At 46.4% G+C, this 186,385-nt stretch carries 188 protein-coding genes, 10 tRNA genes, 3 riboswitches and 1 other annotated feature (1 of these 202 running past the window's edge); of the genes, 104 read left to right on the forward strand and 94 right to left on the reverse strand.

What is annotated here, in order from left to right:
• A protein-coding gene (locus Q7C19_RS12825) for a cryptochrome/photolyase family protein (RefSeq protein WP_375092290.1) crosses the window boundary here: on the reverse strand, positions 1 to 104 show its 5' end (the start). The gene continues 1,426 nt to the left of window position 1, outside the view; only the first 104 of its 1,530 coding nucleotides appear in the window; its start codon is at positions 102 to 104; its stop codon lies beyond the left edge, outside the window.
• A 245-nt stretch (positions 105 to 349) separates the two neighbouring features.
• Between Q7C19_RS12825 and Q7C19_RS12830 the strand changes: the two genes are divergently transcribed.
• Entirely contained in the window at positions 350 to 1,843 is a 1,494-nt protein-coding gene (locus tag Q7C19_RS12830) for a malate:quinone oxidoreductase (protein WP_375092291.1), read from the forward strand.
• Between the two features lie 45 nt (positions 1,844 to 1,888).
• On the opposite strand, the gene Q7C19_RS12835 is transcribed toward Q7C19_RS12830, so the two are convergent.
• The gene (locus Q7C19_RS12835) at positions 1,889 to 2,431 is read right to left on the reverse strand and encodes an ECF transporter S component (RefSeq protein WP_050678560.1); all 543 of its coding nucleotides are present in this window, start codon (positions 2,429 to 2,431) and stop codon (positions 1,889 to 1,891) included.
• 250 nt (positions 2,432 to 2,681) lie between these two features.
• Between Q7C19_RS12835 and Q7C19_RS12840 the strand changes: the two genes are divergently transcribed.
• Entirely contained in the window at positions 2,682 to 3,251 is a 570-nt protein-coding gene (locus Q7C19_RS12840; protein ID WP_375092292.1) for a hypothetical protein, read from the forward strand.
• A gap of 42 nt (positions 3,252 to 3,293) precedes the next feature.
• Here the strand turns inward: Q7C19_RS12840 and ahpF are convergent, their stop codons facing one another.
• The 6 genes from ahpF to Q7C19_RS12870 form a co-directional block, all read right to left on the reverse strand.
• Complete coding sequence (gene ahpF / locus Q7C19_RS12845) at positions 3,294 to 4,823, reverse strand: alkyl hydroperoxide reductase subunit F (RefSeq protein ID WP_375092293.1); 1,530 nt, start codon at positions 4,821 to 4,823, stop codon at positions 3,294 to 3,296.
• Positions 4,824 to 4,837: 14 nt separating this feature from the next.
• Positions 4,838 to 5,401, reverse strand: a complete 564-nt coding sequence (gene ahpC / locus Q7C19_RS12850) for an alkyl hydroperoxide reductase subunit C (RefSeq protein WP_012371860.1) — start codon at positions 5,399 to 5,401, stop codon at positions 4,838 to 4,840.
• A 221-nt stretch (positions 5,402 to 5,622) separates the two neighbouring features.
• Entirely contained in the window at positions 5,623 to 7,023 is a 1,401-nt protein-coding gene (gene gnd, locus Q7C19_RS12855; protein WP_375092294.1) for a decarboxylating NADP(+)-dependent phosphogluconate dehydrogenase, read from the reverse strand.
• Between the two features lie 20 nt (positions 7,024 to 7,043).
• On the reverse strand, positions 7,044 to 8,390 hold the full coding sequence (locus Q7C19_RS12860) for a GntP family permease (RefSeq protein WP_035411791.1): 1,347 nt from the start codon (positions 8,388 to 8,390) through the stop codon (positions 7,044 to 7,046).
• Positions 8,391 to 8,414: 24 nt separating this feature from the next.
• On the reverse strand, positions 8,415 to 9,956 hold the full coding sequence (gene gntK / locus Q7C19_RS12865; RefSeq protein ID WP_290756001.1) for a gluconokinase: 1,542 nt from the start codon (positions 9,954 to 9,956) through the stop codon (positions 8,415 to 8,417).
• Entirely contained in the window at positions 9,949 to 10,665 is a 717-nt protein-coding gene (locus tag Q7C19_RS12870; RefSeq protein ID WP_035411797.1) for a GntR family transcriptional regulator, read from the reverse strand. Before Q7C19_RS12870 ends, gntK begins: the two co-directional genes overlap by 8 nt.
• A 182-nt stretch (positions 10,666 to 10,847) precedes the next feature.
• Between Q7C19_RS12870 and Q7C19_RS12875 the strand changes: the two genes are divergently transcribed.
• The 4 genes from Q7C19_RS12875 (at position 10,848) to mmuM (ending at position 16,086) form a co-directional block, all read left to right on the forward strand.
• Complete coding sequence (locus tag Q7C19_RS12875; protein WP_375092295.1) at positions 10,848 to 11,762, forward strand: ketopantoate reductase family protein; 915 nt, start codon at positions 10,848 to 10,850, stop codon at positions 11,760 to 11,762.
• A gap of 205 nt (positions 11,763 to 11,967) precedes the next feature.
• The gene (locus tag Q7C19_RS12880) at positions 11,968 to 13,488 is read left to right on the forward strand and encodes a polysaccharide pyruvyl transferase family protein (protein WP_375092296.1); all 1,521 of its coding nucleotides are present in this window, start codon (positions 11,968 to 11,970) and stop codon (positions 13,486 to 13,488) included.
• Positions 13,489 to 13,596: 108 nt separating this feature from the next.
• Positions 13,597 to 13,698, forward strand: a riboswitch (SAM riboswitch).
• Between the two features lie 77 nt (positions 13,699 to 13,775).
• Positions 13,776 to 15,179: an amino acid permease gene (locus Q7C19_RS12885; protein ID WP_375092297.1), complete on the forward strand. Its 1,404-nt coding sequence runs from the start codon at positions 13,776 to 13,778 to the stop codon at positions 15,177 to 15,179.
• Entirely contained in the window at positions 15,154 to 16,086 is a 933-nt protein-coding gene (gene mmuM / locus Q7C19_RS12890; protein ID WP_290775477.1) for a homocysteine S-methyltransferase, read from the forward strand. Before Q7C19_RS12885 ends, mmuM begins: the two co-directional genes overlap by 26 nt.
• A 70-nt stretch (positions 16,087 to 16,156) precedes the next feature.
• Here the strand turns inward: mmuM and Q7C19_RS12895 are convergent, their stop codons facing one another.
• Positions 16,157 to 16,579: a MarR family winged helix-turn-helix transcriptional regulator gene (locus Q7C19_RS12895; RefSeq protein WP_035411811.1), complete on the reverse strand. Its 423-nt coding sequence runs from the start codon at positions 16,577 to 16,579 to the stop codon at positions 16,157 to 16,159.
• 183 nt (positions 16,580 to 16,762) lie between these two features.
• Between Q7C19_RS12895 and Q7C19_RS12900 the strand changes: the two genes are divergently transcribed.
• Entirely contained in the window at positions 16,763 to 17,218 is a 456-nt protein-coding gene (locus tag Q7C19_RS12900) for a CBS domain-containing protein (RefSeq protein WP_035411814.1), read from the forward strand.
• Between the two features lie 26 nt (positions 17,219 to 17,244).
• A complete protein-coding gene (locus tag Q7C19_RS12905) occupies positions 17,245 to 18,483 on the forward strand; it encodes an MFS transporter (protein ID WP_035411817.1) in 1,239 nt (412 codons plus the stop codon).
• A 52-nt stretch (positions 18,484 to 18,535) separates the two neighbouring features.
• On the opposite strand, the gene Q7C19_RS12910 is transcribed toward Q7C19_RS12905, so the two are convergent.
• Positions 18,536 to 18,961 (reverse strand): DUF1801 domain-containing protein, encoded by a 426-nt coding sequence (locus Q7C19_RS12910; RefSeq protein WP_290753691.1) that lies wholly within the window; start codon positions 18,959 to 18,961, stop codon positions 18,536 to 18,538.
• An 85-nt stretch (positions 18,962 to 19,046) separates the two neighbouring features.
• On the opposite strand from Q7C19_RS12910, the gene Q7C19_RS12915 reads away from it, so the two are divergent.
• On the forward strand, positions 19,047 to 19,394 hold the full coding sequence (locus Q7C19_RS12915; protein WP_375092298.1) for a hypothetical protein: 348 nt from the start codon (positions 19,047 to 19,049) through the stop codon (positions 19,392 to 19,394).
• 77 nt (positions 19,395 to 19,471) lie between these two features.
• Here Q7C19_RS12915 and Q7C19_RS12920 read toward each other — a convergent pair whose 3' ends face one another.
• A complete protein-coding gene (locus Q7C19_RS12920; protein WP_052019146.1) occupies positions 19,472 to 20,644 on the reverse strand; it encodes a M20 family metallopeptidase in 1,173 nt (390 codons plus the stop codon).
• A 140-nt stretch (positions 20,645 to 20,784) separates the two neighbouring features.
• Positions 20,785 to 21,615: an SDR family oxidoreductase gene (locus Q7C19_RS12925; RefSeq protein ID WP_056064722.1), complete on the reverse strand. Its 831-nt coding sequence runs from the start codon at positions 21,613 to 21,615 to the stop codon at positions 20,785 to 20,787.
• Positions 21,616 to 21,750: 135 nt separating this feature from the next.
• Between Q7C19_RS12925 and Q7C19_RS12930 the strand changes: the two genes are divergently transcribed.
• A complete protein-coding gene (locus Q7C19_RS12930; RefSeq protein WP_290753680.1) occupies positions 21,751 to 22,620 on the forward strand; it encodes a hypothetical protein in 870 nt (289 codons plus the stop codon).
• A gap of 82 nt (positions 22,621 to 22,702) precedes the next feature.
• A complete protein-coding gene (gene htpG / locus Q7C19_RS12935; protein ID WP_375092299.1) occupies positions 22,703 to 24,565 on the forward strand; it encodes a molecular chaperone HtpG in 1,863 nt (620 codons plus the stop codon).
• Positions 24,566 to 24,620: 55 nt separating this feature from the next.
• On the opposite strand, the gene Q7C19_RS12940 is transcribed toward htpG, so the two are convergent.
• A complete protein-coding gene (locus Q7C19_RS12940) occupies positions 24,621 to 25,358 on the reverse strand; it encodes a uracil-DNA glycosylase family protein (protein WP_375092300.1) in 738 nt (245 codons plus the stop codon).
• A 122-nt stretch (positions 25,359 to 25,480) separates the two neighbouring features.
• Complete coding sequence (locus Q7C19_RS12945) at positions 25,481 to 25,804, reverse strand: heme oxygenase (RefSeq protein ID WP_035411837.1); 324 nt, start codon at positions 25,802 to 25,804, stop codon at positions 25,481 to 25,483.
• Positions 25,805 to 25,890: 86 nt separating this feature from the next.
• On the opposite strand from Q7C19_RS12945, the gene Q7C19_RS12950 reads away from it, so the two are divergent.
• From Q7C19_RS12950 to Q7C19_RS12970, 5 genes are all read left to right on the forward strand, one after another.
• Complete coding sequence (locus Q7C19_RS12950) at positions 25,891 to 26,550, forward strand: methyltransferase (protein WP_081780430.1); 660 nt, start codon at positions 25,891 to 25,893, stop codon at positions 26,548 to 26,550.
• A 12-nt stretch (positions 26,551 to 26,562) separates the two neighbouring features.
• A complete protein-coding gene (locus tag Q7C19_RS12955) occupies positions 26,563 to 27,444 on the forward strand; it encodes an ABC transporter ATP-binding protein (RefSeq protein WP_035411840.1) in 882 nt (293 codons plus the stop codon).
• Positions 27,444 to 28,247, forward strand: a complete 804-nt coding sequence (locus Q7C19_RS12960; RefSeq protein ID WP_375092335.1) for an ABC transporter permease subunit — start codon at positions 27,444 to 27,446, stop codon at positions 28,245 to 28,247. Before Q7C19_RS12955 ends, Q7C19_RS12960 begins: the two co-directional genes overlap by 1 nt.
• A gap of 124 nt (positions 28,248 to 28,371) precedes the next feature.
• On the forward strand, positions 28,372 to 29,445 hold the full coding sequence (gene rlmN, locus Q7C19_RS12965) for a dual-specificity RNA methyltransferase RlmN (RefSeq protein ID WP_023469793.1): 1,074 nt from the start codon (positions 28,372 to 28,374) through the stop codon (positions 29,443 to 29,445).
• Positions 29,446 to 29,508: 63 nt separating this feature from the next.
• Positions 29,509 to 30,945, forward strand: a complete 1,437-nt coding sequence (locus Q7C19_RS12970; RefSeq protein WP_035411845.1) for a DEAD/DEAH box helicase — start codon at positions 29,509 to 29,511, stop codon at positions 30,943 to 30,945.
• A gap of 21 nt (positions 30,946 to 30,966) precedes the next feature.
• On the opposite strand, the gene Q7C19_RS12975 is transcribed toward Q7C19_RS12970, so the two are convergent.
• From Q7C19_RS12975 to Q7C19_RS12995, 5 genes are all read right to left on the reverse strand, one after another.
• Complete coding sequence (locus Q7C19_RS12975) at positions 30,967 to 32,283, reverse strand: NAD(FAD)-utilizing dehydrogenase (RefSeq protein ID WP_375092301.1); 1,317 nt, start codon at positions 32,281 to 32,283, stop codon at positions 30,967 to 30,969.
• A 76-nt stretch (positions 32,284 to 32,359) separates the two neighbouring features.
• On the reverse strand, positions 32,360 to 32,995 hold the full coding sequence (locus Q7C19_RS12980; protein WP_023469790.1) for a nitroreductase family protein: 636 nt from the start codon (positions 32,993 to 32,995) through the stop codon (positions 32,360 to 32,362).
• A gap of 52 nt (positions 32,996 to 33,047) precedes the next feature.
• Positions 33,048 to 33,683: a nitroreductase family protein gene (locus Q7C19_RS12985; RefSeq protein ID WP_035411851.1), complete on the reverse strand. Its 636-nt coding sequence runs from the start codon at positions 33,681 to 33,683 to the stop codon at positions 33,048 to 33,050.
• Between the two features lies 1 nt (position 33,684).
• Positions 33,685 to 34,140, reverse strand: a complete 456-nt coding sequence (locus Q7C19_RS12990) for a MarR family winged helix-turn-helix transcriptional regulator (protein WP_035411854.1) — start codon at positions 34,138 to 34,140, stop codon at positions 33,685 to 33,687.
• A 154-nt stretch (positions 34,141 to 34,294) separates the two neighbouring features.
• On the reverse strand, positions 34,295 to 34,960 hold the full coding sequence (locus tag Q7C19_RS12995; protein ID WP_035411857.1) for a YczE/YyaS/YitT family protein: 666 nt from the start codon (positions 34,958 to 34,960) through the stop codon (positions 34,295 to 34,297).
• Between the two features lie 153 nt (positions 34,961 to 35,113).
• Here Q7C19_RS12995 and Q7C19_RS13000 point away from each other — a divergent pair, with 153 nt between their 5' ends.
• The 5 genes from Q7C19_RS13000 to Q7C19_RS13020 all read left to right on the forward strand — a co-directional run bounded on the left by Q7C19_RS13000 (position 35,114) and on the right by Q7C19_RS13020 (position 39,564).
• Complete coding sequence (locus Q7C19_RS13000; protein WP_081780432.1) at positions 35,114 to 35,899, forward strand: DUF817 domain-containing protein; 786 nt, start codon at positions 35,114 to 35,116, stop codon at positions 35,897 to 35,899.
• A gap of 193 nt (positions 35,900 to 36,092) precedes the next feature.
• Complete coding sequence (locus Q7C19_RS13005; RefSeq protein WP_035411859.1) at positions 36,093 to 36,731, forward strand: DUF975 family protein; 639 nt, start codon at positions 36,093 to 36,095, stop codon at positions 36,729 to 36,731.
• A 110-nt stretch (positions 36,732 to 36,841) separates the two neighbouring features.
• A riboswitch (SAM riboswitch) is annotated at positions 36,842 to 36,944 on the forward strand.
• A 74-nt stretch (positions 36,945 to 37,018) separates the two neighbouring features.
• Positions 37,019 to 38,077: an LLM class flavin-dependent oxidoreductase gene (locus tag Q7C19_RS13010; RefSeq protein ID WP_035411862.1), complete on the forward strand. Its 1,059-nt coding sequence runs from the start codon at positions 37,019 to 37,021 to the stop codon at positions 38,075 to 38,077.
• Positions 38,074 to 39,021 carry an ATP-grasp domain-containing protein gene (locus Q7C19_RS13015; protein WP_375092302.1) on the forward strand — a complete coding sequence of 316 codons (948 nt, stop codon included), beginning with the start codon at positions 38,074 to 38,076 and terminating at the stop codon, positions 39,019 to 39,021. The genes Q7C19_RS13010 and Q7C19_RS13015 overlap by 4 nt, the downstream gene beginning before the upstream one ends.
• A 75-nt stretch (positions 39,022 to 39,096) precedes the next feature.
• Positions 39,097 to 39,564: an SRPBCC family protein gene (locus Q7C19_RS13020; protein WP_035411867.1), complete on the forward strand. Its 468-nt coding sequence runs from the start codon at positions 39,097 to 39,099 to the stop codon at positions 39,562 to 39,564.
• Positions 39,565 to 39,847: 283 nt separating this feature from the next.
• Here Q7C19_RS13020 and Q7C19_RS13025 read toward each other — a convergent pair whose 3' ends face one another.
• Together Q7C19_RS13025 and Q7C19_RS13030 are read right to left on the reverse strand one after the other, a co-directional pair.
• The gene (locus tag Q7C19_RS13025; RefSeq protein ID WP_312067175.1) at positions 39,848 to 40,171 is read right to left on the reverse strand and encodes an NUDIX domain-containing protein; all 324 of its coding nucleotides are present in this window, start codon (positions 40,169 to 40,171) and stop codon (positions 39,848 to 39,850) included.
• A gap of 65 nt (positions 40,172 to 40,236) precedes the next feature.
• Entirely contained in the window at positions 40,237 to 41,859 is a 1,623-nt protein-coding gene (locus Q7C19_RS13030) for an ABC-F family ATP-binding cassette domain-containing protein (protein ID WP_035411871.1), read from the reverse strand.
• Positions 41,860 to 42,158: 299 nt separating this feature from the next.
• Between Q7C19_RS13030 and Q7C19_RS13035 the strand changes: the two genes are divergently transcribed.
• A complete protein-coding gene (locus tag Q7C19_RS13035) occupies positions 42,159 to 43,028 on the forward strand; it encodes a prohibitin family protein (protein ID WP_058713675.1) in 870 nt (289 codons plus the stop codon).
• 88 nt (positions 43,029 to 43,116) lie between these two features.
• Here the strand turns inward: Q7C19_RS13035 and pepT are convergent, their stop codons facing one another.
• Entirely contained in the window at positions 43,117 to 44,352 is a 1,236-nt protein-coding gene (gene pepT, locus Q7C19_RS13040; RefSeq protein ID WP_375092303.1) for a peptidase T, read from the reverse strand.
• A 109-nt stretch (positions 44,353 to 44,461) separates the two neighbouring features.
• Here pepT and Q7C19_RS13045 point away from each other — a divergent pair, with 109 nt between their 5' ends.
• Positions 44,462 to 45,454, forward strand: coding sequence for a zinc-binding dehydrogenase (locus Q7C19_RS13045; protein ID WP_375092304.1), 993 nt, complete (start codon positions 44,462 to 44,464; stop codon positions 45,452 to 45,454).
• Positions 45,455 to 45,544: 90 nt separating this feature from the next.
• Here Q7C19_RS13045 and Q7C19_RS13050 read toward each other — a convergent pair whose 3' ends face one another.
• On the reverse strand, positions 45,545 to 46,729 hold the full coding sequence (locus Q7C19_RS13050; protein WP_375092305.1) for a class I SAM-dependent rRNA methyltransferase: 1,185 nt from the start codon (positions 46,727 to 46,729) through the stop codon (positions 45,545 to 45,547).
• 186 nt (positions 46,730 to 46,915) lie between these two features.
• On the opposite strand from Q7C19_RS13050, the gene Q7C19_RS13055 reads away from it, so the two are divergent.
• Entirely contained in the window at positions 46,916 to 47,320 is a 405-nt protein-coding gene (locus Q7C19_RS13055; RefSeq protein ID WP_035411892.1) for a (deoxy)nucleoside triphosphate pyrophosphohydrolase, read from the forward strand.
• On the opposite strand, the gene Q7C19_RS13060 is transcribed toward Q7C19_RS13055, so the two are convergent.
• The 5 genes from Q7C19_RS13060 to Q7C19_RS13080 all read right to left on the reverse strand — a co-directional run bounded on the left by Q7C19_RS13060 (position 47,295) and on the right by Q7C19_RS13080 (position 53,527).
• Positions 47,295 to 50,459: a DEAD/DEAH box helicase gene (locus Q7C19_RS13060; RefSeq protein WP_052019149.1), complete on the reverse strand. Its 3,165-nt coding sequence runs from the start codon at positions 50,457 to 50,459 to the stop codon at positions 47,295 to 47,297. The genes Q7C19_RS13055 and Q7C19_RS13060 overlap by 26 nt on opposite strands.
• 126 nt (positions 50,460 to 50,585) lie before the next feature.
• On the reverse strand, positions 50,586 to 51,038 hold the full coding sequence (locus tag Q7C19_RS13065) for an OsmC family protein (RefSeq protein ID WP_155960205.1): 453 nt from the start codon (positions 51,036 to 51,038) through the stop codon (positions 50,586 to 50,588).
• Between the two features lie 80 nt (positions 51,039 to 51,118).
• Positions 51,119 to 52,051, reverse strand: a complete 933-nt coding sequence (locus Q7C19_RS13070) for an aldo/keto reductase (RefSeq protein WP_375092306.1) — start codon at positions 52,049 to 52,051, stop codon at positions 51,119 to 51,121.
• 13 nt (positions 52,052 to 52,064) lie between these two features.
• Entirely contained in the window at positions 52,065 to 52,955 is an 891-nt protein-coding gene (locus Q7C19_RS13075; RefSeq protein ID WP_214856595.1) for an aldo/keto reductase, read from the reverse strand.
• 86 nt (positions 52,956 to 53,041) lie between these two features.
• Entirely contained in the window at positions 53,042 to 53,527 is a 486-nt protein-coding gene (locus Q7C19_RS13080; RefSeq protein ID WP_290755279.1) for a cupin domain-containing protein, read from the reverse strand.
• Positions 53,528 to 53,683: 156 nt separating this feature from the next.
• On the opposite strand from Q7C19_RS13080, the gene Q7C19_RS13085 reads away from it, so the two are divergent.
• The 3 genes from Q7C19_RS13085 to Q7C19_RS13095 all read left to right on the forward strand — a co-directional run bounded on the left by Q7C19_RS13085 (position 53,684) and on the right by Q7C19_RS13095 (position 56,507).
• Entirely contained in the window at positions 53,684 to 53,965 is a 282-nt protein-coding gene (locus Q7C19_RS13085) for a putative quinol monooxygenase (protein ID WP_035411908.1), read from the forward strand.
• 217 nt (positions 53,966 to 54,182) lie between these two features.
• A complete protein-coding gene (locus tag Q7C19_RS13090) occupies positions 54,183 to 55,586 on the forward strand; it encodes a YfcC family protein (protein ID WP_308102307.1) in 1,404 nt (467 codons plus the stop codon).
• A gap of 99 nt (positions 55,587 to 55,685) precedes the next feature.
• Complete coding sequence (locus Q7C19_RS13095; RefSeq protein ID WP_375092307.1) at positions 55,686 to 56,507, forward strand: DUF1028 domain-containing protein; 822 nt, start codon at positions 55,686 to 55,688, stop codon at positions 56,505 to 56,507.
• A gap of 39 nt (positions 56,508 to 56,546) precedes the next feature.
• On the opposite strand, the gene Q7C19_RS13100 is transcribed toward Q7C19_RS13095, so the two are convergent.
• Positions 56,547 to 58,184 (reverse strand): glycosyl hydrolase family 28-related protein, encoded by a 1,638-nt coding sequence (locus Q7C19_RS13100; RefSeq protein ID WP_313492187.1) that lies wholly within the window; start codon positions 58,182 to 58,184, stop codon positions 56,547 to 56,549.
• Between the two features lie 141 nt (positions 58,185 to 58,325).
• On the opposite strand from Q7C19_RS13100, the gene Q7C19_RS13105 reads away from it, so the two are divergent.
• The 4 genes from Q7C19_RS13105 to Q7C19_RS13120 all read left to right on the forward strand — a co-directional run bounded on the left by Q7C19_RS13105 (position 58,326) and on the right by Q7C19_RS13120 (position 61,815).
• Positions 58,326 to 59,093 (forward strand): hypothetical protein, encoded by a 768-nt coding sequence (locus tag Q7C19_RS13105; protein ID WP_035411920.1) that lies wholly within the window; start codon positions 58,326 to 58,328, stop codon positions 59,091 to 59,093.
• Positions 59,094 to 59,142: 49 nt separating this feature from the next.
• Positions 59,143 to 59,649, forward strand: a complete 507-nt coding sequence (locus Q7C19_RS13110; RefSeq protein WP_375092308.1) for a hypothetical protein — start codon at positions 59,143 to 59,145, stop codon at positions 59,647 to 59,649.
• 254 nt (positions 59,650 to 59,903) lie between these two features.
• Positions 59,904 to 60,887 (forward strand): YhdH/YhfP family quinone oxidoreductase, encoded by a 984-nt coding sequence (locus Q7C19_RS13115; RefSeq protein ID WP_035411925.1) that lies wholly within the window; start codon positions 59,904 to 59,906, stop codon positions 60,885 to 60,887.
• A 67-nt stretch (positions 60,888 to 60,954) separates the two neighbouring features.
• Complete coding sequence (locus tag Q7C19_RS13120) at positions 60,955 to 61,815, forward strand: hypothetical protein (RefSeq protein ID WP_290753601.1); 861 nt, start codon at positions 60,955 to 60,957, stop codon at positions 61,813 to 61,815.
• Between the two features lie 107 nt (positions 61,816 to 61,922).
• Here Q7C19_RS13120 and Q7C19_RS13125 read toward each other — a convergent pair whose 3' ends face one another.
• The 3 genes from Q7C19_RS13125 to Q7C19_RS13135 form a co-directional block, all read right to left on the reverse strand.
• Entirely contained in the window at positions 61,923 to 63,458 is a 1,536-nt protein-coding gene (locus Q7C19_RS13125) for a M4 family metallopeptidase (RefSeq protein ID WP_290753598.1), read from the reverse strand.
• Positions 63,459 to 63,631: 173 nt separating this feature from the next.
• Positions 63,632 to 64,063 (reverse strand): GyrI-like domain-containing protein, encoded by a 432-nt coding sequence (locus Q7C19_RS13130; protein WP_290774412.1) that lies wholly within the window; start codon positions 64,061 to 64,063, stop codon positions 63,632 to 63,634.
• A 19-nt stretch (positions 64,064 to 64,082) separates the two neighbouring features.
• Positions 64,083 to 65,570, reverse strand: coding sequence for an HD domain-containing phosphohydrolase (locus Q7C19_RS13135; RefSeq protein ID WP_290753592.1), 1,488 nt, complete (start codon positions 65,568 to 65,570; stop codon positions 64,083 to 64,085).
• 255 nt (positions 65,571 to 65,825) lie between these two features.
• On the opposite strand from Q7C19_RS13135, the gene Q7C19_RS13140 reads away from it, so the two are divergent.
• From Q7C19_RS13140 to Q7C19_RS13160, 5 genes are all read left to right on the forward strand, one after another.
• Complete coding sequence (locus Q7C19_RS13140) at positions 65,826 to 68,213, forward strand: immune inhibitor A domain-containing protein (protein WP_375092309.1); 2,388 nt, start codon at positions 65,826 to 65,828, stop codon at positions 68,211 to 68,213.
• A 274-nt stretch (positions 68,214 to 68,487) separates the two neighbouring features.
• Positions 68,488 to 68,688: a cold-shock protein gene (locus Q7C19_RS13145; protein WP_023469752.1), complete on the forward strand. Its 201-nt coding sequence runs from the start codon at positions 68,488 to 68,490 to the stop codon at positions 68,686 to 68,688.
• A 119-nt stretch (positions 68,689 to 68,807) separates the two neighbouring features.
• Positions 68,808 to 69,773, forward strand: coding sequence for a ring-cleaving dioxygenase (locus Q7C19_RS13150; protein WP_035411942.1), 966 nt, complete (start codon positions 68,808 to 68,810; stop codon positions 69,771 to 69,773).
• 78 nt (positions 69,774 to 69,851) lie between these two features.
• Positions 69,852 to 70,151 carry a DUF3817 domain-containing protein gene (locus Q7C19_RS13155; RefSeq protein ID WP_035411945.1) on the forward strand — a complete coding sequence of 100 codons (300 nt, stop codon included), beginning with the start codon at positions 69,852 to 69,854 and terminating at the stop codon, positions 70,149 to 70,151.
• A 104-nt stretch (positions 70,152 to 70,255) separates the two neighbouring features.
• On the forward strand, positions 70,256 to 71,488 hold the full coding sequence (locus Q7C19_RS13160; RefSeq protein ID WP_375092310.1) for a DEAD/DEAH box helicase: 1,233 nt from the start codon (positions 70,256 to 70,258) through the stop codon (positions 71,486 to 71,488).
• A 64-nt stretch (positions 71,489 to 71,552) separates the two neighbouring features.
• Here the strand turns inward: Q7C19_RS13160 and Q7C19_RS13165 are convergent, their stop codons facing one another.
• From Q7C19_RS13165 to Q7C19_RS13175, 3 genes are all read right to left on the reverse strand, one after another.
• Positions 71,553 to 71,966 (reverse strand): DUF2231 domain-containing protein, encoded by a 414-nt coding sequence (locus tag Q7C19_RS13165; protein ID WP_290753583.1) that lies wholly within the window; start codon positions 71,964 to 71,966, stop codon positions 71,553 to 71,555.
• A gap of 79 nt (positions 71,967 to 72,045) precedes the next feature.
• On the reverse strand, positions 72,046 to 73,215 hold the full coding sequence (locus Q7C19_RS13170; protein ID WP_290753580.1) for a sensor histidine kinase: 1,170 nt from the start codon (positions 73,213 to 73,215) through the stop codon (positions 72,046 to 72,048).
• Positions 73,208 to 73,885, reverse strand: coding sequence for a response regulator transcription factor (locus Q7C19_RS13175; RefSeq protein ID WP_035411955.1), 678 nt, complete (start codon positions 73,883 to 73,885; stop codon positions 73,208 to 73,210). Before Q7C19_RS13175 ends, Q7C19_RS13170 begins: the two co-directional genes overlap by 8 nt.
• A 101-nt stretch (positions 73,886 to 73,986) precedes the next feature.
• Here Q7C19_RS13175 and Q7C19_RS13180 point away from each other — a divergent pair, with 101 nt between their 5' ends.
• From Q7C19_RS13180 to Q7C19_RS13190, 3 genes are read left to right on the forward strand one after another with little or no spacing between them, the layout of a single operon-like run.
• Positions 73,987 to 74,292, forward strand: coding sequence for a hypothetical protein (locus tag Q7C19_RS13180; RefSeq protein ID WP_035411958.1), 306 nt, complete (start codon positions 73,987 to 73,989; stop codon positions 74,290 to 74,292).
• Between the two features lie 10 nt (positions 74,293 to 74,302).
• Positions 74,303 to 75,193 carry an FAD:protein FMN transferase gene (locus tag Q7C19_RS13185; RefSeq protein WP_375092311.1) on the forward strand — a complete coding sequence of 297 codons (891 nt, stop codon included), beginning with the start codon at positions 74,303 to 74,305 and terminating at the stop codon, positions 75,191 to 75,193.
• Entirely contained in the window at positions 75,181 to 75,759 is a 579-nt protein-coding gene (locus Q7C19_RS13190; protein WP_035411965.1) for a ferric reductase-like transmembrane domain-containing protein, read from the forward strand. The genes Q7C19_RS13185 and Q7C19_RS13190 overlap by 13 nt, the downstream gene beginning before the upstream one ends.
• Positions 75,760 to 75,768: 9 nt before the next feature.
• Here Q7C19_RS13190 and Q7C19_RS13195 read toward each other — a convergent pair whose 3' ends face one another.
• The 4 genes from Q7C19_RS13195 to Q7C19_RS13210 form a co-directional block, all read right to left on the reverse strand.
• Complete coding sequence (locus tag Q7C19_RS13195; RefSeq protein ID WP_375092312.1) at positions 75,769 to 76,554, reverse strand: alpha/beta hydrolase family protein; 786 nt, start codon at positions 76,552 to 76,554, stop codon at positions 75,769 to 75,771.
• A 132-nt stretch (positions 76,555 to 76,686) separates the two neighbouring features.
• The gene (locus Q7C19_RS13200) at positions 76,687 to 78,243 is read right to left on the reverse strand and encodes an ABC-F family ATP-binding cassette domain-containing protein (RefSeq protein WP_023469741.1); all 1,557 of its coding nucleotides are present in this window, start codon (positions 78,241 to 78,243) and stop codon (positions 76,687 to 76,689) included.
• A 31-nt stretch (positions 78,244 to 78,274) separates the two neighbouring features.
• Positions 78,275 to 78,448 (reverse strand): hypothetical protein, encoded by a 174-nt coding sequence (locus tag Q7C19_RS13205; RefSeq protein ID WP_023469740.1) that lies wholly within the window; start codon positions 78,446 to 78,448, stop codon positions 78,275 to 78,277.
• Positions 78,449 to 78,534: 86 nt separating this feature from the next.
• A complete protein-coding gene (locus Q7C19_RS13210; RefSeq protein WP_056064819.1) occupies positions 78,535 to 78,978 on the reverse strand; it encodes a hypothetical protein in 444 nt (147 codons plus the stop codon).
• A 147-nt stretch (positions 78,979 to 79,125) separates the two neighbouring features.
• On the opposite strand from Q7C19_RS13210, the gene Q7C19_RS13215 reads away from it, so the two are divergent.
• The 4 genes from Q7C19_RS13215 (at position 79,126) to Q7C19_RS13230 (ending at position 83,039) form a co-directional block, all read left to right on the forward strand.
• Positions 79,126 to 79,455 carry a hypothetical protein gene (locus Q7C19_RS13215; protein WP_035411974.1) on the forward strand — a complete coding sequence of 110 codons (330 nt, stop codon included), beginning with the start codon at positions 79,126 to 79,128 and terminating at the stop codon, positions 79,453 to 79,455.
• Complete coding sequence (locus Q7C19_RS13220) at positions 79,452 to 80,675, forward strand: glutathionylspermidine synthase family protein (RefSeq protein WP_290774403.1); 1,224 nt, start codon at positions 79,452 to 79,454, stop codon at positions 80,673 to 80,675. Before Q7C19_RS13215 ends, Q7C19_RS13220 begins: the two co-directional genes overlap by 4 nt.
• The gene (locus Q7C19_RS13225; RefSeq protein WP_035411980.1) at positions 80,672 to 81,307 is read left to right on the forward strand and encodes a Rossmann-fold NAD(P)-binding domain-containing protein; all 636 of its coding nucleotides are present in this window, start codon (positions 80,672 to 80,674) and stop codon (positions 81,305 to 81,307) included. Before Q7C19_RS13220 ends, Q7C19_RS13225 begins: the two co-directional genes overlap by 4 nt.
• Positions 81,308 to 81,545: 238 nt before the next feature.
• Complete coding sequence (locus Q7C19_RS13230) at positions 81,546 to 83,039, forward strand: peptide MFS transporter (RefSeq protein WP_035411982.1); 1,494 nt, start codon at positions 81,546 to 81,548, stop codon at positions 83,037 to 83,039.
• Positions 83,040 to 83,084: 45 nt separating this feature from the next.
• Here Q7C19_RS13230 and Q7C19_RS13235 read toward each other — a convergent pair whose 3' ends face one another.
• Positions 83,085 to 84,341 carry a purine/pyrimidine permease gene (locus Q7C19_RS13235; protein WP_375092313.1) on the reverse strand — a complete coding sequence of 419 codons (1,257 nt, stop codon included), beginning with the start codon at positions 84,339 to 84,341 and terminating at the stop codon, positions 83,085 to 83,087.
• Between the two features lie 173 nt (positions 84,342 to 84,514).
• On the opposite strand from Q7C19_RS13235, the gene Q7C19_RS13240 reads away from it, so the two are divergent.
• A complete protein-coding gene (locus tag Q7C19_RS13240; RefSeq protein ID WP_035411987.1) occupies positions 84,515 to 85,210 on the forward strand; it encodes an alpha/beta hydrolase in 696 nt (231 codons plus the stop codon).
• Between the two features lie 95 nt (positions 85,211 to 85,305).
• Here Q7C19_RS13240 and Q7C19_RS13245 read toward each other — a convergent pair whose 3' ends face one another.
• The 5 genes from Q7C19_RS13245 to Q7C19_RS13265 form a co-directional block, all read right to left on the reverse strand.
• Positions 85,306 to 86,241 carry a carbohydrate kinase family protein gene (locus Q7C19_RS13245; protein WP_056064831.1) on the reverse strand — a complete coding sequence of 312 codons (936 nt, stop codon included), beginning with the start codon at positions 86,239 to 86,241 and terminating at the stop codon, positions 85,306 to 85,308.
• Complete coding sequence (locus Q7C19_RS13250) at positions 86,228 to 87,085, reverse strand: PRD domain-containing protein (protein ID WP_375092336.1); 858 nt, start codon at positions 87,083 to 87,085, stop codon at positions 86,228 to 86,230. Before Q7C19_RS13250 ends, Q7C19_RS13245 begins: the two co-directional genes overlap by 14 nt.
• A 110-nt stretch (positions 87,086 to 87,195) precedes the next feature.
• Positions 87,196 to 88,608 carry a sucrose-specific PTS transporter subunit IIBC gene (locus tag Q7C19_RS13255; protein WP_035411994.1) on the reverse strand — a complete coding sequence of 471 codons (1,413 nt, stop codon included), beginning with the start codon at positions 88,606 to 88,608 and terminating at the stop codon, positions 87,196 to 87,198.
• Positions 88,609 to 88,778: 170 nt separating this feature from the next.
• Complete coding sequence (locus tag Q7C19_RS13260; protein ID WP_035411996.1) at positions 88,779 to 89,582, reverse strand: endonuclease/exonuclease/phosphatase family protein; 804 nt, start codon at positions 89,580 to 89,582, stop codon at positions 88,779 to 88,781.
• A gap of 86 nt (positions 89,583 to 89,668) precedes the next feature.
• Entirely contained in the window at positions 89,669 to 91,279 is a 1,611-nt protein-coding gene (locus Q7C19_RS13265) for a PTS transporter subunit IIBC (protein WP_375092337.1), read from the reverse strand.
• Positions 91,280 to 91,590: 311 nt separating this feature from the next.
• Here Q7C19_RS13265 and Q7C19_RS13270 point away from each other — a divergent pair, with 311 nt between their 5' ends.
• Positions 91,591 to 91,878: a helix-turn-helix domain-containing protein gene (locus Q7C19_RS13270; RefSeq protein ID WP_375092314.1), complete on the forward strand. Its 288-nt coding sequence runs from the start codon at positions 91,591 to 91,593 to the stop codon at positions 91,876 to 91,878.
• 53 nt (positions 91,879 to 91,931) lie between these two features.
• Here Q7C19_RS13270 and queF read toward each other — a convergent pair whose 3' ends face one another.
• From queF to Q7C19_RS13315, 9 genes are all read right to left on the reverse strand, one after another.
• A complete protein-coding gene (queF, locus tag Q7C19_RS13275) occupies positions 91,932 to 92,420 on the reverse strand; it encodes a preQ(1) synthase (protein WP_035412002.1) in 489 nt (162 codons plus the stop codon).
• A gap of 13 nt (positions 92,421 to 92,433) precedes the next feature.
• Positions 92,434 to 93,150 (reverse strand): 7-carboxy-7-deazaguanine synthase QueE, encoded by a 717-nt coding sequence (queE, locus tag Q7C19_RS13280; RefSeq protein WP_035412005.1) that lies wholly within the window; start codon positions 93,148 to 93,150, stop codon positions 92,434 to 92,436.
• On the reverse strand, positions 93,147 to 93,602 hold the full coding sequence (queD, locus tag Q7C19_RS13285) for a 6-carboxytetrahydropterin synthase QueD (protein WP_023469724.1): 456 nt from the start codon (positions 93,600 to 93,602) through the stop codon (positions 93,147 to 93,149). The genes queE and queD overlap by 4 nt, the downstream gene beginning before the upstream one ends.
• The gene (gene queC / locus Q7C19_RS13290; RefSeq protein WP_023469723.1) at positions 93,599 to 94,255 is read right to left on the reverse strand and encodes a 7-cyano-7-deazaguanine synthase QueC; all 657 of its coding nucleotides are present in this window, start codon (positions 94,253 to 94,255) and stop codon (positions 93,599 to 93,601) included. Before queC ends, queD begins: the two co-directional genes overlap by 4 nt.
• Positions 94,256 to 94,426: 171 nt before the next feature.
• Positions 94,427 to 95,077 carry a bacillithiol biosynthesis deacetylase BshB2 gene (gene bshB2, locus Q7C19_RS13295; RefSeq protein WP_214856686.1) on the reverse strand — a complete coding sequence of 217 codons (651 nt, stop codon included), beginning with the start codon at positions 95,075 to 95,077 and terminating at the stop codon, positions 94,427 to 94,429.
• Complete coding sequence (locus tag Q7C19_RS13300) at positions 95,074 to 95,442, reverse strand: YojF family protein (RefSeq protein WP_035412012.1); 369 nt, start codon at positions 95,440 to 95,442, stop codon at positions 95,074 to 95,076. The genes bshB2 and Q7C19_RS13300 overlap by 4 nt, the downstream gene beginning before the upstream one ends.
• A gap of 61 nt (positions 95,443 to 95,503) precedes the next feature.
• Entirely contained in the window at positions 95,504 to 96,319 is an 816-nt protein-coding gene (gene pdxK / locus Q7C19_RS13305) for a pyridoxine/pyridoxal/pyridoxamine kinase (RefSeq protein ID WP_023469720.1), read from the reverse strand.
• Between the two features lie 131 nt (positions 96,320 to 96,450).
• On the reverse strand, positions 96,451 to 97,455 hold the full coding sequence (locus Q7C19_RS13310; RefSeq protein ID WP_035412015.1) for an inorganic phosphate transporter: 1,005 nt from the start codon (positions 97,453 to 97,455) through the stop codon (positions 96,451 to 96,453).
• Positions 97,456 to 97,471: 16 nt separating this feature from the next.
• On the reverse strand, positions 97,472 to 98,089 hold the full coding sequence (locus Q7C19_RS13315; protein ID WP_035412018.1) for a DUF47 domain-containing protein: 618 nt from the start codon (positions 98,087 to 98,089) through the stop codon (positions 97,472 to 97,474).
• A 343-nt stretch (positions 98,090 to 98,432) separates the two neighbouring features.
• Between Q7C19_RS13315 and cbpA the strand changes: the two genes are divergently transcribed.
• The 5 genes from cbpA (at position 98,433) to Q7C19_RS13340 (ending at position 104,715) form a co-directional block, all read left to right on the forward strand.
• Positions 98,433 to 99,071, forward strand: coding sequence for a cyclic di-AMP binding protein CbpA (gene cbpA / locus Q7C19_RS13320; protein ID WP_035412021.1), 639 nt, complete (start codon positions 98,433 to 98,435; stop codon positions 99,069 to 99,071).
• Positions 99,072 to 99,130: 59 nt separating this feature from the next.
• Positions 99,131 to 99,901 (forward strand): pyrroline-5-carboxylate reductase family protein, encoded by a 771-nt coding sequence (locus Q7C19_RS13325; RefSeq protein WP_035412024.1) that lies wholly within the window; start codon positions 99,131 to 99,133, stop codon positions 99,899 to 99,901.
• Between the two features lie 170 nt (positions 99,902 to 100,071).
• Positions 100,072 to 100,629: a TetR/AcrR family transcriptional regulator gene (locus Q7C19_RS13330; RefSeq protein ID WP_375092315.1), complete on the forward strand. Its 558-nt coding sequence runs from the start codon at positions 100,072 to 100,074 to the stop codon at positions 100,627 to 100,629.
• 14 nt (positions 100,630 to 100,643) lie between these two features.
• Positions 100,644 to 103,841, forward strand: coding sequence for an efflux RND transporter permease subunit (locus Q7C19_RS13335; protein WP_375092316.1), 3,198 nt, complete (start codon positions 100,644 to 100,646; stop codon positions 103,839 to 103,841).
• 220 nt (positions 103,842 to 104,061) lie between these two features.
• A complete protein-coding gene (locus Q7C19_RS13340; RefSeq protein ID WP_035412031.1) occupies positions 104,062 to 104,715 on the forward strand; it encodes a C40 family peptidase in 654 nt (217 codons plus the stop codon).
• A 54-nt stretch (positions 104,716 to 104,769) separates the two neighbouring features.
• On the opposite strand, the gene Q7C19_RS13345 is transcribed toward Q7C19_RS13340, so the two are convergent.
• Both Q7C19_RS13345 and Q7C19_RS13350 read right to left on the reverse strand, forming a co-directional pair.
• Positions 104,770 to 105,723, reverse strand: a complete 954-nt coding sequence (locus Q7C19_RS13345; RefSeq protein ID WP_035412034.1) for a LacI family DNA-binding transcriptional regulator — start codon at positions 105,721 to 105,723, stop codon at positions 104,770 to 104,772.
• Positions 105,724 to 105,737: 14 nt separating this feature from the next.
• On the reverse strand, positions 105,738 to 105,998 hold the full coding sequence (locus tag Q7C19_RS13350; RefSeq protein WP_035412036.1) for a hypothetical protein: 261 nt from the start codon (positions 105,996 to 105,998) through the stop codon (positions 105,738 to 105,740).
• A 171-nt stretch (positions 105,999 to 106,169) separates the two neighbouring features.
• On the opposite strand from Q7C19_RS13350, the gene Q7C19_RS13355 reads away from it, so the two are divergent.
• Both Q7C19_RS13355 and Q7C19_RS13360 read left to right on the forward strand, forming a co-directional pair.
• Positions 106,170 to 106,628, forward strand: a complete 459-nt coding sequence (locus Q7C19_RS13355) for a MarR family winged helix-turn-helix transcriptional regulator (protein ID WP_035412039.1) — start codon at positions 106,170 to 106,172, stop codon at positions 106,626 to 106,628.
• A gap of 144 nt (positions 106,629 to 106,772) precedes the next feature.
• A complete protein-coding gene (locus Q7C19_RS13360; protein WP_023469709.1) occupies positions 106,773 to 107,405 on the forward strand; it encodes an NAD(P)H-dependent oxidoreductase in 633 nt (210 codons plus the stop codon).
• 56 nt (positions 107,406 to 107,461) lie between these two features.
• Here the strand turns inward: Q7C19_RS13360 and Q7C19_RS13365 are convergent, their stop codons facing one another.
• On the reverse strand, positions 107,462 to 108,187 hold the full coding sequence (locus tag Q7C19_RS13365; RefSeq protein ID WP_035412042.1) for a WecB/TagA/CpsF family glycosyltransferase: 726 nt from the start codon (positions 108,185 to 108,187) through the stop codon (positions 107,462 to 107,464).
• A gap of 80 nt (positions 108,188 to 108,267) precedes the next feature.
• Between Q7C19_RS13365 and ung the strand changes: the two genes are divergently transcribed.
• Complete coding sequence (gene ung / locus Q7C19_RS13370) at positions 108,268 to 108,927, forward strand: uracil-DNA glycosylase (RefSeq protein WP_290774380.1); 660 nt, start codon at positions 108,268 to 108,270, stop codon at positions 108,925 to 108,927.
• Positions 108,928 to 108,978: 51 nt separating this feature from the next.
• On the opposite strand, the gene Q7C19_RS13375 is transcribed toward ung, so the two are convergent.
• Positions 108,979 to 109,809 (reverse strand): Cof-type HAD-IIB family hydrolase, encoded by an 831-nt coding sequence (locus Q7C19_RS13375; RefSeq protein ID WP_290755363.1) that lies wholly within the window; start codon positions 109,807 to 109,809, stop codon positions 108,979 to 108,981.
• 139 nt (positions 109,810 to 109,948) lie between these two features.
• Here Q7C19_RS13375 and Q7C19_RS13380 point away from each other — a divergent pair, with 139 nt between their 5' ends.
• The 6 genes from Q7C19_RS13380 (at position 109,949) to Q7C19_RS13405 (ending at position 115,720) form a co-directional block, all read left to right on the forward strand.
• Positions 109,949 to 111,193, forward strand: a complete 1,245-nt coding sequence (locus tag Q7C19_RS13380) for a hypothetical protein (RefSeq protein ID WP_308102287.1) — start codon at positions 109,949 to 109,951, stop codon at positions 111,191 to 111,193.
• 20 nt (positions 111,194 to 111,213) lie between these two features.
• Positions 111,214 to 111,906, forward strand: a complete 693-nt coding sequence (locus Q7C19_RS13385; RefSeq protein WP_035412051.1) for a response regulator transcription factor — start codon at positions 111,214 to 111,216, stop codon at positions 111,904 to 111,906.
• 23 nt (positions 111,907 to 111,929) lie between these two features.
• The gene (locus tag Q7C19_RS13390; RefSeq protein ID WP_368916083.1) at positions 111,930 to 113,288 is read left to right on the forward strand and encodes a sensor histidine kinase; all 1,359 of its coding nucleotides are present in this window, start codon (positions 111,930 to 111,932) and stop codon (positions 113,286 to 113,288) included.
• A gap of 93 nt (positions 113,289 to 113,381) precedes the next feature.
• On the forward strand, positions 113,382 to 113,759 hold the full coding sequence (locus tag Q7C19_RS13395; protein ID WP_056064860.1) for a DUF1499 domain-containing protein: 378 nt from the start codon (positions 113,382 to 113,384) through the stop codon (positions 113,757 to 113,759).
• Positions 113,756 to 115,183, forward strand: a complete 1,428-nt coding sequence (locus Q7C19_RS13400; protein WP_035412058.1) for a dihydrolipoyl dehydrogenase family protein — start codon at positions 113,756 to 113,758, stop codon at positions 115,181 to 115,183. Before Q7C19_RS13395 ends, Q7C19_RS13400 begins: the two co-directional genes overlap by 4 nt.
• Positions 115,184 to 115,186: 3 nt before the next feature.
• Entirely contained in the window at positions 115,187 to 115,720 is a 534-nt protein-coding gene (locus Q7C19_RS13405; RefSeq protein ID WP_056064864.1) for a DUF420 domain-containing protein, read from the forward strand.
• 36 nt (positions 115,721 to 115,756) lie between these two features.
• Here Q7C19_RS13405 and Q7C19_RS13410 read toward each other — a convergent pair whose 3' ends face one another.
• From Q7C19_RS13410 to Q7C19_RS13420, 3 genes are all read right to left on the reverse strand, one after another.
• Positions 115,757 to 116,530 carry a flagellar motor protein MotB gene (locus Q7C19_RS13410; RefSeq protein WP_035412064.1) on the reverse strand — a complete coding sequence of 258 codons (774 nt, stop codon included), beginning with the start codon at positions 116,528 to 116,530 and terminating at the stop codon, positions 115,757 to 115,759.
• Positions 116,505 to 117,290, reverse strand: coding sequence for a flagellar motor stator protein MotA (motA, locus tag Q7C19_RS13415; RefSeq protein WP_375092317.1), 786 nt, complete (start codon positions 117,288 to 117,290; stop codon positions 116,505 to 116,507). Before motA ends, Q7C19_RS13410 begins: the two co-directional genes overlap by 26 nt.
• 98 nt (positions 117,291 to 117,388) lie before the next feature.
• Positions 117,389 to 117,628, reverse strand: coding sequence for a hypothetical protein (locus Q7C19_RS13420; RefSeq protein WP_023469697.1), 240 nt, complete (start codon positions 117,626 to 117,628; stop codon positions 117,389 to 117,391).
• A gap of 160 nt (positions 117,629 to 117,788) precedes the next feature.
• On the opposite strand from Q7C19_RS13420, the gene Q7C19_RS13425 reads away from it, so the two are divergent.
• Positions 117,789 to 119,180 (forward strand): TrkH family potassium uptake protein, encoded by a 1,392-nt coding sequence (locus tag Q7C19_RS13425; RefSeq protein ID WP_035412070.1) that lies wholly within the window; start codon positions 117,789 to 117,791, stop codon positions 119,178 to 119,180.
• A gap of 52 nt (positions 119,181 to 119,232) precedes the next feature.
• On the opposite strand, the gene Q7C19_RS13430 is transcribed toward Q7C19_RS13425, so the two are convergent.
• Complete coding sequence (locus tag Q7C19_RS13430; protein ID WP_375092318.1) at positions 119,233 to 120,282, reverse strand: SDR family oxidoreductase; 1,050 nt, start codon at positions 120,280 to 120,282, stop codon at positions 119,233 to 119,235.
• A 14-nt stretch (positions 120,283 to 120,296) separates the two neighbouring features.
• On the reverse strand, positions 120,297 to 122,429 hold the full coding sequence (locus Q7C19_RS13435; RefSeq protein WP_375092319.1) for a PAS domain-containing sensor histidine kinase: 2,133 nt from the start codon (positions 122,427 to 122,429) through the stop codon (positions 120,297 to 120,299).
• A 303-nt stretch (positions 122,430 to 122,732) separates the two neighbouring features.
• On the opposite strand from Q7C19_RS13435, the gene Q7C19_RS13440 reads away from it, so the two are divergent.
• Complete coding sequence (locus tag Q7C19_RS13440) at positions 122,733 to 123,119, forward strand: restriction endonuclease (RefSeq protein ID WP_230088865.1); 387 nt, start codon at positions 122,733 to 122,735, stop codon at positions 123,117 to 123,119.
• A 171-nt stretch (positions 123,120 to 123,290) separates the two neighbouring features.
• Positions 123,291 to 123,767: an LURP-one-related family protein gene (locus tag Q7C19_RS13445; protein ID WP_023469691.1), complete on the forward strand. Its 477-nt coding sequence runs from the start codon at positions 123,291 to 123,293 to the stop codon at positions 123,765 to 123,767.
• A gap of 45 nt (positions 123,768 to 123,812) precedes the next feature.
• On the opposite strand, the gene Q7C19_RS13450 is transcribed toward Q7C19_RS13445, so the two are convergent.
• Complete coding sequence (locus tag Q7C19_RS13450; protein WP_035412080.1) at positions 123,813 to 124,436, reverse strand: DUF1836 domain-containing protein; 624 nt, start codon at positions 124,434 to 124,436, stop codon at positions 123,813 to 123,815.
• Positions 124,437 to 124,547: 111 nt separating this feature from the next.
• On the opposite strand from Q7C19_RS13450, the gene Q7C19_RS13455 reads away from it, so the two are divergent.
• The gene (locus tag Q7C19_RS13455; RefSeq protein ID WP_035412085.1) at positions 124,548 to 125,195 is read left to right on the forward strand and encodes a diacylglycerol/polyprenol kinase family protein; all 648 of its coding nucleotides are present in this window, start codon (positions 124,548 to 124,550) and stop codon (positions 125,193 to 125,195) included.
• A gap of 3 nt (positions 125,196 to 125,198) precedes the next feature.
• Here Q7C19_RS13455 and Q7C19_RS13460 read toward each other — a convergent pair whose 3' ends face one another.
• The 3 genes from Q7C19_RS13460 to Q7C19_RS13470 form a co-directional block, all read right to left on the reverse strand.
• Positions 125,199 to 126,059 carry a tetratricopeptide repeat protein gene (locus tag Q7C19_RS13460; protein ID WP_375092320.1) on the reverse strand — a complete coding sequence of 287 codons (861 nt, stop codon included), beginning with the start codon at positions 126,057 to 126,059 and terminating at the stop codon, positions 125,199 to 125,201.
• A 172-nt stretch (positions 126,060 to 126,231) separates the two neighbouring features.
• Positions 126,232 to 127,356 (reverse strand): alanine dehydrogenase, encoded by a 1,125-nt coding sequence (gene ald / locus Q7C19_RS13465; RefSeq protein WP_375092321.1) that lies wholly within the window; start codon positions 127,354 to 127,356, stop codon positions 126,232 to 126,234.
• A gap of 121 nt (positions 127,357 to 127,477) precedes the next feature.
• Positions 127,478 to 128,695, reverse strand: a complete 1,218-nt coding sequence (locus Q7C19_RS13470) for a PucR family transcriptional regulator (RefSeq protein WP_313489486.1) — start codon at positions 128,693 to 128,695, stop codon at positions 127,478 to 127,480.
• 145 nt (positions 128,696 to 128,840) lie between these two features.
• Here Q7C19_RS13470 and Q7C19_RS13475 point away from each other — a divergent pair, with 145 nt between their 5' ends.
• A complete protein-coding gene (locus tag Q7C19_RS13475) occupies positions 128,841 to 130,217 on the forward strand; it encodes an alanine/glycine:cation symporter family protein (RefSeq protein WP_056059856.1) in 1,377 nt (458 codons plus the stop codon).
• A 57-nt stretch (positions 130,218 to 130,274) separates the two neighbouring features.
• On the opposite strand, the gene Q7C19_RS13480 is transcribed toward Q7C19_RS13475, so the two are convergent.
• From Q7C19_RS13480 to Q7C19_RS13495, 4 genes are all read right to left on the reverse strand, one after another.
• A complete protein-coding gene (locus tag Q7C19_RS13480; protein WP_035412101.1) occupies positions 130,275 to 131,132 on the reverse strand; it encodes a sulfite exporter TauE/SafE family protein in 858 nt (285 codons plus the stop codon).
• Positions 131,133 to 131,246: 114 nt separating this feature from the next.
• Positions 131,247 to 132,803: a solute symporter family protein gene (locus Q7C19_RS13485; protein ID WP_035412105.1), complete on the reverse strand. Its 1,557-nt coding sequence runs from the start codon at positions 132,801 to 132,803 to the stop codon at positions 131,247 to 131,249.
• The gene (locus tag Q7C19_RS13490; protein WP_035412108.1) at positions 132,800 to 133,126 is read right to left on the reverse strand and encodes a DUF485 domain-containing protein; all 327 of its coding nucleotides are present in this window, start codon (positions 133,124 to 133,126) and stop codon (positions 132,800 to 132,802) included. Before Q7C19_RS13490 ends, Q7C19_RS13485 begins: the two co-directional genes overlap by 4 nt.
• Before the next feature lie 264 nt (positions 133,127 to 133,390).
• Positions 133,391 to 134,038 (reverse strand): TVP38/TMEM64 family protein, encoded by a 648-nt coding sequence (locus Q7C19_RS13495; RefSeq protein WP_023469681.1) that lies wholly within the window; start codon positions 134,036 to 134,038, stop codon positions 133,391 to 133,393.
• A 238-nt stretch (positions 134,039 to 134,276) separates the two neighbouring features.
• Here Q7C19_RS13495 and trhO point away from each other — a divergent pair, with 238 nt between their 5' ends.
• Positions 134,277 to 135,191 (forward strand): oxygen-dependent tRNA uridine(34) hydroxylase TrhO, encoded by a 915-nt coding sequence (gene trhO, locus Q7C19_RS13500; protein WP_081780436.1) that lies wholly within the window; start codon positions 134,277 to 134,279, stop codon positions 135,189 to 135,191.
• Positions 135,192 to 135,251: 60 nt separating this feature from the next.
• On the opposite strand, the gene Q7C19_RS13505 is transcribed toward trhO, so the two are convergent.
• Positions 135,252 to 136,013 (reverse strand): alpha/beta hydrolase, encoded by a 762-nt coding sequence (locus Q7C19_RS13505; protein ID WP_375092322.1) that lies wholly within the window; start codon positions 136,011 to 136,013, stop codon positions 135,252 to 135,254.
• 36 nt (positions 136,014 to 136,049) lie between these two features.
• On the reverse strand, positions 136,050 to 137,726 hold the full coding sequence (locus Q7C19_RS13510) for a GGDEF domain-containing protein (protein ID WP_375092323.1): 1,677 nt from the start codon (positions 137,724 to 137,726) through the stop codon (positions 136,050 to 136,052).
• 129 nt (positions 137,727 to 137,855) lie between these two features.
• Positions 137,856 to 138,075: a binding site (T-box leader), on the forward strand.
• A 59-nt stretch (positions 138,076 to 138,134) separates the two neighbouring features.
• Between Q7C19_RS13510 and argS the strand changes: the two genes are divergently transcribed.
• Complete coding sequence (gene argS, locus Q7C19_RS13515) at positions 138,135 to 139,817, forward strand: arginine--tRNA ligase (protein ID WP_056059865.1); 1,683 nt, start codon at positions 138,135 to 138,137, stop codon at positions 139,815 to 139,817.
• A 30-nt stretch (positions 139,818 to 139,847) separates the two neighbouring features.
• Entirely contained in the window at positions 139,848 to 140,453 is a 606-nt protein-coding gene (locus tag Q7C19_RS13520; RefSeq protein ID WP_035412119.1) for a hypothetical protein, read from the forward strand.
• A gap of 62 nt (positions 140,454 to 140,515) precedes the next feature.
• On the opposite strand, the gene Q7C19_RS13525 is transcribed toward Q7C19_RS13520, so the two are convergent.
• The gene (locus tag Q7C19_RS13525) at positions 140,516 to 141,109 is read right to left on the reverse strand and encodes a metallophosphoesterase family protein (RefSeq protein ID WP_290753467.1); all 594 of its coding nucleotides are present in this window, start codon (positions 141,107 to 141,109) and stop codon (positions 140,516 to 140,518) included.
• 80 nt (positions 141,110 to 141,189) lie between these two features.
• Positions 141,190 to 141,684, reverse strand: coding sequence for a YajQ family cyclic di-GMP-binding protein (locus tag Q7C19_RS13530; protein ID WP_023469671.1), 495 nt, complete (start codon positions 141,682 to 141,684; stop codon positions 141,190 to 141,192).
• Positions 141,685 to 141,795: 111 nt separating this feature from the next.
• Here Q7C19_RS13530 and pulA point away from each other — a divergent pair, with 111 nt between their 5' ends.
• Both pulA and Q7C19_RS13540 read left to right on the forward strand, forming a co-directional pair.
• Entirely contained in the window at positions 141,796 to 143,802 is a 2,007-nt protein-coding gene (gene pulA, locus Q7C19_RS13535) for a type I pullulanase (protein WP_235513987.1), read from the forward strand.
• 184 nt (positions 143,803 to 143,986) lie between these two features.
• Positions 143,987 to 144,469, forward strand: a complete 483-nt coding sequence (locus Q7C19_RS13540) for a site-2 protease family protein (RefSeq protein ID WP_056059874.1) — start codon at positions 143,987 to 143,989, stop codon at positions 144,467 to 144,469.
• 47 nt (positions 144,470 to 144,516) lie between these two features.
• On the opposite strand, the gene Q7C19_RS13545 is transcribed toward Q7C19_RS13540, so the two are convergent.
• Positions 144,517 to 144,690: a YycC family protein gene (locus Q7C19_RS13545; protein WP_069201452.1), complete on the reverse strand. Its 174-nt coding sequence runs from the start codon at positions 144,688 to 144,690 to the stop codon at positions 144,517 to 144,519.
• Between the two features lie 115 nt (positions 144,691 to 144,805).
• Between Q7C19_RS13545 and Q7C19_RS13550 the strand changes: the two genes are divergently transcribed.
• The 3 genes from Q7C19_RS13550 (at position 144,806) to Q7C19_RS13560 (ending at position 148,968) form a co-directional block, all read left to right on the forward strand.
• A complete protein-coding gene (locus tag Q7C19_RS13550) occupies positions 144,806 to 145,600 on the forward strand; it encodes a hypothetical protein (protein ID WP_081780437.1) in 795 nt (264 codons plus the stop codon).
• A gap of 69 nt (positions 145,601 to 145,669) precedes the next feature.
• The gene (locus tag Q7C19_RS13555; protein WP_375092324.1) at positions 145,670 to 147,760 is read left to right on the forward strand and encodes an MMPL family transporter; all 2,091 of its coding nucleotides are present in this window, start codon (positions 145,670 to 145,672) and stop codon (positions 147,758 to 147,760) included.
• Positions 147,761 to 147,852: 92 nt separating this feature from the next.
• On the forward strand, positions 147,853 to 148,968 hold the full coding sequence (locus Q7C19_RS13560; protein WP_375092325.1) for an NADH-dependent flavin oxidoreductase: 1,116 nt from the start codon (positions 147,853 to 147,855) through the stop codon (positions 148,966 to 148,968).
• A 411-nt stretch (positions 148,969 to 149,379) separates the two neighbouring features.
• Here Q7C19_RS13560 and Q7C19_RS13565 read toward each other — a convergent pair whose 3' ends face one another.
• From Q7C19_RS13565 to Q7C19_RS13600, 8 genes are all read right to left on the reverse strand, one after another.
• Positions 149,380 to 149,946 carry a 3'-5' exonuclease gene (locus Q7C19_RS13565; RefSeq protein ID WP_290753447.1) on the reverse strand — a complete coding sequence of 189 codons (567 nt, stop codon included), beginning with the start codon at positions 149,944 to 149,946 and terminating at the stop codon, positions 149,380 to 149,382.
• 108 nt (positions 149,947 to 150,054) lie between these two features.
• Positions 150,055 to 151,443: an MATE family efflux transporter gene (locus tag Q7C19_RS13570; RefSeq protein ID WP_375092326.1), complete on the reverse strand. Its 1,389-nt coding sequence runs from the start codon at positions 151,441 to 151,443 to the stop codon at positions 150,055 to 150,057.
• A gap of 150 nt (positions 151,444 to 151,593) precedes the next feature.
• Entirely contained in the window at positions 151,594 to 152,673 is a 1,080-nt protein-coding gene (locus Q7C19_RS13575) for a site-2 protease family protein (RefSeq protein ID WP_035412136.1), read from the reverse strand.
• Positions 152,674 to 152,740: 67 nt separating this feature from the next.
• Positions 152,741 to 154,012, reverse strand: coding sequence for a HAMP domain-containing sensor histidine kinase (locus Q7C19_RS13580; protein WP_375092327.1), 1,272 nt, complete (start codon positions 154,010 to 154,012; stop codon positions 152,741 to 152,743).
• Complete coding sequence (locus tag Q7C19_RS13585) at positions 154,009 to 154,692, reverse strand: response regulator transcription factor (RefSeq protein ID WP_290753437.1); 684 nt, start codon at positions 154,690 to 154,692, stop codon at positions 154,009 to 154,011. Before Q7C19_RS13585 ends, Q7C19_RS13580 begins: the two co-directional genes overlap by 4 nt.
• Before the next feature lie 19 nt (positions 154,693 to 154,711).
• Positions 154,712 to 155,596 (reverse strand): hypothetical protein, encoded by an 885-nt coding sequence (locus Q7C19_RS13590; RefSeq protein ID WP_375092328.1) that lies wholly within the window; start codon positions 155,594 to 155,596, stop codon positions 154,712 to 154,714.
• A 98-nt stretch (positions 155,597 to 155,694) separates the two neighbouring features.
• The gene (locus Q7C19_RS13595) at positions 155,695 to 156,246 is read right to left on the reverse strand and encodes a maltose acetyltransferase domain-containing protein (protein ID WP_035412148.1); all 552 of its coding nucleotides are present in this window, start codon (positions 156,244 to 156,246) and stop codon (positions 155,695 to 155,697) included.
• Between the two features lie 122 nt (positions 156,247 to 156,368).
• Complete coding sequence (locus Q7C19_RS13600; RefSeq protein WP_214856640.1) at positions 156,369 to 157,253, reverse strand: SDR family oxidoreductase; 885 nt, start codon at positions 157,251 to 157,253, stop codon at positions 156,369 to 156,371.
• 131 nt (positions 157,254 to 157,384) lie between these two features.
• On the opposite strand from Q7C19_RS13600, the gene Q7C19_RS13605 reads away from it, so the two are divergent.
• Positions 157,385 to 157,858 carry a VOC family protein gene (locus tag Q7C19_RS13605; protein WP_035412154.1) on the forward strand — a complete coding sequence of 158 codons (474 nt, stop codon included), beginning with the start codon at positions 157,385 to 157,387 and terminating at the stop codon, positions 157,856 to 157,858.
• A 153-nt stretch (positions 157,859 to 158,011) separates the two neighbouring features.
• Here the strand turns inward: Q7C19_RS13605 and Q7C19_RS13610 are convergent, their stop codons facing one another.
• Positions 158,012 to 159,361: an FAD-dependent oxidoreductase gene (locus tag Q7C19_RS13610; RefSeq protein ID WP_214856639.1), complete on the reverse strand. Its 1,350-nt coding sequence runs from the start codon at positions 159,359 to 159,361 to the stop codon at positions 158,012 to 158,014.
• Between the two features lie 411 nt (positions 159,362 to 159,772).
• Here Q7C19_RS13610 and Q7C19_RS13615 point away from each other — a divergent pair, with 411 nt between their 5' ends.
• Together Q7C19_RS13615 and Q7C19_RS13620 are read left to right on the forward strand one after the other, a co-directional pair.
• Positions 159,773 to 160,390 (forward strand): YitT family protein, encoded by a 618-nt coding sequence (locus tag Q7C19_RS13615; protein WP_290788366.1) that lies wholly within the window; start codon positions 159,773 to 159,775, stop codon positions 160,388 to 160,390.
• A 102-nt stretch (positions 160,391 to 160,492) separates the two neighbouring features.
• Entirely contained in the window at positions 160,493 to 161,059 is a 567-nt protein-coding gene (locus tag Q7C19_RS13620; protein WP_375092329.1) for a GNAT family N-acetyltransferase, read from the forward strand.
• A 193-nt stretch (positions 161,060 to 161,252) separates the two neighbouring features.
• On the opposite strand, the gene Q7C19_RS13625 is transcribed toward Q7C19_RS13620, so the two are convergent.
• Positions 161,253 to 162,428, reverse strand: a complete 1,176-nt coding sequence (locus Q7C19_RS13625; RefSeq protein ID WP_375092330.1) for a hypothetical protein — start codon at positions 162,426 to 162,428, stop codon at positions 161,253 to 161,255.
• Between the two features lie 151 nt (positions 162,429 to 162,579).
• Complete coding sequence (locus Q7C19_RS13630) at positions 162,580 to 163,107, reverse strand: type III secretion system chaperone family protein (protein ID WP_023469644.1); 528 nt, start codon at positions 163,105 to 163,107, stop codon at positions 162,580 to 162,582.
• 201 nt (positions 163,108 to 163,308) lie between these two features.
• Here Q7C19_RS13630 and Q7C19_RS13635 point away from each other — a divergent pair, with 201 nt between their 5' ends.
• From Q7C19_RS13635 to Q7C19_RS13645, 3 genes are all read left to right on the forward strand, one after another.
• The gene (locus Q7C19_RS13635; RefSeq protein WP_375092331.1) at positions 163,309 to 165,762 is read left to right on the forward strand and encodes a CoA-disulfide reductase; all 2,454 of its coding nucleotides are present in this window, start codon (positions 163,309 to 163,311) and stop codon (positions 165,760 to 165,762) included.
• Positions 165,763 to 165,943: 181 nt separating this feature from the next.
• The gene (locus Q7C19_RS13640) at positions 165,944 to 167,389 is read left to right on the forward strand and encodes an alanine/glycine:cation symporter family protein (RefSeq protein ID WP_290772499.1); all 1,446 of its coding nucleotides are present in this window, start codon (positions 165,944 to 165,946) and stop codon (positions 167,387 to 167,389) included.
• Positions 167,390 to 167,474: 85 nt separating this feature from the next.
• Positions 167,475 to 167,936 (forward strand): hypothetical protein, encoded by a 462-nt coding sequence (locus Q7C19_RS13645; protein WP_290772496.1) that lies wholly within the window; start codon positions 167,475 to 167,477, stop codon positions 167,934 to 167,936.
• Between the two features lie 122 nt (positions 167,937 to 168,058).
• On the opposite strand, the gene Q7C19_RS13650 is transcribed toward Q7C19_RS13645, so the two are convergent.
• Positions 168,059 to 168,871 carry an aldo/keto reductase gene (locus Q7C19_RS13650; RefSeq protein ID WP_050678472.1) on the reverse strand — a complete coding sequence of 271 codons (813 nt, stop codon included), beginning with the start codon at positions 168,869 to 168,871 and terminating at the stop codon, positions 168,059 to 168,061.
• A gap of 159 nt (positions 168,872 to 169,030) precedes the next feature.
• Here Q7C19_RS13650 and Q7C19_RS13655 point away from each other — a divergent pair, with 159 nt between their 5' ends.
• Positions 169,031 to 169,234, forward strand: coding sequence for a hypothetical protein (locus Q7C19_RS13655; RefSeq protein WP_375092332.1), 204 nt, complete (start codon positions 169,031 to 169,033; stop codon positions 169,232 to 169,234).
• Between the two features lie 39 nt (positions 169,235 to 169,273).
• Here Q7C19_RS13655 and Q7C19_RS13660 read toward each other — a convergent pair whose 3' ends face one another.
• Together Q7C19_RS13660 and Q7C19_RS13665 are read right to left on the reverse strand one after the other, a co-directional pair.
• Positions 169,274 to 170,584 carry a Na+/H+ antiporter NhaC family protein gene (locus Q7C19_RS13660; RefSeq protein ID WP_290753404.1) on the reverse strand — a complete coding sequence of 437 codons (1,311 nt, stop codon included), beginning with the start codon at positions 170,582 to 170,584 and terminating at the stop codon, positions 169,274 to 169,276.
• Positions 170,585 to 170,665: 81 nt separating this feature from the next.
• Positions 170,666 to 170,770, reverse strand: a riboswitch (SAM riboswitch).
• 69 nt (positions 170,771 to 170,839) lie between these two features.
• Entirely contained in the window at positions 170,840 to 171,853 is a 1,014-nt protein-coding gene (locus tag Q7C19_RS13665; protein ID WP_375092333.1) for a metal ABC transporter solute-binding protein, Zn/Mn family, read from the reverse strand.
• Positions 171,854 to 172,022: 169 nt separating this feature from the next.
• Here Q7C19_RS13665 and Q7C19_RS13670 point away from each other — a divergent pair, with 169 nt between their 5' ends.
• Positions 172,023 to 173,012 carry an alpha/beta hydrolase gene (locus tag Q7C19_RS13670; RefSeq protein ID WP_290753398.1) on the forward strand — a complete coding sequence of 330 codons (990 nt, stop codon included), beginning with the start codon at positions 172,023 to 172,025 and terminating at the stop codon, positions 173,010 to 173,012.
• A 17-nt stretch (positions 173,013 to 173,029) separates the two neighbouring features.
• Complete coding sequence (locus Q7C19_RS13675; RefSeq protein WP_035412184.1) at positions 173,030 to 173,620, forward strand: histidine phosphatase family protein; 591 nt, start codon at positions 173,030 to 173,032, stop codon at positions 173,618 to 173,620.
• On the opposite strand, the gene Q7C19_RS13680 is transcribed toward Q7C19_RS13675, so the two are convergent.
• Positions 173,617 to 174,108 (reverse strand): YwpF family protein, encoded by a 492-nt coding sequence (locus Q7C19_RS13680; RefSeq protein WP_035412187.1) that lies wholly within the window; start codon positions 174,106 to 174,108, stop codon positions 173,617 to 173,619. The two genes, Q7C19_RS13675 and Q7C19_RS13680, sit on opposite strands and share 4 nt — an antisense overlap.
• A gap of 141 nt (positions 174,109 to 174,249) precedes the next feature.
• On the opposite strand from Q7C19_RS13680, the gene Q7C19_RS13685 reads away from it, so the two are divergent.
• Complete coding sequence (locus Q7C19_RS13685) at positions 174,250 to 174,576, forward strand: hypothetical protein (protein WP_029342848.1); 327 nt, start codon at positions 174,250 to 174,252, stop codon at positions 174,574 to 174,576.
• A gap of 51 nt (positions 174,577 to 174,627) precedes the next feature.
• Here Q7C19_RS13685 and Q7C19_RS13690 read toward each other — a convergent pair whose 3' ends face one another.
• Both Q7C19_RS13690 and Q7C19_RS13695 read right to left on the reverse strand, forming a co-directional pair.
• Positions 174,628 to 176,079 carry a nicotinate phosphoribosyltransferase gene (locus tag Q7C19_RS13690; RefSeq protein WP_035412190.1) on the reverse strand — a complete coding sequence of 484 codons (1,452 nt, stop codon included), beginning with the start codon at positions 176,077 to 176,079 and terminating at the stop codon, positions 174,628 to 174,630.
• A gap of 17 nt (positions 176,080 to 176,096) precedes the next feature.
• The gene (locus Q7C19_RS13695; protein ID WP_035412192.1) at positions 176,097 to 176,630 is read right to left on the reverse strand and encodes a cysteine hydrolase family protein; all 534 of its coding nucleotides are present in this window, start codon (positions 176,628 to 176,630) and stop codon (positions 176,097 to 176,099) included.
• Between the two features lie 162 nt (positions 176,631 to 176,792).
• Between Q7C19_RS13695 and Q7C19_RS13700 the strand changes: the two genes are divergently transcribed.
• Genes Q7C19_RS13700 through Q7C19_RS13710 form a run of 3 tightly spaced genes read left to right on the forward strand, consistent with a single transcriptional unit; the run spans position 176,793 to position 177,841 of the window.
• Positions 176,793 to 177,068, forward strand: coding sequence for a 4a-hydroxytetrahydrobiopterin dehydratase (locus Q7C19_RS13700; protein ID WP_035412195.1), 276 nt, complete (start codon positions 176,793 to 176,795; stop codon positions 177,066 to 177,068).
• On the forward strand, positions 177,058 to 177,558 hold the full coding sequence (locus Q7C19_RS13705) for a hypothetical protein (protein ID WP_375092334.1): 501 nt from the start codon (positions 177,058 to 177,060) through the stop codon (positions 177,556 to 177,558). Before Q7C19_RS13700 ends, Q7C19_RS13705 begins: the two co-directional genes overlap by 11 nt.
• 19 nt (positions 177,559 to 177,577) lie before the next feature.
• The gene (locus Q7C19_RS13710; protein ID WP_035412200.1) at positions 177,578 to 177,841 is read left to right on the forward strand and encodes a hypothetical protein; all 264 of its coding nucleotides are present in this window, start codon (positions 177,578 to 177,580) and stop codon (positions 177,839 to 177,841) included.
• Between the two features lie 50 nt (positions 177,842 to 177,891).
• Here Q7C19_RS13710 and Q7C19_RS13715 read toward each other — a convergent pair whose 3' ends face one another.
• The gene (locus tag Q7C19_RS13715) at positions 177,892 to 178,632 is read right to left on the reverse strand and encodes a rhomboid family intramembrane serine protease (RefSeq protein ID WP_313636020.1); all 741 of its coding nucleotides are present in this window, start codon (positions 178,630 to 178,632) and stop codon (positions 177,892 to 177,894) included.
• A 68-nt stretch (positions 178,633 to 178,700) separates the two neighbouring features.
• Here Q7C19_RS13715 and acpS point away from each other — a divergent pair, with 68 nt between their 5' ends.
• From acpS to Q7C19_RS13810, 19 genes are all read left to right on the forward strand, one after another.
• Entirely contained in the window at positions 178,701 to 179,057 is a 357-nt protein-coding gene (acpS, locus tag Q7C19_RS13720; RefSeq protein ID WP_056059916.1) for a holo-ACP synthase, read from the forward strand.
• A gap of 1 nt (position 179,058) precedes the next feature.
• Positions 179,059 to 180,132, forward strand: a complete 1,074-nt coding sequence (gene alr, locus Q7C19_RS13725; protein WP_214856621.1) for an alanine racemase — start codon at positions 179,059 to 179,061, stop codon at positions 180,130 to 180,132.
• Positions 180,133 to 180,271: 139 nt separating this feature from the next.
• Entirely contained in the window at positions 180,272 to 180,496 is a 225-nt protein-coding gene (locus Q7C19_RS13730; RefSeq protein WP_023469624.1) for a hypothetical protein, read from the forward strand.
• Positions 180,497 to 180,499: 3 nt separating this feature from the next.
• Complete coding sequence (locus tag Q7C19_RS13735; RefSeq protein ID WP_023469623.1) at positions 180,500 to 180,850, forward strand: type II toxin-antitoxin system PemK/MazF family toxin; 351 nt, start codon at positions 180,500 to 180,502, stop codon at positions 180,848 to 180,850.
• 193 nt (positions 180,851 to 181,043) lie between these two features.
• On the forward strand, positions 181,044 to 181,370 hold the full coding sequence (locus Q7C19_RS13740; protein WP_029342841.1) for an STAS domain-containing protein: 327 nt from the start codon (positions 181,044 to 181,046) through the stop codon (positions 181,368 to 181,370).
• Positions 181,367 to 181,849: an anti-sigma B factor RsbW gene (rsbW, locus tag Q7C19_RS13745; protein ID WP_035412210.1), complete on the forward strand. Its 483-nt coding sequence runs from the start codon at positions 181,367 to 181,369 to the stop codon at positions 181,847 to 181,849. The genes Q7C19_RS13740 and rsbW overlap by 4 nt, the downstream gene beginning before the upstream one ends.
• Positions 181,815 to 182,612 carry an RNA polymerase sigma factor SigB gene (sigB, locus tag Q7C19_RS13750; protein WP_023469620.1) on the forward strand — a complete coding sequence of 266 codons (798 nt, stop codon included), beginning with the start codon at positions 181,815 to 181,817 and terminating at the stop codon, positions 182,610 to 182,612. The genes rsbW and sigB overlap by 35 nt, the downstream gene beginning before the upstream one ends.
• Positions 182,613 to 182,675: 63 nt before the next feature.
• Positions 182,676 to 184,796 carry a Tex family protein gene (locus tag Q7C19_RS13755; protein ID WP_290753374.1) on the forward strand — a complete coding sequence of 707 codons (2,121 nt, stop codon included), beginning with the start codon at positions 182,676 to 182,678 and terminating at the stop codon, positions 184,794 to 184,796.
• A complete protein-coding gene (locus Q7C19_RS13760) occupies positions 184,793 to 185,233 on the forward strand; it encodes a SprT family protein (RefSeq protein WP_290753372.1) in 441 nt (146 codons plus the stop codon). Before Q7C19_RS13755 ends, Q7C19_RS13760 begins: the two co-directional genes overlap by 4 nt.
• A 149-nt stretch (positions 185,234 to 185,382) precedes the next feature.
• Positions 185,383 to 185,457 (forward strand) — tRNA-Asn (locus Q7C19_RS13765).
• 7 nt (positions 185,458 to 185,464) lie between these two features.
• Positions 185,465 to 185,556 (forward strand) — tRNA-Ser (locus Q7C19_RS13770).
• 49 nt (positions 185,557 to 185,605) lie between these two features.
• A tRNA-Glu gene (locus tag Q7C19_RS13775) sits at positions 185,606 to 185,680 on the forward strand.
• 3 nt (positions 185,681 to 185,683) lie between these two features.
• Positions 185,684 to 185,759, forward strand: a tRNA-Val gene (locus Q7C19_RS13780).
• Between the two features lie 36 nt (positions 185,760 to 185,795).
• Positions 185,796 to 185,871, forward strand: a tRNA-Asp gene (locus Q7C19_RS13785).
• Positions 185,872 to 185,875: 4 nt separating this feature from the next.
• A tRNA-Gln gene (locus Q7C19_RS13790) sits at positions 185,876 to 185,947 on the forward strand.
• Between the two features lie 7 nt (positions 185,948 to 185,954).
• Positions 185,955 to 186,030: transfer RNA gene (locus Q7C19_RS13795), tRNA-Lys, on the forward strand.
• A gap of 17 nt (positions 186,031 to 186,047) precedes the next feature.
• Positions 186,048 to 186,134 (forward strand) — tRNA-Leu (locus Q7C19_RS13800).
• A 4-nt stretch (positions 186,135 to 186,138) separates the two neighbouring features.
• A tRNA-Arg gene (locus Q7C19_RS13805) sits at positions 186,139 to 186,215 on the forward strand.
• Between the two features lie 18 nt (positions 186,216 to 186,233).
• Positions 186,234 to 186,310, forward strand: a tRNA-Ile gene (locus Q7C19_RS13810).
• Positions 186,311 to 186,385: the final 75 nt, after the last annotated feature.

Here is a 186,385-nt window from a genome sequence, read left to right on the forward strand (position 1 = left end):
GAGGTCGCTTCGACCATCAGGATGACGTCGTCTTGTTTGTTTGCTTCCTGTAATAAAGGGAGATCGTGATTCAATTGATTGCCGAATATCCAGCGTGTCGCCATAAGTGTTCCTCCTTTTACTTTCGTTATATGATTACCGTTTTTCGTCAAAGTCATGCCTGATTGTGTGCCGGCTGACGAACATCTTCTTATTCTGAATCATCGCTTTTACACATTTCTGAATGTAAAAGAAGTTCCTTTCTGTGCAAGCTATGATAGGGTTATAATGGAAAGGTAAGTTGTCGTCATGAGGGGGAAGTTTTTCATGACAGGTAGTCCATAATATCAACGGGGATAGGAAGGATATCATGAGCAGTATGCCTAAAAAAACAGACGTTATTTTAATTGGTGCCGGAGTCATGAGCGCGACGTTAGGGGTCTTATTAAAAGAACTCGCGCCTGAGATCAACATCAAGGTATTCGAGAAACTCGCGAGTGCCGGGGAAGAAAGCTCGAACGAGTGGAACAATGCAGGAACAGGTCACGCCGCATTATGCGAACTGAACTATACGACGGAAAATGCCGATGGTTCAATCGATATCAGTAAAGCGGTCAAAGTAAACGAACAGTTCCAACTGTCACGTCAATTCTGGTCGCATCTCGTCAAGGAAGGTGTCTTGCCGAATCCGAAAGAATTCATCATGCCGATTCCACATATGAGCATGGTCGAAGGAACAGAAAACGTCGAATTCCTGAAAAAACGATTGGAAGCGCTATCAGCGAATCCGTTGTTTGCAGGAATGGAATATTCAGAGGATCCAGCGAAATTAGCCGAGTGGATTCCACTCATCATGAACGGTCGGACGTCACCAGAGCCGATCGCTGCGACAAAAATCGATTCAGGAACGGACGTCAACTTTGGTGCGTTGACACGAATCCTGTTTGAATATCTCGCACAACACGATGTAGCGATCAACTATCAGCACGGTGTCGAGGATTTGAAGCGTGTTGACGGTGGTTGGGAAGTCAAAGTGAAGAATGAGCGCGATCACCGGATCGAGCATCATACAGCGCAGTTCGTCTTCATCGGGGGTGGCGGTGGTAGTCTACCGTTGCTCCAAAAAACAGGCATCGAGGAATCGAAGCAAATCGGTGGTTTCCCGGTCAGTGGTTTATTCCTCGTCTGTAAAAATCCTGAAATCATCGAACAGCACCATGCGAAAGTTTACGGAAAAGCGAAAGTCGGAGCACCACCGATGTCAGTACCGCACTTGGATACACGATACATCGATGGGAAGAAATCACTTCTCTTCGGACCGTTTGCTGGCTTCTCACCGAAGTTCCTTAAGACAGGATCGAATCTTGATTTGATCGCGTCTGTCAAACCGAACAACGTCTTGACGATGCTTGCTGCGGGAGCAAAAGAGATGGGATTGACGAAGTATCTGATCGAACAAGTCCTCTTGTCGACGGAACAACGGATGAACGAATTACGTGAGTTCATCCCGAATGCGAAGACAGAAGACTGGGATGTCGTCGTCGCTGGTCAACGTGTCCAAGTCATCAAGGACACACCACAAGGAAAAGGGACACTCCAGTTCGGAACAGAGGTCGTTAGTGCAGCAGATGGGTCTGTCGCTGCCTTACTCGGTGCGTCTCCAGGTGCTTCAACAGCGGTACCGGTCATGCTCGAAGTACTCGCGAAATGTTTCCCGTCCGAACTACCGACGTGGGAAGCAAAAATCAAGGAGATGATTCCGTCTTACGGAATCTCACTCGTTGAAAATCCGGAGCTGTTCGAACAGATCCATGCCGAAACAGCTAAAACGCTTGAGCTTGAACAAGGTCAACCGATTCGCTAAACGAAAAACCGTCCGACTCCACGAGGAGCCGGACGGTTTTTTGATTTAGCGGAAGTTACGGAAGAAACGTGTTTTCTTCAGTGCAATCCCGACTGGAATCGCAACGAGGATGCCGATGACGTTTTGTGTGATGTTTCCTGGAATTGAAGTGGCTGGTGCGACCCAGTTGCTGAACATAATCCCTTCATGCACGAAGTAGACGAGTAGCATGACAGGAACGGAAGCAATCATCCCGATCAAGTTGAACGTGACATTCGTTCCGTTACGACCACCTGACCACGCGATGTAACCAACGATCAATCCTTGAAGTCCACGTGCGATGATCGTACCAGGTGCCCAAATCGCATAACCCGTTAGAAGATCGAATAACCCCATTCCAACAGCACCGGCAATCAATGCTGTCCGTGGACCGAATAAAATCGCGATGAGAAAGAGCATTGCTGTTCCCATATGAATGAGACCACCGTTTAGTGCGATTGGTAATTGAATCTTGATTAACATCGTCGCAACGAGAACAAGTGCGATTGACATCGCAGTGATGACGAGCTGGCGGGTACGAGTGCTAGAATACGGTGCTGCTTTTTGCATGTGACTAACCTTCTTTATGATAGATTTTAAGATATCTTCAATCTATCAGATGCCTGGACTAGTCAAAAGTGTCAACTTTGAATTATTTATAGGGGTCAGATTTGAATACAAATCCTCATCTGTTTTTAATTCCAGAAGAATACGATCTATTGATACAGTTCAGAATGAAAAAATCTATAAAACAGTCGCTCTTTTCGAATGTACCCGTCATTTTTTTCATACAATGAATAGAGAAGGGAAGGGGAAGTCAATGAAATATCAGATCGCAACAGCCATTGTCATACTTGCTTCATTTTTACCAGTCAAAACGGAGGCAAAGGATCAGACGACACAACATCAACGTTATTACGCAGCATATGAAAAAATCGTGCAAGAATTGAATCGGACACATGAAAATGCGGACGTCACATTGCTTGCAGCAAATCAATTCGCAGACGAGGACTGGATTTCGCCAAAACGTTTTCAAGAACGGGCAATCAAACGGTTAAAACCGTTGCATGTTCAATTGAGTATTTATGGAGATGGTCAACGAGCACTTGAACGAACACAAGGTGAAAAAGAAGTTCGGATCACAGGGAATTTCGAAACGGAACTTTTGGAGCAAAGTGAGCGACAGTGGTTCTCTGATGTCTTTTCGATGACGTCTCAAGCCATCAATGATGGCATTTGGACACAGAAAGGATTTGATGGTACCCGAATCGATGCAGGACAAACGATGGTCGTAACGGTCAGTGGTACATACGCGAAGCAAGGTATCTTAACTAGACATCACATCACGAAAGAATTTCATTGTTCATCTGTTGGTGAAATCTACTATTGAAATACAAAAGAGCGAAACTCGTCTGAGTTCCGCTCTTTTGCATTAATTCCGGATCAAGTGATCGAAAGCACCCAGTGCAGCTGTTGCACCAGAGCCCATCGAGATGATGATCTGTTTATACGCGCTATCCGTGCAGTCTCCTGCTGCGAAAACGCCTGGTACGTTCGTTGCGCCGTGGCGATCGACTTGGACTTCACCGAACTTGTTACGGCTCACCGTTTCACCGAGCCAGTCCGTGTTCGGTACGAGACCGATCTGGACGAAGACACCTTCGAGCTCGACGTGACGTTCGACGTTCGTTTCGCGCTCCATGTACGTGATACCGTTCACTTTGTCCGTTCCTGTGATTTCCTTCGTCTGTGCGTTGACGACGACCGTGACGTTCGGAAGAGAAGCGAGGCGTTCTTGAAGAACAGCATCGGCTTTTAGTTCCGGTGCGAATTCAAGGACCGTGACATGCTTGACGATTCCTGCGAGGTCGATTGCTGCTTCGATCCCTGAGTTTCCGCCACCGATGACTGCGACACGTTTTCCTTCGAACAATGGACCATCACAGTGTGGGCAGTAGGCGACGCCTTTGTTCTTGAATTCGAGTTCACCTGGGACACCAACGTTACGCCAGCGTGCACCTGTTGAAAGGATCAAACTCTTTGTCTTCAAGACAGCACCATTCTCAAGCTCGAGCTCAAGGAGGTCTTTCTTCTCAAGACGAGTTGCTCGTTGCAGGTTCATGACATCAATGCCATACTCCTTGACGTGCTCCTCAAGACTTGCGACGAGTTTTGGTCCTTCCGTGTACTTCATGCTGATGAAGTTTTCGATGCTCATCGTATCCATGACTTGTCCACCGAAGCGCTCTGCGACGATACCTGTCCGGATGCCTTTACGAGCTGCATAGATGGCAGCACTCGATCCAGCTGGACCACCACCGACGACGAGGACATCGTATGGATCTTTATCAGCGAAATCAGAAGCATCGGCACCTGTGCCAAGCTTCGCCAAGATTTCTTCAAGTGACATCCGTCCGTTACCAAACGCTTCGCCGTTGACGAAGACCGTCGGAACAGCCATGATCTCTTTTTGTTCGACTTCTGCTTTAAATGCCGCGCCATCAATCATCGTGTGACTGATGTTCGGGTTGAGGACGCTCATGACGTTCAATGCTTGTACGACATCTGGACAGTTGTGGCAGCTCAAGCTGATGTACGACTCGAAGTGGTACGTTTCTTGAATGCCTTGAATCTGCTTGATGACTTCCGCATCGACCTTCGGTGCTCGACCGCTGACTTGTAGCAGAGCGAGGACGAGGGACGTGAACTCATGACCGAGTGGGATTCCCGCGAACGTGATGCCGCTTGTCTCACCGACACGGTTGACTGTGAAACTTGGTGTCCGGGGAAGGCTTGCCTGCTCGACGGAGATGCGTGGTGTCATGCTTGCGATCTCTTCGACGAGTGCGCTCATCTCAAGCGAGACGGCGTCTGTCCCAGCACTAACGGCTAGGACGAGATCGCCTTCGAGAAGCTCGAGGTATTGCGCGAGTTGTGCTTTAATGTCTGGTGCTAAAGCCATCGCGAATCCGCTCCTTAAATTTTTCCGACGAGGTCAAGGCTTGGTGTGAGTGTTGCAGAGCCTTCTTCCCATTTCGCTGGGCAGACTTCGCCTGGATTGTTACGTACGTATTGTGCTGCTTTGATTTTGTTGACGAGCGTGCTTGCATCGCGACCGATACCGCCTGCGTTGATTTCAACCGTTTGGATGACGCCGTCTGGATCAATGATGAACGTACCGCGGTCAGCAAGACCATCTTGTTCGTTCAAGACTTCGAAGTTACGTGAGATGACGTGTGATGGGTCACCGATCATAACGTACTCGATTTTACCGATTGTTTCTGACGTTTCGTGCCATGCTTTATGTGTGAAATGCGTATCTGTTGAAACAGAGTAAACTTCAACGTCAAGCGCTTTGAGAGTTGCGTATTGGTTTTGGAGATCTTCGAGTTCTGTCGGGCAAACGAATGTAAAGTCTGCAGGGTAGAAACATACGACACTCCATTTACCGCGAAGGTTGGCATCCGTTAGGTCAACGAATTCTCCGTTGTGGAATGCTGATGCACTGAATGGTTTTACTTCACTTCCGATTAAAGACATGATAAAAATCCTCCTCAAGGGTTCTATATTTAGAATCTGTTCTAGTGCATACAGATAATCTGTATTTATCACACTAGAATAATTCTAATCTAATACTAATTTCATATAGACCAACACTTTTGTCAAGGTATAATCGACAATTTCTTATTTCAGAAAAAATTGTGTGAACAAAAAAAAAAATCCCGACTCCTAAATGAAACAGGAGTCGGGAGCTGTATTCCTTATTGCCAGTCCGTGTGGAAGATCCCTTCGCGGTCTGTTCGAGCATACGTATGCGCACCGAAATAATCGCGTTGGGCTTGCAACATGTTGGCATTCGAGTTTGCTGTCCGGTAGCTATCATAATACGTCAACGACGTCGATAGACATGGGAGCGCAAAACCAGATAGCGCACCCTCGGCAACGACGTGGCGTAACGATTCTTGATACGCCTGTACTTTCTCAGCGAAGAATGGGGCGAGCATTAAGTTCGAGAGGTTCGCGTCGTTTTTGAACGCTTCACTGATGACATTCAAGAAGTCTGCCCGGATGATACATCCACCACGGAAAATCAAGGCGATCTCCTCAAGGCGTAAGTTCCAGTCGTATAGTTCAGACGATGTCCGGTACTGGGTAAAGCCTTGCGCGTAAGCTGCGACTTTCCCCATATAAAGCGCTTGACGAATCCGTTCGATCCACGCGTCCCGCTCAAGCGATGACAAGTCTTCTGGTCCCTTCAGAACAGCAGACGCTGCGACGCGTTCTTCTTTAACAGCTGAAAGGTAACGAGCGAACAAGGCTTCCGTGATGATCGAAGAGGCGATTCCATTATCAATTGCTTGTAAGCTTGTCCATTTTCCGGTTCCTTTTTGACCAGCTTGATCGAGAATGACATCGATCAACGGTTGCCCTGTCTCGTCATCCGTTTTCCGGAGAATGTCCGCTGTGATCTCAATCAGGTAACTTTTCAGTTCGCCTGCGTTCCACTCGGCGAAGATGTCTGCAACTTCCGTCACGTCGAGTCCAAGGCGGAAACGAAGGAAGCTGTAAGCTTCAGCGATCAGTTGCATGTCAGCGTACTCGATCCCGTTATGAACCATCTTGACGAAGTGACCAGCGCCTTTCGGACCAATATAGACACAACATGGATCGCCTTCAACGTGAGCGGCGATCTTCGTCAAGATCGGTGCGACATGTTCGTAAGCTTCTTTCGATCCACCCGGCATGATCGCAGGACCGGTCCGTGCACCGACTTCACCACCCGATACGCCGACGCCGATGTATTCGATGCCGTGGCGTTGGAGTTCGTCGAAGCGACGTTCCGTATCAAGGAAGTGGGAATTCCCACCATCCATGATGATGTCGCCTGTTTCGAGATGCGGAAGTAACGATTCGATGACTGAATCAATCGCGCTGCCGGCCGTGACCATCATGAAGATTTTACGCGGACGGGCGAGTGACTGCACGAATGCTTCGACATCGTAGTATGGATGAAGTGGTAATCCCTCATCGTGTGCGGCGAGATCGTCTGTTAAATCACGTGTGTAGTTATAGATGGCGACTTCTTCTTGATGACTCGCCATATTCAGTGCTAGGTTGCGTCCCATGACGCCAAGTCCGATGACTCCGATAGAATGTTGCATAAGTAGAACGACTCCTTTTCTTAGACGACGAGGCTGAGGAGAAGAACGAACCCAAGTCCACAAACGGAAATGATCGTCTCAAGCACAGTCCATGTCGCAAACGTTTCTTTTAATGATAATCCGAAATACTCTTTAAACATCCAGAAGCCTGCATCATTGACGTGTGAAGCGATCAGACTACCCGCACCAGTCGCGAGAACGACAAGCGCTAAGTTGACGTCGGATTGCTCCAGTAACGGAATGACGAGACCAGCTGTCGAAAGGGCAGCGACTGTCGCAGAACCAAGTGAGATTCGCAGAATCGCAGCGATCAACCAAGCGAGCAGAATCGGAGATAACGCCGATCCTTCAAATAATTGTGCGACGAATGTACCGACGCCGCCGTCAATCAAGACTTGTTTGAAGGCACCGCCACCACCGATGATCAATAGCATCATCCCGATTTGGGCGATGGCCGTCGTACAAGATTCCATGACCGTTTGCATCGGAATCTTACGGGCGATCCCCATCGTGTAGACCGCGACGAGTAACGAAATCAACATCGCCGTCGAGGCGTTCCCGATGAACTCGATCGCCGAGATGACGCTACTCTCACCCAAGCCGAGTGTTTCTTGTAAAAGCGTGAAGATCGTTGCGACCGACATCAAGAGGACCGGTAGCATCGCAGTGAAGACACTAATACCGAAACCTGGCGTCTCGTCTAAATCAAATTCTTTTTGTTCCCCGAGTGACGCGATGTTTCCTGTGCGTGTAAACGATTCAGGTACGAGTCGTTTCGCGATCTTCGTAAAAACAGGACCAGCAATGATGACTGTCGGAACAGCAACGATGAAACCATACAATAAGACTTCCCCGATATTGGCTTTATACTCCCCTGCGATGACGGTCGGACCTGGGTGAGGTGGTAAGAAGCCGTGCGTGACAGACAGTGCTGCGACCATTGGGATCCCAAGATATAAGATCGAGACGCGGAGCTGGCGTGAAATCGCAAAGACGATTGGAATCAACAGAACGAGTCCGACTTCGAAGAAGAGTGCGATTCCGATGATGAACGAAGCAACGACGACCGCCCATTGGATGTTCTTTTCCCCGAATCGTGCGACAAGCGTCATCGCGATTCGCTGCGCCCCCCCGGCGTCAGCGATTAGCTTTCCAAGCATCGCACCAAGACCAAAGATCAGAGCTAGGTGACCGAGTGTTCCTCCGATACCGGCTTCGATCGTCTTGACGATCTGATCGAGCGGCATACCGAGTAATAGTGCAACGCCAAAGGAAACGATGATGAGTGAAACGAACGTATTTAATTTTAACCCCATGATGAGAACGAGCAATGCGACGATTCCAATTCCTACGATGACTAAAGGCATGATGACTTCCCCCAAAAGATTAAGTTAGTTTTCCTCTTGAATCAAGCTCCGTTGATACATAGCAATTCGTTTGTGGTCTTCGGATAATGTCCGCGCTAGACTAATGAAAATCGGTAAAAGCTGACGATATTCATGCATCGCTTCTTCATTTGGTACATGGCGATGTGTTTCCCCAATCATCTCGGATACGACTTCGAACGAATCGATTTCCCCTGTCGCATACAGTCCGAGAATACAAGCGCCAAGACATGAACTTTCGAAACTTTCCGGAATGACGACTTCCGACTCAAAGATGTCCGCCATCATTTGGCGCCAGACTTCAGACCGGGCAAATCCACCGGTTGCCTGAATCCGCGTCACAGGACCATCCATGCATTCGACGAGTGCGAGGAAGACGGTATACAGATTGTAGATGACGCCTTCTAGTGCTGCCCGAATCATGTGCTCTTTTTTGTGTGAGAGCGTCAAACCGAAGAATGAACCGCTGACGTCCGGATTCCATAGCGGTGCTCGTTCACCGGACAAGTAAGGATGGAACAACAGACCGTCGGACCCCGGGCGGACGCGTTCGGCAATCTTCGTCAGGACAGCATACGGATCGATACCGAGACGTTTTGCTGTCTCGACTTCTGCTGAAGCGAGTTCGTCTCGAATCCAGCGTAAGACCATTCCACCGTTATTGACGGGGCCGCCGATGACCCAGTGGTCCTCGGTCAGTGCGTAACAGAACGTTCGTCCTTTTTCATCCGTCTGTGGACGATCAATGATCGTTCGGATGGCACCGCTCGTTCCGATCGTGATCGCGATTTCCCCTTTGCGAATCGCGTTGACACCTAAATTGGAGAGGACACCGTCACTAGCACCGACTAAGAACGGCGTATCGACGGATAATCCCATTTGTCGTGCGTAATCAGTATTGAGTCCGGTACATGACGTCGTTGTCGGTACGGGTTCCGATAAATAGCTTGCATCGATACCTGCGACATGCAATGCGCCCGTATCCCAACCTAATTCATGAATATTAAAGAGACCAGTTGCTGAAGCGAGAGAGTGGTCGATGACATATGTTCCGAACAGTCTTTGGAACACGAACTCCTTGATCCCGACATACTTTTTCGTTTGAGCGTGGAGCTCCGGACGATCTTCGACGAGCCAACTGATTTTGCTAAGCGGTGACATCGGATGAATCGGTGTCCCGGTCCGGTGATAGATCGAGAGACCATATTGTTCCTTAATCTTGTTCGACCATGCTTCACTCCGACTGTCTGCCCATGTGATGCAGGCAGTCAACGGTTGATGTTGTGCGTCCATCGCAATCAAACTGTGCATGGCACTACTGAACGCGACGAACTTCGGTGGCATGCTCGGATGACGTTTTGTGATCAAGCGGATGGATTCGAGTACGGCATCAAAAATTTCTTCCGGATCCTGTTCCGCCGTCGAACGGTTCGGTGTGTGGAGTGGGTAACCGACGTTCGTTTGTCCGATGACCTCTCCTTTTGTCGTAAATAAGACTGCTTTCGTACTCGTCGTTCCGATATCGACGCCTAACATGTATTCAGTCATGTGAATCGACTCCTTTCGACATCATTTGTTGCGTTTTCCAGAGATCTTCGACTTCCTGAACATCATCAAAGTTCTGATGTAAGGAAGCAACCATCCGTTCACGATCCCCTGTCTCAATCGCTTCGATATACAAGGCATGGTTCGCGAGGATGCGTTCGAAGTCTTCGATGTCTTCCTCGAATCGTACCCGCATCGATAGGAGGATGAAACTTTCCATGACTGGTTTGAGATTTTGCCAAATCATGCTGACATACCCATGATCAATCGAGCGGATGATTGTTTCATGAAACAGTACGTCTTGGAAAGAGAATTCATCAGCATCCTTATATTTGATAGCAACCTTCATCATTTCGAGAATTTTGCTGAGTTCACGGACGAGTTCTGCCCGTTCGACCTTAACAAGTCGCTCGAAGACGAACGTTTCGATGAGTAACCGGACATCATAGATTTCTTGAATGTCGCGCTCGGATAAACCGACGACGACCGCCCCCATTCGTTCGAGACGAATCAACTGTTCGGCTGCAAGCACCTTTAACGCGTCACGGACAGGTGAGCGACTGACTGAAAAATCAGAGGCTATTTTGTTTTCGGATAATATGGTACCGCTTTCAATTTTTCCTGAAATGATCCGCATTCGTAGTTCGTGCGCGACACGATCTCCGGCAGAAGCTTTTGACAACCATTTCAAGGGGTATAACAGTTCTGACATAAAATCACCTGATTTCTAGAGTGAGTATACTTGTATACAAGTTAGTATATACGTTTTTCTCTAAAATGCAAACGCTTCACTTAAATCTTAGAGATTCAACTGGCAATCAGGAAATCGGTTCCAAATATGTTAGGGTGAAGGAGTAATCAATAACCAGAACGGGTAAGGAGGAGATAGTACATATGAACATTTTAGTTGTAGGTGCAGGAGCAGTCGGAGGTTATTTCGGGGGCCGTCTTGCTGAGCAAGGTGAACAGGTGACCTTTCTCGTCCGTCCGAAGCGATATGAACAATTACAAAAAACAGGTCTACAGATCACTAGTCCTCATGGCGATATCACGATCACTCCTCAGTTAGTGACACGAGACATGCGACCGGATCACGTATTTGATGTCGTTTTGCTTTCGACGAAAGCCTATCACTTAGATAATGTCTTAAAGGATCTTACGCCATTCGTTTCGAACGAGACGTATATCATTCCTTTATTGAATGGCATGCAACATATTCGTCGGTTAACAGAAGTCTTCGGAGAAGAGCGTGTACTGGGCGGTCTTTGCTTCATTGAATCGACGCTTGATGCAGAAGGACGCATTTTACAGACGAGTCCGTCACATCGACTGTTGTTTGGCTCACGAACCGGCAAACCAACAGCTCGTTTGCAGGAGATCGCAACACGTTTTGCGAAAGCGAAGGCACCGATGGCGTACTCGATGCATATCATGGATGACATGTGGCAAAAGTATCTTTTCATTTCGACATTTGCGGGTGTGACGACGCTATTTCGTTCAGCGATCGGTTCGATTCGGGAAGAAGCTGTCGGGCGTCAGATGATTGTAGACGTCATGAACGAAGCGAAACAGGCGATGGAAGAACAGGGCGCGGTCTTCAATGACGATACAGAAACGGTGCTATTGAAGCAGATGCATGCGATGGAAGATACGATGAAATCGTCGATGTTGCGCGATATGGAAAAAGGTCAGCCAGTCGAAGTGGAACATTTTTTCAGCGCCTTGTTAAAACCTACTTCGACAGAACGGTTCAGAGCTTTAAAATTAGTCGAATCAAACTTACGCATGTATCTTGGAACGATTAAATAGTTACATTTTTCTATTTTAGAAAAATAATGGAGTAGTACAAATGTTTCGTTTTGATGACGAAAGACCTGTTTCCCCTAGGAATCGTTGACTTCCGAAATAAAATTCATCTATTGTTAATGAGATTGAAAAAAAGTGATAATATATTTTTCCGCATTTTTTTCTTGCAAGGACGAATGAAGCAGACGAGAGGGGAAGTTTATCCATTATGAAACGTATTATTATTCGTGCAGGTATGACACCATTCGAACAGTTCGATGCTCCTTATTTGATGAAACATAATTCCATTGGAGGAAACGTTGGAAATCTCATTTATCAATACAGTATCTTTCGGACGTTAATGACAGAAGGTACGACGATTACACCGGACTATTACTATTACGATGAAGAACGGGCGGATGAGATCAATGCTAACTTCGATCTCTACGTCATTCCGTTAGCGGACGCATTCCGAAAAGAATTCGTACCGACTTTACGGAAGTACACCCGCCTTATCAAGAAATTAAAAATTCCAGTCGTCGTCATCGGTGTAGGCTTACGTGCACCGTTTGAACCAGACTTAGATGGTGGATTCCCGTTCGATGAAGATGTCAAAGCATTCGTCAGTGCCGTTCTCGAGCGCTCAAGCATGCTTGGTCTTCGTGGGGAAATCACGTCGAAATACTTGACGCGTCTTGGTTTTCGCGAAGGCATTGATCATCGTGTCATCGGATGTCCTTCGATGTACGCGTTTGGTCGCGACTTACATATTCGTGAAACGAACATTACGCCCGAGTCGATGATTACGGTCAACTCGTCACGTTTAGCACCACAAAATGTTCTTGATTTCATTACGCGCGGAATGGAAGAGTATCCGAATCATTACTTCATTCCCCAATGGATGAAGGAACTGAAATTGACGTATACAGGAACGCATCCGATCGCAGATTTGTCCGTGACGAACTATCCGGTGAAGATGTCGGATCCTGCTTACATGAACGATCGTGTTCGTTTCTTCTTGAACGCACAAACATGGTTCGATTTCATCGGGCAGGCAGACCTCAGTTTTGGTGCGCGCTTGCATGGAAATATCACAGCAACGCTTGCGGGTACGCCGAGTATCCTCATTCCAAAGGATGCACGAATGCGCGAACTAACGGATTATCATCAGTTGACGCATATTTGGGCGAACGACATCAAAGCGGATACACAATTATCCGACGTCGTAGCCAATGCTGATTTCCAAAGTCCGGCACGTGTTCAAGCAGGTAACTTCGACAACTTCGTTGATTTCTTGAACGTGAATGATCTTGAACACATTTATCAAGAGACGAACTATCCTGAGAATGTACCGTTTGACCGTCAAATGGCGCAAGCGGAACTACTTCCACCGGTTCAACCGATTTCTGGCGTGAGTCTCGAAGAAGCAGTAGCTCGTTTCGAACGCTTCTTCCCAGAACAAGAGAAAAAAATCGCAGATACACAAATAAAGGCAAAAAAGAAATTAGCCGAAAAAGATAAAAAAATCGCAGATGCGCAAAAACAGGCAAAAGCTCAATTAGCTGAAAAAGATAAGAAAATCAAAGCATTGCAGAAACAAACAACGACGACTCAAAAAGATCAGGAAATTGCGGCGCTCAAAGCGCAACTGGCTGCCCAAACGAAGAAAATGAAGCACCAGCAAGGGACATTGAACCGAAAAGCGGTTCGTGCAGCCTTAAAGACAGCGGATCTATTCGCAAAAAAATAAAGTGTTCTAACATTCCGGGTCATTATAATGCGGAATGTTTTTTGGTAGGAGTATTCTGAATTGTGTTGACAATTCGGAAAAGACTTGATAGGGTTAGGAACAATTACATACTTATCCAGAGAGGTGGAGGGACTGGCCCTATGAAACCTCAGCAACAGGTCGAAAGATACTGTGCTAATTCCTGCGGGTGCTGCACCCGATCGATAAGATTTCCGAATTGTCGACCGACGCATCCGTGAGGATGCGTTTTTTGTTTGAAATAGGTGGAACGAGGAGGAAATGGATTCATGAAAACGAGCGGAGCTTTTCGACGCAAGATGGAATCACGTCATCTGATCATGCTGTCGTTAGGAGGCGTCATTGGAACAGGATTATTTTTAAGTACAGGTTATACGTTGGAACAAGCGGGACGTGTCGGAACGATTTTGTCGTATTTGATCGGAGCCGTCGTCGTCTACTTAGTCATGTTAAGTCTCGGTGAACTCGCTGTGCACATGCCGGAAACCGGATCATTCCATAAGTACGCAACGAAGTATATCGGACCCGGTACCGGTTATACGGTGGCCTGGCTCTACTGGCTGACGTGGACGGTCGCCCTTGGTTCAGAATTCACGGCAGCAGGCATTTTGATGCAACGTTGGTTCCCGTCGATTCCAGTCTGGGTGTTCAGTGCATTATTCGCTGCGATGATCCTTGGTATCAACGTCTTGAAGGTCCGTGTGTTCGCTGAAGTTGAATTTTGGTTCTCCGCCATTAAGGTCGTAACGATCATTGCGTTCATTTTACTTGGTGCGGGAGCCATCGTTGGCTTCATCCCATTACAAGATAGTAGCCCAGCACCATTCTTTTCTTCCTTAACGGAAGGAGGATTGTTTCCAAATGGAGCATTTGCGATCTTCATGACGATGCTTGCTGTGAACTTTGCTTACTCAGGAACGGAATTGATCGGCGTCGCAGCGGGTGAAGCGGTCGATCCGAAGCGGACGATTCCGCTTGCGATCCGAACAACGATTTTGCGACTCGTCCTCTTTTTCGTCGGTACGATCATCGTATTAGCCGTCTTATTGCCAACGGAAGGGAAGGGCGTGCTCGAAAGTCCGTTCGTTGCGGTGTTCGAACGAATCGGAATTCCGTATGCGGCAGACGTGATGAACTTCGTCATTCTGACAGCGATCTTGTCGGCAGCGAACTCTGGGCTTTACGCTGCCTCCCGGATGCTTTGGTCGCTTGCGAACGAACGCATGATTCCGCGCTTCTTTGCCCAGGTGACGCCAAGTGGGGTTCCACTTCGAGCTGTATTGTTCAGCATGCTTGGCGGAGGACTTGCTTTGCTGTCTAGCATCTATGCAGCAGGAAGTGTCTATATTGCGCTCGTCTCGATTTCCGGCCTTGCTGTCGTCGTCGTCTGGATGAGTATCAGCGTTGCGCAGTATCGCTTCCGGAAACAATTCCTCCGCGAAGGGCATACGGTCGACGAATTGGTCTATCGTACACCACTCTTTCCATTGGTACCGATCGCCGCTTTTGTCGTCTGTTTGATTTCCCTGATTGGTATCGGATTTGATCCGACGCAACGAGTCGCCTTGTATTGCGGTATCCCATTCATCGTGATCTGTTATGTCGTTCATGCGTTCACGAATTCTTCTCAGAAACGGAGTGTTGAAGATGTCCCGAATCAAAAATCCAGTTGATCAACGATTACAGGAAGTTCCTTTCCTAATTTTAGATGGTGCGCTTGCGACTGAACTCGAACAAAAGGGATTCGACCTGAACGATCCACTCTGGTCAGCACGCCTCTTAATCGAAGCACCGGAACAGATTGAGCGTGTCCATCACGATTACTTTGAAGTGGGCGCCGATGTTGCGATCACCTCAAGCTATCAAGCAAGTATCGAAGGATTCAAGCAACGTCACATCACGACCGAGGAAGCACAAGCGTTAATTCGACAAACGGTTACCTTAGCGCAAGATGCACGGACGCGTAGCGGAAAGAGTGCCGCATTGATTGCGGGATCAGTTGGTCCTTATGGTGCCTACTTAGCAGATGGTTCTGAGTATCGCGGTCATTATGGTGTGTCAGCAGATGTGCTAGAAGCCTTCCACAGACCGCGCATCGAAGCATTGATTGAAGCAGGGGCTGATCTGCTGGCATTCGAGACGATTCCGTCGCTTGAGGAAGCTGTCGTGTTGTTCGGGATTCTCGAAGCGTTCCCGGAAGTATCTGCTTGGCTGACGTTCTCGCTTCAAGATGCGACGCACATCAGTGAGGGAACACCGCTTGCGATATGCATCGAGACAATCGGACAGCATCCGCAACTTGCAGCAATCGGTGCAAATTGTTTTCCGGCATCCTACGCGACCGACTTCATCCGTCACGTTAAGACGTTGACGAGTGTTCCAATCATTGTCTATCCGAACTCCGGTGAAGTCTATGATCCGGTCGCAAAGACGTGGTCGGGTACGAATCAGTGCACGTCGTTCCAAGCCATCGCAAAGACATGGTATGAAGCTGGAGCACGATTGATTGGCGGTTGTTGTAGAACTTCACCGGAACATATCGCGCAAATTCGTTCGGTTTGCCAGGTTTCTCATACGTGATGAATGATGACGAAAAAACGGACACGAAATCAATCGATTTCGCGTCCGTTTTTTTAATGGTGTGATTCCATTACCGTTCGCGCAAGGCGCGATTGAATTGTTGCAATAGGCGTCCGAAATCTTCTGCATCATCCGCTGGCCAGTCTGTCAGTAGACGTTCGATGCTCGCGAGACGTGCGGTTCGGTAGATGGTGAGTTCTTGTTGTCCTTTATCTGTAATATGATAGAAGAAGGCTCGCCCATCTGTCGGATCTTTTACTTTTTCAACGAGTTGCTTCTGATCGAGTGCCGCTGCTTGACGACTGACGGTCGAGACATCGAGCTGAAGTTCACGGGCAAGTGTTTTAACACCGACGTTGCCGGAATCCGCTAATTGTCGCAGTAAGAGATAAGAAGCACGGTCCAAATTACGATTGTCTGCCGTCGCCGTCGTTAAGCGCCGGATCAGGATCGCTAACTCGAGTTCAATGGTTTCGAGTGATTGTTGAGACATCGGGTATCTCCCCTTTCAAAAAAAGTCTCTCTGTTCCTCATGATTACCCAATGTGGATAAGCTGTCAATGCGAAAAGCAGGAGGCTTGACAGAGTTGTAGTTGTATTATACAATCATTTTTGTTCTTTTAATTGTATCATACAACTTTCGTAGATGAGAAACGAACGACAAAGGAGAATTCAGATGAAAGCTTATGAATCGATGAAACAAGAGGTCATTACGGTAAACGATACAGATCTGATTCGTACGGTCATCGAACGATTCATTCAATCTGGTATTAGCGGCGTACCCGTCATCAATGCCGAGCAAGAGGTCGTCGGTTATATCAGTGACGGAGATATCATGCGCGCGATCGGAAAACACAAGGACATCATCGTCGATACATTCTTATATGTAGATGTCATCAAAGGAGACGAAGAAGATTATGAAGATCGAATTCGTCATATCTTGAATCGACCTGTCATGGAACTTGCACGCCGGAAGGTTGTAACAGCAGACGCTGATACAGAAATGGAAGAGATTGCAGCAACGCTCGGTTCAAAACGGATCAAAAAGCTTCCAATCCTTAAGGCAGGACGTCTTGTTGGGATCATTAGTCGAGGCGACGTCATCCGCCATTCGTTTAAACAGTTCATATAATACATTCAATAGAAAGAAGGGACACTATGGCACTTGCTGAAAAAACGACGACGCTTGAGCCGGAAACGGTATTAGCGGAAAGCAAACATGGATTATTCCATCAACCGGTTGCTGTTTGGGCAGTCTTTTTCGCCAGTATTACAGCATTCATGGGAATGGGACTCGTCAATCCCGTGTTACCGACGATTGCCGAGAATTTAGAAGCGTCCAAAAGTGAAGTAACGCTCTTATTTACAAGTTATAACGCCGTCATGGCATTCGCGATGTTAATTACAGGCGCGATCTCATCACGGATTGGTCAAAAAGGAACATTAATGCTCGGGATCGCCGTCATCGCAACTGTTGCTGGTTTTGCTTCACAAGCAGACAGCATTTGGACGCTCGTCGCGTTACGCGGTGGATGGGGACTTGGGAACGCTTTGTTCGTCGCAACCGCACTGGCTGCGATCGTTTCGCTGTCGTCAGGCGGAACAGCAAAAGCCATCATTTTGTATGAAGCAGCCGTTGGTCTTGGGATTTCGATTGGACCGCTATTAGGCGGAACACTCGGTTCGATCACATGGCGCGCCCCATTCATGGGTGTTGCGACAATCATGGTCATCGCGTTTCTCGTCTTGCTCTTCTTGATGCCAAAACCAGCAGCATCTGCTGCACCAAAACAAAAGTTATCATTAAAAGCACCGTTCCAAGCGATGAAGCATCGTTCGCTCTTGACACTCGGAATCGTTGCGGCGCTTTATAACGTTGGTTTCTTTACGATCATGGCCTATGCACCATTCGTCATGAAACTACCAGCGAAAGGACTCGGATTCGTCTTCCTCGGTTGGGGGATGTTGCTTGCGATCACATCAGTCTTAACGGCTCCGAAACTGAAACAATGGTTCGGAACGATCAAAGCGATGATCATGATGTTGATCACATTCGCGATCTTGCTTCTTTTAATGGGAATCTTCACGGAAACTCCAGCCGTCGTCATCGTCTGTGTCATCTTGGCGGGAGCTGTGCTTGGGAATAACAACACGCTCATCACGACAGCTGTCATGGATGCAGCACCTGTCGAACGTTCGACAGCATCTGCGGCATACAGTTTCCTACGTTTTCTCGGGGCAGCCATCGCGCCATTCATGGCCGGTAAATTGGCTGAAATCTTCAACGCAAATCTACCGTTTTATGTCGGAAGTGGCTTCGTCCTCTTATCCGTCATCATCATCGGGGTCAATCTCAAACACATTCGCCATATCGACCGGACGGAAGGCGGACATTAATTCGATAACAAGACAGCCGAAGCGCATTCGCTTCGGCTGTTTTTGATTGAAATCAAGAGGGGTACATGGTTCTTAACGTGCGGATCGAGTGCTCGATCATTTCCCGAAGTACGCCTAAGTCGATGTCAGTCAGTCGTTTGACGTAAATGCAGGACTTACCGCGTCGATACGTACCGAGACTGGCAAGCAGTCGTTCTGAGACTGCGTCTTCACCAAGTGCGAGATAAAGGACGAGGTTCGTCTTCCGCGGAGAAAAGCCGACATAAAAGCTATCGCCCTCGCGGCCGGAGGCATAGCGATAATGGTAGGAACCAAAACCAATCAAGGATGAACCCCAAAGGACGGCTTCATATCCCGTGACATCTTCGAAGAACTGACGTAGTGTGATACCATCTGCTTGACGTTGCGGCGGTTCGACTTGTGTCAGAAAGGCATCAACGGACTGTTCGGTAGGACCTGTCTTTGGCGTATCAGGCATAAGCAGACTCCTTTCGGATGAAGAAGATATGGGTTACTTTCGAGAAGTGCTAGTAAATATCCTGTGGCTCAGAGGTGGAAATCGAATGAAGCATCGTATCGTGTTTCGAGGAGAAGAAAGCAGTGTACTATGGGAAATCTTACACGTATATCCAACGCAAGAAGAACTAACGATTCAGATGGTAGGGCGGAATAGTGAACACCAGTTTTCAGTTACATTCAATCAATATGATGTGTTCATCCGTAACTTTGCTCACGTCCATGAGTCGTTACACGGTGAAGTCGTATTCGAGCAGGGAGTAATTCGTCTCCGCTTACGCTATGACCGACTTGGTCGTGTCTTCATCAGTTGGTCTGACGGACAAACGAGTCACCAGTTTCGCAGTGATCAAAGTTATTTAAGTGAGGCGTTAGCACAACTTGGCGTCTACTGAATCAGCTGATGAAAGGCGCTAACACAAAAAGAAGGGACGACATTCGGTTACAATATCGAATGTCGTTCCTTCTTTTTTTAATGTGATGGGAGCGATTGATGTAATGGTGTGTTGATCAAGTTGAAGCAAAACGCAATCGTTTGTTCATATTCGGATAACGGAATCGATTCATCCACTTGGTGTGCGAGACGGAAATCATGGAATGAAGCGATTGCGATTGGAAATGACTTTTTCGCTTGGCTGAACATCGCACCATCCGTTCCACCTGGAATAGCGATTTTTCGTGGTGTCACGCCGCTAACCTGCTCCATCGTATCCGCGACCTGTTGCAAGAAAGGCGCCTGTTCATCGGTTTCACAAGAAGGAATATCCTTGATGACGGTCACGTTCATATCAAACTCGGAATCTTCTGCTACAAGACGACGCTCGATAGCTGTAAAGGCAGCAAGAACGTCCGCTCGACCGAACCCGGGAATCGTCCGGATATCCATATAAAAGGAAGCCTGACTCGGAACGACATTCGGTCCTTCGCCTCCTGAAATCGAGGTGATCGACGCAACGACCGGACCAAGCGCCGGATGATGATTCGCCGTAATCGAGAAGCGTTCCGACTTCACTTCCTGGATGACGCGATAGACGTCATCGATCGCATTACGTCCGAGTTGAGGGGCAGAGCTGTGTGCACTTTTCCCACGACATGTCACTTCGATCCCAACGACACCTTTTTGTGCATAACCGATCATTCCGCTTGTTGGTTCTGTGATCAGTAAAGCGTCTAAATCATCCGCGTGTCCTTGTTCGGTCAAATGACGAGCACCCGTCATTCCATTCTCCTCATCGGATGTAATCAGAAGTTTGATAGTGTTTGGTCGTTCTTGACGTTCTCTATATTGAATCAGTGCTTGCACCATTGCCATGACACCTGATTTCATATCAGAAGCCCCACGACCATAGATGCGGCCGTCTTCGATTTCGCCACCATATGGATCTTTCGTCCAGCCGTCTTCTTGAACTGGAACCGTATCGAGATGACCAGATAGACCGAGGACGGCAGGACGTGAAACATCCTCGCTCGCAGGGACGGTCGCGACGAGACAAATTCGTTTTGGTGAAACTTCAATCCATTCTGTCGAGATCTGATGATCGACCAATACATCGTATACGTAACGTGCGACGGCTTCTTCTCCATCCATCGGATTGACACTTGGAATTTGAAGACACCGTTGTAAGTAAGTAATCGCTGTTTGCATGAATTTTTCCCCCTTTACCTGTAGTGTACCCTGATAAAAATACTTCAGGGAGGTAAACTAATTCAGAAAATAATTTACGGTACTGAACGTCTTGAGGTAAAAGAAAAGCGGTGCAACTAAAGGGTTACACCGCGCATTGCTCATTCACTTTTTTCTGCTTCGTCTTTCCACTTCGAATCGATTAACATCTCTCCCGGCCATGTATAAGCCATGATGCCGCCATCCGCCGTGATGTCCTCACCTGTGACATATGAGCTGTCGTCAGAAGCAAGGAAGAGGGCGACCGTTGCCATCTCGCGTGGTTTACCGAGTCGACCGAGTGGTGTGATCCAGGCGTTCGCATCGCGGAACTGTTTGCCTTGTTCTTTTTCTTTTTCACCGACGAGTGTATCGATGAGTGGTGTTTCAATCGTTCCTGGCGATAACGAATTGACACGAATACCATGACGCGCGTAATCGATTGCCATCGCGCGAGTGAAGTTCGCGATTCCGCCTTTCGCTGCGTTATAACCAGACCGGTTCAAGTCAGCTGCGCGACCCGACATCGATGACGTGTTGATGATCGAACCACCGTTATCCAGCATGAGTGGAATCAAGAATTTACTGACGAGGAATGTACCGCGTAAATCGACAGCGATGATCCGGTCGAAGAGATCGATTGGATACTCGTGGACTTTCCCGCCTTGTTCATCGATTCCGGCATTGTTGAAGAGGACGTCGACCGTACCGTATGTCTCTTTGACATGCTTCGCAAGTTGCTCAACACTCTCGACGTCTGAGACGTCAACATGGACGGCTTCCGCTTTCCCGCCTTGTTGTGTAATCTGTTCTACTGTTTGTTGTGCTTTTTCAAGTGAGACATCGGCACAAACGACCGTTGCTCCTTGTTCTGCGAATACAAGCGCAGTCGCTTGTCCAATCCCTGTTGCCGAGCCGGTAATGACAGCTATTTTTTGATCCAGTCTACCCATTGCTAAATCCCTCCTAAGTCGTATCGTTCACCTTATGAAACATTCCCGGAGAAATGGAGATTAAACCCATCGATGCGTCTAGTAATAGAAGATAAGGGGTACATCTACAACAGCATAATCGCTGTAAAAAGGGAGATGAGAACGCTGACATCCGATCAATGGCAACTTGCTAAAAAATTATTACAGGAAGCTGTCGAGTATCAAATGACGCTCGAGAAAAGTACGTTCGCAGATCAACTGATTGATCAAACGACACCTGTCCTTTGGTTTGGTGATGCGACGCGTAGCAGTTGGGTGACGATTGCGACGAACCCATCCCGAACGCAGTTTTTAGACCGGACGGGCGCATTACGATTCGACGAGACCGGTCCGCTCTTTATTCGTCCGAAGTCGATGTCATGGGAGGATTATCTCCAGGAGGAGACGCTGACAGATTCAATCCGGCGCTTCAATCGTTACTTTAAACAACCAAATGTGTACCGGACCTGGTTCGGTCGACCTGGTGGCGGTAAGCTCGAAGGATTCTTGAACGGACTCGGTGCGTCGTTTTACGAAAAGACGTTTGATCCAGTCATTCACTTGGATTTTTTCCCGTTTCCGACACACCATTACATGGGAGCGATCAAAGAACGCAGCGTGTTGGAAGATAGTCCGTTCGGTCAAACATTTCTAATGCGCCTGCTTGAACTGTTTTCGATAAAAGGAATCATCCTGCTCGGGAAGGAACACACGGAACGATTTGCGAAGCTCGAACCAGATATCGATTGGACAACCTATCGACCAACGGATTATCCAGACGCGATTTTTCAAATCGGCTTCTCGTCACGATTTCAGGTCCCCGTCGTCGGACTCCACTTCAAACCGAGTGAGCAGTTCATCGGTCTCGGTAATCGAAAGGATGAAAAAGGCGTCAGCCATGGCACCTATGGGTCAGCGGAACACTTACGTCAAATCGGAAAAATCGTCCGTGAAAAAGTCGCGACATACAGTGAAAAAGGTGATTGACAGATATTTCGAACTCCCTAATAATAGGAGATGAATTAGCACTCTGTATGATTGAGTGCTAAAAAAGGGAGGCAGAATGAGCATGGAAACGAAACAATTTAAGGCGGAATCAAAACGATTGCTGGAGATGATGATTCATTCCATCTATACGCATAAGGAGATTTTCCTGCGCGAATTGATCTCGAATGCTAGTGACGCCATGGATAAGATGTACTACAAAGCATTGACGGACGAGACGATTTCGTTCGAAAAGGAACACTACAAAATTACGATCGAACCAAATAAAGAAGCGCGTCAACTCATCATTCGTGATACGGGAATCGGAATGACGAAGGAAGAACTAGAAGAGAATCTCGGTACGATCGCAAAGAGTGGGTCGCTTGCCTTCAAGGCAGAGAATGAAGCACAAGATGGTCATGATATCATCGGTCAATTCGGTGTCGGATTCTATTCTGCCTTCATGGTCGCAGACGTCGTCACTGTCGTTACGAAACCGTACGGCAGTGCAGTCGCTTATAAATGGGAATCGCGTGGTGTCGAAGGTTATACGATCGAGGAAGTCGACAAAGAAACCGTCGGAACGGAGATTACGCTCCACATCAAGGCGAACGAGGAAGAAGAATCGTATAACGAATACCTCGAGACGTATCGTCTGCGCAGCATCATCAAGAAATACTCGGATTTCATCCGTTATCCGATCGAGATGAAGGAACTCGAACGTCAGCCGATCGAAGGCAGTGATGAGACGGAAGAGGTCGAGGTCGTCAAGACGATCAACAGTATGGTGCCGATCTGGCGGAAGAACAAACGAGAATTGACAGACGAAGACTATGCGAATTTCTACCAAGAGAAGCGGTATGGTTTTGACAAACCGGCAAAACACATTCATATCAGCGTCGATGGCGCCGTTCGTTATCAATCGATCTTATTCATTCCGGAACAGGCACCGTACGATTATTATTCGAAAGAATTTGAAAAAGGACTCGAGCTTTACGCGAATGGTGTGTTGATCATGGAAAAATGCAGTGATTTGTTGCCGGATCACTTCAGTTTCGTCAAAGGAATGGTCGACTCGGAGGACTTATCGCTTAACATCTCGCGTGAGTTGTTGCAACACGATCGTCAATTGAAACTGATCGCGAAAAATATCCAAAGTAAAATTAAAACACAACTCGAAGCACTTTTGCGCGAAGATCGCGCGAAGTACGAAACGTTCTATCAAGCGTTCGGACGTCAGCTGAAGTTTGGTATGTACAATGATTATGGCATGCATAAAGAACAGGTACAGGACCTGATCCTCTTCTACTCAGCGAAGGAGAAGAAGTTGATCACGCTCGCAGAATACGTCGCAGCGATGCCGGAAGACCAAGCGCATATCTACTACGCCGCTGGTGAGAGCACAAATCGTTTGGATAAATTACCGCAATCCGAGCTCGTCCGTGATAAAGGATATGACATCTTGTACTTCACGGAAGAGATCGATGAGTTCGCGATTCAGATGCTGATGACGTATGACGAGAAAACATTCAAATCAGTTACGAGCAGTGACTTAGGAATCGAAGCAGAAGAAGCAGAGACGACAGAGGCACAAGTAGAAATGTTCCAAGCGATGCAGGAGATCTTAAGTGGACAGGTCAAGGAAGTCAAAGCATCGACGCGTCTAAAATCGCATCCTGTCTGCTTTGCGACAGACGGCGCCGTCTCAATTGAGATGGAGAAAATCTTGAAAGCGATGCCGAATAATGAAGGGGTAGAAGCGGTCAAGATTCTCGAGTTGAACCCGTCACACCTGGTGTTTAAATCTCTTGAATCAGCTTATCAAAACGACCGTTCGAAATTTGAGCGCTATACAAAACTGATGTATCAACAAGCATTGCTTGTCGAAGGACTCCCACTCGAGGATCCAGTAGCATTCGCGAATGATGTGTGTTTATTAATGGTTTAAATTGAAATGACGCTATCCGTATGAGGATGGCGTCATTTTTCAAAAAAAGAATGAGCTACTCCGCAAAATGCTGAATGAGCTGTTTCATTAAGTACGGTTGATTCTCTTCAAACTGTTTTTTCCGATGACCATTCGCACCAGATGGATGAGGGAAGCCTGAAAGAAGCTGATGCTGTTCGATTCGTCCATCATGAATCAAACTACGGACTTGTGCTTCGACGACACGACCAAGTGGAATCAACAGTGTCGGTTTTCGTAGCTGATTGATTTCAGCGACGAAGTGTTCCTCCGCATAATGTCTCAATAAAGGACTGCGACTGATCTTCGGTTGATGCCCCGAATAATTTTTTTCCCGATAGAAGACGGGTTGCTTTAACAGTGACGTCGGATGTAATAATTCCTGATGTTGATGAAATAAGCTAGCCGTCGTCTCGATTCCAAGCAATGCTGGAAGCTCAAGTGCATCTAACATCTGGACGAGATTACGTCGCATCGTTCCAGCAAAACTGGCTGTATATTTGACGAGCCGTGCCGTCTCTTCTAGCGAAGCACCATGATGGAGCGCATCCGTCGCTTCCTCAAAGGCGATTCGCATCTGTTCAAAGCCAGGTGTGATCCCGACGATGACGACTTTAGCCTCAGTATTGATATATTCACCGATCGGAGAATAATAGACGGTTAGATTATTCTCCTGTTGCAATAAAAAATCATTTGTCCATAATTCATCACGTCGTAACGTACGATCGTCAGGTAAGCTACGAATGACTTGTTCAAATATAGTTAACGAATTCATGAAAGGTCCTCTTCTCTCTGTATTGGCACTATAATAACAAATAATACCATTTGAGACAAATACACCCTTTCACTATTTTGATATGGGCACACAAAAAGGACTCAAGACGAGTCCTTTTTAGTTTATTGCGCGCGTTCTTTGACCGAAGCGACTTCGTACGTCAGAATCTCGCTACCGAGCATTGGCGATTCTCCCGCTTCACTATTCGCCGGTCGACTATGGGACGCTTTGAAATCGTCACTTTCCCGCCATGCTTGGAAACTCTTCATATCTTCCCAGTACATGTTGACGTTCATCTCATCATGTTCTTCGATGTTTTGTGTCAACAAGACCTCGACGCGGATGAATCCATCCATCGTATCAAGTCCACTTGGACGTGTAAAACGAGGAGCGAGGGCAGCAGCCATTCCTTTTTTGACTTTAATACGGTTCGTAACGACGATCATTATGAAATCCCCTTTCAAAAAACGAATAATGTACTTCTTCAGTATAGTACGATGAAGGCAAGAATGCCGGAAAGAAGGAACAAACGATGAATGAACAGGAATACGATCAACGACTACGAATTGAGACCATTGAGATGCAACATCTTTATAGTGTGTTCAGTCACTACAATCGATATGAACCAACGCCCTATGCAGCACTAGACGAACTGTGCGAAACGTATTTGTTTCAAAAACAGGATACTGTCATTGACTTCGGATGTGGGAAAGGGCGCTTGAACTTTTACTTACACGACCGTTTTGACTGCTCCGTCATCGGAATCGAGATGAACGGACAATTTTACGAAGACGCGATCCGGAATATGGGGAACTACCAAAGTCGACGGAAGCGGCGTTCCGGAGGTTTACGATTTGAACAGGCGTATGCCGAGCAGTACGTCATTCCGGATGAGGCAAACAAGTTTTATTTTTTCAATCCATTCTCTTCGCAAATTTTCATGAAAATAGTCGATCACATCCTAGATTCAGTCGAGCGCTCCTCGCGTTCAGTTGATCTCATTTTGTATTACCCAACTGATGAATACCGGGAATATCTAGAGCGCCATACCGTATTTGATCAAGTTGATGAGATTCGATTGCAGGATCTTTATGACAAAAATCACGACGAGCGATTCGTCATCTATCGTTTTGATCCGAACAAACTGCTTCAAAACGGGTATGAATACAGTGATGAGCGAAATAAAGGATGAGGAGGTCGGATGATGATCCGTTTGGAGCATGTGACGAAGGAATTTGCGCCGGGACGCGGGATATTCGATGTCAGTTTTACGGTTGAGCCGGGTATGATATTCGGTTTTATCGGACCAAATGGATCCGGAAAATCAACGACGCTCCGGCATTTAATGGGACTACTGGCTGCGGACGATGGAAAAGCAACCGTCGGCGGTTTTGATTGCTGGAATCAAAGTAAAGAAGTAAAGCAGTTGGTCGGTTATTTACCGGGTGAAATTAGTCTGCCTGGAGAGATGACAGGAGCAGACATGCTGGATTTGATGCAGCGACTACACGGCAGCGATCCGGCACGGCGGCAATTGTTGTTGAAACGGTTTCCCTTTGAGACGAAGACAAAAATCCGAAAGATGTCAAAAGGAATGAAACAAAAACTGGCACTTGTCGGTTGTTTCATGAAGGATGCGCCGGTCTACCTACTCGATGAGCCGACAAGTGGACTTGATCCCTTGATGCAAGAGCGTTTTTTAGAGTGGATTGAACAGGAGAAACAAGCGGGAAAAGCGATCTTGATGAGTTCGCATCACTTTCCAGAGATGGAAAAGTCGTGTGATCGAGCCGCTTTAATCAAAGCGGGCCGCATCATCGTCGAATCCGATATTCATGCGTTGATTCGATCGAGTCGAAAGGTGTACACGATCGTTTTTCAAAGTGAGACGGAGGCGGCGCAATTCGCGAGGCAAGTCGGCGTTGAACCGAAGCGGACAGAAGTCAGTTTTCAAACGGATGAGACGTTAACCTTAAACCAGGTGATTGCTTATTTAACGCAGTATGATGTGCGATTGATCCGACAATCGGCGGATGATCTAGAACAGGTCTTTTTGCATTATTACGGCGAGGAGGAACCATCGTGATGTTGCTAATCCGCTCTTTATTCAAGCAAGTCAGAAAGCCTGTTCTTGCTTATTCGATTGGAACGAGTCTTTATTTGTTGATGCTTGCGTTGCTTTATCCATCGATGATGAAGACAGGTTTACTAGAAGCAAAGCTAGAAGCGTTACCTCCGGAAGTCTTGAAAGCCTTTCAATACGATAAGGTGACAGGATTCAATAATGTGCTTGATCTGCTCGGTGGGAATTATTACGGATTGATCTTCCAAGTCATCGCGAGTCTATTTTTACTCTCGCTAGCAGCACGACTCGTCGCGCGACCAATCGACAATGGAGAATTGATCGTCTACCTAGCGGCACCGATCACACGAAATGACTATACGTTAGCAGTTGCAAGCGTCATCGGACTCGCTAGTCTTCTTCTCGTCACGCTGAACGGTCTCGTATTGATGGTAGCGGATTGGTGGATGAGCGGAATTACGATCGATACTATGGTATTATGGCGAATTCAACTCAATGCGCTAATGTTACTCTTTGCAATTGGTACATTTACGTTATTCATTGCGACGTTATTCGATGAAGAACGACGTGCTTTTTCGCTTGCTGGTAGTGTACTCGTCCTATCGATCGTCTTGACGATTCTGTCTGAACTGAGTGACAAGACAGAGTGGCTCCGTTATCTATCCGTCTTCTCCTTATTCAATACGACGCAATTACTAGAAGGAACGAATCATTTTCTGCTCCATTCGGTCATCCTATTCGTCCTATTTCTCATTTTCTTGACTGGAGCATTCGTTCAATTCGGGCGTCGAAGTCTGTCGATTTGATCGAAAGTGACGAAAAAAATTTACAGAAACTGAACATTTAGGATTTGAACGTTGCGTCACGCGCTGATTTTTACTAAGATAAAGGAATGTTGTAGTTCTGGAAAAAGAAATGAGGTCTTTTGAAATGAATAAACCATCCATTTATGGATTAACGCTTGAACAGATGACAGAATGGTTATCGAATCAAGGGCACAAACCATTCCGTGCCAAACAAGTATGGGATTGGCTCTACCGTAAACGTGTCACGACTTTCGCGGAAATGACGAATGTCAACAAGGATTGCCTTGAGTTGTTAGATCAGAGTTTTACGATTGACTCGATGACAGAAGCGGTCAAGCAAGAATCAGCAGACGGAACAATCAAGTTCCTCTTCAAATTATATGATGGCAACTTGATCGAAACGGTTTTGATGCGTCATAAATACGGTCTTTCTGTCTGTGTTACGACACAGGTTGGCTGTAACATCGGCTGTAGCTTCTGTGCAAGTGGTCTCATCAAGAAGAGCCGCGACTTGTCAGCAGGCGAAATCGTTGAGCAGATCATGAACGTTCAACATCACCTCGATGCAGTCGGAAACGAAGAACGTGTCAGCCACGTCGTCGTCATGGGTATCGGTGAACCGTTCGATAACTTCGACAACATGGTCGACTTCTTGAACGTCATCAAGGACCACAATGGTCTTGCAATCGGTGCGCGTCACATCACGGTTTCAACAAGTGGTTTGGCAGACAAGATCTACAAGTTCGCTGACTTAAAACTCCAAGTCAACTTAGCTATCTCGCTTCACGCACCAAACAATGAATTGCGTACGCAAATCATGAAAATCAACCGGGCGATTCCGCTTGAGAAATTGATGCCAGCAATCGATTATTACGTTCAAACAACGAACCGTAAAATCACGATCGAGTATATCTTGCTTCGTGGCGTCAACGACCAAAAAGAACACGCGGTCGAACTCGCGAAATTGTTTGAAGACAAACGTCACCTGACGTATGTCAACTTGATTCCGTACAACCCAGTCGATGAGCACGGTCAATATCAACGCAGTACGTCTGAAGATATCACGACGTTCTACGATACGTTGAAGAAGAACGGCTTGAACTGTGGTGTTCGTCTTGAGCACGGAACAGATATCGATGCTGCGTGTGGTCAATTACGTAGTAAGCAAATCAAAAAAGATAAAGTAGCATCCAAATAATTCGTTGGGCTTCTCATCGTTTCGGTGGGAAGCTTTTTTTACGATAAGAAATGAGGACATCCTATGACACGTATACGATTCAATGATTTTAACTTAAGCACACCGATTCTCGACTCGATCGAGCAACTCGGCTACACGGCACCAACCGAAGTCCAGCAATCGGTCATTCCCGTCGTATTATCTGGAAAAGACGTCATCGTCAAATCACGCACAGGAAGTGGGAAGACGGCTTCCTTCGCAATCCCCCTTTGTGAACTCGTCGAGTGGGAAGAAAACAAACCACAAGTCTTAGTCTTGACGCCAACACGTGAGCTTGCTTTGCAGGTCAAAGAAGACATCATGAACATCGGACGCTATAAGCGGATCAAAGCGACGGCCGTCTTCGGCAAGCAACCGTTCCGTGGACAAGTCACGGAACTCAAACAAAAGACACACGTCGTCGTCGGTACACCGGGACGTGTACGCGATCATATCGAGCGGGGCACGCTATCGCTTGAGAAAATCCGTTACGTCGTCTTGGATGAAGCCGATGAAATGCTGAATATGGGCTTCCTCGATCAAGTCGACGCCATCTTGTCCGAGTTACCAAAAGATCGGATGACACTCTTATTCTCTGCGACCTTCCCGGAAGATATCGCACAGTTGAGCAATCGTTACATGGATGCACCGAAACGAATCGAAGCGGGTGAAACCGTCGTCTCAACGATTACGCATAGTTATATTCCGGTGACGGATAAGACGAAATTCGCGATTCTAAAAGATGTCCTCGTCGCTGAAAACCCGGATCGCTGTATGATTTTCTGTCGGACGAAAGAACATGTCGATTTCGTTGCGAATGGTCTCCGTGCACATGACTATCCGGTTGAAGCGATTCACGGAGGAATGGAACAAGACGATCGACTCGATGCGATGAAGGCGTTCCGTGCCGGTAAATTCCGGATTCTCGTTGCAACAGACGTCGCAGCACGCGGTATCGATATTGAGAACATCACGCATGTCATCCAGTATGATCTCCCTGTCGAACGAGAAAGCTACGTTCACCGGACCGGTCGGACGGGTCGTGCAGGAGCAACTGGACAAGCAATTAGTCTCGTCACACCAGCAGACGAACGTCGCCTGAAGGAAATCGAGCAATATCACGGGAAGCTGACACGCCGCCAAGCACCGACGGAAAAGGACTTGATGCGGACAGCGGATGCGTTCGAAGAGAAAATGGCGACGGCAGATACGCGTTCGTCGAAAACGGAACAGCTCGATGCCGACATCATGAAGTTGTTCTTTAACGGCGGAAAGAAAAAGAAACTTCGTGCCGTCGACTTCGTTGGAACGATCGCGAAGATTGAAGGCGTCACAGCAGACGATATCGGGATCATCTCGATTCAGGATACGTTGACGTATGTCGATATCCTGAACGGCAAAGGTCCGCTTGTCTTACGAGCGATGAAGACGACGAAAGTCAAAGGGAAACAATTGAAGGTATATGAAGCATTCAAGAAGTAAAACAAGCCGGTCCATCTCCGCTTAGGCGAAGAGGGACCGGCTTGTTTGCGTCAAAGCATGTCCGAGATGAAGTCCGCTAGCGGCTGCTTGGGCAAGAGAGTGCGTTGCACCAGAGCAATCACCGATCGCATAGACACCGGAGCATGTCGTCTCAAATGTTTCTGACGTCTCAAGCATCGGTGCGTAAAACTTACCATCTAGTCCATAAAGTAACGTATCTGCTGGAAGTTCCGTCTCAAGGAGTCGCTCGAGGCGTTTTAAAAAACCTTCCAAGACGAGGAGGTCTTCCACAGGTACTTCCGCGTGTAAATCTCCAGGGGAAGCAGCTAGCGAAGGGATGATTCCGTTATGAAGCAATTGATCCGTTGTTGTCGCTCGCGATTTTCGAAAGTCACTGAGGCGCTGGACAACGATGCGATCCTGTCCTTGATTGATTCCTCCGATAACGCGTGTGGCGTATGCATTGGCTTGTGCTAACGTCGAAAAATAACGCGGGAGAAATAGTGTAAAGTTCAAATTCGTTGATCCATCTGCCGTCTCATGGACGTTTTGACCGTCCGGCATGACGAGTCCTTCTTGATATTTGCGGATGATCCGTCCGCATGGATTCATGCAATAGGTGACGGCTTTACCATAAGGTGAGTCGTAACCGAGCTTTGTCTCGAACGTCTCCTGTAGTAATGTTCGAAATAGTGCCTCATCCGTCTCGACCCGCACTCCGAGATCAAGTCGGATCCGCTGTGGGATGACACCAAGCGTCGCTAACTGTTGCAACGTAAAGTCTGCACCGGAACGACCCGTCGCGAACACGATCCGTCGACTTACGAAGGTTTCGTCCGCTGTTTTAATCGTAAACGCCTCCGACTTCGTGATCTGTTCGATCGTCGTTTCGAAACGAGCATCGAGTCGTGGCAATAAAGCATCCTCAAACGCCGTGAAGACGCCAACTGTCCGTGCTGTGCCTAAATGACGGACGGTCGTCTCGACCGTATGGAGACCAGCACGACGGGCGCGAATTGCGACAGCAGGTGAATGCGTCGAGTAGGTCTCGATCATATCGGCACCGTATGTACATAAAAGATTATCGACTTCTTGGAACAGTCGTCGTGTCGTCTCTTCACCGATTTTTGAGACGAGCTCTCCGCCGAATCCCATCGCATAATTGAATTTTCCTTCTGATTTTCCAAGCCCTGCAAATCCAAGATACGCATCTTCTACTGTTCGCTTGCGGATTGGTTTTCCGGCATCGAGCAGTAAGACGCATTGCCCATCTTCAACGAGCTGATGAGCAAGGAAGATTCCCGCTACACCGGCTCCGATAATCGTCACATCATACATTACAGACGCCTCCTTTTCTCTGAGTATACAAAAAAGCCGGATTCCTATAAAAGGAATCCGGACTGAGTGAGATCGCTTATTTCCATTCTGCGATGTCAGCGATTGGTAGACGAACCGATGGGTATCCTGCATCTACTGCTTTACCGATTGAAAGCAACATGACTGGGAGGTAACGCTCTTTTTCAAGACCGAATGCTTCCGCGATTTGATCTTTTTCGTAACCGCCGATTGGGTTTGTGTCGTAACCGTGCGCACGAGCGACGAGCATCAATTGCATCGAAACGAGACCTGAGTCGATCAAGATGCTGTCACGTAATGTTTCAACGTCTTCTGGACGGTAGAAACCTTTGATGGCTGGTACTTGGCGATCGCGTACTTCTTGTGGCATGAGACCTTTTTCAACAGCCATATCGTAGATTGTCTCGATGCTATCGACCGCGTTCATGTCACCGAAGACAGCGATGACAGCAGAAGATGTCTCGACTTGGACTTGGTTGAATTTCGCGAGTGGTGCAAGTGTTGCTTTTCCTTCTTCGCTATCGATGACGAGGAAACGCCATGGTTGCATGTTGACGGAAGAAGGTGCAAGTGTTGCTTCTTCAAGGATTTGTGTCATTTCTTCTTTTGAAATTTTCACGTTCGTGTCGTAGTTACGAATCGAGCGACGTCCTTTAACGATTTCCATGAAGTCCGTTGTTGTTTGAGTAGTCATAATTATTCAATCTCCCTTGTGTATGTTTTTTCTTTTTTGTGGTGTGAAAAACTTATTTCCAGTCTGCGATGTCGTTGATCGGTAGGCGAACCGATGGATATCCTGCATCTACTGCTTTACCGATTGAAAGCAACATGACTGGGAGGTAACGCTCTTTTTCAAGACCGAATGCTTCTGCGATTTGATCTTTCTCGTAACCACCGATTGGGTTCGTATCATATCCGTGCGCACGAGCGACGAGCATCAATTGCATCGAAACGAGACCTGAGTCGATCAAGATGCTATCTTTCAAATCGTTTGCTGAGATACTGCTGTACATGCCTTGGATCGCAGGTACTTGGCGATCGCGTACTTCTTGTGGCATGAGCCCTTTCGCAACAGCTGTGTCGTAGATGTTTTCGAGTTGATCGACTGCGTTCATGTCACCGAAGACAGCGATGACAGCAGAAGATGTCTCGACTTGGACTTGGTTGAATTTCGCGAGTGGTGCAAGTGTTGCTTTTCCTTCTTCGCTATCGATGACGAGGAAACGCCATGGTTGCATGTTGACGGAAGAAGGTGCAAGTGTTGCTTCTTCAAGGATTTGTGTCATTTCTTCTTTTGAAATTTTCACGTTCGTGTCGTAGTTACGAATCGAGCGACGTCCTTTAACGATTTCCATGAAGTCTGTTTGAGTTTGCGTTGCCATATTAAATCGACTCCTCTTTTAGTTTAGGTAATGCGTCAGCGTTTGCTTCGATGCGCTGAATCATCTCAGCTAACGTCCGTTGTTCTTCAGCAGAGAATCCTTCGAGTAGATCCTCGAGAAACTCATCTTTTTGTTCGCGTAATTGAGCGATGCGCGTCGCCCCTTGTTCCGTTAAAGAAACAAGAATCACCCGATTGTCAGCAGCTGAACGCTCGCGAGCAATCATCCCGGTCGATTCCAGGTGCTTGAGATGACGGGTCACTGCCGCATGATCCACATTGACGCGTTTTTGTAACTCTTTTTGGCTAATCGTTTGATCGACTTGTAGTTGAGCGAGTAGATCCATTCGAGTCTGACTAAAACCATCCGTACAGAGATCGAATTTTTGAGCAATCGTCTTATTGACAGAAACGAGTGCATAGATCAATCGTCCTTTTTCAGTGCAGGAGATACTCAATCCATCACATCCTTCCCTTCGTTCGAAGAAACCTTTGACGTATCAAAGATTGATATGTAAACGAATATAACGTGTTTAATTTGATGACGCAACTTATTTGCTTTTAACATAAAAAGAGATATCATTCACGCGGAATGATATCGAGTCAGGCGACTTAGCTAATTTGGCGTTTAGACGCTGGAATTCCTTTTGCATCGATCGCTGCAATGATCCGACGGAAATAGAACAACCAAAATTGTAGGAATGGTCCGATTAAGAAAATCGAGAGGATTGTACCGAAGAAAACAGGACCACCGAGCAACCAGCCAATGCCGCATGCCGTGACCTCCATGATCGTCCGCATCAGACGAATCGACGTTCCAAATCGCTCTGCAAGTGTCAGCGTCAACCCATCGCGTGGACCGGCTCCATATCCGACAGCAACATAAAGACCTGCCCCCATGCCGATGATGAAGATGCCGAAAATCAACCAGATCGTATTCAACCAGATCGACTCAAAAGAGGGTAAGAGATGAGAATTAAGGACAAGATTCATGAAGACACCGACGAAAATCGCGTTGACGAGTGTTCCAATTTGTGGTGTGACGCGGTCTAATGTGTACTTAACGAACACGAGTAATAGACCAACGAGCAAAATAATCGTTCCGACGGACAGTGGTGTTTTCTTTTGGAGACCAAGATGCAATACATCCCACGTCGAGACACCGAGTTCAGCAGTGATCATCATCGATGAGCCGAGAGCGAGTAAAAATAAACCGAGTAGGAAGAGTCCCCACTTTAACGTAGCGCGTAATAACCAGGAAGCACGATGACGCGTCATGTCTAACACCTCATTTCTTAAAAATAATTGATTCGTTAACTGTATCATGAGGAAAGTAGAAGAAGAAAGACGAAATTTTCCGTTTTTTCCATCTTAAGAAGGAGGGGAAGGTCGAAAGAGAAACGTATACTGAAGAAAAAAGGAGATGACAGGATGAAAGCGATCCGACACCTGATTCGTTTTACATACATAGAAGCCGTCTGTTGCGTCTTTCCCGTCATGATTTTCGCAGCGCTTGCTCTTTCACGTTATCTTCCTGCTGAACCGATCGCTCGATACGATCTCCTGTTGCTATGGTGTCTTCTCGTCCAAATCGTCTTACTTGTCACGCGTTATGAAACGCTGGAAGAGTTCAAACTGATCTTACTCTTTCACGTGATTGGTCTAGCACTTGAACTGTTCAAAGTGAACGTTGGGTCTTGGAGTTATCCGGAACAGGCTCTAACGAAAGTGGCTGGTGTTCCCTTGTATGCAGGATTCATGTATGCAAGTGTCGCAAGTTATGTCTGTCAAGCGTTCCGAAGATTTCATTTACGCTTCACAGCATTCCCACCACCTTGGCTTGCGATCAGCGTAGGCAGTCTCGTCTATCTCAACTTCTTCACCCACCACTGGATCTTCGATGCACGCTGGCTATTGATGGTCCTCGTCGTCCTTGTCTTCTATAAGTCATGGGTTCATTTTACGATCGAGCAGACGATCTACCGGATGCCGCTCGTCCTGTCTTTTTTACTGATCGCGTTCTTTATTTGGATCGCTGAGAATATCGTGACGTTCTTTAAAGGGTGGGTCTATCCGCATCAGGAAAGAGGATGGGAAGTCGTTGATCTCGGAAAATTGTCTTCTTGGTTCCTGCTTGTGATCATCACGGTCCTGATCGTCATCGTCGCGAAATACAAGCAACGGGATCCGGCTGTGGAGATATATCAGCATACATAGACGAAAAACATGACATTTCGTTTGCGATGAAGCGCTTCGATGTTCAACGCTCGTTCTAACATGTGGACGACAACTTGAGCGTGCTTGGCTCAACCAGCAACGAGACGGGAAATTATTGAAAAAAGAGTGAAACATTAGAAGTTTTAAGCCGTAGAGTAAGGTGAGAACTTATTTTTCAAGGAGGACCTTACTCATGTCATCTCAATTAAAGAAAGCAGCGAAGGAGTCGCTCAGCGGTCGTTGGGGATTTGCAGTCCTAGCTTTTCTGCTGTTTAGTATTATTCAGGGTGTTCCTAATTTATTTGGATCGGATATCGATGAGCCGTCTAGTAGTATAGATCTCGTTGTATCATTGGTGTCGATTTTATTGATTCCAGTAGGAGTCGGTTGGACATGGATTGCCATGTCGATTGCTCGTGGCGAAGAAACGAAAGTGACGGATTTGTTTGAGCCATATGGTATGTTCCTGAAAGTGGTGGGGCTGGCCATTGTTCAATTCATCTTTATCGCGCTCTGGACGTTACTCTTAATCATCCCTGGTATCATCAAGTCATTCTCTTACTTGTTGACGTACTACATCCTTCGGGATGAGCCGTCAATCGGTATTCTCGAGGCAATCACGCGTTCACGTCAACTCATGGATGGTCATAAAATGGAAGCATTTTTACTCTTCCTATCATTCATTGGTTGGGCGTTGCTTGTCATCGTTACGCTTGGTCTTGCTGTCCTATGGGTCGGACCATACTTCAGTGTCACGCTTGCCAAATTCTACGATCGTATTCGTGGGGAGCAGGCGCCAGAGCAGACATCAGATTTCGTCGCACCATACTAATTCCGAATCCCGACACTACGTCGGGATTTTTCTTTAGGGGTAAATCCGATAGGAAAAGACGGTTTAATGGTTGCTTTAGTTCAATGAATTCTGTACGATGAATGCAACACATCTTATCTAGAGAAGTCGAGGGACTGGCCCGAAGACACTTCAGCAACCCCGCTATGGCGGAAGGTGCTACTTCCAGGAAGGAATACCTTCTGAAGATAAGAGCGGACAGGACAAGATACCGTCGCTCTTTTCGAACTTCGAAAAGAGCGTTTTTTTATGATAAGGGGGACGATGGAGTGGAGTATGGTTTTTGGTTACCGATTTTTGGGGGATGGTTACGTAACGTCGAGGATGAACAGATGCCAGCGACATTCGATTATGCGAAACAAGTCGCACAAACAGCTGAACGCATCGGCTTCTCGACGACGTTAATTGCGGAATTGAACTTGAACGATATCAAAGGCATCAAGGAACCGAGTCTTGAGGCATGGACAACGGCAGCGGCGATTGCTGCAACAACAGAACGTCTTGAAATCATGACAGCGGTTCGTCCCGGGTTCCATAATCCGGCGACGACGGCGAAGATGGCGGCAAACATCGATCAGTTGAGTGGAGGACGATTTACGCTCAATGTCGTCTCGGCCTGGTGGGCAGAAGAAGCAAAACAATACAACGGTATTTTTACTGCACACGATGAACGCTATGCCCGAACGGAAGAGTTCGTCACGGTCATGAAAGGACTATGGGCAGATGCGTCACCGTACAGCTTCTCCGGCAATCACTATACGATCGAACAGGCAGAACTCCATCCGAAACCCGTCCAGCGTCCGGGAATTAAGCTCTACGCTGGTGGAGAGAGTGAAGCCGGAAAACGGACGATCGTCGAACATTGTGATGCCTACGTCATGCATGGAGGCACTGTTGAAGAAGTAGCTCATAAAATCAATGACATGAAAATACGCCGGGAAGCGACGGGACACGCACCGCTTGAGAGCTTCGGTCTTGCTGCCTACATCATTTGCCGGGATACGGAAGAAGAAGCGCTTCTTGAGTGGCAACGCATCACGGACGTCAAGGAAGACAGCGCCGGTTATGCCGGTTATCAAGATTTCATCAGTAAATCGCAACTCGAACAACAGGTCGAGCGAAATGATTATTCCGTCTCGAACCGTGGTCTGCGACCGAACTTGATCGGAACACCAGAACAGATTGCCGAACGGATTCTAGCGTTCGAAGCCGTTGGTGTCACGTTGCTCTTGTTACAATTCTCACCACAACTCGAAGAAATGGAACGCTTTGCCCGTGACGTAATGCCACTGGTCGAAGCGAAACGAAAGGTAGGTCAACAATCATGACAAAAATTCATATTCTCCACGAAAACCAAGAATGGACGGATCATCTCATCAAACGTCTCGACGAACTCAAGTTGCCGTACGAGCAGTGGCACTTGAATGAAGGAATCGTACCGTTAGATGAACTGCCGCCAGAAGGTGTCTTTTACAGTCGTATGAGTGCGTCTTCGCATACGCGGGGGCATCGTTATGCGCCAGAGTTGACGGAAGGGGTCCTCGCTTGGTTAGAAGAGCATGACCGGACTGTCTTTAACGGAACGCGTGCGCTCCGTCTTGAAGTCAGCAAAGTCAATCAATACACGGCATTGCGTAAGGCTGGGATTCGTGTACCAAAGACAACAGCTGCTGTCGGACGTGATCAAATCGTACAAGCAGCAAAAGAAATCGGTGTTTCGTCATTCATCACGAAACATAACCGTGCCGGGAAAGGTCTCGGCGTCCAGTTATTCCATTCGATTGAAGCACTTGAAGCTTATCTCGATGGTTCGACATTCGACGAACCAGTCGATGGCATCACGTTGATTCAAGAGTACATCCAAGCACCAGAACCGTACATCACGCGGTGTGAGTTCGTGGGTGGAAAATTCGTCTATGCGGTCCGAGTCGATACGTCGGAAGGATTCGAACTTTGCCCAGCTGATGCGTGTGTGATTGATGACTTGTTTTGCCCAGTTGGTGAAGAAGCGCCGCAAACACCGATGAAGTTCCAAATCGTTGAAGGCTTCGATGATCCAATCATTGAAAAGTACGAAGCGTTCCTCCAAGCGAACCAGATCGCGGTCGCAGGTATCGAGTTCATTAAGGATGCGTCAGGTACGATCTATACGTATGATGTCAATACGAATACGAACTATAATTCCGATGCCGAAGCTGCTGCAGGACGCTACGGCATGCTTGAACTGGCGAAGTTCCTCGGAGCTGCTCTTGAAACAAGCACAGTAAAATAAGAATCTGCTCCCGCCCTGTCACCGGACGTTACAAGACCGGATGACAGGGTATTTGTATAGAAAGGGGGCGGATCTATGATTACGTGGAGAGAAGAACGACAGCTCGATATCCCGATTGAGGAAGCATGGCACTTGTTTGATCACACGCGGCTGCAACGTCTGATTCCGAACGTCGTCCAGCATGAGGTGATTGAACGAAAACCGGGTGTCGTCGGTTCGACGTATCGTCAAACGTACATGCAGGGCAACCGACTCGAAACCTACATCGTGACCGATTTAGCCTATACGAATGAGCCGGACTTTAAACAAAATACGATTGGATTCACGTTAGCTAAAATATTTAAGATTGAGATGACGTTTACGCTCAAACCACTTGGACACGCTCGTTGTCTGTTGATTTATACAGGAAAAAATGAAGGGGCAAACTTCGTTGGGAAAAGTCTCTTGTCACTCGGTGGCGAACGAGAAAACGAGAAAATTGTTCAGGCCTTGTTGCAACGTGTCGAAGAAGAGGCAGCGAAACAAAAGAAGAACAATGCATGAAAAAACGGATTCCCGCGCCTGAGAATCCGTTTTTTCATATCTTATCGATTCGTATACGATTTGTGACCACTCGGTAAAACGGATAGGCAGTCGACACCTTGATAACGTTCTCGTTTTCTATCGCTGGATCGAGCGATTTTGGATTATCAAAAAGCTTAGTTACCGACTACTATTTTTAAGTATAAATACGGTTATTAAATTTTCATTTAATCCAAAGATTATATCGTTACGATAGTCGACGCAAACGAGAAATCTGTGAATCATCTTGAAGCTCCTTTAATGGTCAAAACCGAACAGCTCGTAATTCTTGTTGATCAAGCGATAGTTCAGGATCGATCCCGAGTCGAGGTTCAGGACTATCTAAGACACGGCGAACGAGAAAACATGTCTCTGTTCCTTGATCCATTGAAATCTCGTAAAGTTTCCGTTCGACCGTGACGTGAAGATGCGTTTCTTCTAACACTTCTCGCACGACGGCATGCTCTTTAGTTTCACCGTTCTCGACACCTCCGCCGGGTAACGTCCAAAATGTCCGGGAAGGGGTATGTAACTCGACCATTAGAATCTGTTGCTCTTCAATCAACGCAGCGCATACGCGATGTCGCATATCGCATTCCTCCTTCAACGTGTTCAAAAAAGAGACCGAAACGACAGTTCCGGTCTCTTTTAAAATCATTGTGCGTATAACGCTGTTAATTGCTGTTGGATCGTATCGTTGTTCAAATACTCATCGTATGTCGTTTCTTTATCGACGATACCGTTTGGTGTCAACTCGATGATGCGGTTCGCGATCGTTTCGACGAACTGGTGGTCATGCGAGCTGAAGAGCATTGCGCCTTTATAAGCGATCAAACCATCGTTGAGTGCCGTGATCGATTCGAGATCCAAGTGGTTCGTTGGATCGTCGAGTACAAGGACGTTAGCACCACTGAGCATCGCTTTTGAAAGCATACAACGGACTTTTTCGCCCCCGGATAAGACAGATGCTTTTTTCATGACTTCTTCTCCTGAGAAGAGCATCCGACCGAGGAATCCACGGAGGAACGTATCGCTCTCATCTGCCGGTGAATACTGACGGAGCCAATCGAGGATCGTCTTATCCGAGCCTTCGAAGAATTCCGAGTTATCTTTCGGCAAGTATGATTGGGAAGTCGTGACGCCCCATTTGAATGTACCGCTGTCCGGTTCCATCTCACCCATAAGGATTTTGAATAGTGTCGTGATCGCGATATCGCTCTGGCTGATGAACGCGACTTTATCCGTCTTGTTCAACGAGAAGCGGACATTATCAAGGACTTTGACGCCATCGATCGTCTTCGAGAGACCATCGACCATCAAGAGATCATTTCCGATTTCGCGTTCTGGCGTAAAGCCAACGAACGGATAACGACGTGATGATGGACGAATGTCGTCGAGTGTGATTTTATCAAGCAATTTCTTCCGTGACGTCGCTTGTTTCGCTTTCGAAGCGTTTGAGCTGAAACGTGCGATGAAGGCTTGAAGTTCTTTAATCTTCTCTTCTTTTTTCTTGTTTTGGTCACTTGCCATACGCGAAGCAAGCTGACTTGATTCATACCAGAAATCATAGTTTCCGATATACAGTTGGATCTTACCGTAATCAAGATCCGCCATGTGCGTACAGACGTTGTTCAAGAAGTGACGGTCGTGGGAAATGACGATGACCGTGTTTTCGAATCCGATCAAGAATTCTTCAAGCCATTTGACAGCTTTCAGGTCGAGTCCGTTTGTCGGCTCATCGAGTAAAAGAATGTCAGGTTTACCGAACAATGCTTGGGCAAGCAAGACTTTAACTTTTTCAGATCCTGTCAGCTCAGCCATCGTTTTCGAGTGAAGGTCTTCCTTGATGCCAAGTCCTTGTAGAAGCATCGCTGCTTCCGACTCCGCTTCCCAACCGTTCATTTCAGCGAATTCACCTTCGAGTTCAGCAGCACGCATGCCGTCCTCATCTGAAAAATCTTCTTTCATATAAATCGCATCTTTTTCTTTCATGACTTCATAGAGACGTTTGTGTCCCATCATGACTGTTTCGATGACTTGGAATTCTTCGTATTCGTAATGGTTCTGGCGAAGGACGCCTAAGCGTTCGCCTGGTGTGATGATGACATCGCCTTGTTGTGCTTCAATGTCACCAGCGAGAATTTTCAAGAACGTTGATTTACCGGCACCGTTCGCACCGATCAGACCGTAACAGTTACCTGGCGTGAACTTGATGTTAACGTCTTCGAATAATTTTCGGTCCGCAAAGCGAAGACCGACGTTTTGTACTGTAATCATATAGAGATGAACCCTCGTTTCTAGTAAGTGATGTGCTCATTCGAGTGTACCACAAATCGTGATCTGTCGTAGAGCAGGCAAAGTTCTTTCCATATTAGGACAGAAATTAAAAATAAGCAACCGGACATTTAAAATAATGAAACATTTTCCAGATGGATGCGTAAAAGAAAATAAGGAATTCGCTAGAGGAGGGGTTAGATGGCCATCTTTTTCACGTTATTGTTTTTCGCCCTCATCGTTTTGCTTGGCATGGAACTCTATCGCTATATCCAAGAAAAGATTGATAAAGGAGATTCAGAATGAGAGAAATCAAACCAAAGAAAAAAATTCGTCCATCGATGATCATCGCCGGTGTACTTGTATTAGCCCTGCTTGCTACAACGCCGTTCGTCGTCGAACAAATCGAACCCGGGCAAGTTGGTGTCGTTTACACCCCGTCAAGCGGTGTCAAAGATGAGACGTTATCGCAAGGCTGGCATGTCGTTTCACCGATCACACGGGTGACGGAGTATCCGATCCGTACACAGACGAAATCGCTTGATAACATGACGCTTGCGACTAAAGACGGAAAGAACATCGTCGTCGACTTTACATACAGCTTCTCCGTTTCGCCGGATAAGGTGACAAAAGTCTTCAACAAGTTCGGACCGATCGAAATCGATGAGATTGCCAAAGGTTACTTGAAACAACGACTCTATGATGCGTCGCGTGAGCAAATCTCGAAAGTTACTGTCCTTGAACTGTTCGGTGAAAAATCAGGAAACGTCTCGACGAGCATTCAGACGCAGTTTGCAGAAGACGTCAAGGACATCGGTTTCATCATCGAGGATGTCGCACTCGGTGCACCAAAACCAGATGAAAAGACACAGGAAGCAATCGATGCGCGTGTCAAAGCGTCGCAGGAACTCGATAAAAAGAAAACGGATCTTGAAATCGCTAAAGCAGAGGCAGAGCGCCTTCGCGTAGAAGCAAAAGGAGCAGCCGATGCGCGTTTGATCGAAGCTCAAGGATTGGCAAAAGCACAAAAAGAATTACAGAAGACGTTGACGAAAGAAATGATTCAATACGAAGCCGTCAAGAAGTGGGACGGGAAATCACCACTCGTCAGTGGATCAGGGAGTATGGTTCAACTACCGATTCCTGACGGTACGACACAAGAAAAAAACTAATTGAAATATGTCTAAGATAAACCGCTTAAAGACCACAACGGTAGACGTGAAAAAAGCAGATTCTCAGCGCTGAGAATCTGCTTTTTGATTAGTGCGAAGCTTGTTCAAAACCTTGAGCGATGGCAATGATGACTTGTGTTGCTTTCACCATGTTATCGATAGAGATAAACTCGAACTTGCCATGATAGTTCTCACCGCCGGTAAAAATGTTCGGTGTCGGAAGTCCCATGTATGAGAGTTGTGATCCATCTGTTCCACCACGAATCGGTTTAACGATTGGCGTAATATCAAGCGACTCCATCGCTGCATGAGCAATATCAACGATGTGCATGTGGGGCTCAATTTTTTCACGCATGTTGTAGTACTGATCGTGTAAGTCGATTTCCACACTACCAGCACCATACTTTTTGTTCCACTCATCGACAAGGGCAGACAAGAAGTGTTTCCGTCCCTCGAAGGCTTCACGATCAAAATCACGAATGATGTAGTCGAGCGTCGTTTTTTCAACAGAGCCGTCAAATGAAATCAGATGGAAGAATCCTTCAAAACCATCCGTGAATTCAGGAGACTCTTCTCCGGGAAGACGATCGTGGAACGCCATCGCATGTTTCTGCGAATTGACCATCTTATCTTTTGCTGTTCCCGGATGGACATTTGTTCCGTGGAAGACGATTTTAGCCGCCGCTGCATTAAAGCTCTCGTATTCAAGCTCACCAAGCGGACCGCCATCGACCGTATAAGCATAGGTGGCATCGAACGCTTCGACATTAAAGTGATGTGGTCCACGACCAATCTCTTCGTCAGGTGTGAAGGCAACACGAATGCGACCATGCTTAATTTCCGGATGTGAAATCAAATGGTGCATGGCTGTCATGATTTCTGCGATTCCGGCTTTATTATCGGCTCCGAGTAATGTCGTCCCATCCGTCGTCATCAAGGTGTGACCGACATAGTTGTGCAGTGCAGGAAAATCAGTTGGTGATAGAGTGACGGACGGCACTTCACTTAACGTGATGGGATGTCCGTCATACGCTTCCACGAGTTGTGGACGGACATTCGTACCTGTGAAGTCTGTCGCTGTATCGAGATGAGCGAGAAAACCGATTGTTGGAATGTCTGCGTCTGTATTGGCAGGTAATGTCGCCATGACATAACCATTATCATCAACGGTGACTTCTTCCATGCCAATTGTCTTTAATTCTTCTACGAGCAAACGAGCTAGTGTCCATTGCCCTTCTGTCGTTGGAACAGTCATACTCTCATAGTTCGACTGTGTATCGACTTTCACGTATGTAGTTAGACGATCAATCAATTCTTGTTTCAAATCAAAAACGTCCCTTCTCGTCATAAGATATCTTCATCATAGCATGAACGACTAATGTGAGAGAATTCTGAATCATGATAGACTAATATTGAAAAAGGGGGAATTCTTCATGAGAGCATTCGTAGTCGATCAGTACGGAAAAAATGCATCACTTACAGAAAAAGACGTCACACCCGAAAAAGCGGGGAAGTACGAATTACGGGTTCAAATCGAGGGGTCAAGCATCAATCCACTTGATACGAAGATGTTTTTCGGACATGTGGCGGCGGCTTCAACGACTGGAATTCTCCAGGGTGATGTAACGGGGAAGGTGATTGAAATCGGGGAGGGTGTGACGTCTTTTTCTGTCGGCGATCGCATCGTCGCATTCGGCGGTGGACTTGGAAAACGCGCCGGTGCGTTAGCGGAAGAAATGCTTGTGCCTGAACAAATGGCAGTCTTACGACCGGAAGGGGTATCGGCTGAGGTTGCTGGTTGTTTACCGGTGATTGGATTGACAGCAATGGAAATTTTAAAAGAGCGAATCGCGATTACCCCAGGAATCCGCGTATATGTAGCAGGCGGAACGGGTGGAGTAGGACATCTTACCGTTCAACTTGCTCGTCATTATGGATGTGACGTTACAGCGAGCGCCTCTTCTGACGAGAAGGCAGCTTGGCTAGAAGCAAAAGGGATTCACGTTCACCGGTACAAGGAAGAATCAGCTGAAACATTGCTCAAACGACTCGATCTGGATGGATTCGACGTCATCATTGATACAGTTGGTGGTGACCATTTACAAGAATCGTTCATACTCGCAAAAGAGCGGGGACGCATCATTTCGATCTCGACACGGACGACACAAGATTTAACGATGATGCATAGTAAAGCCTTGTCACTTGAAGCTGTGTTCGTCGCGCTTCCGTTGCTGAAAGGAAAAGTAGAGGAGATGAAACAACAGCAACGTCACTTATCAGAACTCATTCATTTAGTGAAAGAGAGAACGATTGAGATTCGAATTGAAGAGCAGATTCCCTATGAACGCGATGCGTTGAACGATCTCTATCAACGATTTGATCAAACATCGCACTTTGGTAAAGTGAGTGTATATCCAACCCATTAAAAATGATTCTCCATTCATTTTACATTTCCTGTTAAAAATATAAAAAATCCGTTACTGAAAAATTCAGTAACGGATTTTTTAGATAACACGTCATTTACGGCGAACAAGAATACTTTTTGGATTGAGTTGTGGCATGGAAGGAGGAGTCGGGAAATCTTTCTGCTCCGGCTGCTCCCATACGACTTCAAATTTTTGACGCAACTTGTTGAACGCCTGCTCCACAGCTTTTTTCAATTGTGACGCATCAAGAGCGGGACTATCTGTCGTAATCGCAAGCAGTCCTCCGCGATTCGTCAAATGAATGACTTTTTGGATCCAAAGAGCGAGATCCTGTTCGGTCCGAAACTGACGTGTTCGTGTATTGACTTGTACGGGCGGATGGAACAAGACGACGTCAAAACGAGTCTTCTTATCCGCTTGTTCGATGTAGTCGAACGCATCCTGAACTAAAATCTTCTGTTTCTCAGGAGTAAAACTGTTCAACACAAGATTATCTTTTGTCTTATTTCGACTACGTGTCGAGAAATCAACGCTTGTCGTTTGAGTAGCCTCACCATAAAGGGCAGCTACCGTTAATGTTCCTGTATCAGAAAAGAGATTAAGTACGGTTTTTCGTTCGACGGAATCGAGAAGGATTCGGCGAAGTTCACGTTGGGCAATGTCAAAACCAGTCCGCATACCAGCATCCAAGTCATACTCATACAATACACCGTATTCTTGTGCGACTTCAGGAAAATCGCCTCGTTCCCCTTTCAAAAAGTCGTCGCCTTTGACGGGTTGAAGATCGACGAGGAAATCTCGTTTTTCATAAATGCTTCTGTAATTTAGTAGTGATTCAAGAGCTTCAAGAATCAATGGACGGAATGTATAGATGCCTTCATTTTCGAATGTAATAAGGTAATGATGATCGTAACAATCAATTGTCAAACCACCGATACCATCTCCTGCACCGTTAAAAATACGGAAGGCTTCTGAATACTCTTCAAAAAATTCGTTTCGTTTGTCTAATGCTTGTTCAAAAAGTTGTTTGAAGAAGTCGACATCAATCGCTTTTTGCTCGTCCATTGAGAGAGTCCAACCGACACCTTTTTCTTGCTTGCCAAAATAACCAGTCGCGAGGTATTCTTTATGTTCTGTCATCAGATGGAGCAGTCCGCCTGCCTCTTTGACATGGTGTAAGGCTTCGAACATTTCCTTGCGTAACGCGGGATACCCGCTTCGAATCGATTCAATCCATTCTGGTTTGACGACGATCGGATAAAGTTCACGAGACATGTAAGTTTCCTCATTTCTAATTGTGGATAAGTGGCATAATTATACCATAAATGGAGTTATCCACATGTGGATAACTGGTATATAAATAAAACCGCTATTCTTTGCATAAGTCAAAGGAATAACGGTTTTTGTTATGATAAGCAGAGAACTAAAAAATCTATAATGATTTGGAGTGAAACATAAAAAATGAAAAAACAAGTTCAAGTTGTAGGTGCTGTCATTCGCAACGATCATAATGAAATATTATGTGCACTTCGTAGTAGCCAAATGTCATTGCCCAACTTATGGGAGTTTCCTGGTGGAAAAATTGAGTTACATGAAACGCCCTCACAGTCGTTAGTTCGTGAAATCAATGAAGAATTAAAATGTAATATTAAGGTCAAGCAACCAATCGAAAAAACGACTTACGAGTACGATGCTATTATTGTTACATTGCATACGTTTGAAGCTGAAATCGTAACAGGAGAACCGATTGCCGTAGAACATGCAGAGCTTCGCTGGGTGGCTGTTTCAGACCTTGATCAGCTTGAATGGGCTCCTGCCGATATTCCTGCAGTTGAGTACATTAAGAAAGAGTTTGCCACTCCTTAAACAGTTCAATTGATAGTGGAGAATGAAGTGACCAAGTCACACTAATCGGTTTAGAACCTGTACTTTGAAGATGCTTTAACTGGCCAAAGTATGTGAACGGTAGCGTTTTTCCTTGTTCTTTATCTGCTTTACGCATAAACAAATGAATACGAATTCCTTCGCTCTCATGGTTTTGATATAAAGTACCCGCTTTACCTGTAGCAGTTGCATTACTTTGAGACTGCCAATGGAAACGATATTGATCTAAGAAATAATCGTTATATTTCAGTTGCTCATCAATGGCTTCATCTTTGTGTAAATTCACAAATAAAATGTAGTCGTTACCAGCTTGAGCTACACCTTCACGCCAAGAACCTTCCTGACTTGGTGAACATAGAAGACGTTGGATAACAGAACGATTGTATGTTTGATGTAATAGAAACGCCTGGTCTTCGATCAACCAATTAATTCGATCTGGTAGTTGATGAAATGCAAGTAGACCTGCTTGGATAAAATGCATCATATATGAACGCAATTCAGTTGATTGTTGAAGTGCTTGGACGACTGTATTTGAAAAGCGATAGTGCTCTTCTGATACAGCATCTAGTAATTGAATACGATCATTTTTTAACGCAGTAGACCAGCGTTTAAAAAGATGATGAATAATAGGGCGCTTTGAAAAAGAATGATTCGTCGATAAGGCAAATTCTTTGAAAACTTCTTGTTCAATATCTTGTACTGAAGCAGAAGGATGACGCAGTAACTGTTTTAAAATCAGTAAGCTGAAAGGCTCACGAATTGGGAATAGTCCTTCGAGCTGTTCAACAATTTTGCGTGTAGTATCATCTTGCAGTAAACGTAGTTCTTCATCGGTAGCATGTTTTTCAAGTTGTTTAAGACGTAATGTACTTCTCCATTGCTGAACAATACTCTCAATAGCTGGTGCGTCTTTGTGCGTAACTAAATCATTTAAACTCGGAGGATTTCCGATCATACGTGTCAATCGTTGATAACTTTCACGAAGCTGTTTGCTAGCTGAAAACTCTATTTTTTTCATTTGTTCAATAATAAATCTTTCTGTAATTGAATCCAGAATAGCTAAAGATCCTTCGGGTAGAATCGGAAAATGTTGTTTTACAGCAGTAGCAATTTTATAACGATCAATAGAATGAAACGATTGTTGACCAGCTAACACAAGTGGTGCAACAAAAGCTTTTTGACTATTTCCGATAAAATCTAAAATCGTAACAAATTCTTTTGAGCTGTGTTTACGTAAGCCTCGACCCAATTGTTGAATAAAAATAGTAGGGGATTCCGTTGGACGTAAAAATAGCATTAGATTGACTTTTGGAATATCGACTCCTTCGTTAAACAAGTCAACGGTAAAAATATATTGCAGTGGGTCTTGATCATCCTCTAGTCGGCGAATGGCTTCTTCGCGTGCTTCTTCGGACTGTTTACTTGTAACAGCCATTGCTTCAATCTGATGTCGTTTAAATTCCTTCTCCATAAACTCTGCATGATTGATATTGACACAGAATCCTAATCCAACAGCCTGATTACCACTGAACCCAAATTTACGAATCATTTCAACAATATAATCTGTTCGCGTTGAGCGTTCGAGTGCAACAACCAGATCCTGTTCTACATAAAAGCCGTTTTGTTGAGGAATAAGAGAATAATCAATCGATTCATCATCTTGAATGCCAAAATAATGGAATGGTGAAAGTAAATCTTGTGCTAAGGCATCATACAGACGAACTTCGTAAGCAATATTATAGTCAACAAGCTGGAAGATATTTTGACCATCCATACGCTCTGGTGTTGCTGTTACTCCAAGCAAAAATTGAGGCGTAAAATAGTCAAGAATGTTTTGGTAAGAAGCAGATGAAGCGTGATGGAATTCATCAATAATGATGTAGTCAAACGCATCCCGTAAAAATTGATTAAGGTGAACCTCTTTTGAAAGTGTTTGAACGGTAGCAAAGGTAAATTGTGCATCTTGAATTTGTTGTGATCCTGAATATCTACCAAATGTATAATTTTCATTTGAAAAAACTTGTTTAAATGTATGCTCAGCTTGTGATAGTAATTTTCCACGATGTGCAACAAATAATACTTTTTTAGCCTGAGTTTGACGGACATCAAAAGCTGCTAAATACGTTTTTCCAGTCCCAGTTGCCGCAATGACCATTGCTTTTGTTTCTTTTCGCTCGCGTAAACGATCGAGTTCTTCTAAAGCCGGAATCTGCATGAGGTTCGGTTCAATAACGTTGTAATCGACAGCAGGTTCGGCAATTGTATCGCGGATAGAAAATGATTTTATAGGTGGTGTTTCTTGTTGGTACTGTTCGTATTGAAGTAATAATTCTTCTGTACAAATAGTCGCTTCTGGGCTGTTCCAAAGTTGTTCAAATAAGTTTTTCGCTTGAGTGACTAATGTTGTGACGGGTGTAGAAGGTATACGAATATTCCATTCCATACCGTGCGTTAAAGCCGACTTTGATAAATTAGAGGACCCAACAATAGCACTATCCAACTGATCAGGACGAGAAAATAAATAAGCTTTCGGATGGAACGCATGATTTTTTTTTATCGGTTCATAAATTTTTACTTCAATATTTCTGAATTCCATCAACTGTCGGATAGCCTTCGCTTCTGTAATATTCATATAAAATGAAGTCAAAATGCGGATTGATTTACTTTGAGCTTCTGCTTCCTTCAAAGCTGGGACAAGCGTCTGTACTCCAGAATGACGTGTAAAACTCACCATCCAATCGGCAGCAGATGCTGTCCATAATTCTTGACTAATATGATGCAATAACTGTTCTTGTTCCAGTTGGCCAGGAGCAATGAGTTCCCAAGCACGCAAAGAATTTTTATATTGTGTAGGTAAAGCATGTGTTGTGCTAGTAGTGAGTTCACGATGAAGTGGCAAGTCGATCAGAGGTTGATTTAAATGCATGAGCCATTCATTGACCGTTTCAACCATTTGATCAGGTTTATCTTGTTTTTGGAAATGGTCTAAAGATTGATACAGTACTTGATTGAGGTGTGTAAGTAATTCTGTTGTGTAGTCATGTGCTGGTACAGATACACTTATTGCATCGGATTGTGAATTAGTTTCAGTTGAAGAACGTAATGTTTCATAATAAGACATGGTTATCCTCCGAATAATAGTAAATGGTATTTAAAATGATTAAATCATCAATAATATACCAATAAGTAGATAAATAAAGTAAAAAATCATCGTTCAACTAAAAAGTTAAACGATGATTTTTGTTTGTTAATTTGAGATTCTCTCTACCACAGCCTCAAGCGATACTTTGACATTACCAGCCAGTGCCCGCGTAATCATACACGAACCTTCTGCTTTTTCAGCGAGACGTTGCGCCTTCTCCACATCACGATCCGACAGATCGGCTGGTAATAAGAGTTTCGGACGATGAATGATCGCATCGTATGTGAAGACGCCGTTCGTGACATCAACGATGCCTTCAGATTCCATCGTTAAGGAGACTTTTGGGATATTACTACGCTCAAGCATTGCGGCAAGCGTGATGATATAGCATGTAGCAGCTGCGCCAAGCAACATCTCATCTGGATTCGTGCCAACCCCTGGACCATCCATAGCGTCCGGAATTGAAATTTTTGTTTTTAACTCACCTGTCTCGATCTGACCGACATCATTGCGATTTCCCGGCCAGTCTGCAGTTAAATGAAAATGGTGCTTCATGATCAATCGCCTCCATGCCTCCATCATACGAAGTTCAGCATGATTTTTCGCCTATTCTGCTCATGTGCATAAGAAGAGAACGATCAGCTAAAAATTTGGTCGATTTTTTTGATATCCTCTTGCGATAACTGAACGTCTAACGTACGCAACGTATCTGTCACCTGATCCGGGCGTTTCGCACCAGGAATGATGGCATCGATGCCATCTTGTGCCAAATACCAGGCGAGTACGACATGTGCGACTTCCGCATCGTGTGCGTCTGCGATTGGACGCAATTGATCGACTTTTGCGAGGTTTTGTTCGAAGACGTCTTTTTGGAACAACGGGTCGTTTTTTCGTAAATCATCAAACGTCGTCTCTTTCGTATATTTCCCTGCCAATAATCCAGCGGCGAGTGGGAAGTACGGAACGAAGGACATGCCGTTCTCAACGATGTATGGAAGTAACTCTTTTTCTGCATCCCGTTTAAACAGATTGTATTCTCCTTGATAGACGTCGACATGTCCGTCCTTGTTCGCTTCCTTCAGTTGTTCGAGTGAAAAATTCGAGACACCAATCGCGCGAATCTTTCCTTCTTTTTTCAGTTCAGCAAGTGCAGCGACGGCTTCATCCTTCGGTGTCGATTCATCTGGGAAATGGATGTAATATAAATCGATATAGTCTGTTTTAAGACGTTTTAAACTATCTTCGACCGATTGACGGAGAAAGTCAGGTGAGTTGTTCATGACGACGTTTCCGTCAACGAACTGATGCGCACCTTTCGTCGCGAGGACGACATCTTCTCGAGCGACCGTGTCGTGCCAGACTTCACCGACGAGTTCCTCCGAACGTTCTGGTCCGTAGATGAAAGCTGTGTCGAGGAAATTGATCCCTTGCTGTAACGCGACACGAACGAGATCGCGTCCGGCTTGCTCATCAAGATTTGGATACAAGTTGTGTCCACCGACAGCATTCGTACCGAGCCCGATTGGGTGAACGAATAGGTTAGATTGACCGAGTTGAACATGTTTTGTCATGAAAATGACCTCCTTAAACGATATCGAGTGGTTCTTTTTTTGTTGGTGCTGGGAACGCTTGATCAAGTGCAGCTAGCTCTTCTTTTGTTAAATTCAAAAGTGCGGCGCGACCGTTGGCTTCGACATGATGTGCTTGTCCTGCTTTAGGAATTGCGATGACGTCACCTTCACGCATCGCCCAAGCAAGTAAGATCTGTGCCGGTTCAACACCATGTGTCTCAGCGAGTTCCTCGACGGTCGGATGATTCAGGAGTTGATCACGCAGTGAACCACCTTCAGCTAGTGGGCAATACGCCATTACTGGAATACCATGTTCGCGTAGTAACGGGAGCAGTTCATACTCAATTCCGCGTGAGCCGAGGTGATAGAGTACCTGATTGACAGCACACTGATCACCGTTCGGTAATGCTAACAGTTCTTTCATGTCTGATACGTCAAAGTTCGATACACCCCAACGGCGAATCTTGCCTTCTTGTTTTAAGGCTTCCAGTCCTTCAACGGTTTCCTTTAGTGGAATGTCGCCACGCCAGTGAAGAAGATAGAGATCAAGATAATCCGTACCGAGACGTTCAAGCGATTTGGAACAAGCTTTTTTTAACGCTTCCCCACCAGCGTGATGCGGATAGACTTTCGAGACAAGAAAGACTTCTTCGCGTCGATCAGCGATCGCGTCGCGAATCAATTCTTCAGAGGCGCCTTCCCCGTACATCTCTGCCGTATCGATGAGTTCCATTCCGCTGTCGAGACCGACGCGGAGTGCTTCGATTTCAGCTTCATGTTTCTCCGATTCTTCTCCCATCCGCCATGTGCCTTGTCCAAGTGCCCGAACGTGCGTCTGATCGGGAAACGTCACTGTTTTTTGCTTTAATGCAGCAAGTATTAGCGTCTTTTCTGTTGCGTTCATCGAATTCCTCCTTTAAGTAGAGAGACAATAGTAGGGTTTACCACGCGAACTCCGAACAAAAACGTCTTCTTCACAAGAAGGAGATGTCACCAATGCTCAAATAAAGGACCGTGATCACCGAGTACAGGATCTTGACCGGGACGTATCACCTGACGAATCCGTTGAAGATTTTCCGGACGTTCACTTGTTTGACCTGTCAGTGTGTCGTAGTCTTGACCATTCGGATAGGCACCGATCACACGGAAGTGTCGACTTGTATCAAGTGCTTTGTGTCCTGTGCCTGCAGGAAGTAAGAGAACATCTCCACTCGTCAAGGTGAAGGTCTTACCGAGTGGACCACCGAGTTGGACGGTCGCATGTCCTTCGAGGATACCAATCACTTCATGGGCGATGCTATGATAATGATGAAAATCAAAAATGCCATCTACCCAGCTATTGCGCCAGTCATGTGAATGGAAAGTCTGTTCGATGCGTGACGGTTCTTCAAATGCATGCCGATAAATCAACACCGGAAAATTAGGGTTATTCGGAATATGTCCGTCATCCTCAAAGTAAAATACCTCAACACGCATCTTCGTTGCTCCCTTCTCTGATGTGGTACAAAGTAATAATTCCCTCTATAATTACCCGTAATTAAATATCATCAATCGTCCGAGCATCTTTATGGCGTAACGAATCGGGAGGTGCTACGATGCTTAAGTTAACGAAATTACAAAGGAGGCTTTCCGATGATCGCCATCGAAGCAAAGTTAGAAGTACAACCCGCAAAACGAGAAGAATTTTTAGCAGCAACTAAAACATTAGTAGAAGGATCGCGTGCTGAAGCTGGAAACATCAGCTACGATCTGTTCCAAAGTACAGAAGACGAAAATGTCTTCATGATGATTGAAAAATGGGAAGACCAAGCTGCGATCGAAGCTCATAACACAAGTGCTCATTTCGGACAATTCGTTGCATTTGCACAAACAGCTCTTGCTAAACCATTAGACGTTCAATCGTTCCAAGCATAATCAGAAGAGATTGACGTAACACATAAGGAAGGTATTCTGGGTTCGTGACCTAGAATACCTTCCTTTTTGTTTCATGCGACATGATCGATTAAAGGCTCTATTTAAGTTAGAAGTATTCCACTTTTCTTTTACAATCACATAACATTTCATTAAAACTGTTAGTTTTTCCCTGAATAGGGCATTATTCTTATAATGACACAAAAAGGAGGCCTTTATCATGAATGAACGAACAGATGCCACACAGTCGAAGCAATCATTCTTCAAGATGCCTCATACATATGCCATCATCATGGCGATTCTCATTATTTCAGTCATCTTGACGTACACGCTTCCAGCAGGACAATTCGACCGTGAAAAACAGGATGGTCAGACCGTCGTTATCGATGGTACCTATCGCGCGGTGGAGTCTGCACCTGTCAATTTCTTTGGTTTATTCGAAGCGATCCCGAAAGGAATGGAAGCAGGCGCTGCGATCATCTTTTACATTTTCTTAGTCGGTGGTGTCTTTGGCATCATTCGTCAAACGGGTGCCATCGAAGCGGGAATCAATCAATTGATTCGTCGGTTTGGTCAAAAGGGACACATCATGATTCCGATGACGATGTTCGTCTTTTCGATTGCCGGAGCAACAATCGGGATGGCAGAGGAAACAATCATCTTTGTACCGATTGGTATCATGCTCGCGCGTGCACTCGGTTATGACGCGATGACAGGAGCTGCAATCGTTAGTTTAGGAGCGGCGGTTGGTTTTGCTGGCGGGATGCTGAATCCGTTTACGGTAGGTGTTGCTCAATCGATCGCGGAAGTTCCACTCTTTAGCGGTCTTGGTTATCGAACCGCCGTTTATATCGTTTTCTTAGTCGTAACGATTCTTTATGTCATGACTTACGCACGGAAAGTCAAACAGGATCCAACGCGTAGCCTCGTTTATGATCTCGAACAACGTCGTGCGGAAGAAGCAGCGACGACGATTTCACGCTTTTCGAAACGTCATGCTTTTGTTTTACTGATTTTGATCGGTGGAATCACGCTCAACGTCATCGGAATTTTCGAGTGGGGCTGGTATTTGACGGAACTGACAGCCTCGTTCTTGATCATTGGACTGATTGCTGGGATCATCACACTCGGTGTGAACGGTACTTTTGAGAGTCTGATTGACGGGGCGAAAGCCGTGACGTTCGGTGCATTGATCGTTGGCTTTGCCCGTGCCATTGTCGTCATTCTTGAAGAAGGTCGTGTCATTGACACGGTCATTTACGGCTTATCGAATGCCGTAGGACATTTACCAACGTTCTTCGCTGTCATCGGAATGTACATCGTACAACTGATCACGAATTTCTTCATTCCATCGGGGAGCGGGCAAGCCGCGACAACGATGCCAATCATGGCACCTTTATCTGACTTACTCGGTATCGAGCGTCAAGTAGCTGTTTTAGCATTTCAATACGGAGATGGATTGACGAACATGATTTTTCCGACAAGTGCGCATTTGATGGCGTTTCTTGCGATCGCAGGCATTCCGTATGAGCAATGGTTACGTTTCGTCTGGAAACTCTTCGCGATTTGGATTGCTTTAGCATGTGCCGCCTTATTACTTGCTGTGACGCTAGGTATTCAATGAAGTCGACCTTTCGGACATCTGTCCGGAAGGTTTTTCTGTTGCAGGAATCGGGAAGCGTTATCACGAACGGGTAGAGAAGTGACTAAAGGGGGAACTGAAGTGACATATTCAATCGTTGGTTATTGCGAGAAAGAACAAGCATGGGGTGTTGCTGTCCAATCGAAATTTTTAGCTGTTGGGAGTGCTGTTCCGTTTGCGAAAGCGGGAGTAGGTGCTGTAGCGACACAATCATTTGCAAATACGACGTATGGCCCTGAAGGGTTGCAGATGATCGAACAAGGCGCTTCAGCGGATGAAGTGCTTCGTCGATTAACGGAAGCGGATGAAGGGCGAGCAGATCGTCAAGTCGGAATCATCGATGCGCAGGGCAAAAGTGCGACTTTTACGGGAGAGAAATGTAACGACTGGGCAGGCGGAATTGCGGGGAAACATTTTGCGGCGCAAGGGAATATTCTTGTAGATGGCAATACGGTCAAAGAGATGGCACGTGTCTTTGAATCGACGCAAGGGCCACTCGCAGAACGGCTGTTGCGTGCGTTGGCTGCGGGGCAAGCAGCAGGCGGGGACTCGCGTGGGATGCAATCAGCAGCACTGCTCGTCGTCAAGGAAGGTGGCGGGTACGGTGGATTCAACGATCGCTATATTGATCTACGTGTTGATGATCACCCGAATCCAATTGAAGAACTCGAACGCATCTATCAATTGCACACACTTTACCTACAACCGAGTAAGCCGGAAGAAATCAAGCCCATCGATGATGCGTTAGAGTCGGAGTTGATGGATAAATTATTGACACTTGGCTATCGCGGTGATTTCGAAGAAGCGCTCCGGACATATCTGCATACGGAAAACTTTGAGATGCGCGAACAAGCGGATCGTGCGATTGATACACGTGTCCTCGCATACATTCGATCCCAATGAAAACGACAGGATGGACCAAAGTCCATCCTGTCGTTTTGTTCATGCTTGCGTCGACTGAGCACGAATCGGTACTTTAAATCCGGTCGCGATGAACCGTTCCATTTCCGGTTCCGATTTAGCATTCAAGCCAACCGTCCCATCTCCTTTTAGTGCCACATTCGTTAACTTGACGCGATTGATGTCAGGACCGATCGTAATCCCGTGTTTGGCAGAATCCTCGATCCGGATATCCCGAAGGCGTACATCCTCAGCTCCATTTTCTCCACCAAAGATTTGGATATCCGTTTTCGCTTGTCGGAATCCGCTCATCTTCAACTGACTGATCGTAACGTTGCGTGCCTTATATTGTATTCCGATCATTGGCTGTTCTTGGTAGTCATAATACGGATCACCGAGCACCGTGAAATCATGAATAACGACATTACGATAAGCGGAAACGACGAGTGCGCGCGGTTTTGAATTCGCATAGAGCTCCGTATATTGAGGAGTCTGAGCAATCAAGCGTGTTGCGATGATATTGTAAGCCGTCTGAGACGTTGGATCACTTGCTTGATGATGCCCGATATGGCGAAAATTAAAGGCACGGTGGTCATCAATTGATAAATGACCAACGATTTTAACGGTTGAGGCAGCAGAAGAGGTCGCATGCGCCTTGATTTCAAGTCCACCGAAGCAACGACTTGATGCGTTATTGAATAACCAGACATCGCGTGACCCATCATCGATTTCAATCCCGTTCGAATTGGAAAAACCTTCTGCATGGGCACGTCCACTTGGGTCATGCATAAAGCAGTTCGAGATGAAGAGATGGTCACTATGATGTGTCGTGATCCCGTCGTCTCCGAACCCGTAACCGGTTAATCCATCGAACCAGATGAATGAACTACTTAAGTTCGCTCGAGCACCGTCCCCGTTGTAATTGTAATACGGTGTCGAGATATCAAAACAATGGAGTCCTGGATTGACAGCTTCGACATCAAAGACCCAACCATAAGTGACATGTGCGTATGTGAGACAACTGGAGTGATTGCCCCATGTGCTACTTTTCTTTGCGTCACCGATTCGTTTGATGTTCCAATCAAGCGTCATTTTCTCAACAAGCAGGTGATGATTGCCAAGGAGATAATTTTGGTTCGTTACAAGACGTCGTCCTTTAGGTGCGTCATCGTGCATCTTTATAATCGTTTTCCCTTTGCCAGCTCCCGTTAAAATCGTATAACTAGGTAAACGAATTCCTCGAACGATGTACGTACCGGCTGGAACATGGACTTGTCGATGTCCATCACCGAGCGCTTCGATGAACGCTTGTGTATCATCTGTCTGTCCATCACCGACCGCACCATAGGAAGTGATATCAACGATTTCGACTTCACTGATCAAACGTTCGAACTCATGATTGAGCCGCCCGAACCAACTCGGTCGAATCTCATCGTGTGGCGTTACGAAAGCTGGTGTCAGCGGTAAAATATGTTTATCACGGTTTGTCAAAAATAACGGTGAGATCATCGAACGAAGTGTTCGACTGAGGTTAGGATCACGTCGTGGTGCAATAAATGTACTATCGTGTAATAGTTGTTCTGCTTGTCGAACAGCCTGTTCGTTGCTTGATGTTTCAACGTATTCTTGAATCAGCGCCGCATTTTGATACGGATCATGCGTGTGATCGAGTTTCAACATGAAATAGTTCTCCTCTCTGAATAGGTCTGTCTACCTTTTCCCCTCTAATTGAACAATCATTCCTTGTTTCATAACATCCATAAAAATACACTAAAATTATAAATTTGGATTATAATGGATTTATAAAAAGGAGGGCTTTTGATGTCACTTCGCAAACGACTCGTAATTGGTATCGGATTGATTTTGCTGATATTAGGGATCAGTAAGCCGCTGACGGAAGCGGCTTTTCAAGCATTGAAGCCACAAGCGATAAAGATGTCAGGAGTCGAAACGAACGGATCGTGTAAACCGAACTGCAAGAACAACGGCAAGCTGTTAAACATTCCATTTCTTTCGTGGTTGCCTAAAAAGCAGACGAAGAATGATGAAGATTTACGTGTTTGGGACACGAATGAAAAGCCCAAAAAGCAGAAAGACCTCAAACCGAAAAAGAATAAGCTCATCGTTGTAGGGGTTGAAAATGCTAAGCGAGGTATGAATGAAAAAGGGGAATCGTCCTCATCGATGTTACTGATGAGTCTGATTGTTCTACCTCTATTCATCATAAGCTATATCGTTTGGCGGAAACGTCGAAAGACCAAGAAACAGGATGAGGACTCGATCAGAACTGACACCCCGTTACAGTCCTTAGACAACGACTTTGTTATAAAAGAGAACTCGATCGAGCTACCAGATGCCTGGATTCGTAAACAACTCATCCAGTTCAATCAGATACTCCCGACCCGCTTACGGCGACATGATACAGAAACACTTCAGGAATGGTGCCTGCGTATCGGATTCCAACCGTCACATGTCCTAATAAAAGCCTATCTCTTAGAACGCTATACAGACCGAGCTACTACGATATCGGAGATGGACAAGCAAACGATTCAGGGGGAATTCGGAGCCTTCGTCCATCAGTTTGATTGAAACCTTTTGAAAGGAATGACGTAAATGGAATAGGAAAGGGGAGTTGATGATGTACCTAGCAGATGCCGTGAAATTAAAGAGTATTCTGAGGAAACAGCTTGATCAGCTGATTGAAGAAATGGAGCGCGTAGCGTTCATTGATTTAGAAAAGGGAGAAGCACTCCCCGCACAACAAGGCCGGAGCTTAACCGACGTCGAAGCCGCCATGGACATCGTGCGTCATGATATGCGAGTCTTGGATCGTCTCGTCTACGCGGCGAATCTAGAAACTGTCATCGTGACGGATGAAGGAGAAATGCCGCTCGTCGAAGCAATCGAGTGGGCGACCCAATTGCGGGCAAAGGCACAAAATTATCAGATGCTCGCAAGTCGACCAAAACGCGAGTTCCAATACGGATTTGAAGGGACGACGATCATTCGTCATGCCTTATTCGATCCAGATGCCTATCGCTTAAAAACGGAGGAAGTGGAACGGCAAGCACACAAAGTATCGAATGCGATCAATGCCGCGAACTATCAAACGACAATTGACTTTGATGGTGGACGTTATATGTAATTCCTTGACGTGGTGAGACTCCACGTCAAGGAGAGGGGACGGACCTCAATTTTCCTCTGTGGAGAAGAGATGGCGATGGCAAACCGATGACCATGAACCATTGACAGGCTGACCTGTTACCTTTGACCACCTATGGAACGCTGATGTTTTTTCCGTCCCCGATCCCTGTCGTTTCTTTGAGAAACGACAGGGATTTTTAGTGTGTCGATGGAAACAACAGGGTATAGAGAAGCACAAGAGAAAGGAGAGACATCATGAAACACACTTTTTCAGCATTCGTCGTACGAGAGGTGGATGGGAACTATGAAGGGAAGGTTGAGGCGAAACAAGTCGATGATTTACCGGAAGGAGACGTCTTAATTCGTGTCACGCATTCCTGTGTCAATTATAAGGATGCCTTATCGATGTCGGGTAATCGAGGGGTGACGAAATCCTATCCGCACACACCAGGCGTTGACGCAGCAGGATATATCGAACAAACGACAGATGAACGGTTTCAAACCGGTCAAGCGGTCGTCGTCAATGGCTTTGATTTTGGAATGAATACCTCTGGCGGATTTCAAGAATACATACGCGTACCAGCCGATTGGGTGACGCCACTTCCAGAATCCATTCGCCCATTAGAAGCGATGCGACATGGAACGGCAGGATTGACAGCAGCGCAATCAGTCGATGAACTATCACGAATTGTCTCAAAGGAGACAGGACCCATCCTTGTGACTGGAGCGACAGGAGGTGTCGGTACGATTGCGATCGCCTTACTGATTCGATTAGGCTATACAGTACACGCCGTAACCGGGAAACGAGTAGAACAAGAACGATTACTTAAAAAAGGTGTGGCGGAGGTATTAGACCGCACTACGTTCTTAGAAGAAACAGACCGTCCATTAAAAAAAGGAACGTATGCAGGTGTCATTGATACGGTAGGGGGTCCATTGCTCGCATCCGTCATTCGCTTCGTACAGTATGGTGGTGTCGTGACGACGTGTGGTAACGTCGGTGGGGCAGAGATGACACTGACAGTCTATCCCTTCATCCTGCGTGGCGTTCGCTTGATCGGAATCGATGCGGTACAAACACCGATTGCATATCGAGAGATCTTATGGCAACGGCTGGCGGATGAGTGGCGCGTCGATCTTGAACCAGAAGTCGACGTCAAAACACTGAACGACTTACCTAAAATCGCAGAAGCTCTGCTGACTTCTCGTCACCGTGGTCGAACTGTCATCGAAATTTAAATATTTCGAGTAAACATTGGTGGTATAGTGGGGAAAAACTGTGTCGACTTTTCAGGAGGAACCATACATGAGTGAACACCAACAAGAACGACAGTCTCGACAAGAACGACGGAAACAGAAACGCAATCGCCGAGGGATTGCGTTTGGCGGTATTTTAGCAACGCTATTCATCGTAGGTGGCTGGTTGTATATGTTGACGAATAACGATGCCTCTCAAGCAACATCGACGCTTGAGAAGCCGAAAACGACGGATCAAGCAACGAAAAACGAAAAGTCGAAGAAAGAGACAGCCTCGACAAAGGATCCAAAAGAAGCGAAAAAAGAGAAGAAGAAATCAAAGAAAAAGGTGGCAGAGTATGCGCAAGCAGCTTGGGTGACACGTCCGTTCGCGAACGTCTATCGCGATGCAAGCCGAAGTAGTGTCATCTATAAAGCAGATTTAGGTGATGTCTATGAGGTATTGGATGCAAAAGACGGAATGGTCCACTTGAAACTCAATGATAGTATCGAAGGGTATTTGCCTGAGACCGATGTCCGATTAGAAGCACCAAAAGGAACATCAGATAAAGCAGTCCTTACGGCACTCTCGCAAGCAGTTGCCAACCAACCGATTGATAAGCCGGAGCAGTATCTCGGAAAACCAATTGCTGACTTCGAAGCAAAATATGGTGCTGTTGGTAATACGCAACAGGACGCGGTCAATACGTATTACTTCTCGAACGCCGGATACCTGCTCGTCGTCTCGGACGGAATCATTGAAGCGATCGACTGGACGAATGCCTCAACGAACGCCTTGTCAACGCTCGGTGAACCTGTCGTCGATACGAGCTACGGGACATGGTACGAGGGAGAATCTTTACAATTGAAAGTATTCCCGGACAACGGAAAGATGCGCTTACGTCTTGCCCGTGATCCTGGACAAGACTAATGGAAAGACGGATTTGCTCCAAGCGAATCCGTCTTTTTTGCGCATAAAAAACCTCCCGAGTCCGACACTCGGGAGGAAATATGAAAATCCTTTGGGAGGAGATTTTCTTAGTAGACGCCTACAGCATCAAATGATTTCGCTGCTGCTGTTGCTTCTGCACTTGTTGAACCGTACAGGTCTTTTGCCGATTGAACGACTGCTGCGCGAAGTGCGCTGAAGTTCGAGTTCGGAGTCAAATAGACGCTAAGAGCACGGTAGTAGATTGCTCCAAGTTTCGGTACGCCGACACCTGTGACAGTCACGTTGTAATGAGTTCCACCATTACCGAGGAGGTAAGCAGCTTTGTTGACGATACCAGAGTTCGTGTGGACACCACCGTTATCTTGTGTACCTGTGTAGCGTTTTGAGTAGTGATCTGGATCGCCGTAAGCAGCTGGATTCGACATTGAACGGAGTGCATCACCGCTGACACCAGGCGTGTAGATGTCTTCTCCTACGAGCCAGTCGAAGTTCGAACCGACTGAGTATTCAGCAACCGTACCCATGATATCCGAAACAGCTTCGTTGATTGCACCTGATTCATTTTGATAAACGAGACCAGCTGTGTATTCTGTGACAGCGTGTGTCAATTCATGCGCTACGACGTCAAGTGCGCCTGAGAGGTATGTGAACGTTGAACCGTCTCCGTCACCGTAGACCATCTTCGTTCCATCCCAGAATGCATTGTTGTAGCTTGTTGAATAGTGGACAGATGAGTTTAAGGCAGCGCCTGCGTTGTCATAACTGTTGCGACCATATGTGTTTTTGTAGAAATCATATGTTTTCGCAGCGTTGACATGTGCGCTGACAGCAGCGCGGTCATATGTCGTATTGAACTGGTTATCGAGGTCAGACCAGAGTGTTCCTGGAAGTGTGTTGCGGTTCTTCGCATCATATGTGTAGATGCCTTTACCGCGAGTTGAATCTTGAAGATAGTAGTACGAGCCACTCTTCACTGTATTAAATGATGCGCTCGTTCCAAGAACTGTTGTTCCAGTACCGACTGCATTTGTTCCTGTAACTGTGTTGACTGGCTTCGCATGTGCCAGTTGGTCGAACTTATTAAGTACTTTACCTGAGTTTGCATCGATGAAATATGTCCAGCGTGATGGTTCTTTACCAGCGAGGACTGTCGATGTCACTTTATACGCATAGACTGCATCATTTTTAACAGGATAGATGACGAGTTCTGCTTTTGGAGCGACTTCGAATTCAGAAGCCTTGATTGCTTTTTGGTATAACTTGATTGCTTTCTTTTCAGAAAGAGTTGCTTTTTTCGCGAGACCTGGTTTTCCTTTGACGTTGATCGCATCGTTTACGATTGCTTTCAAAGTACCGTCTTTCGCGACGTTCCCGACGACGACACTACCAAAGACAGGGACGCCATCCACTTCTTGTTGGAGACGTACGATCTGCGAAGATCCGTCTTTTTCGACATTCTGAACAGCAAAGTCACCTTTTTTGTTCACGAAATCTTTAACGATCGTTGCAGCTGGTTCTGACGAAGCTTTCGTGAGTTTACCAGCTTGAAGACCTTCTGCACCTACGACCGTAGGAACAACAAGTACACTTGCGACAAGCGATGTAGCGAGAAACTTTTTCAAAATAAATCGCCTCCTTGTTTGGGTTGAGTCTAACTATGCCAAAGAATTAAGAAAGCGAGAATAAGTCATTCGAATTAAATCGAATTTTCTGAATATAGTCCGTAGTACCTGTACTGAATTATTAAGTATGAAAGATATTTCAACGCAAAAAAAGAACCATTCAAGCGAATGGTTCAACGAATCCGTTGGTAGAGATGGTGGACATCATCTCGTGTCTCATCAATCTTAAAGTCATTAGGATCAAGTTCAATCCCTTGTTTAGAGGCAAAACGTTGAATTTTTTCGAAGGACTTCCAAATTTCGATATCAGGTCCTTCATGTTTCCAAAAAATATAACGTGCAGCAGGAATACGGTGACCTTTCATTCCTTTTGGAATATCGTCGAGTGACGAGACCGGATACCCGACACATTGCGAGTATTTGGTTCCGTTTCGTTCGAGTGAGATATCGAGCGGATAGCTATCTGGTTTTGCAGGAATCTCATGTGAGCGTCTTGAAAATTCACGCCAGAGTTCCGGCATCAACGTATGCAATTCGTTTTCTTCACATGTCAGTCCAAGACCAACAAAATAAAATTCATGACGTTCCACGATTTTAGGATGCATGAGAAACTCCTTTCCGTACTTACGACACGTCTTCAATCGGCGAACGTTTCAAGTCTAGAAAAAGACGCGTAAAGGTGGCGTCCCATTGTGTACCCATGCCCTCTTCTAAAATGGATAAAGCTTTTTCCACTGGCATTCCCTTACGATAAGGACGGTCAGATGTCATCGCATCGTAGGCATCAGCAATCGCCATGATCCGACCGAAGAGTGGGATGTCCTCTCCTGCGAGTCCTTCCGGATACCCCTTTCCGTCATAGCGTTCGTGATGGTACTTTACCCCAGGAAGAATTGGTTGTAACGTCTTTGGCAGCTGAACTTGGGATAGAATATGCACACCGATGACAGGGTGTTGCTGAATGATCTGGAACTCTTCGTCAGTCAGGCGACCTTCTTTTAATAACACATCGTCACGAATGCCGATTTTTCCGATATCGTGCAACAAAGCTGATTTGCGTAACAGCTCGATTTGTTCATACGGCAGGTTGGCAGCCGTAGCGATTTCCACTGAATAAGCAGCGACACGAAGCGAGTGTCCTGCCGTATAAGGATCCCGGGCATCAAGTGTTGCGGCAAATAACGTAAACAGACTGTCCAGCAATTGCTCATTCTGTTCATCGCGTTTTTTGATTCCTTCCATCATCAGATTAAAACCAGAGACGAGGTGCGAGAATTCATCAGAATACGGATTTGGTAACGAGACGAGACGATTGTTTTCGACATCTTGAATACCTTGTTGAAGAATCGCAATCGGTTTTCGAATGTTCTCATAAAGAAGAAGACTACAAAACGTCGCGACGGACAAGATGACGATCAGAATAAGCGTCGACCAGCTCCAATAAGAGCGGAGGCTTTCATTTTCCGTTAACTGAACGGCTGAGGCGAGCACGAACAACATGATCGGAAAAACACCGATAATCAATGTGCTGATCAGCATTTTTTGCTTTAACGTGACGACCGTCGTTTTTCTTGGAACATCAAAGCCATGTTCGAAGGCATACTTCTCTAACGTGAGGAGCATATGCTCCGTAACGCGGTAGGTTAGAAAAAATTCAATCAGACCGTGTAAAATCGCGACGAGAACAGCACCAAAACAGGCGAGACCAATCAAGTAGTACGGCATCTTTAACCACTCTTGAGAGATTGCGAGTGCTGTCAGGAGTGATGCGGGAACTGAGAGACCTAAGAAGTGTGGTCCCATGATGCGTTGAACAGTCAGAACCGGAAAGTGATGGGTTGTTTGATAAGCCTCTTGGAAAGAGGCGAGTGAAGGAATCTCGTTTTGGAAGAAGCGTCGTAAGGCACCGATGTGCCGAGAATAAAGCATATATTCGAGTAAAACCATCAGACTGACAGATAAACCCATGATACCCATTAAAATCAACTGTTCATTCCTCGTGAAAGTAAGGGTCTCAAAAATAAACAGACACCCGACGCCGAACACCGCGATGAATGAACCGAGCAGATAGTTTCTTAGTAAGTGGCGTTCAAAACGTTGTAAAGCGCTCATTGTATCCTCCCTTTAGTGAATTAGAGTGCTTTCAGCGTACCGTTTTCTAAAACGGTGGAAGGATGTTTTTTTGAAAAAAAGGTGAAAGAATCTTTTGAAAATCTTTTGAAATTAATACTCAAAAATAGGTATGGTCATAAAGCACTAATTATCTTAAAAAAGATTGATTAAGGAAGTAAAATAAACTAAGATTTGAATATTCAGAAAAGTATAGTAATCTTTTACTTTTCACTACTACATAGGGGGTCAATTCACGTGGGAAAAAAGAAACAGCTTAGCTTAGCCGTACTGTCTGGAATTACGGCAGCTGCTTTTGCTGTCGGTCCGGTCTTACCTGGTGGGCAGGTAAAATCCGTACAAGCAGCAGAAAAAGCAGCCTCTGGTGCACCAATGGATTTAAGCACAGTCGATCAAGACAGATTGTTGAAAGTCTTGGAAAAACGTGGGGTCGTTTCAAAAGCCGCTTCCGTAGAAGCGAAGCAAAAAGCAGTCCAAAAGTATCTTGACCAAAAGGCGAACGGAAAACCAGCTCCTGATCATGCGCATGCATCGGGTAAAGAAGCAGCCTTCGACAAGAAAACAAAGGATTTCTTGACGAAGCAAAAGGAGAAGTTAGCAAAACAGCTGGACAAAAAGCATGATAACTACAAAAAAGGCAATCCGAACGGCTTCGTCAAAGTAGACAAAGCTAAGCAAGCAAAGTATAACGGTACGACACGGACGGACAAGGTATTGGTACTGCTTGTCGAGTACAGTGACTTCGCGCACAATAACGTCGTTCAAGAGCCAGGTTATATGTACGCTAAAGACTTTAACCAAAAGCATTATCAAGATTTGATGTTCGGGGATAAAGAATTTGAACTGTTCAACGGAGAAAAGGTTAAAACGTTCAAGCAGTATTATGAAGAACAATCGGGTGGAAGCTATTCGGTCGATGGAACGGTTTCGAACTGGTTAAAAGTTCCGGGAACAGCTAAGGATTATGGTGCTGATAGTCCAAAAGGCGGAAATGATAACTTGCCAGGAGCAAAAGGGCCGCGTGGACTCGTCAAGGATGCCTTGAATGCTGCCGTCAAGGCAGGCATCAATTTAGCTGAGTACGATCAGTTCGACCAGTATGACTTAGATGGCGACGGTAACTTAAATGAACCAGATGGTCTCGTTGATCACTTGATGATCATTCACGCAGGAACGGGGCAAGAAGCGGGTGGCGGTAAATTAGGGGATGACGCAATCTGGTCGCACCGCTGGACGCTCGATAGCGTTTATCCAGTCGAAAACACGACATCAAACGTTCCGACACGCTGGGGTGGGAAGATGGCAGCTTACGACTATACGATTCAACCTGAGGACGGCGCAGTCGGAGTCTTCGCGCACGAATTCGGACATGACCTCGGACTTCCCGATGAATACGATACGCAATACACAGGTCAAGGGGAGCCAGTCGCTTCTTGGTCCATCATGAGTGGTGGTAGCTGGAATGGTAAAATTGCCGGAACAGAGCCGACGAGCTTCTCTCCGCAAAACAAGGAATTCTTCCAGACAGTCATGGGCGGAAACTGGGCAAACATCCAAACAATCGATTTTGATTCGCTCACGAAAGCTGGAACAGCTTCGTACCTCGATCAGAGTGTCACGAAATCAAAAAATCCAGGGATCATCAAAGTCAATCTTCCACAAAAGCCAGTGAAAGGAATTGCTCCAGCGTTCGGCAAGAAGTACTACTACAGTACAAAAGGGAACGATCTTCATACATCGATGACGTCTCCTGAATTTGATCTGACGAATGCTAAACAAGCAAAATTTGACTTTAAAGCGTACTATGACGTTGAATTCAACTACGATTTCCTGACAGTCACTGCTACAGCCGATGGCCAGTCAAAAGTACTGGAAACGATCGGTAAAAAGGACACGGATGGCGATGAGCGAGCCGATTCTACTAAAGGCGCATGGGTAGATAAATCATACGACCTCAGTGAATTTGCTGGTAAAAAAGTCACGCTGAAATTTGAATATGTCACTGACGCAGGACTCGCGCTTGATGGTTTCGCGCTCGATAATGCTACGCTGACAGTCGATGGTAAAGTCGTCTTTGAAGATGATGCCGAGGGAACACCTAAATTCAAATTAGATGGTTTCGTCGCATCGAACGGCTTCACGTATGCAGATAACGCGTACTACCTTGAATGGCGCAACTATGCAGGTTCGGACAAAGCGCTCGAACATGCACGAGGTGTGAAGTACAACACAGGCCTTGTCGTTTGGTATGGTGATTCTAGCTTTGACGACAACTGGGTCGGTAAGCACCCAGGTGAAGGATTCCTCGGTGTCGTTGATTCGCATCCGGAAGCGATCGTCGGCACGTTGAAAGGACAACCGACGGTTAAGGACAGCACACGTTACCAAATCGCAGATGCTGCTTTCAGTTATGATAAAGTACCTGCATGGCTCATCGATTCGCCATCACGTGGACTTTACGACTATAAAGGTCTTCCAGGTGTGACGAAGTTTGATGATTCAAAATCGTATATCAACCAGTTGATTCCGGATGCAGGGAAATTGCTTCCGAACAATGGATTGAAAATTCAAGTCATCGGTGAAGCAAAAGATAACTCTGCTGGAGCAGTCTGGATCCACCGTTAAAAACAGAAGAACAGGTTCAGTTTCAGCTGAACCTGTTTTTTGTTTGAGTTACGTAGAAGAAGTGGAATCAATTGGAAAAACATTGGTCAGGCAACTTGACTTTTAAAGCGCATCCATTTTATACTTACGTTAGCTTAATATTGTTATTGTCATTACGGATTCACATCGTGTCACGAACAATCTTTTCGTTGCTCCATGTATTTCGGGACAATAATGAATTCCTTTCATATGCTCAGCATATGTATTAAGTAATTTATTTTTGGAGGTTGTTCCCATGAACACAGGTAAAGTAAAATGGTTTAACGCAGAAAAAGGTTTCGGTTTCATCGAAGTTGAAGGCGGAGAAGACGTATTCGTACATTTCTCAGCAATCACTGGTGAAGGCTTCAAAACACTTGACGAAGGTCAAGAAGTTGAGTTCGAAATCACTGAAGGCGCACGTGGAGCACAAGCTGCTAACGTCGTAAAACTTTAATTTCAACTATTCAATCGTCCCTTTTCGGAGGGGCGGTTTTTTATTAGACTAATATCTTGAATTCAAGATATTAGTGCGTTATACTTCAATTACCAAATCATTTACAGGGAGTGACGAAGATGGAGCTACTTGGAATTCATCATGTATCAATCTTAACAGGCATGGCAGAGCGAAATTATCAATTTTATACGAAAGTACTCGGAATGCGTTTGATTAAAAAAACAGTCAATCAAGATGACACGACATCGTATCATTTGTTTTATGGAGATGCGGAAGGGAATCCTGGAACAGATTTGACGTTTTTCGATATTCCACATCTTGGAACGGGTGTACCAGGAGCATCGAGTATTTCTTCGACATCTCTTCGTGTCAAAACAACAGCCGCTCTTCAATTTTGGAAAAAACGGTTTGAGGAAAAGGACGTTGAGCATGACGAAATTATTGAGCGTGCTGGACGACAGACACTGGCGTTTCGTGATCAGGAAGGAACGCGTTTGATTCTTGTCGCGGAAGATGGCGAAGTAGGTGTCGCAGGCGGTGTCCCATGGCCGCAAGAAGAGATTCCTTCTGAACATGCCATCGTTGGACTTGGAGCCGTGACATTGACGGTTAACGATCCGACACTAACGGTCCGCGTGCTGACGGAAGTGATGGGTTTCCGGAACGTTGGTCGCTATCCTTCACTAGCAGGTGACTTTGCTCCAATCGAAGTCTATGCGACAGGAGAAGGGGGAATCGGAGCAGAAGTCCACGTCGAAGCGCGTCCAGACCTTGATCGGGAACGTTTAGGTCGTGGTGGTGTGCACCATGTCGCGTTCCGTGTACCGAACAGTGAGGAGTACGAGAAGTGGGTCGAACGTCTGAATGCTTATCACTTACCGAACTCCGGTAAAGTCGATCGTCACTATTTCCAAGCCCTTTACTTCCGGGAACCGAATCATATCTTATTTGAACTCTCGACAGATACACCAGGATTTGCGACGGATGAGTCGGTTGAAACATTAGGGGAGACACTTGCGTTACCTCCGTTTCTTGAGCCAAAACGAGCTGCCATCGAAGCTCGGTTACGACCACTCGAAATCTGACAATCCTGTGACACAGGTCACAGATGGATCGTCCATCCCGTATACTAAGAGCAGGAATCAGGAAAAAGGAGTGACGGGATGTTAAGAACTACGCTTGGGCAATTCCGGATGATTGCGATATTAGAAGGAATTTCGTTTTTAGTCTTACTGTTGATTGCGATGCCGTTGAAATATATGGCGGACATTCCACAAGCAGTTTCGGTCGTTGGTGCACTTCACGGTGTCTTATTCGTCATGTACGCGATCTGGCTCGCCGTTGTGAAATTCAAATACGATTGGTCGATCATCAAGGCGGGTATTGCGTTCATCGCATCATTCATCCCGTTCGGCACGTTCATACTCGATCGGAAGTTAAAACAGGAAGCAACAAACGCGTAAATTGTGTATACTGAATAGAGCACGGCTGTGGATAACTGTTTTTGTCTATGCGAAGCAGGTTATCCACAGCTTTTTTCTGTGGATAATTTTTAGGAGGATATATTATGTCAACATTTGAAACATTACACATCAGTGACCTGTGGATAAAAAAATTACAAAAACAAGGCATCAAGGAGCCGACACCGATTCAAGAACAAGCGATTCCATCATTACTTGACGGACGCGACTTGATTGGACAGGCACAAACCGGAACAGGAAAAACACTAGCGTTCCTCTTACCGATTCTTGAGCAAATCGATGTCGAATCGCAAACGGTCCAAGCATTGATCGTCGCACCGACTCGCGAACTCGCGCGTCAAATCGCAGATGAGACCTATAAGCTGATTCGCAATACGGAACAGTACCGTGCTCTTGCAGTATATGGCGGGCAAGACGTCTTTAAACAGATTCAACGACTCGGACGGATGCCACAAATCATCATCGGAACACCAGGACGGATTCTCGATCATGTCGGTCGCGGCACACTAGACTTAAGCGAATTACGTACACTCGTCTTAGATGAGGCGGACCAAATGCTTCAAATCGGTTTCTTGCCAGAAATTGAAGATATCATCGAGGCAGCACCTGTTGATCGCCAGTTCGTCATGTTATCAGCAACGATGCCACCTAAAGTAGAGGAACTGGCGAAAACGTATTTGCGTAACCCAGTCGAAGTGCAGGTAGAAGCGGAAAGCATCACTGTAGAAGCGATCGAGCAGTTCGTCGTCGAGACGACGGATCGTCGCAAGCAGGCGACACTACGGACGATGCTTGACGAGATGCGTCCATATGCAGCCATCATTTTCTGCCGTACGCAACGTCGTGTCAGTAAATTAAACGAAGAAATGCAGATGCAAGGGTATCCGACGGATGAACTGCATGGTGGGTTGACGCAAGGGAAACGAGAAAAGGCAATGGCGAAGTTCTATCAAGGAAAAACACAATTCCTGATTGCAACAGACGTCGCTTCCCGTGGTCTCGATGTGACAGGTGTGACACACGTCTTCAACTACGATTTACCGGACGATGCCGAAAGTTATGTTCACCGGATCGGTCGGACAGGACGTGCTGGGAACGATGGAATTGCCGTCTCGATCGTGACGCCGAAAGATGGTCGGACGTTCCGTGATATGGAACGTGAATTGAACATCTCGGTCACGCCAATCGTCGTCGAATTGTCTGAAGAGGCGATTCGCGCACAGCACGACCAGAGTAAAGGATCACGGAAGACGACAGAAGGACGTGGAAACACACGTCGTTCGAATAACCGTCGCCCGGGACGCGCACATCGTAAATAAACAGAAACAAGATAAAAGAGCCGGTCCATTTTCTCTGAAAAAGAGAAAATGAACCGGCTCTTTTTTATTTAGCATATACCATCTGACCACCAAGATGACCGGTATAAGCAAGTAATCCGCTACCGACGATGGCAACGACAAAACTGAGTAATAAAAACATTTTTTTGTTTGAGCGGTAACCCAATAACAAAAATAACAGCGAGACACCAAAGGCAACAAGGCTGAACAACGCGAAATGCTCATGATTTTCGATAGCAGCATGGGTAACGCTACTTAAGTTCGCTTCCGCATACTCTTCTGCTCCGTCTCCAGACAAATAGGCGGCGACCCCAGAAATCAGACCAACGACTAGCGTAAAGAGGGTGAACAATTTGAATTGCGTCCATTTCAGACTGACGAGTAACAATAACGTTGCGAATAATAAAAGTGCGATCGGTGCATGGACAAGAAGTGGATGAAGCGGTACGTTTCCCAACATATCAAAGACCTCCTTAGGTAAGTATGATAAAGAATAATTTCACTTTACCCTGCTTATCTGACAGCTAACTGACACCGTTTTAAAGAGTTGGGAAATGAATGATGAAGCGTGTGCCTTCACCTAATGTTGAATCAATAGAAATCGTACCGCCATGTTGATCGACAATCGATTGAGCAATCGATAAGCCGAGGCCCGTACCTGTTCCGTGACGTGAATGATCCCCCCGGTAAAAACGCTCGAATATTTTAGTTTGTTGATCGGAAGCGATACCGATCCCACGGTCCTGTATCGTCAACTGGCGTTCTGTAGTAGTTTCTTCGAGGGAGACATCAATGACTTTATCGCTGTAGACAAGAGCATTCTCAAGAAAGACCGTCAATAAGCGATTCAATTGATGGGCATCCCCTTTCATGTGTAAGTCAGGCGCGATCGAAGCGTGGATGATGCGATCCGAGTAGGCATGCTGAAAACGTTCGACGGTCTTTTGAACGAGTGAACTAAGGTCAACTTCCTGTTTCGGTGAAAGTTGTCCTTCTCGCGCAAGCAATAGTAAATCAGAGACTAAATACTGCATGCTTGCCGTTTCTGCTTTGATATCCTCTAGAATCGTTCGTCCTTCATTCGAAAGTGATTCCGCTTCTAGCAATTCAATCCCGCTGTAGACGATTGTCAAAGGTGTCCGTAGTTCATGTGAAGCATCGGACGTAAAACGACGTTGGCGATCGAATGCTTGTTGCACCGGTATGACGGCTCGACCAGCAAGGATGTATCCGACTAGTGTCAGGACAATCGTTGCGAGAACCGCAATCCCCGCAAGAACGGCAATCAATCGCTGTAAGGTATCTTCTGTCGGAGAGATGTCCTTCATCAGCAGTAGTCGTCCTTCTTCGGTACTCCGTTGATACAGTAAGAAGTGTCGATCATCCCAGTCCACTTGTTTCGTCGTATCATCTGACCTTAAAAAACGATGCAGTGTTTTGGACTCGACGTCTGGCGGCAGACTTTCATAGCGTTCGTTTCCTGAATCATCGAGTAACTGAAAGTAGATCGGATTTTGGATGAATTGATCTTCTCCGTGCTCGATCCGTTCGAAGATATCGCGATCAGATATGCCCTTCAATTGATTCAATTCCATTCGATTCAGCAATTGAGCGTTCGTGACATACACACCAATCAGGATGAGGACTAGTACAAAAAAGAACGAACCACTGAATAATAACGTCAGTCGTTTTCGAATCGAGTCAAGCATGTGGATCACCTAATCGATAACCGAATCCGCGAACTGTCCGGATCAAATTAGGAGCACCGACCGCATCTAGTTTTTTTCGAACAAGTCGGACGAGCGCATCGAGCGCGTTATCCGTAATATCCGCACCGATGCCCCACACGACTTCGATGATTAATTCACGACTCATCACCTGTTCAGGTCGTCTTAGGAGCAAAGAAAGGAATTCGAATTCACGTCGTGTTAAATCAATCGGATGGTGTTCATAGGAAATCGTTTGTGAGGACAGATCAAGGACTAGTCCATTGAAGGTGACCGTCGACACGAATGCCTTTTGTTGACGACGACTGAGCGCGCGCAGTCGTGCCAAAAGTTCATTTGATTGAAACGGTTTGACGAGATAGTCATCCGCTCCACTATCAAGACCATGGACGAGATCAATTTCCGTATCGCGAGCAGTCAGCATCAAGATGCCGCCTTCAAACTGTTCTTGGCGTAAAGTAGCGGCGACTTCGACTCCGCTCTTGCGAGGCATCATCCAATCGAGAACGAGTAAGTCATAGCGATACGTCTGACATTGGAGGAGCGCCTCCACTCCATCCCGTGCAACATCTACCTGATATCCTGCCCGCTCCAAATGGAGGCGTAACATCTTCGCAAGACGCTGATCATCTTCTGCTACCAAAACGCGCATGCACATCGCTCCTCTTTTTTTCTCATTATCCCATAGTTGCCGTCAGTTAGTTGTCAGTTTTTTTCGATACAGTAAACGTAACAAGAAGGGAGAGGAAACAGATGAAACCAAAACCATTTGCGAAATGGCTCGTCGGGCTTAGTAGTTCCGTCTTCATCGGACTTGCGATTGGTCAGTTGAGTGTCAGTTCGAGCGATTCCTCGACGACACCTGTTTCGACAGGCGATACGTATTCGAATGATACGACATTACCATCCCAAGGAAATCAATATAGCGATGATGAAGACGAATATGGAGAAGATGATGGATATTACGAAGATGATGATGGTCAATGGCAGGGCGACGAATCGTCTGGATTCAGTCAACCAGGTGGGTCGAGTGACGGTCAGTCCAGTCATTCGAGGTAAGGAGGAGAAAATGGAGCGACAATTGTATGCGATGCATAATCAGGTGCGATTCGTGACGGATCAGCCGATTGATGAAGCCGAGTGGGAGGAACTCATCCGTTTCTTTCATTACGTCGATCGACAGTGGTCACGCTTTGATGATCAAAGTGAGGTTAGTCGATTGAATCGTTTGCGGATCGGGGACATGATATCGGTGTCCTTACCGTTAGCCCGCTTACTGGCACGCGCCACACGATACTTCGAACAGACGGAACATTATTTTTCTCCGTTTCTGCTAGCTCAACAACAAGCTAATGGTTACCGGCAATCGTTTCCGTTTAAGCAAGCCATCGCTTATGAAGAAACGGCTCCACCGGAAATCGCACCATTCATCATTGAAGGATGCGACGTGACTCGAGTCGGAGGCGGCTTTATCGATCTAGGTGGAATCGGAAAAGGTGCTGCCGCGATGATCGCGGCGCAACGCCTACGAAAAACCTGGAACCGTGGACTGATTGAAGCGGGAGGTGACGTCATCGTCTGGTCTGAGGAGAAACCATGGAATATCACAATTACGCATCCCGAGACCGAACAACGCGTCGCTGATGTGCAATTACGACAAGGTGCGATTGCGACATCGAACCGTGTCTATCGATCGTGGAAGACGGACGGACAGACGCATCATCATTTGTTAGATGGACGAACAGGGCGTCCGACGAGGAGTCCGATTCTGCAAGCGACGGCGTCTGCTCCACAACTCTATGAAGCGGAAGTCATGACAAAGCTTGCCTTTCAGATGACAGAAGCAGAACGTCAAGAAAAATTGTTTCGTTGGTTTCCAAAAGGACGATTACTGATTTTAGACACTACAGGAGAATGGCGAAGCGAACAGAAAGGAGTGAGTGAGATATGGACTGGATGAAATGGTTGTTCTCGACATGGACGATGATTCGCTTGAGTGGCTTAAGCGGACACTTCTTCATGACGATTTCAGTCCTAGCAGGATTGCTTGGTTCCTACCCAGCTCTCAAAAAGCAAAAAGCACGATTGCATCACGTGCACTTATATAGTGGTTGGGCAGGATTGCTCGCAATCGTCCTCCATGCGACGCTCATCATTGTGGATACGTACGCACCACTGACAATCTTCGAGGTCTTGATTCCAGGACAAGCTTCCTATGAACCGCTTTGGAATGCATTTGGAACGATCAGTCTCTACTTATTCGGGTTCGTTCTCGTGACTTCGGATTTCTTAAAGGAGACGTTAGGCAAGACACTTTGGAAATTGACACATTGGCTTGTTTTACCTGCCTGGCTATTGATGACGGCACATGGTCTTTTCATCGGTACAGATACCGGAACACTATTTACGACGGTTTGGTACGCTGTCTCGACATTGACGATGTTCACACTTGTTCTGTACCGGATGCGGATCCGTCCTATGCAACGGACTCGAACTTCAGCAAAAGAGCGCTCAGTCGTACACTGAGCGCTCTTTTCATTGTCGGGCGAGCCAAGCTGTCCATTCGTTAAAGGCAGCATTCCGATTCTCAATATAGTTGTGATCACTATCGACGATCGCTTCCTCAAACGGACTGTCCGATACCAATAAGTCATGATGGAGCGCTTTGATCGATGTTTCGTCTCGTTCTGACGTCATGAGCAACATCGAGCGATCGGCTAGACGTTCTTTTAGCGTCAGTAAGTTCCAGGTCGTATGATGGCGCTTTAACTCGTCAAGTAACGCGTCAGCAGTGGCGTCATTTAGGAAAGCAGCTCCTCGCTCGAGAATACCATGAAGCACAGGCTCGTATTCCGGATGTTCGAGGACGAGCTGACCGACGAGTCCAAAATTAAACGGAGAAATCCCGACATAATGTGCAACCTCCGGTGTCTCAGCAAAAGCATGAAGACCGGCGAACCCACCCATGCTATGACCGACAACGGTAATCTGATCAGCCTTGATACCGTGTTCAGTAGTGAAAGACTTGGAGCAGACGTAACGTAAAGTTGCCGTTGCGTCTTCCAGAACATGTTGGAATCGGAAGGTTCCGGGACTTCCGATCGTTCCACGATATGACGTGACAAGCACATGGTATCCTGCGCTTTGAAGTTGTACTGCCCAGTCCATGTTTAACTGTTTCCCGGGAAATCCGTGAAAGAGGACAATTAGTGGAGCATCCACTGTATGTTCAGGTGAATAGAGGCGGGCAATCAATTGTTCCGAACCACCGCTTGGAACATGTAAATAGGATAAAGTTGCTTTTTTCGTGATCGTTTCCAAAAAAACACGCTCCTTCATAACCATTTTCTAAGTCTTAGTGTGCGTGAAGATGCACAATCATGCAATGATTAAGTGTATGAACTAAAAAGATGGGATACCCGTCTGGGCATCCCATCTTTTGTAAAGCATGGCTTAGAATACTTTTGTCGTCCATGATTCACAGTTCCATAAGTCTGTTGCAACAGCTTCATAGAATTCTGGTTCGTGTGAGATTAAGAGGACGGTTCCTTTGTACTCTTGTAACGCACGTTTTAATTCTTCTTTTGCTTCGACGTCCAAGTGGTTCGTCGGCTCATCGAGTACGAGGATGTTCGATTCCGTGTTCATCAATTTACAAAGACGGACTTTCGCTTTTTCTCCACCGCTGAGTACTTCGATTTTCGATTCGATGTGTTTCGTCATCAAACCACACTTCGCGAGCATGGCGCGGACTTGCTGTTGTGTCAGAGACGGGAACGTATTCCAGATCTCTTCGATACACGTATTCGAGTTCTTCTCTTTGACTTCTTGCTCGAAGTACCCGATATGCAAGTTCTCTCCCCGCTCAACGACACCCGAGACAGCCGGGATTTCACCGAGTAAACTCTTGAGCAACGTCGATTTCCCGATTCCGTTCGCACCGTGCAAGGCGATCTTCTGTCCGCGTTCTATCGTCAAATCAAGAGGACGAGACAGTGGCTCATCGTATCCGATGACAAGACCTTTTGCTTCGAACATCAATTTACTTGGTGTCCGTGCTTGGAGGAAGTGGAACTCTGGTTTTGGCCGTTCCTGTGCGAGTTCGATGACATCCATCTTATCAAGCTTTTTCTGACGTGACATCGCCATGTTCCGTGTCGAGACACGCGCCTTGTTCCGGGCAACGAAATCCTTCAACTCAGAGATTTCCTGCTGTTGACGCTTGAATGCAGACTCAAGTTGTTTTTTCTTCGCTTCGTGGATCGTGACGAAGTTGTCGTAGTCACCGACATAACGGTTCAATTCTTGATTTTCCATATGATAAATCAAGTTGATGACGCTATTGAGGAACGGAATATCGTGCGAAATCAAGATGAATGCATTCTCATATTCATTTAAATAGCGTTTTAACCACTCGATATGCTGGACATCGAGATAGTTGGTCGGCTCATCAAGTAAGAGAATATCTGGTTTTTCAAGAAGGAGTTTCGCAAGCAGAATTTTCGTCCGCTGTCCACCACTGAGCTCCTGTACATCCCGGTCAAGTCCGATTTCATCGAGACCAAGACCGCGTGCGATTTCTTCGACTTTTGCATCAATCGTATAGAAGTCGTTATTTGTCAAAATGTCTTGCAAGACACCGACTTCTTCGAGCATTTTTTCGAGTTCTTCTGGCTCGACTTCGCCCATTTTACCGTACAAATCATTGATCTCCTGTTCGATATCGAACATGTACTGGAATGCACCTTTGAGAGCATCCCGAATCGTTAATCCTTTTTCAAGGACAGCGTGCTGGTCTAAATAGCCGACGCGAACATGCTTCGCCCATTCAACTTTCCCTTCATCCGGCTCAAGTTGCGACGTAATAATGTTCATGAACGTCGATTTTCCCTCACCGTTCGCACCAACGAGACCGATGTGCTCGCCTTTTAACAGGCGGAAGGAAACATTTTCGAAAATGGCGCGGTCACCGAATCCGTGACTTAAGTTAGATACCGTTAAAATACTCATAATTGCTCCTTATTTCATGAATTCCTGTGACTTAGACGCCTGTCCGTTTTTTCTGGTTATTCGCTTTTTTCGTCTGTTGGCTCGTCAATTGTTTCGTTTGTGTTCCTTGTAAGCCAGTCGGACGTTTAGTTTGCGCTTGTTTTTTTGCTTTCAAGCGCTCGATCATTGCCTCTTGCAATGATAGTTTTTTTGGTTGTTCACTCATGTTCGTTCACCTCGATTGATTCGTTCTTACCTTCTAGTATGCCAAAAAAAACGTCTCTTGGAAATGAAGAGACTCGATTTTACATCTCAAAGTGTATCTGCAAGATAGACGACATAACAATTCCGATCGATATCAATTTCACAGCTGTCACGCTCAAAAATACCGTGTCCTTCGACTTCAATCTTGTCTTTGATCAAAAAACGCATCGCTTGGATGTGATTTGGAACCGTTGATGTCTTTAAAAGCGGTTGGGCGCTGTCGGATAGATACTGTCTGAATTCAATATGAATTTGATGCGGTGGATAAACACGTTCTTCCGTCGCACGCGGTGATGCTTTGATGTGGTCGACAATCAATTGATCGTATTCACCTGCCATCTCATTGGAACGAAGCTCGTATTGATGTCCTTCGATGATATGGAATTCGCAGAGTTGGTGGGCGATGATTTCTTCCGGTTCGATCGCATAACGATCATATTGATAGATCGGCTGGAATTCACTATTTTCTTCAACATAGTAGGCAAGTGACATGCGTAAATCCTCCTTTTCATTCTATAGATACTATTACCACATTTTGATAAAAAAAGTTCCGGCAGAACAAAGAAACTTTTCTCTTCGAAAAAGCGTATACTATCCATAACGAGAGTAAAAGGAAAGGGGACTGAGAAGGTGAATTGGATGAAACAAGCTACACTAGCTGCGACACTGTTGATCGGAACGACATTAAGTGGGTGTGGATCGGATGATGCGCGAGCGGAACGACCAGATGATCCGGATTGTGATGACTATGAATATGATAACGATGAAGGTGTCTGGTACTGTGATGATAGTTCGTCGACTCATTCAGGCTACTATTACTGGGGTGGTAGTTATTTCGCTTCACGTGCCTTGATGCACAGTGCGATGCGAACGAAAGGATATACGCCGAAATCGAAAAAAGTAAAGAGTTACAATACGAAAACAAAAGGATTCGGAACGGGCTCGTCCTCCGGCTTTTTCGGCGGATGAATAAACGACAGACCTTTTATGGAGACATCGATCGTTTTTGGGATGTGCTAGACGGGGAACCGTACGCTGTCACGGAAATCATGCCGATCTCGGACAAACGAATCGATCAACTGCATATCGCGGCGCAAGAAGTGTATCGGATATTTGAAAAAGTACTTCCGATTCTTCGCTCAATGGATGATCAGGCACTACTTGAACTTGGCTTCCCAGTCGAAAGTCTTGCCTTCTTACGACTCGAGACGATGCGACCGCTGACCGTCATCGGGCGCTTTGATTTCATTGTGACGGCTGATCGCATTTCACTCATGGAATGGAATGCCGATACGCCGACCTTCATTAAGGAAGTATTTGAAGTCAACGATGTCGTAGCAGAGAAACAAGGATTTAAACGTGTCAATGATGGAGAAAACGAATGGCTCAAGGAAGCTGTCCGTCGTGCAATCGAAGCAGCGACATATCGGACGAAGCAGGATCCGCATGTTGTCTTCACTTCACATGGCGACCATATCGAAGATCGGCTGACGTCTGAGTATTTGCAGTCGTTCTGGAGTAGCGCGGTCTATTGTCCGCTTGATGCACTAGAGATTCGCCCGGAAGAGGGCTTGTACGATGAGACAGGTAAAAGAATTGATATTTTATATCGGCAAACCTTTCCAATCGAGATGGCTTTGCTGGACCGGGATGAAGAGGGGCGAAACCTAGGACAGTTATTGTTGCAACTTGTCGAGACGGGGCGGCTAGAAATCATCAATCCACCGTCCGCTTTTTTAATGCAAGCCAAGTCGGTTCTTGCGTTGATCTGGATGTTACACGAAACCAAGCATCCATACTTGAGCGAAATGGATCATACGATGATTGCACGTTATTTTTTACCGACATACTTATCAGAAGATGCATTCATCTCAAGCCGACAACCGTTCGTCAAGAAACCGATCTTTGGACGCGAAGGGGACACTGTAACGGTCCATGACGGACAGGGAGAAGTGCTGCTAAAGAATGAACAGCATACGTTTCTTGATCAACCGGCTGTCTATCAAGCGTATCGAGAATTACCGACGTATCCACTTCAAGAAGAGGGAGACGTCGCGTATATGTACGGTGTTTTTATTTTAGGTGGAAGACCGAGTGCGATTGGTGTACGTGCTGGAGAACGGATTACTGGGAATCGTTCCTATTTCGTACCAATCGGTCGACAGCATGAAGGAGGGAGAAACATATGAGAGCAGCCATTTTAGGAGCATCCGGTCTAGTTGGCCAAGAACTCGTAGACCGTTTGTTGGCAGAAGAGGCATATAGCGAGGTACATGTTCTTGTTCGCCGACCGATACGCCGTTTTCATCCGAAACTTGAAGAATGGGTGATTGATTTTGATCGTGTGACAGAAATCGAATTGCCTGTCGTTGATCACGTCTACTGTGCACTAGGTACGACGATTAAACAAGCAGGCTCGCAAGATGCATTCCGTCTAGTTGATTATACGTATCCGGTTGAACTTGGTCGTGAACTGTTAGATCTCGGTGCGACACGTTTTGCTTTGATTTCAGCTCTTGGTGCCCATCCGAATGCCAAAACCTTCTACAATCGCGTAAAAGGGGATACGGAAAATGGACTACGCGTACTAGGATACGATGCATTACTAATTTTCAGACCTTCGCTCTTGTTAGGAGAAAGAGACGAGTTTCGTTTAGGCGAACAGGCAGCTGCGAAAATTTCGACGGTGTTACGACCGTTATTAAAACGCAGTGCCATCGCTCCGATCGAAGCCGGTCAAGTCGCTGCGGCGATGATTCATGAAACGCTACATGCGCCGCCTGGAATTACGATCATCGAATCAAAACAGATGCAATCTTGAGCAGCCGACTTGTCGGTTGCTCTTTTATTATTCTTGTAATATAAATAATATTTGACTCATCAAATGATTTGCGGTTGAATGGTAAAGTGCTGTCTCATATATAAAAAAAGAAGTGAGACAATTCAGGCAAAACAGTGTATTCGTATCCTATCTGTTTCGTCACGCTTATCGTTTGGGGAAAGCGGGAAAAGATGATGGATTATGCACTTATTCAGGGCAGATGAAAGGAGCCAATCATATGGCAGAGTTTGATCGCGATCAGGTCTATAAGACCGTTCCGCAAAAAGGATTCTTTGGAAATCCGAAAGGGTTATTCACCCTCTTCTTCACCGAGTTTTGGGAGCGTTTCTCCTACTATGGTATGCGTGCCATCCTTATCTTCTATATGTACGACTCAGTCGCAAATGGTGGTCTAGGAATTGACAAGACGACAGCTGCGTCAATCATGGCCGTTTACGGTTCACTCGTCTACATGTCTGGGATCATTGGTGGATGGGTAGCTGACCGTTTGCTCGGTACGTCTCGAACTGTATTCTATGGTGGTATCTTGATAATGCTGGGGCATATCGTTCTTGCTTTACCAGCAGGCATTACGGCACTCTTCGTCTCGATGGGACTCATCGTCATCGGTACCGGTTTCTTGAAACCGAACGTATCGAATATCGTCGGAGATTTGTACAGTAAGACGGATAATCGTCGTGATGCTGGATTTAGTATCTTCTACATGGGGATCAACGCTGGGGCATTCCTTTCACCACTCGTCGTCGGTGAAGTGGCTGACCGTGGTGGGTACCATGCTGGTTTCGCACTCGCCGCCATCGGAATGTTCGCAGGACTTATCGTCTTCGTCCTGACGAAAAAGAAAAACCTTGGTCAAGCAGGTACGTATGTTTTAAACCCATTAAAAGGGGACGAGAAAAAACGCTTCATCACGATTGCGTCGATCGTTGTCGTCGTCATTGCGGTTCTCGGTGTCATTGCATCGATGACAGGATTGTTGACGATTTCTCGCTTTACCTTGATGGTCACGATTCTCGGAATCTTGATTCCAATCGCCTATTTCACAGTCATGCTTCGTAGTCCAAAGATTACAGATGACGAACGATCGCGCTTGATTGCTTATATTCCGCTCTTCATCGCAGCAGCGATTTTCTGGGCGATCCAAGAACAAGGTTCATATGTCCTCTCGATCTTTGCAAGTGAACGGACGAACCTTTCATTCTTAGGATTCGAGATTCAACCGGCATTCTTCCAATCGTTGAATCCGCTCTTCATCATCGTATTAGCACCTGTATTTGCAAGCTTCTGGGTCAAGCTAGGGGATCGTCAACCGACGACGATGCAAAAGTTCTCGTTCGGTCTTCTGTTTGCAGGGCTTTCGTTCATCGTCATGACACTACCAGGTATCCTATTCGGTGTTGAAACAACAGTTAGTCCGCTCTGGCTGACGCTCAGCTTCTTCCTCGTCGTCATCGGTGAGCTCTTCTTGTCACCAGTCGGTTTATCGGCAACGACAAAATTGGCGCCGGCAGCCTTCTCAGCGCAAACAATGAGTCTATGGTTCTTGACGAACGCAACGGGACAAGCGGTCAACGCACAAATCGTTAAGTACTATAAAGCGGATACAGAGATTCTATATTTCGGTATCACAGGTATCGTTGCCGTCATCTTCGGATTACTCTTATTCGCTTTCGCACCAAAACTTCAAAAATACATGCGCGGCATTCGTTAAGATATTCAAAAAAGACGCTTTCTCGATCGAGAAAGTGTCTTTTTATTAATCATTCGTCCGGATATGGCGTAAGACCTCTGCAAGCAAGGCGACTAACGTTCCGAGGACGAGACCGTTCGACATCAGTGTCGTCATGAGTGGTGGTAAATCGGCCGTTGCTTCTTTCGGTAACAACAACGCACCGATGCCGACGAGAACTGGAAGACCAACTGTGATCATCGCTGTTTGACGATTCAAATCGCGAGCCGCTTCCGTGATGCCGATGATTGCCATGCCGGCAACGATCGGGGCGACCATCGCATAACCAACAGCGACAGGGATTTTAGCAATCAAACCGACGAACGGTGTCACGATACTGAGGAAGAGACACGTGATATTCGCATAAACGAACGCTTTGCGGTCCGTATTATCCGTTGAGGCGATGAATCCAGCCGTTCCGGAAATAGCAACAGGACCCACTGTACCGAACAGACCGGCGAAGAGTTGTCCGATACCAGCCGTGATACCAGCCGTCCCGACTTGTCCTTTGACCGTTTCTCCGCGCTTCGCACTGATGATTCGTTCAATGACCTTGATGTTCGCTAAGACGTTCGTCATCAAGAGTAACGAGATGATGATAGCAGTCGGTAATAGGCTCCAATCGATATGAATACCGCCGAATGGTAATAGGCTCGGTAAAGTGAACAGTGGACCATCAAAGCTCGGCATCTCAGCACGTCCGATCAGTGCGAACATACTCCAACCGACGAGTAGTGTAATCAATAAAGCATATTGTCGTAAGCGATCACTGCGTTCTAAATAGAGCGAGATCAAGACGGTCAAAATCGAGATGACGGCAGGTAATGCTTGAATCCGTCCGTCTTCGATATTCAACAATCCTTTCATGACGGATCCCGACAGCTGTGCCGACAGCAATAACATATAAACACCAATGACTTGTGGAGTGAAGAGCGGAACTAAGCGTCGTAAGACACCTGTCACCGTCAAGATGATACATATGATTCCGCTGAGTAAGAGTAAGAATCCGAGCGATTGTAGCGTGTTCGAATAACTGCCGTACAGCGTGACACCAATCGATGAATAGAGAGCGAATACTCCCCACCAAATTCCAGCAGGACCTTCCATGATTGGAAGACGGTGTCCGAGTAGGACTTGAAATAGACTTAAGATGGCAAATACGAATAGACAACGAGATAAAAAGGAAAGCGTCTCGGCACCCGAGAGTTCAAACGATGCTGCGATGGCAAGGGGTGGGGCAATGTTGGTACAGATGATGAATAAAAACCATTGAATCGTAGACACAAGGGTACGCGGCAAAACGTAAATCTCCTTTCGAAAAAACAATAGTGACTTTATCTTAAACCAATTCATGAAAAAGAGATAGGGATGCTTACAATGACTGAAAATTCTATCATTTGTTTTCATATGTGATTTAACACATAATAATGGATATAACGCTATAGGGAGGGAATGACATGAAAAAATGGAGTAAACGAATCCTTGGAACGATTGTTGCAGTACTTGCGCTACTCGTATTTGCCTTTATGATTTGGGCACAATTCGATTATGACGCTTCGCAGCAAGCGGCGTCTTACGTGGAGACGGAAACACCACGTGAAGTCACGTTTGGAAAAGAGACGAGTGACGTCGGATTCATCTTTTATCAAGGGGCAAAAGTCGATGCAGCTGCTTACAGTTATTATGGTAATCAACTAGCGAAAGATGGACATTTTGTCATCATACCGAAGCTACCGTTTCGGATTGCCTTGCTCGATGCAAACGAAGGACTCGATATCGTCGAGGAATATCCGCAGGTCAAAAAGTGGTATCTGATCGGGCATTCACTAGGTGGAAGCGCGGCTTCGACAATCGTCGAACAACATTCGAAGATTAAAGGAATCATCTTCCTCGCATCCTATCCGATTGATTCGATTGATGTGCCCTCACTAACGGTCTATGGTGGACAAGATGGTGTCTTACCAATCGCTGATATCGAAAAAAGTAAGCAGAATGTTCGAAAAGATGCGGTATTCCATGAAATCAAACAAGGAAATCATGCGAACTTTGGTATGTATGGACCACAAAAAGGGGACAACAGGAGCCCATTGACGTCAAAAGAGCAACAAGATGAGGCGTTAGACGAAATCAAACAATTTATCGATATGCCTTGATCGATTCTTTAGGAAGAAACGATTCATCAACCAAACGAAAAAGACGGAGAGATTCCGGCACTGCGTCCGGAATCTCTCCGTCTTTTTTTACGGATTTAACTCAAGCGATGAGCGACTTCATCAAGTGTTGGCAAGGCAGCCATTGCACCTTTGACGGAAGCAGCAAGCCCACCTGAAATCGCTGCGAATCGTCCGATATCATGAAGTTCATCTGCTGACCAAGCGAATGAAAAATCACGTAACGCACACTGATAGAGTAACCCGGACATGAAAGCATCCCCAGCTCCTGTCGTATCAATCGCGTCGACCGTAATCGCATCGATGACAGCCATCGCGTGATCCGTATACAGAATCGACCCTTCACTTCCACGCGTGATAGCGAGAAGACGGATCGGGTATTCAGCTAACAATTCGGCAGCCCCGTCATCAAGGTCTGTTTGTCCTGTTAAAAACGTTAACTCTTCCTCGGCGAGTTTGACGATTTGTGCATCCGGTAGGACGGACCGGATCGTCGTCCGTGCTTCATCGAGATTTGGCCATAACGATTCACGCAAGTTCGGATCATACGAGACAGGCACTTGGTGTTCTTTCGCACGAGCGATAGCTGTTCGTGTAGCGTTTACGGCTTCACCAGTGATCAAAGAGATAGAGCCGATGTGTAATAAATCGACAGACTCGAAGTCCTCTGGTACATGTGTTTCGTGAAAATGCATATCAGCGCGTTCCGCATTGATGAACTCAAATGACCGCTCGCCATCCTGCCCATTCGTGACGAGGACAAGACCTGTCTTTTGTGTTGAATCATGGATGAGGTAATCCGTGCGGACGCCATAGTGATGTAACGTATCTTTCAAGAAGTGGCCCATCGAATCATCTCCGACCGCTCCAAGAAAATAACTGTCTGCGCCTAATCGAGCGAGTCCGACGGAGACATTGGCAGGAGCACCCCCAGGATTTTTTTGAAATGTCATGTTTTCGGCATCAAGAGGAATCAAATCAATCAGTGCTTCCCCTAAACTAAAGATTTTCATACGTAGAACTCCTTTCAAGGTCGGGACGAATCCGTTCAATGTGTAAAGCCATATAACCAATTTCTGATTCAGGGACACGCGTATCGAGTTCGACTGCAAGCCAGTCTCCCATCTGATTCGCACAGGCGTAGGCGTCTGCATAACGGGTTTTGACAGCTGATAGAATTACGTCATCCATGTCGTGTAACGTTTCTCCCTGTTCGATCCGAGCGAGGACCAATTTCATATGCGTGAAGAAACGATAGTACGTCATCGACGATGTTTCGATCGTTTTTCCAAAAAAGACTTCAATCTGTTCACGCAGTTCATTGAGTAACATGACCGTCTGCAAAGCAGTTGCCATGTTCGGATGAGTCTGGCGTGCATTATATAAGTGAAGCGCGATGTTCGCTGCTTCTTCTTTAGGGAGGGTGACCTGTAACGCGCGTTCGATTTCAAGGACTGCCCATTCTCCGATCGCATATTCTGGTCCATATAAAAGACGAATCTCTTCTGCTAGTCGATTATGCACGACGAGTTGTTCACGTGCTAGCCGTACGGCATGAGCGAGGTGATCCGTCAGACTGACATGAATATAGTCATGAAACGGCGTCTGAAGTTCACCTTCTGCATGCGAGATGATGCGTTCGGATAAGTCGATGATCTCAAGTGGTGTCGTCGTCAGAATCTCTTTGAACTGTTCCGCATTTTCAAACGAAGGGATGAACATTTTTTCGATCTTCGTCGCTTGGATCGGATCTTTTTTCTTTTTTCCAAAGGCGATACCGGGTCCCATGATGATGCGTTCTTGTCCATTTTCTTTAACGACAACTGCATTGTTGTTGAGGATTTTATGAATAATCAGCCTGACGTCCTCCTTTCCAGTCTTTTCTTTATTATAAAGCGAACGTAGAGCTTTGCGAACCGACAAATGCGACCACCGAGTCAGTGGACCCGGTTTGGTCGCATGAAGGATTAAGCAGCAATGTCTGTTTCTTTTTGTTTACGTGCATCAAGACGCATCAAGACGACAGTCGAAACAAAAGCAGTGACGACCGCAATCGCGAATCCAACGAGGTAGTTGATCAAATTCGTTGCACCGAGCGGGGCGACGATCGCGATCATCGGGATTCCAGTTAGTCCGTAGGCGTTCGCCGCGACTTGCGTTAAGACGACATAACCGCCACCAATCGCACCACCGATTGCACCACCGATGAATGGTTTTCCAAGACGTAAGTTGACGCCGTAGATGACAGGTTCCGTGATACCGAGAAAGGCTGAGAACGCAGACGGTAGGGCAAGTGCTTTGAGTTTGACGTTCTTTGTCAAAAAGTAGACGGCAAGTCCGGCACCGCCTTGAGCGACGTTCGCCATCGACCAGATCGGTAAAAGGAAGTTCTTTCCGATACTTTTATCGGCAAGTAACCCTGCTTCGATTGCATGGAAACTGTGATGCATCCCAGTGATGACAATCGTCGAGTAAAGTCCACCAAAGAGGAGACCAGCGACGACTGAGAACTGTTCGTAGAAGAAGACGAGTACGAATGAGATTCCTTTCCCGAGCAACGTTCCGATTGGACCGATGACGATCAATGCTAGGAAACCAGTGACGAGGACCGTAACGAATGGTGTGACGAGTAAGTCGAGCGTTTCAGGTGTTCGTTTCCGGACTTGTTGTTCAATCTTTGCCATGACCCAGACAGTTAAGAGAACCGGGAAGACCGTTCCTTGGTATCCGATTAACTCGATGTTCATTCCGAGGAATTTCATGACTTCAGGATCACTGTTCCCAAGTGTCCATGGATTCAAGAGGGACGGGTGTGTCATGATTCCCCCGATGACGGCACCGAGATACGGATTTGCACCGAATTCACGAGCTGCCGAGAAACCGATCAGGATCGGTAAGATGATGAAGGCTGAAGACGAGAACATATCAAGTAGTTGAACAATCGGCGAATCGCCCTCGACCCAACCGAATGCTTTGATCATACCGAGTAATCCCATCAAGAGACCGGCAGCGACGATTGCTGGAATGAGTGGAACGAAGACGTTCGAAAGGGAACGGGCAAGACGGGCGAACGGGTTTAATTTTTGAGATGCAGCCTTTTTAACGTCGAGTGGCTCTTCTCCATCGACTTTCACACCAGCGAGTGGTGCAAACGCAGCGAATACCTTATTAACGGTACCGGTCCCGAAGATGATTTGATATTGACCAGAGCTCGAGAAGGCACCACTCACACCATCCAAATCTTCAAGTGCCGCTTGATCTACCTTTGATTCGTCATGTAAAACAAGGCGTAAGCGTGTCGCGCAGTGAGCGGCAGTAATGATGTTCTCGCGTCCACCGACAAGTTCAAGTACACGTTTAGCAGTTTGTTGATAGTCCATCGGAAAAGTCCTCCTTTTTTCGTGAAACACGCTAGATGAGACAAAAAAAGGCAAGACCGAACGACACCTCTCCTAAGAAGGTGTCATTTCGGTCTTGCCAGCCATACTGTCACAATCCGCACTATTGATTTGATTTCATCATAAAGCAGAAAAGAAAGCGTTGTCAACAATCAATTTTCATTTTTTTGAATCCGAATATCAACCTCAACCCCGTAGTGATCGGAAACGACGGGTCCGTGAATCCCATCGAAGACGACACCGACGCGCTCGACATCGATCTTTCGGTTCGATAAGACAAGATCGATGCGTAATCCTTGTTGATTGTCTTCCCATCCATCGATGTTGCCATCGATCGTTTCAATCCCGACCGTTTCCTTAGCAAGCAGAAAAACGTCATGTAATCCTCGTTGCATCATATAGTCATACCCTGTATTTCGTTCTAAGGCATCATTGTTGAAATCCCCGAGGAAAAACGTCCATTCAAGTGGATCCATCCGAGCCATCAAGTGGTTGAATTGTTCCTGGAACGGCTCGACTTCATCTGCCCACCAGCCGAGATGACAGGTATTGAACGTGATGGGTGTTCCGTCGACTTGGATCGTGGCACGGACGATTTTCCGTGATTTCCAATCGAGTGTATCCTGACTACGGCTGACATAATAACTGTCTGACTTCAAGATCGGGTGTTTCGTCAATAAGGCGAGTCCTTCTTCGTATTTATCGTATCCGATATGGGCAAAATCCCAGATGAGGGAGTAGGTTTGACCTTGTTCCTTTAAGGCTTGCTGAATTAAATAAGCAAAATTATCATTACGCACCTCATCATGGACGATCGGTGTATCCATTAATTGACTGACTTCTTGCAGTGCGATGACATCATAATCTTGTGCGAGGATCTGTTGGACGATCTGCTTTAATTTTTCGAGTGGCTGTTCTTCCTGCCATGAATGACAGTTTAGTGTGAGTAGACGCATGAGTGGTCCTCCTGATTTTTCAAATAAGAAAGGTGAAACTCTTATAAAAGAGCTTCACCTTTAGGTAGTTCCCTAATCTCGCAGGTTTATGCGCCGATCCGGTCTTGGATATCTGATTTTAAGATATCGGCTTTTGGACCGTAGATGGCTTGCACGCCATTGTTCTTAAGGATCAGACCAAGTGCACCGTTTGCTTTCCAGTCTGCTTCTTTTGCAACAAGCGCTGGATCTTTGACAGTGACACGAAGACGCGTCATACAGGCATCGACGTCCTCGATGTTTTGCTGTCCACCAAGCAAATCGATGATTTGTGAAGCTTGCGAACCGTCGGCAGGAGATGATGTCGCAGCAGCCTCACCTGAAGCTTCAGTTGTCGATACGTTGATATCGTCCAGATAGTTCCCGTTACGACCTGGTGTCGCATAGTTGAACTTCTTGATGACGAAACGGAACGTGAAGAAGTTCAAGAAGAAGAAGAACACACAGACACCGATGAAGCGAATTAAATCACCAATCAAACCAGCTTTTGCAATCAATGGAATGCGTGTCAGAAGTTCGATTGCACCGAACGCATGAATCCGAAGATGCATGACATCCGCTAGTGCGAAGGCAACACCTGTTAGTACAGCATAGATGACGTAAAGAACAGGAGCGATGAACATGAACATGAACTCGATTGGCTCTGTGACACCTGTCAAGAAGACAGCGAGTCCTGCAGATAGGAAGACCGGTTTGTATGCTTTTTTCTTATCTTCATCGACTGACATGTACATTGCGACAGCAATACCGATCAATGAAGCAAGTGATGTGACGACTTGTCCTTCTTTGAAGCGGGCAGGAACGACACTGTTGATTAAGTCATTGTATCCTTGTGTGTTACCGGCTTGCTTTAAGTTGACAAGGTCAGTGATCCAAGCGAGCCAAAGCGGATCTTGACCAGCAACCGTCGATCCTTGAGCAGCACCTGTCAAGATTTTGTACGTTCCACCTAATTCCGTGTAGTTCATCGGTACAGTCAACATATGGTGCAGACCGAACGGAAGTAATAGACGTTCCAGTGTACCGTATACGAACGGTGCAATGATCGGTGCAGAATCACGTGAAGAGGCAATCCAGCGCCCGAAGTCATTCAACAATCCTTGGACGAACGGCCAAACGAGTGACAATGCGAATGCTGCAACAACCGATCCACCGATGACGACGAATGGAACAAAACGTTTTCCGTTAAAGAAGGCGAGCGCATCTGGCAATTTACTGAAGTTATAAAATTTATTAAAGAGAACGGCACCAAGGAAACCAGAAATGATTCCGACGAAGACCCCCATGTTAAGCGCAGGTGCCCCTAAAACTGAAGTGAAATAATCTTTTACGATGAGCTCAGAACCAAGCAATGAATTGACCGTTGCTTTTGGGTCCGCGATCATGTCAGCATTGACGCCAAAGATAGCGCCTGTGACACGGTTGATCAAAATGAAGGCGAGTAACGCTGCGAACGCACCACCAGCACGTTCTTTTGCCCACGATCCACCAATCGCGACGGCGAATAAGACGTGGAGATTCGTAATAATAGCCCAACCTAAATCCTCAACGATCCGGGCAATCGTTTGCATTAATACGATGTCGCCTCCGTACATGCCGATCAGTTTCCCGACCGAGATCATGATTCCTGCAGCAGGCATAACAGCGATGACGACCATCAACGCTTTACCGAGTTTTTGCCAAAAATCGAACGAAATAGCATTTTTCAAGATCATTCACTCCTTTTGGATCTCTTTTTCTCTAATATGTGTGTAAGAACAGTGCAATAATGTAAGCGATTAATGCAACCGTTTGCATATAGAATTGTAAGCGATAACTTTTTAAAAAGCTAGTGTTTTATAAGAAAAACATTCGGAAATTTATTTCAGTGGAAAAATGACAGTTCGGAAAGGTATTCAAATTTAAAAAAAAAGAGAAAAAGGCTACAGTGAACATTGTTTGGTTTCAAAAAAGAAAAGATGTTGGGCGGATGAAAGAAGGGATTCAACCGATCGGGCAGTACGGTCAGCGGATTCGTACATTACGAGAACGTCATCAGTTAGATCAGCATACATTAGCTGAATTGACTAAAATGACACTTGAGATGATTCGATGTATCGAAAATAGCATTGTGGATCCGTCTTTTTCGATGATTGAGCGGCTGGTCCGTGCTTTGCAGATTATTTTGGATCATTTGTTACGGCATATTTATATTTGGTCATCTGAAGTCATCTGTCAGCACGATCGTACGACCTTGATCGACATCCCGTCGAGTTAATGGGTATGAAAAAGAGAAACGGTGGAAAAGTCCACTGTTCCTCTTTTGAGCGTTTAACGATTATCGACAGTCTCAGGATAGAGATCGTGATTGAATAGACGATGTTCTGCCATTCGTTCATATTTTGTACCAGGTTTTCCGTAGTTGTAGTACGGGTCAATCGAAATTCCCCCACGTGGCGTAAATTTCCCCCACACTTCGAGGTAGCGCGGTTCCATCAATTTCACGAGATCTTTCCCGATGACGTTGATGCAGTTCTCGTGGAAATCACCGTGATTACGGAAGCTGAATAGATACAATTTAAGTGATTTCGATTCGACGAGTTTTTCATCCGGGATATACGAAATGTAGATCGTCGCGAAGTCCGGTTGATTCGTAATCGGGCAAAGGCTCGTAAATTCTGGTGCATTGAATTTTACGAAGTAATCATTTTCCGGATGGCGGTTCGGAAACGCTTCGAGAACTTCGGGTTGATATTCGAAAATGTATGGAACGGCTTTTTGGCCGAGTAACGATAAGTCGTTTAGATCTTCAGGGCGCATGAATCATTTCTCCTTAGACGCCACGATCGTTCGCGAAAACGAGGGCGTGTAGTTGTGGTAGGACACGTGCGTGATTAAAACGTTCATCACGAGCAACGCGTTCCCAAAGTGTTTTTAAATCGTGTAGCATCCGTGGGGCGATCGTACCTTCTTCGTGCGGATCCGGATTTCCGAGTGATAGATAGAGCGTTTTTAAGGCATATCGCTCTGAAATCATCGCCGCGAAATCAAGATCTGCTTCATCAAAAATGACGATTTTAACGGCACGCTGTTGTTCTGGTAGACGCTTGAAAAAAACATCCAAACGATCAAAATCGATGTTCATGCCACTTGAGGGCGGTTTAGGACTGAGTGTGACGTCATCGATATCAAGTAACCAATTTTGCCAGTAAGAACCTTGTGTCTCAACCGACATCGTGATGTTTCGTTCTTTTAATGCCTCAACCAGCGTACCGATCGAAGCATGAAGTAACGGGTTCCCACCAGAAATCGTGACATGTCCGTAAGAGCCGAGTGCATCGAGGCGTTCCATGATCGTCTCTGCCGTCAAGAGTTCAGGTTTTTCAGAACCATCCCATGTGAAGGCGGAGTCACACCATGAACAGGAATAGTCGCAGCCACCGGTTCGGACGAACATCGTCTTTTGACCGATTGATCGTCCTTCCCCTTGGAACGTTGGTCCGAAAATCTCGAGAACCGGAATTTTTGGCGTTTTCGTTAAGGCACTCATGCTTCGTTCATCCACTCACGACGGACTTCAGCAAAAGCAGTCGGCGTCTCATAAAGTTTGACGAATTCGACACGAAGTCCACGTTCGTCTGGAAGGTGTTGTCCGAGCGTCTCAAAAATCCACGCCGCCATGTTTTCAGCTGTCGTATTCATGTATGGTAATGATTCATTTAAATAACGGTGATCGAGAAGTGGTTCGAGATGTGTTTTAAAGATTTTCTTAAGATCACCAAAATCAAGTGTCATACCGCGGTGATCAAGAAAACCACTGATGCCCATATCGACATGGTACGTATGACCATGAAGCGCACGGCATTTCCCATCGTAATCATATAGGTGGTGCGCTGCGTCAAACGTCAGTTTTTTGACGATCATGACGCGAGATTTCGTATAGATAAGCGAGTCGCCAGTCGGGCGCTCGACCGTTTCAGGTGCTTCGTAATTGAATGTCATGTGTGTTGAACCTCCTTGATGTATGCATCTAATCCATTTTTTCGTAATTCACAGGCCGGGCATTCGCCGCAACCATCTCCAATGACGCCGTTGTAACACGTCAACGTGCGATTTCGAACGAAATCAAACGCACCGAGCGAGTCGGCAAGCGCCCACGTTTCTTTTTTGTCGAGCCACATGAGTGGCGTGTGCAGTACGAATGGATAGTCCATTGCAAGGTTCAATGTCACATTCAGTGACTTGATGAAGGCATCACGGCAGTCTGGGTAACCAGAAAAGTCCGTTTCACATACGCCAGTGACGATATGACGGATTCCGCGTCCTTTCGCGAGGACGGCTGCGAACGAAAGAAACAGGTGGTTCCGTCCATCTACAAAAGTAGAAGGTAGACCATCTTCGTTCGTCGTGATGGTTTGGCTGTGGTCAGTCAAGGCGTTACTCGTTAGTTGACTGAGAAGAGAGAGATCAAGCTCATGGTGTTTGACACCGAGCTCAGAGGCGATGTCGCGTGCGACTTCGAGTTCTTGTGCATGACGTTGTCCGTAATTAAACGTCACGACTTCGACTTCTTCATACTGTTTCAGTGCCTGAAACAGACAAGTCGTTGAGTCTTGGCCGCCGCTAAAGACGACAAGAGCACGTTCGTTTTTCATAATGTACACTTCCATTCCTAGTTTTTATAACGGAGGAGGTTACGAACTCCGGAGACGTAGTCTCAACTATTCACACTAGCAGAAGCCATCAAAAAAGTCGACGTTTTCTAATGAAGGCCAAAAAAGAGATGCTGATTGTCGCTCGGACGATCGGCATCTCTTAATAGGAAATTACAGCGGATAGTGGTAATAGCGTTCTTTGACGAGCAGGTCACGGATGTTCGAGTCTTCCGAGATGACTTTCATCAAACCACCTGTTTGAGAAGCGTGTGCTTCGAGTGCCTTGATCTTTTGATCCGTATAGGCACTGACATCGTGAATGAATGTTCCTTCTCCAAGCTCTTCTTTCGTATTGTTCGCAAAAGCGACCGCAAGGAACTCAGGGCGATCGGCAGGATCCATCATCCGAAGGGCACGAACGACGGCGCGAGCTGTCGCTTCGTGATCGGGATGGACCGCGTAACCCGGATAAAATGAAATCAAGCGAGTCGGACGCGTTTGTTGAATCAACGTAAGGATACGGTCAGCAAGTGCCGCTTCATCCTCGAATTCAACGGTCTTATCGCGAAGTCCCCACATTTGGAGATCCGAAATCTTCATTTTTTCAGCTGCATCGATCAACTCACGTTTGCGAATCGTTGCGAGCTGTTCCCGGTTCGTAAAGACAGGGCGTCCCATGTTACGGCCCATCTCACCGAGCGTCAAACAAGCATATGTGACAGGACCACGATTTTCTGCGTGCTCGATGATCGTACCAGCAGAACTGAAGGCTTCGTCATCCGGGTGAGGGAAGACGACGAGTAAATGATCTTCGTGTGTCATGCGTCTACCTCCTCTGCACCTTGAGCAAATGGTGTCGGGCTAAGTTCAAAAGCAATCGCAAGACGTCCTTCGACATCGTGACCGGCAATCAACAATTGATCCCCAGCAAATTCGAAATCAGTTAATCCCTCACCGTATAACCAGCCGTGTGCAAGTTTCAAACCGATCCGGTAAGGACCGTTTCCTGTGATCAAACCACGTTCGTAAGTGATTTCCGCATTACGGAAAAACATCCCTGCGCTATGGAAGGTCGGATCTTGGTGCGTCGCGTAGGCACCGTTCGTCGTCTCAACGTGTACGTATAACGGTGTATTCGCATGTTCGTCGATATAACGCTGTATCTCTTGTAAATCAATGGCTTGCATAAATCATTCTCCTCTCCTATACAGAAAGAAGTCCGCGGATATCGCGGACTTCTTAAGCGGATCAAGACTGGACTGTACGATGTGCAGCGTGATCAGTTGGTCCGACGTATTCATTCAAACGGAATGAATGACGAATCGCAGAAGTGATAAAAGATTTTGCTGTACGGACAGCAGCTTCTACCGATGCACCTTTTGCGAGTTCGGCCGTGATTGCTGCAGAGTACGTGCAGCCGGCACCGTGCGTGTACGGTGTCTCGATTCGTTCGTCCTCAATCAGGATAAACTCTTTTCCGTCATAAAGCACGTCAACTGCTTGTGGATGGTCAATCTTACTGCCACCTTTAACAAGAACGTATTGCGCACCTTTTTCATGAATCCGCGCTGCTGCAAGTTTCATTTCGTCTATCGTTGCTGGCGTTTTACCAAGACCCGATAATTGACCTGCTTCAAAGACGTTCGGTGTGACGACTGTCGCAAGTGGTGTCAAGACATCACGAAGTGCGTTCGCTGTATCAGGGTTTAGCACCTCATCCTCGCCTTTACAGACCATAACAGGATCGATGACGACGTTTTGGACGCCGGATGATTTGATTTTTTCGGCAACGGCTTCAATGATTTCGACAGTCGGGAGCATTCCCGTCTTCATCGCATCAACACCAATACCTCCAAGGACCGTGTGGATTTGTGTCCGGACGAGTTCTGTGTCGATTGGGTAAACCGCATGATGCCAAGAGTGATCAGGATCTTGAGCGACGATGACCGTCAAGGCATTCATTCCGTAGACGCCAAGTTCTTGGAACGTCTTTAAATCAGCTTGAATGCCAGCTCCACCACTCGTGTCGGAACCAGCAATCGTTAAGGCTTTACGTTTTGTCATGGGGCATTCCTCCTAAAGAAATAGACAATCCTTCTTGTTCTTCATGATAGCGAATTATGGGAAAAACAACAACTGTCGACGCTTCTAGCGTAGACAAAACCCCACCTATCTTGAATAGGCGGGGTGCGTACTTATTTAATGAATAAGAAGTCGAGAATATAGTAGATCATAGCAGCTAAAGCCATTGAAATCGGCAATGTGATGACCCATGTGATAAGCATGCGTTGCGCTGTTCCCCACTTGACACCTTTCTTACGGTGCGATGTACCTACACCTAAGATGGCAGATGAGATGACGTGTGTCGTCGAAACAGGAAGATGAATCGCCGTTGCACCAAAAATGATTGCTGCTGATGTTAAGTCAGCTGCTACACCATTGACTGGACGGATTTTCATGATTTGACCACCGACGGTTTTGATGATGCGCCATCCACCGACAGATGTTCCGAGACCCATTGCGATCGCACAGGAAAGTTTAACCCAAGTGGCAACTTCGTGATCCGTTTGGAAACCAGACGAAATCAAAGCGAGTGTGATGATCCCCATCGCTTTTTGCGCATCATTCGTACCGTGTGTGTACGATTGTAATGCAGCAGTTGCGATTTGGACGTGGCGGAAGCGACGATTCGTTTTCGCCAAATTTCCTTTTTTGAAGATGATTTTAAAGACTGCATATACGATGAAACCGAGTGTGAAGGCGAGTACTGGTGAAATCAGCAAAGCTTCAACGATTTTCAAGAACCCTTTTGCTTCGATGCCACCAAATCCAACAGAGGCAACAGCTGCACCAGCAATCGAACCAATCAGTGTATGCGACGAACTTGACGGAATACCAAAGTACCAAGTCAAGAGATTCCAAGCAATGGCTGAAATCAAGGCAGCGATGACGACATAGCTCCCGTGTTCAAGTGTTGACGGGTCAACGATGTCACCAGAGATCGTTTTTGCGACTCCAGTGAATGTGATTGCACCTAGGAAGTTCATCGATGCAGCCAAAATGATGGCATGGCGTGGTTTCAAAGCGCGAGTCGATACAGCAGTCGCGATTGAGTTCGCTGTATCGTGGAAACCGTTGATGAAGTCGAAGCTAAGTGCGAGAATCACGATTATGGCGGTGATGATAAACAGGCTATCCATCTCGTTAGCTCCTCACTTAAGCGTTTTTCATGATGATCGTTTCAATGACGTTAGCTGCGTCTTGGCAGTAGTCCGCGATTGATTCGAGCGATTCATAGATTTCTTTGTATTGAATGATTTTAATTGGATCTGTTTCTGTTGCGAACAATGCTTTGATTGATTTACGGCGTAAGTTATCACAAATCGTCTCTTGTTCTTTGATTTTAATGACGTGTTCACGCATCGGTTGCAATTTACGTGCAACAAGAAGATCCATTGACGTTGCGAGTTCTGAAACAGCGATGTTGATTTCATCAACGAACTTAATCATGTGCTCGTCTGCTTGAACGATATTGTAGATTTCGAAAATAGCAGAACATTCTTCAAAGCCATCTAAGACGTCATCGAGTGCGTTAGCGAGTGCGAGTAAGTCTTCGCGATCGATTGGCGTGATGAACGCGTTGTTCAAGTCGATGATCAACTGATGCATCAAATCGTCCCCAGCTGTTTCGAAGTCTTTTACTTTATGTGCAAATTCTTTTACATCCGCGATGCCGTTGATTTTAAAGTCAACGAAGAATTGCGAAGTCGTTTTTAAGTGTCCTGCGATTTCTGATAATTTAACTGCGAATGGATCTTGTTTTTTACTAAACATTTCTTCTGCCTCCATATTAAGAACAAGAATAGAATATAGTGAAGCAACTTCACGAGTTCGATTGTAGCAGACGGTATTGTAAAAGAATACATTTATGAAGCGTCTTTACGAAATCTTAATAAATCTTAATATGAAGGTGATTGTAGATTTAATAAATTATCTGACAATAGGAGATTACATGTGTACTTAATTGAAATAGGTTGGATTGCGTTGTGATTACAAGCGAATGTCTTGTGATTGTAAGAATAAAAGCGCATCAGAAGTGGGAAAAGAGGATATGGCGTATGAAAATCGAATGATATGATTAAGTCTGCGTAATTAGGTAAAAGAGGAGGATTTTATTATGCTCGTTCAAAGTTTATGTATCCCGAAGCACCAATGTGTCACGATTTCCGAAACAGCGACGATCCGTGAAGCGCTTGACACGCTTGAAAAAACCGGATACCGATGTGTCCCGGTTCTTAGTCAGACAGGACAGGATTTCAAGGGGAATATCTATAAGATGCACATTTATCGTCATGGGATGAATGGTGGCAGTTTAGACGACAATGTCATGTCGCTGATTAAGAATACATCCAAATACATCTATACAGGAAGTAATTTCTTTGAAGTCTTCTTCTCAATTAAGGAATTACCGTATATTGCGGTCTTAAATGACGACGGTCATTTTTTCGGTATCTTACCGCACGGGAAGATGCTTGGAATGCTTGAGGAAGCGTGGAATCGTGATTCGGGAAGTTACGTCTTAACGGTAGCCTTAAGTGAACAAAAAGGGGCGCTCGAGAAAATTTCGAAGATCGTTAACAAATATTCAACGGTGGCGAGTCTGATGACTCTCGATGCAAAGAGTAGTGTCATGCGTCGCGTATTAATTACGTTACCAACAGATTGTGACGAGAAGACGAAGAAAAAAATCGTGAAGAAACTTGACGACAAGGGTCTTCGTGTCGTCGCTGTTGAAGATTTAGCTGTTCGTGTATAATGGACCCGCATAAGACCAGTCATGACTGGTCTTTTTTTGAGGGAAAGGAAGGATAGACGATGAAACTATTAGTAGTAGGAGCAGGTGCGATGAGTGAGGCGCTCGTTCAAGGGTGGGTCGCTTCTGGATTTAAGCGTGAGGACATTACGATGACGAATCGCAGTGGTGGAGCACGCTTGACGGAAGTCGCGGCGCGACACGGCATTCAAACGGTCGAGCAAGAAGATGTCTCCTTATATGATGTCGTCATGCTTGGCATGCAACCCGATGGTGTACTTGCCTACGTAGCAAACCAACAATGGACGCATCAAACGATCGTTTCGATTGCGGCTCACATTACACCGGACGAAATCGAACGGTTAACAGAACGTCCGACAGTTGCTGTCATGCCGAATACACCCGTTGCCCATCGATTAGGAATGACTGGACTATGGTTCGGCTCACGCGTGAACGAAGAGATCCGAAGTGTAGTCGAGGCATTATTTGAACGTGTCGGAGAAATCGCGGAGGCAAATGAAACAACGATGCCAGCGTTCATGGCGGCAGCTGGATGTAGTCCAGCATTCTTCTATGAAATCGTAGCTGGTATGGTACCAGTTTTGACGGATGCCGGTTTTGAAGAGGGAAATGCACGTCGAATCGTTGCTCAAGCGATGAAAGGTTCAGCTGAAATTCTCATGCGTTCTAATGAGAGCACAGATCGTCTCATTGCTGACGTTGCAGCACCTGGTGGACCGACGGATCGTGGTGTCCAAGTGTTACGGGAGCGTCACCTGTTCGAAACGATGCAAGCGGCGCTACGAGAGAGTGCACGTGAAGCAAACGAATAATCCACTTCAGAACGCTTACGTATAATAAAATGCGTAAGCGTTTTTTTCGTTCACGAAAGTTTCACGTGAAACATAAGCAAAGCGATTGCATCTCGAAATGAGAATCCGTACACTATAAAAAGAAACCGTCCAGACGGTACAGTAAAATAGATAGGAAAAGGGGGAGGCTTTTGGCTAGTGCAAAAGCACAAGAGACACGTCGCCGGATTCTTGAAGCAACGACAGCGATCATATTGCAACAAGGCTTTACTCAGCTAACGCTCGATGAAGTCGCGAAACAGGCAAATGTCTCGAAAGGTGGACTATTGTATCATTTTGCTTCGAAAGAAGCGTTGCTGATGGGAGTCATCGAAGCGCAAGAAGCACGTCAATTTGAACTGTACGAACAGCATCAGTTGACGATGGGACCGATGGAAGCGTTCGTGACGTTGCAAATCCAGCAGCAAGAGGAATTCCACCTCGACATGGATGCGCTTCTTTACTTATTGTCCTTGTTAAAGGATCACGCGACGTTCGTCGAGGAACGAAAGCGACAAGTTGAGCATTTCTTCCGCCAACTGACAGAACAGATGGATCCGGTTGAGGTGTTATCGATTCGTTTTACATTAGACGGTTTGAAAATGTCGGAGCATTTTCAGTTCGGTGCACCTTCTCCGACTATCCGACAACGATTGATTCAGCAATTAATAGAACGTGCACGACAATTAGACAAGCAAATTGAAGAGTGAAGGAGAACCATACGATGAAAAAGATCATCCAGTTTTCGGTGAACAATAAGTTTGCCCTCTGGCTTATGACGATCATCATCACGGTTGCCGGTATTTATGCGGGAACATCGATGAAGCTTGAGACATTGCCAGACATCACGACACCAACCGTGTCCGTGACGACAATTTATCCGGGTGCTACACCAGAACAGGTTTTAGATGAAGTCAGTCGAGAACTTGAAAGTAAGGTCGAAAATTTACCAGGTGTCGATACTGTACGTTCGACGTCCTTCCAAAATGCATCGAACTTACAAATTGACTACAACTTCAGTACAGACATGGAAGAAGCAGAGCAAAAGGTAAAAGAAGCTCTTTCAAACGTAGAACTACCAGAAGGTGTCCAAGAGCCACAAGTATCACGGATTTCCTTTGATGCATTTCCAGTCATCGGATTCGCTGTCTCAGACAAGGAACGCTCTCTGTCTGAGTTGACGAAACTCGTCGAAAACGAACTTCAACCGAAGCTTGAGGGAATCGAAGGTGCTCAAACGGTTCAAGTTGCAGGTCAAGAAATTCGTCGAATTGAGATTCAATTTGATGAGAAAAAACTCGAACGTTACGGTTTAACAGAAGAGAATGCGAAACAATTAATTCAAGCTAATGATTCACGTTTAGCGCTTGGTTTGTACGAGCTAGGAGATAAAGAACAGGCAGTTGTACTAGATGGAAAAGCAACGACGGTCAAAGAATTAAAAGATCTTCGTCTTCCATATACACCGCCAGCAGCGAATACTCCTGAAGCAGGGCAAGCAGGGCAAGCAGGGCAAGCAGGGCAAGCAGGGCAAGCAGGGCAAGCACCATCAGCAACAGGAGAGGCAGCATCCCGAACGACACCGTCGACAGGTGCTACGTCGGGACAAGCAACTCAAGCACCAACACAAGTACCAACTGTCACGTTGTCGCAAGTCGCGACGATTGAAGACAAAGGGATTGAAGAATCGATTTCTCGTTCGAATGGCGAAAGATCGATTGGTGTTCAAGTGACGAAATCGCAGGACGCAAATACGGTTGATGTCGTCAATGGCGTCAAGCAGACGATTAAAGACTTTGAAAAAGAAAACGGAACGGTCAATGCATCTGTGACACTTGATCAAGGGAAACCAATCGAGGAATCCGTTTCAACGATGATTAGTAAGGCACTGATTGGTGCATTATTTGCCATCGTCATCATTTTGCTGTTCCTTCGAAACATCAAATCAACGATCATCGCAGTCATTTCGATTCCACTATCTCTTCTGATGGCGATTCTTGTGCTGAAGCAGATGGATATTTCTTTAAATATCATGACGCTTGGGGCAATGACGGTCGCAATCGGTCGAGTCGTTGATGATTCCATCGTCGTCATCGAAAATATTTACCGCCGTTTGACGGATCCGACAGAAAAGTTAAAAGGAAAAGAACTGATCATCAGTGCAACACGAGAAGTATTCATTCCAATCGCATCGTCAACGGTCGTTACAATTGCTGTATTCTTACCACTCGGATTTGTTACGGGATTCGTCGGAGAACTCTTCTTACCGTTCGCATTGACAGTCGTCTTTGCACTATTTGCGTCCTTGATCGTAGCGGTCACGGTCGTTCCGATGTTTGCGGACTCGCTCTTTAAGCGCGGTAAGGCACCAAAACCAGAAAAAGAAGAGGGCGGTAAGCTTGCGAACGGTTATCGTCGTATGCTGAATTGGTCGTTGAACCATAAATTCATCGTTTTTGGACTATCCGTCCTACTATTGATCGGAAGTTTTGCACTTGTACCAACAATTGGTGTCAACTTCTTGAATCAAGAAGGAGAAAAAACACTGTATGTCACGTACAATCCAAAACCAGGACAAACGTTGGATGATTCGTTAAAAGCAGCTGATCAAGCAGAAGATTATTTCAACAAACAAAAAAATATCGACAATCTTCAGTTTACCGTCGGTGGAGAAAATCCATTGAACCCAGGGAATACAAAACAAGGTGTCTTTATCGTCCAGTATGATCCAGACACAGAAGATTTCGCAGATGTTAAACAGACAGCAATCAAGCAGTTGAATGCCGACATTCCGACAGGAGAATGGAAAGAGCAAGACTTTAGTGGTGGAGCTGCGTCGTCAGGTGTCTCGTACTCGATCTTCGCGAATAACATTGAAGATTTAGAAAAAGTTACACCGAAATTCGTCGATGCGATCGAAGGCGAAACGAAATATGTTCGAAAAGTAACGACAGATTTAAAAGAAGCTTATACGCAGTATACGTTCGAAGTCGATCAGCAAAAAGCGGCTGAGTTCGGTGTTTCAACAGCACAACTCGCACAAGGTATCGCGAATGTCCAAGGTGAGGAAAAACCACTTTCTACTATTAAGGTGGATGGGAAGGAACTCGATGTCATCGTTCCAAACGAACAAACGACATATGATTCGATACGAGACTTGGAAGAGACAGATGTCGTGACACCACTTGGTGTTCGTAAACTGTCCGATTTTGTTGAAGTGAAAAAAGGAACGACACCTGACTCACTCAACGAACGCGATGGAAAACTCGTTGCTACTGTGACAGCAGAACTGAAAACGGATAAAGCAACAGAAGCTTCTCAAGCGATTGAAAAATCCGTCAAGAATATCGATCGTCCAACGGGTGTCTCATATGAGCAAGGCGGAGTTACTGAACAGATCCAAGAATCATTCACACAACTCGGTCTAGCAATGGCAGCAGCTGTAGCCATCGTCTATCTCGTCCTTGTCATTACGTTCGGAGGAGCATTGACGCCACTCGTCATCTTGTTCTCACTTCCATTCGCAATCATCGGTGGGCTCGTTGCACTTCTGATTACAGGCGAGACGATTTCTGTATCGTCCTTAATCGGTGCCTTGATGTTGATTGGGATCGTCGTGACAAATGCGATCGTCTTGATCGACCGTGTCATTCATAAAGAAGCAGAAGGTTTATCGACGCGTCAAGCACTACTCGATGCAGCAGGTACACGTTTACGTCCAATCTTGATGACAGCCCTTGCGACGATCGGTGCCCTTGCACCACTCGCCCTTGGACTCGAAGGTGGCGCATTAATTTCAAAAGGATTAGGCGTGACGGTCATCGGTGGACTTACAAGTTCGACATTGTTGACACTTCTTATCGTTCCAATCGTGTACGAATTCTTAGCACGTTTCCGAAAAAAGAAGTCAATTGATTCTTGAAAAAACGATTAAATCACTAAAACGGACAGATATGCAGAAATGGCGAGAATAAGCCATTCAGCATATCTGTTTTTTTTGTTTTGTTACAAAAGTATTACAAGAAAGAATTCGCGTTAAATAACTGTAACATGATGAAAATCTGGAACGTGATAGGATAAAAACAGAAATTATCTGACAATTCAAGTGCATATTATACTCATACATAAGAGGAGAATGATCGATGAAAACTGTCACTCGCGTTTTGCTAACCTTAACGTTACTAATCAGTAGCTGGACACTCGTTCCGTCATCAACACAAGCCGCAACGAGTAAGAAAGTCACGATCTCCGTGGATGTGTTAAATATCCGAGCGAAAGCGACAGCATCGAGTAAGCGAGTCGGTCAATTGAAACTTGGACAGTCCGTGGCAGTGAGCGGAAAAGTGAAAGATTGGTACCAAATTCGTCATCAAGGAAAAACAGCGTATATCGCTTCGATGTATACGAAAGCATACAATGCAAAAGCAACAAAAGGATTGAGCAAAACAGGGTCAACAATCGTATCGGTAGCGGAAGGTCTTAAAGGACGCCCTTATGTTTTTGGCGCGACGGGTCCAGTTAGCTTTGATTGCTCTGGATTTACACGTTACGTCTATCAAGCACTAGGAAAATCACTTCCGCGCACAGCAGCTGCTCAGTATTCATCGACGAAACGTACAGCTCCTGGTGCCGGGGATCTCGTCTTCTTTACACACGGTAGTGGCATTCAGCACGTTGGGATCGCTGTCGATGGGAGTACGATGATCAATGCGAACTCGTATTATGGAAGAGTTGTCAAAGAATCATTCCGTGGCGGCTACTGGGGATCACGGTATGTAGCAGCAGGGGCACTTTAAACGAAATGAAGCGACGAATTCAAATCGATGAACTCGTCGCTTTTTTATATGGATTCAGGTATAAGGAAGAACGGTCGTTCCAGCAATGAATGTTGACGGTACTTCGATTTGCGGACGAATATTCATATCGTTTCGAACTGTTAGCTGAAAAGCATGTCGTCCGATCGTAGCATATGGAATCGCGATCGTCGTCATCGATAAGACTTCAGCGAGTTCACTTCCATCAAAGCCAATGACAGAGAGATCTCCCGGGACCTGATAGCCTTGTTTTCGTAGTTCCAAGATCAGTCCCGCGGCAACGTGATCACTGGCAGTCAAGATGGCGCTCGGTCGTTGTTTCTGTTGCATCCAGCGCCTTGCGACGTTCGCACCATCTTCGATCGTCAATGTCTGTTCGTAGACGAACGCGTCACTGACAACTTCTTGATACGCATGTTTACGCGCCAAACTATTCGTACTGTCGGGGCGCCAGAGACAAATACCAATGCTTGTATGTCCTTGTTGTCGTAGATGTGCAAGTCCCTGTTGAAAGGCCGTATAGTGATCGATATAGACAGCAGCGACGTCTTCGTGGTGTTCACAAAAGACAATCGGTCCATAGCGTTCGTACGGTAAAATCGCTGATAACGGAAGGCTGTGCGACACGACGATGAGTGCGTCGATCTCCTGTTGCGCTAGCGCATCAAGAGCGAGTTGCTCATGCGTTTCCACATAATTCGTTTGCCACGTCAAGAAACGATAACTGGCGTCAAAAGCCGCTTGTGCGATGCCTTGGAGAATGGCGGCGTGATATGGATGATCAACGAATGGGAGCATGACACCGACCGTCTTCGTCATGCCCGTCGAAAGATGGACAGCGGTTTGATTACGGATATAGCCAAGTTTTACTATCGCTTCTCGGACAGCTTGTCGCTTCTCGTTCGCCACGTATGGGTGATCATTTAGTACACGTGAGACTGTCGTGACGGACACGTTTGCTTCACGTGCCAAGTCTCGGATGTTCGTCATCGCGCATCCCTCCTTTAGGTCTGGCGAGATAATCGTTGTTCAAGTCGGCGCCAATCCTGTCGGGAGACGGGAGCCGAGAATGGAGATGTCTGTTCAGCCAATTCATTGATTTTTGAGAGCAGTCGTGTTTTTTCTTGAGGAGACAAATCAGGATATTGATCAACCAACGTGTGTTGACACAAATAATAGCCTGCTGGTGTGTGCAATTGTTCAATCGCCCATTCAAAAGCAACATTCCGCTTGAATAGCTGGGTTAACCGAGTATGGATCGACATGATGATTACCTCCTTTTTAGTGTATATCAAGACGATAGGGTATGAAACGCGTTTCACGGCAAGAACTATTTTTGAGCAATGGATTGATTGAGAAAATTCAGCAAGAATTGACCGAGTAGACAAAGAAGTCTATGATTGTGACGATACAACACAAAGAGGGGCGAACGTAAAATGGAATCGACAGACTCGAAGCTGGCATTAAAAATGCTCGTTGTTCTATCTCGGACGATGCATGCGGTGACGGAGCAAGTAAAGGCAGACATCAAAACACATCAGTTGAATTTATCGGAATTCGGAGTCCTGGAATTGCTTTACCACAAAGGGGATACGCCTTTACAACAGATTGGCGATAAAATTCTGTTAACGAGCGGCAGTGTGACGTATGTCGTCGATAAACTCGAAAAGCGTGGATTGATTGCGCGAAAATCATGTGCGACGGATCGTCGTGTCACGTTTGGAACATTAACGGAAGCTGGACGCGAACTGATGGAAGAGACATTCCCGAAGCATGAAGCCTTTTTAGCAGACTTGTTCAAGGATTTGTCAGTGTCGGAAAAGGAACAGTTGATTGATCAATTGAAACGAATCGGTTTACGAGCCGAACATTATACGCCGCTCGAAAATGCATAAGGATTAGCACTCATATGATGGAAAAGGCTCAAGTCACGGACTTGAGCTTTTTTCTACAATCAGAAGTCAAACTAATTGACAAACGAAAAGGTGGTTGGTATGTTTAGTTACAGAATTTACTTTAAATAAAAGGGAGAAATAATAATGACTAAATTACTTTATGTAACTGTTAACCCAAAAGCTACAGAACACTCTTTCAGCCTTCAAGTCGGTGAAGCATTCCTCGAAAGCTACAAAGCAGCGAATCCTTCAGCTGAAGTAGAAGTTCTTGACCTATATAACGAAACAGTCCAAGAAATCGACACAGACGTGTTAAGCGCATGGGGCAAATTCGCAACAGGCGAAGAATTAACAGAAGTGGAGATCGCAAAAGTTGGTACGATGACAAAACATCTCGAACAATACATGGAAGCAGATGAGTATGTCTTCGTCACACCAATGTGGAACTTCTCTTTCCCAGCACGTCTCAAAATGTACATCGACAGCGTACTTCTTGCAGGTAAAACATTCGCTTACACTGCAGAAGGTCCTAAAGGTTTGATGGAAGGCAAAAAAGCACTCCACATCCAAGCGACAGGTGGCGTGTACACAGGATCTGGTCTTAACTTCGGTGATGACTACCTCCGTCAAGCACTTGCTTTCACTGGTGTAACAGACTACGATGCCCTCTTCATCGAAGGTATGGCGATGAACCCAGAAAAAGCAGAAGAAATCAAAGAAGCAGCAATCGCAAAAGCGAAAGAACTCGGTCGTTCATTCTCGACTGTCAACGCATAAGATAAGCGTAAAAAAGGCTCCCGCCGTGTCGGGAGCCTTTTTGTATTTGTATTGAGTTAAGAGAGCGTTGATTTTTTGCGAAGCACAAGCGTCAGGAAGAGCAACAAATCTTTTAATTTCTCAAAGCCGCGGGGATGCGTCGAGATACGATAGAGCCACTCTAGCTTGAGGCGACGGAATAATTTTGGAGCACGCTTACTATGTCCGGACCAGACATCGAATGCACCACCGACACCGATGAAGATGCCGTGATCGACTTGATCATAAACAGAAGCGATCCATTCCTCCTGTTTTGGCGCACCGAGTGCGACGAGGATAAGATCAGCTTGTGCTTCTGCGATCGCTTGCGTTGCTTCCTCTGTCTTTCCAAAACCGTGAAACGTTCCGACGAAGCGGATGTTCGGAAAACGAATCGATAACTGATGGATCAACGATTTCATAACTTCCGGGCGTCCACCAAGCAAAAAGACACGCTTCTTCAGTGCATCTGCCGTCCGCAATAGTTCACGTGCCGTCTCGATCCCTGGCAATGTCGCAGTGAGGGGCGCTCCCATTCGTTTACTGGCAGCGGTCACACCAATTCCATCTGGTGTGATAAACGTCGCCTGCCGTAAAATGGCTTCGTAAGAAGGTTCGCGCAATGCACGCAACACGAGCTCAGGATTCGCCGTGACAAGAAAGGCTTTTCCGCGGTCGTGTAAGATTGTTTTAATATGGGTATACCATTGCGAAGGTGTCGCATCGACGAATGGTAGTCCAAATAATTGTTTTGTCTGAATCATAGTTTCCCACCTCATCATCCATCATAGCAGAATCAAGACGTACGAACAGCGACTTGAGACTGAAAAAGGAGCGGATCCATGTGCATCCATCTTGGCAAACGGTGTTAAAAGAAGAAAAGGAAAAACCTTATTTTCAGGAATTGTGGGCTTTTTTGAAGGAAGCCTATCAAACGACGACCGTCTATCCTCCGAAAGAGCGGATCTTTCATGCGTTTGATGCGGTCGCACCGGAAGACGTCCGGTGCGTCATTTTAGGACAAGATCCCTACCATGGTCCAGGACAAGCGAACGGACTCAGCTTTTCTGTCCATGACGGAGTTCCGATCCCGCCGTCCCTTCGAAACATGTATAAGGAACTCGTCGCGGATATCGGTTGTCCGGCTCCTACATCCGGAAATCTCGAAGCTTGGTCACGACAAGGTGTCTTTTTACTGAATACGTCGCTCACGGTTGAAGAAGGAAAAGCGGGATCGCATGCTAAAAAAGGCTGGGCATCATTCACGGATCGGGTCATTGAAGTCCTAGGAACACAGACACAACCGATCGTGTTCATCCTATGGGGAAATCACGCGAAGAGTAAAAAGGTGCTGATTGATACGAATCGTCATCTTGTTCTCGAAGCCGTTCATCCAAGTCCCTTATCAGCGAGCCGAGGATTTTTCGGTAGCAAACCTTATTCGCAAACGAATGCTTGGCTGAAAGAGCAGGGAAGAGAGCCAATTGACTGGTGTTTATCGTAAATCAAAAGCGTGTGTTCCGTTGAATGCGGAACACACGCTTTTTTGAGTTACTTAGTGACTTGAGATAGTCGGTTCTTCATCCATCATGAACTTTTCGACGACGAGGGCGACACCATCTTCATCGTTCGAAGCAGTCATATACTGGGCTTTTTCTTTAACGGTATCGGCTGCATTCGCCATCGCGACGCCAAGACCTGCCCATTCGATCATCGATAGATCGTTGTTGCCGTCTCCACAAGCAATGACTTCTTCCTGAGCGATACCAAGCTTCTCAGACAGTAAGGCAAGGCTTGTGCCTTTTGTGACACCGTCTTCCGTGAATTCAAGGAAAAATGGCTTTGAGCGAGCAACCGCGAGTTCCCCTGCAAGCTCTTGTTGAAGCGTCTGCTCGACCCGCGCGAGGTGTGTCTCTTCTGCCATCATTAAACACTTGACGACAGGTGTTTGAATCGCTGTTTTAAAATCAGCGACGGGAATGACGTCCATACCAGTCAATTGTCCTTCGAGTGTCGTATACTCGTTCGGTTGTTCTGTCAGAATCTCATGTCCGACATACGTGTGAATGTAGACATCCTCCCGTTTACTTACATCATAAAGACGATGGACCGTCTCCGGAGAGAGGGTACTGAGGAAAAGTGATTCGTTCGTTTTGCAATCGATGATCGAAGCTCCGTTGAAGCTCAGGATGTAGCTTCCGTATCGTGCGAGTTCTAGTTCTTCTGCAAGATCAAGCATCGCATATGTCGGACGACCGCTTGCAAGAACGACTTTCTTCCCGCGACGTTGCGCAGCAAGTAAGGCTTCTTTCGTACGTGGTGAAATCGTATGATCACTTGTCAACAAGGTATCATCTAAATCGAGAACAATCATTTTGTACGTCATACATTCAAACCCCTTTCAATTATCTGTATATCGTAACAACTTGTGTCCCATTCGACAATATACTCTCCATTGAGAGAGTATGATAAAGTGGAAACAGAGCCCGTACGGAAAGGATTCCAACTTTATGAAATATCTCTTCATGATCATATCAAGTCTATTATTAGCAGGATGCAGTACGATGTTTCCGCATCCCGCCTCTCTACTCCAACATCCGTCCCTTCCGGCATGGGAGCAGTCGTTGAAAGAGCGGATTGACCGCGATTTGCCGAAACAGGCAGAAATCGTGGCGCCACGAAATCAAGCAGTATCCCGTCTATACGAACTCGTTGATTTAGATCGAAACGGTAAGGATGAGGCGATCACCTTCTACCGTAGTGAGCAGGATGGACGTTTCACGATTCATCTTCTCGTTCATGAACGACAAGGTGAAAAATGGCGACTTGTGACACGGCAGACAGTTGCTGATGGGCGAGCCATCGATCGACTCGAAGTCGTATCTGACGCGCAACATAAACAAAACCATTTAGTCATCGGGATTACCAGTTATGGTGAAAACACGTTATATATCATTGAACAGCTGTTGTCGAAGCAACGAGATGTCACGAAGGTGGATCGGTATGACCGCCTGTCGGTGGATGATTTGAATCAAGATCGCGAGCGAGATATGGTGCTTCTACAAAAGGGAAGTCCATCTCGTTTGATCTATTATAAGGATATCTTGTCGAAAAAGCGTCAAGAGACGACGCTAGCGACAAAAGATGGCGATTTATTCGCAGAACATGATTTATTTGAAGTCGATACGATCAATGCTGCGCGCAATAAAGGCTTGATTGTCTCTTATACACGTGATGCTAAGATGCACATCGCATTATTCCGTTTAGCGAACGATACGTTGGAACAAGTGCGCTTCGGTCAAGTCGATGAGATCGTTGAACCGATGTATACGTTTCCGAAGGATGTCGATCAAGACGGAATCGTCGAGTTCGGTCATCAATATACGCCGGGCGGTAGTGAAGGGCGTGAAGGTGAGCCGAAGCCACGTATCACCGCGTACTACACATGGAATGGATCGGACAATCCGCCATTTCTTGAGAGTGGATTCGAACTACGGGAAGAGCAGTACATTGATCAGGAATACAATTTCGTTATGCGTTTCCCGGCCAATTGGGCGACACGGGAAACGATCGAAAAACGTGAAAATCGCGTTCGTTTCATCAATCGGGATACGAAGCAGGTTGATTTTGAATTAGAGATCATTCCAAAGAATCAATACATTGCTAGTGACCAAAAACGAAAAATTAAAGAGGGCATCGATTATGTCTATGTGATCGATGCGACGAAGGATTATGAAATGTTCGTCAATCGTGTCACACTCGTGGAATAAAGAATCAGGGGGAGAAAAGAATGACCAAAATACTAGTAGCCGAGGATGAACACGCGATTCGCAGTTTCATCGTCATCAATTTGAAACGGGCAGGCTATGACGTCATTGAAGCGGAAAACGGAAAAGAGGCACTCGCGCAATTTGATCAACAAACCTTTGATATTCTGTTACTGGATATCATGATGCCGGAAGTCGATGGTTTCGCTGTCTGTGAACAGGCGCGGGCGAAGGATGAAGTGGTCGGGATCATCATGCTGACGGCACGGACGCGAGAAGAAGATAAAGTCATGGGACTAAGCGTAGGGGCGGATGACTACATCGCGAAGCCGTTCAGTCCAGCAGAATTACTCGCACGTATCCAGTCGCTCCTGCGACGGGTAGAGACATTACGCCGCAGAAAACAGCCGCGTGAACTTGTTTCTGGACCGTTCCGAATTGATTTAGGAGCGAAGCGTGTCCAAAAAGACGGCATTGACGTCGAAGTGACGCCGACTGAATATGATTTACTTTGTCATTTCATTAAAAATGAGGATCAAGTCATGTCGCGAGATGAACTACTCGATGCGGTATGGGGCGAGAACTATTTCGGCGATCGAAAGACAGTCGATGTCAACATTCGCCGTCTTCGTCAAAAAATCGAAGAAAATCCAGCGGAACCGAAGTTCATCGAGACACTGTGGGGACATGGATACAAGTGGCGTAACGAAGAATGAAGCGCCAGATATTAATGCGATTCATGACGATCATCACGGTGACGGTCCTACTTGTCATCGGGATTCTCTCATTCGTGACCTATAACTACTATTACGTGACGGCGACGGATGTCTTGAAACGTCATGCGAATGCGAGTGCGGTGTTGTTTGCAAATAGTGGTCTCGCTTATGATTACACGGATTCAGAAGCGACGATTCATGATGTACTCGATTCTTATGCCTATCCAGATGCAGAAATCGAAGTGTTGGATGCGACAGGCATTCCGCGTTATTCCTCGACAGGGTTCATTTCGCAACGTAAATTGACGCGAGAGGCAGTCAATCAAGTAAGAGCGGGTCAAACCGTCACGAAACGATATGACGATGAGGCGACGGGAGAGCATTTGCTGGAAGTGACGGAACCTGTCGTGTCATTCGGTCAGACGACGGGAGCGCTCCGTTATACGACATCGCTTGAACGAATCGACCGACGTGTGATTGAAATTTGTTTAGCAATCGTCCTCTTGGGTACAGTAGTTTGGGGACTTGCCTTCATTTATTCCTCACGTCTGGTGTCTTCGATCGTTCGACCTATCCAAGAGGTAATCGGTGCGTCGGACCAAATCGCGAAACAACATTACGACGTTAAGGTGAACGAGGAGTATTCGTTCGAACTTGGAGAACTAGCACGGACGATCAATTATATGGGGCAACAGATCAAACAACAGGAAACATTGAAAGATGAATTCATTTCGGGTATCTCCCATGAGTTACGGACACCGTTGACATCGATCAAAGGCTGGAGTGAGACGTTACTCGTCGAACAGGATCAGTTGCCGGAAGAGGCGTCGCTTGGGATGGGCATCATTCATTCAGAGACGGAGCGTTTGATTTCGCTCGTTGAACAGTTACTCGATTTCTCAAAACTCGAGACGAGTCGTCTCGTCCTATACCGTCAGGAAGTCAACTTAACGGAAATCATCGAGACCGTCGCAGCGCAACTACGTCAAAAGCTGGAAGAGAAAAATGTTCAGATTGTGCAAAAGTTACCGGCGCAAGTCATTGGTCTATACGACGAAAACCGATTGAAACAAGTCTTCTTGAACCTGCTTGATAATGCAATCCGTTTTTCACCAATTGGAGGAGCGATTACGGTTCGACTCGTTCGTTCCGAGCGTGTGTTATTCCTTTCTTTCAGTGACGAAGGACCTGGTATTCCGAAAGAACACCTACGTCATGTCACGGAAAAGTTTTATCAAGTGCAAAAAGGAAAGGGCGGAACGGGACTCGGGCTATCGATTTGTCGAGAGCTTGTTGAAGCACATGAAGGCAAGCTATTCATCGACAATCAGCCAGAAGGCGGCGTCATCGCGACGATTCTGCTCCCTGTCACGAAAGCGTAAACACTCAGACAGGCAGAGTGAAACAGAAACTGGTAAAGTAAAGTGGATTATAGTACGAAATGGATCAGATGATAGGAAACGGAGGAATCAGTCATGGCACTTGGTGTTTCAAATGGTACGCTTCAACCGCTCTCCGGAAAACCGAATGCGGTATCTACTCAAACCGATCTACAGGATATGAAAATGCGTCCGCTCCCGTTCAAAGGAACGCTTGCGGATTCGAAGTTCCACCTCTTACGTATTCTACAAAGCCTCGACCGAGTCAAAATCGTTAAGGAGGAAGGAACATACATCCATGCCATCTTTACGAGTAAAGTCTTTCGCTTCAAGGATGACGTCGAATTTTACTTCGATGAAGCCGCACAAGTGATTCATTTCCGTTCGGCATCACGTGTCGGATACTCTGACTGGGGCGTCAACCGTAAACGGATGGAAGACATCACACGTCGGTATGAGGAGGGTTTGCGATGAAGACCTATCAATTAGTTGTCATCGGTGGTGGTGCAGCCGGAATGACGATTGCTGCCGGTGCAGCAAGTCTTGGTGCACATGTTGCCCTGATTGAACGTCATGCACATCTAGGTGGAGATTGTCTCCATTATGGTTGTGTTCCTTCAAAGGCTTTGATTGAAGCCGCACACGACGTGCACGTCATGAAGCGGACGGCTGAAAAATACAACGTGACGCTGAACGGAGACGCGGTCTATTCTAAAACGAAAGCAAGCGTTGATCGTGCGCGTAACATCATTCAATCACATGATGGAACGAAACGATTTGAAGATCTTGGTGTCGATGTCTATATCGGAGAAGCGACATTCCTTAGTGCACATGAAGTCGAAGTAGCGGGACAGCTTGTCGTTGGTGAAAAGTTTGCGATCTCAACAGGATCCCAACCGATCATTCCACCGATTGATGGACTAGATACGATCGATTATTTAACGAACGAGACGATCTTTGAATTAACAGAGCGTCCTGAGCGGCTGCTCGTTATTGGTGGTGGGGCGATCGGTCTTGAGCTGTCGCAAGCTTACGCACACCTCGGAACGGAAGTCACAGTTATCGAGGGCATGAAGACGCTGCTCGGAAAAGAAGATCGTGACATGGTCGAAGTCATTCAACGTCAGCTCGAGCAAGAATTGACGTTGCATCTCGATACGAAGGTCACGCATGTCCGCAAGTCAGCTGGAGGCATCGAAGTGACGGTCGAAGCAAATGGGGAATCACGTGTCATCGAAACGGATGCCGTTCTTGTCGCGGTCGGTCGTAAGCCACGCATCGAGGCGTTACGTCTTGACCGGGCTGGTGTTCATGTCGAAAAAGGATTCGTCCAAGTCGACGGTTCGCTCCGGACAAGTCAGCGGCATATCTTTGCCGTCGGAGATACGATTGATTCCTTACCGTTTACGCACGTCGCAGGACTAGAAGGAAAAACCGTCGTCACAAATGCTTTGTTCGGTTTACGGACGAAACCTGATTATCGAGCGGTCCCGTGGGTAACATTCACAACGCCTGAATTGTTCCATCTCGGTTTGACAGAAGAAGAAGCACGTAAGAAACACGGTGACATCAAAGTCTACCAGACGGGTCTCGATGAAGTGGATCGTTTCGTCATCAATGGTCAGACGGAAGGGCGCGTCAAGCTCATCGCCGATAAACGCGGGAAACTGATCGGGGCACATGCGATCGGAGAACAAGCCGGCGAGTGGATGCAAGAAGTCGTCTATGCAATGGCACGTAAAGATAAGGTCGGTCAACTGTCACGTGTCGTGCATCCGTATCCGATTCGTGGTGCTGCCGTTCAGCGTGCTGCTGATGTCTACTGGCGTGAGCGTTTATTCGCTGGTCCGATCCCAAAATGGTTGAAACGTTATTTCGACTGGAAACAAGGAGAATGATTCATGCAACAACCTGCTACTAAACGGAATTTTGTCCCACTCGTCATCCTGTTGACTCTTGTCATCAACCTACTCGTGGCTCTCTTATTTTTTGCGCCACCTGTACAAGTCGACTCAGGATTCGATTGGACGTTACTTCCTTTTTTGAACGCCATCTTTAATAGCTTTACCTTCATGCTGTTGCTCGGCGCATGGATTTCGATTCGTCGCGGTAACCGCGTGAATCATCGCCGCTTCATTGGTGGTGCGATGACGACGACAACGCTATTCTTGATTTCATACGTCACGTACCATGCAGTCAGTGAATCGACGAAGTTTGGTGGAGAAGGATTTGTTCGTCCGATCTATTTCTTCATCTTGATTACGCACATCATTCTAGCTGCAGTCATCGTTCCGCTCGTCTTGATGTCACTCGCGCATGCTGTGAATCAAAATTTCGAAAAGCATAAAAAATGGACACGCTTTACGATGCCGCTTTGGTTATACGTCAGCTTCACTGGCGTCATCGTCTATATCATGATTCGTCCGTATTATTGAAAAGATCCTTCGTGGGTAACCACGAAGGATCTTTTTTTACGTGCCGGACTTAACTTTCGTTTCGTCGAGTACGTTTGCTTTTAAGTCGATCAATGGTCGAATCAATACCTCGACACGTCGATTCTGACTACGACCGGCTTCTGTTTGATTGGACGCAATCGGTTGGAACTCTCCGTAACCGCTGACAGTAAACCGTTTTGGTTCGAGCTTTGGATTGCGTTGTAAGGCACGCATGAAACTGATCGCCCGGTCTGCACTGAGTTCCCAGTTTGATGGATACTGTGCCGTATTGATTGGGATATTATCCGTATGACCGGAGACTTGAATCTGACGTTGTCCTGCCTTGACGAGTAGTGCACTCATGCCTTCTGCGATTTGAAGCGAGCGTCCTCTTACTTCTGCTTGAGCTGGCGAGAAGAGGGCTCGGTCACGAATCGTGAAGACAAGTCCTTCATTTGTAATTTCCACCTTGATGTCTTTTTCGAGCTGTTCATTTTTGATATATTTGTTTGCTTCGTCTTTAATCTTCTCGAGTTCTGCGATTTCATAGCTTTGTGCCTTCGTTCGCGCGTCGAGTTTTTTCGAATCCTCTTCTTCTTGAGTGGAGAGCGAGCTGTTCGTAATCATCCCTGAACCACCATTGAAGACGGAGCTAAACGACTGGGACATCGCTTTTAGCTTGACGGCATCGACATTACTCGAAGCAAAAAGAACGATGAAGAGTGCTAGAAGTAAGGTCAATAAGTCGGCGTAGGGAATCAACCAGCCTTCGGAGATATGTTCGTCATGCGGCTTCTTTTTCCGCTTCATAGTTCGCACGCTCCTTCGGTGTCAGGTACACGAGTAGCTTATCTTCTAAGTTTTTTGGTGATTCACCGTTTTGGATCGACAGAATGCCTTCGATCATCATCTCGTACAGTTGAATCTCGCTCGCTGATTTTTGCTTCAGTTTCGTTGCGAACGGGAACCAAAGGACATACCCGGTGAAAATCCCGAACAACGTCGCGATGAAGGCACCTGAGATCGCATGACCTAATTTTTCAATATCTGACAGATCGGATAAAGCGGCAACAAGACCGACGACGGCACCGAGAACCCCAAGGGTCGGAGCGTAAGTTCCAGCTTGCGTGAAGATGTTTGCATTGGCATGATGCCGTTCCGTCATGTTTTCGAGGTCGCGCGTCATGACGTCCTCGACATATTCAGACGGCTGCCCATCGATGACCATCATGACACCACGCTTCATGAACGCATTGTCGACTTCTTCTAAAGCTGCTTCTAATGACAGCAGTCCTTCTTTCCGTGCTTGCGTCGAAAGTGTCAGAAAATGTCCGAGTAAGACTTGTTTCGTCATTAATTTTTGTTCGAAAAAGATGACTTTAAACAGTGCCGGTAGTACCTTTAGGCGTTCCTTCGGGAAGGAAATCATGATGGCAGCGGCTGTCCCGACGAAGATGATGACGAGGGCTGCAGGGTTAAGTAGGGCGACTGGAGGCGCACCTTTTAAGATCATTCCTCCGATCAATGTGATAAGACCTAGTATGATCCCGATTATCGACACGATATCCATGATTGATGTGTGCCACCTTTCTGTATGTAATGCGTATAAGAACGAAAAATAAAAGAGCAGAAGACACTTCTTCTGCTCGGAAATCCAAAAACCGAGAATCAAGCGCCGTTTTCATCGATTAGCATTTGAATGCTTTCGTTTCGTTCGTCACGCTCTATATCGGTCAGTACGTCGTATTTTTTTAACACTTGATACAATTCATTTAGAATCGGTTGCTCCAAATGTAGTGACAAGAGTTCCTCAAATTGATAATACAATTGCGCAGGCATCCATTGTGATTGCCGTTCCAGCCTTCGCCAGACATCCTCAATCGAATGATCAGCCGTCTTAGGGTCCACTGTTTCCCTCAACCTCCTTTAATGATTACACGTCCACTTTTATCTAGTTTACCAAAAAAATAAGAAAACGTTTAGTCGATTGCATATTTCGATAGAACTTCTTAATTCGAGGGAGTATGATAAAGACAATTCTGTCTGAAAAAAATCTAGGGGGAGTAAGATGTTCTCGCATAAAAGACGTTCACCACTGGCACGTTTTGGTCGTGTGGGTGAATTGATGTACCATCAGTTGTTCGATAAACCGGCACGCTTCATCGCGACGGGTTTCACATTGACGATTTTGCTAGGTGGTTTTTTGTTATGGTTGCCTATTTCGCAACAGGAGGGGCAAGATATCTCCTTCATCGATTGTTTGTTCGTCGCGACTTCTGCCGGAACCGTTACCGGTCTATCGACGATTAATATCGCGGAAGCCTTTAATCTGTTCGGGCAACTTATCATGATGCTCTTGATTCAGGTCGGAGGGCTCGGCTTCATGACGATTGCGCTCGTCTTGCTGAGCGTGACAGGGCGAAAGATCGGAATTCGTCAGCGCATCATCATCCAAGAAATGTTCAACCTCGATAGCCCAGGGGGAACGATTCGTCTTGTTCGAAATATCATCGTCACGACAGTCCTTGTCGAAATTGTTGGTATGTTCTTGATTGCGCTCGATTTGTTCATTCAATACAAATATAGCTTTGGGAAAGCACTTTACTACGGTTTGTTCCATGCCGTATCTGCCTTTAACAATGCAGGGTTCGCACTTTGGGGCGATAACTTGATTGGTTTCCAACAAGATACGACGTTCATCCTGACGATCGCGGCGCTCTTGATGATTGGTGGATTAGGCTTTACGGTCATTGCTGACATCGCGGGAAAACGAAGCTTCAAAAAAATCTCCCTACACTCGAAATTGATGGTGCTGTCGTTATTCGTCATTAACGGACTGGGTGTCTTAGCGATGATGCTCTATGAATGGGTGTCTCACTTAGGTTCATTACGCGACGAGTCGTTCTTTCATGCACTTCATATCGTATTCTTCCAAGTCGTCACGACACGGACGGCTGGTTTCCAGACAATCGACTTAACGACGATGGTGCCGCTCTCGATCGGCTTGATGATGGTCTTAATGTATATTGGAGCAGGTTCCGCGTCGACAGGCTCCGGGATCAAGGTTACGACGGCGGCGGTCATCTTAAAGAATGTCTGGACGTATCTACGCGGACAGCGTGAGACCGTTCTGATGCGACGGACGGTGCAAGCACAGGCAATCCAAAAAGCGTATGCGATTGCTGTCTTCAGTTTATTGTTCATCGCTTTGATTACGACGCTCCTTGCGTTGAGTCAACCGAATCTATCGTTCATCGGTCTATTCTTTGAGACCGTCTCTGCATTCGGGACGGTCGGTCTATCATTGAATGTGACACCAGAGTTAAATAGCTTTGGGAAGTTCTTGATCATGTTCATGATGCTGCTCGGGCGTGTGGGATCCTTGACGATCTTGTTCACGTTTGCGGCACAACGAGACCGGACGATTCGTTATCCAAAAGAAAATATGTTGATCGGGTAACCGATAAAAAAAGTCCAATCGACTTCCCTTAGGGAAGAGCGATTGGACTTTTTTAGTGTGTCGCGTGTGTTTGGTAATACTGGACGAGCCGAGGCATCGTTTCTGTTAGGTCCGGACAAATGATTCCAGTATCTCGTAAATCACGTAAGACCTGTGTTGTATCGTATTGAACAGGATGGATGAAATAATCGAGTGTCTGACGTTGCATCTGGAGTCGTTTTGCGACGGTGGGTGTCAACGCTGTACTGATGAGCCGAAATGGTACGATACCACGCGGGTAACGTCCATAATAGGCGACATGTAACATCTCGAAAATCGCGCGTGCGCCATGTGGAAATGGATCCGTCAGATGATATGTCTTATTTTTTCCGACGGGTGCATGACTGAGATAAGCAGTCGCTTCAATGACATAATCATATGGCACGAGATTGACGAGCGCGTTTGCTCGACCAGGATACGGAAGAGGAGCAAAGGATTGCAGAAGACGCATCGCGTTCAAAACGAAATAAACACCATCCCATTTCGGTGTTTCACCTGTTTCAGAATGTCCAACGACGATGCCGGGGCGGATGATTGTATAGGGAATCGTTCCGAGTTCTTTGCGTAAGCGCACTTCAGCAAGGTATTTTGTTTCTTCGTAAGCATTTTTAAAGCGACTTGCCTGTAATTCCTCTTCGAGAATCGTTCCGGAGCGCAGACCGGAGACATACGCTGTACTGAAGTAGATGTAGCGTTCTAAAGCACGGCACGTGTGGGCAAACTGTGTCACGTTCGCGGTACCGATGACATTGATCCGAAAGGCAGGTTCATATGCCGTAGCTAAATCGTACAGTGCGGCGAGATGAAAGATATGTGTGACCTCTTGTTGCAGGATCATCCGTGTATCATACGACAAAGCAAGTTGTTCAAGCGTGATATCGCCTTCGTGCAACACGAGTTGCTCAGGTCGTAAGGATGTGCGTTCTAAAAGATCATCGCGTCGCTTAACAGCTGCGTTTCGTTCTGACGATAAATGAAGCACATGAAAACAAGCGATTTGATCTGGAATACGTGCGAGTTGTTCAATTAGTTTGGTCGCTAAAAAGCCGGGAAAACCCGTCATGAAATAGGTCCGCATCAATTCCATTCCTTTCTTGGATCGCGTTCGAGAACGACGGTGAACGTCGAACCATCATTGATTTCTGATTCAACTGAAATCGCTCCTCCGTGTGATTCGATGATTTCCTTACAGATGGCAAGACCGAGTCCGGTACCACCAATTTTCCGGATGTCCGAGTTATCGACCCGGTAAAATTTCGTAAAGAGTTTGTCGAATGCATTTTGTGGAATACCGAGTCCGTAATCGGTCACGGAGAACGTCGCTTTCTCTTCGTTTGCCGAGAGACGGACTTGGATGTGATCCGCCTGTGGAGAGTATTTAATAGCATTCGAAAGCAAGTTCAACATGACTTGCTTGATTTTGTGCTCATCCGCAAAAACGAGTACAGGATCTTCCGGCAGTTCCAATTCAATCCGGTGTTCGACGGTTTCCCGATAGGCATCGACGGTCGATGTGAGGAGATCGCGTAATGAGAACGAGGTAAAGATATACTCCTGTTTTCCACCCTCTAGACGCTGAATATCTAAAAACTCATTTAATAGTGTCGTCAGCCGTTTGGTCTCTTCATGAACGATTTCGACATAACGTTTGATTTTATCAGCTGGTTGCTCTCGGTAGCGAAGCAATTCCATATACCCAAGGATCGATGAGAGTGGCGTCCGTAACTCATGCGATACGGTACTGACAAGTTCATCCTTGACTTGATCCATCTTTGCTTCCTCAGTTCGGTCACGGAAAACGAATAAGAAACCATGACGAGAAATACGACTCTTTTCCTTCTTGATCGCCGTCGCATAAAATTCAAAATAAAGTGGACTTGATTCGTTCGGTCGCTGCAACGTAAAACGAAACGATAGTTCAGAATGTTTTCCGGCGAGTAGCTCTTCGACTTGTCGTAACATATCGAATCGGGTATTCAAATCAAGATTCGGGATCAAGCTGATCCGTTCTTGGATCTTACTTGGCGCAATCCCTGGTACATCAAGTAACTTGCGTGCTTTGACGTTCATGAAGATGAAACTTCCATCCTCTTCCGTCAGCAGGAATCCTTCATTAGAGGCTTGAAGAATCGATTGTGTGATGTCACGTTGACGCATGATGGCATTTTTTTCGCGTTCAAGCATTTTCTCAATCTTTTTTCGTTCTGTAATATCACGAACGACTGCGACACGCATCCGGATGTTATTGTAGATGATTTCACGCGGAAAAACTTCGATTTCGACAGAGGTTCCGTCGGCACGTTGACCGAGGACTTCGTACGGTTCTTCTCGATGCTCCTCGATGCGTTGCAAGACACGCGCGTGATGATCCGGATGAATCAATTCAAGCGTCGTCTTGCCTTTCATTTTCTCGAGTTTCGTCCGAAAAATGACTTCTGCTGCGCGATTGGCATCGATGATGATTCCGTGATCATGAAAGATGACGGCTTCAACGACGGATTCCGAGAAGAGTCGGAAGCGGCGTTCGCTTTTCGTTAGATGCCATTCAATTTGTTTTTGCGGTGTGATGTCCTGAATGAGTAGGAAGTACGTATCGTTTGGCAACCGCGTCATATAAAGACGCCCATGGAACGTTGAGCCATCCAAACGATGATAGGTCCATTCATTTTCGGCTTCCCGTCCATGCAGTAAAAAAAGTTGTGCGTCCGATAAGTCTTTTAAGTTCAATTGTTCGAGATGTTGACGGCGGGTAGCGATTTCCTTTGCATCATGTAGAATCGTCGCTTGGAGACCCATGATGTCTTCGACATGCTCGAAACGGAATAAGGTGCTTGCCACCTCGTTACAGGTTTGAATCCGAAACTCCGAGTCGGTAATGAATAGAGCAATATCTAGCGTTGAATTGAATAAGTCCTCGATTTTCAGGGGAGCGACATGGACAAGAAAATAGTCCGTCGCTTCAATCGCTGTGACTGTTAATTGATGTGTCGTTGAAATGACGGCTTCCTTCTGTAATGGAAAGAAATCATCCGTGATGGGAAACAGCTCCTGAACGGTTTCGATATTCGGAGCGTTCATGAACTGGTGTTGAAAAGCATCATTATGAAATTGAATCTTTCCATTCGCATCGACTAGAAGAACGGGGTCTTTCATAGCACGTATCGTCGCGTGAATGATTCGTAGCGATGAAGGGGATGAATGTTCTGCCATGAGCTACCTCCTGACTGGTCTTCGACCATGGATTTTAAGACAGTCTTTCCTCGTTAGTTTACTTCTGCAAGACGAGTCGTATTTCCTGTTGAAGGAAGCAACCGACGAAGAATTTTAGTATAGTGAAAAAAAGGTCACGACGAAGTAGAGGGGAAAAGTACGATGAAACGATTGAAACGAAAACGATTGTTACTAGCAACTTTGTTTGCAATGATAGGAATTTTCGGAACTTATTTTTTTTCGAGTTCTTGGGAACCTTTAATCTTAATCATCAGTATAGTAGGGTGTATCCTTTTTCTTCTTTTGTCCATTTTAACGCCGTCGCTTGAAAAACGACTCGATCGAATGGAAGGACGAGAATTTGAAGAATGGCTTGCCGATTTATTTGAAACAGCAGGATATCGGGTCGAGTTGACACCTGCTTCACGCGACTTCGGAGCAGATTTGTTGATAGAGGATGAACGAGGGTATAAGATTGCCATCCAGGCAAAGCGATATAGTGCAGCTGTAGGGCTCGAAGCGGTTCAACAGGTCGCTGCCTCGGTTCCATTCTACGGGATGGACGAGGGGTGGGTCGTTACGAATTCGACCTTTACGGAAGCTGCGTATCAGCTAGCGGAACCAAATCAGGTTCGCCTCATTGATCGGGAAGAATTGCTCGCATTTGCAAAGGAGATGAACCTGCATTGAACATGTCGAATGATTGTCGACAAAAGGGGGTTGTCAATTTGGAGAAACGGTGCAATAATCATTTTCGTTAACGAAATATCATACAGATAAAGAAAGTTAAACTATACAGGATGTCTAAATAAACTGGGGACGAAAAACCAGCACGTTTTAGCAGTGAGAGGAGAATTTCTGTTGCGCAAAGTTGTCTATGTGCAGGGTTGCGTTTTTTCGCAAGGTCATGCCGCGATTTATGATGAAGCGCACCAAATGATTGGTGCGGTTCAACACGACGAGAATGGTCGTGTTCAAGTAATGAATGGTGAAGGTAGAGGGGTAGCGTTTGGTAAGTTCATTCCGACGTGTAAGAAGTGGGTCGTGATGAACCATGATGGACAAGAGGTAGGTCAAATGCGTGAGAAGTTTTCGCTCTTCTCGAAGAAATGTGAGTACAACGTATATGAGCGTGGTACGTTCACGATTTCCTTCGACCTGACAAAAGGAAAATTCTCCGTACGGAGTGCAGCCGGAGAAGTCGTTGCGGAATTATTGCAGGACGGTGATGAATACCGTCTTGTCAAGGATGCTGACAAGCTCTCGATGTACGAACTACTCTCTGTCCTGAAAAGTCTGACGAACAACGTCCACTATAAATCACTGACAGCTGTTTAAATAAAAAAAGATGCCTTCCATGACATGGATGGCATCTTTTTTTCATCATGTCGTTTGCAGGACATGATGGAGGCGTTGTTTGGCTTCGTGTGTCAAATGCGACACACGACGGGCGTAGAGGCAGAGTTGTAAGACATGAACAGTTTCAGGGCGGTAGGCGTTAATCCGCTCGAGCGAGCGTTTGAGACGCTTCTCCGTTAATTCGATCGGTCCACTTGTCTCCGCGTGCTGCGTATAGACGAGATAAAAATTAAGAGGGCTGATTAAATCATCCTCATCGATATTTGGGTTCTGGAAGACGATCGTCAGCAGTTCCCGTGTTTCTTCTAACGAGAAGAGGTGTTTTAAATCATCCAACAGGTAGATGATGGCGGCTTGATTGATCGAGTATTTTTTCCCACGATGCGGTACGCCGATGATGTCCCGAACTTCACGTTTCGTCCAGTTCTGGATCGTCGTCGCTGACATGTGTTCTCCGATTAGAGCATTTGCCAAATGAACGATTTCATTGATCGATAAACCATTTTTTAATGGATCGAATTGTTTCAGGCGATTGATGACCTTTGGCAATTCCGTTCCTTCTATTGCGACGAGGGGTTCGATTCCTTTCCCCTCGTTCAGGCGTTGCAGACAACTTGATAATGTTTGGACTGCTTGAGCATCATACATTTCCAAAACTTCCTCTCTAGGACGTCATTTGACCTTATGTTATCAAATGAAGGTTCAATAGGGCAAATGGCAACTAAAACAACGTACAATAATAGGAAAGGGGGAATCACGATGGAATGGTTTGCTGCCATTGGCACGATTGGAATCGTTGGCTTCATTCTCGTCATTCTTGAATTCGTTGGACGCCGTTTCGGTTTTTCTCCCGAGACGGTTCGGAAATGGATTCATGTCGCTGTCGGTCACTGGGTATTTCTTGCGCTGCTATGGCTTGATCACTGGTACATCGCGATCGTACCATTACTTTTCTTTGCTCTCGTCAATCTGTTGACATTACGAAAAGGAATTGGACAGATGCATGGCGTCGACCGTCCTTCTTATGGAACGGTCTATTATCCGCTCGCATTGGCAGGACTCGTCCTATTCTTCTTCGAACGACAACCGATGGCACTTGTTGCGGGAAGCATGGTGCTCGCTTGGGGAGATGGTCTCGCGGCACTCGTCGGAAAACGCTTCGGGAAGACGTTTTACGTCCGCGGTGAGACGAAACGTTCCTTTGAAGGAAGTATCGCTTTGTTTTTAGCGTCATTCCTTGTTTTGACTGTAACGTTCTTATTTTATGGACAACCGATTTGGCTCGCTGTCAGTTACGGCTTCTTGCTTGCAAACATCGCAGCCTTAATCGAAGCAATCTCATATCGCGATCTCGACAACTTAATCTTGCCATGGACGATCGCGGCACTCGTTGCGTTTGCTTTTTGACTTTCAGTCGCGTAACAACAATTGTTTGAAATAGAGAAAACGTAGTCGAATATAGTCTGGGTACGCACGCCATCCTGCATGACGGATGGTCATATCTCGACACATATCACGGAAAACATAGCGATAGATTTTTTCTTCGGAATCGTCATAAACAGCTGCGTACAAGCCGTGCTCGAGCATATTGGAAATGCGTTCGTCGAGTTTAGCGTAGAGTGTATCGTCGCTGTCTTCGCTCAATGTAGCATGTAGCATCTCGTATTGAATACCTTGATTAGCAGAAGCAGTCGCATGAAAGACAGCCGTTTTATCGAGATGAGATACCCCGATGATTAACGCATAGAGTGTTTCCAACATATCGATCGAATGACCGTCTAGTTGTTGGATGGAATCAATAGCCATCAGCGTATCGATTCCAGATGCGCCAACTTTCTTTAAATATGTAAACGCATGGACGGCTGATTCTCCATAAAATTGTCGATGATTGTAATGGACGGCAAGAGAACGATGTCCTGCCGGTTCTTCCGGGAAACGTGTGATGGCTGAAAGGAAAAACTGTTCTGCTTCGTGCATATATCCTTCCTCTTCACTGATGATACCGAGAAGAATGTATCCTTGCACATGCTCGCCGATTTGCTGGTGCGTATCTTCAATAAGTCGACGCGCTTGAGTGAGTTCGTTCTTAAAATAAAGGGAATGGGCTGTAGCAATGTTGAGCAATGGATGGGATGGAACAAGAACACGTAAGCGCTCGGTTGCGGCAATACATACGTTCTCTTCTGTATCAGATGTCAGTGCTTCGAGTAACGCAACTTCAGCGACATGGCTCTGAAGTTCATGAGAATGAGCGGTTACGGTTTGTGTCATGTAATGAAATCACCTCTATTAGTTCAAAATCATATATTTTCATTTTCATCATATGACAAGCCGAGTGGTGCCTCAAGAAATAATAAAGAGATTCGTCCGCAATTTCTTCGTTTCATAAAAAATAGCCGATCATTCCTAGAAAAGGAAGCATCGGCTATTTTTACTTTCGAAATTATGCGTGTAAGTGAAGTACATCTTCAACGGATTTGTACGTGTATCCGAGATCGCGTGCGACCGCTTCATACGTGACGAAGCCTTGCGCGACATTCAATCCTTTTTCGAGAGCATTGTTTTCAGCAAGCGCACGATGTGTGCCTTTATTCGCGAGTTCAAGGACATACGGAAGCGTTGCGTTCGTCAATGCCAGGGTAGACGTACGTGGAACGGCACCCGGCATGTTCGCGACCGCGTAATGAACGACACCGAATTTTTCGTACGTTGGATCATCATGCGTCGAGATGTGGTCAACCGTCTCAAAGATTCCACCTTGGTCGATGGCAACGTCAACGATGACAGCACCTGGCTTCATCCGTTTGACCATGTCGGCAGTGACGAGCTTCGGTGCTTTTGCACCTGGAATCAAGACAGCACCGATGACGAGATCACTTTCAGCGACCGCTTCAGCAATCGTGTACGGGTTTGAGATCAATGTATTGATCGAGTTACCAAAGATATCATCTAACTGGCGAAGGCGTTCTGGACTAACATCAATGATCGTAACATCTGCACCAAGACCGACAGCGAGTTTCGCAGCATTTGTTCCGACGACACCGCCACCGATGACTGTTACTTTTCCACGACGAACCCCAGGGACACCTGCAAGCAGGATGCCCATACCACCGTGTGGTTTTTCCAAGAACTGTGCACCGATTTGTGATGCCATACGACCGGCGATTTCACTCATTGGTGTTAACAATGGAAGTGTGCGGTTCTTCTCGACTGTCTCATAAGCGATTGCTGTGATGTTCGAATCAACGAGTGCACGTGTCAGTTCTGGCTCAGCAGCTAGATGGAGATACGTGAATAATGTCAGGTCCGGACGGAAATATTGGTACTCTGAAGCGATTGGCTCTTTGACTTTTAAAGCCAGTTCGGCTGTTGCCCAGACTTCAGCAGCAGTCGCGATGATTTCAGCACCAGCTTTGACGTACTCCTCGTTCGTGAAGCCACTCCCCATGCCTGCCATCGATTCAATGATGACACGATGTCCTTGTGCATGTAACGCTGCTACCCCGGCAGGTGTTAATGCAACACGGTTTTCGTTGTTTTTGATTTCCTTTAATACTCCAATGATCATGTGAACGCGATCCCCTTTCGCAAATAAACAAATCAATTTCTCTTCTTCTTCAGTATACGAAAAATGAAAGCGCTATACTTTATCGGTGTTTTCAAAAATAACCGATATCCTTTGTGTAAAATCACAAAGGATATCGGTCTGCTTTTAGGTATAAATAAAGTAAGGAACGTTCGGGTAGTGATTCCATCCGGATACCAGCTTCCTCCTCGATCCGTCGCATCCGATATAGGATCGTATTCGGATGAACATGGAGATGGGAAGCGACTTGCTTGACGTTCCCATCATAATGAAGAAACCATTCTAGCGTCTCACATAAAGAGGAGGCATGTTTCACATCGTAAGCACGCAATCGCTCGATTTCTTCGAGACGAACCGTTCGTCGTCGCAAACGTTCTGAAAAAATTGGCAAGAGCTGAAACAAGCCGAGACGTTCGTAACGCGTCACGTTCTTCAGTTCGAATGGAAAGGCATCTTTCAAACGTAAGACGATACCCGCCTCTTCGTAACGCTCCGGAAGCGCATGGACGCCCGTGAAGACTTCACTACTTGCCGCAACGAAATCCGTATAATCAAACCGCTCCGCAAGCAATTGACGGAAGGACTGAATGAAGGCGTCAAACTGTAGACGCTCTTGTTCTGCGTCGCGGTCGTTTGTGCTGATCCACAAGATAAAATCTGTTTCATCATATGCGTAAAGTAATGGACGAACCGTCTGTTGGATCGTCAATAAATAGCGTAGACGATCCGCAAGTCGTGGTGTGATTGCTTCTGAAAAACGGATGACCGTCAAACGACTAATGCCAGGGGGTGCGACATGGAGCTTAGAAAACATCTTCAGGATCTCCGACTCGGATAGTTCTTCATGTAATAACTCAAAGAAGAATTGTTCCGTCTGCTCTTCCTTCCGTTTTTTCTGCATGTCGATCGCTAGTAATTGACGTTGAGCAAGCAGAGCTCCTTTCTTTAAATCTGCTAGTTCTGATGGAGTGAACGGGGTACTGCGAGCAATCGACCAAATGTAGCCGAGAATTTCTGAATCTTGTTTGATGGCAATGGCGACGCGGTCATTCAGTCCAACATCCGTGCGCGCAGAAATGATGAGCGGATCGTCTTGAGTAGCGAGACTCTGGATGACTTCGTCTTTCCAGAGTTGGTCGATGACCGATTCCGGTACCCGGCGACCGATGATCGTTGCGACACGAGCAGGGTCCGTGTCAGCAGTATGCGTACTATAGGCAAGGAGACGGTGATTACGATCTTCAATCGTAATCGGCGCATTTAAGGCGATACCGATCGCTTCCGCTAAATCGTCTAACGAATGGTATGAAGCTTCTAACATGGAGGAATCCCTTCTTTCTCTCTCGTTCAGTATCTTTAGTATAGCTTCTGTTGTGTAAAATCACAAAAATTATTCTTTCGTATTGTATAAAAACACAACTCCATGCTACGGTAAGCCTCGGAAAAAAGAGAGAGGATGAAATGGCATGGATGTGTTACGTCTGATATCTGCTTGGGTCTGGGGAATTCCAAGCATGGTGTTGTTAGTAGGAACGGGAGTGTACTTTACGATTCGTTTACGTGGTCTTCAGTTTCGTCGCTTGAAACAAGCGTTTCAATTGTCTGTTCAAAAATCAGGACAGGGTGAAGGGGAAATTAGTAGCTTTCAGATGTTAATGACGTCTCTTGCAGCGACGATCGGGAACGGAAACATCGCGGGAATCGCGGTCGCCTTGACGATGGGCGGACCGGGTGCAGTCTTTTGGATGTGGATCGTCGGTTTGATCGGAATGGCGACGAAATATGCGGAAAGTCTTCTTGCGATTCTTTTTAGAAGTCGAAATGAACGCGGCGAAGCTGTCAGTGGACCGATGTATTATATCGAAAAAGGACTAGGTGCAAAATTTAAATTCCTCGCCATCTTGTTTGCGGCATTTGGTTTGATTGCATCATTTGGTGTCGGGAACACCGTGCAAGCGAATGCGATGGCAACGGTGCTTGAGCAATCGTTTCATGTACCGCTTCTACTCTTCGGCATTCTGCTCGCGCTGGCGGTCTATGTATCGATTCGTGGTGGACTTGAACGCGTCAGTGCGATCTCGACGATCTTTGTTCCGATCATGAGCTTACTTTATATCGGTGCCGCTTGTGTCCTTTTAATATTGAAGGCGGATCAGATTCTACCAGCCTTTGGTTTAATCTTTGAGTACGCCCTCCAGCCGCTTGCGCCTGCAGGAGCCTTCACCGGTGTATCGATCATGATGGCGATGCAAGTCGGTGTAGCACGTGGTATTTTCACGAACGAAGCAGGACTTGGGACAGCAGCATTGATTGCCGGATCTGCGAAAAGTGAGCGTCCGGTCGAACAAGGATTGATTTCGATGACGAGTACCTTCATCGTGACCTTGATCGTTTGTACGATGACGGCACTCGTCCTTCTGACGACAGGCTTTTGGGATCCGTCAGGCGGACTACATTCAGGTATGACGCATGATGCGAATCTTTCCGGGGCAGCACTGACAGCAACCGCCTTTGCGAGCGTCCTTGGATCATTTGGAGAATGGACTGTCGCATTCTCCGTCTTCTTCTTCGGTTATTCGACGATCATCGGTTGGTATGTCTATGGAGAGAAGTGCTTGGAGTACTTGAGCGGTACGACACGTTTCAACGAAGGATACCGTGTATTCTTTGCACTCGCAGCCTGTTATGGTGCCGTCGCGCAATTAGAACCGTTGTGGCTCGTCGCAGATATCGCAAATGGATTGATGATGATTCCGAACTTGATCGGGATGCTGTTCTTGTCGCACTTGGTCATTGAACAAACGAGGAATTACGAACGGACGGGTCATAAACGAGTCGCTTAAACGAACAAAAGCCGTGATGCCTTTAAACAGGCACCACGGCTTTTATGATGAGACGATTCATCCATTCGTCCGACGACGACTGTAGATAAGGAGTGTCAGTAAGAAAATCAAACTCAGCGCAACGAGGACAGAGAGTGAAGCGACGTTCCAGCCGATGACCTCAAGTAAAACACTGATCGCAACCGTCAAATAGAAGATACCGAGGTACTTTTTGACGAATGGGCTTTCGAAGTGCGTCAATTGCTTCGCGCCAATCGGTGCTCCGAGCAAGGCACCGACGATCAGCATGATTCCGACCAGGATATCGATGTTCGTACTTGCGACCGTGTAATTGACAAGTCCCGATAGGACAATCAGTAACGCGGAAGCAATACTCGTTCCGACCGCACGTTTCAACTCATAGCCAACGATCCCGACGAGTAACGGGGTGATGATGAAGCCACCGCTGACACCAAGTAATGAAGAAATGAATCCGGCGAACAAACCAGTGAAGGCAAGAGCGAGATATCGATTTTTCCACCCCGTCTGTTCACCCGTCGTTGATTTCGGACGTAAGAATTTATTCGCGAAGTAGAGTAAGAGACCGATATAAACGATTGAGATGACGAGATGAGCACCATTGACTGCCTCTAGACGAAGAACGAGTGGTGTCGCGATCGTCGAACCGATGATTCCGACGCCACCGACGACGAGACTATCGCGCCAGACGACATTTTTAAGACGTAAGTGAGAGATCGTTCCTGAAACGGTAGATCCAAGTGTCAGCATAAGACTCGTCGCGATCGCGACACTTGGAGCATATCCTAAAATGAGTAACAGGGGCGTCAAGATGATACCGCCACCGATTCCGAAAAATCCGGAAATGATTCCAATGAAAAATCCGAGGATTAAGAAATAATAAAAAGCGAGATCCATGTACAGTCTTCCTTTCCTTTTCTTCTCTATTATTCACTTAGTATGGCAATGAATGAGAAGAATGTAAAAGGGGACGGCTCCTTCAAGGGGGTTGAAGGAGCCGTTAAGGGGAACTTATTCTTTTGACGCGGCGACTTCCGTTGCTGCATCGATACCGGTATTGGCCTTGACTAAGATACGTTCGAAGTTACCGGCAACCTCGTTCGATTTTGTCAACAATGTCCCGACGATAGCTCCGAGGAAACCAAGCGGGATGGAGACGATTCCTGGATTCGTCAGCGGGAAGAGGGCTTCCCCGACGAACAAGGCTGAACCGTCGACTGCCCAAAGGTTTGGACTGAGTGCGACGAGAATCAGTGAAGAGAATAACCCGACGACCATACCTGTGACAGCTCCGCCAGTATTGAAACGGCGCCAGAAGATCGTCAAGAGAATGACTGGCAAGTTGGCACTTGCCGCGACAGCGAAGGCAAGCGATACGAGGAACGCAACGTTCATCGATTGTGCGAACAATGCCAGTACCATCGAAATCAAGGCGACAGCGATGGAAGCAAGTCGTGCTGCCGTCATCTGTTCTTTTTCCGTTGCTTGCCCTTTGCGTAGAATATGACTATAAAAATCATGAGCAAAGGCAGACGCAGCGGATAAGACGAGTCCTGCAACAACAGCGAGGATTGTCGCAAAAGCGACCGCAGCGACGAAGGCAAAGAGTAAATCGCCACCAAGTGCTTTAGCGAGAAGTGGCGCAGCCATGTTACCAGCAGCATTAGCAGCGATGATATCTTCAGAACCAACGAAAGCAGCAGCACCAAAGCCGAGGAAAATCGTCAAGATATAAAAGACACCAATGATCCATGTCGCGTACACGACGGATTTACGAGCTGTCGGAGCATCCTTAACAGTAAAGAAACGAATTAAGATATGTGGTAATCCAGCTGTTCCAAGAACGAGCGCGAGATTGAGCGAAATCGTATCGAGTGGTAACTTAAATTTGTTTCCAGGATTCAAGAATGAATCCCCGAGCGGCGTGGCTTGTTTCACTTCTGAAAACATCTTGAAGATCGAGAAATCGAACTTCGCGAAGACCATGAACGAGATGACGGCTGTTCCTGCCATCAAGAGAATCGCTTTGATGATTTGAACCCACGAAGTCGCAGTCATACCACCGAAGACGACGTAGACCGTCATTAAGATACCGACGATGATGACACTCGTCGTATAAGGAATTCCTAACAACAATTCAATCAAGGCACCTGCACCGACGAGTTGCGCGATCATGTAAAAAATCGAGATCGCGATCGAGTTCATGGCAGCGACTCCACGAACTTTTGAGGCGTTAAAACGAGCGGCAATCATATCAGCCATCGTGTATTTTCCGAGGTTCCGAAGTGGTTCGGCAACGAGGTACAAGACAACAAGATAAGCAACGAGGAAGCCGATCGAGTAAAAGAATCCGTCGAATCCGGCTAAAGCGATCATCCCGGCAATTCCGAGGAACGAGGCGGCTGACATGTAGTCGCCGGCAATCGCCATCCCGTTTTGTGCACCAGTGAGTCCGCCGTCCGCTGTATAAAAGTCGTTAGCTGTTTTTGTTTTACGGGCAGCAAAGTATGTAATGACGAGCGTCAAACCGACGATCGCTGCGAATAGGGCAACGGCAGTATAATTCATTTCGACTCCTCCTTGATCTGTTCGACGAGTCGATCAAAGGCACGTGCTTTTTTGCTATACATCATGCAGAACGTCCACGTCATGATGAACTGGGCAAATGCGAATACCCAAGCTCCTGTAATATCACCCAATACTGGCTCATTCAAAATCGTGAAGTAACTTGTCAAAATCGGAAGCGCAAAATAAAAAATAAGGCAAAAACTAATAGCTGGAAGAATGAAGCCGTTCTTTTGGCGCATCAATTGTTGAAAGGTAGCACTCTCGACGATTGCTGGAGCAGATTGAGTCGCTTCATTTTTTTGAACTTCGGACACTTGATGCATGAGGACGCCTCCTTTAAGGAATGAATGTAAATTCATTATAAGGATGTCGTTTCTGGAAAAGCTATCCTAATTTTTAAGAAGAAAAGATCATTATTATATTAATATTGGTCATACCAATTTAATGTAAGCGTTTTCAATATTGAACATTGTTTGAACGTTATTTTTATATATTAATTACTTTATAAAATGATTCAAAAGACCTAGTCCCTAGAAAAATGAGAACAGCTTAAAAAGCCTGTCTATGGAATCATAGACAGGCTTGAGTCATTTTTCAGATGGACGTTCGATCTTATCTTCGATTTCTCGTAAATGATCCGCACGTTTTGAAAGGGCACGACGCTTCAACCATTCTTCCGTCCCGCGACTAACTCCCCAGATGGCGAGTAAAATCAAAAATAGAAGGACAAGACGCATCGGACGTTCGAGGAACGTGGACCATTCCTTTCCGATTAGCGAGAAGATGATGACGACGATCAGACGCCCGGCACCAGCAGCGATCAAATACGTCCGCAGCGATAGTTGAATCATGGCAGAAATGGACGTGATGATGAACGCAGGCATGAATGGAAGCGAAAAAAAGAATCCGAGTGAGATGGGACTCATGTGACGAACACGTTCAATCCACTGTTGCGCGGCATGGTGTTTTTCAAGCCAACGCGTGACCGGACGACGAAATAGATATCGAATACAAGCGAAGACGACGAGTGATCCAAGCATGCTCCCGACCCATGATACGAGAACACCCATACCAAAACCATAAGTTGCCGCATTCGCGGAAATGATCAGGACGAGTGGTAGGAAAGGAAATAGAGACTCAAGAAACGGGGCAATCAAACCGGTGGCAGCTCCTCCAGGTAAGTCTTGGAGAAAGAAAATCATCTGCTCGATCCAGTCACGAAGTGTATGGAGCATTCGGAATCCTCCTTGCGAGATGTACTACTGTGTTTTATTTTACCTCTTTCTGATTCAGAAAGGGAATGAAATTCCTTGAAAGGGATTCAGGAATTGTAGATTGTACATTCGAAAGGGAGTTGGTATTATACTTAAATGGGTGCGTTTTGCAGGCGTTCCCAGCTAGTCAATAGCTAGACGCTTCGTTTGCCAACGTTCGTTTTACTGCAAAAAACTGACATGGGGGCTAATGAGGAATATGAAACCTTATCGCGTACTATTATTTTATAAGTATGTTCCAATTGAAAATGCGGAACAGCTAACGAAAGAGCATCTTGCTTACTGTAAAGAGCTCGGTATCAAAGGTCGGATTTTGATTGCACCAGAAGGAATCAACGGCACACTCTCTGGAACGGTCGAACAAACGGAACAATACATGAAGGACTTGACGGCGGATCCACGATTCGCTGACATCGAATTCAAAATTGATGAAGTTGAAGATCATGCCTTCAAAAAGACGTTCGTCCGTTACAAAAAAGAACTCGTCACATGGCGTTTTGAGGACGAATTCAACGTACCAGAAGAACACGCTGCGTATCTTGAACCAGCAGAGTGGAAAGAAATGATGAAACAAGATGACGTCGTCATTCTCGATGTACGCAACAACTACGAATACGACCTCGGACACTTCAAGAACGCCGTAAAAGTCGATGTCGATGCTTCACGGGAATTTCCTGAATGGCTAGACGAGAACGAGCATTTGTTTGAAGGGAAAAAGGTTCTCACATACTGTACGGGTGGCGTTCGTTGTGAGAAATTCACGGCGTACTTCCGTAAACGGCAACAGAGTGATGATATCTTCCACCTGAAAGGCGGAGTCGTCATGTATGGAAAAGATGAACAGACACAAGGAGAAGACTGGGAAGGTGAACTATACGTCTTTGATGAGCGTGTACAAGTTCCTGTCAATGCCGTCAATCCGTCTGTCGTCTCAGAATGTTACTACTGCGGAAAACCGGAGACGCGCTATGTTAATTGTGCAAACCCGGAATGTAATCGACAGCACTTCTGCTGTGAAGAATGCGAACCAAAAGTCATGCGTTCGTGTTCCGATGAATGCCGGGAGCATCCGCGCAACCGTTATGAAAAAGAGCAACAAGAAGAATTAGTATAAGGCACGCGTAAAAAGCCGGATGATTTCTTTAATAGAAACCGTCCGGCTTTTTTTGTGTATTCAAGAGGACGGGAACAAGTAACGTAAAATATCTGGCAAACGTTTGGCCCAGGCCGTTTCATGATGGATTGCTTCCGGAATGATCGTATAGCGACTTTGAGTGAGTTTCTGTTCAACCGCTCGCGCTAAGACATCATTCGTGTGTAAATAATCCGTCTCGGTCATCGGACCACTCACTTCTTTTGTGCCGACGTCCATATAACAGCGATGCGTTGCAGACAGAGACGGGCTTCGCTCTATGAATTCAAGGAGTGAGGAGAAGTTTGCCCATCCGGCAGTCGATAAGGCAGCGACGCGCGTGATGACTTCCGGATACGCGAATAATCCATATAGCGAGATGACGCCACCCATCGAACTGCCGATCATTGTCGTATCATCAGGGCGTGTCGCATAGTTGGCATCAATGTATGGTTTTAACTCGCGGATGATCCAGTCCATATAGACCTTACCGTTGCCACCAATTGACGTCCGATGCGAAGGATAGGCGCTCCGCATCAATAAGGCTTCGTCACTCCAAGGAGCATAGTCATCGTACCGATCCATTCCATCTTCTGGACTGTCAATCGCGACGACCATTGCCGGAATCTGTGTCTGTTGTAGTGCAAGATGAATCTCCCAGCCTTTTCCGAACGAGGCGGTTTCTCCACTAAAGACGTTTTGTCCATCATGCATATAAATTACTGGTAATGCTTCAGAAGGATCCAAATGGGGCGGACGATGAATTCGAATCGTCCGGTGGGCTTGTGATGTCGGTAGCGTCATTTCAATTTCCGTAATCGACAATAGAGTCACGACCTTTCAAAGGTTTGCATAATGCGCGGTACAATTGCGTCCGTTGTGTTTTCCGCCGACATAGAGTGCATGGTCGGCTTGACGTAACGATTCTTCGAACGTCCGTTGATATCTTTCATCCACTGTATCAATTCCGAGGCTGACGGTTAAGGACAGTCGGTGACCATCGACGAGGAAGGGACGATCCATGACCGCATGGCGGACCGTCTCGGCAATCTGAATAGCAGCCTCTTGACTACCATTTCGCAACAGAAGCACGAATTCCTCCCCACCATAACGAGCAGCAAAGACATCATCATGTTGCAATTGGATCGCCTGGATACGTCGGCCGAGTTCACGAAGGACGAGATCACCTACTTTATGACCGTACGTATCATTGACACGTTTGAAATGATCGATATCGAACAGAATTACGGAGAGCGGGTAGGAGTCAGCGGCAAATTCCTGCCGACCGTGTTCATAAAAAGCACGGCTATTCGGTAATTCGGTCAAAGCATCGGTCCGACTTTCCGTATAGAGTTGGACCGTTTCACGTGAGCGTTCTAAGACGCGACAAAAGGTACGAAGCAAACGAGATAATTCGTCAGCATTTGTCACATCATAGGCGTCTGCGACTTGATGGAACAGGATGATCGAAACATCGACCTCTCCGCTCGTAATCGAAGGAATCGCTAGCATCGAGTGACGATCGACAGGCAATCCGATTTGAATATCGTTTCCCCAGTCGCAACGCAGACCATAGATGATTGGGGTATGCAAATCGTCAGCTGACAAGGAATGAAACAGTGGTAACACGTCGATTGGTTGTTTCGTCCGAATGTTATAGATGACTTGTTTCCGCTGTTGTTGAATTGAGATCCAACCTTCAGAAAACGGCAACAGATGTGGTAAATCGAGGAGTAACGAATCGATCGTCTCGCGCTCGAAGCGGGAAATCAACAAGTGTTCCTTCGCATCATCAAATCGTTTGGCATTATCGTTTGCTTCAAGGGAGTCACCACGTTCTTGCAACAGACGTTTGAACAAGAAGAGAATCAAGGCGGATACTGTAGCCGCGACGAGCGGACTTTCATCGTAGAACCAGATTCCAAGTAGAGCACTTAACATGCTGATTCCATAAACGAGGGACTGCAACTTCACGAGACGTCGCCAATCGTATTTCAAGTAGAGGAAGCGATTGACGAACAGACATTGGAAGTAAGAGACAAGGAAGACAGTGATCAAAAAGCCGATGAAGGGAAGCAGGGCTTTCATATACGTAAAGTTTGAGCCGGTCGGTCCACCGAGCGCTTCATACGCAAATACCGGAAGCGAGATGTAGACTAAATCAAACAAGGCGTTGATCGGGTAGAGATAGGCGAAACGTTTCCAGCGAATCGCTTTTCGGTGAGACATGAATTGAAAGACGAGAATACCGACTTGGCTTAAAATCAAAGCGTACGTCAAACCGTAATTGAGGAATAAAAATAAGATGATTCCTTCTTGGAATGTATAATAAATGCCGCCACGACGGACATTATCGAACTGAAACAGGAGAACGAGCCCAAACAAATAAAGAGTATTGACGATGGAGATGGAAGGATGGAAGGTAGGTGGATGAACGATGCCAATCAATAATAACGTCAAGGCGACGAGACTGAAAACGATCCAGCTCGTCCGGGCTACCTGTTGGTAGTAGCGCATGAAACATCCCTCCCCCTGAGAAGTATCTTTTATTCCTATACCCGAATTGTGGAAATTTTGATAAGCCATTTACCAAAAAAATAAGGTTGAGAGAAAAGAAAGAATTGCGTATAATGTGAAAGATATCGAATACAGTCGATGATGAAGAGAGTAACGGTTGATTTTCGTCAACTAGCGAATCAGGGAATGGTGGAAGCCTGAGGACGAACCGGTCGTGAAGCGCACTTCTGAGACGCTACCCGATTCCTGAAGGAAAAGGCGTAGCCGGGGGAACCCCGTTATCCCCGAACAAGGTGGGTGTCAAAAATGACACCAAGAAGAGTGGTACCGCGGTCATTCCGTCTCTTTGCGCGTGGCGCAAGGGGCGTTTTTTATTGCCAAAAATCAGTGAAGCAGGAGGAAATAAAGATGAGTTATAAAACGCAATACGCAGAAGTATTACATCAAGTCATGGAAGGTGCCTTATCGGTTGAACAAATCGAACAACTGATCGAGCAACCGAAACATGAAGATCATGGAGATCTGGCATTCCCATGTTTCATGCTCGCGAAAGCATTCCGTAAAGCACCGAACATGATTGCTTCGGAGCTCGCAGAAAAAATTGATGCGCCGTTGTTCTCAAACGTTCAAGCTGTTGGTCCTTACATTAACGTCTTCTTGAACCGGGAAGTCGTCTCGCAAGAAATCGTCAACCAAGTCCTGACGGAGCAAGAGGCGTTCGGATCAAGTGAAGCGAATGGAAAAACGATCGTCACTGATTTTTCATCACCAAACATCGCGAAACCTTTCTCGATGGGTCACTTACGTTCAACAGTAATCGGAAATGCGCTCAACCAAATCTCACGTAAAAAAGGGTACGACGTCGTCGGTGTCAACCACTTAGGGGACTGGGGAACACAGTTCGGGAAATTGATGGTGGCTTACACGATGTGGGGTGAGGAAGAAGCGGTCCGTGCAGAACCAATCAAGGAATTGTTGAAATTATACGTCCGGTTCCACGAAGAAGCGGAAACAAATCCGACGCTTGAGGACGAAGGACGTCTCTGGTTCAAAAAACTCGAACAAGGTGATGAGCAGGCAACGACGCTTTGGACGTGGTTCCGTGAAGTCTCACTCGTCGAGTTCAACCGTGTTTATGAGATGCTCGGTGTTAAATTCGATAGTTTGAACGGAGAAGCCTTCTACAACGATAAGATGCAACACGTCATCGATTTGCTCGAAGAGAAAGATCTCCTCGTCGAATCAGAAGGGGCAATGGTCGTTGACCTCGAAGCAGAGGGTATGCCACCTGCCTTGATTAAAAAGAAAGATGGCGCAACGCTTTATGCGACACGTGACTTAGCAGCTGCTGTCTATCGTCTCGAAACGTACCGCTTTGAGCAAGCGTTCTACGTCGTCGGTGGGGAACAAGCGCTTCACTTCAAGCAATTGTTCGCAGTCTTGAAGAAACTTGGATTTGAGAACGTCGACGGAATGCACCATGTGCCGTTCGGTCTGATCATGAAGGACGGAAAGAAAATGTCGACGCGTAAAGGTCGGATCGTCTTACTTGAAGAAGTACTACAAGAAGCGATCGACGTCGCGAAGCAAAACATCGCGGAAAAAAATCCGAACTTAGCGAATGCCGAAGCAACAGCTCGTCAAGTAGGTGTTGGCGCCGTCATCTTCCACGACTTGAAGAACGAACGGATGAACAACATCGAGTTCGATCTTGAGCAGATGTTGAAATTCGAAGGTGAAACAGGACCGTATGTCCAGTATACGAATGCTCGTGCGCACTCATTGCTCCGTAAAGGTAGCTATGATGGCACACCATTCGCTGGCAGTGCCGATGATCATGCATGGGGTGTCGTCTCGATGCTGAACCAATTCTCGACGGTCATCGATCGTGCATTCACACGTCGCGAGCCGTCAATCATCAGCCGTTACGTCTTAGATCTTGCACAAAGCTTCAATAAATACTACGGACACGTCCGTGTTCTCGAAGATGACGCAGCAAAACAATCGCGTCTTGCACTCGTCAAGTCTGTCACGATCGTCTTGACAGAAGGTCTTCGTTTACTTGGTGTCGGCGCTCCGGAAGAAATGTAAGACCAATCCACGAATAAGAAGAGGTAGATTATGAAGACTGAGACGAAAGACCGATTACAGCAAGCTGCTTCACAGATGAAGCAGGAGCCTTTGGCAGAAACCGTCGCCTTCATGGCTGATTTTCACGGGAAAGTCGCTGCTTGGTTACCGGGAGAGTCTGTCGATTTCGTTCACGATTTCGTGACGGCGCCGGAAGCTGATTTGATTGCTCCGATTGAAGGAGACGCGTTGCGCACGAAAGACAATTTTGAATTCTTCATGCGTAAGAAACAGACACGAAAAAAACTCGGCGAACTGTTGACGCTTTGGAAGTCGGCACGCACGACAGAGACGTTGAGTCAAATCGATGCGATCGGATTAAAAAAATGGCTCGCTCGTAATGAATTCCGTTCGGAAGATAAACCATGGGATTATTTGAACCGTCTGCATGTTCTTCTGTTCCTTGATTTGATGACGACGATCATCGATGATCATCGATTGACGAGTTTGCATGAGCAACTTGTCGGTACAACACCAGTTCCGACGAGCTTCGTTCGTCGTCAAGGGGATGTCCGTCAAGTCATCGAAGCATTCGCGGAAGAGACGAACTTCACACAAGTGGATATCGTCAAGGCATCGCTTGTCCGTTATCTCTGATCAATAAGATGCATGAACAAAAGCCGTCGAGCCCTGTGCCCGACGGCTTTTGTCGTATCCTCTTACTTCGCCTGATAGAATACGATCGATTGTTGCACTGAATCGTAAAGACACCATTCTCGTTCGAACACGACAGGACCTAGATTGATGGCATATCGTCCTCCATTAATGGATAAAGATTGATACAATGGGCTCGACAGAGCAATACCATTTCGAAACAAACCTCTGATATGACTATGACCAAAAAAGAGTACTGGTTCACGTTGCTGTGACAGATCAGGCAAAAAATCACGGGACCAATTCAATTGATCTCCATGAATCAACAATGCACCCTCGATGTGTTGTTTTCGAGGGCAGTCGCGTAACGCATCGATGACAGGAGATAGTTGCGGTGGAACGAGCGACAGGATGCGCTCTTCTTGATTACCCAGTAACGTCTTAAAATCAATTAGGTTTAAAAAATCATCATCAAGCGTCACGACGAGGGAGAGCGATTCGAAAGAATAGCGCTTCGCTCGCTTTTTACCGACATGGCATTCATGAACATCACCGAGACAAAACAAATGCGCATCGGGAGCGAGCTGTCGTATGTCAGCTAGGACAGCCGCTGTGTCGGCTACTGAACTGTGAAGATCCGCAAAAAGGGCATAACGCATGATCGACCACTCCTTTGTTAAGGAGATACCCGAAAATGCGTTATGCCTATCTTTTGAATATGAGCGTTCAGATCAATCGATTAACGGAAGTTAATGAATTGAACATCGACTGATAATGGAAGCTCACGAACGATCTGCATGACTTGTTGTAAGTCGTCACGTGATTTACCTGTGACGCGGATTTGGTCATCTTGGATCTGTGTCTTCACTTTTAATTTCGATTCCTTGACGGCATTGTTGATCTTTTTCGCGTCGTCACGGTCGATTCCACTTTTCAGGATGACACGTTGTCGGACCGTATTCCCGGCAGCCTGCTCGACTTTTTCATACTGCAGGTTTTTGGTTGGGACTTCGCGCTTGATCAATTTTGCTGTTAAGACATCTTTGACTTGATCGAGTTTGAAATCGTCATCTGAGATTAGAATTAAATCCTCTTTTTCGAGCTTCATGTCGCTCTTTGAACCTTTGAAGTCGAAGCGGTTCGTGATTTCCTTCAGTGCGATTTGGACCGCGTTCTTGACTTCCTCGATGTTGATTTGTGACACGATATCAAATGAATTATCTTTTGCTGCCATTTCAATCTCCCCTTTCATTCCACTCTCTATTTTAGAGAGGAATACCGGAAGCGTCCACTGCTTTGAAATTTTGTTATAATAAAAACCATGAAATGAAAGGGGTGCTTGGCTTTGAAACAAACAGCAGACATGTTGACGCTCACACCGCAAGAACTGGATGAGCGATTTGCCTATAGTGGAAATGATTTAGGAGCGACCTTCTCAGAGACAGCGATTCACGTGCGCTTGTGGGCGCCGACAGCAGAACGTGTCGTGATTCGTCTCTACAAGACACTACGCGCACGAAAAGTCGAAGAGGTCGAGATGGTGGCAGACGAACGGGGAACGTACGTCGTTGAACTCGATCGAGCGACATATGAAGGTTATTTCTATACGTTTCAAGCGAGCATCAACGGACAAAAGGTCGAGGCGGTCGATCCGTATGCGAAAGCCGTCGGAACGAACGGAAAGCGCGGCGCATTAATTGACCCGACCAGTGTGACACCAGAACGATGGATTGAAGAACGTCCATTGTTCCATTCTTCGCAAGACGCAGTTGTCTATGAATTACACGTACGCGATGCAACGAGTCATCCGGCCAGTGGTGTCGTTGCACGTGGTACGTTCGCTGGACTGACGGAAGCAGGGACACGGACACCAAATGGTGGATTGACAGGGCTTGATTATTTAGCAGACCTCGGTGTGACACATGTCCAGTTACTACCGATCTATGATTTTGGCTCGGTCAATGAGACAGCGCCGAACGACCCGGATAACTATAACTGGGGTTATGATCCAGTGAACTACTTTGCGCCGGAAGGTTCGTACTCCTCGAATCCGGATGATCCACGAACGCGGATCCTTGAATTAAAACAATTGGTGCAGGCGTTACATGATCGCGGGATCCGTGTCATCATGGACGTCGTCTTCAATCATACGTATGATGCGGCGACGGTTCCGCTTGGTCAGTTCGTTCCTGGATACTTTTATCGTCAAGAGGCGGATGGGAGTCTCTCAAACGGTAGTTTCTGTGGAAATGATACTGCATCTGAACGTCTGATGATGCGAAAGTTCATTCTTGATTGTGTGACGTACTGGGCGAAAGAATACCATCTCGATGGGTTCCGCTTCGACTTAATGGGACTTCATGATGTTGAGACGATGAATCAAGTGCGCCATGCACTTGACCGGATTGATCCATCGATTCTGATCATCGGTGAAGGATGGGATCTCGATACGCCACTTGATCCGGAAGAAAAAGCGAACTATTTCAACGCACCGAAGATGCCAGGAATCGCTCATTTCAACAACGGTTTACGGGACGGGGTCAAAGGCGATGTCCAAACGCCAGAAGACCGTGGTTTCATCAGTGGTGCATTTGACCGGACGAGTGAAGTCAAACGGGGAATCGCTGGTAACGTCTCTTCGCAAGGGTTTGCCGATGAGCCGAATCAAGTCGTCTCGTACGTCGAGGCTCATGATGATTTGACGATTTGGGATAAATTGACGGTGTCTCGTCCAGAAGACACGGAAGAGATTCGTCGGAAACGGCAAATGCTTGCAAATGCGATCATTTTGACGGGACAAGGGATTCCTTTCCTCCATGCCGGACAAGAGTTCTTCCGGACGAAAGACGGTATTCGTGACAGCTTCAATGCCGGAGAGGTCGTGAATCGTCTCGACTATGAACGGGCAGAAACAGAGCGTCCAGCAGTCGAGTACGTCAAAGGATTGATTGCCCTTCGTCGTCAGTATCCGATGTTCCGTCTCGCAAACGCGGCGATGATTAAAAAACATCTTCGTTTCCTTGAAGAAGAGGAAGGTGTCATTGCCTTTGAACTGAAGCGAACATATGAAGGATACGTCGAACGGCAGCGTGTCTATCACAATGCGACGGAAAAAGATATCACGATTGAATTGCCAAATGGTGAATTCGAGGTGTTGGTTGAGTCGGGTGCCGTTAAATTACACGCACCACGGTTGCACGAAGAAAAACAGTTAGTCGTTCCAGCATTGACGACTACGGTTATTGCGGAACGAAAAGCAGATTACAAGAAATACGCGGTAGCAGGTGGTGCAGCACTGACGATCATCGGATTGTTGTACGCAGCGAACAAGCGTCGAAAGAAAACCGATTAAATGGAGAAGGATGAAGCACTAAATGGCTTCGTCCTTCTTTTGTGTGCGGATGACAGTCCGATGTCAGCCTGTCATACAATTGACTTACGAAAATCATTGAAAGATTGTTTGAACATACATCTTTCGGGAACAATTCATATGTAGTATTTTAAATGTTGTTTTGACGTGAAAGGATGTACGTTGTATGTTCGGTTTCGGTGATTTATGGAAATTCTTTTTGTCGTTCTTTTTACTATTGCCTATCGTGACATTGATTCATGAGATGGGACATTACTTTTTTGCCCGATTATTCGGCGGAAACATGGAGATCAATATCGGTTCAGGAAAGTCGTTACTTCGTGTTGGTCCGATTCGTTTGAATCGCGTCTATTTTTGGGATGGTTGGTGTCAATATGAGGCACTACGTAAGGAGACGAAATTCGCCAACATTCTGGTTTATGCCGGTGGATCGATTGCAAACGTGGCGAGTATCTTAGCCATCAATGGTCTGATTTACGCCGGTGTGTTCGAGGCGTCGATCTTTACCTATCAATTCGCGTATTTTTCGTTTTATTTCGTCTTTTTCTCCCTCTTCCCGATCGATCATCCGAACGGTTATCCGAGTGATGGGAAAGCAATCATTAATGTCTTCCGGTATGGTAAATCAGAATACCATCCGCAATCCTAAGGTGAAAAATAAAGCCTCCTTCCACCGTTGGAAAAGAGGCTACTTACTCAAGATTCCGATTCGCTAGACGAATCAGGTTCCGTGTTCGCTTGTTCCTGCTCGAGTTCGACGAGCTTTTGAATCAAGATATGGCGTGGCATATGCATTAGTTGTTCAAGTGGTACGTTCAGACGTTTCGCAAGTTCGACAGCTGTCTCTGCGGATAATTGTAAAGGTTTCATCGTGTTCGTCCTCCTTTTTCCATGAAGTTAGTATAACAGGAGGTGCAAGACGAGCGCATCAATAGTAGCGAGAAACTGAGAAGGTTGATACCGTATGAAGTAGGAAGTGATGCATATGTATAAACCTGCTGCAGAGCTGTTACTCCATGAATCCGTCTCACTGTTTGATCGCATCGGGGAGGATTTGCTTCTTTTTCGAGATCGCCACGGATTTATGAAATGTGATGCGGATTTAAGACCACTGTGGGAAACAGCATGTGCGTATGTTCCATTCTCCTGGTACATTGAGCCAGGCGGTGGACGATTGTTCATCGTATTTGAAGAGTCAGCTTATTTTGGTTTATTGGATTTAGAGCAAGGGCATTTAAATTACATTAAGCGACCCGCTGCTTTCTCCGAAGCATGGTTCAGTAATTTATTCTTGTGGCAAGATGATGAAATCTTCCTATACACGGCAGAAACGGACGTCGTCTGTGTGAACGTTCAAACAGGGGACTGGCGGTACTCAAACTATGAAGAGGTGCCGCTGTTCGGACGCTTAGTTGAGCGAGGATATGATACACGTTTGACGTTCGAGCGATTCATCGCACCTACGACGATCATCTCCTATGATGATCTACAAGAACGGTATGTGATTTGGGATGCCGCGACGAATCAGGAATCGGTCATTCCTTTTTCGGATTACGCGGAGTATTCACTCGTTGACCACCGGCACCAATTGTTTTCGATCACCGATTCCTCTCGGTTTTACTTGTATGAGAAGAGTCAGCTGAAATATAAGTTCGAGGGATGCTACTCCTCCGTTTTACTCAAAAGTGTGTTACTCGATGAAGAGGCGCGGCGTCTTGCGATCGTGTCGACATCGACTACATTCGGCAACACATGGGTTCAAATTTTTCAAAAGACGTAATGAAACATCCTTTTCGCTTTTCAGCAAGAAGGATGTTTTTTGTACGTTTATACAGGAAGGAGACGCATCATGGAACGGCTTGGTCATCTGATTAGTGCGTATTTTCGAGGAGTGTTGGTCGTTTGGGGGCTTCTACTCGTCGTGCTTGGTTATTTTGCATATCAATTACCCGATCGTCTAGAAGGAAATGGATTTACACGTGACGGTGATTTTCAACGTGTCGAAACGGTGCTCGCTCAAGATTTTGGGCAGGATCCACATACAATCATCGTCCTATTTGAGAATCAAGAGAATCTACGACAAACGATGGTACAACATGTCGAGCGCTTCCGTGACATCAAAGGAGTCGGGAACGTCATTGGTCCCGTCGAAAATCCGCGAGCGATGCGGGACGATAAGGGATACGTGACAGTCGGTGTACCAACACTTGATGCGAAATGGGCAACAGCGGTCACACGTCAACTGGATGGTACCGGAACGATTCGGCTAACGGGTGAACCGGTCGTCGTTGATGATTTGAATACAGCGTCCAAAAATGACCTCATCCGAGCTGAGTTAATCGGAATTCCAGCAGCATTGATCGTCTTACTACTCGTTTTCGGTACACCCGTTGCCGCCATCTTACCCTTGATCATGGGACTCGTCACTTTTGTTTTTGGTGCCGGTGTTCTTTATTTCGTTGCCGGACAACAAGAGTTATCGATCTTCGTCTTGAATGCGGTCGCAATGATTTCGCTGGCGCTCGGCATTGATTTTTCGCTGTTATACGTTAATCGGTTCCGTGAAGAACGGCAGGACGGACAAGGGATTCGGTCGGCAGCGATTCGTTCGGTCGAGACGGCAGGACGCTCGATTTTATTTTCCGGAATCTGTGTATTCGTCGGACTTGCCGGATTGTTGTTGATTGATGTTGATGTCTTCCGCGCTGTCGCAATCGGGACACTCGTTTCGGTACTCGGGGCGGTTGTCAGTGCGTTGACATTATTACCGGCACTATTAATCGTTTTCGGGAAGGTACTAGAAAAAGGACGACTTTTCCGGCAACAAGCAGGTCGTGGAGAAGATCGTTGGCGCCGCCTCGCACGTTTCGTCATGAAGCGCCCTGTCACAGTGACGATTCTATCTTTATTACTTCTTTTACCTTGTTTATTTCCGTTACGTGACTTGACGTTGAACATTCCGCAAGCAACTGCCTTGCCGGAATCCTATCCGTCGCGTCTTGCCTTTGAGTCGTGGGAAAAAACATTCGGGAACGATGGAACGGACGCCGTTCTCATCTTATCTGCGGATGCTTCCTCAGAGGTGGGACGAGAAAAAATCGAAGATGTGACGATTCGACTCGAATCAGATTCAGAAGTGCGTTCCGTCGTGTCCGCCGCAACGATCGCGGAACAGCAACAGGTTCCACTCGAGCAGTTACTCGCTGTTTCGGCTGGGCGCGATGCACTGAAGCCGTTTCTATCAGAGAACGATCAAGCACGGATCAACGTCAATTTAAAAGGAGATCCCGGCGATGCTACTTCGCAAGACTGGGTACGAAAGGTGCAGGCGGACGGTTACCTTGTCGGGGGACCAGCAGCCTTTAATCAGGAAATTTATGATGCCATTGAATCGAAACTCCCACTGGCTGTCGGTGTCGTCGTCTTGGCGACATTCATCATTCTGCTAATCGCGTTCCGATCCATCTTGATTCCGATCAAAGCGATTCTGATGAATTTGCTCAGTTTAGGAGCAACGTTTGGATTACTCGTCGTCTTGTTCGAGTCCGGCGCAGTTCTTCCGCAGGAGACGATCGGCATTCTAACACCGGTCTTCATCTTCTCACTCGTCTTCGGCTTATCGATGGATTATGAAGTGTTCCTCGTCTCGCGAATGGAAGAATATTATGACGAGACGGGCGATAACGATCATGCGACCGAGATGGGACTGGCGAAGACGAGTAAAATCATTACGTCCGCTGCCTTGATCATGATCGTCGTCACCGGTGCGTTTGCCTTTACAGGTGTTAGTCCGATCAAACAACTTGGTGTCGGTATCGCGCTTGCAATTTTTATTGATGCTACGATTGTCCGGATGCTCCTTGTCCCCGCACTGATGAAGCTATTTGGTCACTGGAACTGGTGGTGGCCGGGAGGGCGTCGTAAAGCGATCCGCAAGTGACACATCGCGTAAGCACATCAGTAGCTATTCAGAGGAAGACGAGCGTATACTGTCGATATTCAATTCAAGAAATTAGAGGAGGCACTTCACTCATGGCAACTCAAGCAATGTTTGAACCATTTACACTACCAAACGGTGTGACGCTGAAAAACCGCGTCTTGATGGCACCGATGACGAACTATGCGGCACAAGAGAACGGCGAAGTATCGGATGCGGAACTCGCGTACTACGCAGAACGTTCAGGTGGCGTCAGCGCTATCATTACAGCATGTGCGAACGTCACAGCAGACGGTCAAGGATTCCCGAATGAGTTTGGTGCGCATCGTGACGATCTCGTGCCGAGTCTGAAGCGACTCGCGAAAACGATTCAAGATAAAGGCGCAAAAGCGATCTTACAAATCTTCCACGCTGGTCGTATGGCACCACCAGAACTCGTCGGTGGGCAAACGGTCAGTGCAAGTGCTATTGCACCCGTGCGTGAAGGTGCGATGACACCACGTGCGTTAGAGGCAGAAGAAGTCGAAGCAATCATCGAAGCATTCGGTCAAGCGACACGCCGTGCGATGGAAGCTGGATTTGATGGTGTTGAGATTCACGGTGCAAACACGTACTTGATCCAACAGTTCTTCTCACCACACTCAAATCGTCGTGAAGATAAATGGGGCGGTAGCTTAGAAAAACGTCTCGCCTTCCCATTAGCTGTCGTGGATGCAGTCGAAGCTGTCGCTAAACAAAATCCTTCGTTCATCGTCGGATACCGTTTCTCTCCAGAAGAAATTGAAAATCCAGGAATCACACTCGATGATACGATGCGCCTCGTCGATGAGCTGGCGAAAAAAGACCTCGATTACTTGCACGTTTCCGTGATGGACTTCTTCGCAGGTTCAATTCGTGATGAAAATGAAACGACATCACCTATTACACTCGTCCAAGAACGTGTTGGCGAACAAGTACCTGTCATCGGTGTCGGATCGCTTCACACAGCGGATGAAGTCGAACAAGGTTTGGCTGTCGTTCCGATGATCGCTCTTGGTCGTGAACTCATCATGGAACCGAAATGGGTTGAGAAAGTCGAAGCGGGTGACCTTGCGTCAATCCGAACAGAACTTGACCCGGAAGCACAAGCAGAACTCGTCGTTCCAGATGCATTATGGGCAGGCATCACAAGTCGTCCAGGTTGGTTCCCGATCAAACAAACAAGTAAATAATAGAACATCATCAAAAAGCACTCTAGATTTCGTGTCTAGAGTGCTTTGAGACTGAAGGTAAAGTGCAATTTTTCTCTAACGAGAAGGATTGCGCTTTTTTGTTCGTCTCGCATCGTTTTCCTGGGACAAGCATCGCGCCGCTTCGCTTCGCTGCAGGGTCGCTCTTGCTTGTTTTTCCCTAGGAAGCGATGTCGAGTGAACAAAACGCTTCTCGAATCCTTCTTCTAGAAAAAAATAACGCGTTTCACGCCACTCCTACAGGAAAAAGCGCATTATGCGCTGTCAGAGACAAACGAGACCCGTTTTCCTGCTCGAAGCGGGAAAACTGGCTCGTGTCTCGCCTGAGGAAAGGGCGTGAAGAGACGCGTCATTTTTTGGAGTCATCCCTGTTGTCTACAATTTTTTTGTTTATTAATAGGCAACCTGTCCCATCCGAACGCCACAAAACGTATGCAAGGTGACCGGATCCTGTAGGTTCGTTCGTTCCAACATATCGTTTAAGAGTAACGCACAGACGTAGGCATCTTCTTTCGCATCATGGTGCTGGAAAGAGACGTTGAGAAACTCTGCCATCGTATTCAATCGATGGTTCGGCAACCAAGGATACAATTTGCGGGATAATTTGACCGTGCAGCCGTAGGTGAAAGCGGGCATCTGGTACATATCGTATTTTTGAATCGCTTTTTGGAGTGCCCCCATATCAAATGATGCATTGTGAGCAACGATCAGTTGAGCGCCTGCAATCAAATCGTATAAGCCATGGGCTTCCATTGCTTCAGGTAACGTCGGCGCATCAAAGACATCGCTCGGACGAATTCCGTGGACCCGAATGTTTCCAGCATCGAAATTTTCTTCTGGATTGATTAAGACCTGTTTACTCTCCGTGACACGACCGTTCGAGAGAACGGACCAACCAAACGCACAAATGCTTCGGCTATTTCGGTTTGCCGTTTCAAAGTCAATTGCTAATGTATACATCCAGCAGGCTCCTTTCTGTCATTCACTAGTAACAGAATACATGTTCGTATTCTGGAAGTCCATCAAAAAAGACCATCTGCAAAGCAGACGATCTTAGATCCATTCCATTCACTTCGCGGTAGCGACTTTTTGTTCCTCTGCGACGTACTCTTCCGGTTTAAATAACAGAACGCGATCTTTATAGGCGAAAACAAGGGCCGTCAAAACAGCCATTGCATCAGCGATCGGAAAAGCGAACCAGACACCATTGACACCGAAGAACACTGGCAATATCAAGACGAGTGGAATCGTGTATAACGTTTGGCGTGACAAGGACAAGAATAAAGCGACTTTTGCTTTTGCAAGCGATTGGTACATTCCGTTGACAATCATTTGAATTCCGTAGACGAACGATAAGGCGAATAAGATACGCATCGCACTCGAGCCTTCCTGTAGAAGTGTCGCCTCTTCTGTGAACAAGCCGACCCAAAAACAAGGGAACAGTTGAATGAGTAACCACAAGCTGATCGATAACGATAAGCCGTAGCGGATTGCCAACTTGATGGCAAGCGACATCCGACTAAACTGTCGGGAACCGAAGTTATAGCCAACGATCGGTTGCATCCCTTGTACGATTCCCATGATCGGCATACCGACGAGTGCCATGAACTTATTGATGACCGCAAACGTCGCAAGTTCAGTCGTTCCCCCGTACCGGACGAGCATATGGTTGACGGTGATGAACAGAATCGATTGGGAGACCTGCATGATGAACGACGATGATCCGATTTGCATCATCCGAAACGTTAAACGGAAATCCGGTTTGAAAGCATTTCGATCGAGAGTTAACCCCGTTTGCCGACGCTTCGTAAAGAAAAATCGGAAAACGAGTAACGCACCGACGATTTGTGCAACGACTGTCCCGAGTGCAGCCCCTTGAATACCCCAATCAAGACCAAAGATGAACAGAGGTGTCAGGATGATGTTGATCGCAACCGTCGTCAGCATGACGCGCATCTGATAGTTCGCGCGTCCTTCTGCGCGGAGCATCGCACTCGACGCCATCGTCAACATGAAGAAAGGAGATCCGATCAAGAGGACGCGTAAGAAAGCGATACTGTACGGCATGATCTCATCCGTCGCTCCAAAGAGACGTAGCAACGGTTCGACGAAGATGAAAGCACTGATGATAGCGAGCATACTGATAAAGAAAACAGCCATCAAGACGTTGGCATAAGCACGACTGGCACCATCTGTTTGTTTTTGACCGAGTCGTTGTGACGCAATTGCAGCACCACCGATCCCGATCGAGTTGGCGATTGCCATTAATACGAGCTGGACGGGGAAAGCGATTCCGACGGCGGCCACGGCAGCCGTACCGATTCCTTGAGCGACGAAAATCGTATCGACGATATTGTAGAGTGCCGTGACGAGCATCCCGACCATCGCTGGTAAAGAGAGACTAAGTAAAAGCTGATTGACAGGTGCTTCACCCAAACGGGCAGTGTTTTTATTCATGGAAGGAGGACCTCCTATTTTAGACAAGTGGTAAGTAGGGTTTTACTCAGAGTAGTCGCTTCTTTAACGAGATGCAAGAAATCACTCTAGTCAATGTGTTCGTTCTATGAAAAAAGGATGCGCCATGAAGCGCATCCGATGGATCTCGATTTAAGATGGTGTAGGCAGGTAACCTTTCGAATATTCGAAAGCAATGAATAAAATAGCACCGAGCGCCAAATAAGCGAGGAGCGTGATCGTTTGTTGTTTTTTCGGCATCTGATGATACTGAACAGACTCTTCAGCAAGACGAAGTGGTTCAATCCGCTGATCGATCCGTCGCAATAAGGCATCGTAATCGTTGGCGGCATCATATTGATACCGTAACAGATCGTCTGCTTCCTGGCGTGCCTCTTCCGGACTCGCTTGTCGCAAGTCTTGTAAATCGAGACGAAGTGACCAAGCAATCGGATCGTAGGTACTCTCGATTGTTTGTTCTTCCTCACCTTCTAGTTCTGGAGCAAGTGCGACTTCAGCGTCTGCACGTTCTTGCTCTGCCTTTGCCCGTAAAACGCGTTCACGTGCGGCACGGTACAACATTAAGGTCGACCGGTTCGCCTCATATTGTTTCGCGAACTTATACCTTTTCCAAACGGCACTGCCGCCTAAAAAGGCAATCAAGAGCAAAATCAGACTAAAGTGGGTGATACCGTAGGCAATCAAGGCAGCAAGTCCCGCGACCCAGACGATGATCGGAAGTCCCGCAAGAATCCGTCCGCCGTCAAGCGGACTGACGGGAAGTAGGTTGAAGAGATTCAATAGAGCCCCGAGGTGGAAGATGACGAGCCAGAAGTCATTTCCCGTCACAGCATATCCGATCGCAAGCGGAATCAGGGATACGAGACCAGCGAGTGGTCCACCGTACGCGAGAATCGCTTCTTGTTTTGGCGTTCGAAATGTATCCTTGATGCCGATGACGGCTCCCATGAACGGAACGAAAATGGCAGGACCGGTCTTAAAACCGAGTCGTTTAGCGGCGAGTAGATGTCCCATCTCATGAATGAATAGGAGATAGAGCAATCCGACCCCGAACCAAACACCGAATATTTGAGCGTAAAAGAGAAGCGAGATTCCGAACGAAATCAGAGTGCCTCCGAACTTTGAAAATTTCAATAAGGCAAGGATGACCTTTCCTTTCGTCAAGAGAAAGGCGCCGGCAACAGCAAGTCCACCCCAACGTTTTTTAGCCATCGTGAAATTCCTTCTTTCATTATGTGACGTTCTTCCTTAAGTGTACGACACAATTGTAGAAAAAGTTTCATTCAGACTGCTCGGGGATTAAATAGAAGCAGCTTCCATCTGGCTGACGCGCTTCACTACCAACCTCAAAATGATGTGTCGTCGCAAGTGCAGCAGCAATCGACAATCCGAGTCCACTTCCTGAACGATCGCGTGCTGCATCGAGTCGGTAAAACCGGTCGAATAACCGAGCGCGTTCTTCGTCCGTTAGAGACGTTCCCCGATCAAGGACAGCCAGACGTTCTTTGCGCAGGTACAATTCTGGTGAAGTAGCATACTTCAGGACATTATCGATATAGATCGTCAAGATACGTAACACCGCTTCGCGATTTGCCCGAATCGTTCCGGAGGCATCAACAGGAATGATCGTCCCTGTTGCGTGATACATCCGATCAGCGAGTTCGCTTCCAAGCTCTGCTAAGTCAATCACTTCGACAGATGTTTCCTCGTAACCGAGACGAGACAATTCGAGCATAGGCTCAATCAAGGTCGTCCGCATCGCATGTGTCTCCTGCAAGATGTGTTCGATCGATTCATCGAGTACGTCGGGCTTCGTTTTGCCCCAGCGTTTCAATAATTGAGTGTATCCCTCAATGACGGTCAAGGGTGTCTTCATTTCATGCGAGACATCCGCGACGAACTGCCGTTGTTGTTCCATCGTCTGATCGACACGACCAATCATCTGATTGAAGACGCGACCGAGGCGACCGATCTCATCATCACGTTTGGTCTGCACGGTCTCAAGCGTTCCAGAAGAGGAGATTCGTTGCATCGTATCATTTAGTTGCCTGAGCGGGCGGAGCGTCTGATAAGCAATCCAGAAGCTACTGATGAACGCGATCAGGATTCCAACGACCAACACGATGGTGAAGGTCAAAACGAGTGTCGAGACTGTATCATCGACGCTCTCATCTTCGAACAGATAGGCTTGATCCTGATAGACGATGCCGAACCAATCGCCAGACTTAAAAGGTTCCTTCGAGCGTGGGATACCGGGGAGGTCATTTGCTTGTACGTCTCCGTTAACAGTAGACGAGTCGTCGCCATCTTCATCGTGTGAGATGACCCAGCGTCCATTTTCGTTCGATAAGACGACAGCATCCTCATGAAGCGTCAGCAATGTCCGGACCGATGAATCATCTTCCATCAATTCCTCTGCCTGTTCCAGTTGGGTATAACGCGATTCAATTAAATGATTTTGGACGACGAGTGTCACGACGATGAACGAAAAGAATAACAAGAGTGTCGTAAAGGCGGTGACGGATAAAGCAAGCTTCGTTCGAAGCTTCATGGGATCGCCTCCCGTAGCACATAACCAACCCCACGAACGGTCTGAATCAAAGCTGGAGGGTGGGCATCGACTTTTTTGCGAAGATAACGGATGTAGACGTCGACGATGTTCGTCTCGCCGAAGTAATCGTACCCCCAGACGTGATTTAGGATTTGTTCGCGTGTCAGGACATGTTCCTTGTTTTCTAGTAAATATGTCAGAAGTTCGAACTCACGTGGTGTCAAATCGAGTCGCCCTTCATTGCGAAATGCTTCATGTCGATCAAGATTGAGTACAAGATCAGCGAACTGTAACGTGCGCGGTGCGTTACTAGTTGAAGTCGGAGTGCGTAATAACGCTCGGATCCGAGCAAGGAGTTCCTCCATCTCGAACGGTTTCGTCACATAATCATTCGCACCAAGATCGAGTCCCGCGACTTTATCGTACACTTCTCCACGTGCTGTTAGCATAATGACGGGGACGTGCATGCCTTTTCCACGGAGCCTGCGCAACACCTCGAAGCCGCTCAGCTCCGGCATCATCACGTCGAGTAAGACGAGATCAACCGAATGCTCAGCGGCAGCGAGACCATCTTTTCCGTTGGGGGCGACACGTGTCGCGTACCCGGCATATTGGAGTTCGAGTTCAAGGAGGCGTGCGATTTTCGCGTCGTCCTCAACGATTAAGATGGTGGTTGACATAAACATCCTCCTTTAATGATCATTCATCGATTTCTGTCACTTCGTCTGATGCGTTCAACTCAAGTTTGACGGAACCACCAACTCGGATGTCATCATCTTGTTCCATGTTTGATGTACGAGAGTACGATTTTTGCGCACCATTCTGTTCAATGATGATCTCTTGATTCGTTATTTTAGAGAGTGTACCGCGGACTTCTTGCTCCCGTGCATCGTCACGGTCTTCATCGCGTACATCATTACGATTTTCGTCATCTTCTTCCCGATCAAGCTCACGGACTTGACCATCTGCATTCAATTCGATTTTTACGATATCCCCAGATTTCGCAGCGTCACGTTCCGCACGATCCGCCATTGCGTAGATCGTCTCTTGTCCCTCTTGTTCGAGTGTCAATTCACTTTGTGATAGGGCACGAAGGATACCGTACCGTTCATTCGCATCGTCCGATGAATCATTTGAGCGATTGCCATCGTCCTCTCGGTCATTGCGATCATCTGGATCTTCTCGCTCAAGTTCCGTGATTTGCTGATTCGCATTCAGATCGATTTTGACCCAATCCTCTTTTTGCACGGCTTCACGTTCTACTGACGAAGCAAAGTCATACGTCTGAGCGTCACCGTTAACGTCGATCGTCATCGAACGATCTGATAGTTTCTGCAATGTGCCTTCGATTTCTTGATCGTCACGCATTGAAGCAGGAAGCTTTTGTTTGACTTGGCGCGAAGCAGCTTCGACTTTTTGCTCTGTCTGCTGTGAAGTGGTGACCGTCGAGTTGACGAGAGAGTGTCCTGGGCCTGTGAAGAGTAGGAACGCACCAGCTCCTGTTAAGACTGTACCCGTTACGGCAAGTGTAGCGATTCCTTTTTTGAAACGTTTATTTCCTTTATCTGTTCGTTTTTCAGTCATGATGATGTCCTCCTTTGAGTAGTGGCTGTTGTTCTTATACCTAGAATAACCAGACCACGTGAAAGGAAACTGAGGAACAGATTAGAATTTGATGAGAATTAGATCGTCTTGATGATCCGAGCTGGATTTCCACCAACGACGCTGTTTGCCGGTACATCCTTGACGACGACACTACCTGAGGCAATAACTGCATTATCTCCGATCGTCACACCGGGATTGATGACCGCGCGTCCACCGATCCAGACATTGTTCCCGATGACGACTGGTTTTCCTAATTCATAACCGCTATTGCGCTCGACAGGATCGAGTGGGTGGGTCGCGGTATAGATATGTACTCCTGGAGCAAGCATGCAGTTGTCGCCGATCGTAATCGGACAAATATCGAGCAAGACACAGTCATAGTTGGCATAAAAACGAGCCCCTAACGTAATGTTGTAGCCATAATCACATTTAAAGGTCGGTTCGATGTAAAAGTCGGCTTGCTCCGTCTGAAATAATTGTTGCAAAAGCATCTTTCGCTTGGCACGATCATGGACACTCAATTGATTAAACTCATAACAGAGCGATTGTGCCCGGATGCGGTCGGCCACAAGTTCTGGATCTTGTGCTAAATAGAGTTCCCCTTTAATCATCTTTTCTTTTTCAGTCATCTGATTCACTCCTTCATCGTTATTACTTTCATTAGACTAAATGGCACCGGGTGATGCAACTGATATCCCGTTAAGACACGCGAAAACAGGATAGCCGAAGCTACCCTGTCGAGATTCGATCCTTATGCTAACTCGATTCCACCTGTGACACCATAGATTTGCGCTGTGACATAGCTTGCAGCGTCTGAAGCAAGGAAGACATAGACATCAGACAGTTCGACCGGTTGACCACTTCGTTTCAGTGGTGTTTCCTGCCCGAACTCTGGAATGTTCTCGCTTGGCTGACCACCCGAGATTTGAAGCGGTGTCCAAATCGGACCAGGTGCGACGGAGTTGACACGGATTCCTTTTGGCGCGACTTGTTTAGCGAGTCCACGCGTGAAACCGTTGATGGCAAACTTCGTCGAAGCGTAATCCAAGAGATTCGCGCTTGGATTATATCCTTGGACAGATGTCGTCGTGATAATCGAAGCGCCTTCCTTTAAGAGTGGCAAGGCTGCCTTGACGACCCAGAAGAGGGAGAAGACGTTGATTTCGTATGTCTTGCGTAATTGCTCCGTCGAAAGGTCGAGAATGTTTTCGACAGCTTGTTGTTTACCCGCGACAAGTGCCAAAATGTCGAGTCCACCGAGTGATTCGTGTGCTTCTTTGACGAGTTGTCCACAGAACGCTTCATCACTTAAATCACCAGGTAAGAGATATGCTTTTTGTCCCGCTGCTTCAACGAGTGCTTTGACCTCTTCAGCATCCTGTTGTTCTTCCGGTAAGTAGTTAAGGACGATATCAGCCCCTTCACGAGCGTAGGCGATTGCTGCTGCTCGGCCGATGCCGGAGTCGCCACCCGTAATCAATGCTTTTTTGCCGATCAATTTGCCAGAACCTTTATAACTTTCTTCTCCACAATCGGGAACAGGTTCCATTTTTGCTTGAACCGCTGGAGCGTCCTGATATTGTTTTGGGAAATCGTCATTGAAGTATTGTGTTAACGGATTTTTCGATGCAGCCATGTAAACATTCCTCCTGAAAGTTGGTTTTGGTATAGGTTGTATGTTCCCTCAACAAGTCGGATTAAACGTTTTTGATGGTAGTAAATTTGGAAATTGATGGTTTACACTCGAAAAAGAGGAGTGTGAAGAAGATGATTGCTGGACTGTATGAAGCCCATTTACCGGTCAAAGAGCTCGAACGATCGATTGTCTTTTACGAAGAGTTAGGTCTTGAATGTGCGTTCCGAAATGAACGCGTCGCTTTCTTTTGGATCGAGCACGGTAAGAGTTGGTTGGGGCTATGGAAAGCAGGTCAAGCTGAGTTACCGTATCATCCGTCGATTCGCCATGTTGCGTTTAGGATGGAGCATGAAAATATCGACAAAGCACAGGACTGGTTAAAGGAGAGAGGGATTGAAGTTCGATCAGCCTTCGGTGTAGCAGGAGCAAATCAACCGCTCGTTCTCGATAATCATCCACATGCGCACGCAGCAATCTACTTCGAGGATCCAGATGGTAATTCACTCGAATTGATCGCACCGTTACGCTTTGATATGGAGACGATGAACGGAACGATGTCGTATCAGGACTGGCAGCATCTTTATCAGATTGAAACGGAAAAATGAAGAGGTGACTGTAACGTTCAGTCATTGATTACGCATTCAAATCGCAAACTGCATGACGTGTTCTTTTATAGAAAACGGTTCGAAATGAACAAAAAGTGCAATCTTTCTCCTCATAATAGAGAAAAATTGCACTTAATCTATCTTGCAATAAATTTAGACACGAGCTGATTGGCGCTCGCTCATTGCTTGTAGAGCTGCTTGGTTTAGTAAGTTCCACGGTTTGTTGTAGTGCGGTTGGAAGAAGAAATCGACGAAAGCGAGCTCTTCAAGTGTCATGTCATTTTGAATCGCGACAGAAAGTGTGTTCATTGCCTGTGTCAAATCAACTTTTGAGATGATTTGTGCACCGACGACACGGTGTGTTGCCGTCTCGAAGACGAGCTTCAATTGGACGTCTTCTGCTGTTGGCATGAACTCTGGACGATACGCATCTGTAACTGTCGTGCTGCTCACTTCAAGTCCGAACAAGGGTGCCGCTTCTTCTGTCAAACCAGTCGACGCGATGTTCAAATCATATAAGCGAAGACCAGATGTGCCTTGTGTTCCTTGGTAACGAATCTTTGGCGCGAGTAAGTTTTTTCCGATGAGCGTACCCATCCGGACAGCATTCGTTGCGAGTGGAATATAGGCATGTGTCCGAGCTGGGTTGTAATAGACGGCACAGCTGTCACCAGCAGCAAAAATGTTCGGGTTGCTCGTCCGCATATAATCGTCAACGATGATGGCACCGTTCGGTAACATATCGACTTGTCCTTTTAAGAGTTCCGTGCTTGGGCGGAAACCGACACAGAGAATGACGAGATCCGTTTCAAATGTGCCTTTATCTGTAACGACGTGTGTGACAGCACCGTTTTCTCCTTTGAAGCTTTGGACGGTTTGTCCAAGTTCAAGACGAATGCCGCGATCTGTTAATTCGCGTTCAATGACGTCAGTGAACGAGCGGTCGAGGTATTTGTTGAGAATGCGATCTGCACTGTCGATGAACGTAACATCTTTTCCGTAGGCTTCAAACGCTTCGACGAGTTCAGCACCGATATAGCCTGCACCAACGACCGTGATTCGCTCTGCATCTGATGCTTTTTCGATGATTGTTTGAGCGTGGTGATAGTTTTTACAGAGCTCGATTTGGTTCAACTCAATACCAGGAAGCATTGGAATGATTGGCCAAGATCCAGTCGTCATGATGAGTTTATCGTACGTATCGTGAACGACTTCACCAGTCATAAGGTTTTTCGCAACGATCGTTTGACGTTCACTATCGATTTCGAGTACATCATGTTTCAGACGCATCTCGGCTCCGAGCTCAGCAAGTTCACTTGGTGACGAGTAAAATAGCGATTCCGCGTGCTTGACGACACCACCGACGTGAAGTGCGATCCCACAAGAGAGAAACGATACATTGTCATTCCGCTCATAAACGGTGATCTCGACATCTTGTTGTGAAGCGAGTTCTTTGACTGCTGCTGTTCCTGCGTGTGTACATCCGATGACTGCTACTTTCATGGGTAAAGTCTCCTTTGTGTTTTGTTTGTGATGTAAATCACATTCATTTGATATACTTAGTGTAATCCTTCACAAGTTCACTTTCAAGTAGTTTGTTCAACATTGAGCATAATCTTGTCTAAATTGTGAATGAGTGAGCAAAAGTGTTTGGATTATGTGAAGAATGCGTAAAACTGTTTTAGTTACTGAAATTCGGGTTATAATGAAAATAGATTTTTAATGAAGGGGTGGAAACCGATGGATACCGAGAGGACCAATCATCTATTCAGCTTACCTGATTTTTAGCAGTACCGGTCAAGACGAACAAGACGGTAATGGCTTATAAAAATCAGGGAGAGCGAAAATAGATGAATACCCAAACGGGACGTATAAAACCTCTCCCACGATGTAAATGGGAGAGGACAATAAAACATGAAACGAATCGCAACCATCTTAACCGGAACGCTGATCATGGCGTTCGGTTACTACACATTGAATGAACAGTTCGGATTAGCAGAAGGCGGCTTTATTGGGTTATCGTTGCTCGGTCGATACTTTTTTGATATCAATCCTTCGATCTCGATGATCGTGTTCGATATTCCATTTTTCATTGGCGCTTTGTACTTCAAAGGAAAACGTTTCGTCAGCGAAGCGTTACTTTCAGCAGGTGCGTTATCACTCTTTTACGAGATGTGGCACCGACTTGATTTGTTCCACTTTCCAGAACAGGCTTGGCCAGCGACGCTCATCGCAGCGATCGCTAGCGGAATCGTGACCGGATATGGTCTCGGACTTGTTTTGAAAAGTGGAGCAGCGACAGGTGGAGACGATCTACTGTCGATGGGACTCAGTAAACTAACAGGTCTATCGATCGGGACGATCTTGTTCGGACTCGATGCCATCGTGTTAGTCATCTCACTCGTCTATCTGCCGCTCAGCTTAACGTTATATACGTTACTGGCTGTAGCAATCGCTGGACGTGTCGTGGCTGTCATGACACGGGAGCCTGTCATCGTACCGGCACCTGTCGTACAAAAAGTCACGCAGTGAAATGGATGAAGATCTAAAAAAATCATGTATCGGATTCGACATCGTCGAGTCCGATTTTTCAGGTTCATTAATTAGAAAATAAGTTCAAAGGAGAACGATTAGATGATTCGACAAGCACATGCTTCTGAAGCACAACAGATTGCCCCGTTGATTGAGCAAGCGATTCATGAGATTGCTGAGACATTGACGGGAACGACAGAAAAAGAAGAGGTTCTAGAAAGGCTCGTTTATTTCGTTTCCCAAACCGGAAACCGGCTCAGTCATGAGAACATCCTCGTGAAAATCATCAAGGACGAAGTAGCGGGCATCGTGATCGCTTATGCCGGAACAGAGGCGAAACAACTCGACGAACCAATTAAAGAACAATTGAAACAGTGGACAGGTCAAGACGTCCAGATCGACGTCGAGACGGAAGGACCGGTCTATTACCTGGATACCTTATCAGTGGATGCGCGTCATGGTGGAAAAGGAATTGGTACGGAACTGTTGCAGGAAGCAGCGGAAGTAGGCGAGAAACAGGGACTACAAGCGTTTACGTTAAACGCTGATCAAACGAACGTTGGAGCGCAACGACTGTATCGCCGTCTTGGCTTTAAACCGGTCCGGACGATTGAAATTAGTGGCGGTACCTTTGATTATATGGAACGTCGTTACGATATACAGCAATGAAAAAACCATGTCGATCTCCACAGTGTCATTCGGGAATCGACATGGTTTTTATAGTCATGCCATCATGGCATCGTTAGTTGATACAAATCGCTTGCGCGTCTTCTGATTCGTATCGGGCATCACTCGTAAAGCGGAAGCTTGGTGTAGACATGAAGAGGTTCACCTTAGCACTCCGTTTTCATAACATTTTTGCTTAGTTAAATGGTTTGAGTGCGTCCGTAATCCGTTCACCTATCATTTTGGCTTTGACGTCACCTTTTTCAACGAGCGCGAACCATTCGTTCGCATCTTTAGTGATTTGCGCTACTTTTTCTTTACCGAGACGGTTTTCAAGCGTGGGTTTCATCGCAACGATGAACAGGTTAGCTTCCATTGCTTTTGCCCGTGCTGTATCGATGTCTTTCTTCTCGATTGCTTCTTGTGTTTCTTCATAAGATTCGTCGACTTTTTCCGTCAACGCTTGTGCGAATAATCCTTCGATTTCTTTGTAAGAAACGTCAGCTGGCTTTGTCTTCGAGAAGTCATAACGTTCTTTTAGTATTTTGACAGCCTCTTCCTCGCCATCCGCTAAAGATTTTTCAACTGCAAGGAGGGAAGCATATCCTTCTGCTTGCCCTACCTGTAATTCTTTTTCGTCCGTCCCGCTTTTGACACCATCCTCGATTTTTTGAGCATAATCGAGTGCAGCCAAGTAGAACGAACGATAAATCGATTTATCCGTTACTTGTTTCGCGACATTGAAGTCACCGATTTTTTTAGTATCAATGGCTTCTTGCTGAGCAGATAGACCAGAAGTAATTGCTTGAGCAATCGCGTCTTCATTTTTGAAATCGTAGCTTACGTCGCACTTTTTCGCTGTCGGGATGAAAACGGTCTTTGCCATTGCTTCGACATCTTTGAGTGCTTCTGTTGCAGCTTCCGGTTTACCCGCAACGAGTGCTTCTTCAGCTTTTGCTTGAGTTGCCTTTTGTAATTGATAGAAATAGGATTGTAGACCTTTATCGACGAGTTGACGTGCGATGTTCTGATCGAGATTCTTCGCTTCAACATCTATTAAAGCGGATTGAATGACTTGGTCGATTTCTGGTGCTACCGTTTTGACACCACCTTTTAGTTTTGCTTCATAACTCGTCTTGACCATCTTCCAATCCATTGCTTGTCCGTCTTTCGCTTTGTCGAGTTCTGCTTTGATCGAGCTGTAGATCGTCAATTCATCTATCAATGTCGTTGCAGCGATTCCAGCATCCGCTGATTTCGTTTCTGTCGACTGCTCTTTTTTCGGTACAGTCGTATCGGTTTCGTTCGAACCGCAGGCAGCTAAGATGCCAGCTAACATAAAGATCGAAGCTAGTTTTATGCGCTTTTTCATAATCGTGACCTCCTACAAAAGTGATAAGAAGTTTCTATCATGTAGTTGTTTTCAGAAATCTGAACGTAAGGAGAATAATTCATATTTTTAATTGAACTTTAAATAAAAAACGGCTTTGGAATAAGAATCCAAAGCCGTCCAAAATCAAAAATCAGAACTGTTCATACAGTTTTGTCAAATACGTATAGACTTCGTCCGATGCTTGGAACATCATGACAGAATGTCCGAAGATCGCTGCTGGATTGAAGCCGTGATCCAGATCAATTGTCGATGCGATCGTGACATCACGGTCGCTATCGAGAACGACGCGGAAGTATTTGAACTCTTGGTTGAAATCGTTAATGGCATTAAGAATCGGAAGATCCTCGACACCATCTGGTACGTGTGTCACCGTACGAGCGAACAATTCGACATCTGTCGTCGTCTTACTGAAGACGATCATCATCATCGGTTCTGCTCCTGCAGGTGTTTTTTCTTGTGTCATGAAGAAGACGTGTGTCTCATTCTCACGTGCTTCCATTGGAATGCCTTTTTCAACGAGGAAAGCTTGGAAAGCTTCTAAGTGTTGTTGCTGTTGTGGCGCGATTCCTTGTTCGTTTGTTTCGGGTTGACGATCTTGGTGAATCGGTGTCACTTTATTGTTCTCGTTTGATTCGTTCGAGTTACGTTCCTGGTCCATTGCAAAATCCCCCTTTATATACTATAGATTTAGTTTCAAGCATTTCAGAAGGAAATGCAACTAATGTCCGTTCAGATAGGAAGAAAATACAAAACGAATGGGATATGTCATATCTGTGAAGCCGCAAGCAACTGACTTGAAAATACATACCTAACAGGGTATATTGAGTGGCAGATAGTACTTCAAGGAGGAATCATTTAGATGAAAACGATCATCGTAGGTGGCGTCGCAGGTGGCGCAACGGCAGCGGCACGACTACGCCGGATTGACGAAACGGCAGAAATCATTTTGCTCGAGCGCGGAAAAGAGATCTCGTTCGCGAACTGCGGACTGCCTTACTATATTGGAGATGTCATTAAAGATCGCAATAAATTACTTGTCCAAACGCCAGAGGGGATGCATGCACGATTTAATTTAGACGTCCGTAACTTGTCGGAAGCGATTCGGATCAACCGTGAAGCGAAGACTGTCACGATCCGTAACGTTGACACAGGTGAAGAATACGATGAATCGTACGATCATCTAATTCTTTCTCCAGGTGCAAAACCAATTCGTCCGAACATTAAAGGACTGAGTGATGCAACAAATGTCTTTACGTTACGGAACATTCCGGATACGGACCGGATGCGAGAATACGTCGATACGACACGTCCGGAACGGGCAGTCGTCATCGGTGGAGGATTCATCGGTCTCGAGATGGCAGAAAATCTTGTCGAACGTGGGGCACACGTCACCCTCGTTGAAATGGCAAACCAAGTCATGGCTCCGATCGACCCGGAAATGGCAGCGATCGTTCATGAACATCTTCGGGCAAAAGGCGTCGAGCTGATTCTAGAAGATGGCGTCGCTCGTTTTGAAGAAGCAGGTCGTCGTGTCGTCTTGACAAGTGGACGCGTGATTGAGACAGAGATGAACATCTTATCAATCGGTGTCGCACCGGAGAGCACGCTCGCAGCAGATGCTGGTTTAACGCTTGGAATCAAACAGACGATTCAAGTCGACAATCAACTGCGGACATCCGATCCGTCGATCTTTGCGATTGGTGACGCGATCGAAGTTAAGGATTTTATCACGAAGGAAGCGACACATGTGCCGCTCGCATGGCCGGCGAACCGTCAAGGGCGCCTCGTCGCCGACATCATTGCCGGGCGCGATGTCCGGTACAGTGGAACGCTCGGTACAGCAGTAGCGAAAGTCTTCGATTTGACAGTCGCTTCTACCGGTAACAACGAAAAACGATTGCGTCAACTCGGTATGCGTTATGAAGCGATTCACCTCCATCCGGGATCCCATGCGGGTTACTATCCAGGTGCAAGTCCCATTTCGATGAAGCTGTTATTTGATCCAATTGAAGGAACGATTTATGGTGCACAGGCAATCGGTATGACAGGTGTCGAGAAACGAATCGATGTCCTCGCGACAGCGATTAAAGGCGGCTTGACAGTGCTTGATTTACCAGATCTTGAACTATCATATGCACCACCGTATAGTTCAGCAAAAGATCCGGTTAACATGGCAGGATATATCGCGTCAAATATCGTCTTAGGTGACAGTACGAACGTTCATTGGCACGAAATCGATGCAATCGTCGCAAACGGTGGTTTGTTACTCGATGTCCGTGAACCATCGGAAAACGAGTTAGGTGCGATTCCGGGATCGGTCAACATTTCGTTACCGACTTTACGTGAGAAGTTAGATGATCTGCCGAAAGATCAAACGATCTATGTAACATGCCAAGTCGGATTACGTGGATATGTCGCGAGTCAATTGTTGCAACAACACGGTTATGATGTCAAAAACTTAAGCGGCGGCTACAAAACATGGTCGGTCGTGCATCGAGATCAAAAGGCACGAAACCAAGCGGAGGAGGAGACAGCTGTAACGTTAACGAAACGTGAACCAAAAACGAAGACTGCACCGGCACAAGTGATGTTGCTCGATACGTGCGGCTTACAGTGCCCGGGTCCAATTTTAGAGTTAAAAACAAAAATCGATCAGATGACGGATGGCGAGCAAATTTTTGTCAAAGCGTCGGATCCGGGATTCTTACCGGACGTTCAAGCATGGGCGAAAAAACTAGGACACACGGTCCATTCAGCGGAGATGAATCAAGGGGTCGTTGAGGTCTTGCTTGAAAAAGGGCAAGGGGAGACACTTGCTGCAACACCGGTTCAAGTCAATCCGGCAGATGATGCGACGATGGTCGTCTTTAGTGGTGATCTTGATAAAGCACTTGCGTCCTTTGTCATCGCACAAGGTGCACAAGCAATGGGGAAGCAAGTGACGATGTTCTTTACGTTCTGGGGCTTGAACATCATTCGAAAACCAGATGCTCCTGCCGTCGAGAAAGCCGGTATTGAGCGGATGATGGGGATGATGATGCCGAAACACGCCGGGGAACTGCCACTCTCGAACATGAATATGGCAGGTGCTGGTCAAAAAATGATGAAAAAAGTCATGAAGGATAAACAAGTCGATGCGCTCGAGACGATGATGGCAAAAGCGCAAGCGGCGGGTGTCCGCATGATTGCCTGCACGATGTCGATGGATATCATGGGCATTAAGAAAGAAGAACTCCTCGACGGCATTGATTACGGTGGTGTCGCGAGTTATCTCGGCGCAACAGATGGTGCTAACCTGAATCTGTTCATCTAATAAAAGAATTAACTATGTGAACGTGTTAAACCTGACATCTGATGTGAGGTTTAACACGTTTTTTATGTTCTGAGTTATAAGTGAGTTTGATTTTTCAAAAAAAATTGCGTATGATAAATCACATGTGAAAAAAACTTACATACAAATAGAGAGAAAAGATGGATGAAAGTGAGGAGTTTTGATGGAAAAGGAATTAATGAAGTTAGTGAATAGAGTCAGTGATTTGTTATGGACAAATGTATTGATCACACTGTTAGTCGTGTTAGGTATTTACTTTACACTTCGAATGCGGTTCGTTCAATTCCGGATGATTCCGGAGATGGTTCGCTTATTGTTCCAAGGAACAGATGATGGAAAAGACGGTGTCTCTCCATTTCAAGCATTCGCAATCAGTACGGCAGCGCGTGTTGGTACCGGAAACATCGCGGGTGTAGCGGCTGCAATTGCACTAGGTGGTCCAGGAGCAGTTTTTTGGATGTGGTTGATTGCCTTAATTGGATCGGCATCAGCATTCGTTGAAAGTACACTTGCTCAGATTTATAAGGTACGTGACGGAAAAGAATGGCGTGGTGGTCCAGCCTATTACATGGAAAAAGCGCTTGGACAACGGTGGTTAGGAATCGTCTTTAGTGTTCTGATCACGATCTCATTTGGTTTTGTCTTCAACTCTGTCCAATCGAATACGATTTCCTTGTCACTGCAAAGTCAATATGGTGTGGATAAGATGTGGATTACGGTCGGATTGGTCGTCTTGACGGCACTGATCATTTTTGGTGGTGTTCGTAGTATTGCGACAGTCGCTTCTTTCATGGTTCCAATCATGGCAGGTGGTTATATCCTGATCGCCCTGTATATCATGGTGACGAATCTTGAAGTATTACCGAACGTCTTTAAATTGATTTTCCAAGAAGGATTATTCGAATTTAAGACACTAGCAGGGGGAGCAATCGGAGCGGCCGTTTTAAATGGTATTCGTCGCGGTTTGTTCTCGAACGAGGCCGGTATGGGTTCGGCACCGAACGCAGCAGCAACGGCTGAAGTCTCCCACCCGGTCAAACAAGGCTTGATTCAATCATTCGCGGTCTTCGTTGATACGTTGATGGTCTGTTCGGCGACAGCGATGATTGTTCTCGTCAGTGGTGTTCCGACAAAAGATGCGAATGGAGATGCCTTAGCCGGTATTGATTTAGCGCAAGGGGCACTTGCGTCGCAAGTTGGATCACTTGCGACAGGATTCATGGCACTTGCCATCTTCCTCTTTGCCTTTAGTTCTGTCGTTGGAAACTACTATTACGGTGAATCGAACATCACGTTCATCCGTGACAATAAACAAGTCATGATGGCATACCGTGCACTCGTCCTCATCATGATCGTCTTCGGTTCACTTGTCGAGTCGGCTAGTCTCGTTTGGGCTTTAGCGGACATCTGTATGGGACTGATGGCAATCGTTAATCTATATGCGATTTTCCGCCTCGCAAAAATCGCGAAGCTTGCGCTCGATGATTACGTGACACAACGAAAAGCAGGAAAAGAGCCGCGTTTCTATGCGGATTCAATTCCGAACTTGCCAGGAAAACATACGCTTGAAGCATGGCATGGGTCAGAAGAAGACGAAAAAGCGATCTAAGAAAAGGGAGTCAGAGAAATCTGACTCTTTTTTTGTATAGAACGAATTTAAAAAGGGAATACAGAGTACAGAAGGGAGGGGGAGAATGGAAAACGTACATTTCGTTCGCGTCACGGATGCGGTCTGGGAGTCGTTCGGAAACGATCCCCACATCATCATGGACTGGATATTATTCATTCATGAGACACAACCCGACCATGAACAATTGTTTGCCCTCGAACAAACGAATGCCATCTACCATTTGATGAATCAAATCGATATCTATATTGATCAGGAAACGCACTATAATCTAGGGCGAGCGATCATTGGTGAAGAGTTGATCGTCAATGAGGAAAAAGCGGCAATCGTCGGTATTCTTCCTTTACCGCTTTTGATCATTTCCGCTGAAGTGATGCGAAACTTCGATCAACGGGCACTCGCTTCGATTCATGATGAAGCTGGAATACCGGGCGAATTCGAATATGTCTGGGAGCAGTTCGCCGATCTGCGTGCCTATTTTCAAAAGGCAGAAGAAGCGGAAGATACGATTTTGATTTATTACGTATGACTAGTACCATCTATAAAAAAGAGACCTGCTTCCAAGTCGTCGACTGGAAACGGGTCTCTTGTCGTTCATCTAAATCAAGATGACTTCACATGGAAATCACTCTTTTTACAATAACTTTTAGATTAAAAATCGATTTCGTCTGGATCCGGTCCGAGGCGGACATCCGTTGCTAGACGATCAATTTTCTCAAGATCATCGGCATCGAGTTGGAAATCAAAGACGTCGAAGTTTTCTGCAATGCGTTCTGGTGTGACGGATTTTGGAAGAGCAACGATACCGTTGTCGAGGTGCCAGCGCAAGACGACTTGTGAAGGTGTCTTACCATGCTTCTCTGCGATTTCCTTGAAATCGTTGATTTCGAGGAATTTCCCTTGCATGAGTGGACTCCATGCTTCGACTTGGATGTTGTGATCTTGCAAGTATTCGTGCAGTTCGTGTTGCGGCAATTGTGGATGCAATTCGACTTGGTTGATCATTGGTGCCATCAAGCCCTCTTCTGCCAATGTATCGAGGTGATGTTCCTTGAAGTTCGAGACACCGATCGCTTTGATCTTGCCTGCTTCATAAAGTTCAACCATTGCTTTCCACGCTTCGATATAGCCTTCGACTGGCCAGTGGATCAGGTAGAGGTCAAGGTAGTCTGTTTCGAGACGTTCGAGCGATTCTGCGAATGCTTCCTTCGTCCGACCGGCACGAATATCATCGTTCCAGACTTTCGACGTTAAGAAGAGATCCTCACGTTTCACGCCGCTTTCTTTGATTCCTTTTGCGACACCGCGCTCGTTTTTATAGACAGCAGCTGTATCGATATGACGATAGCCGACACGTAGTGCTTCAGCAACAGCAGCGGGTGCTTCTGTTTCTTCGTCTACTTGCCAGACACCGAATCCGATTTGGGGAATCGTAATACCGTTTGAAAGTTTTGCGTATTGCATGTGTTACTCCTCCTCATAAAACGTAGTTTAGATTTGCTCGTTTAGTTTAGCACGAACGAACGAAACCGTCCGTTTCCATGCTCATGGAGGAATAGAATGGGTTAAAATAAAAGAGAATTCATCACATCTGACCGTATGTCAGAAAGAGGGGGAGAAAGGATGGCTCAAAAGAATAAAAAGCTATCAAAGGGAGCTTGGCTTAGTATTAGTGCCTTGTTGGTCATGCAAGCAGTTAGCCTATTTTTCAGTGCACGAAAATCAGGACGTAACCCGTGGGTATGGGGAGGCGCGGGACTCCTTCAGTTTCCACTTCCAGCAATCGCGTATTTGATTTTAGAACGACAAGCGAAGCAGAAAAAATAATGAAACAGGTCCGATCACCATGATCGGACCTGTCGTTGGTTAAGAAGAGATTTTTTCCTGTTGAGCAACTGATTTTTTCGGACGTGGGAAACCAAAGATGATGGCAATCGATCCACAGACGAAGAGCAGGAACGGATAGAACAGATACGGAATCAGTTCTGGTGAAGCTGTCTTCGTCAACTCTGCTGCGATCAGCAGTTGTGCCCCATACGGAATGATGCCTTGAATACCGCAAGAGAAGATATCAAGAATACTCGCTGATTTCTTGCGGTCGATTTCATACGTATCAGCGATTTCAGCCGCGAGTGGTCCAGCGACGAGAATCGAGATCGTATTGTTCGCCGTTGCGAGGTTCGTCGCACTGACGAGTGCTGCCATACTGAATTCAGCACCGCGACGCTGTGAAATCTTGCGCGTCAACGTCTCTTTCAAGTAGGCGATTCCGCCATTGAACGTGATCAAACTGACGAGACCACCCATGAGGAGTGTCAAGATTGAAATCTCTGCCATGCCCATCATTCCTTCAGACATCGAAAGGACGAACCCACTTAAGCCAAAGCTACCGTCGATCATACCGATGATTCCAGTGAGCAATGTGCCACCGACGAGAACAAGAATGACATTGACACCAAATAGTGCAAGGACGATGACGGCGAGATACGGAATTAATTTGTAGAACTCGAATGCTTTAGCTGCTGCCGCATCGCCAGAACCAGAAACGAACGCGAGTAAGATGACCGTTAAGACGGCAGCCGGGAGAACGATCATGAAGTTCGTCCGGAATTTATCGCGCATGTTCGTTTTTTGTGTCCGAACGGCAGCGATTGTCGTATCCGAGATGAACGACAAGTTATCACCGAACATCGAACCACCAACGACTGACGCTGCTGCGATCGCAACGTTGATACCTGTTGCTTCATGAATACCGAAGGCGATTGGAGCAAGTGCGGCAATCGTTCCTGTCGAGGTACCCATTGCCATCGAGATGAATGCTGCGATAACAAATATCCCACTCATCAGGAGTGAAGGAGGTAAGAACGTCAAAGCAGCATTGACAGTTGCTTCGATTGCGCCGATCGCTTCCGCTGTTCCAGAGAACGCACCGGCTAATAAGAAAATGAAGACCATGATCATGATATCAGGATTTCCGGCACCGGTTGCGATACGTTCGACCGTTTGATTGATCGATCCTTTCGTCATGATTGCAGCAAAGATCAACGCGATCAAAGCGGCGATCAGAATCGGAAATTTGTAAAAATCGTCATAGAAGATACCGGCTCCGATGAAGAGGACCAGGAACACGACGAGCGGAAGAAGTGCCCATTTGTTAGGCGTAATCGTTTCTTTCATTGTTGATACCTCGTTTCTCAAAGATACAAAAAAAGACCCCTTCGCAAGAAAGAAGGAGGTCTTTATGAAATAAAGACGCTCTTCTTATCTCTCAAGCTTTCGCTTGCTGGATTTGGCACAGTACGAATCAAATCGTCCGCTGCCGAAACATCATTGGGCCAGTCCCTCCGTTTCTCGCGATAAAAAGAAGTCATTCAATTGTTGTAAAACACGTTTCTTACCGTACCGCATTGAGTAACGCGTGTCAACTGTACTTTACTGAAGTGCCTGTTCTAACGTCTGGACGTTTTCTTCCATCAACTTAAAATACGAGCTGTTTTGCTGCGATTTCGTCACCGACTCGAGGTTATGGATCGTCACGGATTTAGCTCCGATTTCTTTTTGGATGACACGCGCAACCTTTGGTGAAACCGTTTCTTCGAACGCGACGTATTTCAAATCATGCATCCGCGCTTCTTTCACTAAAGCAGCCAGTTGCTTTTGTGAGGGTTCATCGGAAGGGGAAATTCCGGCGATTGGAAGCTGCGTGAAACCATATCGTTCGGCGAGGTAACCGTAAGCTGCATGTGTAACGAGAAGTTCTTTTTTTGATCCGTCAGCGACGGCTTGCTTGAACTCTTTATCGAGTGCGTCAGCCTGCTGATCGAACGCTTTCAAGTTTTTTTCGAATGTTGCTTTGTCTTTTGGTACTTCTTTTGATAAGGCGACTGTGATAGAACGTGCCATTGCTTTGGCGTTGACAGGATCAAGCCAGACGTGTGGATCGTATTTTCCATGATCGTGTTCTTCCTCTTCGTGCGCATGTTCATCAGTTGCGTGATCATCGTGCCCTGCTTCTTCGTGCGCATGCTCATCTTCTGTATGTCCCTCTTCTTCATGTGCGTGAAGCGTAGCATCCGATTCCAGCAAAGTGACATCCTTACTCGTCTCGACGAACCGGACGTCCGTGCCTTTTAGACTCTCTTGGATTTTTTTTGAATAGGGTTCAAGTGTCGTACCTGTCAAAAGGAAAAGGTCACCTTTGGCAATCTCAGTGAGTTGCTTTGACGTCGGTTCATAGGAGTGCGGATCTGCTCCAGGTGGGACGATCATCTTCACGTTGACTTGATTACCACCGATTTCACGGGCAATGGCAGCTGTTGCGAACGTCGATGTATAGATTTCCGTCTTTTTATCATCTGAAGTCGATGAATCGGTGTTTGATCCACAAGCTGCGAGGATACTTGCGCTCGCGAATGCGACCGTTAAAGCAGGAATGATTTTTTTCATTATATGTTACCTCCGTTATTAAAACGTAATTATTCCGATTTGGACTTTTTCACTATAGCGGAACGTTTGAGAAGCGTCAAGTACGAATACCGAGACGTTCGACTTCTTTTAAAACGGGGTAAAAGGATAATAAAATGAAGGAATTGATACGTATTTTGGAGGTGATCAAGTGAAACGTGAAACTGCATGGCTAATGGGGGGAGCTGCACTACTAACGACGGCAGCTGCGGGAGCAAGTATCTGGAACAATTACGGTGCATTACTTCGGTGGACTGAACCCGCCTTGCCAATCACAGAAAAACAACTCGCACCGCGGACACTCACTTACAAACAAGTGGGAGACCGTACCTTACAACTCGATCTCTATTATCCGCCGGGGGAAGGACCGTTTCCAGTCGCGATCTACGCGCACGGTGGCGCATTCGTTCGTGGAGAGCGCGAGGATCTGTTCTGTTTTAGCCCGATCGTTGATCGCCTGCTTGAACTTGGGGTTGCTGTTTGTAGTATCGATTATCGTCTGTTTGAAGAAGGCAGTTATTTTCCGGATAATCTCGAAGATGTACGGGATGCCTTATGCTTTTTGAACAAAGAAGCAGAAGATCTTCGCATTTTAAGAGGACGGATGATGGTATGGGGAGACTCAGCCGGAGCTGCACTCATGCTGACGACGGCACTTGCCCCATCTGCTTTCGTTGGTGAGCGCGATGAACGACACATGCCATTGATCAGTGGTGTCATTGCCTTATATCCACCGACGAATTTTTTATTGTTTACTTTCATTCAGACCTGGATCGCTCACATTAAGTTTTATAAAGGTGGACGGGAAGAATGGCGCAAGCTCATGACTCACGTTTCACCTGTGACGCATCTCTCGTCAGACGCCCCACCGATCATGCTCCTGCATGGCAAAAAAGATCCAATCGTTCCGTTTTCCCAAGCTCTTCACTTCGTTGAAAAAGGAGCCGATGTCGGAGCTGATGTCCGTTTGTTTTCTTTTCCGAACGGTACCCACTCACTTGCTAGTTTTGCACAGACAGAAAATCCATTGAAAATTGAACGACTGCTCGAACGAATTGAACGCTTCACTTGTCAGGTGTTGTTATTGCCACCGCGACAACTTCCCGATGAAAAACATGATACAATCAGTCATATTTCTTGAATGAAGGAGACAGAGACATGACTGAAATTTGTTTAGTGCGACATGGTCAGACGGATTGGAACTTAAATGAACGAATCCAAGGAAGAGAAGATATCCCGTTGAATGCAACAGGAAAAAGACAAGCGGAACTCAGCGCCGCTTATCTAGCCAATGAAAAGTGGGATGTCTTGCTAGCAAGCCCGTTGTCTCGCGCTGTTGAGACAGCAGAAATCATCGGACGTGCGGTCGGATTGACGATCACAGCGACCGATGACCGACTCGTTGAGCGTGAATTTGGTGCTGCTTCCGGTGAACCGGTTGCGTCGATTTATGAAGCTGTTCAAGCGAACGATACGAAACGTGTTCCGGGTCTTGAAACGGAACAAGCGATTCAGGATCGCGTATTCGAAGCATTACAGGAAGTGACACGAACGTATGAGGGGAAACGAATCTTAATCGTCTGTCACTCGCATACGATCAAAGCAGCCTTATCGTCGATTGATGAGACATTCAGTTACCGGACACCTTTGAAAAATGCATGTGCGAATTATATCCAATATACGGACCACTATACGATTGATCGAATCAATGTAGCGGATCACATCACGGACGAAGTCGAAAAACCTTAAGAAATCGGTGTTTCTGGATGTTCTGCTAGATACTGTTTAAATGTTTCTTTAGCGATACTCGTGATATGTGCACCGCGTTTTGAACGACGATCCTTGTATTCTTGGACGAGTTCCTCACCAGCGAATCCATCCTCGACGACTTCACGTAAGATCGATTCGGATAAATCATTCTTCATCATGACCATCTTACCAGTGAAGACATAGGAGACGTGTTCGCTTAAGGCAGTCCGTTCAAGAGGCGTGACGATCATCGCGGCAGGGTCATTATCGGGTCGTGAGATCGTGATTTCAATCAAAGCACGTAAATGTTTTGTGAACAATTCATCGACGATCGGCTGATCGCTCGAAGGAACGACGATTTCTGCGACCCATTGTGCCGTTTGTTCGGTACTGACCGTTAGTCCGTCTTGAATGGCGACGGGAATCGTCGTATCACGTCCTGACTCGTCCATTAAAATGCGCAATGTGCATAATTTAAAGGTTTTCATGAAAAAATGCCCTCCCTTGATCGCTTACGATTTTTCTACAGTATACCGTGAGGAATGTGGGACGGGAAACTTTTCCTGACGAAATTCGTATGAACTATGTTTAAATAAGACTAGATATTACTAACAGGAGGATCGTTCATTATGCCGCAAGTACTCATTGGAATATTAGGAATCCTGGGTATTGTCTTACTTGCCCACCATATCATCATGTATTGGCATGCTGAACCGACAGACCGCCCGACGCTTGCATATCGCATTGCGCTCCTGATTGCCTGTTTGCTACTCATTAGTGGAAGTGATCATTTAATCAGTATTTTTTACGCGGATTCCTTAGCAGAATTCGGTCAACGCATAACGTATATCGTCTTTATCGGAGGTGCGCTTGGTTTCGCGTGGTACTTTCGTAAGAAGATGGAACAAGCGCCAACAGAAATGACACCTGTCGGAAACGAAGCAGGATTAACATGAGAAAAGCGCCGTTCATCCTGAGGGAGGAAGAATGGCGCTTGTTTGTGCGTCTTATTTTAAACCACTCGCGAGTCGTGTCTCCCGAATCATGTCGAGTTTGAGTTTCCAGAGACGGTCACTGAATGTGACGGCATAAATCTCTGGCAAACGGAGACGTTTGTACTCCTCCCAAAGACGACCAATCTGCGTTTCATGGAAGTGACGGATCTCTTCGATCGTTGGAACTGTATAGATTAGCTCTCCATCTTTGAAGATCGGTTCAAGCAAGCGTTCGACCTTGAACTGCTCCACACGGTTACGGAACGATGGGTCCCGGACGTCAATGAGATCGACGGCTTCAAGTGTCGATGGATCCTCATCCATCAACGTCACGTAATCCCCTTTAAACTTATCCGTCACCGGATCGATGATGCGATAGACTTCCTTGATGTGTGGTGTCGTCGTCTTGGCTTTTGACGAGGACACTTTGATGACAGGCGTGAGTTCGCCGTCTACTTCACGTGCGACCAGTTTGTATACCATTCCGAGAGCGGGTTGCTCGTAAGCTGTAATACCACGTGTTCCGACGAGGAACGTATTCGCTTGGGCGCCTTGGATGCGCAAATCTTGGATGACGTACTCATCAAGATCCCCTGACAAGACGATGTCGACTTCTGGGAAGCCGGCTTCGTCAAGCATGTTACGAGCACGTTTTGACAAATAAGATAAGTCACCAGAATCGATCCGGATTCCGCGCAGTTTATGTCCTTTGGCTTGGAGTTCCTTTGCGACCGTAATGGCATTCGGCAGACCACTCTTGAGTGTGTCATACGTATCGACGAGTAACGTCGATTGATCCGGATAGTGAGAAGCAAATGTCCGGAATGCTGTTAGTTCATCATCATGGAATTGAATGTCGGCATGTTCCATCGTTCCGCCACATGGGATTCCGAAATCGCGTCCTGCTGAAGCAAGACTTGTGACGTCAAAACCAGCGAGGTACGAAGCACGCGTTCCGAAGTAAGCAGCATCGATGCCTTGCGCACGTCGGGCACCGGCTTCAAGAAACTTCGCACGGGGTGCCGATTGACGAATGCGTGCGTACTTCGTCGCGATGAGTGATTCATGGTTCGCGATGTTCAAAATCGCGGTCTGTAAGAGTTTCGCTTCAAAAATTCGTGCCTCGATCCGAATCAATGGTTCGTTCGGGAAGACGATCTCACCTTCTTTGACACTGGAAATCGAACCGTTGAACTTGAATTGACGCAGTTCATCCTTGAATTCATCTGGGAAGCCGATCATCTCTTGCAAGTACGTGATGTCTTCTTCCGTGAAACGGAGTGTTTGAATGTACTCGATGATGTTCTCAAGACCCGCAAAGACGACATACCCTCCTGCAAACGGATTCGAACGGTAGTAGACATCGAAGACGGCACGTTCATTGTGACGTCCTTCTTTCCAGTAGATATACATCCACCGTGGTAAGTATAGATCGGTATGGAGTGCAAGATTACGTTGTAACATAACGGACAAATCCCTTCTTATTCGCCGACGACTTCTGCGCCGATCGATTGTTTAAAGTGTGTAAGCGCCCAGTCGTGACCCGTCGCGTTAAAGCTTGCGACCGCATCGGCATGGACGACGATATGATATCCGAGATTGTAGGCATCAACAGCTGTATGAAGGACACAGATGTCCGTACAGACGCCAACGAGGTGGACTTCGCGGATACCACGTTCACGCAAGCGTAAATCAAGGTCCGTCCCGGCGAACGCACTGTAACGCGTCTTATCAATGATGTGATCAGCGACACGTGCCATGGCTGCGACTTTCCCAAACAAATCACGTCCATGTGTTCCGCGAATATTATGCGGCGGGAAAAGGACAGTTTCCGGATGGAACGTATCACCTTCCTCATGAATATCGTTGGCAATGACGACGTAGTCCTCTGTTGAAAATTCCTCCATCAATGTAGCGATCCGGTCTTCAATCGCCTGTCCTGGTTTTCCACAAGTCAGCTTCCCTTCGTCAGCAACGAAGTCGATCGTGTAATCAATGACAATCAGAGCGCGCATGTGCGTGAGCCCCTTTCGGTTTTGAATTAGTGTTCTCTTTCACATTGTACTCTATCTCACATAGAAGGCGAAAGGAAGAAATCGGATACAAACAGGTATAGAGAAGTAATAGAATGGGGTATAAAGTATAGGACGAAAATGATAGTAGAGGAGGAGAAAGGGATGGCTAGGTTGAATGAGTATGAAGTGGAAGAGCGTCTTGAACGATTGCAGGATTGGAGTATCGTCGATGATGAAATCGTCCGAACGTATACACTTCCATCGTTTCCTGCTGCACTGGATTTCGTACAGGAAGTCGGGAGTATCGCCGAAAACTTGAATCATCATCCACGGATCGTGATTGACTATAAAAACGTCACACTTGCGGCGACGACTCATGATGAAAATGGATTGACGGAAAAAGACTTTCAACTTGCGGAGGCCTGTGATGCCATCTAAACTTTCGATCACATTCGGTAGCGGTTCGTTTGTTGAACAAATTCGTTCTCGGGACGCTCACATTCGTGTTGCTAGCGGAAGCGGTGACGCTATCCTCTGGATAGAGACGGACTCGAAATCACCTTTTCAAAGTGGCAATACCTACACGTTGCTCGAATCACGTGGAAATTTTTCGGATGAAGGCAGTCTCTTCTACTGGTCGATTCCGGCAGATCAAAATAGAGGAGATTTATTCGTACATCAAGTGATGTCGAATCCAAAAGTCATTGGAGCAGAATATGGTGGCTTCCAGGCTTTTCGAATTGGACGTGTCGAGAAGGGGACGGATCTCGTCTTATTGATTCAGTTCCATGAGACAAGCGACGGGGCTCGTTATGCAAAATCAGTTGAACGTCTCACGGTAGACCAGTATGCTGAAGAGGCAGGGAAGTCGTTCGCGCCTTCTCCCGTCATGAAACGGTATCAAATCGTACCACCAACAAATGAGTGAGATGCAGGGGGACTAACAGATGAAGAAGAACTATTTTGTCGTAGCAACACTTGGTGGCGCACTTGTCGGCGCTACTTTATCACTACTGCATAAAGATACGCGTCAAGCGCAGTTCACGGCAGTGAAACGAACATTCAGTGGCGCAGGAACACAATTGTCTGCTGTCAAACAAGATCCAAAAGGACGCTTTGAGGAATTAAAAGCACTTTATACGGATAATCAGGAGACGATCCATAACTTGATTGATGATGTGAAGGACTTGGCAGAAGTTCTACGCAAATAATCAAAAAAAGGACTTACGCATGTAGCGTAGTCCTTTTTTTGTATGCTGGTTTACAGGTAACGGAAGAATAATCCGAGTACAGCAAAGGCGATGATGACATAGAAGAAGATACGACCCAACTGCCCAGAACCGCTTACGAAGACAGGACCACCACTTGTCCGACGACCCGTTTGGAACGGACGTGTGAATGGCACGGCGCGGTTGCCGAAGACGAATCCGAAAAGGAATCCGAGGACGAAACCGTACAAGTGACCGAAGACAGCGACGTTCGATCCAAGTAACGTAAAGACTGCCGTGACTGCAGTGAAGATATACACAAGCCGTGTATCGTCTGCCATGATGACCGTCCGTTTGAAGCGACTCAAGTAGACATAAAAACCAAGCAGACCAAGAATGGCGCCAGATGCTCCAGCTTGTCCATAGAATGGTTCATTGATTTTCGTGAAGTACGTCAAAACGTTCGCGAGCGTACCGACGAGCAAATAAAAGGCAGCAAATCGACCATGACCAATCATCCGCTCGAGTGGTGGAGCAAAGATGACAAGGGCAAACGTATTGAACGCAATGTGCCAAAAATCATAATGCAAGAACGTGGCCGTGACGACACGCCACCATTCACCTTGTCCGATTAAGAGATTGATTGCTGCGCCTGCACTTAAGGGAGAGAACGTCAGATTAAGGAGTCCACCTAACTGTTCGATGACAAACAGGGCGACTTGGATTAAAATGAACAACGAAACGACCGGATAAGAACGTGTGAACGTTTGTAGGTTTTCCGTTCGACTAAACATGACAACACCTCGCTTCATCTTCATTCTATATGAAGATGGCGAAGAATAGAACTGTGGAGGCGTCTCGGATGATTTATGGAATTGGGATCGATTTAGTCGAACTAAATCGAATCGAGCAAACGCTCGAGCGACAGCCACGTTTTGCAGGAAGAATTTTGACGCAGGCAGAGCAAGAACGATTTCAATCGCTTTCAGGACACCGGCAAATTGAGTACCTGGCAGGTCGCTTCGCCGCAAAGGAAGCGTTCGTTAAAGCATTTGGAACCGGTGTCGGAAAAGAAGTTTCCTGGCAGGACGTCGAAGTTTTAAACGATGAGACCGGACGACCGATCATGAGCGGACCATTCAATGGCGTCATCCATGTCTCGATTACACATTCAGAGCACTACGCGTCTGCGCAAGTCTTATTAGAGAAGAGGGATTAGGATGTATCGACCAACTTGGATTGAAATCGATCGGGAAGCGATCGCACACAATATACGCGAAATTAAAACACGAATGGGCGAGCAACAGGTGATGGCAGTCGTCAAGGCAGACGGCTATGGTCACGGTGCAGTGACAGTCGCTGAGATTGCCCTTGAAAATGGAGCTGACTTACTCGCTGTTGCGCTCCTTGAAGAAGCGATTGAGTTGCGAGAAGCGGGTATCCAAGCGCCGATCCTGATGCTTGAAGCTTTACTGCCGGAGCATGCGCCAGTCGCTTCGAATTACGATGTCGCCGTTCCTGTCTTTTCAGCCGATTGGCTCCAAGAAGCGAAACGGCATCTGACGGAAATCGATCATCTCCGTTTGCATATCAAGGTCGATACCGGGATGGGGCGACTCGGACTGCAGCATGTCGATGAGTTGAAGCATATTTTGGTTGAGTGTAATGATGATCTTGTCGAACTCGAAGGCATCTATACGCATTTCGCAACCGCTGACGAGCTGAACAGTCGATTGTTCGAACGTCAGCTCGAGACATTTTTATCCTATGTCGCGCTAGTACCGGACATTCGATACGTACATTGTGCTAATTCAGCGGCAGCGATTCGCTTAGCGGGACAAGCGCCGTTTAACGTCGTTCGGGTCGGTATCGCGTTATATGGGGCGATGCCGTCGGATGAGATGGCAGGACATTATGAATTTTTAAAACCAGCGTTTTCACTGAAAAGTCGTCTGATGCAGGTCAAACAAGTCGAACCGGGTCAGACGATCAGTTACGGAGCGACTTATACGGCACCGACAGATGAATGGATCGGTACCGTTCCGATTGGTTATGCAGATGGTTGGTCACGCAAGTTTCAGGGCTATTCTCTGATTGTAGACGGTCTACCGTGCGAAATCGTCGGTCGTGTCTGTATGGATCGCTTGATGATTCGTTTACCGCGAGAATATCCGATTGGAACGGAAGTCATCTTGATTGGAGAAGGGGCACCAATCGAGGAAGCGGCCCATTGGCTCGGGACGATCAACTATGAAGTTCTCTGTCAATTCTCGAAACGTGTTCCGCGTCAGTGATTCGCATAAGACATCAATAAGATGGCAAAAATATGTTATTTGTTTGAATTTTGATTGTATTTTCTGAATTCGACTGATATATTGAAGTAGAAAGTGAGTCGTTCGTTAAGGTTTCAGTGAATCTGGAGGTGCCATTATCTTGGTCCAACAACGGGAAATGCAGTTTGTTGAGCGAAATGTAGCGAAGGAGACGATTGGGATGAAGTCGAATCATACGACCGAAGAACGCAAGCGTCAGCTACGTGAGGAATTGAAGCGTGGTTACGAAGAAATGGCAGCAATCAATTTATCGATCGTAGGCGAAATGTTCCAGATTGAAACGGAGGCGGAGTTCTCACTCCTACGTCAAGTAAGCGGGGTGTAAGCTTTGATAGTCAAACGTGGCGACGTGTTTTATGCAAATTTGTCACCTGTGGTCGGATCGGAACAAGGGGGAGTTCGTCCCGTGCTTGTTCTACAAAATGATATTGGTAACCGATTCAGCCCGACAGTCATCGTGGCTGCGATCACGGCACAGATCGACAAAGCCAAACTACCGACCCATGTGGAAGTATATCGAGAGCGACACGGATTAGAACGTGATTCGGTCATCTTACTTGAGCAAATCCGTACAATTGATAAACGCCGTCTAACGGATAAAGTCACACATCTAGATCCGGACACGATGATGAAAGTAAATAGTGCCGTCGCAATCAGCTTAGGCTTGGTTGATTTTTAGGCACTTACATAGAAGCGCAACACAAGAAGAGTCGATACTAGCGTATACGACTTTTTTTGACCTCTTTTTTTAAAAATGGGTTTCAAAATTTTCTTTACGGGGAAACATACCCAAGTGACCTTTTTATAAAGGGAAGAGGTAGGATGAATAGCAAGACCACATAGACAGATTTTCCTTGAGGAGGAACTTGAAGATGGATTTAACAATTAAAACAGAGCAGCTAGACGGTCAGACGCATCTTTATATCGCAGGTGAGATTGATACGTATACGGCACCAAAGCTTCGCCAAGAATTAGTCCCGGCAGTCGAAACGAATGATGTCATCGTGCACTTGGATGAAGTTCATTATATGGATTCAACAGGTCTCGGTGTGTTCGTCGGTGCGCTCAAAGCAGCGAAAAAGAACGGTACGTCGTTCACGCTCGTTGGCGTCTCTGAACGTATCCGTCGTCTATTCGAGATCACAGGTCTTTCAAGCATCATTACAATTGATAGTGGTGTACGAGGTGGAACGCAATGAAGAACGAACAACTGAACATGACATTACCGGCCAAACCGGAATATGTAGCCATCGCTCGTTTGACGGTTTCAGGCGTCGCGAACCGAATGGGGTATACGTACGATGACATCGAAGATATCAAAATCGCTGTCTCAGAAGCATGTGCGAACGCTGTTCAACATGCGTACGAAGGAAAAGAAGATGGCAGCATCGCCTTGACTTGCAACGTCTATCCAGATGATCGTCTTGAGATCATCGTTAAAGATAACGGCATTACGTTCGATAAAGATGAGGTCAAACGCCAAAGTGAGCCGATTACGGACGCACACGATCTCGATTCCTTGCATGAAGGAGGACTTGGTATCTTGATGATCGAAGCATTGATGGATCAAGTAACGATCGAGAAAGCGAACGGCGTCACTGTCCATATGACAAAATATATGAATAGAGATGAGGTGGGTCAAAGTGCCAGCAAAGTCTCAACAACGCCATCACAGTGATGATGAAGTACTTCGACTGATTGATTTGTATCAGCAGGACGACCAAGATGAGGAAGTGCATGCGGCATTACTCGAGCGTTATTCAGACTTGGTAGAAGCTTTGGCCCGAAAGTTTTCGCGTGGTCGACCGATTCATGATGATCTCGTTCAGGTCGGTATGATTGGGTTACTCGCGGCGCTTCGTCGATTCGATAAGGAGTTTGGTCGCAGTTTTGAATCGTTTGCTGTTCCGACGATCATCGGAGAAATCAAACGTTTCATCCGCGATAAGACATGGAGCGTCCACGTTCCACGTCGCATTAAGGAACTCGGTCCGAAAATTAAAAAGGCAGTCGAGGAATTGACGACGGAGCTACAACGCTCTCCGCGCATCGATGAGATTGCTGCTCGCCTTGAAGTATCAGAAGAGGAAGTCCTTGAAACACTCGAGATGGGTAAGAGTTATCAAGCTCTCTCCGTCGATAGCTCGATTGAGGCAGATCAGGAAGGTAGTACCGTTACCTTGCTCGACCTCGTTGGTAATCAAGAGAATGGCTATGACTCTGTCGATCAGCGTCTGATTCTTGAAAAGGCATTTGCTGTCTTGACGGACCGCGAGCGTTCTATCCTCGAATGTGCCTATTATCGCAATATGAGTCAAAAAGAAACGGGAGAACTACTCGGCATTTCACAAATGCATGTGTCCCGTCTCCAACGACGTGCTTTGCAGAAGTTACGTGAAGCGATTAAAGTTGAACCAAATGAAGTATTCTCAAAAGACTGACCTCGTGTCAGTCTTTTTTCTTTTCCATGCATTCTTCGGTATAATGAATGAGAGGTGAAGCAGATGGAAAAGAGAATCGCAAGTGAATTGAATGTACGTCCTGCTCAAGTGAAGGCAGTCTTACAATTGACGGAAGAAGGCGGTACGATTCCGTTCATCGCCCGCTACCGGAAAGAACAGACTGGAGAACTCGATGAGGTCGCGATTAAAGCGATCCTCGATCGACATAAACAATTAACACAACTTGAAAGTAGACGAAGTGACGTCCTTGAAAAAATCGAGGAACAAGGTGTACTAACGCCGGAACTCCGTCGAACGCTTGAAGAAGCGACGACCTTACAACAAGTCGAAGATATTTACTTACCGTTTCGACCAAAACGTCGGACGAAGGCGGAAATTGCACGGGAAGCAGGGCTTGCGCCACTTGCTGACTGGTTACGCGACAAGTCTGCCTATGATGAAGCGACATTTCAGCGTTTGAGCGGTACACTCGATTCAGAAGAAGCACTTGCTGGAGCTCAATCAATCATCGCTGAGGAGTGGGGCGAACAAGCGACGGTGCGTGAGTTCATACGCAAGCAAATACGTCGTTCAGCAGAAATCGTCACGAAACAGAAAAAGGACGCAGTCGATGAAAAAGGTGTCTTTGCACAGTACTATGCTTACAACGAACGGATTCAACAGATTGTTCCGCACCGGATTCTTGCGATCAACCGTGCTGAGTCGTTGAAAATCGTCTCGGTGAAGGTCGTATTAGAGGAACAGCAGGTTTTACCAACGTTACTTCGTTCATATGCACAACTGGCGCCAAAGAAACGTGACATCGTCGAAGCGGCAATCACAACGGGGTATAAAAAATCCGTTTTTCCTGCTATCGAACGAGAAATTCGGAACGAACTGACTGAGAAAGCAGAACTTCAGGCGATTGATGTCTTCGGTAAGAACCTCCGTCAACTCTACATGCAGCCACCGATGAAAGGGAAAGTCATGCTTGGTCTTGATCCGGCTTATCGGACGGGGTGTAAGTGGGCGGTCATCGATCCGACGGGTGAGATGAAGGAAGTTGGTGTCATCTACGTGACGATGTCAGAGCAAAAAGCGAAAGAAGCGCGCCAAACCCTTTCAAAGCTCGTCGACACGTATGGTATTGAATTGATTGCGATTGGCAATGGGACGGCTTCGCGGGAAACAGAAGCATTCGTTGCGGATTGGATGAAGGGGCAGAAAGATATTGCCTTTACGATCGTCGACGAGGCAGGGGCAAGTATTTATTCCGCTTCAGAGATTGCCCGAACGGAGTTTCCGGAGCTTCAAGTCGAACAACGATCCGCAATTTCGATCGCACGTCGCTTGCAGGATCCACTGGCAGAACTCGTCAAAGTCGATCCGCAATCGGTTGGTGTCGGTCAATATCAACATGATGTCTCGCAAACGAAATTGAAGGAGACGCTTGATTTTGTCGTCGAAACGGTCGTCAACCAGGTCGGAGTTGATGTCAATACAGCGTCAGAACCGCTTTTGAGTTACGTCGCAGGAATCACGAAAGCGACGGCGAAAAAAATCGTCGAACGTCGCTCGGAACTTGGAACGTTCAAGACGCGTCAGGAATTATTGAAAGTCCCTCGTCTTGGTGCAAAAGCTTATGAACAGGCAGCTGGATTCCTCCGGATCTTAGATGGAACGCATCCGCTCGACCGGACGCCAATCCATCCGGAACAGTACAAAACAGTCGAAAGGTTATTCAAGACACTAGGTTTAACGCTCGATCAAGTCGGAACGGATGCACTCCGGGAACAATTGTCCACATTGGCATTACCGGAGATGGCACAGACGCTCGAGATCGGAGAGCCAACGTTACGTGACATCATCGAGGCGTTACAACGTCCGGGACGTGACCCGCGAGAAGCACTCGATAAACCGTTACTTCGCCAAGATGTTCTATCGATGGATATGATTCAAGTCGGGATGGAATTCCAAGGGACGATCCGTAATGTTCTTGATTTTGGTGCGTTCGTTGATATCGGGGTGAAAGAGAATGGATTGATCCATATTTCGAAGCTCAGTCGTAAGCGTGTCAAACATCCACTTGATGTTGTCGCTGTCGGGGATATCGTGACGGTATGGGTGACGAATGTTGAACCGGAGCGAGGACGCATTGGTTTGACGCTGGTTCCGCCGAAATGACGAATGAACAATTACAACGATACGTCGAGCAACTTTCGCTCGACGTATTTTCCTTATCGTTTCGACATGAAGCTTATTTTAACCCACGCCTAAAGACGACAGGTGGTCGCTACTTCTTAGGCGATCATCACTTAGACTTCAATAAACGATACATCGATGACATGAAAGTCTTCCGCGGAATTGTGATTCATGAACTGTGTCACTATCATTTACATCTAGCAGGAATGGGACACCGCCATCAAGATCAAGACTTTAAAGAATGGTTAGAGCGCTACGGTGGGCTTCGATACAGTCCGAGAAGACAAGAAGACGAAAAAAAATCCTATCTTTATGAATGTGAGAAATGCAGTACATTATATAGAAGGAAAAGACGCATGAATACGGAAAAGTATCGATGTGGTCGTTGTCGCGGAAAGATTTTTTACAAAAGTAGTTGACGTTCATTTCGGAGCATGATAAATTATAGAAGTCGTCAAAACGACAGCAACTAAACAACTTATCGTCGCTAAAAACTTTTTTAAAAAAGCATTGACGGAAAGAAAAAAAGTTGCTACTATATAAAAGTGTTCCGAACAGAACGTAACGTTCCGCAATAGCTCAGTGGTAGAGCAACCGGCTGTTAACCGGTAGGTCGTAGGTTCAAATCCTACTTGCGGAGCCATTCTTTTGGAGATGTACCCAAGTGGCTATAAGGGGCGCCCCTGCTAAGGGTGTAGGCCGGGAAACTGGTGCGAGGGTTCGAATCCCTCCATCTCCGCCAGACCTCTTATGTGAAAATGTTTCTTGAGAATAATTATTAATTACAAAATGGCCCGTTGGTCAAGCGGTTAAGACACCGCCCTTTCACGGCGGTAACACGGGTTCGAATCCCGTACGGGTCACCATATGGAGGATTAGCTCAGCTGGGAGAGCACCTGCCTTACAAGCAGGGGGTCGGCGGTTCGATCCCGTCATCCTCCACCATTTCTTTTTAAAGAGTTGTTTACAACTTCAAGTTGCGGTCCTGTGGTGTAGCGGTTAACATGCCTGCCTGTCACGCAGGAGATCGCGGGTTCGAATCCCGTCAGGACCGCCATTTTTGGGCTGTAGCCAAGTGGTAAGGCACTGGATTTTGATTCCAGCACGCGAAGGTTCGATCCCTTCCAGCCCAGTTTATATGTGTCATTAGCTCAGTTGGTAGAGCATCTGACTTTTAATCAGAGGGTCGCAGGTTCGAATCCTGCATGACACACCATTTTTAATTTCATATTTGCGGTCGTGGCGGAATCGGTAGACGCGCTAGGTTGAGGGCCTAGTGGTGGCAACATCGTGGAGGTTCAAGTCCTCTCGACCGCACCATATTGCACCCTTAGCTCAGCTGGATAGAGTACTTGACTACGAATCAAGGGGTCGGGAGTTCGAATCTCTCAGGGTGCACCATATTTTGTTTGCTTTGACGGGCCTATAGCTCAGCTGGTTAGAGCGCACGCCTGATAAGCGTGAGGTCGGTGGTTCGAGTCCACTTAGGCCCACCATTTTCAAAACAAACAATGACGAACTTTGAAAACTGAACGATGAGGCAAAAATCGTATTCTACGGAATACAAACAT

Source organism: Exiguobacterium sp. PHA03 (assembly GCF_041945985.1).
Lineage (GTDB): Bacteria > Bacillota > Bacilli > Exiguobacteriales > Exiguobacteriaceae > Exiguobacterium_A.

What these genes read in the sequence shown, in the direction of transcription:
- Q7C19_RS13715 (WP_313636020.1), bottom strand. Translation starts at nt 178,632, where the DNA reads ATGTTTAGTCGAACGGAAAACCTACAAACGTTCACACGTTCTTATCCG.
- Q7C19_RS13135 (WP_290753592.1), bottom strand. Translation starts at nt 65,570, where the DNA reads ATGAGCGCTTTACAACGTTTTGAACGCCACTTACTAAGAAACTATCTG.
- Q7C19_RS13635 (WP_375092331.1), top strand. Translation starts at nt 163,309, where the DNA reads ATGAAAACGATCATCGTAGGTGGCGTCGCAGGTGGCGCAACGGCAGCG.
- Q7C19_RS13230 (WP_035411982.1), top strand. Translation starts at nt 81,546, where the DNA reads ATGGCAGAGTTTGATCGCGATCAGGTCTATAAGACCGTTCCGCAAAAA.
- Q7C19_RS13200 (WP_023469741.1), bottom strand. Translation starts at nt 78,243, where the DNA reads ATGAGTATTTTAACGGTATCTAACTTAAGTCACGGATTCGGTGACCGC.
- rsbW (WP_035412210.1), top strand. Translation starts at nt 181,367, where the DNA reads ATGAAGAACGAACAACTGAACATGACATTACCGGCCAAACCGGAATAT.
- Q7C19_RS13565 (WP_290753447.1), bottom strand. Translation starts at nt 149,946, where the DNA reads ATGTATACATTAGCAATTGACTTTGAAACGGCAAACCGAAATAGCCGA.
- queD (WP_023469724.1), bottom strand. Translation starts at nt 93,602, where the DNA reads ATGACATTCAATTACGAAGCACCTGAAACGGTCGAGCGCCCGACTGGC.
- Q7C19_RS12870 (WP_035411797.1), bottom strand. Translation starts at nt 10,665, where the DNA reads ATGTCAGAACTGTTATACCCCTTGAAATGGTTGTCAAAAGCTTCTGCC.
- Q7C19_RS13680 (WP_035412187.1), bottom strand. Translation starts at nt 174,108, where the DNA reads ATGAAAACCTTTAAATTATGCACATTGCGCATTTTAATGGACGAGTCA.
- Q7C19_RS13430 (WP_375092318.1), bottom strand. Translation starts at nt 120,282, where the DNA reads ATGACGGGTTTTCCCGGCTTTTTAGCGACCAAACTAATTGAACAACTC.
- Q7C19_RS13300 (WP_035412012.1), bottom strand. Translation starts at nt 95,442, where the DNA reads ATGCAAGCCATTGATTTACAAGAGATACAGCGTTATATCGACGAACAT.
- Q7C19_RS13105 (WP_035411920.1), top strand. Translation starts at nt 58,326, where the DNA reads ATGTCACTTCGCAAACGACTCGTAATTGGTATCGGATTGATTTTGCTG.
- Q7C19_RS13405 (WP_056064864.1), top strand. Translation starts at nt 115,187, where the DNA reads ATGCAACAACCTGCTACTAAACGGAATTTTGTCCCACTCGTCATCCTG.
- Q7C19_RS13490 (WP_035412108.1), bottom strand. Translation starts at nt 133,126, where the DNA reads ATGCATCAAGTGTCCGAAGTTCAAAAAAATGAAGCGACTCAATCTGCT.
- Q7C19_RS13700 (WP_035412195.1), top strand. Translation starts at nt 176,793, where the DNA reads ATGGCTAGGTTGAATGAGTATGAAGTGGAAGAGCGTCTTGAACGATTG.
- Q7C19_RS13435 (WP_375092319.1), bottom strand. Translation starts at nt 122,429, where the DNA reads ATGGCAGAACATTCATCCCCTTCATCGCTACGAATCATTCACGCGACG.
- Q7C19_RS13610 (WP_214856639.1), bottom strand. Translation starts at nt 159,361, where the DNA reads ATGAAAGTAGCAGTCATCGGATGTACACACGCAGGAACAGCAGCAGTC.
- acpS (WP_056059916.1), top strand. Translation starts at nt 178,701, where the DNA reads ATGATTTATGGAATTGGGATCGATTTAGTCGAACTAAATCGAATCGAG.
- Q7C19_RS13375 (WP_290755363.1), bottom strand. Translation starts at nt 109,809, where the DNA reads ATGACGTACAAAATGATTGTTCTCGATTTAGATGATACCTTGTTGACA.
- Q7C19_RS12975 (WP_375092301.1), bottom strand. Translation starts at nt 32,283, where the DNA reads ATGTATGATGTGACGATTATCGGAGCCGGTGTAGCGGGAATCTTCCTT.
- pdxK (WP_023469720.1), bottom strand. Translation starts at nt 96,319, where the DNA reads ATGACAAAACGTAAAGCCTTAACGATTGCTGGTTCCGACACGAGTGGT.
- Q7C19_RS13160 (WP_375092310.1), top strand. Translation starts at nt 70,256, where the DNA reads ATGTCAACATTTGAAACATTACACATCAGTGACCTGTGGATAAAAAAA.
- Q7C19_RS13165 (WP_290753583.1), bottom strand. Translation starts at nt 71,966, where the DNA reads ATGTTGGGAAACGTACCGCTTCATCCACTTCTTGTCCATGCACCGATC.
- Q7C19_RS13390 (WP_368916083.1), top strand. Translation starts at nt 111,930, where the DNA reads ATGACGATCATCACGGTGACGGTCCTACTTGTCATCGGGATTCTCTCA.
- Q7C19_RS13025 (WP_312067175.1), bottom strand. Translation starts at nt 40,171, where the DNA reads ATGCGACATCGCGTATGCGCTGCGTTGATTGAAGAGCAACAGATTCTA.
- Q7C19_RS13005 (WP_035411859.1), top strand. Translation starts at nt 36,093, where the DNA reads ATGTCATCTCAATTAAAGAAAGCAGCGAAGGAGTCGCTCAGCGGTCGT.
- argS (WP_056059865.1), top strand. Translation starts at nt 138,135, where the DNA reads ATGAGTTATAAAACGCAATACGCAGAAGTATTACATCAAGTCATGGAA.
- Q7C19_RS13090 (WP_308102307.1), top strand. Translation starts at nt 54,183, where the DNA reads ATGAATGAACGAACAGATGCCACACAGTCGAAGCAATCATTCTTCAAG.
- Q7C19_RS13345 (WP_035412034.1), bottom strand. Translation starts at nt 105,723, where the DNA reads ATGACGAACATCCGAGACTTGGCACGTGAAGCAAACGTGTCCGTCACG.
- Q7C19_RS12960 (WP_375092335.1), top strand. Translation starts at nt 27,444, where the DNA reads ATGTTGCTAATCCGCTCTTTATTCAAGCAAGTCAGAAAGCCTGTTCTT.
- Q7C19_RS12970 (WP_035411845.1), top strand. Translation starts at nt 29,509, where the DNA reads ATGACACGTATACGATTCAATGATTTTAACTTAAGCACACCGATTCTC.
- Q7C19_RS12915 (WP_375092298.1), top strand. Translation starts at nt 19,047, where the DNA reads ATGAAGCATCGTATCGTGTTTCGAGGAGAAGAAAGCAGTGTACTATGG.
- Q7C19_RS12945 (WP_035411837.1), bottom strand. Translation starts at nt 25,804, where the DNA reads ATGATCGTCGTTACGAACCGTATTAAAGTCAAAAAAGGAATGGCTGCT.
- Q7C19_RS13410 (WP_035412064.1), bottom strand. Translation starts at nt 116,530, where the DNA reads ATGAAGCGGAAAAAGAAGCCGCATGACGAACATATCTCCGAAGGCTGG.
- rlmN (WP_023469793.1), top strand. Translation starts at nt 28,372, where the DNA reads ATGAATAAACCATCCATTTATGGATTAACGCTTGAACAGATGACAGAA.
- Q7C19_RS13690 (WP_035412190.1), bottom strand. Translation starts at nt 176,079, where the DNA reads ATGTTACAACGTAATCTTGCACTCCATACCGATCTATACTTACCACGG.
- Q7C19_RS13530 (WP_023469671.1), bottom strand. Translation starts at nt 141,684, where the DNA reads ATGGCAGCAAAAGATAATTCATTTGATATCGTGTCACAAATCAACATC.
- Q7C19_RS12955 (WP_035411840.1), top strand. Translation starts at nt 26,563, where the DNA reads ATGATCCGTTTGGAGCATGTGACGAAGGAATTTGCGCCGGGACGCGGG.
- Q7C19_RS13450 (WP_035412080.1), bottom strand. Translation starts at nt 124,436, where the DNA reads ATGTATGATGCTCAAGCAGTCCAAACATTATCAAGTTGTCTGCAACGC.
- Q7C19_RS13050 (WP_375092305.1), bottom strand. Translation starts at nt 46,729, where the DNA reads ATGTCTCGTGAACTTTATCCGATCGTCGTCAAACCAGAATGGATTGAA.
- Q7C19_RS13600 (WP_214856640.1), bottom strand. Translation starts at nt 157,253, where the DNA reads ATGGCTGCATCGAAAAATCCGTTAACACAATACTTCAATGACGATTTC.
- Q7C19_RS13525 (WP_290753467.1), bottom strand. Translation starts at nt 141,109, where the DNA reads ATGCGTTATGCCCTTTTTGCGGATCTTCACAGTTCAGTAGCCGACACA.
- Q7C19_RS13365 (WP_035412042.1), bottom strand. Translation starts at nt 108,187, where the DNA reads ATGATTCAGACAAAACAATTATTTGGACTACCATTCGTCGATGCGACA.
- Q7C19_RS13395 (WP_056064860.1), top strand. Translation starts at nt 113,382, where the DNA reads ATGGCACTTGGTGTTTCAAATGGTACGCTTCAACCGCTCTCCGGAAAA.
- Q7C19_RS13245 (WP_056064831.1), bottom strand. Translation starts at nt 86,241, where the DNA reads ATGAAAATCTTTAGTTTAGGGGAAGCACTGATTGATTTGATTCCTCTT.
- Q7C19_RS13470 (WP_313489486.1), bottom strand. Translation starts at nt 128,695, where the DNA reads ATGTTAGAAGCTTCATACCATTCGTTAGACGATTTAGCGGAAGCGATC.
- Q7C19_RS13630 (WP_023469644.1), bottom strand. Translation starts at nt 163,107, where the DNA reads ATGGACCAGGAACGTAACTCGAACGAATCAAACGAGAACAATAAAGTG.
- Q7C19_RS13425 (WP_035412070.1), top strand. Translation starts at nt 117,789, where the DNA reads ATGTTCTCGCATAAAAGACGTTCACCACTGGCACGTTTTGGTCGTGTG.
- Q7C19_RS13085 (WP_035411908.1), top strand. Translation starts at nt 53,684, where the DNA reads ATGATCGCCATCGAAGCAAAGTTAGAAGTACAACCCGCAAAACGAGAA.
- Q7C19_RS13760 (WP_290753372.1), top strand. Translation starts at nt 184,793, where the DNA reads ATGACGAATGAACAATTACAACGATACGTCGAGCAACTTTCGCTCGAC.
- Q7C19_RS13215 (WP_035411974.1), top strand. Translation starts at nt 79,126, where the DNA reads ATGAAACAAGCTACACTAGCTGCGACACTGTTGATCGGAACGACATTA.
- Q7C19_RS13480 (WP_035412101.1), bottom strand. Translation starts at nt 131,132, where the DNA reads ATGGATCTCGCTTTTTATTATTTCTTAATCCTCGGATTTTTCATTGGA.
- Q7C19_RS13130 (WP_290774412.1), bottom strand. Translation starts at nt 64,063, where the DNA reads ATGCATCCTAAAATCGTGGAACGTCATGAATTTTATTTTGTTGGTCTT.
- Q7C19_RS13270 (WP_375092314.1), top strand. Translation starts at nt 91,591, where the DNA reads ATGAAAGAAGGGATTCAACCGATCGGGCAGTACGGTCAGCGGATTCGT.
- Q7C19_RS13640 (WP_290772499.1), top strand. Translation starts at nt 165,944, where the DNA reads ATGGAAAAGGAATTAATGAAGTTAGTGAATAGAGTCAGTGATTTGTTA.
- Q7C19_RS12905 (WP_035411817.1), top strand. Translation starts at nt 17,245, where the DNA reads ATGGCACTTGCTGAAAAAACGACGACGCTTGAGCCGGAAACGGTATTA.
- Q7C19_RS13355 (WP_035412039.1), top strand. Translation starts at nt 106,170, where the DNA reads ATGGAATCGACAGACTCGAAGCTGGCATTAAAAATGCTCGTTGTTCTA.
- Q7C19_RS13310 (WP_035412015.1), bottom strand. Translation starts at nt 97,455, where the DNA reads ATGGATAGCCTGTTTATCATCACCGCCATAATCGTGATTCTCGCACTT.
- Q7C19_RS13475 (WP_056059856.1), top strand. Translation starts at nt 128,841, where the DNA reads ATGGATGTGTTACGTCTGATATCTGCTTGGGTCTGGGGAATTCCAAGC.
- Q7C19_RS13175 (WP_035411955.1), bottom strand. Translation starts at nt 73,885, where the DNA reads ATGCGCGTTTTGGTAGCAGAAGATGATCAGCGTCTTGCGAAGATGTTA.
- Q7C19_RS12875 (WP_375092295.1), top strand. Translation starts at nt 10,848, where the DNA reads ATGAACATTTTAGTTGTAGGTGCAGGAGCAGTCGGAGGTTATTTCGGG.
- Q7C19_RS13570 (WP_375092326.1), bottom strand. Translation starts at nt 151,443, where the DNA reads ATGAATAAAAACACTGCCCGTTTGGGTGAAGCACCTGTCAATCAGCTT.
- Q7C19_RS13240 (WP_035411987.1), top strand. Translation starts at nt 84,515, where the DNA reads ATGAAAAAATGGAGTAAACGAATCCTTGGAACGATTGTTGCAGTACTT.
- Q7C19_RS13560 (WP_375092325.1), top strand. Translation starts at nt 147,853, where the DNA reads ATGGCAACTCAAGCAATGTTTGAACCATTTACACTACCAAACGGTGTG.
- Q7C19_RS13185 (WP_375092311.1), top strand. Translation starts at nt 74,303, where the DNA reads ATGGAGCGACAATTGTATGCGATGCATAATCAGGTGCGATTCGTGACG.
- Q7C19_RS13605 (WP_035412154.1), top strand. Translation starts at nt 157,385, where the DNA reads ATGATTGCTGGACTGTATGAAGCCCATTTACCGGTCAAAGAGCTCGAA.
- Q7C19_RS13625 (WP_375092330.1), bottom strand. Translation starts at nt 162,428, where the DNA reads ATGAAAAAGCGCATAAAACTAGCTTCGATCTTTATGTTAGCTGGCATC.
- mmuM (WP_290775477.1), top strand. Translation starts at nt 15,154, where the DNA reads ATGTCCCGAATCAAAAATCCAGTTGATCAACGATTACAGGAAGTTCCT.
- Q7C19_RS12940 (WP_375092300.1), bottom strand. Translation starts at nt 25,358, where the DNA reads ATGAATTCGTTAACTATATTTGAACAAGTCATTCGTAGCTTACCTGAC.
- Q7C19_RS13015 (WP_375092302.1), top strand. Translation starts at nt 38,074, where the DNA reads ATGACAAAAATTCATATTCTCCACGAAAACCAAGAATGGACGGATCAT.
- Q7C19_RS13685 (WP_029342848.1), top strand. Translation starts at nt 174,250, where the DNA reads ATGCCGCAAGTACTCATTGGAATATTAGGAATCCTGGGTATTGTCTTA.
- Q7C19_RS13675 (WP_035412184.1), top strand. Translation starts at nt 173,030, where the DNA reads ATGACTGAAATTTGTTTAGTGCGACATGGTCAGACGGATTGGAACTTA.
- Q7C19_RS12900 (WP_035411814.1), top strand. Translation starts at nt 16,763, where the DNA reads ATGAAAGCTTATGAATCGATGAAACAAGAGGTCATTACGGTAAACGAT.
- Q7C19_RS13740 (WP_029342841.1), top strand. Translation starts at nt 181,044, where the DNA reads ATGGATTTAACAATTAAAACAGAGCAGCTAGACGGTCAGACGCATCTT.
- Q7C19_RS12880 (WP_375092296.1), top strand. Translation starts at nt 11,968, where the DNA reads ATGAAACGTATTATTATTCGTGCAGGTATGACACCATTCGAACAGTTC.
- Q7C19_RS13145 (WP_023469752.1), top strand. Translation starts at nt 68,488, where the DNA reads ATGAACACAGGTAAAGTAAAATGGTTTAACGCAGAAAAAGGTTTCGGT.
- Q7C19_RS12840 (WP_375092292.1), top strand. Translation starts at nt 2,682, where the DNA reads ATGAAATATCAGATCGCAACAGCCATTGTCATACTTGCTTCATTTTTA.
- Q7C19_RS12920 (WP_052019146.1), bottom strand. Translation starts at nt 20,644, where the DNA reads ATGCAAACAGCGATTACTTACTTACAACGGTGTCTTCAAATTCCAAGT.
- Q7C19_RS13030 (WP_035411871.1), bottom strand. Translation starts at nt 41,859, where the DNA reads ATGATTACAGTACAAAACGTCGGTCTTCGCTTTGCGGACCGAAAATTA.
- Q7C19_RS13170 (WP_290753580.1), bottom strand. Translation starts at nt 73,215, where the DNA reads ATGCTTGACTCGATTCGAAAACGACTGACGTTATTATTCAGTGGTTCG.
- Q7C19_RS13555 (WP_375092324.1), top strand. Translation starts at nt 145,670, where the DNA reads ATGGAACGGCTTGGTCATCTGATTAGTGCGTATTTTCGAGGAGTGTTG.
- Q7C19_RS13485 (WP_035412105.1), bottom strand. Translation starts at nt 132,803, where the DNA reads ATGAATTATACTGCCGTTGCCCTATTCGCAGCGATCGTCGGTTTGACG.
- htpG (WP_375092299.1), top strand. Translation starts at nt 22,703, where the DNA reads ATGGAAACGAAACAATTTAAGGCGGAATCAAAACGATTGCTGGAGATG.
- queF (WP_035412002.1), bottom strand. Translation starts at nt 92,420, where the DNA reads ATGCGCCCTGAAGATCTAAACGACTTATCGTTACTCGGCCAAAAAGCC.
- Q7C19_RS12860 (WP_035411791.1), bottom strand. Translation starts at nt 8,390, where the DNA reads ATGCCTTTAGTCATCGTAGGAATTGGAATCGTCGCATTGCTCGTTCTC.
- ahpF (WP_375092293.1), bottom strand. Translation starts at nt 4,823, where the DNA reads ATGGCTTTAGCACCAGACATTAAAGCACAACTCGCGCAATACCTCGAG.
- trhO (WP_081780436.1), top strand. Translation starts at nt 134,277, where the DNA reads ATGAAACCTTATCGCGTACTATTATTTTATAAGTATGTTCCAATTGAA.
- Q7C19_RS13265 (WP_375092337.1), bottom strand. Translation starts at nt 91,279, where the DNA reads ATGGTCGTCATCGCTGTTATGCCTGCTGCAGGAATCATGATCTCGGTC.
- Q7C19_RS13220 (WP_290774403.1), top strand. Translation starts at nt 79,452, where the DNA reads ATGAATAAACGACAGACCTTTTATGGAGACATCGATCGTTTTTGGGAT.
- Q7C19_RS13495 (WP_023469681.1), bottom strand. Translation starts at nt 134,038, where the DNA reads ATGCTCCATACACTTCGTGACTGGATCGAGCAGATGATTTTCTTTCTC.
- Q7C19_RS12885 (WP_375092297.1), top strand. Translation starts at nt 13,776, where the DNA reads ATGAAAACGAGCGGAGCTTTTCGACGCAAGATGGAATCACGTCATCTG.
- Q7C19_RS13580 (WP_375092327.1), bottom strand. Translation starts at nt 154,012, where the DNA reads ATGAAGCTTCGAACGAAGCTTGCTTTATCCGTCACCGCCTTTACGACA.
- Q7C19_RS12995 (WP_035411857.1), bottom strand. Translation starts at nt 34,960, where the DNA reads ATGACGCGTCATCGTGCTTCCTGGTTATTACGCGCTACGTTAAAGTGG.
- Q7C19_RS13615 (WP_290788366.1), top strand. Translation starts at nt 159,773, where the DNA reads ATGAAACGAATCGCAACCATCTTAACCGGAACGCTGATCATGGCGTTC.
- Q7C19_RS13650 (WP_050678472.1), bottom strand. Translation starts at nt 168,871, where the DNA reads ATGCAATACGCAAAACTTTCAAACGGTATTACGATTCCCCAAATCGGA.
- Q7C19_RS13510 (WP_375092323.1), bottom strand. Translation starts at nt 137,726, where the DNA reads ATGCGCTACTACCAACAGGTAGCCCGGACGAGCTGGATCGTTTTCAGT.
- cbpA (WP_035412021.1), top strand. Translation starts at nt 98,433, where the DNA reads ATGCTCGTTCAAAGTTTATGTATCCCGAAGCACCAATGTGTCACGATT.
- Q7C19_RS12910 (WP_290753691.1), bottom strand. Translation starts at nt 18,961, where the DNA reads ATGCCTGATACGCCAAAGACAGGTCCTACCGAACAGTCCGTTGATGCC.
- Q7C19_RS13075 (WP_214856595.1), bottom strand. Translation starts at nt 52,955, where the DNA reads ATGAACGCAACAGAAAAGACGCTAATACTTGCTGCATTAAAGCAAAAA.
- Q7C19_RS13665 (WP_375092333.1), bottom strand. Translation starts at nt 171,853, where the DNA reads ATGAAAAAAATCATTCCTGCTTTAACGGTCGCATTCGCGAGCGCAAGT.
- Q7C19_RS13340 (WP_035412031.1), top strand. Translation starts at nt 104,062, where the DNA reads ATGAAAACTGTCACTCGCGTTTTGCTAACCTTAACGTTACTAATCAGT.
- Q7C19_RS12930 (WP_290753680.1), top strand. Translation starts at nt 21,751, where the DNA reads ATGAGAACGCTGACATCCGATCAATGGCAACTTGCTAAAAAATTATTA.
- Q7C19_RS13400 (WP_035412058.1), top strand. Translation starts at nt 113,756, where the DNA reads ATGAAGACCTATCAATTAGTTGTCATCGGTGGTGGTGCAGCCGGAATG.
- Q7C19_RS13520 (WP_035412119.1), top strand. Translation starts at nt 139,848, where the DNA reads ATGAAGACTGAGACGAAAGACCGATTACAGCAAGCTGCTTCACAGATG.
- Q7C19_RS13360 (WP_023469709.1), top strand. Translation starts at nt 106,773, where the DNA reads ATGACTAAATTACTTTATGTAACTGTTAACCCAAAAGCTACAGAACAC.
- ald (WP_375092321.1), bottom strand. Translation starts at nt 127,356, where the DNA reads ATGATCATTGGAGTATTAAAGGAAATCAAAAACAACGAAAACCGTGTT.
- gnd (WP_375092294.1), bottom strand. Translation starts at nt 7,023, where the DNA reads ATGCAACATTCTATCGGAGTCATCGGACTTGGCGTCATGGGACGCAAC.
- Q7C19_RS13385 (WP_035412051.1), top strand. Translation starts at nt 111,214, where the DNA reads ATGACCAAAATACTAGTAGCCGAGGATGAACACGCGATTCGCAGTTTC.
- Q7C19_RS13020 (WP_035411867.1), top strand. Translation starts at nt 39,097, where the DNA reads ATGATTACGTGGAGAGAAGAACGACAGCTCGATATCCCGATTGAGGAA.
- Q7C19_RS13190 (WP_035411965.1), top strand. Translation starts at nt 75,181, where the DNA reads ATGGACTGGATGAAATGGTTGTTCTCGACATGGACGATGATTCGCTTG.
- Q7C19_RS13080 (WP_290755279.1), bottom strand. Translation starts at nt 53,527, where the DNA reads ATGCGTGTTGAGGTATTTTACTTTGAGGATGACGGACATATTCCGAAT.
- Q7C19_RS13380 (WP_308102287.1), top strand. Translation starts at nt 109,949, where the DNA reads ATGATCATATCAAGTCTATTATTAGCAGGATGCAGTACGATGTTTCCG.
- gntK (WP_290756001.1), bottom strand. Translation starts at nt 9,956, where the DNA reads ATGACTGAATACATGTTAGGCGTCGATATCGGAACGACGAGTACGAAA.
- Q7C19_RS12980 (WP_023469790.1), bottom strand. Translation starts at nt 32,995, where the DNA reads ATGACTACTCAAACAACAACGGACTTCATGGAAATCGTTAAAGGACGT.
- motA (WP_375092317.1), bottom strand. Translation starts at nt 117,290, where the DNA reads ATGGATATCGTGTCGATAATCGGGATCATACTAGGTCTTATCACATTG.
- Q7C19_RS13540 (WP_056059874.1), top strand. Translation starts at nt 143,987, where the DNA reads ATGTTCGGTTTCGGTGATTTATGGAAATTCTTTTTGTCGTTCTTTTTA.
- Q7C19_RS13710 (WP_035412200.1), top strand. Translation starts at nt 177,578, where the DNA reads ATGAAGAAGAACTATTTTGTCGTAGCAACACTTGGTGGCGCACTTGTC.
- Q7C19_RS12985 (WP_035411851.1), bottom strand. Translation starts at nt 33,683, where the DNA reads ATGGCAACGCAAACTCAAACAGACTTCATGGAAATCGTTAAAGGACGT.
- Q7C19_RS13705 (WP_375092334.1), top strand. Translation starts at nt 177,058, where the DNA reads ATGCCATCTAAACTTTCGATCACATTCGGTAGCGGTTCGTTTGTTGAA.
- Q7C19_RS13000 (WP_081780432.1), top strand. Translation starts at nt 35,114, where the DNA reads ATGAAAGCGATCCGACACCTGATTCGTTTTACATACATAGAAGCCGTC.
- Q7C19_RS13070 (WP_375092306.1), bottom strand. Translation starts at nt 52,051, where the DNA reads ATGACAAAACATGTTCAACTCGGTCAATCTAACCTATTCGTTCACCCA.
- Q7C19_RS13035 (WP_058713675.1), top strand. Translation starts at nt 42,159, where the DNA reads ATGAGAGAAATCAAACCAAAGAAAAAAATTCGTCCATCGATGATCATC.
- Q7C19_RS13055 (WP_035411892.1), top strand. Translation starts at nt 46,916, where the DNA reads ATGAAAAAACAAGTTCAAGTTGTAGGTGCTGTCATTCGCAACGATCAT.
- Q7C19_RS13260 (WP_035411996.1), bottom strand. Translation starts at nt 89,582, where the DNA reads ATGCGTCTACTCACACTAAACTGTCATTCATGGCAGGAAGAACAGCCA.
- Q7C19_RS13695 (WP_035412192.1), bottom strand. Translation starts at nt 176,630, where the DNA reads ATGCGCGCTCTGATTGTCATTGATTACACGATCGACTTCGTTGCTGAC.
- queC (WP_023469723.1), bottom strand. Translation starts at nt 94,255, where the DNA reads ATGAAAAACGAACGTGCTCTTGTCGTCTTTAGCGGCGGCCAAGACTCA.
- Q7C19_RS12895 (WP_035411811.1), bottom strand. Translation starts at nt 16,579, where the DNA reads ATGTCTCAACAATCACTCGAAACCATTGAACTCGAGTTAGCGATCCTG.
- Q7C19_RS13335 (WP_375092316.1), top strand. Translation starts at nt 100,644, where the DNA reads ATGAAAAAGATCATCCAGTTTTCGGTGAACAATAAGTTTGCCCTCTGG.
- Q7C19_RS12835 (WP_050678560.1), bottom strand. Translation starts at nt 2,431, where the DNA reads ATGCAAAAAGCAGCACCGTATTCTAGCACTCGTACCCGCCAGCTCGTC.
- Q7C19_RS13460 (WP_375092320.1), bottom strand. Translation starts at nt 126,059, where the DNA reads ATGACACAAACCGTAACCGCTCATTCTCATGAACTTCAGAGCCATGTC.
- Q7C19_RS13325 (WP_035412024.1), top strand. Translation starts at nt 99,131, where the DNA reads ATGAAACTATTAGTAGTAGGAGCAGGTGCGATGAGTGAGGCGCTCGTT.
- Q7C19_RS13315 (WP_035412018.1), bottom strand. Translation starts at nt 98,089, where the DNA reads ATGTTTAGTAAAAAACAAGATCCATTCGCAGTTAAATTATCAGAAATC.
- Q7C19_RS13455 (WP_035412085.1), top strand. Translation starts at nt 124,548, where the DNA reads ATGGAATGGTTTGCTGCCATTGGCACGATTGGAATCGTTGGCTTCATT.
- Q7C19_RS13210 (WP_056064819.1), bottom strand. Translation starts at nt 78,978, where the DNA reads ATGTCACTTGCCTACTATGTTGAAGAAAATAGTGAATTCCAGCCGATC.
- Q7C19_RS13550 (WP_081780437.1), top strand. Translation starts at nt 144,806, where the DNA reads ATGTATAAACCTGCTGCAGAGCTGTTACTCCATGAATCCGTCTCACTG.
- alr (WP_214856621.1), top strand. Translation starts at nt 179,059, where the DNA reads ATGTATCGACCAACTTGGATTGAAATCGATCGGGAAGCGATCGCACAC.
- Q7C19_RS13225 (WP_035411980.1), top strand. Translation starts at nt 80,672, where the DNA reads ATGAGAGCAGCCATTTTAGGAGCATCCGGTCTAGTTGGCCAAGAACTC.
- Q7C19_RS13120 (WP_290753601.1), top strand. Translation starts at nt 60,955, where the DNA reads ATGAGTGAACACCAACAAGAACGACAGTCTCGACAAGAACGACGGAAA.
- Q7C19_RS13115 (WP_035411925.1), top strand. Translation starts at nt 59,904, where the DNA reads ATGAAACACACTTTTTCAGCATTCGTCGTACGAGAGGTGGATGGGAAC.
- Q7C19_RS13505 (WP_375092322.1), bottom strand. Translation starts at nt 136,013, where the DNA reads ATGACGCTACCGACATCACAAGCCCACCGGACGATTCGAATTCATCGT.
- Q7C19_RS13180 (WP_035411958.1), top strand. Translation starts at nt 73,987, where the DNA reads ATGAAACCAAAACCATTTGCGAAATGGCTCGTCGGGCTTAGTAGTTCC.
- Q7C19_RS13110 (WP_375092308.1), top strand. Translation starts at nt 59,143, where the DNA reads ATGTACCTAGCAGATGCCGTGAAATTAAAGAGTATTCTGAGGAAACAG.
- Q7C19_RS13755 (WP_290753374.1), top strand. Translation starts at nt 182,676, where the DNA reads ATGGAAAAGAGAATCGCAAGTGAATTGAATGTACGTCCTGCTCAAGTG.
- Q7C19_RS13205 (WP_023469740.1), bottom strand. Translation starts at nt 78,448, where the DNA reads ATGAGTGAACAACCAAAAAAACTATCATTGCAAGAGGCAATGATCGAG.
- bshB2 (WP_214856686.1), bottom strand. Translation starts at nt 95,077, where the DNA reads ATGACACACGAAGATCATTTACTCGTCGTCTTCCCTCACCCGGATGAC.
- Q7C19_RS13660 (WP_290753404.1), bottom strand. Translation starts at nt 170,584, where the DNA reads ATGAAAGAAACGATTACGCCTAACAAATGGGCACTTCTTCCGCTCGTC.
- Q7C19_RS12830 (WP_375092291.1), top strand. Translation starts at nt 350, where the DNA reads ATGAGCAGTATGCCTAAAAAAACAGACGTTATTTTAATTGGTGCCGGA.
- Q7C19_RS13595 (WP_035412148.1), bottom strand. Translation starts at nt 156,246, where the DNA reads ATGACTGAAAAAGAAAAGATGATTAAAGGGGAACTCTATTTAGCACAA.
- Q7C19_RS13620 (WP_375092329.1), top strand. Translation starts at nt 160,493, where the DNA reads ATGATTCGACAAGCACATGCTTCTGAAGCACAACAGATTGCCCCGTTG.
- Q7C19_RS13150 (WP_035411942.1), top strand. Translation starts at nt 68,808, where the DNA reads ATGGAGCTACTTGGAATTCATCATGTATCAATCTTAACAGGCATGGCA.
- Q7C19_RS13155 (WP_035411945.1), top strand. Translation starts at nt 69,852, where the DNA reads ATGTTAAGAACTACGCTTGGGCAATTCCGGATGATTGCGATATTAGAA.
- ahpC (WP_012371860.1), bottom strand. Translation starts at nt 5,401, where the DNA reads ATGTCTTTAATCGGAAGTGAAGTAAAACCATTCAGTGCATCAGCATTC.
- Q7C19_RS13545 (WP_069201452.1), bottom strand. Translation starts at nt 144,690, where the DNA reads ATGAAACCTTTACAATTATCCGCAGAGACAGCTGTCGAACTTGCGAAA.
- Q7C19_RS12925 (WP_056064722.1), bottom strand. Translation starts at nt 21,615, where the DNA reads ATGGGTAGACTGGATCAAAAAATAGCTGTCATTACCGGCTCGGCAACA.
- Q7C19_RS13645 (WP_290772496.1), top strand. Translation starts at nt 167,475, where the DNA reads ATGGAAAACGTACATTTCGTTCGCGTCACGGATGCGGTCTGGGAGTCG.
- Q7C19_RS13655 (WP_375092332.1), top strand. Translation starts at nt 169,031, where the DNA reads ATGGCTCAAAAGAATAAAAAGCTATCAAAGGGAGCTTGGCTTAGTATT.
- Q7C19_RS13585 (WP_290753437.1), bottom strand. Translation starts at nt 154,692, where the DNA reads ATGTCAACCACCATCTTAATCGTTGAGGACGACGCGAAAATCGCACGC.
- Q7C19_RS13100 (WP_313492187.1), bottom strand. Translation starts at nt 58,184, where the DNA reads ATGTTGAAACTCGATCACACGCATGATCCGTATCAAAATGCGGCGCTG.
- Q7C19_RS13350 (WP_035412036.1), bottom strand. Translation starts at nt 105,998, where the DNA reads ATGTCGATCCATACTCGGTTAACCCAGCTATTCAAGCGGAATGTTGCT.
- Q7C19_RS12950 (WP_081780430.1), top strand. Translation starts at nt 25,891, where the DNA reads ATGAATGAACAGGAATACGATCAACGACTACGAATTGAGACCATTGAG.
- Q7C19_RS13060 (WP_052019149.1), bottom strand. Translation starts at nt 50,459, where the DNA reads ATGTCTTATTATGAAACATTACGTTCTTCAACTGAAACTAATTCACAA.
- Q7C19_RS13255 (WP_035411994.1), bottom strand. Translation starts at nt 88,608, where the DNA reads ATGGACTATCAACAAACTGCTAAACGTGTACTTGAACTTGTCGGTGGA.
- Q7C19_RS13045 (WP_375092304.1), top strand. Translation starts at nt 44,462, where the DNA reads ATGAGAGCATTCGTAGTCGATCAGTACGGAAAAAATGCATCACTTACA.
- Q7C19_RS13590 (WP_375092328.1), bottom strand. Translation starts at nt 155,596, where the DNA reads ATGACTGAAAAACGAACAGATAAAGGAAATAAACGTTTCAAAAAAGGA.
- Q7C19_RS13575 (WP_035412136.1), bottom strand. Translation starts at nt 152,673, where the DNA reads ATGGCTAAAAAACGTTGGGGTGGACTTGCTGTTGCCGGCGCCTTTCTC.
- queE (WP_035412005.1), bottom strand. Translation starts at nt 93,150, where the DNA reads ATGAGTGCCTTAACGAAAACGCCAAAAATTCCGGTTCTCGAGATTTTC.